The 227,035-nt window shown below is 69.9% G+C and carries 204 protein-coding genes, 2 pseudogenes and 1 riboswitch (2 of these 207 only partly in view); of the genes and pseudogenes, 105 read left to right on the top strand and 101 right to left on the bottom strand.

Annotated elements, in window-relative coordinates; all coding sequences use genetic code 11:
* The 10 genes from ASC76_RS09285 to nagZ form a co-directional block, all read left to right on the top strand.
* On the top strand, positions 1-1,328 hold the 3' portion of the coding sequence (locus tag ASC76_RS09285) for a Do family serine endopeptidase (RefSeq protein ID WP_082549163.1). Its footprint begins 70 nt before the window's first position; only the last 1,328 of its 1,398 coding nucleotides appear in the window; the start codon falls outside the window, past its left edge; the stop codon is at positions 1,326-1,328.
* 528 nt (positions 1,329-1,856) lie between these two features.
* Positions 1,857-3,665 carry a translation elongation factor 4 gene (lepA, locus tag ASC76_RS09280; RefSeq protein WP_056465018.1) on the top strand — a complete coding sequence of 603 codons (1,809 nt, stop codon included), beginning with the start codon at positions 1,857-1,859 and terminating at the stop codon, positions 3,663-3,665.
* Positions 3,666-3,669: 4 nt separating this feature from the next.
* On the top strand, positions 3,670-4,647 hold the full coding sequence (gene lepB, locus ASC76_RS09275; RefSeq protein ID WP_056465017.1) for a signal peptidase I: 978 nt from the start codon (positions 3,670-3,672) through the stop codon (positions 4,645-4,647).
* Between the two features lie 34 nt (positions 4,648-4,681).
* A complete protein-coding gene (locus ASC76_RS09270; RefSeq protein WP_056465016.1) occupies positions 4,682-5,053 on the top strand; it encodes a DUF4845 domain-containing protein in 372 nt (123 codons plus the stop codon).
* A 16-nt stretch (positions 5,054-5,069) separates the two neighbouring features.
* Entirely contained in the window at positions 5,070-5,774 is a 705-nt protein-coding gene (gene rnc / locus ASC76_RS09265; protein WP_056467184.1) for a ribonuclease III, read from the top strand.
* Positions 5,775-5,782: 8 nt separating this feature from the next.
* A complete protein-coding gene (gene era / locus ASC76_RS09260; RefSeq protein WP_056465015.1) occupies positions 5,783-6,721 on the top strand; it encodes a GTPase Era in 939 nt (312 codons plus the stop codon).
* Between the two features lie 10 nt (positions 6,722-6,731).
* Positions 6,732-7,499, top strand: a complete 768-nt coding sequence (gene recO, locus ASC76_RS09255; protein ID WP_056465014.1) for a DNA repair protein RecO — start codon at positions 6,732-6,734, stop codon at positions 7,497-7,499.
* Between the two features lie 9 nt (positions 7,500-7,508).
* Positions 7,509-8,303, top strand: a complete 795-nt coding sequence (locus ASC76_RS09250; protein ID WP_056465013.1) for a pyridoxine 5'-phosphate synthase — start codon at positions 7,509-7,511, stop codon at positions 8,301-8,303.
* Complete coding sequence (gene acpS / locus ASC76_RS09245) at positions 8,300-8,704, top strand: holo-ACP synthase (protein ID WP_056465012.1); 405 nt, start codon at positions 8,300-8,302, stop codon at positions 8,702-8,704. Before ASC76_RS09250 ends, acpS begins: the two co-directional genes overlap by 4 nt.
* On the top strand, positions 8,701-9,792 hold the full coding sequence (gene nagZ / locus ASC76_RS09240; protein WP_056465011.1) for a beta-N-acetylhexosaminidase: 1,092 nt from the start codon (positions 8,701-8,703) through the stop codon (positions 9,790-9,792). Before acpS ends, nagZ begins: the two co-directional genes overlap by 4 nt.
* A gap of 57 nt (positions 9,793-9,849) precedes the next feature.
* On the opposite strand, the gene ASC76_RS09235 is transcribed toward nagZ, so the two are convergent.
* Positions 9,850-12,906: an Rne/Rng family ribonuclease gene (locus tag ASC76_RS09235; protein ID WP_056465010.1), complete on the bottom strand. Its 3,057-nt coding sequence runs from the start codon at positions 12,904-12,906 to the stop codon at positions 9,850-9,852.
* Between the two features lie 684 nt (positions 12,907-13,590).
* Here ASC76_RS09235 and ASC76_RS09230 point away from each other — a divergent pair.
* Genes ASC76_RS09230 through sppA form a run of 4 tightly spaced genes read left to right on the top strand, consistent with a single transcriptional unit; the run spans position 13,591 to position 16,603 of the window.
* On the top strand, positions 13,591-14,532 hold the full coding sequence (locus ASC76_RS09230) for an RluA family pseudouridine synthase (protein ID WP_056467181.1): 942 nt from the start codon (positions 13,591-13,593) through the stop codon (positions 14,530-14,532).
* The gene (locus ASC76_RS09225; RefSeq protein ID WP_056465009.1) at positions 14,529-15,179 is read left to right on the top strand and encodes an HAD family hydrolase; all 651 of its coding nucleotides are present in this window, start codon (positions 14,529-14,531) and stop codon (positions 15,177-15,179) included. The genes ASC76_RS09230 and ASC76_RS09225 overlap by 4 nt, the downstream gene beginning before the upstream one ends.
* Positions 15,172-15,570 carry a Rieske 2Fe-2S domain-containing protein gene (locus ASC76_RS09220; RefSeq protein ID WP_056465008.1) on the top strand — a complete coding sequence of 133 codons (399 nt, stop codon included), beginning with the start codon at positions 15,172-15,174 and terminating at the stop codon, positions 15,568-15,570. Before ASC76_RS09225 ends, ASC76_RS09220 begins: the two co-directional genes overlap by 8 nt.
* A 28-nt stretch (positions 15,571-15,598) precedes the next feature.
* Positions 15,599-16,603, top strand: a complete 1,005-nt coding sequence (sppA, locus tag ASC76_RS09215) for a signal peptide peptidase SppA (protein ID WP_056465007.1) — start codon at positions 15,599-15,601, stop codon at positions 16,601-16,603.
* 22 nt (positions 16,604-16,625) lie between these two features.
* Here the strand turns inward: sppA and ASC76_RS09210 are convergent, their stop codons facing one another.
* The 6 genes from ASC76_RS09210 to ureE form a co-directional block, all read right to left on the bottom strand.
* A complete protein-coding gene (locus ASC76_RS09210; protein WP_056465006.1) occupies positions 16,626-19,040 on the bottom strand; it encodes a bifunctional diguanylate cyclase/phosphodiesterase in 2,415 nt (804 codons plus the stop codon).
* A gap of 1 nt (position 19,041) precedes the next feature.
* Positions 19,042-19,665, bottom strand: coding sequence for a methylamine utilization protein (locus ASC76_RS09205; RefSeq protein WP_056467178.1), 624 nt, complete (start codon positions 19,663-19,665; stop codon positions 19,042-19,044).
* A 124-nt stretch (positions 19,666-19,789) separates the two neighbouring features.
* Positions 19,790-20,455 (bottom strand): urease accessory protein UreG, encoded by a 666-nt coding sequence (ureG, locus tag ASC76_RS09200; protein ID WP_056465005.1) that lies wholly within the window; start codon positions 20,453-20,455, stop codon positions 19,790-19,792.
* Positions 20,456-20,557: 102 nt separating this feature from the next.
* Positions 20,558-21,079, bottom strand: a complete 522-nt coding sequence (locus ASC76_RS09195) for a class IV adenylate cyclase (RefSeq protein ID WP_056465004.1) — start codon at positions 21,077-21,079, stop codon at positions 20,558-20,560.
* Positions 21,080-21,095: 16 nt separating this feature from the next.
* The gene (locus tag ASC76_RS09190; RefSeq protein ID WP_056467175.1) at positions 21,096-21,821 is read right to left on the bottom strand and encodes an urease accessory protein UreF; all 726 of its coding nucleotides are present in this window, start codon (positions 21,819-21,821) and stop codon (positions 21,096-21,098) included.
* A gap of 7 nt (positions 21,822-21,828) precedes the next feature.
* Complete coding sequence (gene ureE / locus ASC76_RS09185; RefSeq protein WP_056465003.1) at positions 21,829-22,425, bottom strand: urease accessory protein UreE; 597 nt, start codon at positions 22,423-22,425, stop codon at positions 21,829-21,831.
* Between the two features lie 222 nt (positions 22,426-22,647).
* On the opposite strand from ureE, the gene ASC76_RS09180 reads away from it, so the two are divergent.
* The 5 genes from ASC76_RS09180 (at position 22,648) to ASC76_RS09160 (ending at position 28,147) form a co-directional block, all read left to right on the top strand.
* Positions 22,648-23,679, top strand: coding sequence for a porin (locus tag ASC76_RS09180; protein ID WP_056465002.1), 1,032 nt, complete (start codon positions 22,648-22,650; stop codon positions 23,677-23,679).
* 184 nt (positions 23,680-23,863) lie between these two features.
* Positions 23,864-25,414 (top strand): hypothetical protein, encoded by a 1,551-nt coding sequence (locus ASC76_RS09175; RefSeq protein ID WP_056465001.1) that lies wholly within the window; start codon positions 23,864-23,866, stop codon positions 25,412-25,414.
* A gap of 78 nt (positions 25,415-25,492) precedes the next feature.
* Entirely contained in the window at positions 25,493-26,182 is a 690-nt protein-coding gene (locus ASC76_RS09170) for a heavy metal response regulator transcription factor (protein ID WP_056465000.1), read from the top strand.
* Positions 26,179-27,690 carry a heavy metal sensor histidine kinase gene (locus ASC76_RS09165; protein WP_056464999.1) on the top strand — a complete coding sequence of 504 codons (1,512 nt, stop codon included), beginning with the start codon at positions 26,179-26,181 and terminating at the stop codon, positions 27,688-27,690. The genes ASC76_RS09170 and ASC76_RS09165 overlap by 4 nt, the downstream gene beginning before the upstream one ends.
* Before the next feature lie 70 nt (positions 27,691-27,760).
* Positions 27,761-28,147 (top strand): hypothetical protein, encoded by a 387-nt coding sequence (locus ASC76_RS09160; protein WP_056464998.1) that lies wholly within the window; start codon positions 27,761-27,763, stop codon positions 28,145-28,147.
* A 13-nt stretch (positions 28,148-28,160) separates the two neighbouring features.
* On the opposite strand, the gene ASC76_RS09155 is transcribed toward ASC76_RS09160, so the two are convergent.
* Positions 28,161-29,492 carry a sensor histidine kinase KdpD gene (locus ASC76_RS09155; RefSeq protein ID WP_157615451.1) on the bottom strand — a complete coding sequence of 444 codons (1,332 nt, stop codon included), beginning with the start codon at positions 29,490-29,492 and terminating at the stop codon, positions 28,161-28,163.
* Between the two features lie 91 nt (positions 29,493-29,583).
* Here ASC76_RS09155 and ASC76_RS25180 point away from each other — a divergent pair, with 91 nt between their 5' ends.
* Positions 29,584-30,186, top strand: coding sequence for a hypothetical protein (locus ASC76_RS25180; RefSeq protein ID WP_157615449.1), 603 nt, complete (start codon positions 29,584-29,586; stop codon positions 30,184-30,186).
* Positions 30,187-30,227: 41 nt separating this feature from the next.
* On the opposite strand, the gene ASC76_RS25865 is transcribed toward ASC76_RS25180, so the two are convergent.
* The 4 genes from ASC76_RS25865 to ureA form a co-directional block, all read right to left on the bottom strand.
* Entirely contained in the window at positions 30,228-32,273 is a 2,046-nt protein-coding gene (locus tag ASC76_RS25865) for an ATP-binding protein (protein ID WP_056464996.1), read from the bottom strand.
* 112 nt (positions 32,274-32,385) lie between these two features.
* Positions 32,386-34,101, bottom strand: coding sequence for an urease subunit alpha (ureC, locus tag ASC76_RS09145; RefSeq protein ID WP_056464995.1), 1,716 nt, complete (start codon positions 34,099-34,101; stop codon positions 32,386-32,388).
* The gene (locus ASC76_RS09140) at positions 34,101-34,406 is read right to left on the bottom strand and encodes an urease subunit beta (protein ID WP_056464994.1); all 306 of its coding nucleotides are present in this window, start codon (positions 34,404-34,406) and stop codon (positions 34,101-34,103) included. Before ASC76_RS09140 ends, ureC begins: the two co-directional genes overlap by 1 nt.
* 14 nt (positions 34,407-34,420) lie before the next feature.
* The gene (gene ureA / locus ASC76_RS09135) at positions 34,421-34,723 is read right to left on the bottom strand and encodes an urease subunit gamma (RefSeq protein ID WP_056464993.1); all 303 of its coding nucleotides are present in this window, start codon (positions 34,721-34,723) and stop codon (positions 34,421-34,423) included.
* Positions 34,724-34,799: 76 nt separating this feature from the next.
* Between ureA and ASC76_RS09130 the strand changes: the two genes are divergently transcribed.
* Together ASC76_RS09130 and ASC76_RS09125 are read left to right on the top strand one after the other, a co-directional pair.
* The gene (locus tag ASC76_RS09130; RefSeq protein WP_056464992.1) at positions 34,800-38,342 is read left to right on the top strand and encodes an ATP-binding protein; all 3,543 of its coding nucleotides are present in this window, start codon (positions 34,800-34,802) and stop codon (positions 38,340-38,342) included.
* Positions 38,335-39,330 (top strand): response regulator transcription factor, encoded by a 996-nt coding sequence (locus tag ASC76_RS09125; RefSeq protein ID WP_056464991.1) that lies wholly within the window; start codon positions 38,335-38,337, stop codon positions 39,328-39,330. The genes ASC76_RS09130 and ASC76_RS09125 overlap by 8 nt, the downstream gene beginning before the upstream one ends.
* Positions 39,331-39,332: 2 nt before the next feature.
* On the opposite strand, the gene ASC76_RS09120 is transcribed toward ASC76_RS09125, so the two are convergent.
* The gene (locus ASC76_RS09120; protein WP_056464990.1) at positions 39,333-39,824 is read right to left on the bottom strand and encodes a hemerythrin domain-containing protein; all 492 of its coding nucleotides are present in this window, start codon (positions 39,822-39,824) and stop codon (positions 39,333-39,335) included.
* A 29-nt stretch (positions 39,825-39,853) separates the two neighbouring features.
* Positions 39,854-42,292: a catalase gene (locus ASC76_RS09115; protein ID WP_056464989.1), complete on the bottom strand. Its 2,439-nt coding sequence runs from the start codon at positions 42,290-42,292 to the stop codon at positions 39,854-39,856.
* 221 nt (positions 42,293-42,513) lie between these two features.
* Here ASC76_RS09115 and urtA point away from each other — a divergent pair, with 221 nt between their 5' ends.
* The 5 genes from urtA (at position 42,514) to urtE (ending at position 48,680) form a co-directional block, all read left to right on the top strand.
* Positions 42,514-43,797 (top strand): urea ABC transporter substrate-binding protein, encoded by a 1,284-nt coding sequence (gene urtA / locus ASC76_RS09110; RefSeq protein WP_056464988.1) that lies wholly within the window; start codon positions 42,514-42,516, stop codon positions 43,795-43,797.
* A 10-nt stretch (positions 43,798-43,807) separates the two neighbouring features.
* Positions 43,808-45,394: an urea ABC transporter permease subunit UrtB gene (gene urtB, locus ASC76_RS09105; RefSeq protein WP_082548949.1), complete on the top strand. Its 1,587-nt coding sequence runs from the start codon at positions 43,808-43,810 to the stop codon at positions 45,392-45,394.
* Positions 45,391-46,509 (top strand): urea ABC transporter permease subunit UrtC, encoded by a 1,119-nt coding sequence (urtC, locus tag ASC76_RS09100; RefSeq protein ID WP_056464987.1) that lies wholly within the window; start codon positions 45,391-45,393, stop codon positions 46,507-46,509. Before urtB ends, urtC begins: the two co-directional genes overlap by 4 nt.
* Positions 46,506-47,396, top strand: coding sequence for an urea ABC transporter ATP-binding protein UrtD (gene urtD / locus ASC76_RS09095; protein ID WP_056464986.1), 891 nt, complete (start codon positions 46,506-46,508; stop codon positions 47,394-47,396). Before urtC ends, urtD begins: the two co-directional genes overlap by 4 nt.
* Before the next feature lie 576 nt (positions 47,397-47,972).
* Positions 47,973-48,680 (top strand): urea ABC transporter ATP-binding subunit UrtE, encoded by a 708-nt coding sequence (urtE, locus tag ASC76_RS09090; RefSeq protein WP_056464985.1) that lies wholly within the window; start codon positions 47,973-47,975, stop codon positions 48,678-48,680.
* A gap of 10 nt (positions 48,681-48,690) precedes the next feature.
* Here the strand turns inward: urtE and ASC76_RS09085 are convergent, their stop codons facing one another.
* Together ASC76_RS09085 and ASC76_RS09080 are read right to left on the bottom strand one after the other, a co-directional pair.
* The gene (locus ASC76_RS09085) at positions 48,691-49,425 is read right to left on the bottom strand and encodes a general secretion pathway protein GspB (RefSeq protein WP_056464984.1); all 735 of its coding nucleotides are present in this window, start codon (positions 49,423-49,425) and stop codon (positions 48,691-48,693) included.
* Between the two features lie 12 nt (positions 49,426-49,437).
* On the bottom strand, positions 49,438-51,120 hold the full coding sequence (locus ASC76_RS09080; protein WP_056464983.1) for an ExeA family protein: 1,683 nt from the start codon (positions 51,118-51,120) through the stop codon (positions 49,438-49,440).
* Between the two features lie 80 nt (positions 51,121-51,200).
* Between ASC76_RS09080 and ASC76_RS09075 the strand changes: the two genes are divergently transcribed.
* Positions 51,201-51,875: a glutathione S-transferase family protein gene (locus ASC76_RS09075; protein ID WP_056464982.1), complete on the top strand. Its 675-nt coding sequence runs from the start codon at positions 51,201-51,203 to the stop codon at positions 51,873-51,875.
* Positions 51,876-51,885: 10 nt separating this feature from the next.
* Here ASC76_RS09075 and ASC76_RS09070 read toward each other — a convergent pair whose 3' ends face one another.
* The 6 genes from ASC76_RS09070 to ASC76_RS09045 form a co-directional block, all read right to left on the bottom strand.
* Positions 51,886-52,221, bottom strand: a complete 336-nt coding sequence (locus tag ASC76_RS09070; RefSeq protein WP_056464981.1) for a hypothetical protein — start codon at positions 52,219-52,221, stop codon at positions 51,886-51,888.
* 87 nt (positions 52,222-52,308) lie between these two features.
* On the bottom strand, positions 52,309-53,154 hold the full coding sequence (locus ASC76_RS09065) for an urease accessory protein UreD (RefSeq protein WP_056464980.1): 846 nt from the start codon (positions 53,152-53,154) through the stop codon (positions 52,309-52,311).
* Positions 53,154-53,624 (bottom strand): nucleoside deaminase, encoded by a 471-nt coding sequence (locus tag ASC76_RS09060; protein WP_056464979.1) that lies wholly within the window; start codon positions 53,622-53,624, stop codon positions 53,154-53,156. The genes ASC76_RS09065 and ASC76_RS09060 overlap by 1 nt, the downstream gene beginning before the upstream one ends.
* 87 nt (positions 53,625-53,711) lie before the next feature.
* Positions 53,712-54,476: an ABC transporter permease gene (locus ASC76_RS09055; RefSeq protein ID WP_056467169.1), complete on the bottom strand. Its 765-nt coding sequence runs from the start codon at positions 54,474-54,476 to the stop codon at positions 53,712-53,714.
* A 103-nt stretch (positions 54,477-54,579) separates the two neighbouring features.
* A complete protein-coding gene (locus ASC76_RS09050; protein WP_056464978.1) occupies positions 54,580-55,404 on the bottom strand; it encodes an ABC transporter ATP-binding protein in 825 nt (274 codons plus the stop codon).
* Between the two features lie 8 nt (positions 55,405-55,412).
* Complete coding sequence (locus ASC76_RS09045) at positions 55,413-56,387, bottom strand: ABC transporter substrate-binding protein (RefSeq protein WP_235580451.1); 975 nt, start codon at positions 56,385-56,387, stop codon at positions 55,413-55,415.
* Positions 56,388-56,658: 271 nt separating this feature from the next.
* On the opposite strand from ASC76_RS09045, the gene ASC76_RS09040 reads away from it, so the two are divergent.
* Positions 56,659-57,660, top strand: a complete 1,002-nt coding sequence (locus ASC76_RS09040) for an SGNH/GDSL hydrolase family protein (RefSeq protein ID WP_056464977.1) — start codon at positions 56,659-56,661, stop codon at positions 57,658-57,660.
* Positions 57,661-57,664: 4 nt separating this feature from the next.
* Here ASC76_RS09040 and ASC76_RS09035 read toward each other — a convergent pair whose 3' ends face one another.
* Genes ASC76_RS09035 through ASC76_RS09020 form a run of 4 tightly spaced genes read right to left on the bottom strand, consistent with a single transcriptional unit; the run spans position 57,665 to position 62,396 of the window.
* Positions 57,665-58,891, bottom strand: coding sequence for a M20/M25/M40 family metallo-hydrolase (locus ASC76_RS09035; RefSeq protein WP_371262099.1), 1,227 nt, complete (start codon positions 58,889-58,891; stop codon positions 57,665-57,667).
* A gap of 5 nt (positions 58,892-58,896) precedes the next feature.
* On the bottom strand, positions 58,897-60,678 hold the full coding sequence (gene uraD / locus ASC76_RS09030) for a 2-oxo-4-hydroxy-4-carboxy-5-ureidoimidazoline decarboxylase (RefSeq protein WP_056464975.1): 1,782 nt from the start codon (positions 60,676-60,678) through the stop codon (positions 58,897-58,899).
* A 23-nt stretch (positions 60,679-60,701) separates the two neighbouring features.
* Positions 60,702-61,640 carry an allantoinase PuuE gene (puuE, locus tag ASC76_RS09025; protein WP_056464974.1) on the bottom strand — a complete coding sequence of 313 codons (939 nt, stop codon included), beginning with the start codon at positions 61,638-61,640 and terminating at the stop codon, positions 60,702-60,704.
* Between the two features lie 12 nt (positions 61,641-61,652).
* A complete protein-coding gene (locus ASC76_RS09020; RefSeq protein ID WP_082548946.1) occupies positions 61,653-62,396 on the bottom strand; it encodes a GntR family transcriptional regulator in 744 nt (247 codons plus the stop codon).
* Positions 62,397-62,488: 92 nt separating this feature from the next.
* On the opposite strand from ASC76_RS09020, the gene uraH reads away from it, so the two are divergent.
* The 6 genes from uraH to ASC76_RS08990 all read left to right on the top strand — a co-directional run bounded on the left by uraH (position 62,489) and on the right by ASC76_RS08990 (position 68,115).
* On the top strand, positions 62,489-62,842 hold the full coding sequence (uraH, locus tag ASC76_RS09015; protein WP_056464973.1) for a hydroxyisourate hydrolase: 354 nt from the start codon (positions 62,489-62,491) through the stop codon (positions 62,840-62,842).
* A gap of 215 nt (positions 62,843-63,057) precedes the next feature.
* Positions 63,058-64,254, top strand: coding sequence for a urate hydroxylase PuuD (locus tag ASC76_RS09010; RefSeq protein WP_056464972.1), 1,197 nt, complete (start codon positions 63,058-63,060; stop codon positions 64,252-64,254).
* Between the two features lie 32 nt (positions 64,255-64,286).
* On the top strand, positions 64,287-65,777 hold the full coding sequence (locus tag ASC76_RS09005; RefSeq protein WP_056464971.1) for a nucleobase:cation symporter-2 family protein: 1,491 nt from the start codon (positions 64,287-64,289) through the stop codon (positions 65,775-65,777).
* Entirely contained in the window at positions 65,740-67,155 is a 1,416-nt protein-coding gene (locus tag ASC76_RS09000; protein ID WP_371262098.1) for an 8-oxoguanine deaminase, read from the top strand. Before ASC76_RS09005 ends, ASC76_RS09000 begins: the two co-directional genes overlap by 38 nt.
* Positions 67,152-67,892: a class II aldolase/adducin family protein gene (locus ASC76_RS08995; protein WP_056464969.1), complete on the top strand. Its 741-nt coding sequence runs from the start codon at positions 67,152-67,154 to the stop codon at positions 67,890-67,892. The genes ASC76_RS09000 and ASC76_RS08995 overlap by 4 nt, the downstream gene beginning before the upstream one ends.
* Before the next feature lie 16 nt (positions 67,893-67,908).
* Positions 67,909-68,115, top strand: a complete 207-nt coding sequence (locus ASC76_RS08990) for a 4-oxalocrotonate tautomerase (RefSeq protein WP_056464968.1) — start codon at positions 67,909-67,911, stop codon at positions 68,113-68,115.
* 18 nt (positions 68,116-68,133) lie between these two features.
* Here the strand turns inward: ASC76_RS08990 and ASC76_RS08985 are convergent, their stop codons facing one another.
* The 3 genes from ASC76_RS08985 to ASC76_RS08975 form a co-directional block, all read right to left on the bottom strand.
* Positions 68,134-69,276 (bottom strand): phospholipase A, encoded by a 1,143-nt coding sequence (locus tag ASC76_RS08985; protein WP_056464967.1) that lies wholly within the window; start codon positions 69,274-69,276, stop codon positions 68,134-68,136.
* A 138-nt stretch (positions 69,277-69,414) separates the two neighbouring features.
* Positions 69,415-70,329 carry a LysR family transcriptional regulator gene (locus tag ASC76_RS08980; RefSeq protein WP_056464966.1) on the bottom strand — a complete coding sequence of 305 codons (915 nt, stop codon included), beginning with the start codon at positions 70,327-70,329 and terminating at the stop codon, positions 69,415-69,417.
* 65 nt (positions 70,330-70,394) lie between these two features.
* Positions 70,395-70,961, bottom strand: coding sequence for a hypothetical protein (locus tag ASC76_RS08975; protein WP_056464965.1), 567 nt, complete (start codon positions 70,959-70,961; stop codon positions 70,395-70,397).
* A 252-nt stretch (positions 70,962-71,213) separates the two neighbouring features.
* On the opposite strand from ASC76_RS08975, the gene gcl reads away from it, so the two are divergent.
* From gcl to ASC76_RS08950, 5 genes and pseudogenes are all read left to right on the top strand, one after another.
* Positions 71,214-72,989 carry a glyoxylate carboligase gene (gcl, locus tag ASC76_RS08970; protein ID WP_056467160.1) on the top strand — a complete coding sequence of 592 codons (1,776 nt, stop codon included), beginning with the start codon at positions 71,214-71,216 and terminating at the stop codon, positions 72,987-72,989.
* Positions 72,990-72,994: 5 nt separating this feature from the next.
* The gene (hyi, locus tag ASC76_RS08965; protein WP_056464964.1) at positions 72,995-73,783 is read left to right on the top strand and encodes a hydroxypyruvate isomerase; all 789 of its coding nucleotides are present in this window, start codon (positions 72,995-72,997) and stop codon (positions 73,781-73,783) included.
* Positions 73,750-74,513: pseudogene (locus ASC76_RS08960) on the top strand (2-hydroxy-3-oxopropionate reductase); the annotation flags it as partial. The gene hyi and the pseudogene ASC76_RS08960, both read left to right, overlap by 34 nt.
* Before the next feature lies 1 nt (position 74,514).
* Positions 74,515-74,892: pseudogene (locus ASC76_RS08955) on the top strand (NAD-binding protein); the annotation flags it as partial.
* A 276-nt stretch (positions 74,893-75,168) separates the two neighbouring features.
* Complete coding sequence (locus tag ASC76_RS08950; RefSeq protein WP_056464963.1) at positions 75,169-76,470, top strand: glycerate kinase; 1,302 nt, start codon at positions 75,169-75,171, stop codon at positions 76,468-76,470.
* 40 nt (positions 76,471-76,510) lie between these two features.
* Here the strand turns inward: ASC76_RS08950 and ASC76_RS08945 are convergent, their stop codons facing one another.
* Positions 76,511-77,197 carry a PEP-CTERM sorting domain-containing protein gene (locus ASC76_RS08945; protein WP_157615446.1) on the bottom strand — a complete coding sequence of 229 codons (687 nt, stop codon included), beginning with the start codon at positions 77,195-77,197 and terminating at the stop codon, positions 76,511-76,513.
* Between the two features lie 281 nt (positions 77,198-77,478).
* Here ASC76_RS08945 and ASC76_RS08940 point away from each other — a divergent pair, with 281 nt between their 5' ends.
* Together ASC76_RS08940 and ASC76_RS08935 are read left to right on the top strand one after the other, a co-directional pair.
* Positions 77,479-78,471 carry a tripartite tricarboxylate transporter substrate binding protein gene (locus tag ASC76_RS08940; protein ID WP_056464961.1) on the top strand — a complete coding sequence of 331 codons (993 nt, stop codon included), beginning with the start codon at positions 77,479-77,481 and terminating at the stop codon, positions 78,469-78,471.
* Positions 78,472-78,560: 89 nt separating this feature from the next.
* Positions 78,561-80,147, top strand: coding sequence for a phospholipase D family protein (locus ASC76_RS08935; protein WP_056464960.1), 1,587 nt, complete (start codon positions 78,561-78,563; stop codon positions 80,145-80,147).
* A 3-nt stretch (positions 80,148-80,150) separates the two neighbouring features.
* Here ASC76_RS08935 and ASC76_RS26540 read toward each other — a convergent pair whose 3' ends face one another.
* From ASC76_RS26540 to xdhA, 4 genes are all read right to left on the bottom strand, one after another.
* Positions 80,151-83,672, bottom strand: a complete 3,522-nt coding sequence (locus tag ASC76_RS26540) for a PAS domain S-box protein (RefSeq protein ID WP_082548943.1) — start codon at positions 83,670-83,672, stop codon at positions 80,151-80,153.
* Between the two features lie 121 nt (positions 83,673-83,793).
* Positions 83,794-84,609: a xanthine dehydrogenase accessory protein XdhC gene (xdhC, locus tag ASC76_RS08925; protein WP_056464959.1), complete on the bottom strand. Its 816-nt coding sequence runs from the start codon at positions 84,607-84,609 to the stop codon at positions 83,794-83,796.
* 96 nt (positions 84,610-84,705) lie between these two features.
* The gene (gene xdhB / locus ASC76_RS08920; protein WP_056464958.1) at positions 84,706-87,156 is read right to left on the bottom strand and encodes a xanthine dehydrogenase molybdopterin binding subunit; all 2,451 of its coding nucleotides are present in this window, start codon (positions 87,154-87,156) and stop codon (positions 84,706-84,708) included.
* A 1-nt stretch (position 87,157) separates the two neighbouring features.
* Positions 87,158-88,699 (bottom strand): xanthine dehydrogenase small subunit, encoded by a 1,542-nt coding sequence (gene xdhA, locus ASC76_RS08915; protein ID WP_056464957.1) that lies wholly within the window; start codon positions 88,697-88,699, stop codon positions 87,158-87,160.
* Between the two features lie 96 nt (positions 88,700-88,795).
* Between xdhA and ASC76_RS08910 the strand changes: the two genes are divergently transcribed.
* From ASC76_RS08910 to ASC76_RS08875, 8 genes are all read left to right on the top strand, one after another.
* The gene (locus tag ASC76_RS08910) at positions 88,796-89,794 is read left to right on the top strand and encodes a LysR family transcriptional regulator (protein WP_056464956.1); all 999 of its coding nucleotides are present in this window, start codon (positions 88,796-88,798) and stop codon (positions 89,792-89,794) included.
* Entirely contained in the window at positions 89,791-91,098 is a 1,308-nt protein-coding gene (guaD, locus tag ASC76_RS08905) for a guanine deaminase (RefSeq protein ID WP_056464955.1), read from the top strand. The genes ASC76_RS08910 and guaD overlap by 4 nt, the downstream gene beginning before the upstream one ends.
* A gap of 69 nt (positions 91,099-91,167) precedes the next feature.
* The gene (locus ASC76_RS08900; RefSeq protein ID WP_056464954.1) at positions 91,168-92,697 is read left to right on the top strand and encodes an ABC transporter ATP-binding protein; all 1,530 of its coding nucleotides are present in this window, start codon (positions 91,168-91,170) and stop codon (positions 92,695-92,697) included.
* Positions 92,684-93,802: an ABC transporter permease gene (locus ASC76_RS08895; RefSeq protein WP_056464953.1), complete on the top strand. Its 1,119-nt coding sequence runs from the start codon at positions 92,684-92,686 to the stop codon at positions 93,800-93,802. The genes ASC76_RS08900 and ASC76_RS08895 overlap by 14 nt, the downstream gene beginning before the upstream one ends.
* A gap of 109 nt (positions 93,803-93,911) precedes the next feature.
* Positions 93,912-94,832, top strand: coding sequence for an ABC transporter permease (locus ASC76_RS08890; protein WP_056464952.1), 921 nt, complete (start codon positions 93,912-93,914; stop codon positions 94,830-94,832).
* Between the two features lie 79 nt (positions 94,833-94,911).
* Positions 94,912-96,090, top strand: a complete 1,179-nt coding sequence (locus tag ASC76_RS08885; protein ID WP_056464951.1) for a BMP family ABC transporter substrate-binding protein — start codon at positions 94,912-94,914, stop codon at positions 96,088-96,090.
* A 78-nt stretch (positions 96,091-96,168) separates the two neighbouring features.
* Entirely contained in the window at positions 96,169-97,209 is a 1,041-nt protein-coding gene (locus tag ASC76_RS08880; protein WP_056464950.1) for an adenosine deaminase, read from the top strand.
* A 49-nt stretch (positions 97,210-97,258) separates the two neighbouring features.
* Positions 97,259-98,023, top strand: coding sequence for a TerC family protein (locus ASC76_RS08875; RefSeq protein WP_056464948.1), 765 nt, complete (start codon positions 97,259-97,261; stop codon positions 98,021-98,023).
* A gap of 6 nt (positions 98,024-98,029) precedes the next feature.
* Here the strand turns inward: ASC76_RS08875 and ASC76_RS08870 are convergent, their stop codons facing one another.
* Positions 98,030-98,374, bottom strand: a complete 345-nt coding sequence (locus ASC76_RS08870) for a hypothetical protein (protein WP_056464946.1) — start codon at positions 98,372-98,374, stop codon at positions 98,030-98,032.
* A gap of 162 nt (positions 98,375-98,536) precedes the next feature.
* Between ASC76_RS08870 and ASC76_RS08865 the strand changes: the two genes are divergently transcribed.
* Complete coding sequence (locus ASC76_RS08865; RefSeq protein WP_056464944.1) at positions 98,537-99,649, top strand: BMP family ABC transporter substrate-binding protein; 1,113 nt, start codon at positions 98,537-98,539, stop codon at positions 99,647-99,649.
* Positions 99,650-99,653: 4 nt separating this feature from the next.
* Here ASC76_RS08865 and ASC76_RS08860 read toward each other — a convergent pair whose 3' ends face one another.
* Both ASC76_RS08860 and ASC76_RS08855 read right to left on the bottom strand, forming a co-directional pair.
* Positions 99,654-100,262 (bottom strand): GNAT family N-acetyltransferase, encoded by a 609-nt coding sequence (locus tag ASC76_RS08860; protein WP_056464942.1) that lies wholly within the window; start codon positions 100,260-100,262, stop codon positions 99,654-99,656.
* Between the two features lie 13 nt (positions 100,263-100,275).
* Entirely contained in the window at positions 100,276-101,139 is an 864-nt protein-coding gene (locus tag ASC76_RS08855) for a dioxygenase (protein ID WP_056464940.1), read from the bottom strand.
* A gap of 115 nt (positions 101,140-101,254) precedes the next feature.
* On the opposite strand from ASC76_RS08855, the gene ASC76_RS08850 reads away from it, so the two are divergent.
* Positions 101,255-103,828 carry an ABC transporter permease gene (locus ASC76_RS08850; protein WP_056464938.1) on the top strand — a complete coding sequence of 858 codons (2,574 nt, stop codon included), beginning with the start codon at positions 101,255-101,257 and terminating at the stop codon, positions 103,826-103,828.
* A gap of 62 nt (positions 103,829-103,890) precedes the next feature.
* Here the strand turns inward: ASC76_RS08850 and ASC76_RS08845 are convergent, their stop codons facing one another.
* The 6 genes from ASC76_RS08845 to ASC76_RS08820 all read right to left on the bottom strand — a co-directional run bounded on the left by ASC76_RS08845 (position 103,891) and on the right by ASC76_RS08820 (position 111,078).
* Positions 103,891-105,735, bottom strand: a complete 1,845-nt coding sequence (locus ASC76_RS08845) for a methyl-accepting chemotaxis protein (protein ID WP_056464936.1) — start codon at positions 105,733-105,735, stop codon at positions 103,891-103,893.
* Between the two features lie 83 nt (positions 105,736-105,818).
* Entirely contained in the window at positions 105,819-106,331 is a 513-nt protein-coding gene (locus ASC76_RS08840) for a chemotaxis protein CheW (protein WP_200947118.1), read from the bottom strand.
* Between the two features lie 61 nt (positions 106,332-106,392).
* Positions 106,393-107,961, bottom strand: coding sequence for a methyl-accepting chemotaxis protein (locus ASC76_RS26435; RefSeq protein WP_056464934.1), 1,569 nt, complete (start codon positions 107,959-107,961; stop codon positions 106,393-106,395).
* 73 nt (positions 107,962-108,034) lie between these two features.
* Complete coding sequence (locus ASC76_RS08830) at positions 108,035-110,170, bottom strand: chemotaxis protein CheA (protein ID WP_056464932.1); 2,136 nt, start codon at positions 110,168-110,170, stop codon at positions 108,035-108,037.
* A gap of 27 nt (positions 110,171-110,197) precedes the next feature.
* Positions 110,198-110,560 (bottom strand): response regulator, encoded by a 363-nt coding sequence (locus ASC76_RS08825; RefSeq protein ID WP_056464930.1) that lies wholly within the window; start codon positions 110,558-110,560, stop codon positions 110,198-110,200.
* A 62-nt stretch (positions 110,561-110,622) separates the two neighbouring features.
* Positions 110,623-111,078, bottom strand: coding sequence for a hypothetical protein (locus ASC76_RS08820; protein ID WP_056464928.1), 456 nt, complete (start codon positions 111,076-111,078; stop codon positions 110,623-110,625).
* Between the two features lie 176 nt (positions 111,079-111,254).
* Between ASC76_RS08820 and ASC76_RS08815 the strand changes: the two genes are divergently transcribed.
* The 3 genes from ASC76_RS08815 to ASC76_RS08805 all read left to right on the top strand — a co-directional run bounded on the left by ASC76_RS08815 (position 111,255) and on the right by ASC76_RS08805 (position 115,383).
* Positions 111,255-112,436: a response regulator gene (locus ASC76_RS08815; RefSeq protein WP_056464926.1), complete on the top strand. Its 1,182-nt coding sequence runs from the start codon at positions 111,255-111,257 to the stop codon at positions 112,434-112,436.
* A 25-nt stretch (positions 112,437-112,461) separates the two neighbouring features.
* Complete coding sequence (locus ASC76_RS08810) at positions 112,462-113,100, top strand: response regulator transcription factor (RefSeq protein WP_056464924.1); 639 nt, start codon at positions 112,462-112,464, stop codon at positions 113,098-113,100.
* 165 nt (positions 113,101-113,265) lie between these two features.
* Positions 113,266-115,383, top strand: a complete 2,118-nt coding sequence (locus ASC76_RS08805) for a bifunctional diguanylate cyclase/phosphodiesterase (RefSeq protein WP_157615444.1) — start codon at positions 113,266-113,268, stop codon at positions 115,381-115,383.
* A gap of 3 nt (positions 115,384-115,386) precedes the next feature.
* Here the strand turns inward: ASC76_RS08805 and ASC76_RS08800 are convergent, their stop codons facing one another.
* Entirely contained in the window at positions 115,387-115,821 is a 435-nt protein-coding gene (locus ASC76_RS08800; protein ID WP_056464920.1) for a DUF1841 family protein, read from the bottom strand.
* A 119-nt stretch (positions 115,822-115,940) separates the two neighbouring features.
* On the opposite strand from ASC76_RS08800, the gene ASC76_RS08795 reads away from it, so the two are divergent.
* Positions 115,941-116,516: a malonic semialdehyde reductase gene (locus ASC76_RS08795; RefSeq protein WP_056464918.1), complete on the top strand. Its 576-nt coding sequence runs from the start codon at positions 115,941-115,943 to the stop codon at positions 116,514-116,516.
* 10 nt (positions 116,517-116,526) lie between these two features.
* Here the strand turns inward: ASC76_RS08795 and ASC76_RS08790 are convergent, their stop codons facing one another.
* The 3 genes from ASC76_RS08790 to ASC76_RS08780 form a co-directional block, all read right to left on the bottom strand.
* Positions 116,527-117,228: a nickel permease gene (locus tag ASC76_RS08790; protein ID WP_157615442.1), complete on the bottom strand. Its 702-nt coding sequence runs from the start codon at positions 117,226-117,228 to the stop codon at positions 116,527-116,529.
* Positions 117,228-117,638 carry a Fur family transcriptional regulator gene (locus tag ASC76_RS08785; RefSeq protein WP_056464914.1) on the bottom strand — a complete coding sequence of 137 codons (411 nt, stop codon included), beginning with the start codon at positions 117,636-117,638 and terminating at the stop codon, positions 117,228-117,230. Before ASC76_RS08785 ends, ASC76_RS08790 begins: the two co-directional genes overlap by 1 nt.
* An 85-nt stretch (positions 117,639-117,723) precedes the next feature.
* Complete coding sequence (locus tag ASC76_RS08780) at positions 117,724-119,025, bottom strand: UDP-N-acetylglucosamine 1-carboxyvinyltransferase (RefSeq protein ID WP_056464912.1); 1,302 nt, start codon at positions 119,023-119,025, stop codon at positions 117,724-117,726.
* Positions 119,026-119,219: 194 nt separating this feature from the next.
* On the opposite strand from ASC76_RS08780, the gene ASC76_RS08775 reads away from it, so the two are divergent.
* Positions 119,220-119,909, top strand: a complete 690-nt coding sequence (locus ASC76_RS08775) for a hypothetical protein (protein WP_056464910.1) — start codon at positions 119,220-119,222, stop codon at positions 119,907-119,909.
* 18 nt (positions 119,910-119,927) lie between these two features.
* On the opposite strand, the gene kefC is transcribed toward ASC76_RS08775, so the two are convergent.
* Both kefC and ASC76_RS08765 read right to left on the bottom strand, forming a co-directional pair.
* Complete coding sequence (gene kefC, locus ASC76_RS08770) at positions 119,928-121,778, bottom strand: glutathione-regulated potassium-efflux system protein KefC (protein ID WP_056464908.1); 1,851 nt, start codon at positions 121,776-121,778, stop codon at positions 119,928-119,930.
* Positions 121,778-122,500, bottom strand: coding sequence for an NAD(P)H-dependent oxidoreductase (locus ASC76_RS08765; RefSeq protein WP_056464906.1), 723 nt, complete (start codon positions 122,498-122,500; stop codon positions 121,778-121,780). The genes kefC and ASC76_RS08765 overlap by 1 nt, the downstream gene beginning before the upstream one ends.
* Before the next feature lie 112 nt (positions 122,501-122,612).
* Here ASC76_RS08765 and ASC76_RS08760 point away from each other — a divergent pair, with 112 nt between their 5' ends.
* The 3 genes from ASC76_RS08760 (at position 122,613) to ASC76_RS08750 (ending at position 125,727) form a co-directional block, all read left to right on the top strand.
* Positions 122,613-123,065, top strand: a complete 453-nt coding sequence (locus ASC76_RS08760) for a MaoC family dehydratase (RefSeq protein WP_056464904.1) — start codon at positions 122,613-122,615, stop codon at positions 123,063-123,065.
* 75 nt (positions 123,066-123,140) lie between these two features.
* A complete protein-coding gene (locus ASC76_RS08755) occupies positions 123,141-123,866 on the top strand; it encodes a response regulator transcription factor (RefSeq protein ID WP_056464903.1) in 726 nt (241 codons plus the stop codon).
* Positions 123,867-123,876: 10 nt separating this feature from the next.
* A complete protein-coding gene (locus ASC76_RS08750; RefSeq protein ID WP_235580393.1) occupies positions 123,877-125,727 on the top strand; it encodes a hybrid sensor histidine kinase/response regulator in 1,851 nt (616 codons plus the stop codon).
* 21 nt (positions 125,728-125,748) lie between these two features.
* On the opposite strand, the gene ASC76_RS08745 is transcribed toward ASC76_RS08750, so the two are convergent.
* From ASC76_RS08745 to ASC76_RS08725, 5 genes are all read right to left on the bottom strand, one after another.
* On the bottom strand, positions 125,749-128,241 hold the full coding sequence (locus ASC76_RS08745; protein WP_200947117.1) for a hybrid sensor histidine kinase/response regulator: 2,493 nt from the start codon (positions 128,239-128,241) through the stop codon (positions 125,749-125,751).
* Positions 128,238-128,690, bottom strand: coding sequence for a response regulator (locus tag ASC76_RS08740; RefSeq protein WP_056464898.1), 453 nt, complete (start codon positions 128,688-128,690; stop codon positions 128,238-128,240). Before ASC76_RS08740 ends, ASC76_RS08745 begins: the two co-directional genes overlap by 4 nt.
* Positions 128,687-130,924 (bottom strand): ATP-binding protein, encoded by a 2,238-nt coding sequence (locus tag ASC76_RS08735; protein WP_056464896.1) that lies wholly within the window; start codon positions 130,922-130,924, stop codon positions 128,687-128,689. The genes ASC76_RS08740 and ASC76_RS08735 overlap by 4 nt, the downstream gene beginning before the upstream one ends.
* A gap of 128 nt (positions 130,925-131,052) precedes the next feature.
* The gene (locus tag ASC76_RS08730; RefSeq protein WP_056464894.1) at positions 131,053-131,883 is read right to left on the bottom strand and encodes a ScpA family protein; all 831 of its coding nucleotides are present in this window, start codon (positions 131,881-131,883) and stop codon (positions 131,053-131,055) included.
* Positions 131,883-132,083, bottom strand: a complete 201-nt coding sequence (locus ASC76_RS08725; protein WP_056464892.1) for a DUF3460 family protein — start codon at positions 132,081-132,083, stop codon at positions 131,883-131,885. Before ASC76_RS08725 ends, ASC76_RS08730 begins: the two co-directional genes overlap by 1 nt.
* A 69-nt stretch (positions 132,084-132,152) precedes the next feature.
* Here ASC76_RS08725 and bamE point away from each other — a divergent pair, with 69 nt between their 5' ends.
* Together bamE and ASC76_RS08715 are read left to right on the top strand one after the other, a co-directional pair.
* The gene (bamE, locus tag ASC76_RS08720) at positions 132,153-132,668 is read left to right on the top strand and encodes an outer membrane protein assembly factor BamE (protein ID WP_056464891.1); all 516 of its coding nucleotides are present in this window, start codon (positions 132,153-132,155) and stop codon (positions 132,666-132,668) included.
* Positions 132,669-132,723: 55 nt separating this feature from the next.
* On the top strand, positions 132,724-134,232 hold the full coding sequence (locus ASC76_RS08715; RefSeq protein ID WP_056464889.1) for a CYTH and CHAD domain-containing protein: 1,509 nt from the start codon (positions 132,724-132,726) through the stop codon (positions 134,230-134,232).
* A 12-nt stretch (positions 134,233-134,244) separates the two neighbouring features.
* Here ASC76_RS08715 and ASC76_RS08710 read toward each other — a convergent pair whose 3' ends face one another.
* Positions 134,245-135,168, bottom strand: coding sequence for a Kdo hydroxylase family protein (locus ASC76_RS08710; RefSeq protein ID WP_056464887.1), 924 nt, complete (start codon positions 135,166-135,168; stop codon positions 134,245-134,247).
* A gap of 91 nt (positions 135,169-135,259) precedes the next feature.
* Between ASC76_RS08710 and ASC76_RS08700 the strand changes: the two genes are divergently transcribed.
* Positions 135,260-136,498 (top strand): hypothetical protein, encoded by a 1,239-nt coding sequence (locus tag ASC76_RS08700; protein ID WP_200947116.1) that lies wholly within the window; start codon positions 135,260-135,262, stop codon positions 136,496-136,498.
* Between the two features lie 4 nt (positions 136,499-136,502).
* On the opposite strand, the gene ASC76_RS08695 is transcribed toward ASC76_RS08700, so the two are convergent.
* The 3 genes from ASC76_RS08695 to ASC76_RS08685 are packed head-to-tail and all read right to left on the bottom strand — an operon-like array spanning position 136,503 to position 140,926.
* On the bottom strand, positions 136,503-137,249 hold the full coding sequence (locus tag ASC76_RS08695) for a YoaK family protein (RefSeq protein ID WP_056464880.1): 747 nt from the start codon (positions 137,247-137,249) through the stop codon (positions 136,503-136,505).
* A gap of 13 nt (positions 137,250-137,262) precedes the next feature.
* A complete protein-coding gene (gene metG, locus ASC76_RS08690) occupies positions 137,263-139,305 on the bottom strand; it encodes a methionine--tRNA ligase (protein ID WP_056464877.1) in 2,043 nt (680 codons plus the stop codon).
* Between the two features lie 43 nt (positions 139,306-139,348).
* Positions 139,349-140,926, bottom strand: coding sequence for a glucan biosynthesis protein (locus tag ASC76_RS08685; protein WP_235580392.1), 1,578 nt, complete (start codon positions 140,924-140,926; stop codon positions 139,349-139,351).
* A gap of 115 nt (positions 140,927-141,041) precedes the next feature.
* On the opposite strand from ASC76_RS08685, the gene apbC reads away from it, so the two are divergent.
* The 17 genes from apbC (at position 141,042) to ASC76_RS08600 (ending at position 161,446) form a co-directional block, all read left to right on the top strand.
* The gene (apbC, locus tag ASC76_RS08680) at positions 141,042-142,136 is read left to right on the top strand and encodes an iron-sulfur cluster carrier protein ApbC (protein WP_056464873.1); all 1,095 of its coding nucleotides are present in this window, start codon (positions 141,042-141,044) and stop codon (positions 142,134-142,136) included.
* A gap of 4 nt (positions 142,137-142,140) precedes the next feature.
* Positions 142,141-143,073 (top strand): LysR substrate-binding domain-containing protein, encoded by a 933-nt coding sequence (locus ASC76_RS08675; RefSeq protein ID WP_056464871.1) that lies wholly within the window; start codon positions 142,141-142,143, stop codon positions 143,071-143,073.
* A gap of 138 nt (positions 143,074-143,211) precedes the next feature.
* Entirely contained in the window at positions 143,212-144,876 is a 1,665-nt protein-coding gene (locus ASC76_RS08670) for an OFA family MFS transporter (protein WP_235580391.1), read from the top strand.
* Positions 144,877-144,880: 4 nt separating this feature from the next.
* The gene (locus tag ASC76_RS08665; RefSeq protein WP_056464867.1) at positions 144,881-146,695 is read left to right on the top strand and encodes an NADH-ubiquinone oxidoreductase-F iron-sulfur binding region domain-containing protein; all 1,815 of its coding nucleotides are present in this window, start codon (positions 144,881-144,883) and stop codon (positions 146,693-146,695) included.
* Positions 146,692-149,550, top strand: a complete 2,859-nt coding sequence (gene fdhF / locus ASC76_RS08660; RefSeq protein WP_056464862.1) for a formate dehydrogenase subunit alpha — start codon at positions 146,692-146,694, stop codon at positions 149,548-149,550. The genes ASC76_RS08665 and fdhF overlap by 4 nt, the downstream gene beginning before the upstream one ends.
* A gap of 613 nt (positions 149,551-150,163) precedes the next feature.
* A complete protein-coding gene (locus ASC76_RS08655; protein WP_371262097.1) occupies positions 150,164-150,652 on the top strand; it encodes a DUF3305 domain-containing protein in 489 nt (162 codons plus the stop codon).
* On the top strand, positions 150,649-151,242 hold the full coding sequence (locus tag ASC76_RS08650) for a DUF3306 domain-containing protein (RefSeq protein ID WP_082548938.1): 594 nt from the start codon (positions 150,649-150,651) through the stop codon (positions 151,240-151,242). The genes ASC76_RS08655 and ASC76_RS08650 overlap by 4 nt, the downstream gene beginning before the upstream one ends.
* A complete protein-coding gene (locus ASC76_RS08645; RefSeq protein ID WP_082548937.1) occupies positions 151,166-153,304 on the top strand; it encodes a 4Fe-4S dicluster domain-containing protein in 2,139 nt (712 codons plus the stop codon). Before ASC76_RS08650 ends, ASC76_RS08645 begins: the two co-directional genes overlap by 77 nt.
* A complete protein-coding gene (locus tag ASC76_RS08640; RefSeq protein WP_056464858.1) occupies positions 153,297-153,929 on the top strand; it encodes a molecular chaperone in 633 nt (210 codons plus the stop codon). Before ASC76_RS08645 ends, ASC76_RS08640 begins: the two co-directional genes overlap by 8 nt.
* Positions 153,930-154,057: 128 nt before the next feature.
* Positions 154,058-154,285, top strand: a complete 228-nt coding sequence (locus ASC76_RS08635; protein WP_056464856.1) for a hypothetical protein — start codon at positions 154,058-154,060, stop codon at positions 154,283-154,285.
* A gap of 17 nt (positions 154,286-154,302) precedes the next feature.
* Positions 154,303-157,275: a formate dehydrogenase subunit alpha gene (locus ASC76_RS08630; RefSeq protein WP_056464854.1), complete on the top strand. Its 2,973-nt coding sequence runs from the start codon at positions 154,303-154,305 to the stop codon at positions 157,273-157,275.
* Between the two features lie 28 nt (positions 157,276-157,303).
* Positions 157,304-157,930 (top strand): formate dehydrogenase FDH3 subunit beta, encoded by a 627-nt coding sequence (fdh3B, locus tag ASC76_RS08625; protein WP_056464852.1) that lies wholly within the window; start codon positions 157,304-157,306, stop codon positions 157,928-157,930.
* Positions 157,927-158,166 carry a hypothetical protein gene (locus tag ASC76_RS08620; RefSeq protein WP_371262096.1) on the top strand — a complete coding sequence of 80 codons (240 nt, stop codon included), beginning with the start codon at positions 157,927-157,929 and terminating at the stop codon, positions 158,164-158,166. Before fdh3B ends, ASC76_RS08620 begins: the two co-directional genes overlap by 4 nt.
* Before the next feature lie 18 nt (positions 158,167-158,184).
* Positions 158,185-159,324 (top strand): formate dehydrogenase subunit gamma, encoded by a 1,140-nt coding sequence (locus ASC76_RS08615; RefSeq protein WP_056464851.1) that lies wholly within the window; start codon positions 158,185-158,187, stop codon positions 159,322-159,324.
* A 20-nt stretch (positions 159,325-159,344) separates the two neighbouring features.
* Entirely contained in the window at positions 159,345-159,740 is a 396-nt protein-coding gene (locus ASC76_RS08610) for a hypothetical protein (RefSeq protein WP_056464849.1), read from the top strand.
* Between the two features lie 64 nt (positions 159,741-159,804).
* Complete coding sequence (locus ASC76_RS08605) at positions 159,805-160,677, top strand: formate dehydrogenase accessory sulfurtransferase FdhD (protein WP_056464847.1); 873 nt, start codon at positions 159,805-159,807, stop codon at positions 160,675-160,677.
* Between the two features lie 19 nt (positions 160,678-160,696).
* Entirely contained in the window at positions 160,697-161,446 is a 750-nt protein-coding gene (locus tag ASC76_RS08600) for a metallophosphoesterase (RefSeq protein WP_056464845.1), read from the top strand.
* A gap of 32 nt (positions 161,447-161,478) precedes the next feature.
* On the opposite strand, the gene ASC76_RS25175 is transcribed toward ASC76_RS08600, so the two are convergent.
* Positions 161,479-161,961: a Crp/Fnr family transcriptional regulator gene (locus tag ASC76_RS25175; protein ID WP_056464843.1), complete on the bottom strand. Its 483-nt coding sequence runs from the start codon at positions 161,959-161,961 to the stop codon at positions 161,479-161,481.
* Between the two features lie 66 nt (positions 161,962-162,027).
* Here ASC76_RS25175 and ASC76_RS08590 point away from each other — a divergent pair, with 66 nt between their 5' ends.
* On the top strand, positions 162,028-163,380 hold the full coding sequence (locus ASC76_RS08590; RefSeq protein WP_056464842.1) for a M20/M25/M40 family metallo-hydrolase: 1,353 nt from the start codon (positions 162,028-162,030) through the stop codon (positions 163,378-163,380).
* Between the two features lie 10 nt (positions 163,381-163,390).
* On the opposite strand, the gene glp is transcribed toward ASC76_RS08590, so the two are convergent.
* From glp to ASC76_RS25165, 5 genes are read right to left on the bottom strand one after another with little or no spacing between them, the layout of a single operon-like run.
* A complete protein-coding gene (gene glp, locus ASC76_RS08585; protein ID WP_082548935.1) occupies positions 163,391-164,713 on the bottom strand; it encodes a gephyrin-like molybdotransferase Glp in 1,323 nt (440 codons plus the stop codon).
* Positions 164,706-165,305 carry a molybdenum cofactor guanylyltransferase MobA gene (gene mobA, locus ASC76_RS08580; protein WP_056464840.1) on the bottom strand — a complete coding sequence of 200 codons (600 nt, stop codon included), beginning with the start codon at positions 165,303-165,305 and terminating at the stop codon, positions 164,706-164,708. Before mobA ends, glp begins: the two co-directional genes overlap by 8 nt.
* 38 nt (positions 165,306-165,343) lie before the next feature.
* The gene (locus ASC76_RS08575; protein ID WP_371262095.1) at positions 165,344-166,180 is read right to left on the bottom strand and encodes a substrate-binding domain-containing protein; all 837 of its coding nucleotides are present in this window, start codon (positions 166,178-166,180) and stop codon (positions 165,344-165,346) included.
* Positions 166,180-166,908: an energy-coupling factor ABC transporter ATP-binding protein gene (locus tag ASC76_RS25170; RefSeq protein ID WP_235580390.1), complete on the bottom strand. Its 729-nt coding sequence runs from the start codon at positions 166,906-166,908 to the stop codon at positions 166,180-166,182. The genes ASC76_RS08575 and ASC76_RS25170 overlap by 1 nt, the downstream gene beginning before the upstream one ends.
* Entirely contained in the window at positions 166,905-167,618 is a 714-nt protein-coding gene (locus ASC76_RS25165; RefSeq protein WP_056464836.1) for an ABC transporter permease, read from the bottom strand. Before ASC76_RS25165 ends, ASC76_RS25170 begins: the two co-directional genes overlap by 4 nt.
* A 64-nt stretch (positions 167,619-167,682) precedes the next feature.
* On the opposite strand from ASC76_RS25165, the gene ASC76_RS08560 reads away from it, so the two are divergent.
* Together ASC76_RS08560 and ASC76_RS08555 are read left to right on the top strand one after the other, a co-directional pair.
* Positions 167,683-168,789, top strand: a complete 1,107-nt coding sequence (locus tag ASC76_RS08560) for a substrate-binding domain-containing protein (protein WP_056464834.1) — start codon at positions 167,683-167,685, stop codon at positions 168,787-168,789.
* A gap of 95 nt (positions 168,790-168,884) precedes the next feature.
* Positions 168,885-169,451 carry a superoxide dismutase family protein gene (locus ASC76_RS08555; protein ID WP_082548934.1) on the top strand — a complete coding sequence of 189 codons (567 nt, stop codon included), beginning with the start codon at positions 168,885-168,887 and terminating at the stop codon, positions 169,449-169,451.
* 22 nt (positions 169,452-169,473) lie between these two features.
* Here ASC76_RS08555 and ASC76_RS08550 read toward each other — a convergent pair whose 3' ends face one another.
* Complete coding sequence (locus ASC76_RS08550) at positions 169,474-170,535, bottom strand: DUF6352 family protein (protein WP_056464831.1); 1,062 nt, start codon at positions 170,533-170,535, stop codon at positions 169,474-169,476.
* An 82-nt stretch (positions 170,536-170,617) separates the two neighbouring features.
* On the opposite strand from ASC76_RS08550, the gene mobB reads away from it, so the two are divergent.
* Positions 170,618-171,136 (top strand): molybdopterin-guanine dinucleotide biosynthesis protein B, encoded by a 519-nt coding sequence (mobB, locus tag ASC76_RS08545; protein WP_056464829.1) that lies wholly within the window; start codon positions 170,618-170,620, stop codon positions 171,134-171,136.
* Between the two features lie 13 nt (positions 171,137-171,149).
* Here mobB and ASC76_RS08540 read toward each other — a convergent pair whose 3' ends face one another.
* Entirely contained in the window at positions 171,150-171,677 is a 528-nt protein-coding gene (locus tag ASC76_RS08540; protein WP_056464827.1) for a DUF962 domain-containing protein, read from the bottom strand.
* 136 nt (positions 171,678-171,813) lie between these two features.
* On the opposite strand from ASC76_RS08540, the gene dcd reads away from it, so the two are divergent.
* A complete protein-coding gene (gene dcd, locus ASC76_RS08535) occupies positions 171,814-172,383 on the top strand; it encodes a dCTP deaminase (protein WP_056464825.1) in 570 nt (189 codons plus the stop codon).
* A 141-nt stretch (positions 172,384-172,524) separates the two neighbouring features.
* Positions 172,525-173,412: a neutral zinc metallopeptidase gene (locus ASC76_RS08530; RefSeq protein WP_056464823.1), complete on the top strand. Its 888-nt coding sequence runs from the start codon at positions 172,525-172,527 to the stop codon at positions 173,410-173,412.
* Positions 173,413-173,427: 15 nt separating this feature from the next.
* Here the strand turns inward: ASC76_RS08530 and ASC76_RS08525 are convergent, their stop codons facing one another.
* The 7 genes from ASC76_RS08525 to dinB form a co-directional block, all read right to left on the bottom strand.
* Positions 173,428-173,694 carry a hypothetical protein gene (locus ASC76_RS08525; RefSeq protein WP_056464822.1) on the bottom strand — a complete coding sequence of 89 codons (267 nt, stop codon included), beginning with the start codon at positions 173,692-173,694 and terminating at the stop codon, positions 173,428-173,430.
* 43 nt (positions 173,695-173,737) lie between these two features.
* A complete protein-coding gene (locus tag ASC76_RS08520) occupies positions 173,738-174,901 on the bottom strand; it encodes an MFS transporter (protein WP_235580389.1) in 1,164 nt (387 codons plus the stop codon).
* 16 nt (positions 174,902-174,917) lie between these two features.
* The gene (locus tag ASC76_RS08515; protein ID WP_056464817.1) at positions 174,918-176,069 is read right to left on the bottom strand and encodes an alpha-hydroxy acid oxidase; all 1,152 of its coding nucleotides are present in this window, start codon (positions 176,067-176,069) and stop codon (positions 174,918-174,920) included.
* 72 nt (positions 176,070-176,141) lie between these two features.
* A complete protein-coding gene (locus ASC76_RS08510) occupies positions 176,142-177,059 on the bottom strand; it encodes a LysR substrate-binding domain-containing protein (RefSeq protein ID WP_056464815.1) in 918 nt (305 codons plus the stop codon).
* Positions 177,060-177,097: 38 nt separating this feature from the next.
* Positions 177,098-177,529 (bottom strand): group 1 truncated hemoglobin, encoded by a 432-nt coding sequence (locus ASC76_RS08505; RefSeq protein WP_056464813.1) that lies wholly within the window; start codon positions 177,527-177,529, stop codon positions 177,098-177,100.
* Between the two features lie 10 nt (positions 177,530-177,539).
* On the bottom strand, positions 177,540-178,436 hold the full coding sequence (locus tag ASC76_RS08500) for a DUF3034 family protein (protein WP_056464811.1): 897 nt from the start codon (positions 178,434-178,436) through the stop codon (positions 177,540-177,542).
* A 77-nt stretch (positions 178,437-178,513) separates the two neighbouring features.
* Positions 178,514-179,740 (bottom strand): DNA polymerase IV, encoded by a 1,227-nt coding sequence (dinB, locus tag ASC76_RS08495; RefSeq protein ID WP_082548932.1) that lies wholly within the window; start codon positions 179,738-179,740, stop codon positions 178,514-178,516.
* A gap of 146 nt (positions 179,741-179,886) precedes the next feature.
* On the opposite strand from dinB, the gene ASC76_RS25160 reads away from it, so the two are divergent.
* From ASC76_RS25160 to ASC76_RS08445, 11 genes are all read left to right on the top strand, one after another.
* On the top strand, positions 179,887-180,084 hold the full coding sequence (locus tag ASC76_RS25160) for a hypothetical protein (RefSeq protein ID WP_157615438.1): 198 nt from the start codon (positions 179,887-179,889) through the stop codon (positions 180,082-180,084).
* Between the two features lie 68 nt (positions 180,085-180,152).
* Complete coding sequence (locus ASC76_RS08490) at positions 180,153-181,328, top strand: SUMF1/EgtB/PvdO family nonheme iron enzyme (RefSeq protein ID WP_371262093.1); 1,176 nt, start codon at positions 180,153-180,155, stop codon at positions 181,326-181,328.
* Positions 181,329-181,454: 126 nt separating this feature from the next.
* Positions 181,455-182,552 carry a GGDEF domain-containing protein gene (locus ASC76_RS26430; RefSeq protein ID WP_056464809.1) on the top strand — a complete coding sequence of 366 codons (1,098 nt, stop codon included), beginning with the start codon at positions 181,455-181,457 and terminating at the stop codon, positions 182,550-182,552.
* A 121-nt stretch (positions 182,553-182,673) separates the two neighbouring features.
* The gene (locus tag ASC76_RS08480; RefSeq protein WP_056464808.1) at positions 182,674-183,156 is read left to right on the top strand and encodes a (2Fe-2S)-binding protein; all 483 of its coding nucleotides are present in this window, start codon (positions 182,674-182,676) and stop codon (positions 183,154-183,156) included.
* 19 nt (positions 183,157-183,175) lie between these two features.
* Positions 183,176-185,533, top strand: coding sequence for a xanthine dehydrogenase family protein molybdopterin-binding subunit (locus ASC76_RS08475; protein WP_157615661.1), 2,358 nt, complete (start codon positions 183,176-183,178; stop codon positions 185,531-185,533).
* A 28-nt stretch (positions 185,534-185,561) separates the two neighbouring features.
* The gene (locus ASC76_RS08470; RefSeq protein ID WP_056464804.1) at positions 185,562-186,356 is read left to right on the top strand and encodes a xanthine dehydrogenase family protein subunit M; all 795 of its coding nucleotides are present in this window, start codon (positions 185,562-185,564) and stop codon (positions 186,354-186,356) included.
* An 89-nt stretch (positions 186,357-186,445) separates the two neighbouring features.
* Positions 186,446-187,360, top strand: a complete 915-nt coding sequence (locus ASC76_RS08465) for a MoxR family ATPase (protein WP_200947115.1) — start codon at positions 186,446-186,448, stop codon at positions 187,358-187,360.
* 29 nt (positions 187,361-187,389) lie between these two features.
* Positions 187,390-188,580 (top strand): VWA domain-containing protein, encoded by a 1,191-nt coding sequence (locus tag ASC76_RS08460; RefSeq protein WP_056464802.1) that lies wholly within the window; start codon positions 187,390-187,392, stop codon positions 188,578-188,580.
* 10 nt (positions 188,581-188,590) lie between these two features.
* On the top strand, positions 188,591-189,172 hold the full coding sequence (locus ASC76_RS08455; RefSeq protein ID WP_082548929.1) for a CoxG family protein: 582 nt from the start codon (positions 188,591-188,593) through the stop codon (positions 189,170-189,172).
* 23 nt (positions 189,173-189,195) lie between these two features.
* Complete coding sequence (locus ASC76_RS08450) at positions 189,196-190,197, top strand: XdhC family protein (RefSeq protein WP_056464800.1); 1,002 nt, start codon at positions 189,196-189,198, stop codon at positions 190,195-190,197.
* A 3-nt stretch (positions 190,198-190,200) separates the two neighbouring features.
* Positions 190,201-192,321 (top strand): pyrroloquinoline quinone-dependent dehydrogenase, encoded by a 2,121-nt coding sequence (locus ASC76_RS08445; RefSeq protein ID WP_056464798.1) that lies wholly within the window; start codon positions 190,201-190,203, stop codon positions 192,319-192,321.
* Between the two features lie 24 nt (positions 192,322-192,345).
* Here the strand turns inward: ASC76_RS08445 and ASC76_RS08440 are convergent, their stop codons facing one another.
* From ASC76_RS08440 to ASC76_RS08410, 7 genes are all read right to left on the bottom strand, one after another.
* Positions 192,346-193,737: a phosphatidylserine/phosphatidylglycerophosphate/cardiolipin synthase family protein gene (locus ASC76_RS08440; RefSeq protein ID WP_082548928.1), complete on the bottom strand. Its 1,392-nt coding sequence runs from the start codon at positions 193,735-193,737 to the stop codon at positions 192,346-192,348.
* A 28-nt stretch (positions 193,738-193,765) separates the two neighbouring features.
* Positions 193,766-194,518, bottom strand: a complete 753-nt coding sequence (msrA, locus tag ASC76_RS08435; protein ID WP_056464797.1) for a peptide-methionine (S)-S-oxide reductase MsrA — start codon at positions 194,516-194,518, stop codon at positions 193,766-193,768.
* A gap of 90 nt (positions 194,519-194,608) precedes the next feature.
* Complete coding sequence (locus ASC76_RS08430) at positions 194,609-194,956, bottom strand: hypothetical protein (RefSeq protein WP_056464795.1); 348 nt, start codon at positions 194,954-194,956, stop codon at positions 194,609-194,611.
* Positions 194,957-195,015: 59 nt separating this feature from the next.
* The gene (locus tag ASC76_RS08425; RefSeq protein ID WP_056467125.1) at positions 195,016-196,905 is read right to left on the bottom strand and encodes a GspE/PulE family protein; all 1,890 of its coding nucleotides are present in this window, start codon (positions 196,903-196,905) and stop codon (positions 195,016-195,018) included.
* Positions 196,906-197,723: 818 nt separating this feature from the next.
* Complete coding sequence (locus ASC76_RS08420; RefSeq protein ID WP_056464793.1) at positions 197,724-199,025, bottom strand: TRAP transporter large permease; 1,302 nt, start codon at positions 199,023-199,025, stop codon at positions 197,724-197,726.
* A complete protein-coding gene (locus ASC76_RS08415; protein WP_056467122.1) occupies positions 199,018-199,527 on the bottom strand; it encodes a TRAP transporter small permease in 510 nt (169 codons plus the stop codon). Before ASC76_RS08415 ends, ASC76_RS08420 begins: the two co-directional genes overlap by 8 nt.
* Before the next feature lie 41 nt (positions 199,528-199,568).
* On the bottom strand, positions 199,569-200,543 hold the full coding sequence (locus ASC76_RS08410) for a TRAP transporter substrate-binding protein (RefSeq protein WP_082548925.1): 975 nt from the start codon (positions 200,541-200,543) through the stop codon (positions 199,569-199,571).
* 152 nt (positions 200,544-200,695) lie between these two features.
* On the opposite strand from ASC76_RS08410, the gene ASC76_RS08405 reads away from it, so the two are divergent.
* From ASC76_RS08405 to ASC76_RS08380, 6 genes are all read left to right on the top strand, one after another.
* The gene (locus ASC76_RS08405) at positions 200,696-201,241 is read left to right on the top strand and encodes a winged helix DNA-binding protein (RefSeq protein ID WP_056464791.1); all 546 of its coding nucleotides are present in this window, start codon (positions 200,696-200,698) and stop codon (positions 201,239-201,241) included.
* The gene (locus ASC76_RS08400; RefSeq protein ID WP_371262092.1) at positions 201,238-201,891 is read left to right on the top strand and encodes an aspartate/glutamate racemase family protein; all 654 of its coding nucleotides are present in this window, start codon (positions 201,238-201,240) and stop codon (positions 201,889-201,891) included. Before ASC76_RS08405 ends, ASC76_RS08400 begins: the two co-directional genes overlap by 4 nt.
* Positions 201,888-205,514 (top strand): hydantoinase B/oxoprolinase family protein, encoded by a 3,627-nt coding sequence (locus ASC76_RS08395; protein ID WP_056464788.1) that lies wholly within the window; start codon positions 201,888-201,890, stop codon positions 205,512-205,514. Before ASC76_RS08400 ends, ASC76_RS08395 begins: the two co-directional genes overlap by 4 nt.
* Before the next feature lie 78 nt (positions 205,515-205,592).
* Positions 205,593-205,880 carry a DUF2282 domain-containing protein gene (locus tag ASC76_RS08390; protein ID WP_056464787.1) on the top strand — a complete coding sequence of 96 codons (288 nt, stop codon included), beginning with the start codon at positions 205,593-205,595 and terminating at the stop codon, positions 205,878-205,880.
* A complete protein-coding gene (locus ASC76_RS08385) occupies positions 205,880-206,755 on the top strand; it encodes a DUF692 domain-containing protein (protein ID WP_056464785.1) in 876 nt (291 codons plus the stop codon). The genes ASC76_RS08390 and ASC76_RS08385 overlap by 1 nt, the downstream gene beginning before the upstream one ends.
* Positions 206,752-207,549 (top strand): DNA-binding domain-containing protein, encoded by a 798-nt coding sequence (locus tag ASC76_RS08380; RefSeq protein WP_056464783.1) that lies wholly within the window; start codon positions 206,752-206,754, stop codon positions 207,547-207,549. Before ASC76_RS08385 ends, ASC76_RS08380 begins: the two co-directional genes overlap by 4 nt.
* Here ASC76_RS08380 and tolA read toward each other — a convergent pair.
* From tolA to ASC76_RS08280, 20 genes are all read right to left on the bottom strand, one after another.
* Entirely contained in the window at positions 207,533-208,480 is a 948-nt protein-coding gene (tolA, locus tag ASC76_RS08375; RefSeq protein WP_056464782.1) for a cell envelope integrity protein TolA, read from the bottom strand. The genes ASC76_RS08380 and tolA overlap by 17 nt on opposite strands.
* A gap of 9 nt (positions 208,481-208,489) precedes the next feature.
* Positions 208,490-208,921, bottom strand: a complete 432-nt coding sequence (tolR, locus tag ASC76_RS08370; RefSeq protein WP_056464779.1) for a protein TolR — start codon at positions 208,919-208,921, stop codon at positions 208,490-208,492.
* A 1-nt stretch (position 208,922) separates the two neighbouring features.
* Complete coding sequence (gene tolQ / locus ASC76_RS08365) at positions 208,923-209,606, bottom strand: protein TolQ (protein WP_056464776.1); 684 nt, start codon at positions 209,604-209,606, stop codon at positions 208,923-208,925.
* Positions 209,603-210,037 (bottom strand): tol-pal system-associated acyl-CoA thioesterase, encoded by a 435-nt coding sequence (gene ybgC, locus ASC76_RS08360; protein WP_056464774.1) that lies wholly within the window; start codon positions 210,035-210,037, stop codon positions 209,603-209,605. The genes tolQ and ybgC overlap by 4 nt, the downstream gene beginning before the upstream one ends.
* 24 nt (positions 210,038-210,061) lie before the next feature.
* Positions 210,062-210,442, bottom strand: coding sequence for a TssQ family T6SS-associated lipoprotein (locus tag ASC76_RS08355; RefSeq protein WP_056464772.1), 381 nt, complete (start codon positions 210,440-210,442; stop codon positions 210,062-210,064).
* Between the two features lie 2 nt (positions 210,443-210,444).
* Positions 210,445-212,010, bottom strand: a complete 1,566-nt coding sequence (locus ASC76_RS08350) for a serine/threonine-protein kinase (protein WP_082548923.1) — start codon at positions 212,008-212,010, stop codon at positions 210,445-210,447.
* Between the two features lie 140 nt (positions 212,011-212,150).
* Complete coding sequence (locus tag ASC76_RS08345; protein WP_056464769.1) at positions 212,151-213,353, bottom strand: pyridoxal phosphate-dependent aminotransferase; 1,203 nt, start codon at positions 213,351-213,353, stop codon at positions 212,151-212,153.
* Between the two features lie 23 nt (positions 213,354-213,376).
* Positions 213,377-213,883 (bottom strand): transcription antitermination factor NusB, encoded by a 507-nt coding sequence (gene nusB / locus ASC76_RS08340; RefSeq protein ID WP_056464767.1) that lies wholly within the window; start codon positions 213,881-213,883, stop codon positions 213,377-213,379.
* Complete coding sequence (ribH, locus tag ASC76_RS08335; RefSeq protein WP_056467112.1) at positions 213,880-214,323, bottom strand: 6,7-dimethyl-8-ribityllumazine synthase; 444 nt, start codon at positions 214,321-214,323, stop codon at positions 213,880-213,882. The genes nusB and ribH overlap by 4 nt, the downstream gene beginning before the upstream one ends.
* Before the next feature lie 51 nt (positions 214,324-214,374).
* The gene (gene ribBA / locus ASC76_RS08330; RefSeq protein ID WP_056464765.1) at positions 214,375-215,478 is read right to left on the bottom strand and encodes a bifunctional 3,4-dihydroxy-2-butanone-4-phosphate synthase/GTP cyclohydrolase II; all 1,104 of its coding nucleotides are present in this window, start codon (positions 215,476-215,478) and stop codon (positions 214,375-214,377) included.
* 44 nt (positions 215,479-215,522) lie between these two features.
* The gene (locus ASC76_RS08325) at positions 215,523-216,149 is read right to left on the bottom strand and encodes a riboflavin synthase (protein ID WP_056464764.1); all 627 of its coding nucleotides are present in this window, start codon (positions 216,147-216,149) and stop codon (positions 215,523-215,525) included.
* Between the two features lie 12 nt (positions 216,150-216,161).
* Positions 216,162-217,262, bottom strand: coding sequence for a bifunctional diaminohydroxyphosphoribosylaminopyrimidine deaminase/5-amino-6-(5-phosphoribosylamino)uracil reductase RibD (gene ribD, locus ASC76_RS08320; RefSeq protein ID WP_056464762.1), 1,101 nt, complete (start codon positions 217,260-217,262; stop codon positions 216,162-216,164).
* Complete coding sequence (locus ASC76_RS08315; RefSeq protein WP_162247082.1) at positions 217,259-218,506, bottom strand: prepilin-type N-terminal cleavage/methylation domain-containing protein; 1,248 nt, start codon at positions 218,504-218,506, stop codon at positions 217,259-217,261. Before ASC76_RS08315 ends, ribD begins: the two co-directional genes overlap by 4 nt.
* Before the next feature lie 10 nt (positions 218,507-218,516).
* Positions 218,517-219,791 carry a PilX N-terminal domain-containing pilus assembly protein gene (locus tag ASC76_RS08310; RefSeq protein ID WP_056464759.1) on the bottom strand — a complete coding sequence of 425 codons (1,275 nt, stop codon included), beginning with the start codon at positions 219,789-219,791 and terminating at the stop codon, positions 218,517-218,519.
* Entirely contained in the window at positions 219,788-220,453 is a 666-nt protein-coding gene (locus ASC76_RS08305; protein ID WP_056464757.1) for a prepilin-type N-terminal cleavage/methylation domain-containing protein, read from the bottom strand. Before ASC76_RS08305 ends, ASC76_RS08310 begins: the two co-directional genes overlap by 4 nt.
* Complete coding sequence (locus ASC76_RS08300) at positions 220,453-220,905, bottom strand: type IV pilin protein (RefSeq protein ID WP_056464755.1); 453 nt, start codon at positions 220,903-220,905, stop codon at positions 220,453-220,455. The genes ASC76_RS08305 and ASC76_RS08300 overlap by 1 nt, the downstream gene beginning before the upstream one ends.
* A gap of 20 nt (positions 220,906-220,925) precedes the next feature.
* The gene (locus tag ASC76_RS08295; protein WP_082548920.1) at positions 220,926-221,471 is read right to left on the bottom strand and encodes a GspH/FimT family pseudopilin; all 546 of its coding nucleotides are present in this window, start codon (positions 221,469-221,471) and stop codon (positions 220,926-220,928) included.
* A gap of 153 nt (positions 221,472-221,624) precedes the next feature.
* The gene (gene nrdR / locus ASC76_RS08290; protein ID WP_056464751.1) at positions 221,625-222,068 is read right to left on the bottom strand and encodes a transcriptional regulator NrdR; all 444 of its coding nucleotides are present in this window, start codon (positions 222,066-222,068) and stop codon (positions 221,625-221,627) included.
* Between the two features lie 15 nt (positions 222,069-222,083).
* A complete protein-coding gene (gene glyA, locus ASC76_RS08285; RefSeq protein ID WP_056464749.1) occupies positions 222,084-223,337 on the bottom strand; it encodes a serine hydroxymethyltransferase in 1,254 nt (417 codons plus the stop codon).
* A gap of 61 nt (positions 223,338-223,398) precedes the next feature.
* A riboswitch (ZMP/ZTP riboswitch) is annotated at positions 223,399-223,544 on the bottom strand.
* A 25-nt stretch (positions 223,545-223,569) separates the two neighbouring features.
* Positions 223,570-224,508 (bottom strand): lytic transglycosylase domain-containing protein, encoded by a 939-nt coding sequence (locus ASC76_RS08280; RefSeq protein WP_235580388.1) that lies wholly within the window; start codon positions 224,506-224,508, stop codon positions 223,570-223,572.
* A gap of 281 nt (positions 224,509-224,789) precedes the next feature.
* On the opposite strand from ASC76_RS08280, the gene ASC76_RS08275 reads away from it, so the two are divergent.
* On the top strand, positions 224,790-226,349 hold the full coding sequence (locus ASC76_RS08275; protein WP_056464746.1) for a UbiD family decarboxylase: 1,560 nt from the start codon (positions 224,790-224,792) through the stop codon (positions 226,347-226,349).
* 214 nt (positions 226,350-226,563) lie between these two features.
* Here ASC76_RS08275 and ASC76_RS25155 read toward each other — a convergent pair whose 3' ends face one another.
* On the bottom strand, positions 226,564-226,701 hold the full coding sequence (locus ASC76_RS25155) for a hypothetical protein (RefSeq protein ID WP_157615433.1): 138 nt from the start codon (positions 226,699-226,701) through the stop codon (positions 226,564-226,566).
* A gap of 115 nt (positions 226,702-226,816) precedes the next feature.
* Between ASC76_RS25155 and ASC76_RS08270 the strand changes: the two genes are divergently transcribed.
* Positions 226,817-227,035, top strand: partial view of a carboxylesterase/lipase family protein gene (locus ASC76_RS08270; protein WP_162247081.1) — the start only. It continues 1,323 nt past the right edge of the window; 219 of the gene's 1,542 nt are visible here — the first part of the coding sequence; its start codon is at positions 226,817-226,819; its stop codon lies off the right edge, out of view.

Genomic DNA, 227,035 nt, shown 5'->3' with positions numbered 1-227,035 from the left:
ACCTGGTCGAGAAGGTCGGCCCCGCGGTGGTCGGCATCCGCACCACCGAGCGCGCCCGCGCCTCGCGCGGCACCGGCGAGATGGACGAGGACATGCTGGAGTTCTTCCGCCGCTTCGGCATCCCCGCACCGCAGCGGCCCAATCCGCGTGCGCCGCAGCAGCCCGATGCCGAGCCGCAGACGCGCGGCGTCGGCTCCGGCTTCGTGCTCAGCGCCGATGGCTTCGTGATGACGAATGCGCATGTGATCGACGGTGCGGACGAAGTCATCGTCACGTTGACCGACTCGCGCGAGTTCAAGGCGAAGGTGATCGGCGCCGACAAGCGCTCCGATGTGGCGCTGGTCAAGATCGAAGCCAGCGGCTTGCCGACGGTGCGCATCGGCGACGTGAACAAGCTGAAGGTTGGCGAATGGGTGATCGCGATCGGCTCGCCGTTCGGCCTCGAAAGCACCGTCACCGCCGGCATCGTCAGTGCGAAGGCGCGCGACACCGGCGATCTGGTCAAGCTGATCCAGACCGACGTGGCGATCAACCCCGGCAACTCCGGCGGGCCGCTGATCAACATGCGCGGCGAGGTCGTCGGCATCAATTCGCAGATCTACAGCCGCTCGGGCGGCTACATGGGCATCTCGTTCGCGATCCCGATCGACGAGGCCACGCGCGTGTCGGACAGCCTGCGCACCAGCGGACGCGTGATCCGGGGCCGCATCGGCGTGGCGATCGGGCCGGTGACGAAGGAGGTCGCCGAGTCCATCGGGCTGGGCAAGCCGGTCGGCGCGCTGGTCAGCAATGTCGAGGCCGGCGGGCCGGCGGACAAGGCGGGCGTCGAGGCCGGCGACATCATCACCAAGGTCGATGGGCGCCCGGTCGAAAAGTTCGGCGACCTGCCGCGCATGGTCGGCATGGCCAAGCCTGGTGCGAAGGCGGTGCTTCAGGTGTTCCGCCGTGGTGCGTACCGTGACATCAGCGTGGCAGTCGTCGAATTCGATGCCGACCGCACGGCAAGCGCCGGCCGCGACAGCAACAGCGCCCCGAAGCCGCCCGCCGCGGTGCCGGGCGCGCTCGGCCTCACCGTGGCCGAGCTGACCGACGCGCAGCGCCGCGAACTGAAGGTCAAGGGCGGCGTGCGGGTCGAAGCCGTCGAAGGGGCGGCAGCGCGGGCCGGCGTGCGCGAGGGCGATGTGCTGCTCCAGGTCGACAACACCGAGATCACCGGCGCCAAGCAGTTCGACGCGACGATCGCCAAGCTGGACAAGTCGAAGACGATCACGATGCTGGTGCGACGCGGGGAGACGGTCAACTTCGTCATCGTTCGCCCGAGCCGCTGAACCGTGCCCGGTGATTGGGCCGGGTCTTTTCATGTCGTGAGACCGGCGCGACCGTTACAAATTACTTGGGACGGTCCGACGAGGCGCGTGGAGCGCCCATGAATGTTTGCGGTCGCTAACAAGTCGCAGCGGGCGCCTGATTGTTCCGTCCGGACGGTAGAATGCAACCCAGCGGCGGATGCATTTTGCCAAATCGAGCAACGAAAACGTTGCGCTGAAACTATCCCCAAGCCATCCACAAGCATTTGTGGATAACCTGTGCATGGTTTTTCATGTTGGCGGTCCGCAACGGCGCTAAATCGAGCAAAGGCGCGGTTTGCAGCCGGCCTCTTTTGAATACAATGAAGTCCCAACAAGCAGTTGCCATACGTTTTGTTGGAAGGCGCGTCATTGATTCGACGTGCCTTTTTTTTGACTTCGACACGCCGCTTCACGGCGACACAGCGCTTCGCGATATGAGCCTCCGTCGCAACGGTCTCGCCGTTGTGCGCACGCGCTGAGGCTCGCGCCAAACACATCGCAGCAAGCATGAACCACATCAGAAATTTTTCGATCATTGCTCACATCGATCACGGCAAGAGCACGCTCGCCGATCGATTGATCCAGCGCTGCGGCGGCCTGAGCGATCGCGAGATGGAAGCGCAGGTGCTGGACTCGATGGACATCGAGCGCGAGCGCGGCATCACGATCAAGGCGCAGACCGCCGCGCTGGAGTACAAGGCGCGCGACGGCCAGATCTACAACCTGAACCTGATCGACACGCCGGGCCACGTCGACTTCTCGTACGAAGTGAGCCGGTCGCTGTCCGCGTGCGAAGGCGCGCTGCTGGTGGTCGACGCGAGCCAGGGCGTCGAGGCGCAGACGGTCGCCAACTGCTACACCGCGCTCGATCTCGGCGTCGAGGTGATCCCGGTCCTGAACAAGATGGACCTGCCGAACGCCGATCCGGAAAACGCCAAGGCCGAGATCGAGGACGTGATCGGCATCGACGCCGAGAACGCGATCCCGTGCAGCGCCAAGACCGGCATGGGCATCGACGACATCCTCGAGGCCGTGATCACCCGCATGCCCGCGCCGCGCGGCAACCCGGACGCGCCGTTGCGGGCGATGATCGTCGACTCCTGGTTCGACAACTACGTCGGCGTCGTGATGCTGGTGCGCGTGGTGGACGGCACGCTGCTCAAGGGCGAGCGCTTCCGCATGATGGCGAGCGATGCGGTCTACAACGCCGACAGCCTCGGCGTGTTCACGCCCAAGTCGGTCGCGCGCGAACAGCTCAATGCCGGCGAGGTCGGCTTCATCATCGCCGGCATCAAGGAACTGCAGGCCGCCAAGGTGGGCGACACCATCACGCTCGAGAAGAAGCTGCCGAACAACCTCGGCCCGGCGGCCGAGGCGCTGCCCGGCTTCAAGGAGATCCAGCCGCAGGTCTTCGCCGGCCTGTACCCGACCGAGGCCAGCGAGTACGACCAGCTGCGCGACGCGCTCGAGAAGCTCAAGCTCAACGACTCGTCGCTGCGCTACGAGCCCGAGGTCAGCCAAGCGCTGGGCTTCGGTTTCCGCTGCGGCTTCCTCGGCCTGCTGCACATGGAGATCGTGCAGGAGCGGCTGGAACGCGAGTTCGACCAGGACCTGATCACGACGGCCCCGTCGGTCGTCTACGAGGTCGAGCTGAACGACAAGACCGTGATCCAGGTCGACAACCCGTCGAAGATGCCCGATCTGGGACGCATCCACGAGATCCGCGAGCCGATCGTCACGGTCCACCTGTACATGCCGCAGGACTATGTCGGCCCGGTGATGACGCTGGCCAACCAGAAGCGGGGCAACCAGATCAACATGGCCTACCACGGCCGCCAGGTCATGCTGACCTACGAGATGCCGCTGGCCGAGATCGTGCTGGACTTCTTCGACAAGCTGAAGAGCGTCTCCCGCGGCTATGCGTCGATGGACTACGAGTTCAAGGAGTACCGCGGCTCCGACGTCGTCAAGGTGGACATCCTGCTGAACGGCGACAAGGTCGACGCGCTGTCGATCATCGTCCACCGCGCCCAGAGCCAGTACCGCAGCCGCGCCGTCGTCGCGAAGATGCGCGAGCTGATATCGCGCCAGCAGTACGACGTGGCGGTGCAGGCCGCCATCGGGGCCAACATCATCGCGCGTGAGACAATCAAGGCCCTGCGCAAGAACGTGATCGCCAAGTGCTACGGCGGCGACGTGTCGCGCAAGCGCAAGCTCCTCGAAAAACAAAAGGCCGGCAAGAAGCGCATGAAGCAGATCGGCTCTGTCGAAGTGCCGCAGGAAGCTTTCCTGGCCATCCTCCAGGTGGAAGATTGAATTGATGGGTGCACTGACCGGTGTTCTGTATGGCCTGCTCGCGGTCTTTCTCGGTGGCTGGTACTTCGGCAAGTGGAGCGGCAATTTCTCGCTGCTGTTGCTGATCCTGACGGTCGTCACCTTCGGCTACTGGCTCGCCGAGCGCTTCGTCTTCGCGCCGCGCCGCCGCGCCGCCGCCGCCACGCTCGAACAGCAGGACCAGGCGCGCCGCGCCAAGCTCAGCGAGCAGGGCATCACGAAGGTCGACAGCAACCTCGAGCAGGCGCGGGAGTCGCTGCTCGCGCAACCCTGGTGGCTCGACTGGACCGCCGGCCTGTTCCCGGTGATCCTGGTCGTGTTCCTGCTGCGTTCGTTCCTGTTCGAGCCGTTCAAGATCCCGAGCGGCTCGATGATCCCGACGCTGCTGATCGGCGACCTGATCCTCGTCAACAAGTACCACTACGGCGTGCGCCTGCCGGTGATCAACAAGAAGATCATCGCCAACAACGACCCGCAGCGTGGCGACGTGATGGTGTTCCGCTATCCCAAGGACACCAGCATCGACTACATCAAGCGCGTGGTCGGCGTGCCGGGCGACGAGATCTCTTTCCGCAACCAGCAGCTTTATGTCAACGGCGTCGCCGCGCCGATGGAGCAGACGCCGCCGCCGGGTTTCTACGACGAGGACCTGCGCCAGTACTTCCCGGAGTTCAAGGAGAAGCTGGGCGCGGTGGAGCACGAGATCCTGCTCAACCCGCGCAGCCAGCCGTTCTACGGGCCGGAAGACAAAATCACCTTCCCGTACCGGGAGAACTGTCGTTACAGTGCCGAGGGCGTGACCTGCAAGGTGCCGCCCGGCAACTACTTCATGATGGGCGACAACCGGGACAACTCCCAAGATTCACGCTTCTGGGGATTCGTGCCCGACGAGAACATCGTCGGCAAGGCATTCTTCGTCTGGATGAATTTCGGCAACTTGAAGCGCATCGGCGGGTTCCATTGAGGCCCCGCGGGCGCATCGACAGGAGCATTCGAGCATGAGGGTTTCGCGTCTCTCGACAGCGCGGCGGCAACGCGGCGTCACGCTATTCGGCCTGATGGCGTGGGCGATCGTGGTGGGCTTCGTCGCGTTGATCGTGATGAAGGTGCTGCCGACGATGAACGAGTACTTCACGATCCAAAAGGCTGTGAACAAGATCGCTCAAGAGGGCGGCTCCACCGTGCCGCAGATCCGCGCCGCCTTCGAGCGCACCAAGGACATCGAATACTCGATCACCTCGATCTCCGCCAAGGACCTGAAGATCACGAAGGAGAACGACAAGGTCGTGATCGAGTTCGCCTACGACAAGGAAATCGAACTCATCAGCCCGGTCTTCCTGCTGATCAAGTACGAAGGTCGCTCGAAGTAGGTACGCTCCCGGGATGATGGAAACCCGCCTGGACGCCCTGCAGCGACGCATTGGCCACCGCTTCGCCGACGCCCGCCTGCTCAGCCGGGCGCTGACCCACCGCAGCTTCGGCGCCGACCACAACGAGCGGCTCGAATTCCTGGGCGATGCCGTGCTCAGCCTGGCCGTCTCCAGCCTGCTCTACGAACGCTTCAAGGGCTCGGACGAGGGCGACCTGACCCGCGTGCGCGCGCACCTGGTGCGCGAGGAAAGCCTGCACCGGGTCGCGCTGCAGCTGTCGTTGCCCGACGTCTTGCACCTCGGCGAGGGCGAGGCCCGCGGCGGCGGCGCGCAGCGCGCGTCGATCTTGGCGGACGCGCTCGAGGCATTGATCGGCGCGACCTTCCTCGATGGCGGCTTCGATGCCGCCGGCACGGTCGTCAGGGGCCTGTTCGGCGAGATCATCGCGACGACCGACATCGCCAGCTGGTCCAAGGACGCCAAGACCGAACTGCAGGAGTGGCTGCAGGCACGCCGCCTGCCGGTCCCGACCTACCGCATCAGCGCCACGCGCGGCCAGGCCCATGCGCAGACCTTCGAGGTCGAGTGCGAGGTCCCGGCGCTGAGCCTGGTCGAGCAGGGCGTCGGCCGCTCGCGCCGCGTCGCCGAGCAAGAGGCCGCGCGCCGCATGCTCGACGCGCTCAAGAGCAGCGACAAGCCCGGCGGCCCGCTTCAGTCCTGAAAGGTTCCATGACCACCGACACCGACACCCCTTCCGACGCGCCCGCGCCGGCCGCACAACGCTGCGGCCTCGTCGCGATCGTCGGGCGGCCCAACGTCGGCAAGTCGACGCTGCTGAACGCGCTGGTCGGCCAGAAGGTCAGCATCACCTCCGCAAAGGCGCAGACCACGCGGCACCGCATCACCGGCATTCGCACGGTCGACAACGCGCAGTTCGTGTTCGTCGACACGCCCGGCTTCCAGACCAAGCACAGCGCCGCGTTGAACCGCACGCTGAACCGCACCGTGACCGGCGTGCTGAGCGATGTCGATGTGGTGCTGTTCGTCGTCGAAGCCGGCCGTTTCGGGCTGGACGACGCGAAGGTGCTGGCGCTGATGCAGGACCTGGGCAAGAGCGGCGGCAAACCCGTCTTCCTGATCGCCAACAAGCTCGACACCGTGGTGCGCCGCGCCGACCTGGCGCCCTGGCTGAAGGGCATGCAGGATCGCCACGCGTTCGCCGAGTTCGTGCCGCTGTCGGCCAAGAAGGACGCCGACGTGCAGCGCCTGCTCGGCATCGTCAAGCCGTACCTGCCGGAGCAGCCCTGGCTGTACGAAGAAGACGCGCTGACCGACCGCACCGACAAGTTCCTTGCCAGCGAGATCATCCGCGAGAAGCTGTTCCGCCTGACCGGCGACGAGCTGCCCTACACCTCGACCGTCGTGATCGACAAGTTCGAGGAAGAGGGCAACCTGCGCCGGATCTCGGCCAGCATCGTCGTCGAGCGCGATTCGCACAAGGGCATCGTGATCGGCAATGGCGGCGAGCGCCTGAAGCGCATCGGCTCGGAGGCGCGCCAGGAACTCGAGACGCTGATGGATGCCAAGGTCTTCCTCGAGCTGTGGGTCAAGGTGCGTTCGGGCTGGGCCGACGACGAAGCGCACCTGCGTTCCTACGGCTACGAGTAAGTCGAACCGGATGGCGACGCGGGCCGCGCGCCCCTCCACGTCCCTCGCGGCCTTCGTGCTGCACCGCTACGACTGGAGCGAATCCAGCCTGATCCTCGATCTGTTCACCCGCGAGCAGGGCCGGATCGCGGTCGCCGCGAAGGGCGCGAAGCGGCCATATTCGCAGCTGCGCTGCGTGCTGCTGCCGTTCCAGCGCATTACCGTCTCGCTCGGCAAGGCGGTGCTGCACGAGGAGGGCGCGAGCGACGTGCAGACCCTGCGGGGCGCCGAATGGGCCGGCGGGGCCGCGATGCTCACCGGCGCCGCGCTGTTCAGCGGCTTCTACCTGAACGAACTGCTGATGAAGCTGCTCGCGCGGCACGACCCGCATGCCGCGCTGTTCGACGTCTACGCCGCCACCTTGCCCGGCCTGGCCGATCCGGACGATGCCCACGCGCAGGCGGCGTTGCGGGCGTTCGAGCTCAAGCTGCTGCAGGAGATCGGGCTGCTGCCCGACCTCAGCCTGCTCACCTCGACCCAGCAGCCGGTGCAGCCGGCCGCCCGCTACGCGGTGCTGCCGGACGCCGGCGTCACGACCGCCCCGGGTGGGGAACTGCCGGGCGAGGCGCTGATCGGCCTGCAGGCCGCACTCGAGCACGGCAACCTGCCGGCGCTGCAGCAGGCCTGTCGCACTTGCCTGGCTGCGCTGAAGCTGCCACTGCGCGGGCTGATCCAGCATCACCTCGGCTCGACGCCGCTGCGCACCCGCCAAGTCATGACCGGCCTGCAAAGCCTGTAAATTCGGGCCATGAATCCCCTCCTCACCACCGGCCTCGATGCGCACCGCGGCGCGACCGCGCTGTCGGTCAACGTCAACAAGGTCGCGTTGTTGCGCAACACGCGCGATCTCGGCATCCCGAGCGTGCTGCGCGCCGCGACGTTGGCGCTGGAGGCGGGGGCGCACGGCATCACGGTGCACCCGCGGCCCGACGAGCGGCACATCCGCCGCCATGACGTGTACGAGCTGGCCGAGCTGATGCAGCAGTGGCCGCAGGCCGAATACAACATCGAGGGCAACCCCTTCCACAACCTGATGGACTTCGTGCGCGACCTCGTCGCGCGCGGGCTGCCGTGCCACCAGGTCACCTTCGTGCCCGACAGCGTCGAGCAGTCCACCTCCGACCACGGCTGGCAGTTTCCGCACGACGCCGAGCGCCTCGCGCCGCTGATCGACGAGGCGCGGGCACTCGGCGTGCGCGTCAGCCTGTTCATGGACCCGCAGCCCGAGGCCATGGCGGCGGCGCGCGCGCTGCGCGCCGACCGCGTCGAGCTCTACACCGAGACCTATGCGCGTGCGCACCTCGCCGGCGAGGCCGCCAGCGTGCTGCCGGCCTTCGCCGCGACTGCGCACGCGGCGCTCCGCGAAGGCCTCGGCATCAACGCCGGCCACGACCTGAACCGCGACAACCTGACCGACTTCCTGCGCGCGGTGCCCGGCGTGCAGGAGGTCTCGATCGGCCACGCACTGATCGCCGACGCGCTGGAACTCGGCTACACCGAGACGGTGCGCGACTACCTGCGCTGCATCCACGCGGCCGCATGATCTACGGCATCGGCACCGACATCTGCGACGTCAGACGCATCGCCGCATCGCTGTCGCGCCGCGGCGAGCGCTTCGCCGAGAAGGTGCTCGGTCCGCACGAGATCGAGGTCTTCCGCAGCCGCCTGGCCAAGGTCGAGGCGCGCGGCATCAGCTACCTCGCGACCCGCTTCTCCGCGAAGGAGGCGTTCTCGAAGGCCATCGGCATGGGCATGCGCATGCCGATGACCTGGCGCCACTGCGAGGTCATCAAGGCCCCGAGCGGCAAGCCCGAGATCCGCCTGCACGGCGCGCTGGCCGAGTGGTTCGACGCGCGCGGCCTGCAGGCGCACGTCAGCGTCACCGACGAAACCGACTACGCGGCGAGCTTCGTCGTCGTCGAAACCAAAGAGCCCCGACCATGAGCACCTCCGTGACGCATTGCCCCGTCGTCCTCGACATCGCCGGCACCACCCTCGGCACCGACGATCGCCGGCGCCTTCAGCACCCGCTGACCGGCGGGCTGATCCTGTTCGCGCGCAACTGGCAGGACCGGCTGCAGCTCACCGAGCTGACCGCCGAGATCAAGTCGATCCGGCCCGACGTGCTGATTTGCGTCGACCACGAAGGGGGCCGGGTGCAGCGTTTCCGCACCGACTCGTTCACGCATCTGCCGCCGATGCGCGTGCTCGGCGAGATGTGGATGAACGACGGCAAGCGCGGCCCCGGCAGCGGCGCGATGGCAGCGACCGATGCCGCCACCGCGGCCGGCCACGTGCTCGGTGCGGAGTTGCGCGCCTGTGGCGTCGACTTCAGTTTCACGCCGGTGCTCGACCTCGACCACGGCCCGAGCGGCGTGATCGGCGACCGCGCGTTCCACCGCGACCCGCGCGTCGCGACCGTGCTCGCGAAGAGCCTGATGCACGGGCTGCTGCTGGCCGGCATGCACAACTGCGGCAAGCACTTTCCGGGGCACGGCTTAGTCGCGGCCGACAGCCACCTCGAGATCCCGGTGGACAAGCGCAGCCTGAAGGCCATCCTCGCGGACGATGCGCGGCCTTACGAGTGGCTCAGCACGGCGCTCACCAGTGTGATGCCGGCCCACGTGATCTACCCGAAGGTGGACGCGCTGCCGGCCGGTTTCTCGGCGCGCTGGCTGAAGGACATCCTGCGCCAGCAGCTCGGCTTCACCGGCGCGATCTTCAGCGACGACCTGAGCATGGCCGGGGCGCGCCGCATCAACGGTGCCGAAGTCACCTACGCGGAGGCCGGCGCGATCGCGTTGGCGGCCGGTTGCGACCTGGTGCTGCTGTGCAACCAGTCCACGCCTGGCGACACGGCGATCGACGCGCTGCTCGACGGTCTGCTCGACGCGCAATCCAAGGGCCTGTGGCAGCTCGACCCGGACAGCGAGTCGCGCCGGCTCGACCTGCTGCCGCAGACGGCGCCGCTGACCTGGGACGAGCTGATGCACCACCCGGCCTACCAGCGCGCGCTCGAACGCCTGCCCTGAGATGAAAAAACGCCGCCGGGCGTGAGCCGCGGCGGCGTTGGCGCGCGCGTCGCGCGGTCAGGCTTGCGGCTGCGAGCCCTGCGCGGTTTCGAACGGCAGCTTGATCTGCGAGAGGTCCTTGCGGGTCTCGACCAGCACCAGCGGACCGTCGTCCACGACGATCGCCGGCTTGCGCTCGCGCGGCACGTGCACCGGCTTCGGCTCACTGGCCATCGCCGCCTGCACCGCGCGGACCTTGTCGGCGTCGGAGTTCACCCACTGCAGACCCGCGGCTTCCGCGACGGCCTGGAGCGAATCGGTCGGCAGCACGAAGGCCTGCACCGGCGCGGCGACGGGCGCCGACGCGGACGCAGACATCGGTGTCGGTGCCGGTGCCGGTGCCGGGGCCGGGGCCGCGGCGGCCGGTGCAGCCACCGGCGCCTCGACTTCGGCCGCCATGTCGGCCGGCTCGATGGCGGCAGGCGCCAGCGCCACCGGTTCGGCGATCACCGGTGCGACCGGTGCCGCGAACTCGGCCTCGTGGAACGCTGCGGTGGCGAGTTCGCCACCCTGGATCAGGCCCTCGGCGGCGACTGCATCGCCTTCCGGCGTGCGCTCGCGTCGGTTGCGATCGCGCCCGCGGCCACGGCGACGGCCTTCGCCGCCTTCGCCGCCCTCCGGGCGCGGTGCGCCGGCCTCGGACTCGACGACGGCCTCGGTTGCCGCCACCTCGCCTGCGACCGGCTCTTCGGTGTGCTCGGCGGCCGAGACGGCCTGGCCACCGTCGGACACCGCGGCGCCGTTCTCGTCACGATCACGCCCGCCGCGACCGCCGCGGCGATTGCGACGGCGACCGCCCTGGCGCTCGCCCTGGGCTTCACCGCCCTCGGGCGTTTCGGCACCGGGCAGGGTGTCGACGAAGCCTTCCTGCGCGGTCGTTGCCGGCACGTCGCCGACTGCCGCGTCGGTCACCGGACGCGGGCCACGGTCAGGACGCGGTCCTCGACGGCCTTCGCCACCGCGTTCACCGCGTTCGCCACGCGGCGGACGCTCGTCGGTGCGTGCCGCCGTCGCGTCGAGCGCGTCGGTGCGCACGGCGCCTTCCTCACCGGCAGGACGTTCGGCGTTGCGGTCAGGGCGACGGCCACGGCCCTCGCCGCGATTGCCGTCACCGCGCGCTTCGCCGCCGCGCTCACCGCGGTTCTCGCCACGTTCGCCGCGGCCTTCGCCGCGCTTGCCGTCCCGGTTGCCGTCGCGACCGCCATCGCGACCGCCGCGCCCGCCGCGGCCACCACGGTCGCCGCGACCTTCGCGTTCAGCGCGGCCACCCTCGGCCGGCTTCGCGGATGCCGCGACCGGCGCGGGGGCCGGTGCCGCGACCGGCGCCGGGGCCGGCTCGCCGCCGAACATCTTCTTGACCCAGCCGAAGAACCCGCCGCCGGCCGGCGCGGGCGCCGGTGCCGGGGCGGCCACGACCGGCGCCGGTGCCGGCGCGGCCGCGACAGGCGCGGGCTTCGGCGGCGCGATCGGTGCCGGCGTCTCGGGCAGGATGCCCTTGATGACCGGCTCCTGCTTGGCCTTGGTCTTCTCGCGGCGCGTGATGCCGACTTCCTCTTCCGGCTCGTCGATCATCGTGTAGCTCGCCTGCAGGTTCTCCAGGCGCGGATCGTCGTGGCGCAGGCGCTCGAGGCGGTAGTTCGGCGTCTCGAGCGTCTTGTTCGGCACCAGCAGCACGGTCACGCGCTGCTTCAGCTCGATCTTGGTGATCTCGGTGCGCTTCTCGTTCAGCAGGAACGAGGTGACCTCGACCGGCACCTGCACGTGCACGGCGGCGGTGTTGTCCTTCATCGACTCTTCCTGGACCATGCGCAGGATCTGCAGCGCGCTGGACTCGGTGTCGCGGATGTGGCCGGTGCCGTTGCAGCGCGGGCAGGTGATGTGCGAGCCTTCGCTGAGCGCCGGGCGCAGACGCTGGCGGCTCAGTTCGAGCAGGCCGAACTTGCTGATCGAGCTGAACTGCACGCGGGCGCGATCCTGGCGCAGCGCATCGCGCAGCCGGGTCTCGACCTCGCGGCGGTTCTTCGACTCTTCCATGTCGATGAAGTCGACGACGATCAGGCCGCCCAGGTCGCGCAGGCGCATCTGGCGCGCGATCTCGTCGGCCGCTTCCAGGTTGGTGCGGGTGGCGGTCTCTTCGATGTCCGAACCGCGGGTCGAGCGGGCCGAGTTCACGTCGACCGAGACCAGCGCCTCGGTGTGGTCGATCACGATCGCGCCGCCCGACGGCAGGTTCACCGTGCGCGAGAACGCCGTCTCGATCTGGTGCTCGATCTGGAAGCGGCTGAACAGCGGCGCATCGTCGCGGTAGCGCTTGACCTTGTGCGCCGTCTCCGGCATCACGTGGGCCATGAACTGCTGGGCCTGGTCGTAGATGTCGTCGGTGTCGATCAGGATCTCGCCGACGTCGGCGGTGAAGTAGTCGCGGATCGCGCGGATCACCAGGCTCGACTCCTGGTAGATCAGGAACGCGCCCTTGCCGGCCTTGGCTGCGCCGTCGATCGCGGTCCACAGCTTCAGCATGTAGTTCAGGTCCCACTGCAGCTCGGGCGCGGTGCGGCCGATGCCGGCAGTGCGGGCGATCAGGCTCATGCCCTTCGGGTACTCGAGCTGGTCGAGGTTCTCTTTCAGTTCCTCGCGGTCCTCGCCCTCGATGCGGCGCGAGACGCCGCCGCCGCGCGGGTTGTTCGGCATCAGGACCAGGTAGCGGCCGGCCAGCGAGACGAACGTGGTCAGTGCCGCGCCCTTGTTGCCGCGCTCTTCCTTCTCGACCTGGACCAGCAGTTCCTGGCCGTTGCTGATGCAGTCCTGGATGCGCGCGTCGCGCACCGAGGCGCCTTCGCGGAAGTAGTTCTTCGAGATTTCCTTGAACGGCAGGAAGCCGTGGCGGTCTTCGCCGTAGTCGACGAAACAGGCCTCGAGCGAGGGCTCGACGCGGGTCACGACCGCCTTGTAGATGTTGCCTTTGCGTTGCTCACGGCCTTCGATTTCGGTCTCGAAGTCCATCAGCTTCTGGCCATCGACGATCGCCAGGCGGCGCTCTTCGGGCTGCGTCGCGTTGATCAGCATGCGTTTCATGGGTGCACTCCTTCGCCCGGCCGCCCGTGGAGTGGGGCGGGCCGCGCATCACCAACAGCCGCTTCCCGGCGGGTGCCGGTGGGCGACGATCCGATGCACGAGAAACGAGAAACGAAGCGAAGGGTGTCGCCCTGGACTGCGGTGTCGGGATCGGTCAGTGGACCGGCCGAGCGCCCTGCAGCGTTGGCGCGTGCGTGACAGCGTCGCCGCCGCATGTCGGCCACCGGCGATCCACGCCGGGCAGGCCCGCCGCACCGCAGGCTCTTGGCCGGGGCAGCAGGCGCGCGCAGCGCCGTGGTTCGGGGGTGGGGATCAACATCGGTCGGGGTCCGCTGGACGCCGGCAGAAACATGGGACTTCGGTGCCGTGTTCGGCGACCGGAGCCGGTCTCCTGCCTGGGTAAACCTTTGGTCTGAGCTCGTTCTTGTTTGCTCTGCCGCTTCGGGCCCTGGGCCGCGCCGTCACGTGGGGGCGGCGCCCGCTTGGGGCTTCGAGGCGTTGCATCACCATTTGTCGTCAGGCCCTTCGGCCCAACCGCCACGTCTCGGCTCTTGTGTGATGTGCCGGAGACTAAACTCTGGAAAATCAATCACTTACAGCAGCAACGTGGTGCGACGCATTATAGGGGCCAATCCGGTCCCACCGGCCGGGGTCAAAACCCCGGCACCCGCTGCGGCTTTGGCGGTGCGGCGCGTCCTGATCGACGAGGCGTCCGAAGGCCAGCGGCTGGACAACTTTCTCGTCAAGCTGCTCAAGGGCGTGCCCAAGACCCATGTCTACCGGGTGATCCGCTCGGGCGAGGTGCGGGTCAACAAGGGCCGGGCCGATGTCGACACCCGGCTGGCGCTGGGCGACGAGATCCGCGTGCCGCCGGTGCGGGTGGCCGACCGCAGCGACGCGCCGTCGGCCCCGGCGCGCGAGTTTCCGGTGGTCTACGAGGACGAGTTCCTGCTCGCGATCGACAAGCCGGCGGGCGTGGCGGTGCACGGCGGCAGCGGCGTCAGCTCGGGCGTGATCGAGCAGCTGCGCCAGGCCCGTCCGACCGCCAGGTTCCTCGAACTGGTGCACCGGCTCGACAAGGAGACCTCCGGGCTGCTGCTGATCGCGAAGAAGCGGTCGGCGCTGGTCGCGTTGCAGGACCAGTTGCGCCAGCGCGAAACCGGCAAGACCTACGCGGCGCTGGTGATCGGCGCGTGGCCGGCCTCGAAGAAGGTCATCGACGTGGCGCTGCACAAGTTCCTGACCGCCGAGGGCGAGCGCCGCGTCCACGCGGTCGCCGAGGACAGCAGTGAGGCCAAGCGTTCGATCACGCTGGTGCGCGTCGCACGGACATTCGCCGCCTACACGCTGCTCGACGTGACCATCAAGACCGGCCGCACCCACCAGATCCGCGTTCACCTGACGCATGAAGGCCACGCGATCGTCGGCGACGAGAAATACGGCGATTTCGCGCTGAACAAGGCGCTGGCGCGCGGCGAGGCGGTGAAGGGCGCACGCTTCGACCGGATGTTCCTGCACGCCCGCAGGCTCCGCTTCGCGCACCCGGGGTCGGGCGAGACGATCGAGCTCGAGGCGCCGCTGCCGGCAGAATGCGAGGCTTTGCTGAAGGCGCTGGCTTCCACATGAATTTTGACTTGGTCGTCTTCGACTGGGATGGCACGCTGTTCGATTCGACTGCGCTGATCGCCCGCTGCATCCAGGCCGCGTGCGCCGATGTCGGCGCGGCGGTGCCGAGCGACGAGCGCGCCAGCTACGTGATCGGCATGGGCCTGATCCAGGCGCTCGAATACGCCGCACCCGACCTGCCGCGCGAGCGCTACAAGGCGCTCGGCGAGCGTTACCGGCACCACTACTTCGCCCGCCAGCACGAGATCGTGTTCTTCGACGGCACGCTGGCGATGCTGCAGGCGTTGAAGGCGCGCGGCCAACTGCTCGCGGTGGCGACCGGCAAATCGCGCCGCGGCCTCGACGACGCGCTCAACACCTCGGCGCTGCGCGGCCTGTTCGACGCGACCCGCACCGCGGACGAGACCGCGTCCAAGCCCCACCCGCGCATGCTGGTCGAGCTGATGGACGAGTTCCAGGTCGCGCCGGCGCGCACGCTGATGGTCGGCGACACCACGCACGACCTGCAGCTTGCGCGCAATGCCGGTACCGCCAGCGTCGCGGTCAGCTTCGGCGCCCATGATCCGGCCACGTTCGACGGCCACGGCGCGCGCCACGTCGCGCATTCGACGGCCGACCTCCACGACTGGCTGCTGCGCCATGGATGAGCCCACTGCGCCCGCGACCGCGCGGCCCGAGCCGCTGCCGCTGTGCGCGTCCGGCGAACTGGTCGAGAAGGGCAACGCGTTCGTGTTCGACGTGCTGCATTTCCGCGAACCGGCGCGCGCCTTCGTGCTGCGCTTCGACGGGCAGATCGTCGCGTACCTGAACCGCTGCCTGCACGTGCCGACCGAGATGGATTGGCAGTACGGCGAGTTCCTCGACAGCGGCAAGGAATTCATCATGTGCTCGATCCACGGCGCGGTCTACGAGCCGCTGACCGGCCGCTGCGCCGGCGGCCCGTGCGGCCGCGGCAAGCTGACGGTGATCGAGGTCATCGAGCGCGACGGCCAGGTCTATTGGTATCCTTCCCGCGACACCCAACCCGCCTTCGCCTGACCTTGCGGCGCGAGGCCCAAAGGCCCCCATGAGCACCCCAGAAGACCAACTGCCGCCTTTCGGCGCGGCCCCCGCACCCGTTGGTGCCACGCCCGTCGCCACCCACTCGAGTCAGTGGGACGGTGTCGCCGAGCAGTTCGCGCGCGACATGCTGCGCGATCGCCGGGCCGACCGCCGCTGGCGCAACTTCTTCCGCCTGTCGTGGCTGCTGCTGGTGATGGCAGTCGCCTACGCGCTGTTCGCGGCGCGCAACCACGCCGCCACGCCGACCGGCCCGCACACGGCGCTGATCGAGGTGCGCGGCGAGATCGCCGCCGGCGCCGAGGCCAGTGCCGAGAACCTGCTGCCCGGCATCAAGACCGCGTTCGAGGACGACGGCGCCAAGGCGATCGTGCTGCGCATCAACTCGCCGGGCGGCAGCCCGGTGCAGGCCGGCATCCTGTACGACGAGATCCGCCGGCTGAAGAAGCTGCACCCGACCAAGAAGGTCTATGCGGTCGTCGAGGAGACCTGCGCGTCCGGCGCGTACTACATCGCCGTCGCGGCCGACGAGATCTATGCCGACAAGGCCTCGATCGTCGGCTCGATCGGCGTGCTGATGGACAGCTTCGGTGCGACCGGGCTGATGGACAAGCTGGGCGTCGAGCGCCGGCTGATCACCGCCGGCGAGAACAAGGGCATCGGCGACCCGTTCTCGCCGCTGCAGCCCAAGCACCGCGCCTACCTCCAGGCGATGATCGACCAGATCCATCAGCAGTTCATCGCGGTCGTTCGGCAAGGGCGCGGCACGCGGCTGAAGGAGGGCCCCGACACCTTCAGCGGTCTGTTCTGGAACGGCGAGCAGGCGCTCAAGAACGGGCTGATCGACCACCTGGGCAACCTCGACTACGTCGCGCGCGACGTGATCAAGGCCGAGGAGGTGATCGACTACACGCCGAAGGAAAACGTGGCCGAACGGCTCGCCAAGAAGTTCGGCGCCGCGATCGGCTCCGGGGCCGTCAAGGCGATGCCGGGCGGCGTCACGGTGCGCTGACCGGAGAACGCGGCCGCCGCGCTCAGCGCGTGAACGCCGCGAACTCGCTGCGCAGCTGCGCCTGCGGCGGCTCCCAGCGCCCGACCCAGTCGGCGAATTCCAGTTCCGGCATCGGCCGGGCCATGTAGTAGCCCTGCGCCTCGTCGCACTCGAGCGCCCGCAGCAGCGCCCAGGTCTGGGCGTTCTCGACGCCCTCGGCCACGACCGACAGGCCGAGGTTGTGGGCCAGGTCGACGGTCGAGCGCACGATCTTCAGGTCGGCGCGGTCGTGCTCCATCGCCATCACGAAGCTCTTGTCGATCTTGAGTTCGTGCAACGGCAGGCGCTTCAGGTACGCGAGCGAGGAGTAGCCCGTGCCGAAGTCGTCGATCGACAGGCGCAGGCCCATGTCGTGCAGGCGTTGCAGCGTCTGCAGCGCGCGCTGCGGGTCGTCCATGATCGCGCTCTCGGTGATCTCCATGCACAGCGTGCGCGGGTTCATCGCGTCGCGCGCCAGCATTTTCTCGAGCTTGGCGGGCAGATCCTGGTCGAGCAGGTCGCGGGTCGACAGGTTGATCGCGAACTTCAGGTCCAGCCCCTGCGCGCGCAACTCGCCGCTGCGCGCGGCGCAGCGCTCGATCATCCAGCCGGTCAGCACGCGGATGAATCCGGTCTGCTCGGCGAACGGGATGAAACGCATCGGCGCCACCATGCCGCGCGTCGGGTGCTGCCAACGCACCAGCGCCTCGGCACCGAGCACCGCGCCGCTGGCGAGCGACACCTTGGGCTGCAGGAACAGCCGCAGCTGGTCGTGGTCGACGGCGGTGCGCAGTTCGCTCAGCAGCGACAGCGATTCCTGGCTCGCCGAATCCAGGCTCGGGTCGTAGACCTTGACGCCGGACTGGCGGTCCTTGGCCGCGTACATCGCGACCTCGGCGCGGCCAAGCAGCGTGTCCGGGTCTTCGCCGTGCGCCGGGTAGATCGCGATGCCGACGCCGGCGCCGACGTCGACGGTCTGGTCATCCAGCGTCAGCGGCAGTTCCAGCGCCTGCTGCAGGCGGCGGGCGATCGTGCAGGCGGTGTCGGCATCGGTGTCGGGCAGGCACACGGCGAACTCGTCGCCGGACAGCCGCGCCACGCAGTCCGCGTCGCGCAGCACGCCGCTCGACAGCCGCACCGCGATCTGGCGCAGCACGCGGTCGCCGAAGGCGTGGCCCAGCACGTCGTTGACATGCTTGAAGCGGTCGAGGTCGAGCATCAGCACCGCGCACGGCGCGCCGCTCGCGCGGGCGCGGACGAACAGGTCGCCGAGCAGGTTGCGGAACTGCTGCCGGTTCGGCAAGCCGGTCAGCTCGTCCCAGTAGGCCAGCCGGCGGATCTGCGCCTCGCGCTGCTGCATGCCGATGCGCATCGCCTCGAACGATTGCGCGAGGTCGTGCACCTCGTCGCGGCTGGTCACGGTGACGGGGGTCGCGTAGTCGCCGGCCCCGAGCCGCTCGGCGCTGGCCGACAACTGCTTGATCGGGCCGGTGACCCGGCGCGCCGTGATCAGGCTGCCGACACCGAACACCACCAGCCCGGCCAGCGTGATCGCCAGCAGCGTCAGCTGCAGGCGCCGATAGGGCGCCACCGCCTCGTCGATCGAACGCATCACGACCGCGGCGACCTCGTGCGTGGCATTGCGCGCCAGCGGCACGATGTTGGCGCCGGTGGCCTCGCCGTCGATCTCGAAGCGCTGCGGTCCGGCGTCGGTGCGGATCAGTGCGCCCACGGGTCGAAGCACGGCGCCGCGCTCGCCGATCGGCAGCACGCTCCAGGCGCTGTCCAGCGGCCGGGCGAGCAGCGCGATCTTCACCGTCGACAGTTCCTCCACGTCGTGCAGCAGTTCGCCCGTCACCGCGAAGCCCATCGACACGTGCCCGATCAGCTGCGGCGCGCGCACCGGCACGGTGACGAGCTGGAACGGCCGCCCGTCGAGCACGCGCACGGTGCTTTGGCGGGGCTCGGCCATGCCCGCCCGCAGGTTGGCGCGCACCAGCGGCATCACCTCGGCGTCGTCCGGCCGGGTGGAGGCGATCAACTGCTGCTGCCCGTCGGTGAACAGCGCCGCATTGGCGCCGATGCGCTGGCCCTGGTTGTCGAGCGCATCGAGGATCGTGGCGCGGTCGTTGCTGGCGATCGCCGAGCGGAAACCGTAGTCGGCCGCCAGCAGACGCGCCGCCTCGGTCAGCTGCTGCTCGTTCTGCGCGAGCAGCCGGCGCAGCACGTTCTCGCCGGTCCGCAGCTCGGCGGCGATCTGCACACGCGCGTTCGCGTCGATGGTGTGGCGGATCGTGATGAAGCTGGCCAGTTGCACCAGCAGCAGCAGGCTCAGGAACAGCACGACGATGCGCACGTCGAGTCGTTGCGCGAGCGGTCGCAGCAGACGGCGCGCCGTGCGCGCGGCGAGTTGCTGCATCTCAGACACTGCTTTCCACCGGCACGGCGATCGTCGCGCGCTCGGCGCCGCTGCCGACGTGCACGGCCTGCTCGACCCAGGTGCCGAACTCGGTGAGCCCGGGGTGCCAGGCGCGCAGGCGGTGTTCGCCGGGCGGCAGCTCGATCTGGGCGGCGCCCGTGGCGTCGGTCTTCGCGAAGTACGGCGTGTCCACGACCACGACCCACGCGCTCATGCGGTCGTGGATGTTGCAGCCCAGGGTGGCGATCCCGGGCTTGTCGAACACGACCGGCGCGGCCGGCGTGCCGGCATACAGCTTCAGCTCGAATTTCTGGATCGGCGAGAACGAATAGACGTGATGGCGCACCGTGTCGAAGTTCGGGAACTGCACCGCGGTACCAGTTTGGAAGACGATCAGCTGCGGCTGGAATTGGCGTTCGCGCTGCGCGATCTGCACCATCGTCCCCGGCGCTGCGGCGGTCCGCGTGCCCTTGACGACCACCGTCACGATCGCCGAGGCGAGCGGCTTGCCGTTGCTGCCGGTCACGGTCACGGTGAGCGGGCCGGCTTGCGCGGCGGTCGTGAACAGGCACAGCGCTGCGGCGGCGGGCGCGGCCCGATACCATCGGAACGGGGAGGTCGGCATGATCTGGCGCAATCGAAGGCAATGATTCGCCTGACTGTGCCCGCGATGGCGCCCCCGCGATGACCGCAACTGCAGCCCTTTTGGCCCCCAGTTCGCCCGAACGCGGCTCGGACGGGTGAACGGATCAGGCGGTTTCGGCGGCGGGCCGCAGCATGCCCTTGGTCTCGATGAAGCGCACGACCTCGGCCAGGCCGGTGTTCGTCTTCAGGTTGCTCATCACGAACGGCCGGGCACCGCGCATGCGCTGCGTGTCGGCCGCCATCACGTCGAGGTTGGCGCCGACGTAGGGGGCCAGGTCGGTCTTGTTGATCACGAACAGGTCGCTCTTGGTGATGCCCGGACCGCCCTTGCGCGGGATCTTCTCGCCGGCCGCGACGTCGATCACGTAGATCGTCAGGTCGCTCAGCTCGGGGCTGAACGTAGCGGCCAGGTTGTCGCCGCCGCTCTCGATGAAGACGATGTCGGCGTCGGGGAACTTCTCGAGCATGCGATCGACCGCCTCGAGGTTGATCGAGGCGTCCTCGCGGATCGCGGTGTGCGGGCAGCCGCCGGTCTCGACCCCCATGATCCGCTCGGCCTCGAGCGCGCCGGCCACCGTGAGGAGGCGCTGGTCCTCCTTGGTGTAGATGTCGTTGGTGACGACGACCAGATCGTAGGTGTCGCGCATCGCCTTGCACAACATCTCGACCAGCGTGGTCTTGCCCGAGCCGACCGGACCGCCGACGCCGACGCGCAATGGGGGCAGGCGGCGGGTGCGGTTCGCGATGTGGTGCAGGGCGGGGGAGTTCATGCGGTCGATTATGGTGGCGCGATGTCACCCGCGAAGTGGAGTTCGACGCCGCTGCCGGCCGGGTCTTCTTCGACCTGATCCGATTCGGTCAAGTACGGGACGCTAACTCGTCCCAGCCGCGTCAAGCAGGTCGACATACGCGCCCGACACCAGCCGGCCCGGGTCGATCTGCAGCCGGTGCAGCAGGTCGTGCGCGACGGCGACGCCGTCCTCCGCGTTCTCGCCGTCGCGCAGCACGACTTCGAGTTCGAGGAAATCGCCGAGCCAGTCGACCCGGTCGAGGTGAACTCTCGTGCGGCCCACCAGCAGCAACGTGCGCTGCTTGACGACCCGGCCGCCGATCCCGAGCGCGCGCGCGAGGGTGGCGCGCAACGCGTCGGGGTCTGCCACCGGCGTGATCGCGTAGTCGGAAGTCTTCGGGCCGGTCGTGTCCGGCCGCTCGTACGCGATCAGCTCGCCTCGCCCGTCGGCGAACACGCGCAGCTTGAGTCGGCCGGTCGTGCAGGTGAAGAACGTGTCGTCCTGCACGATCGGCTCGGGCGGGCCGTCGGCGAGCGCGCGCGCGCGCGGCAGCACCGCCTCGACGCTGTCGATGCGGGCCTTGATCTCGACGTTCCGGGCCATCTTGTCGTGCGGTGGGTCAGGACCGAAACAGTCGCGAATACTGCATCTCGTGCTGCGCCGACAGGATCGCCAGCATCGGCGTGAACGCCTGGCGCTCGCTGTCCAGCAGCGCTGTGGCGCGGTCGACGGCGCCGGGAATCGCGTCGACCAGCGTGGCCAGGATGCGCTGGCCGGCGCTCTGGCCGAGTGGCACGGCTTTCAAGGCAGCCTGCACCATGTTCTCGGCCCAGCCGAACGCGAAGCTCAGCAGCGCCTCGCGCAGCGGTGCGCCAGTCTGTTGCGCGGCCAGCGCGAAAGCGACCGGCCAGGTCGGCGCGGGTGCGAGCGCCCTCAGTTGCGCGACACGGTCGTCCTCGGCAGCGCCGCGGTTCTTCAGCCACTCGACCATCGAGCGGCCCATCTGCTCGGTCTGCTGGCGCAGTTCCGCGGTCTCACGGGTCGTGGTGACCCACGTGTTCAGCTCGACGACGTGCGCGATGTCGCCACGCGCCCAGGCCTTGAAGGCCTTCGCGACGACCGCGATGTCGCTGCGCGCCAGGTTCAACTGCAACTGGTCGCGCAGCCACGCGCCGGCCTGCGCCTCGCCGGTGACGAGGCCGGCGTCGACCGCCGCCTCGAGCGCCTCGGAATAACTGAAACCGCCGACCGGCAGGGCCGGCGAGGCCAGCCACATCAGCTGCAGCAGCGCGTGGGCTGAGGCAGACGGCGCGGGGCGCGCAGCGGTTCGGCGAAGGCGGGGCATCGGCCGGTCAGTGCCGGTGACCATGGTCGCAATCGGGGCCGTGAACGTGCGGCTTCGGCGCTGCCGCGGCAGCCGGCGCGTGCGCGTGGCCATGCGCGTGATCATGACCGTGATCGTGGCCGTGACCCTCGTGCCCCTGCGCATGCCCACCCGCCGCGTACGCACCGCCCTCCGGTTCGAACGCCTCGTTCGCGTCGCGCACGATCAGGTGCATCTGGCGCAGCATGTCGGCGAGCACGTGATCGGGTTCGAGCTTCAGGTGATCGGGCTTCAGTTCGAGCTGCACGTGGCGGTTACCGAGGTGGTACGCGGCGCGCAGCAGGTCGAACGGCGACCCGTGCTCGGTGCACGCGTACACCACCATCACCGGCTGCGGCGCCGCGGTGACGACGACCATTGAGCCGTCTTCGGCGACCAGCACGTCGCCGCCCCGCACCACCGTGCCGCGCGGCAGGAACACGCCGAGCGCACGGCCTTGCGAATCGGTCGCGTCGAAGCGGCTTTTCTGGCGCACGTCCCAGTCGAGCGCGACGCTGGCGGCGCGCTTGACCAGCACCGGTGCCAGGCCGCGGCCGCCGGCCAGGATCTTGTTGATGTGGAGCATGGGATTCAGCGTTCGAGTTCCGGACAGCCGCTAGTGTGACAGCGGCGTCCTGTGGCGGTCACGGAACGCATCGTTCCTGTTTGCGGGGGGTGGCGCGAGCATCCCCTGGGCGGTTCGCGCAGCACACGTGCTCGCGGTGCGCCCGCTTCCTAAGCTTCTTCATGTCCTCGCTCTCGTGGCATGGGACATGGACATGTCCGAAACACCAATCAAAGGAAGAGCATGAAGAAATTTGCAGTCCTGGCAGTGTTCGCTGCCATCTCGGGTGGCGCCTACGCGCAGTCGTCGGTCACCTTGTTCGGCATCATCGACGAAGCCGCCCGCTACACCAAGAACGGCGACCTGAAGCTGAAGTCGCTGGTCAGCGGCGGCATCAACACGAGCCGCATCGGCCTGCGTGGCGTCGAGGACCTGGGCGACGGCCTAAAGGCCGGCTTCTGGATCGAGTCAGGCCTCAACGCCGACAGCGGCACTGCGGGCGACAGCGCCGGCCGGTTCTGGAACCGCCGTTCGACCGTCAGCCTGATGGGCAACTTCGGTGAAATCCGTCTCGGCCGCGACTTCACGCCGACCTACACCGGCTACAGCGACTACGACGCGTTCGGCGACAACGGCGTCGCCGCGTCGGGCAAGTTCGATTCGAGCCTGGGCACCGCGCGCGACACCGGCACCCGGGCCGACAACCAGATCATGTACCTGCTGCCGAGCAACATCGGCGGCGTGTACGGTCGCTTCGCGGTCGCCGCGGGCGAGGGCACGGCCGGCAAGAAGTACTTCGGCGGTCGCGTCGGCTACGCCGCGGGTCCGCTCGACGTGTCGGTCGCCTACGGCCAGACCACGGTCGCGCCGCTGTTCGGCGAGGACAAGTTCAAGGTCGCCGATGTCGGCGCGTCGTACGACCTCGGCATCGTGAAGCTGATGGGCTACTACACCCAGAACAAGTTCGCGAACCAGAAGCTCGCGACCTACAGCCTCGGTGCGATCGCTCCGATCGGCCTGGGCCAGCTGAAGGCGTCGTTCACGCACGCCAACGCCTCGGGCACGACCGCCCTGGGCACCAATGTCGATGCGAACGACGCGAACCAGTTCGCGGTCGGCTACATCTACAACCTGTCCAAGCGCACCGCCGTGTACGGCACCGCCGCGTACGTGAAGAACAAGGGCGCTGCCACGTTCAACGTGAACTCGGCCCTGGCACTGGCCGGCGGCCAGAAGTCGACCGGCGCGGAAGTTGGCGTCCGCCACTCGTTCTGATCCGACGATCTCGTCGCCCGGCCTGCCGGGCGATCGAACTCGAGGGCCGCATGCCGCAGGGCGTGCGGCCCTTTTCACGTGCTTGACATATTTAAGTAGTGTTCATTACGAAACTGTAATCCGCCCGCCATCTTCGGGACAGCGCCCGATTTCTATCGTCTTGGCATCCCCATCGAGGACCGCCATGCGCCGCCAAGACATCCAGTTGCTCGCCCTCGCCCGCCAGGGCGACCCCGCTGCCCGCTGCGAAGCGGGGCGCCGCTACCTGCTCGGCACCGACGGCTTCGCGCAGCACATCGCGACGGGGCTGGATTACCTGAACCACCCTGCGGTGCGCGACCTGCCGCAGGCGGCGCGCATCGTTGCCGAGAGCCTCGCGCTGGAAGACCTGCTGCAGCTGCGGCAGGAAGGCGCGCTGGCGCAGGCGGCCGCCGCCGGCAGCGCGCCGGCACAGGTCAAGCTGGGCGTCTGGCTGTGCGTGCGCCACGGCCGCCTCGACGAGGGCGCGCGCTGGCTCGATCGCGCCGGTGCCGCGGGCCACGAGGCCGCGGTGCGCGCGATCGCGGCGCTGCGCCAGCCCGACGCCGACGACCCGATGACCGCGTTCCTTGCCACGCTGACCGAGTCGGGCGACCTGAAGGGCGCACTGGTCGCGACCATCGCTGCGCAACAGGCCTTGGCCGAGCGCGACCTCCCGCGCCTGGCCGCCAGCCTGCGCACGGCACTGGCACTGACGCCCACGACGACGCCCGAGCTCGCGGAGCTGGTCGCGGCCGCGGTGCGGCTGGCCGAGCAGTCCGCGCATCCCATCCTCGGCATCGAGGCCGCCGCGATCGAGGCCGCGCTCGATCACCGCACCAGCCGCGGCGACCGCGACGCCGCATACGCGCTGGGCCGGGCACTGTGCGGCATCCCGTGCGGCGTGCTCGAACCGGCCACGCTCGCGGCCGGCCCGAACATGCGCAAGGGCGTCGCGCTGCTGCTGCGGGCCGCCGATGCGGGCGTCGAGGCCGCGTGGCTGCACCTGTACCGCATGCACGGCGACCACAGCCTGTCGGTCGCGAACCCGCAGATGGCGCGCTTCTGCCTCGAGAAGGCCGCGTTCGGCGGCCAGGGGGAAGCGCAGCGCAAGCTCGGCGCGCTGATGCTGCGCGTCGCCGACACGCTGGAGGATTCGGAGCAGGCGATCGAGTGGCTGCATCGCGCCGCCGCCGCGCAGGACGCGCATGCCGTCGGCCTGCTGCAGTCGCTGGTGCTGCCGCTCGAAGGGGACGATGCACAGGCCGACGCGGCGATCGCGCTGGTCCGCCGCGACGACCCGTGGCTCGCGGTGCGCATGCAGCTCGCGCGCCGCTTCGGCCTGACCAAGCTCGAGGCACTGTGCGTCGATCCGGCCGACGGCCTGCGGCCGTGGGGCCTGGTGGTCGGCAAGAACCCGTTCATCGCGCAGATTCGCCTGTCCGCGCCGCGCGCGATTCCCGCGCTCGGCGACGCCGCGATGGAGGCTGCGCGCAGCGCCGCGTCGTTCTTCGGCCAGGCCAGCCGCGATGCGCAGGCGTTCGAGGGCGACCTGAGGCGCCGCTCGCTGCGCCAGCGCCGCGCGTTCGAGCGCCACGGGCTGGATGAGGCGATGTTCTTCGCCAACGCGACCTCGATGACGCTGGAGGCGCTCCGGCTCGGCCCGAAGTGGGCGTTCCGCGCCAGGGAGCCATTGCAGCTCGCACTGGCCGCGTAGCTCGCCATCGGCGCCCGATCGCCGATACTGACGCCCCATGAAAGCCCCTCGGCCCCGCCACCCGCGGGGCCGCTGTCCATGCGCATCCTGATCGTCGAGGACGAACCGAAGACCGCCGCCTACGTCCGCAAGGGGCTGAGCGAGCACGCCTATGTGGTCGACGTGGCCGACAACGGCATCGAGGGGCTGCACCTGGCCACGTCGGGGAGCTACGACCTGATCCTGCTCGACGTGATGCTGCCCGGCGCCGACGGCTGGACCGTGCTGGAAGCGCTGCGCCGCCAGCGCCAGACGCCGGTGCTGTTCCTCAGCGCGCGCGACGCGGTGGCCGATCGCGTCAAGGGTCTGGAGCTTGGCGCCGACGACTACCTGGTGAAGCCGTTCGCGTTCTCCGAGCTGCTGGCGCGCATCCGCACGCTGCTGCGGCGCGGCGCCGCGCAGGTCGAGCAGCACGCGCGCGTCGCCGATCTGGAGCTCGACCGCGTGCGCCGCCGCGTCAGCCGCTGCGGCACGCGCATCGACCTGACGGCCAAGGAGTACGCGCTGCTCGACTACTTCGTCCGCCATGTCGGCGAAGTGGTCTCGCGCACGCTGATCGCCGAGCACGTCTGGGACATGAACTTCGACAGCGACACCAATGTCGTCGACGTCGCGGTGCGGCGCCTGCGCGCCAAGCTCGACGACCCGTTCGCGACCAAGCTGATCCAGACGATCCGTGGCGTCGGCTACGTATTTGAACCGCGCGATCCGCGCGACCAGGCACCTTGAAACTGCACTGCCTGCGCAGCCTGAAGCGCTCGCTGACGGCGCAGATCAGCCTGTCGATCGCGGTGATCTCGATCGCGCTGGTGGCCGGCAGCGGCCTGCTGATCAACCGGCTGGCGACGCGCGAACTGCGCGAGGGCAACGAGCTGATCATGTTCGCGAACCTCGCGCTGTTGCGCGAGGATCTGGCCGCCGCCCGCTTCGACCTGACGCAGACGCCGCAGCGCCTGGTCAAGCGCATCGATCTGCAGCTCGGCCACCTGCACATGGCGCTGCTGGACGCGCAACGCCACGTGATCGCGGCGTCCGAGCGCTTCGAGATCCCGTTGGCGGCGCTGCCAAAGAACCCGATGGCGGTCGACGACCTGCCGGCCGGCATCGAGCATGCCGACGTGCGCGCGCTGAGCAAGGTGCTGGGGCCGTTGACCACGGTGTGGACCTCGCCCGACCACCGCAGCTTCCGCCTGCTGTTCGCGCGCATCCCGGTGCCGGCCGGCTCGCTCGCGGGTGACGCCACGCGCACGCTGCTGGTGGTGTTCGCGTACGAGCTGACGCAGACGCGCGAGATCGTCAAGAACGAGCTGCAGATCTTCGTCGGCACGCTCTTGATCGGCGCGCTCGCGGCCGGCGCGCTCGGCGTGTGGATCGCGCGCCGGATCGTCGCCGGACCGCGGCGCCTGGCGGCCGCCGCCAACCGGATCAGCGAGCGGCCGATGAGCGAACGGCTGTCGGTTGCCGACACGCCGACCGAGCTGGTCGAGTCCACGCACGCGTTCAACCGCATGCTCGATCGACTGGAGGCCTCGTTCCGGCGCCTGTCCGAGTTCTCGTCGGACCTGGCGCACGATTTGCGCACGCCGATCAACAACCTGCTGGGCGAGGCGCAGGTCACGCTGGCCAAGCCGCGCAGCGCCGACGAGTACCGCGCGGTGCTGGAGTCGGCGGTCGAGGACTACGAGCGCATCTCGCGGCTGATCGAGAACATGCTGTTCCTGGCCCGTGCCGACGACCCGCACGCGGCGACCGACCGGCGCTGGATCGACCTGCAGCCGGTGCTGGAGCGCGGGCGCGGCTACTTCGAGATGCTGGCCGAGGAGCGCGGCGTGGCGCTGGAGCTGCGCATGCACGGCGCCGAGCCGGCGTGGCAGCAGGTGTGGGCCGACGAGACGATACTGATCCGCGCGCTCGGCAACCTGGTTTCGAACGCGCTGCGCTATGCGCCGCGCGGCAGCGCCGTCGTCGTCGAGACCACGCCGCACGATGGCGGGGGCTGCACGCTGGAGGTCTCGAACGACGGGCCGCCGATCGCCGACGCGCACCTGGAGCGGGTGTTCGAGCGCAGTTTTCGGGTCGACGAGTCGCGATCCGGTTCGGCGGCAGGTTCGGGGCTGGGCCTGGCGATCGTCAAGTCGATCATGGAGCTGCATGGCGGCAGTGCCAGCGTGATCAGCGGGACCGGGCGGCGCACCTTGTTCAGGCTCTGGTTTCCCGGGCCGACCCCGGTTCCATGACACAGCGGGGCCGGGGCGGCCGTCCTAGAATGGCCGACTTGGGGTGCGGCTTGAGGCGAGGACAGTCGAGATGCAGGCGAACAAGGTCGAGGTGACGATCGAGGAAGTGAAGGACTCGAATCCGGGCTCCGCCGCGGGCGCGCCCAGCGTGGTGATCGAGACCGAGTCCACCGTCGACGGGCGCGTGCGCGACACCTCGATCGAGGTGCGGGATGCGGATGCGCCGGCCGTCGCGGCGGCGCTGCTGAACGCCGATTCGAGCGGGCCGCCGGTGATCAGCGCCGAGTTGCCGCTGGCGGTCCAGTGCCTGGCGGTCGGCGTGGTGCATGCGGCCAGCCCCGGGCAGGTGCGCCTGCACCTGCAGTTCGAGTCGGGGCAGGTGCTGCCGATCGAGATGTCGGGCGAAGCCGCCGCGGCCCTGTCGCGCACGCTGGCGATGCACACCGCGAATCACTGAAGCCGACCGGGCGTCAATCCTGGCCGATTTCGGCCGGGGAACGCGTCGCCTGCGCGGCCCGCGCCAGGTCGAGCTCGAACCAGAACACGCTGCCCGTGCCTTTCTGGCTGGTCGCGCCGATGCGCCCGCCCATGGCTTCGACCAGCTGCTTGCACAGCGCCAGGCCCAGGCCGGTGCCGCCGTAATCCTGGGCGATGGTCTGGTCGGCCTGAACGAATTCCTGGAACAGGCGCTTCAGGGCGTCTTCGGAAATGCCGGTGCCGGTGTCGCACACCTCGAAGCGCAGCCGCGCCGAGCCGGCGGGCGCACCGCCGAGCAGTCGCAGGCGAACCTCGACGCGCCCGGTTCGCGTGAACTTGAGCGCGTTGGACAGGAAGTTGACCAGCACCTGGCGGATGCGCAGCGCGTCGCCGACGACGTGCTCGGGCAGCCCGGTATCGAGCTGCGCCGCGACGGTCACCCCCTTGGCTTCCCCCTGCGCCACGTAAGCGGAGGTCGCCTGCGCCAGCCAGGGTTCGAGCTCGAACGGCTGCGGGTTGAGCTGGAACTGGCCGCGTTCGATCTTGGCGAGGTCGAGCACGTCGTCGATCAGGCGCTGCAGCGTCGAGGCCGAACTGCTGATCGCCGAGGTGAAGCGGCGCTGCTTTTCGTCGAGGTTCGACATCAGCAGCAGCGAGCTCATCCCCATCACGCCGCCGATCGGGTTGCGCAGTTCGTGCACCACGTGTGCCAGGAACCGCGGCACCTGCGGGGACGCGGCCCGCTGGGACTGGGCCTGCACTTCGCGCGCAATCGCCTCGAGACGGCGCTCGTCGACGGCCGACAACGGCGGCGCCTTGGCCGGATCGCGCTCGAGCTGCTCGGCGAGGTAGCGGGCGCGGGCCGACAGGTTGACCAGCGGCAGGCAGGCTTCGCGGGCGGCCATGGCCGCTTCGGCGGCGGCGGGCATGTCGCCCAGCGCCTCGCAGGACTCGCGCAGCAGGTCGAGCAGCTGGACGCGGTCGTAGGTGGAGCGGATGTGGATCAGGCTCCGGTCGCGCTCGGTCTCGGCCAGCGCCCGGGCCTCGGCATGGCGCCGCTGCGCGCAGAGCATGCGCAGGCGCATCAGCGGCGCGATCGGGAAGCCGTCCTTCGCGAGCGTGAGGTAGCGCTCGGGCAAGGCGTCGAGCCAGGCCTGCGCCTCGTCGAGCCGGCCGACGCCGAGCAGCGCCAGTGTCAGCCGCGCGCGCTGCGGGTCCACCAGGTCCATCGCACCTTCCCGGCTGGTATCTTCCGCGAAGACCTCGTACGCCTCCTGATGCCGGCCCAGCATGTCGAGCGCGACGACGGTCTGCGTCGTCGCCACCAAGGCGATCTCCGAAAGCGTCTCGGTGCGCCAGATGTCCCGTGCGCGCTGCAGGTAGGGCAGACCCTTTTCGGGATCGAGTGTCTCCTGCGTGAAGGAACGCGCCCAGGCAGATGCACGCGCTGGCGATCCACAGCGGCCGGCCGGCCTGTTCAGCCAGTTGCAGCAAGCGAAAGCGCAGCCGCAGCGTGTCGTCGTAGTGCCCCAGCCACTGGTGCGCGAACGAGAGGTAGTACACCGATACGCTGCGCTCGAATGCCGGACGCACGTCGGGCGAGAGCCGGTCCAGGCGCTGGCAGATCGCGATGGTCGCCATGTGGCGGCCGTCGTACATGCAGGCCGCCGCTTCGATGTCGTCGAGCAGCCACAATGCGCGCGGCACGCCGAGCTTCGCGCAGAGCGCGCGGGCCGCGTCCACCTGCGCCATCACCTCGGCCTGCGGCACGGCACTGACCAGGCCGAGCAACCGATAGAACTGGGCCAGGGCTTCGGTCTCGGCGTCGCCGGTTTCGCGGGCGCGTTGGGCGGCCTGCTCGGCGACGCGCGCCATCGGCGTGTCGGGCCCCAGGCCCCCGCTGCCGAGCAGACGCTCGGCGTGACGCAGCAACTCGCTGGCGGGCACCGTGTGCGAGATGTCGAGGTCGGAGTCGGATGGGGGCATGTCTCGCAACATCTTGGCTGCGAAACATTCTGACGCGTTGTGCGCCTTCTGCGCAACAGATGACCTGTTCCCCGCTAACTTTTCAACGAAGAGCGATGCTGCGGGATTGCTGACTCAGTCAATGACGATTTACCGGGATCGTCAATCGCGCCCGACCTGGACGGGGTTCGCACCGCCTGCTGGGCGTAGGCCAGATCCAGCTCGAACCAGAACAGGCTCCCCACGCCTTTCTGGCTGCTCGCGCCGATGCGCCCGCCCATCGCCTCGACGAGTTGCTTGCACAGCGCCAGGCCCAGGCCGGTGCCGCCGTAGTGCTCGGCGATCGTCTCGTCGGCCTGCACGAATTCCTGGAACAGGCGCTGCAGCGCCTCTTCGGAGATGCCGGTGCCGGTGTCACGCACCTCGAAGCGCACGCCCACCGCATCGCGCGCAGCGCCGGCGAGCCGACGCACCTCCACGTCGACGCGCCCGGTGCGGGTGAACTTGAGCGCGTTCGATAGCAGGTTGACGAGCACCTGGCGGATCCGCAGCGCGTCGCCGACGACCCGCGTCGGCAGCCCGAAGTCGAGCCGCGTCGAGACGGCCACGCCCTTGGCCTGGCCCTGCGCCACGTAGGCCGCGGTGGCCTGTTCCAGCCAGGGTTCGAGCGCGAACGGCTGCGGGTTGAGCTGGAACTGGCCGCGCTCGATCTTGGCCAGATCGAGCACGTCGTCGATCAGCCGCTCCAGGGTCGACGCGGAATGGCTGATGGCCGAGGTGAAGCGGCGCTGTTTCTCGTCCAGGTCGGACATCAGCAGCAGCGAGCTCATGCCCATGACGCCACCGATCGGGTTGCGCAGCTCGTGGACCACCTGCGCCAGGAACCGTGGCACCCGCGGCGCGGCGGCGCGGGCCGACTGGGCCCGCACTTCGCGCGCGATCGCGTCGAGCCGGCGCTCGTCGACCGCGGAGAGCGGCGGCGCGTTGGCCGGGTCACGCTCGATCTGCACGACCAGGTAGCGCGCGCGCGCCGAGCGGGTGACCAGCGGCAGGCAGGCTTCGCGTGCCGCCGTGGCGGCCTCGGCCGCAGCCGCCCGGTCGCCCAGGGCCTCGCACGCCTCGCGCAGGTGGTCGAACAGCTGAACGCGGTCACAGGTCGAATTCATGTGGATCGCGACCCGGTCGCGCTCGGCCTCGGCCAGTGCGCGCGCCTCGGGATGACGCCGCTGCGCGCACAGCAGCCGCAGCCGCATCAGCGGCGCGACCGGGAACCCGTCCTTGTCGGTCGTCCGGTACGCCGGCGTCAGCTGGTCCAGCCAGGCTTGCGCCTCGTCGAGCCGGCCGACGCCGATCAGCGCCAGCGTGAGCTGGGCGCGCTGGGAGGCGACCACGGCCATCGCTCCCGGCGCCGCGGTGTCTTCGGTGAAGACGTCGTAGGCCTCCTGGTGCCGGCCCAGCATGTTCAGGGCGACGATCGTCCGGGCCGTGACCATCAGCTTGATGACCGCCATCGGCTGGTCGCGCCAGAGTTGCCGGGCCCGCTGGAGATACGGCAGGCCCTGCTCGGGATCGAGCATCGTCTCGGTCAGGAACTCGCCGAGGCAGACGCACGCGCCCGCCAGCCAGATCGGCCGGCCGGCCTCCTCGGCGAGCTGCAGGAACCGGTAGCGCAGCCGCATCGTGTCGTCGTGGTGGCCCAGCCATTCATGCGCGAACGACAGGTTGTAGGCCGAGAAGCTGCGCTCGAAGGCCGGCCTCGACTCGGGGGCCAGCCGCTCGAGTCGCTGGCAGATCGCGATGCCCTCCATGTGGCGACCATGGTGGATCCGCACCCAGGCCTCCAGGTCGTCGAGCAGCCACAGCGCACGCGGCACGCCGAGCGGCTGGCAGTGACGGCGCGCGGCCTCGACCCGGTCCAGCATCTCGGCTTCCGGCAGCCCGAAGACCTGGTCCCACAGGCAGTAGTACTGGGCCAGTGCCTCGGTCTGCCGGTCCCCCGTCTCGCGGGCCCGCCGGACCGCCTGCTCGGCCAGCCGGGTCATCGGCGTCGCGCCGATGCCGCCGCTGCCGAGCCGGTTCTCGGCCTGGCGCAGCAACTCGCTGGCCGGAATCGTGTCGTCGAAAGCGTCGGGTGAGGGCATGTCTCGCGTGGCGTGGGCCAGCGGACGAGTTTGACGCTTCGACGCGCTTGGCGCGCCACGCTGCCGGTCGCAATGCCAACTTTGCTACGGACGCTTCACACGCGGGCCGTCCTTAGAACAGGAAATAGCGCTGCGCCATCGGCAACTCGGTGGCCGGCTCGCAGGTCAGCAGCACGCCGTCGGCGCGCACCTCGTAGGTCTGCGCATCGACCTCGATCGTCGGTGTGCCGGCGTTGTGGATCATGTCCTGCTTGCCGATCGCGCGGGTGTTCTTCACCGCTTCGACGCGCCGGCGCAGGCCCAGTTGCTGCGCCACCCCACCCGCCACGCCGGCCTTCGACATGAAGGTGATGCAGGTGTTGTCCATCGCCGCGCCGAACGCGCCGAACATCGGGCGGTAGTGCACCGGCTGCGGGGTCGGGATGCTGGCGTTCGGGTCGCCCATCGCGGCCGCGGCGATCATGCCGCCCTTGATGATCAGGCTCGGCTTGACGCCGAAGAACGCCGGCTTCCAGACGACGAGATCGGCGAGCTTGCCGACCTCCACCGAGCCGACCACATGCGAGATGCCCTGCGTGATGGCCGGATTGATCGTGTACTTCGCGATGTAGCGCTTGACGCGGAAGTTGTCGTGGCGCGCGCTGTCTTCCGGCAGGCTGCCGCGCTGCGCCTTCATCTTGTGCGCCGCCTGCCAGGTGCGGATGATCACCTCGCCGACCCGGCCCATCGCCTGGCTGTCCGAGCTCATCATCGAGAACACGCCCAGGTCGTGCAGGATGTCCTCGGCGGCGATCGTCTCGCGCCGGATCCGGCTCTCGGCGAAGGCCAGGTCCTCGGCGATCGAGGCGTCGAGGTGGTGGCAGACCATCAGCATGTCGAGGTGCTCGTCGACGGTGTTGACGGTGTACGGCATCGTCGGGTTGGTCGACGACGGCAGCACGTTGGGCAGGCCGGCGACCTTGATGATGTCCGGCGCATGGCCGCCGCCGGCGCCTTCGGTGTGGAAGGTCGCGATCGTGCGGCCCTTGAACGCGGCGACCGTGTCCTCGACGAAGCCCGATTCGTTCAGCGTGTCGGTGTGGATCGTGACCTGCACGTCGTGCTTGTCGGCCACGCTCAGGCAGTTGTCGATCGCGGCCGGCGTCGTGCCCCAGTCCTCGTGCAGCTTGAGGCCGTAGGCGCCGGCCTCGATCTGCTCGTCCAGCGCGCCGGGCAGCGAGGCGTTGCCCTTGCCCTGGAAGCCCAGGTTCATCGGGAAGCTCTCGGCCGCGCGCAGCATCGAGTGGATGTGCCACGGGCCGGGCGTGCAGGTGGTCGCGAAGGTGCCGGTGGCCGGGCCGGTGCCGCCGCCCATCATCGTGGTCACGCCGCTCATCAGCGCCTCTTCGATCTGCTGCGGGCAGATGAAGTGGATGTGGGTGTCGATGCCGCCGGCGGTGATGATGTTCCCTTCGCCGGCGATGATCTCGGTGCCGGGGCCGATCACGATGTCGACACCGGGTTGCACGTCCGGGTTGCCGGCCTTGCCGATGCCGGCGATCAAGCCGTTCTTGATCGCGATGTCGGCCTTGACGACGCCCCAGTGGTCGATGATCAGCGCGTTGGTGATCACGGTGTCGGCCACCTCGGCGGCGAGGCGCTGGCTCTGCCCCATGCCGTCGCGGATGGTCTTGCCGCCGCCGAACTTCACCTCTTCGCCGTAGCCGCCGGCTTGCAGCGTGTAGTCTTTTTCGACCTCGACGATCAGGCCGGTGTCGGCCAGGCGCACCCGGTCACCGGTGGTCGGTCCGAACATCTCGGCGTAGGCGCGGCGGTTGATCGTGGCCATCAGAGCGCTCCCTGCACGAGGCCGCGGAAGCCATAGACCTTTCGATCGCCGGCATAGTCGACCAGCTCGACCGTCCGCTGCTGCCCCGGCTCGAAGCGCACTGCGGTGCCCGACGCGATGTTCAGCCGCATGCCGCGCGCGGCGGCGCGGTCGAAGCGCAGCGCGGCGTTGGTCTCGGCGAAGTGGTAGTGCGAGCCGACCTGGATCGGCCGGTCGCCGGTGTTCTCGATCACGAAGGTCGCAGTGCGCCGGCCCGGGTTCAGTTCGTGGTCGGGGCCGTCGGTCAACAGTTCGCCAGGAATCATGGTGCTGCGCGCCTCTATGCAATGGGTTGGTGCACGGTCACCAACTTGGTGCCATCGGGGAAGGTGGCTTCCATCTGGATCTCGGGGATGAGTTCGGCCACGCCGTCCATCACGTCGGCGCGGGTCAGCACCGTCTTGCCCTCGCTCATCAGCGCCGCGACGCTCTTGCCGTCGCGCGCGCCTTCCATGATCGCGGCGCTGATCAGCGCCACCGCCTCGGGGTAGTTGAGCTTCAGCCCGCGCGCCTTGCGCCGCTCGGCCAGCAGCGCGGCGGTGAAGATCAGCAGCTTGTCCTTCTCGCGCGGGGTCAGTTCCATGGGGTGTGGCGGGTAGCAGGAGACGTGCCGGATGCTAGTGCAGGTCGGTGGCACAGGGCTTGCACCAAGACGGTTCATGAGCGCCTTGCTGACCCCGGCTGACGACGCCGCACGCCCGCGCGTGGGGCAGGGCGTGGCCGCGCCGGCAAGTGCGACCGCGGTGCAGCAGGTCATCAAGGTCCGGCGCGACTACAACGCCTGGGTCGCGCGCGAGACGATGGAGGACTACGCGCTGCGCTTCACGCCGCGCTCGTTCCGCAAGTGGTCGGCGCTGCGGGTGGCGAACACCGCGTTCGGTGCCGCCTCGTTTCTGGTGCTCGAGGCGGTCGGCGGCACGCTGCTGGTCGACTACGGCTTCGTCAACGCGTTCTGGGCGATCCTGGCGACCGGGCTGATCATCTTCCTCGCCGGCTGGCCGATCAGCGTCTACGCGGCCCGCCACGGCGTCGACATGGACCTGCTGACGCGCGGCGCCGGCTTCGGCTACATCGGCTCGACGATCACCTCGCTGATCTACGCCAGCTTCACGTTCATCTTCTTCGCGCTCGAGGCGGCGATCATGGCGTACGCAATCGAGCTCGCGTTCGACATCCCGCCGGCCTGGGGCTACCTGCTGTGCTCGCTGGTGGTGATCCCGCTGGTCACGCACGGCGTCACGACGATCAGCCGGCTGCAGGTCTGGACCCAGCCGCTGTGGCTGTTGATGCTGATCGTGCCGCTCGCCTACGTGTTGCACCAGCACCCGGGGGTGCTCGCCGAGATCTGGCAGTACGGCGGCCAGGGCGCCGACGGCACGCCGCGCGCGCCTGGTTTCGATCTGCTGAAGTTCGGCGCCGCGATGACGGTGGGCATCGCCCTCATCACGCAGATGGGCGAACAGGCCGACTACCTGCGCTTCATGCCCGAGCCGTTGCCGAAACAGAAGGCGCGCTGGTGGGCCGGCGTGATCATCGGCGGCCCCGGCTGGGTCGTGCCGGGTGTGCTGAAGATGCTGGCGGGCTCGCTGCTCGCGTACCTGGCGATCGGCTACTCGGTGCCGCCCGACCGCGCCGTCGACCCGACGCAGATGTACCTGGTCGCGTACAACGCGGTGTTCTCGCAGTACGGCCTGGCGGTCGCCGCGACCGCGCTGTTCGTGTTCGTCTCGCAGCTCAAGATCAACGTGACGAACGCGTACGCCGGCTCGCTCGCGTGGTCCAACTTCTTCGCGCGGCTGACGCACAGCCACCCGGGCCGCGTGGTCTGGATGGTGTTCAACACCGCGATCGCGCTGATGCTGATGGAGCTCAGCGTGTTCCAGGCGCTGGGCAAGGTGCTCGGGCTGTACTCGAACATCGCGATCAGCTGGATGATGGCCGTCGTCGCCGACCTGGTGATCAACAAGCCGATGGGCTGGTCGCCGAAAGGCATCGAGTTCAAGCGCGCGCACCTGTACGACGTGAACCCGGTCGGGGTCGGCGCGATGGGCGTGGCGTCGCTGCTGTCGATCGTCGCCTACCTCGGCGCGCTCGGGCCGCTGGCGCAGGCGTTCTCGGCGCTGATCGCGCTGGTTACCGCATTGATCGTCTCGCCGCTGATCGCCTGGTGGACGAAGGGCCGCTACTACCTCGCCCGCTCGCCGTCACTCGCGACCGACGACGGCAGCTACAAGCGCCTGACCCGTTGCGTGATCTGCGAGCGCGACTATGAACGCGACGACCTCGCGCATTGCCCGGCCTACCAGGGCGACATCTGCTCGCTGTGCTGCACGCTGGACGCCCGCTGCAATGACCTGTGCAAACCGCATGCGCGCCTGTCGGTGCAGTGGAACCAGCTGCTGCGCACGCTGCTGCCGCGCGTCGCATGGCCCTACATCGAGACCGGCCTCGGGCACTACCTGCTGCTGATGGCCGTGGTGGTGCCGCTGCTGGGCGGCCTGTTCGCGACGCTCTACACCCAGGAGCTGCCGGCGCTGCTGGAGGCTGGCGGGGTCGGCGCGGCGGCGCTGCGGCTCGGCTTCATCAAGGCGTTCGCGGCGCTGCTGCTGGTCAGCGGCATCGTCGCCTGGTGGCTGGTGCTGACCCACAAGAGCCGCCAGGTGGCGCAGGAGGAGTCGAACCGCCAGACCCAGGCGCTGAACGAGCAGACCCGGGTGCTGAACGAGCAGGCGCAGACGCTGCGGCGCGAGATCGAATCGCACCGCCGCACCGATGCCGAGCTGCAGCTCGCCAAACGCAGCGCCGAGCTGGCCAACCAGGCCAAGAGCCGCTACATCACGACCGTGAGCCACGAGTTGCGCACGCCGCTGAACAGCATCCTCGGCTATGCGCAGCTGCTCGAGGAGGACGCGTCGGTCCCGCCGCACCGCCACCAGGCGGTCAAGGTGATCCGGCGCGGCGGGGAACACCTGCTGTCGCTGATCGAGGGCACGCTGGACATCGCGCGCATCGAGGGCGGCAAGCTGCGGCTCGAGAACCGGCCGATGCGCTTTCGCGACTGCGTGCAGGAGACTTCGCGCATGTTCGAGCTGCAGGCGGCGGCCAAGGGCATCGAGTTCCTTCGCGTGCTGACCGAGCCGCTGCCCGAGGTCGTGCGCGCCGACGAGAAGCGGCTGCGCCAGATCCTGATCAACGTGCTCGGCAACGCGGTCAAGTTCACCCATGTCGGGCGGGTCGAGTTCCGCGTCAGCTATGCGCGCGAGATGGCGGTGTTCGAGATCGAGGACACCGGTCCGGGGATCGCCGCCGACGAGATCGAGCACGTGTTCGAGCCGTTCGCGCGCGGTTCGGAGGCGAGCGCCGCGGCCAGCGGCGGCACCGGGCTGGGTCTGACGATCGGCAAGATGCTGACCGACCTGATGGGCGGCGAGATGACCGTGCGCAGCGCGCCGGGGCAGGGCACCTTGTTCCGCATCCGGTTGTTCCTGCCGGAGGTGAGCGGCGTGCGGGTCGAGCGCGAGTTGCCGCGCATCGCGCGCACCGGGTACGCCGGCCGTCGGCGCCAGGTGCTCGTGGTCGACAACGAAGAGGTCGATCGCGACCTGCTCGCCAACCTGCTGGAGCCGCTCGGCTTCGAGATCCGCAAGGCCGCGTCGGGACATGCCTGCCTCGACATCCTGCGCGACCACCGGCCCGACGCGATCCTGATGGACCTGGCGATGCCCGGCATCGACGGCTGGGCGACGGTGCGGGCCATCCGCGAGCAGCGGCTGAGCGACGCACCGATCGCAATCGTCTCGGGCAATGCGTTCGACAAGGGGCTGGACAACGACGTCGGCATCGCGCCCGAGGATTTCGTGCTCAAGCCCGTGCGCGTCGGCGAGCTGCTGGACTGGCTCGGTGCGCGCCTGCAACTCGACTGGCACGAGGGGCGGTGGCGCGCGCCGGCGCCCTCTGCCTCGCCGGCGCCGGCCGACCCCCGCACTCTGCCCGAGGCCGAGCACCTGCGTGCGCTCGACCAACTGGTGAGCCTCGGCTACTACCGCGGCATCGTCCGCAAGCTCGACGAGATCGAGGCCCGCGACACCGGCCGCACTGCCTTCACGCAACACCTGCGCGCGCTGGCGCAGCAGTTCCAGCTCGATGCGATGACGCGCGTGATCCGCCAGGCCCTCAACGACCAGCAGGCCCCGCATGAATGAACCCCTGCCCGACCGCAGCGAATCGGCCGTCGTGCTGATCGTCGACGACGTGCCCGACAACCTCTCGGTGCTGCACGACGCGCTCGACGAAGCGGGCTACACCGTTCTCGTCGCGACCAACGGCGACAGCGCGCTGCAGCGCGCCGTGCAGGCGCAGCCCGACGTGGTGCTGCTCGACGCGGTCATGCCGGGGATGGACGGCTTCGAAGTGGCGCGCCGATTGAAGGCGCACCCGGTCACCGCGCCCATCCCGATCATCTTCATGACCGGCCTGACCGAGACCGAGCACGTGGTCGCGGCATTCGCGGCGGGTGGCGTCGACTACGTGACCAAGCCGATCCGCGCTCAGGAGGTGCTGGCGCGCATCAGCGTGCACATGAGGGGCGCGCGCGAGCGCCTGCACCAGAAGCAGCAGGCCACCCAGGCGCGCAACGCGCTCGACGCGTTCGGCCACGCGACGATGGCGATCCGCCTCGACGACGCGACCGGCGCGGTGCGTGCGGTCTGGCAGACGCCGCTGGCGCGTCAGCTGATGCACGACTACTTCGCCGCGCCGCCCGCGCAGATCCCGCCGCCCGTGCTCGACTGGTTGCGCGCGGAGTCGTCCGCGGCCGGCGACGGGCGCGAGCCGCGCCCGCTGTCGGTCAACCGCCAGACCGAGGCCGGCACCCGCCAGCTCGTGTTCGCGCTGCAGCAGCGCACCGGCGACGACGACCTGCTGATCGTGATGCGCGAGGTGTCCGACGCGGCCGTCGTCGAGGCGATGGTGCAGGCGTTCAAGCTCACGCTGCGCGAGGCCGAGGTGCTCTACTGGGTCGCCAAGGGCAAGACCAACCGCGACATCGGGGACATCCTCGGCAGCAGCACCGCGACCGTCAAGAAGCATCTCGAGCGCGTCTACGTGAAGCTCGGCGTCGAGACCCGCACCGCCGCGGCCAACCTGGTGATGGGCCGGCTGCGGCAGCTGAACCTGGGCGTCGCCGCCTGAGCTCAGGCGGCCGGGACCGCCTCGGCCTGCAGCGCCTGCTGGCGTTCGCGCAGCTGTTCACCGAGGACGTTCAAGTCCAGCGCCGGCGCCGCCTTCGCTTTCGGGAACAGCTCGTCGCGCTCTTCCTTGACGTGGTGCTCGATGGCCACGTTCAGCTCCGCCACCAGCGTGTCCATCGCCGCGTTCGCCGCGCCGAGCGCACGGATGTCCGCGATCAGCTGCTTGGCCTCCTGGTGCTCGGCCGTGGCCTCGTCCACCAGGCCCGCCGCGTCCGGGAGCGCCCGGCGCAGCGCCGGGTAGAAGATCTCCTCCTCGATCTGAGCGTGCACGGTCAGCTCGTCGCAGATCCGGGCGGCGAGCGCGGTGCGTTTCGCCTGCGAGTTAGGCGCGTCCGGCGAGGCGGCGAGACGGGCGTACTCGACGAACAGGTGCTTGACGGCGATGTGGTCCGCGTCCAGCAGTTGGCACGCGTTCTTGGCGAGGTAGTCGGCCATGGTGTTTCCTGGTTGATTCGGAAGTCGGGTCACAGCAGCGGCGGGTCCATCTCGCGGCCGAAGTGACGGTGCATCGCCATGGCGTCCATGAAGGCGTCCATCGCCGAGGTGCCGGCGTTGGCATCGGTCACGATCAGCCCGGTCCCGCCCTGGGCCAGGCTCTTGTCGAGGCTGATCGGCAGCCCGGCCTGCAGCAGCAACCGGCGCGCCTCGCCGACCGCCAGGATCGGCTTGCAGTGGCGGAACTGGTCCTTGACGAACTCCATCGTGTGGCCGTCCTGCGCCAGCGCGGCGATCGCGGCGGCGCCGTCGGCGAGGATCAGCGCATCGAACAGGAATCCCGGTTCGTTCTCCATCGAGGCATCGGCATCCAGCGCCACGCCCGAGGCAGCCGCGATCGGCCCGATCCGCGGTCCGACGATGCGCGCGACGGCGCCCCGTTCCAGCAGGCGAGCTTGCGCCTCCCGCACGAAGTCGGCCTCCACGCCGGGTGCGACGACGATGGCCACCTTGCGACCCGCGAGCGAGCCGTCGCCCGGCCGATGCAGCAGCGACAGCGCCGGCGACTTCAGCACCTCGGGCGTCGACACGTCGGGCAGCGCCTTGGGCAGCGGGTCCGGCAATGTCTCCATGCCCAGGCCCTTCGCGACCTTCTTCGCCAGGGCCTCGGAGGCATTGCGCAACATCGCGACGGTGCGCTCGCGGATCGCGGGCACGGTCACCTTGGACAGCTCGAACCGGAACGCGTTGGCGATGTGATCCTGCTCTACCGGCGACTGGCTCTCGAAGAACAGCGTCGCCTGCGTGTAGTGGTCAGCGAACTTCTCGGGTTTCGCGCGGACCTTGCCCTGCGCTTCCTTCGAGGAGATGCTCGCCGCCACCGACACGAACCCGTGCGCCGCGCCGGCCTGGAACGGGCAACCGCCCGCGAGCGAGTTGGGTTCGTACGAGACGCGTCCGCGCGGGATCGCCTGGCGGTGCATGCCGTCGCGCTGGTTGTTGTGCACCGGCGCGAGCGGCGCGTTGATCGGGATCTCGTGGAAGTTGGGACCGCCCAGGCGGGAGATCTGCGTGTCCACGTACGAATGGATGCGTCCGGCCAGCAACGGGTCGTTCGAGAAGTCCAGCCCCGGGACGATGTGCGCGGTGCAGAACGCCACCTGTTCGGTCTCGGCGAAGAAGTTGTCCGGGTTGCGGTTCAGCACCATGCGGCCGAGCGGGCGGATCGGCACCAGCTCTTCCGGCACGATCTTCGTCGCGTCGAGGATGTCGAAGCTGAATTCCTCGGCCTGTTCCTCGGTGAAGACCTGCACGCCGAGCTCGTACTCCGGGTAGGCGCCGGACTCGATGCGCTCGTAGAGATCGCGGCGGTGGTAGTCGGGGTCAGCGCCCGAGATCTTCACCGCCTCGTCCCAGACCAGCGAATGCGTGCCGGCCTTCGGCGTCCAGTGGAACTTGACGAACACCGACGTGCCCTGCTCGTTGACCATGCGGTAGCTGTGCACGCCGAAGCCCTGCATCGTGGCGTAGCTGCGCGGGATCGCGCGGTCGGACATCACCCACATCAGCATGTGCGTCGATTCCGGCATCAGCGAGACGAAATCCCAGAACGTGTCGTGCGCGCTGGCGGCCTGCGGCATCTGGTGGTGCGGCTCCGGCTTGACGGCGTGGACCAGGTCCGGGAACTTCATCGCGTCCTGGATGAAGAAGACCGGCATGTTGTTGCCCACCAGGTCCCAGTTGCCGGCGTCGGTGTAGAACTTGACCGCGAAGCCCCGCACGTCCCGCGCGGTGTCCTTCGAGCCGCGCTCGCCCGCGACGGTGGAGAAGCGGACGAACACCGGCGTGACCTTCCCGGCTTCCTGGAACGGGGCGGCCATCGTCAGGTCCGTGGCCGCGTCGTAGCTCTCGAAGAAGCCATGCGCCGCGGACCCGCGCGCGTGGACGATGCGCTCCGGAATGCGCTCGTGGTCGAAGTGCGTGATCTTCTCGCGCAGGATGAAGTCTTCCAGCAGCGCGGGGCCGCGCACGCCGTACTTCAGCGAATTCTGGTTGTCGGCGATCTTGACGCCCTGGTTGGTCGTCAAGGTCTGGCCGACCGAGTCGACCCGCACCCGATCCAGCGAATCGATCGTCGCGTTGACGCCCTCGGGCGCGACGCTGCCGACCTTGCCGGAGGTGTTGGTCTCGGACAAGGTGCTGCCGGTCGGCAGGCGTGACGCGGGCTCGACGGTCGTGCCGGCCTGGGGCGAGACGCCGTTGGCAAATCCGTGCTCGCCCGCCTTGAGGGGGTTGAACGCCATCCCGGCGGCGAGTTGCTCGGTCTGCGCGGCCTTGTGGGCGGCGGCGTCCGACGCGTCGGACGCCGTCACGCGCGACGGTCCGCTGTCGGTCTGGCGCGCGGCCGACTTGGCCGCGAAGGCCTTGCTCTTCGCCGGCGGCGTGGCGGGTTTGGTGGTCTTGGGCATCGGGAGGTTTCCGGTTTCGAGGGAGGGCGACGTGCCAGAACCCACCTTAGTCACCGCCTCTTTGCGCCGGTGTAGGACAACGACCGCGATCGCTTGTACGCCATCGGGCGTATTCCTCGTCGGTTCGAGTCTTCGTAACCTGCGTTTGACGCAACGCAGCATGGCCTTGCCGCTTGCGGGTCCCGACCCCGTCCAACCGAAACCTTCAGGAGCGTGAATCCATGAACACATCCCGCCGCCAAGCCGGCAAGACCCTCACGGCTGTCGCTCTGGGCGTCGCTGCCCTGGGCTTCAGCTCACTCGCCAGCGCCGCCGACACCATCAAGGTCGGCGTGCTGCACTCGCTGTCCGGCACGATGGCCATCTCCGAGACGGTGTTGAAGGACACCGCGCTGATGGCGATCGACGAGATCAACGCCAAGGGCGGCCTGCTCGGCAAGAAGCTCGAGGCGGTCGTCGTCGATCCGGCCTCCAACTGGCCGCTGTTCGCCGAGAAGGCCAAGCAGCTGATCGGGCAGGACAAGGTCGTCGTGACCTTCGGCTGCTGGACCAGCGTGTCGCGCAAGTCGGTGCTGCCGGTCTACGAGGAGATGAACAGCCTGCTGTTCTACCCGGTCCAGTACGAGGGTGAAGAGCTCTCGAAGAACGTCTTCTACACCGGCGCGGCACCGAACCAGCAGGCCATCCCCGCCGTCGAGTACCTGATGAGCAAGGCCGGCGGCGGCGCCAAGCGCTGGGTGCTGCTCGGCACCGACTACGTCTACCCGCGCACGACCAACAAGATCCTGCGTGCCTTCCTGAAGAGCAAGGGCGTGAAGGACGAGGACATCGACGAGAAGTACACCCCGTTCGGCCACGCCGACTACCAGACCATCGTCGCCGACATCAAGAAGTTCGCGGCCGGCGGCAAGACCGCGGTGGTCTCGACGATCAACGGCGACTCGAACGTGCCGTTCTACAAGGAACTCGGCAACGCCGGCCTGAAGGCCAAGGATGTGCCGGTCGTCGCCTTCTCGGTCGGCGAGGAAGAGCTGCGCGGCGTCGACACCAAGCCGCTGGTCGGCCACCTGGCGGCGTGGAACTACTTCATGACGATCAAGAGCCCGGCCAACACCGCGTTCATCAAGAAGTGGAGCGACTACGCCAAGGCCAAGGGCATCGCCGGCCACAAGGACAAGCCGCTGACCAACGACCCGATGGAAGCCACCTACATCGGCATCAACATGTGGGCGCAGGCGGTCAAGAAGGCCGGCTCGACCGACACCGACAAGGTCATCGCGGCGATGGCCGGCCAGACTTTCGCAGCGCCGAGCGGCATCACCTCGAAGATGGACGAGAAGAACCACCACCTGCACAAGTCGGTGTTCATCGGCGAGATCAAGGCCGACGGCCAGTTCAACGTGGTGTGGAAGACGCCGGGCCCGGTCAAGGCCCAGCCGTGGAGCCCGTTCATCCCCGAGAACAAGGGCAAGAAGGACGAGCCCGCGCTGATGGCGAAGAAGTAAGGGCCACGTGATGACGCGCCGTCTGTTGCTGCTGTGGGGAACCTTGCTGTGTGCCGTGCTGTCCGGCGGCCCGGCGCTGGCCCTCACGCCGCAGCAGGCGCGCGCGCTCGCGGTCGGCGAGACGGAGGACCGGATCGCGGCGTTGAACAAGGTGCTGGACGGCGCGGACGAGAAGACCGTCGCGCTGATCCAGGCCCTGTCCGACGACGCGGTCAAGTTCACCGACACCGCCGTGTTCGTGATCAAGGACGACAAGGGCCGGGACCCGGTCACCGGTGCGGAAGTGCCGGTGCCCGAGGCGGCCGAGGATGTCGTCAACAACAACCAGATGCGCAGCGAGCTCGATGCCGCGCTCGCGTCCATCAAGCTGTTCTCGGCCGACGTCAAGGTGCGCGCCGAGGCGGTCAAGACGCTCGCCGGCGAGCCCGACGAGGCCAAGCTGGCCATCGTCGAGAAGGCCTACGCCGCCGAGACGGTGCCGGCCATCAAGGCCGCGCTCGCCGCAGTGCGCTCGGCGATGCTGCTCGGCAGCGCCGATGCCGCCAAGCGCCTCGACGCCGCGAAGGCGCTCGGCGCCACCGGCACGCCCGCCACCAAGACGCTGCTGATCGAACGCCAGAAGGTCGAGACCGAGGCCGCCGTGAAGGGCGCGATCGTCGCGTCGCTGGACCAGATCGAAGGCCGCCTCGCGTGGGGCGAGCGGCTCGGCGTGATCTTCACCGGCATCAGCCTCAGCTCGATCCTGCTGCTGGTGGCGCTCGGCCTGGCGATCACCTACGGCCTGATGGGCGTGATCAACATGGCGCACGGCGAGCTGATGATGATCGGCGCCTACGCGACCTACGTGGTGCAGAACCTGTTCAAGACCCTTCTGCCCGGCGCGTTCGACTACTACGTGCTGCTGGCGGTTCCCGCGTCGTTCCTCGCCGCGGCGCTGGTCGGCGCGGCGCTGGAGCGCAGCGTGATCCGCTGGCTGTATGGCCGCCCGCTCGAGACGCTGCTCGCCACCTGGGGCATCAGCCTGGTGCTGCAGCAGGGCGTGCGCTCGCTGTTCGGCGCGCAGAACGTGCCGGTCGAGAACCCGGCGTGGCTGTCAGGCGGCGTCGACGTGATGAGCAACCTCACGTTGCCGTTCAACCGCATCGCGATCATCGGGTTCGCGGTGCTGGTGCTGCTCGGCGTCTCGTTGATGATCGCCCGCACCCGCCTCGGCCTGTTCGTGCGCGGCGTGACGCAGAACCGCAAGATGGCGGCCTGCATGGGCGTCAACACCGCGCGCATCGACACCTACGCGTTCGCGCTCGGCTCCGGCATCGCGGGCCTCGCCGGCTGCGCGCTGTCGCAGGTCGGCAACGTGGGGCCGGACCTCGGGCAGGGCTACATCGTCGACTCGTTCATGGTCGTCGTGCTCGGCGGCGTGGGCCAGCTCGCCGGCACGGTCTACGCGGCCGTGGGCCTGGGCGTGCTGAACAAGCTGCTCGAAGGCTGGCAGGGCGCGGTGCTCGCGAAGATCATGGTGCTGGTCTTCATCGTGATCTTCATCCAGAAGCGGCCGCAGGGCATCTTCGCGATGAAGGGCCGGAGTGCCGAAGCATGAGCGCTGTCCTGTCCACCCCGATGCCCGTCGCCGGCCCGCCGCGCGGGTTGCTGACCGGCAAGGCCTGGAGCGGCGTGCTGGCGGCGATCGTCGTCGTCGCGGTGCTGGTGCCGGTGCTGAACCTGGTGGTGCCGGCGGGCAATGCGTTCCACCTGTCCGAGTACGCGGTGCAGCTGATCGCCAAGATCATGTGCTACGCGATCTGCGCGCTGGCGATGGACCTGATCTGGGGCTACACCGGCATCCTGTCGCTCGGCCACGGCGTGTTCTTCGCGCTCGGCGGCTACGCGATGGGCATGTACCTGATGCGCCAGATCGGCCGCGATGGCCAGTACCGCATGGACATGCCGGACTTCATGGTGTTCCTGAACTGGAAGACCTTCCCGTGGACCTGGGCCCTCAGCGATTCGTTCGTCGCGCAGATGCTGCTGGTGGTGCTGGTGCCGGGCGTGCTGGCCTTCGTGTTCGGCTACTTCGCGTTCCGCTCGCGGATCAAGGGTGTGTACTTCTCGATCATCACGCAGGCGATGACCTACGCGGCGATGCTGCTGTTCTTCCGCAACGAGACCGGCTTCGGCGGCAACAACGGCTTCACCGACTTCAAGCGCATCCTCGGCGTGCCGATCGCGACGCCGAGCATGCGCATGCTGCTGTTCGTGATCACCGGCATGACGCTGATCGTGTTCTTCCTGCTCGCCCGCTGGCTGGTGAACAGCAAGTTCGGCCGCGTGTTGCAGGCGATCCGCGACGCCGAGACCCGGGTGATGTTCACCGGCTACGACCCGCTGCGCTACAAGCTCGCGATCTGGGTGATCTCGGCGGTGATGTGCGGCATCGCCGGCGCGCTGTACGTGCCGCAGGTCGGCATCATCAACCCGGGCGAGATGTCGCCGGCGGCGTCGATCGAGATCGCGATCTGGGCCGCGGTCGGTGGCCGCGGCACGCTGATCGGGCCGATCGTCGGCGCGTTCTTCGTCAACGGCGCGAAGAGCTGGTTCACGCAGGCGTTCCCGGAGTTCTGGCTGTACTTCCTCGGGCTGTTGTTCATTCTGGTGACGATCTTCCTGCCGCAGGGAATCATCGGCCTGCTGCGCCGCAAGAAGGACAACGCATGACGCCCGAACTGATGGCCGCTGGCGCGCGCGCGAAGGCGATCCACGAGGGCCGGCCGGTGCCGACCAGCACCGAGTCGGGCGGCCGCGAGACCAGCTACGGGCGCATCGCGACCGGCGAGCTCGACGTCACGCACGGCGCGATCCTGTACCTCGACGACATCACCGTGAGCTTCGACGGCTTCAAGGCGCTGAACGCGCTGAGCCTGTCGATCAGCGCCGGCGAGATGCGCTGCATCATCGGCCCGAACGGCGCCGGCAAGACGACGATGATGGACGTGATCACCGGCAAGACCCGGCCCGATCTGGGCAAGGCCTTCTTCGGCTCGACCATCGACCTGCTGCGCCTGCGCGAGAACGAGATCGCGTCGATCGGCATCGGCCGCAAGTTCCAGAAGCCGACGGTGTTCGAGTACCTCACCGTGTTCGAGAACCTCGAGCTCGCGTTGAAGGCCGACCGCGGCGTGCGCGCGTCGATGTTCTTCCGTCTCAACGGCGAGCAGCTCGACCGGATCGGCGCGATGCTGACGCTGATCCACCTGAAGGACAGCGCGCAGCGGGTCGCTGGATTGCTGTCCCACGGCCAGAAGCAGTGGCTGGAGATCGGCATGCTGCTGATGCAGGACCCGAAGCTGCTGCTGCTCGACGAGCCTGTCGCGGGGATGACCGATGAGGAGACCGAGCGCACCGCTGAACTGTTCCTTTCTCTCGAAGGAAGCCACTCGCTGGTGGTCGTCGAGCACGACATGAAGTTCATCGGTGAACTCACTCAGAACGGTCGCAACGGGAAGAAGGTGACCGTGTTGCATGAAGGCAGCGTTCTGGCGGAGGGGTTGCTGTCGGAGGTTCAGGCGAACGAGAAGGTGGTCGAGGTCTATCTTGGGCGCTGAGTTGTCGCGGTCGAGGGTGGCGCGGTCGAGCGCGTCGCGGCAGGCGGCACCCGGCAGGGGCTCATCCGGTGGCGGTCGGCGCTGCGCGCCGACTTCGTTGCGGTGCTCGCTCCGGGGCCGTCCTCGCCAACTCACTGCGCTCACTGCGTTCGCTCCGTTCAGACAGGCGCTCGGAAGTCAGTTGACGAGCGCGCTGCGCGCGCCGGCCCCGAAGCTGCGCTCCTCACCGCCACCCAAATCGCCCCTGCCGGGCGCCGCCTGCCGCGATGACCACCACCTGAGCTTGTTCGGGGAAGAGCTTCCACCTATGAGCGAAGGCGCGGCCGGGTGGGCTGCGCCGCGCGTGGGAGGCGTCGAGCAGCGCAGGGCGTGTGGCCGCGCGCGCAGCGCGCTTCGTCCTCTGACTTCGTCGCGCATGTTTGAACGCAGCGAACGAAGTGAGCGCAGTGAGTTGGCGACGAGGCCACGCGACCGAGCAGCGCAGAGCAGTCATCGCGAAGCGATGACCGCCTCCGTGGCGCGGTGCAGCCCACCCGGGCGCGCCTGAGCCGCTCCGACCGAAAGAGTGGAACGAACATGCTGAAAGTCGAAGGCGTCAACCAGTACTACGGCGGCTCGCACATCCTGCGCAACCTGAGCATGGAAGCGAAGGTCGGCGAAGTCACCGTGATCCTGGGCCGCAACGGCGTCGGCAAGACGACGTTGCTGAAAAGCATGATGGGCGTGGTGCCCGTCAAGACCGGCACCATCACGCTCGACGGCGCCCCGATCACCAAGGACACGCCGTACGAGCGCGTCCGCAAGGGCGTGGGCTACGTGCCGCAGGGCCGCGAGATCTTCGGGCGGCTGACGGTGCAGGAGAACCTGCGCATGGGGCTGGCCTACAAGAGCGGCTCGACGCCGATTCCGCCCGAACTGTTCGAGCTGTTCCCGGTGCTCAAGCAGATGATCAACCGGCGCGGTGGTGACCTCTCCGGCGGCCAGCAGCAGCAGCTGGCGTTCGCTCGGGCGCTGGCCGCGGGGCCGAAGCTGCTGATCCTCGACGAACCGACCGAGGGCATCCAGCCGTCGATCATCAAGGACATCGGCCGCGTGATCCGCATGCTCGCCGACCGCGGCATGAGCGGCGGGCAGAAGATGGCGATCGTGCTGGTCGAGCAGTTCTACGACTTCGCCGCCGAACTCGCCGACCAGTACATCGTGATGGAGCGCGGCGAGATCATCCAGCGCGGCCGCGGCGCCGACATGGAAGCCGAGGGCGTGCGCGCGCTGATGTCGATCTGAGCGCGGCCGCTCAGAACGCGATCTCGTAGCGGTAGCCGCGGAACGCGAGCACCGCAGCCTTGACCTTGATCTGGCTCAGCACCAGCTCCGGCCCGATCCGGTCACCCTCGTGCAGCACTTGGCCGTTCACGATCAGGATGCGGTTGCCCGGCGTTGATGAATACATCGAGCCGCCCACCGTGATCACCGGCAGCTGGCGGCGGATGTCGTCCGGCAGCTCGTTGACCGCATAGACGCGGTTGGCCGACGCCGCCGTCGCGGCGGCAGGTGCTGCCTGGGCTGCGCCCGTCTCCGCCGCTGCAGGGGCGGCGGGTGACGGCCTGGTCATCGCCGGCTTCGGTGCGCGCGCCACCGGCGCCGGGGCTGGCGCGGGCTTGGCCAGTGCCGGTGCGGCAGGTGCGGGTGCCGTCTGGGTGACTGCCGCCGGCGCAGGCGCGGCGGCCATGGTCGGCGCGGGTGAGGGCGTTGCCGTGGGCGCGACCGCGCTCGGCGTCGGGGCCATGGCCGGACCCACCGGCGCCTGCGCTACCGCCTCGCGCGGCGCGCCACGCAGCAGCGACCACGCCAGCGCGGCGAGCAGCACCGCGATCACGACGCCCGCGCCGATCCAGCCCCACGGCGTCGCAGCGGCACGCGCCGGTGCCGGCGCCGGACCGCCGAACGCCGGCTGCGCATGGATGCCCGGCACGTGGCCGCGTTCGCGCTCGGCATCGGCCTTGCGCAGCGCATCGAGGATGTAGGACATGGCGGGTGATCCTCAGGGCGTCGGGGCGGCGCCGCGCAGGCGCGGTTCGTCGACGCCGGTCGCGCGGTTGAGCTGCATGAAGGTGGTCGGACCGGCGATGCCGTCGGCCTTGAGGCCCTGGGCGAGCTGGAAGGCGGAGACCTGCGACTTCCACTCCGAATCGCTGGCCGCGACCGGCAGGCCGTTGAGCGCCGCGAGCTGACGCGCGACGCCGGCGGCCGGCGCGCCGGAACCGGCGTCGATGACCTTGCCGGTCATGCCGGCCGGCACGCGCCAGAAGGTCGCGAAATCGCCGCGCCACAGGCTGGCCAGCGAAACCAGCTTGATCGTCTGGGCGGTCTCGCCGATGCGCAGCGTCGCGGTGTCGTTGCCCAGGCCGGTCAGCAGCGCATACACGGGGCGGTCGGTCTCGTCGCGCAACGTCACGATGCCGGGGCGATCGAGCTGGCGGATCAGCGCGAGCGTGCTGTTCGCGCTGCGGAAACACTGCAGCTGGCTGCGCTGCGCCACCGTGCACGGCTCGCCGTCCTCGAGCGTGACTTTCCAGGCGGGCGCCAGCTGCCGCCAGGCGTCGCGCTCGTCGCGAGTCAGGGTCTTGAATCGTTGCGGCAATTCCGCGGCGGTCAGGAACCCCTGGGCCGCGCCGTCAGCCGGCGCCGCGCTGGCGGCCGCGGAGGCGCCGGCCGTCGCGAGACGCGCCGCGGCAGAGGCGGCCGATGCGGACGGCGCGGCCGTGACGGCCGTCGACTCGCCGCGCGGCCAGCCGAAGGACACGACCAGCGCGATCACCGCCGCGCCGGCGCCGACCAGCGCGGCCGTGTTCCAGAACTGGCGCCGGTTCGCGGGCAGGTGGGCGCGCAGGCCGGCGCCCTCCTTGTCGAACACCTCGGCGCCGGCCTTGTCGACGATCGCGCGGTCGACCTGGCCCTTGCCGCTGGCGTACGCGCCCAACAGCGCGCGGTCGCACAGCAGGTTGATGCGCCGCGGCACGCCGCGCGAGAGTTCGTGGATGCGCTGCATCGACTTGGCGTCGAACGGCATCGCCACCGTCATGCCGGCGACCGACAGGCGGTGGCGGATGTAGCGCTCGGTCTCGTCCTCGGTCAGTGCGCCGAGGTGATAGCGCGCGATCACGCGCTGCGCGAGCTGCTCGAGCTCCGGCCTGGCCAGCAGGTCGCGCAGCTCGGGCTGGCCGATCAGGATGATCTGCAGCAGCTTGCGCTCGTTGGTCTCGAGGTTGGTCAGCAGGCGCAGCTGCTCCAGCACTTCGGCCGAGAGCATCTGCGCCTCGTCGATGATCAGCACGTTGTTCTGCCCGACCGCATGGGTCTTGAGCAGGAACTCGTTGAGCGGATCGAGGTAGTCCTTGACGGTGGGTTCCCCGCCGTGCGCCGGCGCCGGCTTCGGGATGCCGAACTCCTCGCACACCGACTGCAGCAGCTCGGGCACCGTGAGCTTCGGATTGAAGATGTAGGCGACGTTGGTGCGCCGCGGGATCTGCTCGAGGAAGCAGCGGCACACCGTGGTCTTGCCCGCGCCGATCTCGCCGCTCAGCAGCACGAAGCCGCCGCCGCCGTTCACGCCGTACAGCAGGTGCGCCAGCGCCTCGCGATGGCGCTCGCTCATGAACAGGTAGCGCGGGTCCGGCGCGATCGAGAACGGCTCGTGCTTCAGACCGAAAAAGGGCGCATACATGGGGGCCGAGAATACCGCGGGCACGGCACCAGCGGCCCGGTCACAATCCCGACCAGTCGAAAACCGGAGTGCCTCGCCCCATGCTGACCGTCCACCACCTGAACAACTCGCGCTCGCAGCGCGTGCTGTGGCTGCTCGAGGAGCTTGGCGTGCCGTACGAGATTCAGAAGTACGAACGCGACGCGAAGACGATGCTCGCACCACCTTCGCTGTTGAAGGTGCACCCGCTCGGCAAGTCGCCGGTGATCACCGATGGCGACGTGACCGTGGCCGAGACGGGCGCGATCGTCGAGTACCTGCTTGAGCGCTACGGCCAGGGCCGCCTGGTGCCTGCCGCCGGGACGCCCGAGAAGCGGCGCTGGACCTACTGGGTGCATTTCGCCGAAGGGTCGGCGATGCCGCCGCTGCTGCTGAAGCTGATCTTCGAGCGCATCAAGGTCACGCCGATGCCGTTCTTCGTGAAGCCGATCGCGCGCGGCATCTCGGACAAGGTGCTGGCCGCGATGGTCGAGCCGAACCTGAAGCGCCAGCTCGATTTCATGGAGGCGGAACTCGGACGCAGCGAGTGGTTCGCCGGCCCCGAGTTCAGCGCCGCCGACATCATGATGAGCTTTCCGGTCGAGGCGGCGGCGCAGCGCGCCGGGCTTGATTCAAGGCGGCCGAAGCTGATGGCCTTCCTGAAGCGCATCCACGCGCGCCCCGCCTACAAGCAGGCGCTGGAGCGCGGCGGCCCCTACAGCTTCGCGAACGACTGAGGTCGGGGCGTCAGAGCGCGCCCATCCGGTCGCGCAGCACGCTGGCGCCGTCGCGCTGGACGGGTTCGGCGGCCGGGCGGTGGCGGATGTCGGCCTCGCGCTCGCGCATGATCTCGGCGATCGTGCGCTTCTTCGGCGCGTCGGCGTCGGCCTCGTCGGCCGCGGCCACCAGCGCGCTCGCCGGGGGCCGGGTCGTCGGAGCGACGGCCTTCACCACCGGGCATGGCGTGGAGCGGATCACCAGGCGCCCGTCGATGCGGCACGGCTGGGCGGCGTGTGCCGCCGCAGCGCTCCACAGCAGCAGCGCGAGTGCGCCGGGGACGACGTAAGAGGTGGGCTTGTCCATGCCTGGAAGTCTAGGGAGCGGCCGCGCGGGGCGGGGCGCGCCGTCCGGTAACAGAGTGCGCCGTTCGCGCACGAAATCACATCCCGTTCAGGTGCGCCAGACCCGCGGCGTCGTCGCCGGCAGCTGCCAGGCCAGCTCGCGCCAGGCCGCGCGGATGCGGGTCAGCAGCGTCATCGCCGGCTCCACCCGCGGCGCGAGCACGCGCAGCACGACGATGCCGTCGTGCACGGCGGTCGCGCCCGCATGTGCCGCGAGCGGATCGGCCGACGCGGCGGCGCGCGCGGCCTCGAGCAGCGCTTCGCGGCGCGGCGCGGCGAGCGCGCCGCCGGCGGCGAACCAGACCGTGCCGAGCACGCGATGCCCGGCCCAGCCGAGCGGCGAGTCGAGCAGCAGCGAATCCGCCGCGTCGATCACGCCGCGTTCCAGCCAGCGCCGGGGCAGCGCGAGCGACTGCGTGAAGCGGCCGCGCACGAACGGCTGGTCGGCGTTGGGCAGGCCGAGCGCGAGCAGGTCCCAGCCGATCATCTCGGCCCCCGGCGCGAGATCGAAGCGCATCAGGTTTTCGGCGATGCAGCCGCTGTAGGCGATGGTCTCGAGCGGCAGCCACTCGAGGCGGGCACCGGCTGCCACGGTGGCGTGCAAGGCTTGGGTCGCCGGGGCGCCGGTGCTGCGGTAGAAGCGGGTCGCGCCCGGGGTCGTGATCAGCGCGTGCGCGTCGTCGCCGAGCGTCAACGTGATGGTCAGTGCATCGCCTCCCACCAGCCCGCCGGGCGGGTGCACGAGCACGTTGTGGCAGATCGAATCGCCTTCCGGATACAGGCTCGCGAGCACGCGCAGCGGGCCGTCGTGGCGGTCGTGGAGCACGGTGCGCGGCGCGCCCCGCAGTTCGTCGCGCCGATAGGCCAGCGTCAGCGCGCCTTGCCAGTGCGCCATCAGGCGGCCGCGTCGCGCTGCCAGAACGTGACGTGCAGCGCGGCGATCTCGGCCTCGACCTCGGGCACCGGGCCCCAGACGCGGATGTCCTTCTGGCCGGCGGCGAACACGGCACGGCAGGGCAGGTCGAGCGTGGCGTTCTCGGGATGGTTGCCGGTGAAGTCGAGCAGGCGGCGCTCGTCCATGCCGTAGACCAGCCGGCCGATGTGTGCCCAATACTGCGTGCCGGCGCACATGCAACACGGCTCGACGGTCGTGTAGAGCGTGCAGCCCCACAACTCCTCGGTCGTGAAGGCCTTCGAGGCCATGCGTGCGAGCACCGCCTCGGCGTGGTTGACCGAGTCGACGTTGCCCTGTTCGCTGAGCACCGTCTCGTGGTCGGGGCCGACCAGCACGGCGCCGAACGGGTGGTGGCCGTTCTCCAGCGCGCGGCGGGCGATCGCGTTCGCGGTGCGCAGGTGACGTTGCATCTGCTGCGGCGTGGGGTCGATGCCCGGGGGAGCCGGTCGGTTGGGGTTCACGGGTGGAGGCGGGGCTGGCGAAGCCTCAAGTCTGCATCAGGAATGCGCGCCCCGGTGCGCCCAGGCGGTGGTGCGCTTCTCGATCACCGCGAACAGCTCGTACATCGCCATCGCCATCGCGCCGACGACGACCAGGCCGGCGAACGCGAGCCCCATCTGCATCGACGAGCCGGCCGAGATCAGCAGGTAGCCGATGCCCTCGTTCGCCGCGGTCATCTCCGACACCGTGGTGCCGACGAACGCCAGCGTGATCGCGACCTTCAGCGACGCGAAGAAATACGGCATCGAGCGTGGCAGGCCGACCTTCATCAGCACGTCCCAGCGTCGCGCGCCGAGCACGCGCAGGACGTCCTCCAGCTCGGGTTCGAGCGTGGCCAGCCCGGTCGCGATGTTGACCGTGATCGGGAAGAACGAGATCAGGAACGCGGTCAGCACCGCTGGGCCGACGCCGATGCCGAACCACACCACCAGGATCGGTACGAATGCCGCTTTCGGCAACGCGTTGAACCCGGTCATCAGCGGGTACATCGCCGCGTATGCCATGCGCGAGCTGCCGATCACGAAGCCCAGCAACACGCCGACGACGATCGAGATCCCGAACCCGACCATCGTGACCCAGAACGTGCGCCAGGCATGGCCGGCGATCAGCGGGCCCTGCTCGATGATCTTGGCGATGATGGCGCTCGGGGCCGGGAAGATGAATTCGGAGATCGCGAAGCCGCGGCAGATCGCCTCCCACAGGATCAGCACGATGACGAGCAGCACCCAGGGGGCGATGCGTTCTTGTTGTTGTCGGGTCATTTGTTGGCGGTTGTGCGTCGGTCGGCGCGCCTTTGCGGCGAGCACCGGGGCTTTTCGGTGGAAGAGCCTCTGCCGGGTGCCGCCTGCCGCGACGCGCCGCAGCTCACGAGGCCAACTCCGGTGCCACCTTAGACAGAGGCTTGCGGATCGCCCCGATGTGCTCGCGCAGTTCGAGCACGATGTCGGTGAACTCCTTCGTGTACGTGAGTTCGAGTTCCCGTGGCCGCGGCAGCTCGATCACCCGCTTCGCGACGATGCGCCCCGGCGACCGGCTCATCACATAGACGGTGTCGGCCAGGAACACCGCTTCCCGCAGGTCGTGCGTTACCAGAATCACGTTGAACTGCTGCACCGCCTGCAGGTCGCGCAGGATGCACCACAGCTCCTCGCGGGTGAAGGCGTCGAGTGCGCCGAACGGCTCGTCGAGCAGCAGCATCTTCGGCTCGTGGATCAGCGCGCGGCAGATCGAGGCGCGCTGCTGCATGCCGCCGGACAGCTCCCAGGGAAACTTGTCCTCGTAGCCGCCGAGGCCGACGCTTTGCAGCAACTGGCGGCCCTTCGCCTCGTACTCGGCCCGCCTGGCGCGGAACGACGATCGGTACGGCTCGACGATCTCGAGCGGCAGCAGCACGTTGCCGAGCGTCGTCCGCCACGGCAGCAGCGACGACGACTGGAACGCCATGCCGGTGATCTTCAGCGGCCCGCTCACTTCGCGCCCGTCGATCAGGATCTGGCCCCGCGACGGCCGCTTCAGCCCGGTCGCGAGCTTCATGAAGGTCGACTTGCCGCAGCCCGACGGCCCGACGATCGCGATGAACTCGCCGCGCTCGACGGTCAGCGAGATGTCCTCGACCGCGAATTGCTGCTGCGCGAGGAGGTCCTCGTTGTAGGCCAGCCAGACCTTGGAGAAATCGACGAACGCAGGCATCGCGGCGCTTACTTCTTGGCGACCTTGAAGATGTCCCGATCCGCGGCGGGCGGCAGGAACGCGCCGTTCCAGATCGTCGCGCTGTCGACCCGCGCCTTGGTCGCGAATGCATCCGACACCTGGCTGCCCATCAGGCTCAGGCGCGGCGCCGAGATGTTGCCGAAGCCCTCGGCCTTCGCGTTCGGGGTCAGCACGGTTGCATCGAGCGCGAGCTTCAGGCGGCGCTCCTCGAGCGCGACGTCGACCAGGCCGTCGCGCGCCTTGACGGTCGCGATTGCCGCCTTCGGGTCCGCGATCACGTCCTTCATGCCCTTGGTGAACGCGCGCAGGAAGCCGCGCACCGCCTCCGGGTTCTTCTTCAGGAAGGCGTCCGAGACGATGATCGCGTTGCCATACAGCTTCACACCGAAGCTCGGATACGGCAGCACGACGATGTCCTCCGTCTTGACGCCGCGCGCCTCGAGGTTGAGCAGCGAGGTGAACGAGAAGCCGGTGATCGCGTCGATGTCGCCGCGCACCAGCATCGTCTCGCGCAGGCTCGGGTCCATCGCGGTCCAGGTCACGTCGGCAATGCCGTTGGCCTTCGCGAAGATCGGCCAGGCCTTGCGGCCGGCGTCGAACACCGGCGCGCCGAGCTTCTTGCCCTTCAGGTCGGCCGGGGTCTTGATGCCGGACTTCTTCAGCGCCAGCACCGCGGCCGGCGTGTCGTTGTAGACCATCATCACCGCGACCGGCTTCGGCGCGGTCGGGTTGTTGGCCTGGAACTCCATCAGCGCGGCCAGGTCGGCGAAGCCCATGTCGTAGGCGCCGGAGGCGACGCGCGTCACCGTGCCGCCGGAGCCGTTGCCGGCGTCGACCGTCACGGCCAGCTTCTCGGCCTTGAAGTAGCCCTTGGCCTCCGGCACCAGGAACAGCGCGGCCGGGCCCTCGAAACGCCAGTCGAGCTGGAATTTGACGGGCACGTCCTGCGCGCGGGCGGGCAGGACGGCGAGCGTGAGCGCGAACGAGAGGGTGGCGAACACGGCGCGGCGGGGTGAGGTGGTGATGAGGTTCAAGCGGGCTCCAGCGGGTGAATCGGGCAACGGCAGGGGACCATGCAAATTCTGTGCGCACCCGGAAGGTGCGCGCCCCGAGACGAACCCGCAGCCCGCACCACCCCCCGGCTTCGGGGGGAGCGGCGGGCCGGCCCCGATGGCGGCGCCGGGAGCGCGTGCTAATTTGGGCCGACAACGACAACCCCTCGTCAGGAGACCCATGAACCGCTCTTCCTTCCGCAGGCTGGTCACCGCCGGCGCCATCGCCCTGGCGACGCTGGCGAGCCTGCCGGCACACGCCGGCCCCTTCAGTGCGCTCTACGTGTTCGGCGACAGCCTGTCCGACGACGGCAACAACGCCCTCGCGATCGGCATCAACGCCGCGCAGGCGATCCCGAACAACGGCTATGTGCCGGCGCAGCCCTATGCCTCGGGCACCTACAGCAACGGCGCGGTCTGGGCCAACTACTACGCCAACCTGCTGGGCGTGCCGCTGACGGCGTCGCTCGCGGGCGGCGGTGACTACGCTTTCGGCGGCGCGACGACCGGCCCGGACCCGAGCGGCTTCCCGTACAGCCTGCGCACCCAGACGTCGCAGTACCTGGCGACCAGCGGCGGCACCGCGCAGGCCGACGCGCTGTACGTCGTCGCCGGCGGCGGCAACAACGCGCGCGCGGCGCTGACCGCGATCGGCGGTGGCGCGGACGCGGCGACGACCATCGCCGCGGCGGCGGCCGGCTTCGCGAACGACATCGGCCTCATCGTCGACCAGCTGCAGGCGGCCGGCGCGCAGCACATCGTCGTCTGGAACGCCCCGAACCTCGGCCTGGCGCCCGCGGTGGTGGCCGGCGGCGGCGCCTCGCTCGGGTCGTTCCTCGCAGGCGCGATGAACGGTGCGCTCGCGGCGCGGCTGAATGGCGAACTCGGCGTCAGCACCTTCGACCTGTTCGGATTGGGTGGCCAACTGGCGGCGAACCCGGGGGCGTTCGGCCTGGCGAACGTCACCGATGCCTGCGGCGCGGTCGCCGGCGCCGACTGCAGCACGTACGCCTACTGGGACGGCATCCACCCGACGACCGCCGCCCACCTGGCGATCGCCAACGCGATGTTCGCCGCCACCGTGCCGGTGCCGGAGCCCGAGACGTATGCGCTGATGGCCATCGGCTTGGTCGCGGTCGGCTGGGCCGCGCGCCGCCGCGCGAAGGTGTCGACGGTCGCCTGAGCCGTCAGCGGCTCGAAAGCAGATCGAACAGCGTGCGCGCGACCACCTTGGTCGCGCGCCGCAGGTCCTCGAGCACCAGGTGCTCGTCGGCGCGCTTTGCGTTCGACTCAAACACGGTGCGCGGCCCGGCGCCGTAGATCGCCGCCGGGATCCCCTGCTCGCAGTACAGCCGCACGTCGGTGTAGAGCGGCGTGCCCGAGGTCGGGATCGGCTCGCCGAACACGGCCTCGCCGTGCTTCTGCAAGGCCGCGACCAGCGGCTCGTTGCCGGGCAGCGGGCGCATCGCGTTGGCGAGCAGCAGGCGCTTGATCTCGACGGTAATGCCGGGGCGGCTGGCCGCCGCGTCCGCGATCACCTGGCGAATCGTCGCCTCGACCTCGGCCGGATTCTCCTCGGGGATCATCCGCCGATCGAGCCTGAGCACGACCTTGCCCGGCACGACGTTGGTGTTGGTGCCGCCCTCGATCCGGCCGACGTTCAGGTACGGGTGGGTGATGCCCTCGACCTTCGACGTGACCTGCTGGTAGAGCGTGTTCTGGTGGTACAGCGCGTTCAGGATCGCGACCGCGCCTTGCAGCGCATCGACGCCGGTGTGGGGGATCGCGGCGTGGGCCATCTTGCCGTGCACCGTCACTTCCATCTGCAGGCAGCCGTTGTGCGCGGTGACCACCTGGTAGGCGAAGCCCGCCGCGAGCAGCAGGTCCGGCTTTGTCAGCTTGTTGCGCAGCAGCCAGCCGGGGCCGAGCTCGCCGCCGAATTCCTCGTCGTAGGTGAAATGCAGCTCGACCGCGCCCTTCAGCGGCGCCTGCAGCGATTCGAGCGCGCGCACCGCGAAGGTGTAGGTCGCGAAATCGCTCTTGCTGACGGCCGAGGCGCGGCCGTAGAGCTTGCCGTCGACGATCTCGCCGCTGTAGGGGCCGTGGGTCCAGCCCTCGCCGGGCGGCACGACATCGCCGTGCGCGTTCAGCGCCACGGTGCGGCCGCCGTCCGCGTAGGGGCGGCGCACGATCAGGTTGGTCAGCGAGGTCAGGCCGTACGCTTGCACGTCCGCCTCGGGCACGGGGTAGGCCTCGGCCGCGAAGCCGAAGCCCTTCAGCAGTTCCGCGGTGCGCTCGGCGTGCGGCGCGTTGTTGCCGGGCGGCGTGTCGGTCGGCACCTGCACCAGGGCTTGCAGGAACTTCACTTCGTCGTCGAAATGCGCGTCGATCCACGCGTCGAGTTGTTCGTACATGTCGTTCATCCTTCGGTCAGCTGCTGCATCAGGTGCGCGAACGCCTCGACCGCCAGCTGCATGTCGTCGTTGGTGCTCGATTCGAGCGGGTTGTGGCTGATGCCGGCGTTCTGGCCGCGCACGAACAGCATCGCCTGCGGCATCGTCTCGTGCAGCTTCATCGCGTCGTGGCCGGCGCCGCTGGGCATGCGGAAGACCGGGAGCCCGGCGGCCTCGACCGCGCGTTCCCAGCGCCGCTGCCAGGCCGGGTCGCTGGGCGCGGCGGCGGCCCGCATCGTCTCCTCGATCGAATACGAGAGGCCACGCCGGTGGCAGATCGCCCGCAGCGCGGCCAGCGTGTCGTCGCCGCAGGCGTCGCGCACTTCGTCGGTGGTGGCGCGGATGTCGAGCGTGAACTGGCAGCGGCCGGGCACCACGTTGGTCGAGCCGTTCGGCACGGTCAGGATGCCCATCGTGCCGACCAGGTTCGGCTGCTCGGCCGCGCGCCGCTCGAGGAACAGCGCGAGCTCGGCGACCGCGGTGGCGGCGTCGCGGCGCGAGTCCATCGGCGTGGTGCCGGCGTGGCTCGCCATGCCGATCACCTCGCCGAGGTAGCGCACGCTGCCGTTGATCGAGGTGACGACGCCCAGCGGCAGGTCGAGCGCATTCAGCACCGGGCCCTGCTCGATGTGGACCTCGACGAAACCCTGGTAGCGCGCCGGGTCGCGCTGCAGCGCACGGATCGCCGGCAGGGTGGCGGGCAGGCCGGCGTGGCGCATCGCGTCGCGCATCGAGATGCCGTCGGCGTCGAGCTGGTCGAGCCAGGCCGGGTTGAAGTGGCCGGTGAGCGCGCCGGAGCCGAGGAAGGTCGCCTTGTAGCGCTGGCCTTCCTCCTCCGCGAAGCCGACGACCTCGAGGCCGTACGGCAGGCGCTTGCCCGCCCGGTGCAGTTCGCGCACGCAGATCATCGGCACGAAGATGCCGAGGCGCCCGTCGTATTGGCCGCCGTTGCGCACCGTGTCGTAGTGCGAGCCGGTCAGCAGGCGCGGGCGTTGGCGGTCGGTGCCGTGGTAGACACCGACGACGTTGCCGACCGCGTCGATCGTCACCTCGTCGAAGCCGCACTCGCGCATCCACGCCTGAAGTTGCGCGGCGCAGGCGCGGTGCGCGTCGGTCAGGTAGGTGACGGTGAGCTCGCCGCGCTCGGCGTAGCCGGGGTCGGTGTGGCGCGCGAGGATCTCGGCGCAGTCCCAGGCCTGGTTGCCCAGTGTCGGCTCGACGCCGAACTTGTCGTTCAGCCGGATCTCGGCGATGCGGTGGATGTTGCGGATGCACTCCTCGCGCTCGTAATCCGGGTGGTGCCCGAGCCGGCGCTCGAAGGTCTCGATGATCTGGGCGCGCGTCAGCCCGGTGCCGCGGGGCCCGCGCACCGCCACCGTGAACGGGAAGCCGAAGCGGGCGTTGTAGGCCGCGTTGAAGTGCTGGATGCGCGCGAACTCGGCCGGCGAGCAGTCGGTCAGGCCGGCGCGGCTCTGTTCGCCGGTGGATTCGGCGGTCAGCGTCTTCGCGACCATCGCCTTGCCCGCCAGCTCCGGGTGGGCGCGGATCAGCGCGACCTGCCGGTCGACGCCGGCCCCGCGCAGCACCGTGACGAGCGCGTACTTCAGCTGCGCCAGCGTCGCGAACGGGCGCTTCGCGGCGGCCTGCTCGGCGATCCACGGCGAGTGTTCGTAGACGCCGTCGAGGGCCGCGGTGAACTCGGCCGGCGTGGCGCGGTTCAGTTGATCGAGCGTGAGCGGGGAAGCCATCTGTGTCTCCGAAAGGTCGGGTGTCACGGCGCCGGATGGGTCGCGGCCCAGTGGCGGGCGATGTCGATGCGACGGCAGATCCAGACCCGGTCGTGTTGCTGCACGTGATCGAGGAAGCGCTGCAGCGCCTTGAAGCGCCCCGGCCGGCCGAGGATGCGGCAGTGCATGCCGATGCTCAGCATCTTCGGCCGGTTTTGCCCGTTCGGGTCGCCTTCTTCATACAGCACGTCGAACGCGTCGCGCAGGTACTGGAAGAAGTGGTCGCCGGTGTTGAAGCCCTGCATCGACGCGAAGCGCATGTCGTTGGTGTCGAGCGTGTACGGCACGACCAGGCGCGAGATCGTGCTGCCGTCGCTCTTCTCGACCGGCATCCAGAACGGCAGGTCGTCGCCGTAGTAGTCGCTGTCGTACTCGTAGCCGCCGTGGTCGGCGACCAGCCGCTTGGTGTTCGGGCTGTCGCGGCCGGTGTACCAGCCGAGCGGCCACTGGCCGTTCGTCAGGTCGCGGATGATCTGCGTGCCGAGCTCGATGTGGCGGCGCTCGCGCGCCTCGCTCATGTGCTGGTAGTGGATCCAGCGGTACGAGTGGCAGGCGATCTCGTGGTCGAGGTCGACGAAGGCCTGCGTGAGCTCGGGGTTGCGCTGCAGCGCCATCGAGACGCCGAACACCGTCAGCGGCAGCCCGCGCTTCTCGAACTCCTTCAGGATGCGCCAGGCGCCGACACGGGAGCCGTATTCGTACATCGACTCCATCGACAGGTGCCGCATCTCGAACGCCTGCGCGCCGATGATCTCGGAGAGAAACGTCTCCGATGACGGATCGCCGTGCAGCACGCAGTTCTCGCCGCCTTCCTCGTAATTCAGCACGAACTGGACGGCGATCTTCGCGTCGCCGGGCCAGCGCGCGGCCGGCGGGTTGCGGCCGTAGCCGATCAGGTCGCGCGGATAGTCTTTGGTCATCATCGAGGGGTTCCTCTAGCGCCCGGCGGGCAGCAGCACGGCGCCCAGATCGGGCGTGCGCGGATCGAGCCGCAGGTTGCGCTCGACGTTGTGCAAATGGGCTTCCATCAGTTTCACCGCCGCACGCGCATCGCGCCGCGCCAGCGCGTCGACGATCGCGACATGCTCGCTGGCCGAATGCTCGGCCGAGTGCGCCGACTGGTACATCAGCGCGATCAGCGAGCAGCGCGAGACCAGGTCGCCGAGCATGCCGGCCAGCACCTCGTTGCCGAGCATGCGTGCGATCACGACATGGAAGTCGGCGAGCAGGCGCGTGCGGCCGGACACGTCGGTGCGCTGCACCGCTTCGGACTCGGCCTTCAGGTGCGCGCGCAGCTCGGCGATCTGCGCATCGCTCAGTTCGGTGGCGGCGCGCCGGATCATCGCGGCCTCGAGCATGTTGCGCGCCTCGAAGACCTGCTTGGCCTCCTCGATGCCCGGCTCGGCGACGCGCGCGCCGCGCGCCGGCTCGAGCGTGATCAGGTGGTCGCGGCTGAGCTGCATCAGCGCCTGGCGCACCAGCGTGCGCGAGACCTTGAACACGTCGGCGATCTTCTGCTCGGCCAGCTTGGTGCCGGGCATCAGGCGGCGCTCGACGATCGCGGTGGTGATCGAGTCGGCGATCCGCTGGGTCAGGTTGTCGGCCGCGGGCTCGGCCGCGCGCGCGGCTTGCGAGCGGCTGCTGCGGATGACTTTCAGCTTCGGTGCGGGGGAGGCCATGCGCGTTCGGACAAGACTTGCTTTGTGGGGCAAAGTGTATACACTTTTGCGGGCGCGGCAAGCGCTTTCTTGACCCCACACCGAGGATCGCCATGGGCAAGCTCACCACCCACGTGCTCGACACCGCCAACGGCTGCCCCGCCGCCGGCATGGCCGTCGCGCTCTACCGCGTCGAGGCCGGCGGCCCGGTGCTGCTGCAGCGGATCGTGCTCAACCACGACGGTCGGGCCGACAGTCCGTTGCTCGAGGGCGCGGCGTTCGTGCCGGGGCGCTACCGGCTGGTGTTCGGCGTGGCGGACTACTTCCGGCAGCGGGGCGCCACCTTGAGCGAGCCGCCGTTCCTGGACGAGGTGCCGCTCGATTTCGGGCTCGCGACGGTCGGCGCGCATTACCACGTGCCGCTGCTTGCCAGCCCGTTCGCGTACTCCACGTACCGCGGCAGCTGAGCGCGGGATCAGGGTAAGTTCGTATGCGACGAGCTGCTTAAACTGTATACAGTTCGTCTGCGTCGCCGCGGAGCCCGGGCCCTCAACCCGGTCGTGACGTTCACCACCTTGCAGAGCCCGCTGTGGCAAGGGACGGGCACATGTACAGGCCTGCTTCTTGCTGAAGCAGCCGTTCATCGGCACGGACCTGGCGAAGACTCGGAGACTCACACCGCATGGAAGCGTACCTTCTCGACTGGGCCAACCTGCTGCTGCGCTGGGCGCACATCATCACCGGCATCGCCTGGATCGGCGCCTCGTTCTACTTCGTCTCGCTCGACAACAGCCTGACCCCGCCGAAGGACCCGAAGGACGCCGAAAAGGGCATCGGCGGCGAACAGTGGGGCGTGCACGGCGGCGGTTTCTACCACCACCAGAAGTACCCGGTGTCGCCCGGCTATGTGCCCGACCAGCTGCACTGGTCGATGTGGGAGAGCTACTCGACCTGGCTGACCGGCTTCGCGTTGTTCACGGTCCTCTACCTCTACAACGCCAGCACCTTCCTGATCGACAAGACGCTGTTCGACTGGTCGCCGGCCGCCGCGATCACCACCGCGCTCGGGTTCTTCGTCGCGTTCTGGCTGCTCTATGACGCGATCTGCCGCACGCTCGGCCGCGGCAAGAACGGCGACCTGATCGTCGGCGCCTGCGTGTTCGTGCTGATCGTGGCCGCGTCGTGGCTGTCGTGCCACCTGTTCGCCGGCCGCGCCGCCTTCCTGCTGGTCGGCGCGATGATCGCGACGACGATGAGCGGCAACGTGTTCTTCTGGATCATCCCGGGCCAGCGCACCGTCGTCGCCGCGATCAAGGCCGGCCAGCCGGTCGACCCGGTCCACGGCCAGCGCGGCAAGCAGCGCAGCGTGCACAACACCTTCTTCACGCTGCCGGTGCTGTTCGCGATGATGAGCAACCACTACGGCTTCACCTACGGCGCGAAGCACAACTGGCTGGTGCTGGTCGCGATCATGGTGGCCGGCGCGCTGATCCGCATGTCGTTCGCGCTGCGCCACAAGGCGCTCGCCTACGGCCAGCCGGTGCCGTGGCGCTACGCGGTCATCGGCACGCTGCTGCTGATCGGCACGATCGCCGCGACGATGCCGGCGCCGCAACCGGCGCCCGCGGCGGCCGCGCCGGCGAGCTTCGCCGAGGTGCAGGCGATCGTCACGCAGCGCTGCGTGATGTGCCACGGCGAGGCGATGCAGAGCAAGAACGTGCGCCTCGACTCGGCTGCCGAGGTGAGCAAGCACGCGCAGCAGATCTACCAGCAGGCCGTGGTCTTGAAGGCCATGCCGATGAACAACGCGACCCAGATCACCGACGCCGAGCGCGCGCTGATCGGGCGCTGGTTCACCGCCGGCGCTTCGACGAAGTGACCGATTCCATCCGAGCACGAGAGGACGACGCCATGAGCAACGACATCACCGCGACCGCGGTCCATCCGGTCGACGAGAAACTGCCCCTGCCTCGCCTGAGCGCGCTCGGCCTGCAACACGTGCTGGTCATGTATGCCGGCGCGGTCGCGGTGCCGCTGATCGTCGGCCGCGCGCTCAAGCTCACGCCCGACCAGGTGGTGCAGCTGATCTCGGCCGACCTGTTCTGCTGTGGGCTGGTGACGCTGATCCAGTCGCTCGGCTTCACGAAATGGTTCGGCATCAAGCTGCCCGTGATGATGGGCGTGACGTTCGCATCGGTCGGCCCGATGGTCGCGATGGCCAACGCGGTGCCGGGCGTCGACGGCGCCCGCGCGATCTTCGGCGCGATCATCGGCGCGGGGTTGATCTCGATGCTGATCGCGCCGGCGGTCAGCAAGCTGCTGCGCTTTTTCCCGCCGGTGGTCACCGGCACGATCATCGCGGTGATCGGCATCAGCCTGATGCGCGTGGGCATCGGCTGGGCGATGGGCGGGCCGCCGAACCTCGCGCAGGCCGTCGACGTGCCGAAACTCGTCGCGATGGTCGACGGCGTGAAGGCGAGCGCCGCGGCCGCCTCGGCGCCGGCGATGAAGCTCCCCGGCCCGATCCCGATGCTCGACAACGCGACCTACGGCGCGCTCGACAACATGGCGATCGCCGCGTTCGTGCTGGTCGTGATCCTGCTGATCGCGCGCTACTCGAAAGGCTTCCTCGCCAACATCTCGGTGCTGATCGGCATCGTCGCCGGTTGCGTGCTGGCGGTCGGCCTGGGCAAGATGGGCTTCGACAAGGTCGCGAAGGCGCACTGGCTGGACGTCGTCACGCCGTTCGTGTTCGGCCTGCCGACCTTCGACCCGGTGATGATCCTGACGATGACGCTGGTGATGATCGTCGTGATGATCGAGTCGACCGGCATGTTCCTCGCGCTGTCCGACATGACCGGCAAACCGATCTCGCAGACCGAGCTCGCCGCCGGGTTGCGCACCGACGGCCTGGGCACGCTGATCGGCGGCATCTTCAACACCTTCCCGTACACCAGCTTCTCGCAGAACGTGGGCCTGGTCGGCGTGACCGGGGTGCGCAGCCGCTTCGTGTGCGTGGCGGCCGGCATCATCATGATCGTGCTCGGGTTGCTGCCGAAGATGGGCGCGCTGGTCGAGTCGGTGCCGCAGTTCGTGCTGGGCGGTGCCGGGCTGGTGATGTTCGGCATGGTCGCGGCCACCGGCATCCGCATCCTCGCGAACGTCGATTTCAAGCACAACCGGCACAACCTCTACATCGTCGCGATCGCGATCGGCGCCGGCATGATCCCGCTGGTCGCGCCGCGCTGGAGCCAGCAGATGCCGCACGCGCTGCACCCGCTGCTCGAGTCCGGCATCCTGCTGACCGCGATCGCCGCGGTCGTGTTGAACCTCTACTTCAACGGCAGCAAGGGCGGCTCGGCCGATGCGGTCGAAGCGGCCAAGCTGGCCGAGGCGCATTGAGCGCCCGATGGCGAGCCTGCTGATCAAGAACGCGACGCTTCTCGTCACGATGGACGCGCAGCGGCGCGAGATCGCCGACGGCGCGGTGTTCGTGCGGGACAACGTGATCGAGGCGGTCGGCGCGACCGCCGAGCTGCCGGACACCGCCGACCAGGTGATCGATGCGCGCGACCAGGTCGTGATTCCCGGCCTCGTCAACACCCACCACCACATGTTCCAGACCCTCACCCGGGCGCGGGTGCAGGACAACGAGCTGTTCGGCTGGCTGCAGGGCCTGTACCCGATCTGGGCGAACCTCACGCCCGAGATGGCGAAGGTCTCGACCCAGACCGCGATGGCGGAGCTGCTGCTGTCCGGCTGCACGACCAGCAGCGACCACCTCTACATCTACCCGAACGGGCGCTCTGGCCAGGTGCGGCTCGACGACAGCATCGAAGGCGCGCAGGAGATCGGCATGCGCTTCCATGCCGCGCGGGGCTCGATGAGCGTCGGCGAATCGAAAGGCGGCTTGCCGCCGGACCGGGTCGTCGAGGACGAAGCCGCGATCCTGACCGAGACCCAGCGCCTGATCGAGCGCTGGCACAACCCGGGCCGGTTCGCGATGCAGCGCATCGTCGTCGCGCCGTGCTCGCCGTTCTCGGTCAGCCGCGAGCTGATGCGAGATTCGGCCTTGCTCGCCAGGCAATACGGCGTCTCGCTGCACACCCACCTGGCCGAGAACGACAACGACATCGCCTACACCCGCGAGAAGTTCCGCTGCACGCCGGCCGAGTACGTCGAGCAGCTCGGCTGGACCGGGCCGGACGTCTGGTGCGCGCACTGCGTCAAGCTCGACGCGCACGGCATCGCGCTGTTCGCGCGCACCGGCACCGGCGTCGCGCACTGCCCGTGCTCGAACATGCGGCTGGCCTCGGGCATCGCGCCGATCCGGGCGATGCGCGATGCGGGCGTCAGCGTCGGCCTGGGCGTGGACGGTTCCGCCTCCAATGACGCCGGCCACCTGCTCGGCGAGGCCCGCATGGCGATGCTGCTGCAGCGTGTCGCGCATGGCCCGGTCGACGGCCCGGCCGCCATGGGCGCGCGCGAGGCCCTCGAGATCGCGACGCTGGGCGGCGCGAAGGTGCTGAACCGCGACGACATCGGCGCGCTCGCGCCCGGCATGGCGGCCGACATCGTCACCGTGCCGCTCGACGGCATCGCCACCGCCGGCGCGCTGCACGATCCGCTTGCGGCCCTGCTGTTTTGCCAGATCCCGCGCATCAGGCACTCGATCATCGACGGCCGGGTCGTCGTGCGCGACGGCGAACTGGCGACGCTGGAGCTGCCGCGGCTGGTCGCGCGCCACAATGCGCTGGCCCGCGAACTCGCCGACGCATGACCCCGACCCGCACCGAGACCGACGTCCGCATCGACCTCGCCGCCGCCTACCGGCTCGCCGCACAGCGCGGCTGGGACGACACCGTCTACACCCATGTGTCCGCCGGCGTGCCCGGGGAGCCCGGCGTCTACCTGATCAACCCGTTCGGCGCCCGCTTCGACGAGATCACCGCATCGGCACTCGTGAAGGTCAACACCCGCGGCGAGGTCGTCGACGGCAGCGGCCGGCGCGTCAACCCGAGCGGCTTCGCGATCCACGGTGCGGTGCATGCGGCGCGGCCCGAACTCGAATGCGTCGTGCACCTGCACACCACCGCCGGCGTGGCGCTGAGCATGCTGCCGGCCGGCCTGCAGGCAACTTCGCAATGGGCGATGCGCCTGCACGGCCGGCTCGGGCGGCACGCGTACGAAGGGCTGGCGTTCGGCGCCGCCGAGCAGGCCCGGCTGGTCGCGAACCTCGGGGCGCTCGACGGGCTGATCCTGGAGAACCACGGCCCGCTGACGGTCGGTCGCACGGTCGCCGAGGCGTGGATGGTGATGTACCTGCTCGAGCGCGCGGCGCAGGCGCAGCTCGCCGCGATGGCGGCCACCGGCGGGCGGGTCCGCGTCGTCAGCGACGAGCTGGCAGCACTGACGTATCGTCAGTGGGTCGGCGACGGCGCCGAGCGCGATGGCGATGTCGAATGGCCGGCGCTGTTGCGCGGCCTGGACCGCACCGACCCGTCCTACCGAGATTGAACTGGAGAGAACCGAGATGCCCACGATCCGAATCGAGATGTTCGAAGGCCGCACGCCGGAGCAGAAGCGCGCGCTCGTCGCCGCCGTCACCGAGGCCTGCGTGAAGACGATCGGCGCTTCGCCCGAGAGCGTCGACATCCTGCTGTTCGACATCGCGAAGCAGAACTGGGCCACCGGCGGCACGCTGTGGAGCGACAAGGCGGCCAAGCCGCCGACGGGTTGAGCGCGGCGCGCGCCGCGCTCAGAACTGCAGGAAGGTCACGCCGGCACCGAGACTCGTCTGGCGGAAGTTGTAGTCGGTCAGCGTCTCGCCGTAGCCGCGGAACAGCTGGACGAACCAGCGCAGGCCGTTGGGCTGGTCCCGGTAGATCGGGTAGGTCCACTCGGCCTGCAGCGCACCGTAGTTCGCGTTGCGCAGCGAGGTGCGGTAGAGCAGCGACGCGGTGTGCAGCCCCTGCGCCCAGTTGAGCTGGAACTCACCGCGGCCGCGGTAGCTGACCAGGTCGGGGTTGTTGTCGGTCGCGAGGTCCTCGTTCAGGCGCTGGTTGTAGCGCGCCGTGAACGACCACGGCCCGCGGTCGAACCCGCCCGCCACGTAGACGCGGTTCCAGCTGCGCGACAGTGGATCCGACTGCCCGTTCGACTGGTGCGCGAGGCCGACCTGCGTGTAGCGCCACTGCCAGCCGAACGGCAGCGCGCGCAGGGCCGGCGCGGTCGGCAACACATAGATCGCCTCGGGCTGGTAATCGGTGTTGCGGAAGGGTTTGGAATCCGCGCCGTTATAGATCTGCCACATCGCCTGCTGCGTGAACGCGACCCAGAAGTCGCCGCCGATCAGCGGCAGGTCCTGCACGAGTTTCGTGCGCAGCGAGAGCTGGAACTTGGCCTCCTCGCGGCGGTAGTCGGGCTGCAGCACGGCGGCCTGGGTCGGCGATTGCGGCGCGCGGTTGATGTGCGTCGTCACGTGGATCGGCAGCACGTAGTTGGGCTGGTAGCCGACGAAATTGAAGATGCCGCGCTTGTCCGCGGCGTCGAGCTCCCAGAACTTCGACATCAGGCCGGTTTCCGGCTTGGCGCTGACCGCGTCCGCGAGCGCGCCGTTCGTCGGCGCGAGCAGCGAGGTCGACGGTGCCACCGGCGCCGGCGTCGCAGCGGCGCCAGGCACGGGGAGCTGCGCCACCGGCTCGGTCGGCGCGGTTGCGCGGCCGGCCAGCTTGTCGTAGCAGGCGAGGCGGTCGGAGGACGCGCCGATCTCGGCGCAGGCCGTCAAGGTCGGCGGTGCATCGGGCTGGGCCGCGGCGCCGAGCGGCAGCGCCAGGGCGAGCAGGGCGGTCAGGGCATGCCGGGGCGTGCGGCCGCACGGGTCGGTTCGATCAGGAAGCATGGGAGGACGGACAGAGCGACGGGACCCGGCGATGTTAGGGGCGCGCGGGCACACACCGCGTCGCGCGCGCGCCTCAGCGTGTCGGCGCGATGCCCGCCGCGTCGTAGGCCACGCGCGCGTCCGCGTCCCGGGGCGCCCTCATGCGGTCTCTGCACGCCGCGCCCACCACTCGGCCGTGAACTGCTCCTGCAGGTAGCCGATGAAGCTGCTGACCTTGGACGGCACAAGCTTGGGCGACGGGAACACCGCATGCATCTCCTGGACCGGCAGCGCGAAGTCGGTCAGCAGCGGCACGACCTCGCCGCGCTGCACCGAGCCGTGCGCCACGTACCACGGCAGGATCGCCAGGCCCATGCTGTCGCGCGTGGCCTCGAGCAGCACCGACAGGTTGTTGGTGCGCAGCGGGCCGCGCACCGGCACCGAGTGCTCGCGCCCGCCGCCAATGAAGTGCCAGCGCTCGTCGCCCTGCACCGTGCTGTAGATCAGGCACGGGTGCTGCGCCACGTCGGACGGCGCCTGCGGCGCGGCGTGCTGCGCCAGGTAGGCCGGTGAGGCGACCAGCACCCACGGGTTCTGCGCCAGGTAGCGGGCGCCGAGCGAGGAGTCGGCCAGGCGTCCCATGCGGATCGCCACGTCCACGCCTTGCTCGACGAGGTTGACGTAGCGGTCGTCGAAGCTGAGGTCGATCGTGATCTCGGGGTGCTCGCGCATGAAGGTCAGCACCAGCGGCGTCAGCACGCGGCGGCCGAACGCCACCGAGGTGCTGATGCGCAGCTGCCCGCCGACCCGCGACTGCAGCAGCGCGGCCAGGTTGTCGGCCTCCTCCAGCTCGCGCTGGATCGTCTTGCACTTCTCGTAGTACAGCGCACCGATCTCGGTCGCGCTGACGCCGCGGGTGTTGCGGTTCAGCAGCCGGGCGCCGAGCCGGGCCTCGACCGCGGCGACGTGCTTGGTCGCCGTCGGCTGGGTCACGCCAAGATCGACCGAGGCCTTGGAGAAGCTGCCGGTCTCGACGATGCGGGCGAACAGCTGTACGCCGGTGATGCGGTCCATGGGGGCGGCGCGCACGAGGCACGCGAAGCTCGCGGAGCCGCCACCATAGTCGAAAACGCGGGCGCTTACTTGCCGTCGCGGTCGGCGTCGCCCGGCACGGCGCGCTCGACCCGGTCGCTCAGGCGCTGCCAGGCATCGCGCGTGGCGTGGCGGGCGCGGTCCCATTCCAGCGTCGAGGTGCCGCGTGCGGTCTCCCAGCTGCGCGCCAGGTCGCCTTCGACCTCGTCGTAGCGGCGGCCCGGGTTGCGGCGATACGCCTCGACGCCATGGTCGTAGGCCGGGCCGTAGTCGTCGTAGGCGGCGTCGGCGCCGGCGTAGTCGCGGCTGCGGTAGTTGTCGTGCCAGTAGGTCGTCTCGACGGTCGGGTCGATCGCCTCGGCCGCGCTCTTGCCGGCCAGGCCGCCGACGATCGCGCCGATCGCCGCGCCGATCACGGTGCCGACCGGACCGGCGAGCGTGCCGGTGGCCGCACCCGCCGCCGCGCCGCCGAGGGCGGCGCCGACGCCGACGCCGAGGGGGTGCGCGCCGGTGGCTCCGGTGAGCGGATCGAGGTTGGCGTCGGCCTCGTGCTCGAGGTGACGGGCACGTTCGTCGTCGGCCGAGTAGGTCGCGGGGGTCTGGCTGGGGTTCATCGGAGTCTCCGGGCTGGCCACGACCGGGGCGGCGCGGCAACTGGAACGAAGGCTAGGTTGCGGCCGTGCCGGCGGCTGCGCGCAAACGCCTCGGTCGCCGGGCCAGAGCGGCGCGTCGCGCGGTGGGACGCGTCCGACACGCGGCGCCGCATTCCGCCGCGGAATAGCTCTTATCGGCGCGCGCCGTAGCGCGGGCAGCGGGCGCTCTTCATGATCCGCCTCAGTCGAAACGCTCAGCGCAAGGAGATCCGCATGGCACGCATGAAGGCCGTCATGGCCGCCGTCTTGGTGATGGAGAAAGAAGGCATCTCGCAGGCCTTCGGCGTGCCGGGCGCCGCCATCAACCCGCTGTATGCAGCACTGCGCGAGCGTGGCTCGATCGCGCACGTGCTGGCGCGCCACGTCGAGGGCGCCTCGCACATGGCCGAGGGCTACACCCGCGCGAAGGCGGGCAACATCGGCGTGTGCATCGGCACCTCGGGGCCGGCCGGCACCGACATGATCACCGGCCTCTATTCGGCGATCGCCGACAGCATCCCGATCCTGTGCATCACTGGCCAGGCGCCGCGCGCGCGGCTCTACAAGGAGGACTTCCAGGCGGTCGACATCGAGTCGATCAGCAAGCCGGTGACCAAATGGAGCGTCACGGTGCGCGAGCCGGCGCAGGTGCCGCGCGCGTTCCAGCAGGCCTTCCACCTGATGCGCTCGGGCCGCCCGGGCCCGGTGCTGATCGACCTGCCGTTCGACGTGCAGATGGCCGAGATCGAGTTCGACATCGACACCTACGAACCGCTGCCGGTCTACAAGCCCCACGCCACCCGCAAGCAGATCGAAAAGGCGATCGGCATGCTGCAGGCGGCCGAGCGCCCGCTGATCGTCGCCGGCGGCGGCATCATCAACGCCGACGCGTCCGACCTGCTGCAGGAGTTCGCCGAACTGACCGACACGCCGGTGATCCCGACGCTGATGGGCTGGGGCACCATCCCCGACGACCACCCGCTGATGGCCGGCATGTGCGGGCTGCAGACCTCGCACCGCTACGGCAACGCGACGATGCTGGCGAGCGACTTCGTGCTCGGCATCGGCAACCGCTGGGCGAACCGCCACACCGGCTCGCCGGAGGTGTACTGCAAGGGCCGCACCTTCGTGCACGTCGACATCGAGCCGACGCAGATCGGGCGCGTGTTCGCGCCGGAGCTGGGCATCGTGTCGGACGCGAAGGCGGCGCTGCAGTTGTTCGTCGAGGTCGCGCGCGAGATGAAGGCGGCCGGCCTGCTCCGCGACCGCAGCGAGTGGGTCGGCGCCTGCCGCGAGCGCAAGCGCACGATGCTGCGCAAGACGAATCTCGACACCGTGCCGATGAAGCCGCAGCGCGTCTACCAGTGCATGAACAACCACTTCGACCGCGACACGACCTACGTGTCGACGATCGGGCTGTCGCAGATCGCCGGCGCGCAGTTCCTGCACGTGTTCGGGCCGCGGCGCTGGATCAACTGCGGCCAGGCCGGGCCGCTGGGCTGGACGATCCCCGCCGCGCTCGGCGTGCGCGCCGCGGACCCGACCCGCAAGATCGTCGCGCTGTCCGGCGACTACGACTTCCAGTTCATGATCGAGGAGCTCGCGGTCGGCGCGCAGTTCAAGCTGCCCTACATCCACATGGTCGTGAACAACAGCTACCTCGGGCTGATCCGCCAGAGCCAGCGCGGGTTCGACATGGACTACTGCGTGCAGCTCGGCTTCGACAACATCAACGCGCCGCAGGTGGAGGGCTACGGTGTCGACCACGAGGCGGTGGTCACCGGCCTGGGCTGCAAGTTCGTGCGGGTGCACCGGCAGGAGCAGATCGCGCCGGCCATCAAGCAGGCGGAGGCCTGGATGGTCGAGCACCGCGTGCCGGTCGTGATCGAGGTCATCCTGGAGCGCGTGACCAACATCTCGATGGGCACCGAGATCGACGCGATCAACGAGTTCGAGGAACTGGCGACGAGCATCGCCGACGCGCCGACCGCCATCGGCCTGCTGGACTGAACGTCATGCCGAAATTCGCTGCCAACCTGACGATGCTGTTCACCGAGGTGCCGTTCCTCGACCGATTCGAGCGCGCGGCCCGGGCCGGCTTCACCGCGGTCGAGTTCCTGTTCCCGTACGACTTCCCGGCCGCCGAGATCCGCAACCGGCTGGGTGCCAACCGGCTCGACCTGGTGCTGCACAACCTGCCGGCCGGCGACTGGGCCGAGGGCGAGCGCGGGATCGCGTGCCTGCCCGACCGGGTCGCGGAGTTTCGCAACGGTGTGGCACGCGCGATCGAGTACGCGACCGTGTTGGGCGTGCCGCGCCTGAATTGCCTGGCCGGCAAGACACCCGTCGGCGTCGACGACCAGGTGATCCACGTCACGCTGGTCGAGAACCTTCGCTTCGCCGCCGCCGCGTTGAAAGAAGTCGGCATCAAGCTGTTGATCGAGCCGATCAACACCTTCGACATTCCCGGCTTCCACCTCAGCCGCACGGCGCAGGCACTGGCGTTGATCGAGGAGGTCGGCTCGGACAACCTGTTCGTGCAGTACGACATCTACCACGCGCAGCGCATGGAGGGCGAGCTGATCGCGACGATGACGTCGCAGCTCGCACGCATCGGCCACATCCAGCTGGCCGACAACCCGGGCCGCCACGAGCCGGGCACCGGCGAGATCCACTACGGGAACGTGTTCGCGGCGCTCGACCGGGCCGGCTACGACGGCTGGATCGGCTGCGAATACAAGCCCGCCACCACCACCCAGGCCGGTCTGCACTGGCTCGAGACTGCGCGAAGGGCATCGACATGAGCAAGATCGGATTCATCGGCCTGGGCATCATGGGCACGCCGATGGCGCTGCGCCTGAAGGCCGGCGGCCACGAGCTGTTCGTCTACACCCGAGGGGATCCGAGCCCCGATGTCATCGCAGCCGGCGCGGTGCGCTGCGCCAGCGCGAAGGAGGTCGCAGAGCGCGCCGACATCGTCTTCACGATGGTGCCGGACACGCCGGACGTCGCGAAGGTGCTGTTCGCCGACGACGGTGTCGCCGCCGGGCTCAGCAAAGGCAAGACCGTCGTCGACATGAGCTCGATCTCGCCGATCGAGACGAAGGCGTTCGCGCAGCGCATCAACGCGCTCGGCTGCGACTACCTCGACGCGCCGGTCTCCGGKGGCGAGGTCGGCGCCAAGGCCGGCACGCTGACGATCATGGTCGGCGGGCCGGAGGCGACGTTCGAGCGCGTCAAGCCGCTGTTCGAGCTGATGGGCAAGAACATCACCTTGGTCGGCGGCAACGGCGACGGTCAGACCTGCAAGGTCGCCAACCAGATCATCGTCGCGCTGAACATCGCGGCGGTCGGCGAGGCGCTGGTGTTCGCCAGCAAGGCCGGCGCGGACCCGGCCAAGGTGCGGCAGGCGCTGATGGGCGGCTTCGCGGCCAGCCGCATCCTCGAGGTGCACGGCGAGCGGATGATCAAGCGCACGTTCGCGCCGGGCTTCCGGATCGGGCTGCACCAGAAGGACCTGAGCCTGGCGCTGGCNCAGACCTGCAAGGTCGCCAACCAGATCATCGTCGCGCTGAACATCGCGGCGGTCGGCGAGGCGCTGGTGTTCGCCAGCAAGGCCGGCGCGGACCCGGCCAAGGTGCGSCAGGCGCTGATGGGCGGCTTCGCGGCCAGYCGCATCCTCGAGGTGCACGGCGAGCGGATGATCAAGCGCACGTTCGCGCCGGGCTTCCGGATCGGGCTGCACCAGAAGGACCTGAGCCTGGCGCTGGCCGGCGCGCGCGCGCTCGGCGTGGCGCTGCCGCAGACGGCCGGCGCGGCGCAGCTGATGCAGGCCTGTGCCGCCAACGGCGGGCAGGACCTGGACCACTCGGCGCTGGTGCAGGCGCTGGAGCTGATGGCGGCGCACAAGGTGATGCCCGATATCGCGAACCGATCGATCCACTCGTCGCGCGGCGGGCCGACACTCATGGCCCGGCCTGCGCCTGCCCACGACGCAGCGCGTCGAGGTCGGCCACGTACAGTCGGGTCGCCNCCGGCGCGGCGCAGCTGATGCAGGCCTGTGCCGCCAACGGCGGGCAGGACCTGGACCACTCGGCGCTGGTGCAGGCGCTGGAGCTGATGGCGGCGCACAAGGTGATGCCCGATCCGGCGCGATGAGCGCCGCCGCGCGGGTCGGGATAATCGCGGCATGAGCCTGCCTTCGCCCCACACCGATCCCCGCGGCTTCCTGCTCGCGCTGTTCAACGCTGCGGTCGCGCAGGCCGTGCCCGGTGCCGGCATTGCGGCGTTCTTGCCGCCGCCGCCCAAGGGCCGCACGCTGGTGCTCGGCGCCGGCAAGGCGGGTGGGGCCATGGCGGCGGCGGTCGACGCGGCGTGGCCGGCGGGCGCGCCGATGTCGGGCCTGGTCGTCACGCGCTACGACTACGTGCCGCCGGCGTACAAGGCCCAGCCGGGCCGCATCGAAGTGGTCGAGGCCGCGCACCCGGTGCCCGACGACGCGGGGCGGCGCGCCGCGAAGCGCATCGCCGAACTGACTCGGGGCCTGACCAAGGACGACCTGGTGCTGTGCCTGATGTCCGGCGGCGCCTCGTCGCTGCTGGCGATGCCGGCCGACGGCATCACGCTGGAGGAGAAGCAGGCGATCAACAAGGCACTGCTGAAGAGCGGCGCGGCGATCGACGAGATGAACTGCGTGCGCAAGCACCTCTCGGCGATCAAGGGCGGGCGGCTCGCGGCCATGTGCGCGCCGGCCCAGGTCGTCACGCTGCTGATCAGCGACGTGCCCGGCGATGCGCCCGAGGTCATCGGCAGCGGCCCGACGGTGCCTGACAGCACGACATGCGCCGATGCGCTGCGCATCCTCGCGCGCTACGGCATCGAGATTCCGGCGACAGCGCGGGCCGGGCTCGAGAGCGGCGCGTTGGAGACGCCGAAGCCGGGGGACGCGCGCTTCGAAGGTCACCAGGTCCACATGATCGCGACGCCGCGCCAGTCGCTCGACGCCGCCGCCGCGCTGGCGCGGCAAGCAGGAATAGGCGTGCATGTGCTGAGCGACGAGATGGAAGGCGAGTCGCGCGAAGTCGGCAAGGTGCACGCGGCGCTGGCGCGCTACGTGGCCCGCCACGGCGAGCCGTTCGCGAAGCCCTGCGTGATCCTGTCGGGCGGCGAAACGACCGTGACGGTCAGGAGCAAGGGCGGCCGTGGCGGCCGCGCGACCGAGTTCCTGCTCGGCTGCGCGATCGCGCTGCAGGGCGAGCCCGATGTGCATGTGCTGGCCGCCGACACCGACGGCATCGACGGTGTCGAGGACAACGCCGGCGCGATCGTCACACCCAGCACGCTGGCCCGTGCCCGCGCCGCCGGGCTCAAGGCGGCCGAGGTGCTCGACCGCAACGACGCCTACAACTTCTTCAAGCCGCTCGGCGACCTGGTGGCGCCGGGGCCGACGTTCACGAACGTCAACGACTTCAGGGCGATCCTGATCGTTTAGGGGTGAAAAAAAGGCGCCCCGCGGGGCGCCTTCGTCACGCTCAGCGTGCGCCGCTGCGGCGGCGCCAGACGAGCAGTGCGCCCACGCCCGCGAACATCATCAGGTAGGTCGACGGTTCGGGCACCGCGGTGACCAGGATCATGTTCTGGTAGCGGGTGTCGCGGTCGACCAGGTAGTGCACCTGGAACGTGCTCGACCGGTACGTGTCGGAGATCGACGAGTACGCGCTCTTCAGTTCGGACAGCATGGTCTCGTAGTCGGTGCGGGTGCTCTGCACTGCGCCGGTATTGAAGGCCATGCTCGACGCGGTGCCGGTGAAGTCCTGCGTGATCTCCCAAAGCACCTGGTTGAAATCCTGGCCGTCGATGTTCCACGCCAGCGTTTGCGTGTAGTAGTGGTCGACCACCCAGTTCATCAGCGCGTCGGCCTTGTTGGCATAGGTGGCCGATGCGTTGATGACGCTGGCCGCGTCGACCACATCGTAGGTGTGGGTCGAGGGCAGGGCCGGGAAGTCCGCGCCCGGCTCGATGCAGGCGATGACGCCGGTCGCCCCGTACACCGACGAGGAACCGGTCGCGAACGTGATGTCGGCGATCCAGCCGCCGTTGCCTTCGCGGTTCGTCACGTTGCCGGTGAGGGTCTGGGCCATCGTCTGGCCGGCACCGAGCATCGCCAGGCAGACCAGGGCCGTGCGCACGGGCATCGATGACGCGATCTTTGTGGTCATGAAGACCTCCTTCGAATACAAATCTGCTGCGAGAAAGAAGTGCCCGGGATGAACACTTCGATCGCAGTATTCCGATGCGACGAACAGCGAACCACCCGCGACTCGGGGGGCGCTGTCGCACGCACGCCGAGCGACGTGAAAACTTGCCGAGTGCGTTGGAGCGCTCGTTGTGCGCGCGTCACGCGCGTTTCGGGGGTCGCGCTGCGCGGACACGCCGTTTGACATTCATTGACGTTGCCGGCGGCACAATCCGCAGCTGCACCGCCAGTCAAGGAACACCCATGGACTTCTCGAACCTCAATCGTCGCGACGTGATGCGTCTGTCGCTCGGCGCGGTCGGCGCCACGTCCCTGCCGATCGCCTCGCACGCGCAGTCCGCGTGGCCGACCAAGCCGATCCGCTTCGTCGTGCCGTTCGCACCGGGCGGCAGCTCGGAGATCGTCGCGCGGGCCGCCGCGGCCGAGCTGACCAAGTCGCTCGGGCAGAGCGTGTACGTCGACAACAAGCCCGGCGGTGCCGGCAACGTCGCGATGGCCGAGGTCGCGCGCGCCGACGACCAGCACACGCTGGTGCTCGGCCACATCGGCACACTGGCGGTGAACCCGTACATCTTCGACAAGCTGCCGTACGACCCGAACAAGGACTTCAAGCCGATCTCGCTGCTGGCCAAGGTGCCGAGCCTGTACGTCGTGCATCCCGACGTGCCGGCGAAAAACCTGAAGGAGTTCGTCGCGCTGTGCAAGGCCAAGCCGGGCGCGCTGAACTACGGTTCGGCCGGCAACGGCAGCGCCGGCCACCTGGCGATGGAGTACCTGAAGATGGCGACGAACATCTTCATCCTGCACGTGCCGTACCGCGGCACCGGCCCGCAGCTGACCGACCTGCTGGCCGGCCGCCTGCAGGCGGCCTCGGTCGGCGCGCCGGCGATCCTGCAGTTCATCAAGGCGGGCAAGCTGCGCTGCATCGCCACCGGCACCACGCAGCGCATCCCGCAGCTGCCCGACGTGCCGACCGTGGCCGAGCAGGGCTACCCGGGCTTCGAGATGACGCAGTGGTACGGCATGCTCGCGCCGGCCAACCTCGCGCAACCCGCCGCGGACAAGCTCGCGGCGGCCTGCGCGAAGGCGATGCACGAACCGGCGGCGCTGGAGCGCCTGAGCACCGACGCGGCAATCCCGGTTGGCGGCAGCGCCGCCGACTTCGCGAAGTTCATCGCGCTGGAGCAGCAGCGCTGGAAGCCGGTGATCGCGCGGGCGAAGGTCAAGCCCGATTGAGGCGCGGTGTGCGGCCCGCGCGGTCGCGCCCGCGTTCGCCGCGCGTGGCAACATCGCCGCCTCGCGAACGATTCACGGAGATGCCCCGCATGCCCGAACTCTCATGGCGCCGCCTCGTCGGTGCGGCGCTGCTCGCGGCGTCGGCCTTCCTCGGCGCCTGCACCACGCTGCCGGCCGTCGACCGGGACGCGATCGCCAGCGAGGCGATCCCGCTGAGCACGTCGACCACGCTCGGCCGCATCGCCAAGACCTCGCAGCCCGCGCCGGAGCTGTCCGGCTTCCGGCTGATGCCGCTCGGGCTGTTCTCGCTCGATACCCGGGTGCAGCTCGCGAAGCGGGCCGAGGTCTCGCTCGACGTCCAGTACTACCACTTCGAGAACGACGAGACCGGTCGCTGGCTGCTGCGCGCGCTGCGCGACGCGGCCGAGCGCGGCGTGCGGGTGCGCCTGCTGCTCGACGACCTCTACACCGGCGGGCAGGACACCTACTGGCTCGCCTTCGCCGCGCACAAGAACGTCGAGGTGCGCTTGTTCAACCCGTTCGCGCGGGCGCGCGACCGCGGCCAGGGCGGGCGCTTCCTGGCCTCGATCGACGAGTGGGACCGCGTCAACCACCGCATGCACAACAAGCTGTTCATCGCCGACGGCGCGATGGCGGTGATCGGCGGGCGCAACGTCGCCAACGAGTACTACCTGCGCGGCATGTCGCAGAACTTCGTCGACGTCGACGCGTTCACGGTCGGCTGGATCGTTCCGCCGCTGCAGTTCCAGTTCGACCGCTACTGGAACAGCGCGGCGGTCTACCCGCTGAAGGCGATCGCGAAGACCGATCTCGACCCCGCCGCGCTGCGCGCCTTCTTCGAGGACGCGACCGGCCCGGCCAAGACGCCGCCGCCCGACCCGCTGCCGTCGAACGACATCCTCGGCTACGGGCCGATCGCCGACGACCTCGACGGCGGGCGCCTCGGCCTGATCTGGGGCGAGGCCTTCGTGTTCGCCGACCACCCCGACAAGCCCTTCGACGGCAGCGTCGGCGGCGAGCCGCTGGACACCAGCGTGACCTACAACCTGTTCGAGGTGATCCGCGCCGCGAAGAAGGAGGTGGTGATGTCGTCGCCGTACTTCGTGCCCGGCGAGCTGAGCCTGCAGATGATGCGGGACCTGCGCGCGAAGGGCGTGTCGGTGGCGGTGCTGACCAACTCGCTCGCCTCGACCGACGAGCCGGTCGTGCACATCGGCTATGCGGCTCACCGGGTCGAACTGCTGAAGATGGGCGTGGAGCTGTACGAGCTGAGCTCGTCGCGGGTCAAGCGCAACGAGCGGCCGTTCCTGTTCGGGCAGTCGCTCGGGCGGCTGCACGCCAAGCTCGCGGTGATCGACCGCGCCGGGCTGTTCATCGGCTCGATGAACCTCGATCCGCGCTCGGCCAGCATCAACACCGAGCTCGGCGCGGTCGTCGTCAGCCCGCCGCTGGCGAAGGAGCTGCTGCGGGTGATCGACATCGACCGGCTGCTGAGCGCCTATCGGGTGCGGCTGCGGGGCACCGGCAACGGGCTGGAGTGGGTCAGCAACGACGGCGACAAGGAGACCATCCTGACCGAGGAGCCGGACTCGACGCCGTGGCTGCGGATCAAGTCATGGCTGCTGACGCCGTTCGTGCCGGTCGAGCAGCTGTAGGCCTCAGTCCGGCGGCGCCTCGATGATCTCGCGGATGCGGGTCGCGAGCGCTTCCATCGCAAACGGCTTGGTGATCATCGACATCCCCGGTTCCAGGAAGCCGGAGGCGATCGCGGCATTCTCGGCATAGCCGGTCATGAACAGCACCTTCAGGCCGGGGCGGACCTGGCGGCCGGCCTCGGCGATCTGCCGGCCGTTCAGCCCGGGCAGGCCGATGTCGGTGATCAGCAGATCGATGCGGGCGCGCGACTGCAGCAGCTCCAGGCCCGCGGGGCCATCCGCCGCCTCGATCGCGCGGTAGCCCAGGTCGCCCAGCACCTCGACGATCAGGCCGCGCACGACCGCTTCGTCCTCGACCACCAGCACCGTCTCGCCGTGCAGCGTGACGTGCGCCTCGGTCAGTTCGGCGAGCGGCTCGTCGTCCGGCGCCTCGCCGCGGTGGCGTGGCAGGTAAAGCTTGAACGTCGTGCCGTGGCCGACCTCGCTGTAGATCTTCGCGTAGCCTTCCGACTGGCGCGCGAAGCCGTAGATCATCGACAGCCCCAGGCCCGTGCCCTGGCCGATCGGCTTCGTGGTGAAGAACGGCTCGAAGGCCTTGGCCACCGTGTCCGCGCTCATGCCGGTGCCGGTGTCGGTCACGCAGATGCAGACGTACTGGCCGGGCCGCACGTCGCGCTGCCGGGCGGCGTAGGCCGAATCCAGGTGCGCGTTGCAGGTCTCGATCACCAGCCGGCCGCCGTCGGGCATCGCGTCGCGCGCGTTGATCGCCAGGTTCAGGATCGCGCTTTCGAGCTGGTTCGGGTCGCAGCGCGTCAGCCACAGGCCGCCGGCCAGCACGAGCTCGAGCTCGATGCGCTCGCCCAGCGTGCGGCGCAGCAGGTCTTCCATCGACGCGACCAGCGGGTTGGCGCGGACCGCGCGCGGATCGAGCGGCTGGCGGCGCGAGAACGCGAGCAGCCGGTGGGTGAGGGCGGCGGCCCGCTTGGCCGAACCGACGGCGCCACGCACGAAGCGGTCGAGTTCGTCGAGGCGGCCTTGCGCGATCCGCTTCTGCACCAGGTCCAGGCTGCCGGTGATGCCCTGCAGCAGGTTGTTGAAGTCGTGCGCGATGCCGCCGGTCAGCTGGCCCACGGCCTCCATCTTCTGGCTCTGGCGCAGCGCGTCCTCGGCGGCGCGCTGTTCGGTCACGTCGCGGCCGAAGCCGTACAGCACGCCGGACTCGCCGACGATGGTCCAGACGATCTGCCGTGCGCCGCCGTCGCTGGCGTTCATCGCGAACTGCTGCTCGACGACGCGCTCGCCGGCGGCGAGCCGAACCAGCGCCTCGCGCACCGCGGACACGGCGTCGGTCACGACGAAATCGAGCAGCATGCGCCCCTCGGTCTGCGCCAACGACCAGCCGAGGACCTGGATCCACGCCGGGTTCGCGGTCGACAGCCGGCCGTCGGCGGCGGCGACGATCTTCAGCACCGGGGACAGCGTCCAGATCCGCTCCTGGTTGAGCGCGATCGCGCGCTCGTCGGTGATGTCGCGCCCCACCGCGTGGATGCGGCCGGCATCGGGCACGGCGGTCCAGTCGAGCAACCGGTAGCTGCCGTCCTTGGCGCGATAGCGGTTCTCGAACGCCAGCGTGGTCTCGCCCTGGGCGAGCTTGCCGACCTCGTCGAGCGAACTGCGCAGGTCGTCGGGGTGGATGAAGTCGGCCAGCAGGTGGCCGACCATGTCGTCCTCGGTCCAGCCCAGCATGCGCTGCGACGACGGGTTGATCGCCGTGATGCGGCCCTCGAAGTCGCACACCAGCAGCAGGTCCTGCGACATCGACCAGAGCCGGTTGCGTTCGAGGGCGTGCTCGACCTCGGCTGTCTTCTGTTCGTGGATGTCGGTGTTGGTGCCGATCCAGTGGATGACCCGATCGTCCTCGCCGCGCACCGGGATCGCGCGCGCCAGGTGCCAGCGGTATTCGCCGTCGGCGCGGCGCAGCCGGAACTCGACCTCGTACGGCTCGCCCGACGCCAGCGATGCCGCCCAGCGCGCCTGCGCCTGGGGCAGGTCGGCCGAGAACACCATCTCGCTCCAGCGGTGGCCATCCAGACCGCCGGGGGGGGCGCCGCTGTAGGCATAGACCTGGTCGTTGAACCAGTCGAGCAGGCCGTCCGGCTGCGCGAGCCAGGCCTGGTTGGGCATGGCCTGGGCGAGCGCGCGGAAGCGCCGCTCGCTCTGCTCCAGTTCGCGCAGGACGCGGCGGCGCTCCGTCACGTCCTGCACCACGCCGGCCATGTGCCTGCGGCGACCCTGCGCGTCGAAGCCGTATTCGGCGCGGCGCGAGATCGTGCGCTCCTCGCCGGTGTCGGCGCGGCGGATGCGGTACTCGACGTCGAGCGGCGCGGTGCCGGCCTGGCGGCGTGCGCTGTCCGAGACCAGGTGGACGTCCTCCGGCAGGACCAGGCGCTCGAGCTCCTGCGCCGGAATGCGCTCGCGCGGCGTCAGGCCGAAGATCCGGCAGAACTCCGGCGTGCCGTAGACCGTGCTGTCGTCCAGGTCGACGTTGAACACGCCGACGCCGCCGGCCGCCTGCGCGCGCTGCAACTGCAGCGCGCCCTCGCGCAGCCGCACCTCGCCGGCGCGCTGCGCCGACTCGGCCGCGACGCGGGCCGACACGTCCGAGCCCTGCACGAAGATGCCGATGACCTCGCTGCCGCTGCCGAACAGCGGCTGCAGCACGAAGTCGACATGGCGCCCCACCGGGGGCGCCGCCGGATCGACCTGCACGGTGTACAGGGCTCCCTGTGCCGCATAGGCCTTGCCTTCGCGGAAGACCTTGTCCAACAGGCCGAGGTAGCCCTGCTCGACGGCGTCCGGCAACGCTTCGAGCACCGTCCTGCCGAGCACGTCGCGCCGGCCGATCAGCTCGAGGTAGCCCGGGTTGGCGAGTTCGAAGCGGTGCTCCGGGCCGGTCAGCATCGCCATGAAGCCCGGTGCCTGCTCGAACATGCTGCGCAGCCGCTGCCGCTCCCCCTGCAGCCAGCGCTGGGCCTGCACCTTCTGCGTCGTCTCCTGCACGATGGCGATGGCGCCCACGGCGCGGTTGGCCTCGTCGAACAGCGGCGAATAGTCGAGGTCCAGCCAGACCTGCTCGGCGCGGCCGTGCCGGAACAGCGTGAACTCCTGATCCCGATAGGCCAGCGTGCCGCCGGCCAGCGTGGCGCGCATCACCTGGTCGTTAAAGTCCGACGCCTCGGGCCAGCCCTCGCGCACACGCGCACCCAGCAGTGCCGGATGGCGGCCGCCGGCGATGACGGCGTAGCCGTCGTTGTAGACCATCACCCCGTCGTCGCCCCACATCGTCACCATCGGCACGTGCGAGCGCAGGATCAGCGCGACCGTCGACTTGACGCTCTGCGGCCAGGTGGCGATCGGGCCGAGCGCGGTGGCACCCCAGTCGTGCGCGGCGATCAGCCGACCGGTTTCGGAGTCGGCGTTCAGAAAGGTGTGGGCGTTGTCGGCTGTCGTCGGTGCGTCCGGCACGGCAAGGCCCTCGGTGGTCGGCGGGTTGGGGGGCGACCGGCTCGGCTGCGGCGGCCGACAGGTCGTCGAACGTTGTACATCAGACGCCCGGCGCCCGGCGTAGGACGATTCCCTGCCGAACTCAGGCCGGGACGTTCTGCAGCAATTGCGCCACGACGGCCAGCGCGATCCGCTCCGGCTCCTTGCCGGCGACGCCCGGCACGCCGATCGGGCAGGTCATGCGCTCGATGGTCTCGGCACCGATGCCGACCTGCTCGAAGCGGTGGATGAAGCGCTGGCGCTTGGTGCGCGAGCCGATCAGCCCGAAGAAGCCGAAATCGCCGCGCCGCAGGATCGCCTCGGCGATGCGCTGGTCGAGGTCGTGGCGGTGGGTCAGTACCAGGTAGAACGCGCCCGGCGGCGCGAGCGCCACCTCGGCCTCGACCGCATCGACGCAGACGCGCTGGATGCGCTCGGGCCACGGCGTGCCGAGCGTGGTCGTCGGCGCGAACTCCTCCTCCCGCTCGTCGATCCAGTCGACGCGGGCATCGAGCGTGGCCAGCAGTGTCGCGATCGCGCGCCCCACGTGGCCGGCGCCGTACAGCTGCAGGTGGAACAGCGGCGCGGCGGCGGGCCAGCGCTGCAGCGCCTGGGCGTCGAGCGGCGCGTAGGCGAGCGTCACCGCGCCGCCGCAGCATTGGCCGAGCGCCGGGCCGAGCGGGAAGTGCTCGGTGTGCGGATCCAGCTCGCCGGTGCGCAGCATCTCGCGGGCGTGCGCGATCGCCTTCAGCTCGAGGTGGCCGCCGCCGACGGTGCCTGCGGTTTCGTCCGCCGCCACCAGCATGCGGGTACCCGCCTCGCGCGGCGCCGAGCCGAGGGCCTGGGTGACCTCGACGACGATGGCCTGGCGACTGTCTTCGAACCAGCGGGCGGCTGTGTCGCGTGTGTGGCGGTTCATGGTGGTTGCACATGCACGCGGGCCTGCCGCGACTCGCACCCGTGGCGCACTTCCGGGGAAGAGCTTCCACGCCTTTGCCGCTCCGGCTTCAAACGACTACCCCTCCTGCACCGCAGTGATGGCTCGCAGGATCGCCTCGCTGGTCGCCGGCGCCGTCAGCGGCGGATCGACACGGTGCTCCCCGGCCGAGGAGATCGCATCCCGGATCGCGAAGAACACCGAGAACGGCAACAGCAGCGGCGGCTCGCCGACGGCCTTGCTGCGGTGAATGCTGTCCTCGACGTTGGGACCGTCGAACAGCTTGACGTTGAAGACCGGTGGGCAGTCGTTCGCGGTCGGGATCTTGTAGGTGCTCGGTGCATGGGTCGTCAGCTTGCCGCTCTGCGGGTGCCACACGAGCTCTTCGGTGGTCAGCCAGCCCATGCCCTGGATGAACGCGCCCTCGATCTGGCCGATGTCGACAGCGGGGTTCAGCGAGCGGCCCGCGTCGTGCAGGATGTCGGCGCGCAGCAGCTTCCACTCACCGGTCAGCGTGTCCACGACGACTTCGCTGACGGCGGCGCCGTAGGCGAAGTAATAGAACGGTCGGCCGAACATCTTCTCGCGGTCCCAGCTCAGGCCCGGCGTGGCGTAGAAGCCGTCGGACCAGAGTTGCACCCGGTCCAGGTAGCCCTGCGCGACGACGGCGCTGAACGGCAAGGACTTGCCGTTGACCTCGACCTTGTCGTTGGCGAAGCGCACGTCCTCGGGACGGCCACCGTGGTGCGCGGCCATGCAGGCCGCGAGCCGCTCACGGATCTGCCGCGCCGCGTCCTGCGCGGCCTTGCCGTTCAGGTCGGCGCCGGTCGACGCGGCGGTCGCGGAGGTGTTCGCGACCTTCTGCGTGTCGGTCGCGCTGACCCGCACGCTGTCGAAGCCGACGCCGAGTTCATGGGCGACGACCTGCGCCACCTTGGTGTTCAGCCCCTGGCCCATCTCGGTGCCGCCGTGGTTCACCAGGATCGAGCCGTCGCTGTAGACGTGGACCAGCGCGCCGGCCTGGTTGAAGTGCTTGACGTTGAACGAGATGCCGAACTTCAGCGGCGCCAGCGCGAGGCCGCGCTTGAGCACCGGGCTGGTGGCGTTGAACTGCGCGATCGCGTCGCGGCGTGCGCGGTAGTCGCTGCTGGCTTCGAGCTCGGCGGTGAGCTCGTGGATGATGTTGTCGCCGACGACCTGGCCGTACGGGGTGACGTTGTTCGTGTCCTTGCCGTAGAAATTGGCACGGCGCACGTCGATCGGGTCCCGGCCGAGCGTGCGGGCGATCGTGTCGAGGATGTTCTCGATCGCGATCGCGCCCTGCGGACCGCCGAAGCCGCGGAACGCGGTGTTGCTCTGCGTGTTCGTCTTGCCCGAGTAGCCGTGCATCGCCACGTCGGGCAGCCAGTAGGCGTTGTCGAAGTGGCACAGCGCGCGGGTCATCACCGGGCCGGACAGGTCGGCCGAGTGGCCGGCACGCGAGACCATCGTGACCTCTGCGCCGAGCACGCGGCCGGCGTCGTCGTAGCCGACCTCGTACTCGTACCAGAAGCAGTGGCGCCGGCCGGTGATCAGGAAGTCGTCGTCGCGGTCCAGCCGCAGCTTGACCGGCCGCTTCAACTTGGCCGCCGCAACCGACGCGACGCACGCGAACAGCGCCGACTGCGATTCCTTGCCGCCGAAACCGCCGCCCATGCGCCGGCACTCGACATGCACGTCATGCGCGTGCAGCTTCAGCGCGTGCGCGACCAGGTGCTGCATCTCGCTCGGGTGCTGGGTCGAGCAGTACACATGCATGCCGCCGCCTTCGGTCGGGATCGCGTAGCTGATCTGGCCCTCGAGGTAGAACTGCTCCTGACCGCCGACGTCGAACGTGCCCTTCAGCCGGCGCGGCGCCTTGGCGATCGCCCCCTGCGCGCCGCCTTCGTTCGTTGCCCGCACCAGGTGCATCGGCGGCAGCACGTACTGGCCCTTGGCATGCGCCTGCTGCGGCGTCAGCACGGGCGGCTCGGCGCTGATCGTCAGCACGTCCTTCGCCTTCGCGGCGGCGCGGCGGGCGATGTCGCGCGTCTCGGCGATCACCGCGAACACCGGCTGGCCGAGGTAGCGGATCTCGCCCCACGACGAGCCGTCGTCGTGCGTCTCGATCGGGCACAGGATCGGGTCGTCGTGGACGATCGAGCCGCAGTCGTTCGGCCCCGGGATGTCCGCCGCCGACAGCACGGCGACGACGCCGGGCAGCGCGCGGATCGTGTCGAGCGCCATCGCGGTGAGGCGGCCGTGCGCGACCGGCGACAGCCCGAGCGCGCAGTGCAGCGTGCCGGCGTGCTCGCGGATGTCGTCGATGTAGGTCGCCTCGCCCGCCACGTGCAGCTGCGCGGATTCGTGCGGCCGGCTGATGCCGACGCGCGCGCCGGCGGCCACGGCGATCGCCTCGGCGCCCTCGTCGATGCGCGCGGCGGTGTTCTTCTGGTAGTCGGCGAAGGCCTCGTTCGGTTGCAGCAGCAGGGCGTCGACAGGCTTGTTCATGTCAGGTCTCCTGGGCGGCGGTCGCATGCGGCATCACGCTGAACACGCTGGTCTGACGGGTCGGCAACGGGTCGTGCGCTCGGGTCTCGAGCCACAGGCGCTGCATCAGGTTCTGCGCGACCTGCAATCGGTAGGCGGCGCTGGCGCGCATGTCCGACAGCGGCTTGAAGTCCTCGGCGAGCGCGGCCTTCGCGGCGGTGACGGTCGCCTGGGTCCACGGCTGGCCGACGATGGCGGCCTCGGCGCGGGCGGCGCGCTTGACGGTCGCGGCCATGCCGCCGTAGGCGAGCCGCGCGGTGGTCACGGCGCCGGCGGCGTCCAGCTCGATCGAGAACCCGGCGCACACGGCCGAGATGTCGCAGTCGAAGCGCTTGCTGATCTTGTAGGCGCGCACGGCGCGCGATGCGACCGAGAGCGGCACCGCGAGGCCCTGCACGAACTCGCCGTCCTCGAGCAGGTTCTTCATGTAGTCGACGTAGAACGTGGCGAGCGGCATGCGGCGCGTGCGGGCGCCCTTGCGCAGCTCGATCTGTGCGTCGAGTGCCATCAGCACCGGCGCCGAGTCGCCGATCGGCGAACCGTTGGCGACGTTGCCGCCCATCGTGCCGGCGTTGCGGATCGGCGGCGACGCGAAGCGCAGCCACACGTCGGTCAGCGTCGGGAAGCGCCGGGCGAGGGCCGACCACGCCGCCTCGAGCGATGCGCCGGCGCCGATCCGCAGCTCGCCGTCCCGCTCGTCGATGCGCTTGAGATCGTCGACGGCGCCGACGTACAGGATGTCGCCGAGCGGCCGGAACTGCTTGTTGACCCACAGGCCGACGTCGGTCGAGCCGGCGAGCAGCTGCGCCTTCGGGTGCGCCTCGCGCAGCGCGGCCAGTTCGTCCAGCGTGGTCGGCGCGAAGAAGCGGTCGGTACCGCGGCCGGCGTAGCTGAACGTCGCGTCGGTCTTCAGACCTTCGAGGGCGGCCAGCACCGGCGCGGTGTCGAGCGCGACCGCCGGCAGGTCGAACATGCGCTGGCCGGCATCGAGGATCGGCCGGTAGCCGGTGCAGCGGCACAGGTTGCCCGAGAGCTCGTCGGCGAGCTGCTGGCGCGTCGGCTGCGTGCCGAACGCGCGGTTGTGCTCGTAGCTCGACCACATCGACATCACGAAGCCCGGGGTGCAGAACCCGCACTGCGAGCCGTGGCATTCGACCATGGCCTGTTGCACCGGGTGCAGCGCGGCATCCAGCGTCATGGCCTTCAGGTCCTCCACCGTGAACAGCGCCTTGCCGTCCAGCGTCGGCAGGAACTGGATGCACGCGTTGACCGTGCTCAGGTTCAGGCCCCGCACCGCCTGCGGATCACCGGGGGCCGCGGCCTCGCCGATCACGACGGTGCAGGCGCCGCAGTCGCCCTCGTTGCAGCCTTCCTTGGTTCCGGTGCAGCGCGCGTCCTCGCGCAGCCAATCGAGCACCGTGCGGGTGGGCGCCGCGTCGCGCACTTCGACCACCGCGCCGCGGTGAAAGAAGCGAATCGGGCGGGAGGGCGTCGGCTCTGACATGGATGGGCTTCTCGGGTTCGGTGATGACCCGAAACTTAGTCGCTTCCGGCCCTCGAGGTATACAGTCACAGGCATATCGCTTATCACGCCGAGCATATGACACAGCGTTTGGACTTCGACAAGATCGAGCTCTACCTCATCCGGGTGCTGAAGACCTTGATCACCGAACGAAGCGTCTCCCGGGCTGCCATGCGCTTGCAAAGCACGCAGCCTGCCGTCAGTGCCCAGCTGAAGCGGCTGCGCGCACTCACCGGCGACCCGTTGCTGGTGCGCGCCGGCAACGCGATGGCGCCCACCGACACCGCGCTGCGGCTGCTCGACCCTGCCACCCGCCTCTTGCAGGATGCGGATCGCTTGTTCAGCCCCCGCGCCCACCAGCGTGCGTTCGATCCGCTGGCCAGCACCACGACTTTCCGCATCGCGGCCAGCGACTACCTCGATCCGCTGTTCCTGCCCGAGCTGGTCGCGCACCTGAAGCAGGTCGCGCCGAAGGTGAAGCTGGAGTTGATGCCACTGTCGGGCGGGTTCGACTACCGGCGCGGACTGGCCGCCGCCGAGGTCGACCTGGTGATCGGCAACTGGCTGAAGCCGCCGGAGGAACTGCACCTGGGCCGCCTGCTGACCGACGAGATCGTCTGCCTCGTCGCCGAGGACCACCCGGTCGTGCGCGCCGCCAATGGCCGCGGCTGGTCGCCCGAACGCTACCTGGGCTGCGAGCATGTCGCGCCGACGCCGTTCTTCGCCGGCTCGCAGGGCGCCTCGCCGGGCGTGATCGACGAGCACCTCGCGTCGCTGGGCGTCAGCCGCGACGTGATGGTGCGCAGCGCGCACTTCAGCCTGATCCCGCTGATGGTGGCGCAGAGTCTGCTGGTGCTGACGACCGGCCGGCTGTTCTGCTCGCGCTATGTCGACAGCCTGCCGGTGCGCATCGTGCGCTGCCCGGTGCCGTTCCCGCCGCTGACGTACTACCAGCTGTGGCACGACCTGACCCACGCGTCGGCCTCGGGCCGCTGGCTGCGCGACCAGGTGCGGGACGTGGCGCGCAACCTGACGGGCCACGGCATGCTGCGGCGGGCGCCAGGAGCGACGACATGAGCGCGACGACCACGCGCATCGCCCTGCGCGGCGACCTGCTCGACTTCACCGGCGACCCCGGTTGGGGCGAGACCGAGTCCGCCGCGGTGCGCTTCCGCCCCGACCACTGGCTGCTGATCGAGAACGGCCGCATCGTCGGCGCGCAGTCCGAGTCGCCCGACGACACCTGGGAACGCCACGACCACCGCGGCCGCCTGATCCTGCCCGGGTTCATCGACACCCACGTCCACATGCCGCAGCTCGACGTGATCGCGAGCTACGGCACCGAGCTGCTCGACTGGCTGAACACCTACACTTTCCCGGCCGAGACCGCGTTCGCCGATCCGGAGCGCTCGCGGCTCGGGGCCAAGCTGTTCGTCGAGGCCCTGCTGGCGCACGGGACGACCGCGGCCGTCGTGTTCCCGACCGCACACAAGGTGTCGGCCGACGCGCTGTTCGCCGCCGCGCAGCAGCACGGCATGCGCGTGATCACCGGCAAGGTGCTGCAGGACCGCCATTCCCCGGACGGCCTGCGCGACGACGTGGACCAGGCGCGGGCCGACTCGCTCGACCTGATCTCGCGCTGGCACGGCGTCGACCGTCTTGCCTACGCGGTGACGGTGCGCTTCGCGCCGTCGAGTTCGCCCGAGCAACTCGCGATGGCTGGCGCGCTCTGCGCCGCCGACCCGACCCTGTACATGCAGACCCACGTCGCGGAGAACCGGGCCGAGGTCGCGTGGGTCAAGGAACTGTTCCCCGAGGCGCGCAGCTACCTCGACGTCTACGCCCGCGCCGGGCTGCTGCACCCGCGCAGCGTGCTCGCGCACGGCATCTGGCTCGACGACGCGGACCGCGAGGCGCTGCGCACGTCGCGTGCCCAGATCGCGCACAGCCCGTCGTCCAACCTGTTCCTCGGCAGCGGGCTGTTCGACTGGGACGCGGCGATCGCGGCCGGCGCGGCCGTCAGCCTGGCGACCGACGTGGGCGGCGGCACCAGCCTGTCGATGGTCCGCACGATGGCCGACGCCTACAAGGTGCAGGCGATGGCCGGCCAGCGCCTGACCGCGTGGAAGGCGTTGCACGCCGCCACGCTGGGGGGCGCGACGGCGCTGGGGCTGGCGCACGAGATCGGCTCGTTCGAATCCGGCCGCCTGGCCGACGTGTGCGTGTGGGACTGGGCGGCCGACCCGGTCGCGCTGCGCCGCATGGATGTGGCGCGCCACCTGCACGAGCGGGCGTTCGCGTGGATGACGCTGGCGGACGACCGCAACCTGGTGCAGACCTGGGTGGCCGGCGCGTTGCGGCACCAGCGCCGCGGCGCCTGAGCGCAGGTCGAGGCCAGGCGGCGGGTCCGGACTTTGCGAGCATGATCATCGTCATAGGAGACTGACACCGTGTTGCGACTCGAACTGGTCAACATCAGCAAGCAGTACCCCGCCGTGAAGGCGAACGATTCGGTCAACCTGCAGGTGGCCCCCGGCGAGATCCACGCCGTGCTCGGCGAGAACGGCGCCGGCAAGTCGACCATGATGAAGATGATCTACGGCGCCGTCCGCCCCGACGAGGGCGAGATCCGCTGGAACGGCCAGGCCGTCAACATCCGCAACCCGCAGGAGGCGCGCACGCTGGGCATCAGCATGGTGTTCCAGCACTTCAGCCTGTTCGACACGCTGAGCGCGGCCGAGAACGTCTGGCTGGGGCTGGACAAGTCGCTGAGCCTGGCCGAGGTGACTCAGCGGATGATGAAGGTCGAGAAGGAATACGGCCTCGATGTCGAGCCGCTGCGGCCGGTCCACACGCTGTCGGTCGGCGAGCGCCAGCGGGTCGAGATCGTGCGTGCGCTGATGACCAACCCCAAGTGCCTGATCCTGGACGAACCCACCTCGGTGCTGACGCCGCAGGCGGTCGACAAGCTGTTCGTCACGCTGCGCAAGCTCGCCAGCGAGGGCACCAGCATCCTCTACATCAGCCACAAGCTCGACGAGATCAGGGCGCTGTGCACCAACTGCACGGTGCTGCGCGGCGGCAAGGTCACCGGCATGGTTGACCCGCGCACCGAGACCAACGCCGGCCTGTCGCGCCTGATGATCGGTGCCGAGCCGCCGCAGCTGAAGCACCAGCAGGCGAAGCTCGGCGACGTGGTGCTCGACGTGCGCGGCCTCACGCTGCCGAAGGAAGACCACTTCGGCATGAACCTGACGGACATCCGCTTCCAGGTGCGTGCCGGGGAGATCCTCGGCATCGCCGGCGTCTCGGGCAACGGGCAGCAGGAGCTGATGGCGGCGATGTCGGGCGAAGATCCGCGCTCGCCAAAAGACTCGATGCACCTGTTCGGCAAGGACATCTCGCGCGAGACGCCGCGTGAACGTCGTGCCGCCGGCCTGCATTTCGTGCCCGAGGAGCGCCTGGGCCGCGGCGCAGTGCCGACGCTGTCGCTGGCCGCGAACACGATGCTGACGCGCACCGAGGCGATCGGCCGCTCGGGCTGGATCCGCACCGGCGAGGTGACCGCGCTGGCGCAGGAGCTGATTCGCCGCTTCAACGTCAAGGCCGGCGGGCCGGGGGCGGCGGCGAAGAGCCTGTCGGGCGGCAATCTGCAGAAGTTCATCGTCGGTCGCGAGATCCACGCCAACCCGAAGCTGCTGATCGTCTCACAGCCGACTTGGGGCGTGGATGTGGGCGCCGCCGCGCAGATCCGCGGCGAGCTGCTCGCGCTGCGCGACCAGGGCTGCGCGCTGCTGGTCGTCAGCGAGGAGCTCGACGAGCTGTTCGAGATCTGCGACCGGCTGGTGGTGATCGCGCAGGGCAAGGTGTCGCCGAGCGTGAACACCTCGGACGCGACGATCGAGATGATCGGGGAATGGATGAGCGGCCTGTGGAACAAGAACGCCGCCGACAAGGAGACCGCACATGCTCAAGCTTGAAGCCCGACCGGAGCAATCCAGGGTCATGTCGTTCTTGTCGCCGGTGCTCGCACTGGCGATCACGGTGGTGATCGGCACCATCCTGTTCATGCTGCTCGGCAAGGATCCGATGCGCGGCCTGTACGTGTTCTTCGTCGAGCCGCTGAAGAGCGTCTACGCGCTGACCGAGCTCGCGATGAAGGCGACGCCGCTGATCCTGATCGCGCTCGGGCTGGCGGTGTGCTTCCGCTCGAACGTGTGGAACATCGGCGCCGAAGGTCAGTTCGTGGTCGGCGCGATCGCCGCGGCGGGCGTCGCGATGAGTGCCGACAAGGACACCGGCCGCTGGATCGTCGCCGCGGTGCTCGCGGCCGGCGTGCTGGGCGGCATGGCGTGGGCCGGGCTCGTCGCGTTCCTGCGCGACCGCTTCAACGCGAACGAGATCCTCGTCAGCCTGATGCTGGTGTACGTCGCCGACCAGGTGCTCGGCTACCTGGTCTACGGGCCGTGGAAGGACCCGGCCGGCTTCAACTTCCCGCAGACGATCACGTTCCTGAAGTCGACCAGCGTGCCGAAGCTGTTCACGGGCTTTCGCGTCAACATCGGGCTGATCATCGCGTTGCTCGCGGTCGGCGCGTTCTGGGTGCTGCTGTTCCGCACGTATGCCGGCTTCCAGCTGCAGGTCGGTGGGCTCGCGCCGGCGGCGGCGCGCTACGCCGGCTTCTCGTCGCGCAAGGCGTTGTGGACGGCGCTGCTGCTGTCGGGCGGCATGGCCGGCCTGGCCGGTGCGCTCGAGGTCGCCGGGCCGCTCGGCCAGCTCACGCCATACGTGCCGGCCGGCTACGGCTTCGCCGCGATCATCGTCGCGTACGTCGGGCGGCTGCACCCGGTGGGCATCATCTTTTCGGCGATCCTGATGAGCATGTTCTACATCGGCGGCGAACTCGCGCAGTCGCGGCTCGGGTTGCCGAAGTCGCTGACCGGCGTGTTCCAGGGGCTGCTGCTGTTCACGCTGCTGGCCTGCGACACGCTGATCGCCTATCGCATTCGCTGGAAGGCTTCGCGGCCGGTTCCTGTCAAAACTGCGGCGCCTTTGGTCGGGGCGACGACGGTGAAGGGGGCTTGAGATGATTGCCGAACTAATTTCATCGTCGAGCGTGTCGCGGCAGGCTGCACCCGGGCGCGCCTTTGCCGCTCCGACCCAGACATGCCAGACCAGCAGGAGCAACTGAACAATGGACTCCATCGCACTCCTCCTCGCCGCGACCCTCAACTCCGGCACCGTCCTCGCGTTCGCCGCGCTCGGCCTGCTGATCAACGAGCGCGCGGGCATCGTCAACCTCGGCGCTGAAGGGATGATGCTGGTCGCCGCGATCGCCGGCTACGCGACCGCGGTCCACACCGGCAGCGACACGCTCGCCTTCATCGGCGGCGCCGCAGCCGGCGCGTTGCTGGCGGCCGCGTTCGGCATCCTGGTGATCTACCTGAACACCAACCAGTACGCGACCGGCCTGGCGCTCAGCCTGTTCGGGACCGGCTTCTCGGCGTTCGTCGGCATCACCTACACGCAGGCCAAGCTGAGCGAACGGCCCAACTTCGCGGTCCCGTACCTGTCGGACATTCCGCTCGTCGGCCCGGCGCTGTTCAAGCAGCACCCGATGGTCTACCTCGCGATCGTGCTGACCGTCGCCCTCGCGTGGTTCCTGTACCGCTCGCGCGCCGGCCTGGTGCTGCGCGCGGTCGGCGAATCGCCCGAATCGGCGCATGCACTGGGCTACCCGGTGCGCCGCATCCGCATGTTCGCGGTGATGGTCGGCGGCGCGCTGTGCGGCATCTCGGGCGCCTACATCTCGGTGGTCTACACGCCGCTGTGGGTCGAGGGCATGGTGGCCGGCAAGGGCTGGATCGCGCTCGCGCTGACGACCTTCGCGACCTGGCGGCCGGCACGTGTCTTGCTCGGTGCCTACCTGTTCGGCGGCGTCACGATGCTGCAGTTCCACCTGCAAGGCGAGGGCGTGCAGATCCCGAGCCAGTTCCTGACGATGATGCCGTACCTGGCCACCATCGTCGTGCTGGTGCTGATCTCGCGCAACGCCAGCTTCATCCGCGTCAACATGCCCGCGTCGATTGGCAAGCCGTTCTTCCCGGGCAGCTAGCCGCCGCCAAATCCGGCTACGCCTTGTCACATAATTCCTGCGCTTCGCCCCAACCCCGATTTCCCCCACTGGAGACGACATGACCCTGCAATCCAAGCGTTCACTGATCAAGCTGGCTGGCCTCAGCTCGATCGCGGCGGCCGCCGCGCTCGTCGGCTGCGGCAAGAAGGAAGAGGCGCCGGTCGCGCCCGCACCGGCCCCCGCGCCGGTCGCTGCCGCATCGGCCGCGCCGGCCAAGGCCGAGCCGCTGAAGATCGCGTTCGCGTACGTCGGCCCGGTCGGCGACGGCGGCTGGACCTTCGCGCACGACAACGCCCGCAAGGCGGTCGAGAAGGAATTCGGTGACAAGGTCGTCACCAGCTTCGTCGAGAAGGTGCCTGAGGCGGCCGACGCCGAACGCGTGTTCCGCGACATGGCCGGCCAGGGCAACAAGCTGATCTTCGGCACGACCTTCGGCTACATGGAGCCGATGCTCAAGGTGGCGGCCGACCTGAAGGACGTGAAGTTCGAGCACGCCACCGGCTACAAGCAGGCCGACAACATGCGCACCTACGACTCGCGCACGTACGAAGGCGCATACATGGCCGGCGTGATCGCCGGCGGCATGAGCAAGACCGGCACGATCGGCGTGGTCGGCTCGATCCCGATCCCGGAAGTCATCCGCAACATCAACAGCTTCACGCTGGGCGCGCAGTCGGTGAACCCGAAGATCAAGACCAAGGTGGTCTGGGTCAACGAATGGTTCAACCCGCCGAAGGAAACCGAAGCCGCGCAGTCGCTGATGAACGGCGGTGCCGACGTGCTGATGCAGAACACCGACTCGTCGGCCGTGCTGCAGACCGCCGAGAAGGCCGGCAAGATGGCTTTCGGCTGGGACAGCGACATGACCGCCTACGCACCGAAGGCGCACCTCGCCTCGGCCGTGATCAACTGGGCCCCGTACTACATCAAGGCCACCAAGGAGGCGCTCGACGGCACCTGGAAAGGCAACCAGGCGGCGTGGTGGGGCGTCAAGGAAGGCGCGATCGACATCGTCTCGATCTCCGACAAGGTGCCGGCCGAACTCAAGGCCAAGGTCGACGCCGTGAAGGCCGGTCTGAAGGACGGCTCGTTCCAGATATGGAAGGGCCCGATCATGGGCTCCGACGGCAAGGAAGTGCTGGCCAAGGACGCGGTCGCCGACGACAAGTTCCTCGGCGGCATCAAGTTCTACGTCAAGGGCGTCGAAGGCAAGGTGCCGGGCGGCGACGGCAAGTAAGACCACGCGGGGCGCGCTGCGCTTCGTATCATCCGGAGGCCGCTGAACGCGGCCTCTTTTCATTGGGAACCGCCGCACATGATCGACTTCGACGCCATCCCCCGCGAGCGCCTACCGGCGCTGCTGCAGGCCATGCCCAAGGCCGAACTGCACATCCACATCGAAGGCTCGCTCGAGCCGGAACTGATCTTCGCGCTCGCGCAGCGCAATGGCGTCGCGCTCCCGTACCCGGACGTCGAGGCGCTGCGTGCCGCGTATGCGTTCACCGACCTGCAGAGCTTCCTCGACATCTACTACGCCGGCGCGAGCGTGCTGCTGAAGGAGGAGGATTTCTTCGACATGGCCATGGCGTATTTCAGGCGCGCCGCGGCCGACAACGTCGTGCGCGCCGAACTGTTCTTCGACCCGCAGACGCACACCGACCGCGGCGTGCCGATCGGCACCGTGATCGGCGGGCTGATCCGTGCCTGCGACACCGCGCGGCGCGAGCTGGGCGTCGACGGCGCGCTGATCCTGTGCTTCCTGCGTCACCTCAGCGAGGAGGCCGCCCTCGCGACGCTCGAAGCCGCGCTGCCGTACCGTGACCGGTTCATCGGCGTCGGCCTGGACAGCAGCGAGAGGGGCAACCCGCCCGAGAAGTTCGCGCGCGTGTTCGCGCGCTGCAGTGAACTGGGCCTGCACCTCGTCGCCCATGCCGGCGAGGAGGGGCCGCCGGCCTACATCTGGAGCGCGCTCGATGTGCTGCATGTCGAGCGCATCGACCATGGCGTGGCCTGCCTGGCCGACCCGACGCTGGTCGCGCGCCTGGCGGCCGAGCGCGTGCCGCTGACCGTGTGCCCGCTGTCGAACATCAAGTTGTGCGTCTACCCGGCGATGGACGCGCACAACCTGGCCGCGCTGCTCGACGCCGGCCTGTGCGCGACCGTCAACTCCGACGACCCGGCGTACTTCGGCGGCTACATCAACCAGAACTTCCTCGAGGCCTTCGCGGCGCTGCCGCAGCTGACCGCGCGCCATGCGCACCGGCTCGCGGCCAACAGCTTCGAGGCCAGCTTCGCCGATTCCGAATCGAAAGCCCGCTGGCTTCGGTCACTCGACAAGGTCTTTGCCGAGAACTGAATTTCGCCCTCTATCATCGGCGCCGTCCCCAACCCCCGGCTGCGCCAAGATGATCGAACTGCTGACCGACCCGCAAGCCTGGATCGCCCTCGCGACGCTGACCGCCCTCGAGCTGGTGCTCGGGATCGACAACATCGTCTTCATCTCGATCCTGGTCGACAAGCTGCCGAAGGCGCAGCGCGAGAAGGCACGGCGCATCGGCCTGTTCATGGCGATGTTCATGCGGATCGGGCTGCTGCTGGTGCTGGCGTGGATCGTCGGGCTGGTCGCGCCGCTGTTCACGGTGCTCGGCCAGGAGATCTCCGGGCGCGACCTGATCCTGATCGCCGGCGGCCTGTTCCTGATCTACAAGGCGACCGGCGAGATCCACCAGTCGCTCGAAGGCGAGGAGGGCCATGCCTCGAGCGCGGTCAAGGCCACGTTCACCGCGGTGATCCTGCAGATCATGGTGGTCGACATGGTGTTCTCGCTCGACTCGATCATCACCGCGGTCGGCATGGTCGATCGCATCGAGGTGATGATCACGGCGGTGATCGCGTCGGTTGGGCTGATGATGCTGTTCGCCGGCACGATCGGTCGCTTCGTCTCCGACCACCCGACGATCAAGATGCTCGCGCTGTCGTTCCTGGTCGTCGTCGGCGTGGTGCTGATCGCCGAAGGCTTCGACCAGCACGTGCCGAAGGGCTACGTCTACTTCGCGATGGCATTTTCGGTCGGCGTCGAGATGCTGAACATCACCATGCGCAAACGCGCGAAGAAGGCCGTGGTGCTGCACGCCGATTACGTCGCCGACGACAAGCCGCCGTCGCCCTGACGCGGCTCACTGCAGGCGCTTGGGCGCCGGCGCCTGGAACCGCTCGGCGGGCGCGGCGGCGCCGCAGGCGCAGTCCCGCGCGGCTTCGCGGGTGCAGTCGTTCATCGCCTGCCAGCGCCGTCGCAGGCCGTAGGCCACCTGCCGGAAACCCAGCGACAGCATCGGGTGGTCCATCAGCAGCGCAAGGTTCTCGCCGATCTTCGTGCCCATTCGCAGCCGATGCGCCGGATCGATCTCCGCCTGAACGGCCTGGCTGTAGCCGGTCATCAGCGCCAGCGTGCCGGCGATTACCGCCTCGATGCTGGGCAGCTCGTGTTCTTCGGTGTGCGGTTCGGTGGGGGCGGTGAGCATGCGACGCTCCAAGGAATCATGGTGGCATCGAGACTAATGCAAATGCGAACCATTCGCAAATAGTCGACGGGCCGGCGGGGTCTGCGACAATCAGCGCTCGCGCCGCCTGCGTGCCCCCGCCGGCGGCGTTTTCCATTCCCCGGGGCCATGTAGAGGAACACCATGTTCAAAAACCTCGCCCGCGCCAGCGTTGTCACGCTGGGCGCGATGCTCGCCGTCACGGCGTCACCCGCGGTCCATGCGCAGGCCCCGGCGACCAAGCCGCCGCTGAAGGTCGCGTTCGTCTACGTCAGCCCGATCGGCGACGCCGGCTGGACCTTCCAGCACGAGCAGGGCCGCCTGGCGATGCAGAAGGCGCTTGGCGACCAGGTCGCGGCCAGCGCGGTCGAATCCGTCGCCGAGGGCCCCGACTCGGAACGCGTGATCCGCGATCTGGCGGCGCAGGGCAACCGGCTGATCTTCGCGACCAGCTTCGGTTACCTCGAGCCGACGCTGCGGGTCGCGGCGGACCGCCCCGACGTGAAGTTCGAGCACGCCGGCGGCTACAAGACCGCCGCCAACGTGAACACCTACAACGCGCGCTACTACGAGGCGCGCTACCTCGCCGGGCTGCTGGCGGGCAAGACGAGCAGGAGCGGCATCGCCGGCTACGTGGCCGGCTTCCCGGTGCCGGAGGTCGTGCAGGGCATCAACGCGTTCGCGCTCGGCATGCGCGAGGCCAACCCGGCCGCGATCGTGAAGGTGCTGTGGCTCAACACCTGGTTCGACCCGGCCCGCGAGCGCGAAGCGGCGCAGTCGCTGATCAACCAGGGCGCCGACGTGCTGACCAACCACAGCGGCTCGCCGGCCGTGCCGCAGACCGCGCAGGCCAACTTCAAGACCAAGGGCGTGCGCGCGATCGCCTACCAGAGCGACATGAGCCGCTACGCGCCCGACGCGCAGCTCGCCGCCGTCACGCAGCACTGGGGCGGCTACTACACGCGGGTCGCGCGCGCCGCACTCGCGCGCACCTGGAAGCCCGAGCCTTACTGGGGCGGCATGAAGGACGGCGTGGTGCAGCTGAGCCCGATCGCGCGCGACGTGTCCGCCGCGACCCTGGCGCTGGTCGACGCACGCCGCGCGCAGATCGTTGCCGGCCGGTTCCAGCCGTTCACCGGGCCGCTGGTCGACAACGAAGGCAAGGTGCGGCTGGCGCGCGGCACGCTCGACGACGCGGCGATCTCGACGATGAACTGGTTCGTGCGCGGCGTGGCCGGCAGCGTGCCGAAACCGTGACCGCCTAGACGGCCTGCCGCCACGCGGTCGGCTCGACGAAGTGCCGGTTCAGCAGCGCCACCAGCCGGTGCACGCGCCAGGCGCCGTCGATGAACAGGTAGTCGGGGCAGACGCCCTCGTCCTGGAAGTTCAGGCGCTTCAGCACCTCGGCGCTGCGCCAGTTCTCGGGCCGGTAGGCGGCCTGGATGCGGTGCAGGTTGATCTGCGGCGAGAACATCTCGCCGATCGCGCAGCCCAGCGCCTCGGTCATCAGCGCCTGGCCTTCGTAGGGCTGGTCGAGTGCGTAGCCGAGGTTGCAGCTGTGGAACGCGCCGCGCACGATGTTGGAGAAGTTGATCGTGCCGATCACGCGGTGCGTGTCGCCGATCGGTTGCATCAGGTAGCGGAAGCCGCTGCCGGCGGCGAACGCGGCGGCCGCGTCGCGCAACCGCTGCGCCTGTACGGCCTCGGTGAAGAAGCCGGCTTCGGTCGGCGGGTCCCACGGCGCGAGGTGGGCGCGGTTGCGCTCGTGGAAGTCGGCCAGCGCGCCGGCCAGGTGCTCGTCGGCCGCGACCAGCCGCAGCCGCGCGGTCAGCAACAGCGGGGCAGCGACAGGCGAACCGGTGTCATCCATCGCTGCGATTGGATCACGCGGCGATGCGGCCTGCCTCGAGCTGGCGCGCCAACCGGGTGGCCTGCGGGCCGAAGGCGTAGGCGTCCATGCCGATGCAGCCCAGATCGACGCCCGCGTGCAGCCGCACCGGCGCGTCGTCGCGGCCCCCGGCGCCGGCCGCCACGTACCAGGGCAGCAGGTGCTCGTCGGTCGGGTGCATGTCGACGGCGTGGGGCGCGCGGCGCCGGTAGTCGAGCAGCGCGTCCCAGTCGCGCGCGATGCCGCGGTCGTTCATCCACTCGCGGAAGGCCGTGCTCTCGGGGATCTCGGGCCGCACGCCGCTTGGGCGCAGGCCGCCGGCGAACGCCCGCCGCAGGTTGTGCGTGATGCTGCCGGTGCCCAGGATCAGCACGCCCTCGTCGGCCAGCGGGGCGAGCGCCTCGCCGAGCGCGAACTGCTGCGCCGGGCTCTGGTCCGGCACGAAGGCCAGCGGCAGCACCGGCACGTCGGCCTGCGGGTAGATGTAGCGCAGCGCGGTCCAGATGCCATGGTCCAGGCCGCCGTCGTCGAGCGAGTGCACCGCCAGGCCCGACGATTCAATGAGCCCCGCGACCTGGCGCGCCAGCGCCGGTGCGCCGGCGGCGTCGTAGCGCAGCTGGTTGAGCCGCGGGTCGAAATTGCCGAAGTCGTAGACCGCGCTGTGCTGCGCGCCGGCCAGCAGCACCGGCGCCCGCGCCGCGGTGTGGGCCGAGATCGCGAGGATCGCGGTCGGACGGCCGAACTCCGCGTCGATCGCCGGCCCGAGCGTGCGCATGAACGCGCCGGCCGCGCCGGGCTCGAGCGCGATCATCGGCGAACCGTGGGAGACGAAGACCGGGGGCAGGGCAGTGTGCTTCATGCGGTCATTACAGCACCGCGTCGGCCGGCCGGCGTTCGAGGCGCTTGCATGCAGCGTTCGAGCGGAATGCCCCCCGCCCGCGGCGCCGCGGGCCGAGTCGTGTAAGTTCCGCCGCATGAACGATTCGACGACGACCGCCGCGCCGCGGCCCCCTTCGGCCGCGGTGCTGGCCTGGCGCCAGATGCTGCGCGACTTGCGGGCCGGCGAGCTGCGCCTGCTGGTGGTCGCGGTGATGCTGGCGGTGGCGGCGCTGACCGCAGTGGGCTTCTTCGCCGATCGGATCAACGGCGGCCTCGCCCGCGACGCCCGCCAGCTGCTGGGCGGCGACGCGATCGTCTCGTCCGACCAGCCGGCGCCGCCGGCCTTCGCCGCCAAGGCGCGCGAGCTCGGGCTGCTGACCGCGTCGACCGCGGGCTTTCCGAGCATGGGACGGGCGAGCGAGCAGCAGGGCGGCGCGTCGCGACTGGTCAGCGTCAAGGCGGTCAGCGAGGCCTACCCGCTGCGCGGCCAGGTGACCGTGGGCGGCGCGCCGGGCGCGAAGGAAGAGCTGCGCGCCGGCGCCCCCCAGCGCGGCACCGCGTGGGTCGATCCGGCGTTGCTCGGCGCGCTGAACCTGAAGGTCGGCGACACGCTGCTGCTCGGCGACGCCAGCCTGCGGATCGAGCGGCGCATCGTCAACGAGCCCGACCGCGGCACCGGTTTCGCGTCGTTCGCGCCGCGCGTGATGCTGAACGAGGCGGACCTGCCCGCCACCGGCCTGATCCAGCCGGCCAGCCGCGTCAACTACCGGCTCGCGGTCGCTGCCCGAGGGTCCGACGAGCAGGCGGTGCAGCAGTTCGTCGCTTGGGCCGAGGCGCAGGTCAAGAGCGCGGGCCTGCGTGGGCTGCGGATCGAGTCGCTCGCCACCGGCCGGCCCGAGATGCGCCAGACGCTCGACCGCGCCGCCAAGTTCCTGAACCTGGTGGCGTTGCTGTCGGCGCTGCTCGCGGCGGTGGCGGTCGGCATCGCGTCGCGCGATTTCGCGAGCCGCCACCTCGACGACTGCGCGATGCTGCGCGTGCTCGGCCTGCCGCAGCGCACGATCGCGCTGCAGTACATCGCCGAGTTCGGCGCGGTCGGCCTGATCGCCAGCGTGGCCGGCGTGGTGCTGGGCTTCGCGGTGCACTACGTGTTCGTGCTGCTGCTGGCCGGGCTGGTCGATTCCAGCCTGCCGGCGCCGAGCCTGTGGCCCGCGCTGTTCGGCCTGGGGGTCGGCTTCACGCTGCTGATGGGCTTCGGCCTGCCGCCGGTGCTGCAGCTGGCGCAGGTGCCGCCGCTGCGGGTGATCCGGCGCGACGTGGGCGCGCTGCGGCCGGCGTCGATCGCGGTGCTCGCCGCCGGCGCGCTCGGCTTCGCCGCGCTGCTGCTCGCGGTGTCGAGCGACCTGAAGCTCGGGCTGATCGCGGTCGGCGGTTTCGCTGCGGCGATCGCGGTGTTCGCGCTGCTGTCGTGGCTCGCCGTGATGCTGCTGCGCCGCGCCGTGCCGGAGGCGCGTGCGCCGCGCTGGCTCGTGCTCGCGACCCGCCAGATCGCCGCGCGGCCGGCATTCGCGGTGCTGCAGGTGTCGGCGCTCAGCGTCGGGCTGCTGGCGCTGGTTCTGCTGGTGCTGCTGCGCACCGACCTGATCGACAGCTGGCGCCAGGCCACGCCGAAGGACGCGCCGAACCGCTTCGTCATCAACGTGCAGCCGGACCAGGCCGACGCGTTCCGCCAGCGCCTCGACGACGCAGGCGTGAAGCGCTACGACTGGTTCCCGATGATCCGCGGCCGGCTGGTCGCGATCAACGGCAAGCCGGTCCGGCTCGAGGACTACGCGGAGGACCGGGCCCAGCGCCTGCTCGACCGCGAGTTCAACCTCAGCCACGACGCCGACATGCCGCCGCACAACCTGCTCGCCGCGGGCCGCTGGACGCGCGACGAGCCCAACGCGGTCAGCGTCGAGGAGGGCCTGGCACAGACGCTCGGGCTGAAGCTCGGCGACGAGTTGCGCTTCGACGTCGGCGGCGCCACCGCGCAGGGCCGCATCACCAGCCTGCGCAAGGTCGACTGGAGCTCGATGCGGGTCAACTTCTTCGTGATGTTCCCGACCGCGAACATGGTGGACGTGCCGGTCAGCTACATCGCCGCCTACCGGGCGCCCGAGGGGCCGAAGGGCGGCGTGGCCTTCGACAACGGGCTGGCGCGCGATTTCCCGAACATCACCGCGATCGATGTGTCGGCCTCGATCGCGCAGATCCAGCGGGTGCTCGACCAGGTCGTGCGCGCGGTCGAGTTCCTGTTCGGCTTCACGCTCGCGGCCGGCCTGGTGGTGCTGTTCGCCGCGGTCACCGCGACGCGCGAGGCGCGCTCGCGCGAGTTCGCGGTGATGCGCGCGCTCGGCGCCAGCGGCACGCTGCTCGGCCAGGTGCAGCGGGCCGAGCTGCTCGGCGTCGGCGCGCTCGCCGGCGTGCTGGCCTCGGGCGCCGCGATGGCGGTCGGCTGGGCGCTCGCTCGCTACGTGTTCGAGTTCAGCTGGAGCGCCGCGCCCTGGGTGCCGCTGGCCGGCGGCGCGGCCGGCGCGCTGCTCGCGCTCGCGGCCGGCTGGTGGGGGCTGCGCGACGTGCTGCGCCGGCCGGTGGTGCAGACGCTGCGGCAAGCCGCGGATGTCTGACGGCTGAAAAGGCGAAGGGCCGCATCGCGCGGCCCTGTCGTCGTCACGGCGCTAGCGGGTCGTCAGAACGATTCCCAGTCGTCGGTGCCGCTCTTGGCGGCGGCCGCGGCGGGGCTGTCGGCCTTCGCGGCGGGTGCCGGCGGCGTGAAGGTCGGACGGACCACGTTGGTCGCGCGGTTCGGGCCGCGCCGCTCGGCCGGCGGCGTGGTCGCGCCAACCGGCGCGGCAGTCGGCGCGACCGCGTGGTGCAGCGTCGGCACCGCGGCGCGGGCCTTGGCGGCGACCGGCGCTGCCGGCTTGCTCGGCGCGGCCGGGGTGGCGGCCACGTGATGGCGCCCATCGTCGGCCAGCTTGAACACTGCGACTGCGGCGACCAGCTGCTGGGCCTGGTTGCGCAGGCTCTCGGCGGCGGCGGCGCTTTCCTCGACCAGCGCGGCGTTCTGCTGCGTGGTCTTGTCCATCTCGGTGACGGCGTCGCCGACCTGCGCCACACCGGCGCTCTGCTCGGTGCTCGCGGCGCTGATCTCGGCCATGATGTCGGTGACGCGCTTGATCGAGGTCACGACTTCGGTCATCGTCGCGCCGGCCTGGTCGACCTGCACGGTGCCCTGCTCGACGCGCTCGACGCTCGCCGAGATCAACGCCTTGATTTCCTTGGCCGCATCGGCGCTGCGCTGCGCGAGGCTGCGCACTTCCGAGGCGACGACCGCGAAGCCGCGGCCCTGTTCGCCGGCCCGGGCGGCTTCGACTGCCGCGTTCAGCGCCAGGATGTTGGTCTGGAACGCGATGCCGTCGATCACGCTGATGATGTCCGCGATCTTGCGCGACGACTCGTTGATGCCCTTCATCGTCTCGACGACCTGACCGACGGCGTCACCGCCGCGAACCGCGACCGTGCTGGCGTTCTGGGCCAGCTGGTTCGCCTGCTTGGCGTTGTCGGCGTTCTGGCGGACGGTGGCGCCGAGCTGTTCCATCGAGGCGGCGGTCTCCTCGAGCGCGCTGGCCTGCTGCTCGGTGCGCGAGCTGAGGTCCTGGTTGCCGGCGGCGATCTCGGTCGAGCCGGTCGAGATCGAATCGCTGGCGTGGCGCACGTTGCCGACCACTTTCACCAGGCTGTCGTTCATCTGCTTCAGCGCGGCCAGCAGCTGGCCGGCCTCGTCGGTGTTCCTGACCTCGATGTGGGTCGTCAGGTCGCCTTCGGCGACGCGGCGAGCCACCGAGACGGCCTCGTGCAGCGGACGGGTGATCGAGCGCGTCAGCAGCCAGGCGATGAAGATCCCCAGGGCCAGCGAGGCGGCGCTGATCACGATGATCAGCCACTTGGCCCGTTCGTAGGTGGCCTGGGCGGCGGCCGCGCTGTCGAACGATTCCTTCTTCAGCAGATCGTTGAACGCGGCGACATGGCCGATCACCTGGGTCAGCAGCGGCATGCAGTCCTGGGTCAGCGCCTTCACGGCCTCCTCGGTCTTCTGCGTCGTGGCCAGGCCGACGATGCGCGTGGCGATCGGCAGGTACTTGCCTTCCAGCGAGCGCAGCTTGTCCAGCATTTCGCGCTCTTCCGCGCTCGACGACTCCTGTGACTTCTGCATCACGGCGGTCAGTTCGGCGATGCCCTTGTCGATCGCGGTCTGGGCGGTCTTGACACGCTCCAGGTCCGGCTTCTGGGCCGCGGGCTCGGTCAGCAGCGCGAGGTTGCGCGCGGCGATGGCGCGCGCGCCGATGTTGGCGGAGATGTCGTTCAGCGCCTTCAGCTTGGCCTCGCCGACTTCGGTGATGGTCGTGACATTGCTGGACAGGTCCGCCATCTGGCGCATGCCGATACCGGTGGTGACCAGCTGCAGCGTCAACAGGGCGGCGAAGCCCAGTCCGAGACGCATGCCGACCTTCATGTTGCCGATGACTTTCATTGCCGCTGGATCCTTTGTGGCTGTAAAGCGGCTCCAGAACTGCTCTGCCGCGGGTACGGACGCTCGAGCGAGCGTCCGCTCTTTCAGTGAATCGTGTTGATCAGGCCCATCTCTTCGCTGGCCATCAGGCCCTCGATGTCCATCAGGATGAGCATCCGCTCGGCCACGCTGCCGATGCCGGTGATGAAACTGGTGTCGACCGCCGAGCTCATCTCGGGGGCCGGCTTGATCGTGTCCGCGTCGAGCGCGAGCACATCGGAGACCGAGTCGACGACGGCGCCGACGACGCGGCCCTTGACGTTCAGCACGATCACGACCGTGAAGCTGTTGTATTCGGCGGTCTCGCACGAGAGCTTCAGGCGCAGGTCGACGATCGGGACGATCACGCCGCGCAGGTTGACGACGCCCTTGATGAACGGCGGTGCATTCGCGATGCGGGTCGGCGGCTCGTACGAGCGGATTTCCTGGACCTTCAGGATGTCGATCCCGTATTCCTCGGCGCCGAGGCGGAAGGTGAGGAACTCGCCGCCGGCGGCAGCCGCCGCGCGGGCGCTTTCGTGGGAGGCGATCTGGCGGGCGTCGGTGATCATGTCCATGGTGTCTCTTTCGACGTTTGTTAACAAATCTAAAGCGAGAAATGCGCGAGGAATTCGGGACTCACGCGGCCATTGCCGGCGTGCGGGCGTCCAGCCGGAAGGTGGAGACCACCTGCGACAGCCGCGCCGCCTGCTCGCGCAAACTCTCGGCGGCGGCGGCCGACTCTTCGACGAGCGCGGCGTTCTGCTGCGTCATCTGGTCCAACTGAGTCACTGCGCCATTGATCTGGCTGATGCCGCTGCTCTGTTCGTTCGAGGCGACCGTGATCTCGCCGATGATGTCCGAGACGCGCTGCACCGAGCCGACGATCTCGGTCATCGTGCGGCCCGCATCGGCCACCAGGCGCGAGCCGCCGGCGACCTTGTCGACGCTGGCGCCGATCAGGCCCTTGATCTCGCGCGCCGCCGTCGCCGAGCGCTGTGCGAGCGAGCGCACCTCGCCGGCCACGACCGCGAAGCCGCGGCCCTGTTCGCCGGCGCGCGCCGCCTCGACGGCCGCGTTCAGCGCGAGGATGTTGGTCTGGAACGCGATCCCGTCGATCACGCCGATGATGTCGGCGATCTTCTTGGACGAGCCGTTGATGTCCTCCATCGTCGCGACCACTTGCGCGACGACGCTGCCGCCGCGTGCGGCGACTTCGGCCGCCGACAGCGCCAGCTGCTTGGCCTGGAGCGCGGCATCGGCCGTGTGCTTGACGGTGCCGGTGACCTGCTCCATCGACGAGGCCGTCTGCTGCAGGTTGGACGCGGTCTGCTCGGTGCGGGCCGACAGGTCCTGGTTGCCCATCGCCACTTCGCTGCTGGCGGTCTGGATGCTGTCGGTCGAGCTGCGCACCTCGCCGACCAGCGTGCGCAGTGCGGCCTGCATGCGGCCGAGCGTGCGCAGCATGTCGCCGAGTTCGTCGCGGCGGGTCGAGATCAGCGTCTGCGACAGGTCGCCTTCGGCGATCGTCGCGGCGGCGGCCACGCCCTCGTGCAGCGGCACCGTCACCGAACGGGTGATCACGAAGGCCATCGTGGCACCCAGCGCGAGGGCCAGGCCGAGCAACCCGAGGAGCACCTTGCCGGCGGTACGGATGCCGGCCTCGAGCGTCGTCGACTCCTGCGCGGCGCGCGTGGTGTGGAAGGCATGGACCTTGTCCATCGCCGCCAGGTAGGCGGTCGACGCGGGCAGCATCTTTTCCTTGAGCAGCGACTCGGCAAGCAGGTAATCGGCCTGCTTGATCGCGCCGAACACCAGGTTGCGCTTGGCGATGTAGTCCTCGCGCTGGCGCGCCACGGTTGTCATCAGCGTCTTGCCCTCGTCGCCGCTGACCAGCCCCTCGAGCTGCTTCTGGATCACGCCGATCTCGGCCGAGGTCTGCTTGACCAGCGGGTCGAAGTAGGCCTGCACCTCCGGCTGGCCGCTCGACTTGGCGATGGCCACGGCCCGCGCCACGTTCAGTTCGGTCTTGCCTTTCCACTCCTGGGCCAGGCCGGCCTGCTGCTGGGAGCTCAGCGACGCGGTGAGGCCGGCGTCGGTCGACTGCAGCTGCCGCCACGCGAAGAACACGATGAAGAGCAGCAGGACCAGCACGGCGCCGAAGCCGAGTCCGAGCCGGGTGGCGATGCGCAGGTTGTTCAGGGACATGGTGTTGGGGAATTCAGCGGTGGAGTGGGTTGCCGCAAGCCGCGCGGGCGAGTGGGGATGAACGGACGAGCGCTCAGTGGCGCGAGCGCCGCACCAGACTGCCGACGTCCAGGATCAGCGCAACGCGGCCGTCGCCCATGATCGTGGCGCCCGAGATGTCGTTGACGCGGCGGTAGTTGGCTTCGAGGTTCTTGACGACGACCTGCTGCTGGCCGAGCAGCTGGTCGACCAGCAGCGCGACGCGGCCGCCTTCGGCCTCGGCAACGACCATGATCCCGCCGGCGTTCTCGAAGTCCGCACGCGGCACCCCGAACACCTGCTCGAGATCGAGCACCGGCATGAATTCCTCGCGGACCTCGATCACGCGGCCGCTGCCGCCAATCGTCTTGATCGTGTCGGCCTTGACCTGGAACGATTCGATCACCGAGGACAGCGGCAGGATGTAGACCTCGTCGCCGACGCCGACCGACATGCCGTCCATGATCGCCAGCGTCAGCGGCAGGCGCACCTTGACGCTCATGCCGTAGCCCTCGGCCGAGTCGATCTCGACCGTGCCGCCGAGCGCGGTGATGTTCTTCTTCACGACGTCCATGCCGACCCCGCGGCCCGAGACGTCGGTGACGACCTCGGCGGTGGAGAAGCCGGGCGCGAAGATCAGGCTCCAGACCTCGCTGTCGGTCATCGAATCGGGCGCGTCGATGCCGCGTTCGCGGGCCTTCTTGATCAGCTTCTCGCGCGACAGGCCCTTGCCGTCGTCGCGCACCTCGATCAGGATCGAGCCGCCCTGGTGCGAGGCCGCGAGCGTGATGGTGCCGTGCTCGGGCTTGCCCTTCGCCAGGCGCTCCTCGGGCATCTCGATGCCGTGGTCGCAGCTGTTGCGCACCAGGTGCGTCAGCGGGTCGGTGATCTTCTCGACCAGGCCCTTGTCGAGTTCGGTCGCCTCGCCCTGGGTCACGAACTCGACCTTCTTGCCGAGCTTGGCGGCCAGGTCGCGCAACATGCGCGGGAAGCGGCTGAACACCATCGACATCGGAATCATCCGGATCGACATCACCGACTCTTGCAGGTCGCGGGTGTTGCGGTCCAGGTCGGCGAGGCCGGCGGCGAGCTGCTGGTACAGCGCCGGATCGATCTGCTTGCTGTTCTGCGCCAGCATCGCCTGGGTGATGACGAGCTCGCCCACCAGGTTGATCAGCTGGTCGACCTTCTCGACCGAGACACGGAGCGTCGACGATTCGAGCGCGGCCGCGGGGGCCTTCTCGGCCTTCGGCGCGACGCGCGGGCGAGCCGCTTCGGCGGCGGCCACGGACGGGCCCGCGGCGGGCGCCTCGACGGCACCGGGCGCGCCCGGGGCGTTGTCGAAGAAGCCGTAGCCCGGATCGCGATGCTCCAGTTCGGCGGCCGGCGGCGCGCCCGGCGAGCCGGCGTGGAAGCCATAGCCCTCGGTCATCGGCAGCAGTGCGACTTCTTCGCGGGCGACATGGAACGTGAACAGGTCCAGCAGGTCGTTGTCGCTGCTGGTGGTGATGACGCGGAAGCGGCGAATGCCGTCGCCGGCCTGGCCGCCGTCGATCGGCTCGATCGTGCCGAGGTCGGTGATCTCCTTGAACAGCTCGACCAGGTTGTCGGCGCGGGCTGGATCGGCCAGCGGGCCGACGCGCACCTCGAGTTCCCGGGCCAGCGACGGATCTGCCGGCGCGGTTTCCACCAATGCTGCCAGCGCTTCGGCGCGAACGGGCGCCACAGGCGCTTCGGCGATCGGTTTGGCGATCGGCGCGGCCGGCGCCTGGCCGGCGCTCATCGCGCGGATGCTCGTGAGCAGGTCCGTGGTGTCAATCGGATCGCCGCCGGCACCCTGGTGGCGTGCCAGCTGGGCACGCAATGCGTCACCCGACTGCAGCAGCACGTCGACCATCGCCGCCGTCGGCGTCAGCTCGTGGCGGCGCAGCTTGTCGAGCAGCGTTTCCATCTGGTGGGTCAGCTCGGCCACGTCGGCAAAGCCGAAGGTGGCAGCGCCGCCCTTGACCGAATGCGCACAGCGGAAGATCGAGTTCAGTTCCTCGTCGTCGGCGGCTGCGATGTCGATCTCCAGCAGCTGCGCTTCCATGCGGTCTAGGTTCTCGCCCGCTTCCTCGAAGAACACCTGGTAGAACTGGCTCAGGTCGATGCCTGCGCCGATGTTCGCGCCTTCTTGCGTCATTTCACCCATGCTCGCTCCTGTTGATGGGCCCCGCGATCAGCGGATCACCTTGCGGATGACCTCGATCAGCTTGGCCGGATCGAAGGGCTTGACGAGCCAGCCGGTGGCGCCCGCGGCGCGGCCGGCCTGCTTCATCTGGTCGCTCGACTCGGTGGTCAGGATCAGGATCGGCGTGCTCTTGAATTTGGGGTTGTCGCGCAGCTTGCGCGTCAGGCCGATGCCGTCCAGGCGCGGCATGTTCTGGTCGGTCAGCACCAGGTCGAAGTCGGTCTTCGCCGTCTTCTCCCACGCATCCTGCCCATCGACGGCCTCGACGACGCTGTAGCCGGCGCTCTTCAGCGTGAAGGCCACCATCTGGCGCATGGATGCCGAGTCGTCGACGGCAAGGATTGAATTCATGGTTTCTCCGGGTTCCCAGGGCGTTGTCGGTTGTTCGGGGTGAGTTCTTGAGCGGACGGGGGTCAGAACAGCTCGATCGAGCCGGCGTCCATCTCGTCCTGCGTGACCGGGTTCGGCCGCAGCGGCGGATCCTCGACGACGGCCGCGCCGTCGTCGTCGCCGCCCATCGTCTCGCGGGCCAGCCGGTCGGCGCAGTGGCGCAGGCGGCGGTGGGTGTGCGCGATCAGCTGCGAGGCCATGTCCTGGAACTGCAGCGCGGTGATCGCGCCGCCCAGGTGCTGCATAACCCCGTCGAACAGCTCCGGGGACGGCGTGTCCTGCGCCGCGTCGACCAGTTCCTGGATCTCGCCGGCCGCGCCATGGAAGCCGCTCAGCAGCTCGTCGCAGGCGTGCGCCAGCAGCGTCTGCAGGCGGTCGAGGTCGTGCGTCGCCGTCATCAGGTTGTCCTGAAGGTCGGCCGCGGCGAGCAACGGCATCGGCGCGGAGGGCGGCACGTCTAGGGCAGGTGAATTGGGCATCGTAATTCCGTCGTCGGTCGGCGCGCAGGTGCGGGTTTGCGCATCTCCGGTCTTTTCGGCCGCCGGGCGGCGGACCTGAGCGCGAACAAGCGGACGAATGACGCGCTTTTCGGGTGCCCGAAGGCGTTGCTCGGCTTCGATTGCCCCGCCGCGGCGGAGCGGGGCATACTGCGCGAATGCCGACCCTGTCCCCGTTTGCACCGCGTTCGCCCGGTCCGCCGCCGGGATTCGAGCGTGAGCTGCGGGTCCTGCATCTGGAGGATTCCGAGGCCGACCACGACCTGACCTTCGTCCACCTGGCGCGCGGCGGGCTGCGGGTCAAGATGCGGCGCATCGACTCCGAGGCCGAGTTCCTCGACGCGATCGAGCGGGCCGAGTGGGACGCGATCATCTCCGACTACAACCTGCCGGGCTTCTCGGGCCTGGTCGCGCTCGACCTGCTGAAGGCCAGCGGCCGCGACCTGCCGTTCATCCTGGTCTCGGGCGAGATCGGCGAGGACACCGCGGTCAAGGCGATGCGCAATGGCGCCAGCGACTACCTGCTGAAGAACAACCTGGCGCGGCTGGTCCCGGCGCTGATGCACGCGGTCGAGGCCACCGAGACCCGGCGCGCCCGGGTGCGGGCCGACCGCGAGCTCGACGAATCCAAGCAGCGCCTGCGCGAGCTCGCCCAGCACCTGCAGAACAGCATCGAGCAGGAGCGCATCGCGATCGCGCGCGAAATTCACGACGATGTCGGCGGCTCGCTGACCGCGCTGAAGTTCGACCTGGCCTGGATCGCGCGCCACTCCGACTCGGCCGAGGTCCTCGGGCGCGTCAGCTCAGCGCTGGAGACCGTCACGCTGGCGATCGACTCCAGCAAGCGGATCATGCACAACCTGCGCCCGGCGATCCTCGAGCAGGGCTTGGTCGCGGCACTGCACTGGCTGGCCTCGCGGTTCGAGAAGCGCACCGGCATCGATTGCGAGATCCGCCTGCCCACCGACGCACCCGAACTGCCGTCCGGCGTGCCGCTGGTCGCGTACCGGACCGCGCAGGAGGCGCTGACCAACGTCACCAAGCACGCCCAGGCGACGCGCGTGCAGCTCGACCTGGCGCTGGCCGGCGGCGTGCTCTCGCTCGAGATCAGCGACAACGGCCGCGGCCTGTCGGCCGACGATCTCGCGAAGGCGCGCTCGTTCGGCATCCGCGGCCTGCACGAGCGGGCCGGCACGGTCGGCGGCTGGGTCGACCTGACCAGCGGCTCCGGCGGGACGACGCTGATCCTGTCGATCCCGCTGACGCTGCCCGGCACCGCGAGCCGGCCGGAGATCGCGCCGCGCGACGACGACGACCCGAGCCAGTGGGGCGCCTTGTGACCACCTCCATCTGCCGGGCTCTCCCATGATCAAGGTCTTTCTCTGCGACGACCACGCGCTGATCCGGCGCGGCATCCGCGACACGCTGTCCGACGCCCCGGACATCGAGGTCGTCGGCGAGGCCGGCGACTACGGCGAACTGCGCACGCTGATGCGCGACCACACCGCCGACGTGCTCGTGCTCGACATCAACCTGCCCGGCCGCAGCGGGCTGGACGTGCTGCACGTGCTGAAGGACGAGGTCACGACGATGCGCGTGCTCGTCGTCTCGATGTACCCCGAGGACCAGTACGCGATCCGCGCGCTGCGGGCCGGCGCCTACGGCTATGTCAACAAGGGGGGCGACCCGGCGCAGATCGTCGCCGCGGTGCGCACCGTCGCGCAGGGCCGCAAGTACGTGACGCCCGAGATCGCGCAGATGCTGGTCGAGAGCCTGACCACGCCGATGATCGCCAACGCGCACGAGAAGTTGTCGGACCGCGAGCTGCAGACGCTCGTGATGATCGCGTCCGGCAAGCGCCTCTCGGACATCGCCGAGGAACTGATGCTGAGCCCGAAGACCGTCAGCGTGTACCGCGCGCGGGTGCTCGAGAAGCTGGGCCTGGCGAACAACTCCGAGATGACGGTCTACGCCATCCGCAACGGCCTGGTCGGCAGCGAGTAGGCGACGTTGGGCGCTGCCGGAGTGCCGCGCTCTGTTGCATGCGTCACGAACCGGTCGGACTACCGTCCGCAATAAGCGCACGCGATTGCACATTTGCCGTCACCATCGGTAACGGTGTCGCGCCACCTCGGGCGCGTCCGCGAGAACTGGCCCGCGCTTGCCCGGATGATTTCCCATTTCACGCTTCTGACGGTGGCCGGTCTGGCGGTCTGCGCTGCGATGTTCTGGCTGGCGGCCGAAATCAATCTCGCCGCGACCGCGCGGCCGCGGGCGATGGCGGCGGCCGTCGCTGGCGTGGCGGTGCTGCTCGCCGCCAGCGCGCTGTGGTGGTCGGCGCACGCCGCGCGCGCCGCTGATGTCGCGGCGGCCCTCCCGTGGTGGGCGTCGTGGTGGCCGGCGCTGCTGCTGGCAGCCGCGATCACCGGCACGGGGTCGCTGTGGCATCGCGGCCGGCGGCGCTGGGCGGTCCCCGTCGCCGCCGCCGCGGTCGGCGCGGCGGCGCTGCAGCCGATGCTCGGTGCTCACGCCGACGTCTGGCCGCTGTCCAAACTGGGCTTGGCCGGCCCCGTGTTGCTGGCCGTGGGGCTGACAGCCCTGCTGCTCGCCGCGCAGCTGGAGTGGCGCAGCGTGCGCCGCGGCACGCTCATCCGCGCCGCTGCGGCCCTCGCGGCGGCGGGCTGGATCGGCCCCTTTGCCGGGGAGTTCGCGGCGCGCCCGCTCAGCGCCGGCGAGGCGTTCGGACCGGCCTGGCCGGTGCTGATCGGCCTGATCGCGCTCGGCGCGGTGCTCCGCCTGGCGCTGCGCCAGTCCGCTTCGGCCGAGCCGCTCGCGCGCTCGACCAACCTCGCTGTGACCGACAGCCTGACCGGGCTGCCCACGCGCCTGTTCTTCGAAGCTCGCCTCCTGGAGGCGGCCAAGCAGGTCGACGCGCAGCGCAGCGAGCAGGCGCGCGGGCCGGGGCGCCGCGCGGCGGCCGTGGTGGGGGACGCGCGCCGGCGCGAGTCGCCCTCGATCGCGCTGGCGGTGCTGTTCATCGACCTCGACGGCTTCAAGCCAGTCAACGACGGCTTCGGTCACTGCAGCGGCGACAGCGTGCTGGCGCAGGTCGGCGCGCGCCTGAAGGCCTTCGCGCGCAGCACCGGCGTCGCGGCGCGGATCGGCGGGGACGAGTTCCTGCTGCTGGCGATGGGCGAGCGCGCGCCGCAGTCGGTGGCGCGTCTGGCCAAGCGGCTGATCGACACGCTCAGCGAGCCGTACCGGGTCGACGACCGCGAGGTCGTGATCTCGTGCTCGATCGGCATCTCGGTCTATCCCGACCAGTGCCCGCCGACCAAGCTGATCGCGCGCGCCGACGCCGCGATGTACGCCGCCAAGCGGGCCGGCGGCGCGCGCCACAGCTTCTACGCGCCCGAGATGGACGCCGACGTGCAGCAGAATTTCGACCTGCTGCGCGACCTGCGGCTGGCGCTGGTCAAGAACCAGCTCGAGCTGTTCTTCCAGCCCAAGATCGACGCGCGCAGCGGCAAGGTCACCGCCGCCGAGGCGCTGGTGCGCTGGAACCATCCGCGCCTGGGCTTCGTGATGCCGGCGCAGTTCGTGCCGCTGGCCGAGCGCTCCGGCCTGATCGGGCCGCTCGGCGACTGGGTCATCGAGGCCGCCTGCAAGCAGGCGCGCGCATGGCGCGACAAGGGCCTGCGCATGCGCGTCGCGATCAACCTCTCGGCCTACCAGATGCGGCAGGACGACATCGCCGACCGCATTGCCGGCGCACTGGCGCGCTACCGCATCCACCCCTCGCTGCTGACCTGCGAGATCACCGAGACCGCGGCGATGGAAGACACCGGCGCCACGCAGGAGACCTTCCGGCGCCTCGGCGAACTGGGCACGCACCTGTCGATCGACGACTTCGGCACCGGCCACTCCAGCCTGAGCTACCTGCGCCGCCTGCCGGCCGAGGAGCTGAAGATCGACGCCAGTTTCGTCAAGGACGTGGACCACAGCGCCGATGCGCGCGCCGTCGTCGACGCGGTGGTCAAGCTCGCGCATGCGCTCGGGCTCAAGGTCGTGGCCGAGGGCGTGGAGAACCTGCGCCAGCACAAGATCCTCGTCGACCTGGGGTGCGACGAGCTGCAGGGCTACCTGTTCGCCAAGCCGATGACGGCCCGCGCGCTGCTGCTGTGGGCGATGGACGACCGGATGGTGTCGGCGGTGTTCCGCCCCTCGTTGTTCGGCGAGACGCGCCAGGCCTCGCTGCACGCGCCGCTGCAGGCCGATCAGCCGTAGCGGTCAGTCGCGCGTGGCGCGCCGCCGCACGCATTCGAGGTAACGCTCGCCATCGGGCGGGCGCCCGCTGCGCTGCGAGGCCCAGACCATCTCGCCCAGGCACTCCATCACCGCATGCTGCGCCGCGTGCGCCGAGCCGAGCCTGGCGGCCAGGAGCCCGAAGGCCTGCTTGATGCCGGTGGGCTGGTCGATCGCGACCTGTTCGCTGATCGACAGGTGCATCGACAGGTGCAGGAACGGGTTGGTGCGGCCGTCTTCCACCGCGTAGACGGCCGCGAGCGCAGCATCCAGGTCATCGAGTTCGGCGTGGTGCTCGGGGTGCTGCGCGATCCAGTCGGCGGCCATCGTCTCCATCGGCGTGAGCGGCAGCGTCTCGCGCTGCTTGCGACGCGCTTCGCAGAAGAAGCGCCTGACATCGTGCTGGGACGGCTGGAACATCCGCGAATTCTGCCTGCGCGACCCTTCACCCCAGCCGAACGTGGTCGACGAATTTTTGCGCGCCGCCCGTGTGCGGCACGCGACCAGAATGAACCATCTTTCAACCCGAGACCGAATTCATGAACGTCACGACCGAGCAACTGTTCGACAACGCCCGCACCCACAACGGCTTCACCCCCGAGCCGATCCCGGAAGCGACGCTGCGCCAGCTGTACGACCTGGTGAAGTGGGGCCCGACCTCGGCGAACAGCAGCCCGGCGCGCTTCATCTTCGTGACCACGCCGCAGGCGAAGGCCAAGCTGCTCGAAGGCATGTCGCCCGGCAACCAGGACAAGACCAAGGCCGCACCGGTCACCGTGATCATCGGCATGGACATGGCGTTCTACGAGCAGCTGCCGAAGCTGTTCCCGCACGCCGACGCGAAGTCGTGGTTCGTCGGCAACCAGCCGATGATCGACGCGACCGCGTTCCGCAATTCGAGCATCCAGGGCGCCTACCTGATCCTGGCGGCGCGCGCGCTGGGCCTCGACTGCGGGCCGATGAGCGGCTTCGACGCCGCCAAGGTCGACGCGGCGTTCTGGGCCGGCACCACGGTCAAGACCAACTTCATCGTCAACCTCGGTCACGGCGACGCCAGCAAGCTGTTCGGCCGCAGCCCGCGCCTGAGCTTCGAGGAAGCCTGCAAGATCGCCTGATCAGGTGGTTTCAGGCGCCGAGCTTCGCGGCGACCGCCTGGATCACCACGCCGAACGACAGGATCACGACGAACCAGCCGATGCCGCGCCGCAGTCGCGAGGCCGCGGCCTCGCTTCCGGCGCTGCGCAGCACGCGCGAGATCAGCTGCGAGTCGGCGGTGCTGGCGATCAGCATGCCGCCCGAGAACAGCAGGCCGGCCAGTGCGCCGGCCCACCAGCCGCCCTGGTGCGTCGCGAACACGCTCCAGGCCGACACGTGCGCGACCGTGTCGATCACCAGCGCGAACAGCAGGCCGATCGCCACGGTCGACCACAGGTCGGTGCGGTCCCGCAGCGCCGCCGGGATCAGCTTCATGCGCACCGAACTCGGTCGGTAGGCGCCGGGCGCCAGCAGTGCGCGCAGGTTCCAGAGTCCGAGCAGCGTCAGCAGCACGATCGGCAGCCACTCGACCACCTGCACCAGCGCCGCCGGCAATTCGAACGACGCGGCCAGCAGGCTGATCGCGACCGCAATCACCGCGATCGCCAGCCCGTGGCCCAGGGCGAACAGGCTGCCGGTCCAGGGCGCATGGGCCTCGTGGTGATCGTGAGCGCGCAGCGTCAGCCCGTCGATCGCGGCGATGTGATCGGGCTCGATGCCGTGGCGCAGGCCGAGCAGGAAGAACAGCGCCATCCCGCTGAGCGGCAGCGCGTCGTGCGCGTGGCCCAGCATCACGACGGGGCGCCGCGGCTGCAATCGGCGCACAGGCCGCGCAGCGTGATCTCGTGGGCGCTGACGACGAAGCCCGGGGGGGCCAGGTCCTGCATCGAGCCCGGGCAGGCGTGCAGCGCGTAGACGCGGTCGCAGCCGTTGCAATGGAAGTGATGGTGATGGTGGTGCGCGCCGCCGTGTGCGGGGTCGTCGCCGCAGGTGGCCTCGAAGCGCGCGGCCTGCCCCGGCAGCAGCACCTTGACGATGCGCGCCTCGTCCTGCAGCGCGTTGATGTGGCGGTAGATCGTCGACAGGTTCAGGCTCGCGACCGACGTCTGCGCGAGCGCCAGGATCTCGCCCGGTGTCAGCGCGCGGCCGGCGTGCTCGATCGCGGCGAGCACGGCCTCGCGCTGACGGGTGTTGCGTTCCATGCCGTCATCTTAGTGCAAATGAATTTGCAACAAGCGCCGTCGGCGGGAAAGGCCCGGTGCGGCCGGGGGTCGTCGAACGCGCGGACTACTCTTCGCTGGTCCACTCCACGCGTGCGCCCAGACTGCGCAGGTTCTCGACGAAGCCGGGGTGCGCGCGGCGGATCGGCGCGGCATGGCGGATCTCCGAGCGGCCCTCGATGCTGGCCGCCACCATGAACAGCGCGATCGCGACGCGGATGATGTACGGGCTCTCGACCACCGCCGGCGTCAGCGGGCTGCCGCCGAAGGTGATCAGGCGGTGCGGATCGGACGAGAACACATGCGCGCCGAACTTCGACAGCTCGCCGGTCCAGCCCAGCGCCCCGTCGTAGACCTTGTTCCAGAACATCGCGTTGCCCTGGGCCCGCACGCCGAGCGCGATGAAGATCGGCAGCAGGTCGACCGGGAAATAGGGCCACGGCGCGGCCTCGACCTTGGTCAGCACGTTGCTCGTGAACGGCGTCTGCACCTGCAGCGGTCCGGCGCAGCGCGCGCTCGACCAGCCGCCGGCGTGCGTCACCTCGACGCCGAACTTCGCGAACGTGCGGTCGATCAGCGGGAAGTTCTCCGGCGCGCTGTTGCGCACGATCACGTCGCCGCCGGTGATCGCGCCGAGCGCGAGGAAGGTCGTGATCTCGTGGAAGTCCTCGTCGAAGCGGAACTCGCCGCCGCGCAGTGCGGTACCGCCGTGCACCGTCAGCCGCGAGGTGCCGATGCCGTCGATGCGCACGCCGATCATCGCCATGAACCGGCAGAACTCCTGCACGTGCGGCTCGGAGGCTGCGTTCGTCAGCGTCGAGGTGCCGCCGGCCACCGCGGCGCAGAGCACGAAGTTCTCGGTCGTCGTGACGGACGCGTAGTCGAGCCAGTGGTCCGTCGGCGACAGCAGCCCGCTGCTGCGCACCAGCAGCGAACCCTCGGCGCGCTCGACTTCGCCGCCGAAGCGGCGAAACACCTCGACGTGGGGGTCGATCTCGCGCACGCCCAGCGTGCAGCCCTTGACGTTGTCTTCCAGCCGCGCGACGCCGAAGCGCGCCAGCAGCGGCGGCACCAGCATGATCGACGAGCGCATCTCTTCCGGCAGCCGATGGCGCGCCGCGTCGAACACGGTCTCGCGGTGGTGCAGCTCGAGGGTGCCGTCGGCATGGTTCATCGACACCTCGCTGCCGAGCAGCCGGAAGATGTCGAGGATCTTGCGCACGTCGGTGATGTCGGGCACGCCCAGCAGGCGCAGCGGCTCGTAGCTCAGCAGCGTCGCGCACAGGATCGGCAGCACCGCGTTCTTGTTGGCGGACGGGTGGATGCGGCCGCGCAGCGGCGTGCCGCCGTGCACGATGAGGTTGGACATGGGAAGATGCGGCGCCGCGCGCGCGGCCCGTCGCAGTGGGAAGACGGGCGTCAATGTACTGCTTGCGGCACGCAACTTGCCCGGTCCGGTGCAACGGCTTGTTTCAGTGGGCGACCTCGCCCGGGTTAGCCTTCGGGCCCTCCGCTGCGGTCGACCCGCTCGTCCCCTTCTTTCACGAATTCCTCCTCCCCCTGATGTTCAAACCCGTCACCTTCGATCCCTACGGCCGACGCCGTTCGCGCTGGCGCATGCCGAGGTGGCTGCTGCTGCTGCTCGTGGGCATCGCCCTCGGAGCGGGTGGCCTGTACTTCGTGCAGGAACGCTACCTGCCGCCACGCCTGTCGGCCGGCGCCAGCATCGAACTGCGCAGCGCCTACGAGACGGCCGAAGCGGCGCGAGCCAAGCTGGCCGGCGAGCTCGCCCGCACGAGCCAGCAGCTCGCTCAGGCCACGGCCGAGAAGAAGCAGCTCGGCGACGATCTGGCGGGCAGCCGCGCCAGCGTCGAGGCGCTGCGCGGCGACCTCGGCGCGATCGTCGCGTCGCTGCCGCCCGATCCACGCGGCGGCGCGGTCGAGATCCGTGCGGCCCGGTTCGATGCGGAAGGCCGCGAGCTGAGCTACGACCTGCTGCTGACGCGCGCCCGTGCCGGCGCCGGCAAGCCACTCGGCGCGGCGCTGCAGCTGACCGTGGCCGGTGAATCGGCCGCGGGCGCCGCGAAGAGTTTCACCGCGCCGGCGGAGACGGTCTCGATCGGCGCGCAGCAGGTGCTGCGCGGCAAGGTCGCGCTCCCCGAGGGGCTGAAGCCGCGCCAGGTGACCGTGCAGGTGCTCGACCGCGCCGGCGGCCGCCCGCTCGGGATGCGGGTGCTGCTGGTCGGCAAGTAGGCCGCGCCGGCCGGGCCGCTACGGCTGCGCGCTGTCGCGCGTGTCCGACTCGTCGTTCCAGCCGACCCGCGCCTGCCGCTTCGCCGCCTCGTCGCGCTCCTGCGCGAACAGCTCCTCGAGCTGCTGGCGGCCCTGCTTGGCGACCGCGATCAGCTTCGCCTCGTCCTTGCGATGCGGCCCCATCTGCACCAACTGCGCGACGTTGTGGCGCCGGAAACGCAGCGCCAGCGTGCGCGCCTGGTGGCGTTCCCAGCCGAGCTGCTCAAGCACGCTGCGCGCGCTCATCAGCGCCGAATCGAGCGTCTCGCGCTCGATCAGCTCGACGCCGAGGTCGTGCAGGTCGAAGTAGTGGCGCACGTTGCGGGCGCGCGCGACGATCGTCAGGTCCGGGAAATTCTCGCGCACCATCTTCGCGACCTCGACGCTCTGGTCGACATCGTCGATCGCCAGCACCAGGATCTTCGCGGTCGCGGCGCCGGCGGTGCGCATCAGGTCGAGGCGCGTCGCGTCGCCGTAGAACACCGGCCAGCCGAACTTGCGCATCGCCTCGATCTGCTCCGCATCGACATCGAGCACGGTCGGCTTGATGCCGTTGGCGTACAGCATGCGGCCGACCACCTGCCCGTAGCGGCCGAAGCCCGCGATGATCACCGACTGGTGCTGCGGGTCGTGCAGTTCTTCGACGTTGGTGTTCTTCTTCGCCTGTCCGGCGAGCAGCGGGATCCACCAGCGGTCGGCCGCCACCAGCAGCAGCGGCGTCACCAGCATCGAGATCGCGACCGCCGCCACCAACAGCGACGAGGTCGGCGCGTCGATCACCCCGGCCCCGGCGGCGGTCTGGAACACGACGAAGCCGAACTCGCCGCCCTGCGCCAGCAGGATGATGAACACCGGTCGCTCCGGCTTGGGCAGCGGCATCGCGCGGCCCATGCCCCACAGCACCACCGCCTTGACAAGCAGGAAGCCGAGCACGATGCCGGCGATCAGCAACGGCTGCGCGAGCACCACCGCGAAGTCGATGCTCATGCCGACCGCGATGAAGAACAGGCCGAGCAGCAGGCCCTTGAACGGCTCGATGTCGGTCTCGAGCTCGCGCCGGTATTCGCTTTCCGCGAGCAGCACGCCGGCGAGGAATGCGCCGAGGGCCATCGACAGGCCGACCGTCTGCATCAGCGCCGCCGTCGCGACCACCAGCAGCAGCGACGCGGCGGTGAAGATCTCCGGCGTCGCGCTGCGCGCGATCCAGCGCAGCGCGGGGCGGATCAGCAGCCGCCCGCCGAACACGATCAGCGCGATCACGCCGATCGCCTTCGCGGCACTGACCCACGCATTGCCGTCGGCCTGCGTCTGTTCGAGGGCGAGCAACGGCAGCAGCGCGAGGATCGGGATCGCGGCCACGTCCTGCAGCAGCGCGACGCTGAGCACGCTCTGGCCGGAGCTGGTGTTCATCAGCCCGCGTTCGCCGAGCACGCCCAGGCCGATCGCGGTCGACGACATCGCCAGCCCGAGCGACGCGACCAGCGCGATGCGCCAGTCCATGCCGCACAGCACGCCGACGCCGAGCATCAGCGCCGCCGAGCCGAACAGCTGCACGCTGCCCCAGCCGAAAATCGGCTTGCGCAGCTGCCAGAGCCGCTTCGGTTCGAGTTCGAGCCCGACCAGGAACAGCATCAGCACGACGCCGAACTCGGAGAAGTGCAGCATGTCCTGCGGGTTGGTGACGAACTTCAACCCCCACGGCCCGATCAGGATGCCGGCGGCGAGGTAGCCGATGATCGAGCCGAGGCCGAGGAACTTCGCGAGCGGCACGGCGATGACCGCTGCGGCCAGGTAGATCAATGTGCCCGTGAGCCAGGAGCCGTGTTCCATCAGCGGGCTCCCTTCGCGACCGCCAGCTTCGGCGGGTCGGCCGGATCGTCCGCGTCTTCATCGGGGCGCGCGTCTTCGGGGATCAGCGCCGGCAGTTCGTACAGCAGTTCGCCGAGCTCCGGCCAGTTCGGGTAGCTGGCCAGCCGCTGCGCGTAGACCTCGAGGTGCGCCTCGACCTCGACATCGGTGGCGCGGTGCGCGCCATGCAGCAGCAGCGGCGGCAGGAAGCGCAGGCCGCACAGGTTGGCGGTCTGTTCGTACGGCGGCAGGAAGTCGTCGAAGAAGTAGCGGTTGTAGCTGTTGGGCTGGTACGACTCCTCCGGCCCGCCGGTGGTCGCGACCAGCCACAGGTCCTTGCCGCGCAGCGCGGTGCCGCCCGGCCCGTAGGCCCAGCCGAACGCGAGCACGTCGTCCAGCCAGAGCTTCATCAGCGGCGGCATGCTGTACCAGTGGATCGGGTGCTGCCAGACGATCAGCTTCGCGGTCGCGAGCAGCGCCTGCTCCTCGGCCACGTCGATCAGGTAGTCGGGGTAGAGCGCGTACAGGTCACGGACCACGATCAGCGGCGAGTCCTCGGTCGCGGGCAGGCGCCTGGCGGCGCGCATCAGGCGCTTGTTGATGCGCGAGTGTTCCATCTGCGGGTGCGCGGTGATCACGACGACGTCGGCGCCGGGGGAGGGCCGGGCGGGTGCGTCGAGCACGGAGAAAGGGGAGTCGGCCATGGGTCCGGAGGCAAGTTGCAAGGGCGCTGGCGCGGGTGAGTCTCGATGGCGACAGGTTCGCGCGGCCCGCTAACATAACCTGAACGCCCCCCAACGACAGCGAAAGCATCGCATGCGAAGTTTCGAGCACCTCACCGACCTGCAGGCGCTGGTCGGCCAGAACGTCGGCGTCAGCGACTGGATCACCGTCACCCAGGAGCGCATCCAGCTGTTCGCCGATGCGACCGGCGACCACCAGTGGATCCACCTGGACACCGAGCGCGCCGCGAAGGGCCCGTTCGGCACGACGATCGCGCACGGCTTCCTGACGCTGTCGCTGCTGCCGGAGATGAGCGCCTCGGCGTTCGAGGTGCGCGACACGCGCATGGGCGTGAACTACGGGCTCGGGAAAGTGCGGTTCCCGGCGCCGGTGCCGTCGGGCAGCCGGCTGCGCGGGCACTTCAAGCTCACCAAGTACGAGCCGCTGGAGGGCGGCGCACAGCTGACCGTCGAGGTCTCGATGGAACGCGAGGGTTCGGACAAGCCGGTCTGCGTGGCCGAGTCGCTGGCGCGGCGCTACACCTGAGCAACGCCGTAGCGGGTTGGGGAGGGCGCATGCGCATCCGCTGGTTTAGGATGTTGCCTTCCTGGAGGGGTGCGCATGAAGGTTCTGCTGATCGACGACCACCCGCTGATCCTGTCCGCACTGCAGTCCGTGATCGAAGGCCTGGGCAGTGACACCACGGTGGTCGGCGCGAACAGCGCACGCGCCGCGCGCGAGACGCTGAAGGCCGATGCCGAGTTCGACCTCGTGCTGCTCGACCTGCACCTCGGCGACGCCGACGGCTTCGATCTGCTGACCGAACTGCGCGCCGCCTACCCGGCGCTGCCGGTGGTCGTGCTGTCCGCGTCCGACCGCACCAGCGACGTGATCCGTGCGATCGACGCCGGCGCGATGGGATTCGTGCCCAAGCGCGCCAGCAACGAGACGCTGTTCGAGGCGCTGCACATGGTGATGTCGGGCGGCATCTACGTGCCGCCGATGACGATGGGCTCCGAGCCCGCGTCCAAGCCGCAGGGCGACACCGTGCCCAGCGTGTTGCGCGTGGTGCGCGAGACCGCGCAGGACAGCGGCTTCCAGACCAACTCGGTGCCCCTCGCCGAGCTCGGCCTCACGCCGCGCCAGACCGATGTGCTCGCGCTGCTGCTGAAGGGCCAGCCCAACAAGCTGATCGCCCGCGAGCTCAATCTGTCGGTCGAGACCGTCAAGGACCATGTCGCCGCGGTGCTGCGCACGCTCGGCGTCAGCTCGCGCACCCAGGCCGTGCTCGCGGTGAGCCAGATGTCGGCCTCGGGCGGGCGCGCGCCGTGGCACGGCACCCGCTGACGGGCCGCGCTTGAGCGCCGCGCCTGCCGCCGCTGCCGCTGCCGGCACGATCGACCCCGCGGCCGCCGCCGGCGGCGACCTCGCGTTCGGCGCCGTCGTCGAGACGATCCAGAGCACCTACGCCTACATGCCCGCCGCGCTGGCCGGCTACCTGGCCGGCGTCGGCGTCGTCACGATGCTGTTCTGGTCGACCGCGCCGGCGGCGGTGATGCTGCCGTGGATCGGCGCCTTCGCGGTGATGTGCGTCGTGCGCGGCTTCGTGATCCGCGCGTTCCGCCGCGCCACGCCGAGCAGCCGCGCCGACTGGCTGCGCTGGCGCCTGCGGTCGAACGTCGGCACCGTCGTCGCCGCGTCGCTGTGGGGCGCGGCCGGCTGGATCTTCTACGGGCTGGGCACCGAGCAGCAGCAGACGACCGGGCTGATCATCATCATCTACACCTTCACCGTGGCCGGCATCCCGGTGCTCTCGACCCAGCCGAAGCTGTACCTGACCTATGCCAGCCTGTGCCTCTTGCCGCTGGTCGTGCGCATCGCGCTCGGCCAGGACGTGCACAGCTACCAGCTGGCGGGCGAGCTGATCCTGATCATCAGCCTCACCGCGGTGCTGGCCAACAGCTACCGCCAGGCCCTGCAGCGCGCGATCGACCTGAAGCTGCAGGCCGACGAGCTGGCCGCGCGGCTGCGGGTCGAGACGCTCGCCGCCGAGGCGGCGCGCCGCGAGGCCGAGATCGCGAATCGCGCCAAGACCCAGTTCTTCACCGCGGCGAGCCACGACCTGCGCCAGCCGCTGCACGCGATGGGCCTGTTCGCCGAGGCGCTGCGCCAGCGCGTGCACGAACCCGAAGTGGCGCAGCTGGTCAACAGCATCAACGAGTCGGTCGACGCGCTCGAGGGCCTGTTCTCCGAGCTGCTCGACATCACCCGCATCGACAGCGGCGTGATCGAGGTGCATCCGCAGCACTTCGAGGTCGGCGACATCTTGCGCAAGCTGCGTCTGCACTTCGAGCCGAGCGCGTTCGAGAAGGGCCTCTCGTTGCGGCTGCGCGGCGCCGGCAAGGTCGTGTTCGCCGATCCGCTGCTGGTGGAGCGCGTGCTGCGCAACCTGGTCTCGAACGCGATCCGCTACACCAACGACGGCTCGGTGCTGGTCGGTTGCCGCCAGCGCGGCGACCGCGTGCGGGTGCAGGTGTGGGACACCGGTCTGGGCATCGGCGAGGCCGAGCAGACCCGCATCTTCGACGAGTTCTACCAGGTGCCGAACACGCCCAAGGTCAGCCCGGACCAGCGCAAGGGCCTGGGCCTGGGTCTGGCGATCGTCAAGCGGCTCGCCGACCTGATGAATGCGCCGCTGACCATGCGCTCGGTGCCGGGCCGCGGCACGGTGTTCACGCTCGAGCTGCCGGCCGGGCGCGCGCCGCGGCCCTCGGCGCTGCTCGCGGTCCCGGGCAAGGGACCGGTGGGCATCACGCTGGCCGGGCGGCGCATCGTCGTCGTCGAGGACGAGCCGGCCGTGCGGGCAGGCCTCGAGGTCCTGCTGCTCGGCTGGGGCGCGCAGATCGACGCGTTCGACAGCGTTGCGGCCGCCCGCGCCTGGGCCGAACGCAGCGACCCGGAACTCGTCAAGCCCGACCTGTTCATCGTCGACTACCGGCTCGAGGACGGCCTGAACGGCGTCGACGCGATCAAGGCGCTGCGGCGGCGCTTCGGCGACGCGATCCCGGCGATCCTCGTCACCGGCAGCACGATGACCGGGCACGACAAGGAAGCCCACGAGCACAACTTCCACCTGCTGATCAAGCCGGTGGTGCCGAACAAGCTGCGCGCGATGATCGCGTTCAAACTGGGCGTCAAGCCGGTTTGACGCACCGCCCCGGGCGGGCGCCTAGCCGGGCAGCAACCGGTCCAGCCGCGCCACGAGTTCGCTCTCGGCGATCGGCTTCTGCAGCACGAAGTCCTCCGGCACGTCGTCGAGCGCGCCGAGCTCGGCGAAGCCGGTCATGAACAGCACCGGCAGGTCCGGCCGCAGCACGCGCAGCTGCCGGGCGAGTTCGGCGCCGTTCATCCGCGGCATCGCGAAGTCGGCGATCACCGCGTCGATGTCGTGGTGCGCGCGGGCCTGGGCCAGCGCGCTGACCCCGTCGGCGGCTTCGACGATCCGGAAGCCGTGCAGCGACAGCAATGCCGCCGTGGCCTCGCGCACCGCGTCGTCGTCGTCGACCAGCAGCAGCACGCGGGTCGAGCCGAAACGCGGTGCGCGCGGCACCGAGGCGGCCGCGGGGTGAGCCGGGTCGACAAGCTGGCGTCCGTCGGAGCGCGGCAGGTACACATGGACCGAGGTGCCGTGCCCGGCGCGCGTCTCGATGCGCGCACCGCCGCCCGACTGCTTCGCGAAGCCGAACACCTGCGCCAGGCCGAGCCCCGAGCCCTTGCCGATCTCCTTGGTCGTGAAGAACGGTTCGAAGGCCTTCGCCAGCACCTCGTCGGACATGCCGCTGCCGGTGTCGGTGACGCTCAGCACCACATAGTCGCCAGGCTCCGGCTCCTCGGGACGTGCCGGCAGCTCCACGAGCGTGCGGTTCGCCGTCTGCACCTTCAGGCTGCCGCCGACCTCCATCGCATCGCGTGCGTTGATCGCCAGATTCAGCACCACCATCTCGATCTGCGTCGGATCGGCCAACGCGGCCCACAGGTCGTCGGCGAGGTCGGTCTGCAGGTTCACGCTGCCGCCGAGCGTGGTCTGCAGCAGGTCGCGCATGCCGCTGATGATCTCGTTGAAGTTCACGGTCTGCGGCTCCAGCCGCTGGCGGCGCGAGAACGCGAGCAACTGGCGCGTCAGCGTGGCGCCTCGGTTCGCGGCCGTGCGCATCGCGGCCAGCCGGTCCGCCACGCGTGGCTCGACCACCCCTTTCTGGGCCAGCAGCCGATCGACCAGCGTGAGGTTGTTCAGCACGATCGTCAGCAGGTTGTTGAAGTCGTGCGCGACGCCCGAAGTCAGCTGGCCCACCGCCTCGAGGCGCTGCATCTGGCGCAGCGTGTCCTCGACCTTGCTGCGCTCGCGGATCTCCGCGGTGAGTTCGCGGGTGCGCTCGGCCACGCGCAGCTCGAGCTCCTGGTTCGCATCGCGCAGCGCCTGCTGCAACGCACGCTGTTCGGTCACGTCGCGCACGGTGCCGACCAGCCGCACCTGGCCGTCGATGCCGACGATGCGCCGGCCCTTCAGCGCGATCCAGCGCATGCGCCGGTCGGTCAAGCCGACGATCCGGGCCTCGATATCGATCTCGGCGTCGCCCGACGCGCCGAAGGCGGCCTGCGTCGCTGCATCGACACGGGCGCGGTCGTCCGGATGCACGACGCCGTGCAGCAGGTCGGCGTAGCCGTAGGCGCTGTCGGCCGGCAGCGCGGCCATCGCGCGGAAGCTCTCGTCGACCCAGATCTCGTCCGTGCCGGGCCCGAGCTCCCAGATGCCGACGCCAGTGGCCTGCGCGGCGATGCGGAACAGCATCTCGGCCTGGCGCTGCCGCGCCTCGAGCCGGCGGGTCGCGGTCACGTCCTGCAGCACGCCGGTCAGGCGCACGCCGGCGGCCTCGCCCGATGCCAGCTTCTGGCCGCGGATCACGACCCAGCGCAGGCTGCCGTCCGCGGCCTGCGAGCGGCACTCATGGGTGAGGGCGACGCTGGCATCGCCGCGCAGCGAGGCCTGCAGCGCGGCGTCGAGCGCCTCGCGGTCGGCCGGCAGCACGCGCCCGAGGAACTCGTCGTAGCCGACCGCGTCGCGGCCATCGAGGCCGAACAGGCGCTGACAGCGCTCGTCCCAGCCGAAGCTCGCATCGTCGGCGCTGTAGTGCCACATGCCGAGTTCGGCCGCGTCGACGGCCAGGCGCATGCGCGCCTCGCTGCGGATCAGCGCGCCCTCGGCACGCTCGCGCTGGGCCCGTTCGCGGGCTTCGGCGAGAGCCCGCTGGATCGAGCCGACCAGGCGCGCGAGGTTGCGCTTGAGCACGTAGTCGGTCGCGCCGCGGCGCAGCGCGTCGGTCGCGATCTCCTCGCCGCCGACGCCGGAGACGAACACGAACGGCAGCCCGGCGAAGCGCGTGCGTGTCATCGCCAGCGCCTCGAGCCCGTCGAAGTCGGGCAGCGAGTAGTCGGCCAGCACCAGGTCGATGGTGGTCGTGTCGAGCGCGCGCTCGAACTCGCTGCGGCGGGTCGCCCGCAGGATGTCGCACGGGAACTGCGCACGCTCGAGATGGATGCCGATCAGCTCGGCATCGATGTCGCTGTCCTCGAGCAGCAGGATCATCGGTCGGGTGGTCGACTCCATGCCCGGGCGTGGGGCGGTCGTGGCGGCACCGACTGCCGCGTCGGCCGGACGGTTCAAGCGCGCACGCCGCGCGGCGGCGGCTCGTTCAGGACACCCCAGAACATGCCCAGGTCCTGAATGGCCTGCAGGAAGGCGGTGAAGTCCACCGGCTTGACGACGAACGAGTTCACGCCGAACTGGTAGCTGAGGACCAGGTCGCGCTCCTCGCGCGACGAGGTCAGCATCACGACCGGGATGTGGCGCAGCAGCGGGTCGGACTTGACCTTCTCCAGCACCTCCAGGCCATCGACCTTGGGCAGCTTGAGGTCGAGCAGCACGACGGCCGGATCGCCCGAGTCCCGGCCCTGCCAGGCACCGCTGCCACGCAGGTATTCGAGCGCCTCGGCGCCGTCGCGGGCCACCTCGATCGGGTTGGCGAGCTTGCAGCGGGCGAGTGCGGCCAGCGAGAGCTCGAGGTCCTTGGGGTTGTCCTCGACCAGCAGAATGGGACGCAGCGACGCGGTCATCGCGGAGGCTCCTGAACGTTCGTGGGCACGCCGATGCGGAACACCGCGCCCTGATTCAACACGCCTTCCGCGGCGATCCAACCTCCGTGCCGGTCGACGATCCGGCGCACCAGCGCCAGCCCGATGCCGGTGCCTTCGAACTCCTCGACGCGGTGCAGGCGCTGGAACACGCCGAACAGCTTCCCTACATAGGCCATGTCGAAGCCGACGCCGTTGTCGCGCACCGTGTAGACCGTCTCGTGACCGCGCTGTTCGCCGCTGATCTCGATCACGGCCGGCGTGCGCCCGCGGGTGTACTTGACGGCGTTGTCGATCAGGTTGCCGATCGCCTGACGCATCAACGCGGCATCGGCCCAGGCCGGCGGCAGGGGGGCCACGCGCCAATCGATCGTCCGCGCGCCGAGGTCGATCTCGAGCGAGCGGCGGTGCTCGAGCACGAGCTTGTCCATGTCGACGCGCGTGATGTCCAGCGCGGCGCGTCCGAGCTGCGAGAAGTTCAGCAGGTCATCGACCAACTGGCCCGCGGCGATCGCGGCCTCGATGATCGAGTCGACGTAGTGGCGCGAGCGATCGTCGAACGCGGCGTTCTGCTCGCGCAGCAGCTGCGCGTAGCCGACGACATGCCGGAACGGTGCGCGCAGGTCGTGCGAGACCGAGTACGAGAACGCCTCGAGTTCGCGGTTCGTGCTCTCGAGCTTCTCGGTCAGCTGGGCGCGCTCCTCGGCGCGCTTGAGCACGAAGGTCACGATCGCGTTGCGGAACGAATCCACCGCGTCGATCGCGGCGGCCGGCCACGGCGAGGCCTGGCCACGCACCTGCTCGGTCCACTGCGCGAACGAGTGCCGCGGGTGCAGCCGGCCGTCGGCGCCGCGGTCCTTCGCGTCGGGCTGGCCGCCCCAGCGCACGGTCTGGACCAGCTCGGGTCGAAACCACATCAGGTAGTGCGGGTGCAGGGCCGAGATCGGCACGGCCAGCAGGCCGCAGGCGATGTCGGCGACCGCGCCGGCCGGCGCGAAAACGCTGCCGAGCGCCTCGGTCGCGAACAAGCGGCCGCCGTGCTCGCGGCGCAACCAGTCGGCCAGCGCGCTGAGCATCGGCACGTCGGGGCAGCGTCCGGCCGAGAACACGGCCCCGTCGTGAACCATCGCCGCGCCGGTGGCTCCGGCCAGGCGCAGCCAGGCCTCGGTGTTCTCGCCCAGGCCGCTCTGGATCGACGGCGCACGCGAGACCCGCGCCAGCAGCTCGGCCTCGACGTTCTTCAGCGCCAGGCGTGCGTCCGCCTGATCGTGGCGCTCGCGCGCGCCGATCTGCATCGCAAGCAACTGGCCGATGAAGTCGCAACTGCTGCGCAACTGCGGGCCGAGCGTCAGCGGGCGCGCGTGGTGGCACGAGATCAGCCCCCACAACTCGCCGTCGATCAGGATCGAGATCGACATCGACGCGGCGGTGCCCATGTTGCGCATGTACTCGAGGTGCACCGGCGAGACGCTGCGCAGCGCCGCATCCGAGAGATCCAGGGGCTGGCCGTCGAGCGGGCTCAGCGCCGGCAGCACCGGCACCGGCGTGTAGCTCGCGTCGGGGATCAGCCGCAGCCGGGTGCGCCGGTACAGCTCGCGCGCCTGCGCGGGGATGTCGGACGCGGGGAAGCGCAGGTCGAGGTAGGAGGGCAGCGTGCCGTCGCTGTCCTCCGCGATCACGGTGCCGTGCCACTCGGGGCTGAAGCGGTAGACCAGCGCGCGGTTGAAGCCGGTCATGCGCCGCACCTCGGCGGCGGCGACGCTGCACAGCGCGACGATGTCGTCCGCCGCACCGATCCGGTCGACGAAAGAGCGGATGCTCGGGAACAGCGTGTCGAACGCACCCGATTCGGCACGCGTCGGCCGTTCGAGCTCGACGAGCAGACCCTGCGGGCCGTTGCTGGTCACGATGCTGATCGGGCCGTCCCGACCCGCGATCGACCGGACCGTGCCGTGCACGTCGTCGGCCGCTGCCGCGGTCAGCGCCGCCAGCATCGCGTCCACCGTCGGCGCCCCGTGCGGCCAGGCGGCGCCGGGCGTGACCGGCGTGCCCAACAGGTCGACAGCGTTCGTGCTGGCCTGCAGCAGGCGCAGCGTGGTCGGCTCCAGCACCAGCAGCGCGCCATGGGGCTGGATGCTGCCGGGGATGCGAATGGGCTCGTTCGCGCAGTCTGCGGCGTCGGAGGTCTCGATCGATGTCGCGCTGGGCTCGGGCATGCGAAGGGATGGACAGGCGGGGGTTCGGCGTCGGGCCGCTGAGGCCAAATTTCGACGCGTTCGATGATGCCCGCGCGCTGTCGGCGCCCGTGTAGGAAATCGCGCCGACGTGGGCGCGTCGGGGTGCCTCAGGCCGGCGAGTACGCCAGCCGCACGTAGATCGGCGCGAAGGCCTCGGCCTGCGTCACCTCGAGCAGGTGCTCGCGCGCCAGCTCGAGCATCGCGATGAAGGTGACCACCAGCACCTGCGGGCCGCGCGTCACGTCGAACAGCTCTTCGAACATCGCGAAGCGCCGACCCTGCAAGGTGCGCAGCACGATGCTCATGTGCTCGCGCACACTGAGCTGCTCGCGGGTGATGTGGTGGTGCTGGTTCAGCGTCGCGCGCTTCAGGATGTCGCCCCAGGCTGCGCGCAGCTCGTCGGCGTCGACGTCCGGGAAGCGCGGGGCGAGCGACTGCTCGATCACCACCTGCGCGCGCAGGAAGTCGCGCCCGATCAGCGGCAGCTGGTCGATGCGCGCCGCGGCGAGCTTCATCTGCTCGTACTCGATCAGCCGGCGCACGAGCTCGGCGCGCGGGTCTTCCGCGTCCTGGCCGTCGACGCTCTTCTTCGGCGGCAGCAGCATGCGCGACTTGATCTCGATCAGCATCGCCGCCATCAGCAGGTATTCGCTGGCGAGCTCGAGGTTGGTCTTGCGGATCTGGTCGACGTACGCCAGGTACTGGCGCGTCACGCTCGCCATCGGGATGTCGAGGATGTTGAAGTTCTGCTTGCGGATCAGATACAGCAGCAGGTCGAGCGGGCCCTCGAAGGCCTCGAGGAAGACCTCCAGCGCGTCCGGTGGGATGTAGAGATCCGTCGGCATCGCGAACAGCGGCTCGCCGTACAGGCGGGCCACCGCGATGTTGTCGACGACGGCCGGTTCGTTCGCCGCGTCGGGCGGCGCTTCCGCGAGCATCACCCCTTGGTCTGGTAGACGTAAGGCTGCTGCGGCACGCGGGCGTCGCTGTACTCGGCCTGGGCCTCGCGGTCGATGCGGCGGTCCCAGAGCAAATGACGCCCGGCCCGCTGCTCCTCTTCGAGTGTCGGCTTGTTGGCCTTCAGCTGCTCGATGAACGAGGTCACGTCGGATTTGTAGGGTTTCCAGAACAAAGGCATGGCAGCTTGGCGCGCCCGCGACAGGCCGGGCGCTAGAGTCGAAGCCTCGATTTTAGCGGGGAGACCGACATGCCCGAACAACACCGCCCCGGCCGCCGTTCCTGGCGCACCTGGCTCGCCGCCTTCGCCGCCGTCACCGCCCTGGTCGCCTGCGACGTGCAGAAGATCGCCGAGCTCGAAGTCGGCGTCACCACCGAGGCCGACGTGCGCGCCAAATGGGGCGAGCCGGCCGCCGTCTACACCGAGGCCGATGGCGGCCGGACACTGGAATATCCGCGCCAGCCGGCCGGCCAGGTGAACTACATGCTGGCGATCGGTGCCGACGGCAAGCTGGTCGCGATGCGCCAGGTGCTGAAGCCGGCGAACTTCGCGAAGATCGAGCCCGGCTGGGACAAGGCCCAGGTCCGGCGCCTGCTCGGCCTGCCGGCGAAGACGCAGCGCTACGAACTGAAGCAGGAGGAGGTCTGGGACTGGCGCTTTGCGGACAACGCCGAGAACAAGCAGTTCTCGGTGACCTTCGACACCAGCGGCCGCGTCACCGCGACCGCGACGACCGTCGACCCGAAGGAAAACGCCGGCCGCTGACCGCCGTCAACCGGTTTCATCAAATCCGGCACGCCGGGCTGGCACGATCCGGCCCATGCACGAGATCGAACTGAAGCTGCAGGTGCCGCCGGCGCGGCTCGCGGAGGTCCAGGCCGCCGTCGCCGGTCGCCAGCCGGCACCGGTCATGCGCCTGCGCGCGGCCTATTTCGACACCGCCGATCGCCGCCTCGCCGGCGCGGCGATCGCCTTGCGGCTGCGCCGCGAGGGCCGGCGCTGGGTGCAGACGCTGAAGGGCGCCGGCGACGACGGGCTGACGCGTCAGGAGCACAACGTGCCGCGCGGCGGCGCCCCTGCGATGCCGGCGATCGATCCCGGCCTGCACGCCGGCATGCCGGTCGGCGATCGGTTGCTGGCCTTGCTGGGCACCGCGCCGGTCATGCCGTTGCAGACGCTCTACCGCACCGACATCGCGCGGCACGTGCGCGAATTGCGCGTGCGTGCCGCGGGCGCGCCGGCGGCGCGGGTCGAGCTTGCCTTCGACCGCGGTCGAATCGAGGCCGATCCGCACGTGCTGCCGGTCGGCGAGCTCGAGATCGAGCTGCTCGCCGGCACGCCGCGCGCGGTGATCGAGACCGCGCGCCGCTGGCAGGCGCGCCACGGACTGTGGATCGATCTGCGCAGCAAGGCGGAGCGCGGCGACCTGCTGGCGCGCGGCGAGCGCATCGCACCCGCGCGGCGGGCCGCGGCGTCGCGCGTCGAGCGGTCGATGGACGTGGCGGGGGCGTGGCAGACCGTGCTGCGCGGGTGCGCCGACCAGATCCTCGGCAACGCCAGCCAGATCGCCAGCGGCGAGTCCACGGCCGAGCACGTGCATCAGCTGCGCATCGGCCTGCGGCGGTTGCGCAGCGCGGGGGCGCTGTTCGAGACGCCCGACGCGGCGCTGATGGACGGTGCGGCCACGTTGTTCCGGCAACTCGGCGCGGCGCGCGATGCGGCGGTCGTCCTGGACGAGTTCGGCGGGGCCATCGAAACGGCGCTGCGCCGCGCCGGGCTCGAAGCCCCGTCGACCGACACGAACGCGCCTTCGTCGAATGCGCCGGCCGACACGGTGCGGGCGACCGCCGCGCAAGCCTGGCTGCTCGACCTGCTGGGCGCGATGCAGCCCGACGACGCGACCACGGACGTCGCCCCGCCGCCGCTGCGGCCGATGCTGGCGGCGCGGCTCGACCGCTGGCACCGCCAGATCGTTGGCGCCGCCGCCCGCTACGCAGACCTCGACGATGCCGAACGCCATCGGCTGCGCAAGCGCGCCAAGCGTCTGCGCTATGCGAGCGAGTTCTGCGCGCCGCTGTTCGGCCGGCGCGCGGTGCGGCGCTACCTGAAAGCGCTGCAAGCCGTCCAGGAGCGCCTCGGCGCGGTCAGCGATGCGGTGATGGCGGCCGATTCGTTTTCCGGGCGCGCGTCGGTCGATCCGCAGGCGATGTTCGCGCTCGGCTGGCTGTCGGCGCGGCGCGAGGCGCTCGTCGCCGCCGCGTTGCCCGACCTGAAGGCGTTCGCGAAGGCCGAACGGTTCTGGACGAAGGCGTTGAAACAGCGCGACTGAGCGCGCCGGCCGTCAGCGCAGCTCGCGCCCCAGCAGCCGCTCCAGCGTGCCGCGCGGCGAGGCCTGCGGTCGCTGCTGCTGCGCCACGTCGAGGTAGAAGGTCTGCTCCATCATGTGCTGGCCGCCGAGCGCGGCGTGCAGCACCTGGTCGCTGAACACCACCCAGGTCGTGCCGGGCGCGAAGTCGACGCGCGCCTGCGGGCTGTCGCGCTGGAACGCCGCATCGGCCTTCGCGCGGTCGTGCAACTGCAGCATCACGTGGTCGTATTCGGTGCGGCGCCGTTTCGTGATGCCGGTGGCGGCGAGCAGCCAGGCGGAGCCGGGCAGCGGCCGCCGGATGGCCGGCAGATAACGCTTCGCGTGCGCCTCGAACGGCTCGCCGACGCGCCACTCGCGCGGGCGGCCGTTCGGGTTGACGTTGCAGAACACGCGCAGCAGCCGCGTGCCGTGCATCGGGTTCGACGGGAATGCGTCGATGTGCAGGCGGGTGTCGTCCTGGCGCCAGCTGGTCGCGCGGCCGGCCACGTCCACCGGGCGGAACGAGGTGTTGCCGCGCTTCAGCGCGCCGCGGTAGTGCGGGAACAGGCGCAGCGCGAAGGCTTCGCTCTGCTCGGCGTAGCGGGTGATCATGGCCTGCAGCGCCGCGAGGTCGTCGGGTGCGCCGGCCGCGCCGCGCATCTCGCCCCCGGGCGCGCCGACGCCGCCCCATCGCAACGAGATGTTCTTCGCCTTGCCGTCGGCCCAGCGCGGATCGAGGAAGCGCCGTTCGTTCGCGGACAGCACGAACGCGAGGTGCGGAAAGCTCAGCACCGCGCCGTCTTCGATCAGCGCCTCCACCCCGTGCGTCGGACCGTCGTCGCCCCAGCCGGTGTCGGGGAACTCGCGGACGATGTCGACCGTCGGTGGGCGCGTCGAAACGGGGGTCGGCTGATCCATCCGCGCAGTCTACAAGTGCTCACAGGGCCCGGTTGCTGCGCCCCTAAGCTGCGCCGTCGCCGCCTGGCTCCCTTCCCCCACCATCCGCCGCATGCCGATCTCCGCTTCCCCGACCCGTTCCCCGGCGCTGCGGCGCCACGCCCTGACCCTGACCTTCGCGAGCGTGCTCGCCGCCTGTGGCGGTGGCGGTGATTCGACGACGTCGTCCGACGTGGCCGCCGCGGAGGCGAATGCCACGGCCGCCAAGGTCAAGCCGAAGCCTGCACCTGCCCCCGCGCCGGCACCCGCACCCGCACCCGCACCCGCACCTGCACCTGCACCTGCACCTGCACCTGCACCTGCACCTGCACCTGCCGATCCCTCGCCGGGCGCCGGCTACAGCGGTGGGACCTGCGCGGTGCCGAGCGCGGCGCAGGCCGTCAGCGGCGTCGCGCCGGACCGCGTCATCGGCAATGGCACGGCCGCAAGCTGTACTTCCGACGCGGTCGTCGCGGCGGTCGCGCAGGGCGGCGTGATCGGATTCAACTGCGGCAGCGCGCCGGTCACGATCACGATGACGCGCACCGCGAAGGTGTTCAACGACAAGCCCGACGTGGTGCTCGACGGCGGCGGCAACGTCACGCTCAGCGGGGGCGGCGCGCTGCGCATCCTGTACCAGAACACCTGCGACCCGGCGCAGGTCTGGACCAGCTCGCGCTGCGACCTGCAGAGCACGCCGAAACTCACGGTGCAGAACCTGACGATGGTCGACGGCAACTCGGCCGGCCAGGGCTACGGCCAGGGCGAGGTCTACGGCGGCGGCGCCATCTACGTCCGCGGCGGGCAGCTGAAGATCGTCAATTCACGCTTCTTCCGCAACCGCTGCGAGCCGAGCGGAGCCGACCTCGGCGGCGGCGCGGTGCGCGCCTTCGGGCCGGCCGCGCCGGTCACGGTGGTCGGCAGCACGTTCGGCGGGGCGGCCGGCTACGGCAACCAGTGCGCGAACGGCGGCGCGATCAGCGGCCTGGGCGCGTCGTTCGCGGTGCTCAACAGCCTGTTCAGTGACAACAAGGCGACCGGCACCGGCGGGGGCGGCGGCGGCGCGGTCTACCAGGATGGCAACAAGTTCGACCTGAGCCTGTGCGGCAGCTCGCTGCACGACAACGCGGCCAGCCAGGGCGGCGGCGCGCTGTTCTTCGTCAGCAACGACCGCACCGGCACGATGTCGCTCGTCGATTCGGTGCTGAAGGCCAACCCCAGTGGCCAGTTCGAGACCGCGGGCCTGCCCGGCGTGTTCGTGCTGGCCGCGCCCGGCCAGCCGGTGGTGACGCGCTCGACCCTCTCGCCCTAGTCGCTCAGGGCTCGACCAGCGGGACCCGTTCGAGATCCGCCAGGACCGGCCGCCACGAGACCAGCAGCAGCATCAGCGCCAGCGGTACGCTGGTCACGTAGCCGACGAACTGGAAGCCGAGCGCGCCGACGATGCCGCCGGCGAAGAACAGGCCGATCAACAGGAGCTGCGTGCGGATCCGCTCGCGGTTCGCACGCACGGCGGGCGCGCTGGCGTGCCGGTTGACGTAGACCAGCTTGCCGAGTTCGATGCCGAGGTCGGTGACGAGGCCGGTGACGTGCGTGGTGCGGATCTCGGCGCGCGAGATCTTGCTGATGACGGCGTTCTGCACGCCCATCAGGAAGCACAGCAGCAGCACCGTGAGCGGCACCAGCAGCGCGGTCGCGACGCTCAGGCTGGCGCCGAGCAGGCCGAACAGCATCAGCGCCGCCGCTTCGAGCAGCAGCGGCAGCACGTAGGCGCTGTGCAGGCGCCGGCGCATGCCCCAGTTGACGAGCACGGCGGTGGTCATCGCGCCGCCGAGGAAGCTGAGCAGCGACGCGAATGCGACGCCGACGACGTCCGCATGGCCCAGCACGATGTGGTCGGCCATGCCCGAGACGATGCCGGTCATGTGGGAGGTGTACTGGCCGACCGCCAGGAAGCCGCCCGCATTCGTGGCGCCGGCGACGAACGCCAGCATGGCCCCGAGACGCAGGTTGTTCAGCGGCGTGCGCCGCAGGTCGGTCCAGCCCCGCAGGCCGGGCAGCATCGTGCCGGCTCGCCTACCGGATCCGCATGCCCGGCTTCGCGCCCGGCCACGGCTCGAGGATGTAGATGCCCGGGTCGGCCTTGCCATCGGCGTGCGAGGCGGCCAGTACCATGCCCTCGCTGATACCGAACTTCATCTTGCGCGGCGCCAGGTTCGCGACCATCACGGTCAGCTTGCCGACCAGATCGGCCGGCGTGTAGGCCGAGGCGATGCCGCTGAACACGTTGCGGGTCTTTCCTTCGCCCACGTCGAGCGTCAGCCGCAGCAGCTTGGTCGAACCTTCGACCGCTTCGCAGGCCTCGATCCGGGCGATGCGCAGGTCGATCTTCGCGAAGTCGTCGACCTGGATCTCGGCGGCGAGAGTCTCGCCACCCGGCGGCGGCACCTCGACGACGGTCGGTTCCAGCAGCGTGTCAAGCTGCTTCGCGTCGACGCGCTGCATCAGGTGCTTGTACTCCCCGATGGTGTGCCCGCCGATGGCGCGTGCCGCATCGGCAAAGTTCATCGGCTCGACCTTCAGGAAGGCCTCGACCTGCGCCGCCAGCGTCGGCAGCACCGGCTTCAGGTAGATCGTCAGCAGCCGGAAGGCCTCGATGCAGACCGAGCAGACGTCGTGCAGCACGGCGGCGTTGTCGGGCTTCTTCGCGAGCTCCCACGGCTTGTTCTGGTCGACGAACTCGTTGACCCGGTCGGCCAGCAGCATCACCTCGCGCAGCGCCTTGCCGAACTCGCGCTCCTCGTACAGCGCCTCGATCGTCGCGCGGTGGGCGCGCAGCCCGTCGAGCAGCACGCGGCCCTCGACGCCGAGATCGCTCGACAGCTGCCCGCCGAAGCGCTTGGTCAGGAAGCCGGCCGCGCGGCTGGCGATGTTGATGTACTTGCCGACCAGGTCGCTGTTGACCCGCGCCAGGAAGTCGTCCGGGTTGAAGTCCAGGTCCTCGACGCGCCCGTTCAGCTTGGCCGCGATGTAGTAGCGCAGCCATTCCGGGTTCATGCCGATCTCGAGGTACTTCAGCGGCGAGATGCCGGTGCCGCGGCTCTTGCTCATCTTCTCGCCGGAGAGTTGCAGGAAGCCGTGCACGAAGATGTGGTTGGGCACCTTGCGGCCGCTGAAGTGCAGCATCGCCGGCCAGAACAGCGTGTGGAAGGTGACGATGTCCTTGCCGATGAAATGGATCTGCTCGACCGCCGGGTCCGCCATGAAGGCGTCGAAATCGACACCGACCTTGCCGAGGTGGTTCTTCAGCGACGCGAGGTAGCCGACGGGCGCGTCGAGCCAGACGTAGAAGTACTTGCCCGGCGCGTCCGGAATCTCGATGCCGAAGTAGGGCGCGTCGCGGCTGATGTCCCAGTCGTTCAGGCCGACGTGGCCCTGTTCGTCGACCGCGAACCATTCCTTGATCTTGTTCAGCACCTCGGGCTGCAGCCGCCCAGGGGTGTTCGTCCACTCGGTCAGGAAGTCGATGCAGCGTTGCGAGGAGAGCTGGAAGAAGTAGTGGTCGCTGCTCTTGAGCACCGGCGTCGCACCGCTCAGCGTGGAGTACGGGTTCTTCAGGTCGGTCGGCGCGTAGACGGCACCGCAGTTCTCGCAGTTGTCGCCGTACTGGTCGGGCGTGCCGCACTTCGGGCAGGTGCCCTTGATGTAGCGGTCGGGCAGGAACATGCCCTTCACCGGGTCGTAGAACTGCTCGATCGTGCGCTCGGCGATCAGGCCCTGTTTGCGCAGTGCCCGGTAGATGTCCTGCGCGAGTTCGTGGTTCTCGGGCGCGTCGGTCGAGTGCCAGTGGTCGAAGCCGATCTGGAAGCCGTCGAGGTACTTCGCGCGGCCGGCGGCGATGCCCGCGACGAAGGCCTGAGGCGTCTGCCCGGCCTTCTCGGCCGCGATCATGATCGGCGCGCCGTGCGCGTCGTCGGCGCAGACGAAGTGCACCTCGCTACCCACCATGCGCTGGAACCGCACCCAGATGTCCGCCTGGATGTACTCCATCATGTGGCCGATGTGGAACGGCGCGTTGGCGTAGGGCAGGGCGGTGGTGACGAAGAGCTTGCGGGTCATGGCATGCGCCGGTGGCGGGGTGAGCCGGGCATTTTAGGTCCGGCTACTGCAACGGGCGCTCGTTCAGTGGCGGCGGCGCGTACTCGTAGAGCCAGGTCTCGGTCAGCGGCTGGCCGTCGGCGCGCAGGAACAGGCGCAGCGCGATCGGCTCCATGCTGTTCGCGTCGGGCACCACGTCGAAGATCGCGCGCCAGCCGTGGATCGCGTCGAGCGGGCGCGCCGAGGTGGTCTCGATGCGCCCCCGCGTCGCGGTGACGACCGCCTCGACCTTCGTCCTCGGGTCGAGCAGCGCGAAGTTGCCGCCCGCGAAGTCGACCGCGAAACGCCAGGAGAAGTACGTGCGGTCCTTGCCGACCACGCCGCCGATGCCGGTGCGCGTGGCGACCGTGCGCGCCAGCGGCGACTGCGCCGGCGCGTCGCGGCCCCAGTACAGCCGGTAGCCGATCAGCAGCTCCTGCCCGGGCTGCGGCTTGGCGGCCGGGTTCCAGAACGCAACGATGTTGTCGTTGGTCTCGTTGTCGGTCGGGATCTCGACCAGGTCGACCGCGCCGGCGCCCCAGTCGCCCTTGGGCTCGACCCACAGGCTCGGCCGCCGGTCGTAGAACACGCCGTCGTCCTGGTAGTTCGCGAAGTCCTTGTCGCGCTGCAGCAGGCCGAAGCCGCGCGGGCTCTTGTCGGCGAAGGCGTTGAAGCTGACGTGCGCCGGGTTGCGCAGCGGCCGCCACAGCCACTCGCCGTTGCCGTTGTGGATCGACAGGCCATCGGAGTCGTGGATCTCGGGACGCCAGTCGTTGCCCTTGCGCTTGTCGTTCTCGCCGGCCTGGAACATGCTCGTGCACGGCGCGATGCCGAGGCGCTCGATCTCCTTGCGCGGGTAGAGCGCGGCGTCGACCTCCATCAGCGTGGTGTCGCCCGGCGTGATCGCGAAGCGGTACGCGCCGGCGACGCTCGGCGAGTCCAGCAGCGCGTGCACGACCAGCGTGTTCGAGTCCGGCGCCGGGCGCTCGAACCAGAAGCTCGTGAATTCGGGGAATTCCTCCGGCCGCGGCATGCCGGCGTCGATCGCCAGGCCGCGCGCCGACAGGCCGTATTGCCGCGTGCCGCTGGTCGCGCGGAAGTAGCTCGCGCCGAGGAACGCCGCGATGTCGAACTCCGGCGCGAGGTGGAACTTGAAGCGAAAGCCCGCGAAGCCCAGGTCGGCCGGCTGCTTGCGCCCGTCGATGCCGCTCTTGCCGTAGTCGAACATCGCCGGGTCGTAGGCCAACTGCTGCGCTTGTCCGCCGACGACCTCGAACATCTGCACCGGCCGCTTGAAGAACAGGCCCAGGTGGAACAGTTCGAGCTTGAAACGCAGCTTGTCGTCGGCCCACAGTGCGTGCTCGGGCTTGAAGCGAATCGCCTGGTACTGGTCCCAGTTGAGGGCGGCGATCGCGGCCGGCAGCTTGTTCGACGGCGCCTGATACGGCCGGCCGGCCAGTGCGCGGGCCTGGCCCTTGAGCCAGGCGAGGTCGAAGGGTTGCGGCTTGCCGAGCGGCTTCAGCGCGGTCGCCCGGGCCACCGGCCACAACAGGCTGCCGGTGCCCAGGGCGACGGCGGTGCGGAGGAGGAGTCGTCTTTGCATGGCCTTCATTCTTGCGCGCTTTTGCGGCGGTGCGTCACGAGGTGTGCCGGCGTGCCGCTAGACTTGCGCGCTCCAGTCCCGCTGCCCGCCCCTCCAAGACCCTTTCAAGGCCCCCATGCCCGCTCTCACCGACGCCGCGCTGCTCGACGCGCTCAAGACCGTCATCGACCCGAACACCGGCAACGATTTCGTCTCGACCCGCCAGCTGAAGAACCTGCGCATCGAGGGCGGCGACGTGGCCTTCGACGTCGAACTCGGCTACCCGGCCAAGAGCCAGATCGCCGGGCTGCGCAAGGCGCTGATCGCGGCAGCGCGCACGGTGGCCGGCGTCGAGAACGTCAGCGCCAACCTCGCGGTCAAGATCACCGCGCACGCGGTGCAGCGCGGCGTGCAGCTGCTGCCGAAGGTCAAGAACATCGTCGCGGTCGCGTCCGGCAAGGGCGGGGTCGGCAAGAGCACGACCGCGGTCAACCTGGCGCTCGCGCTGGCGGCCGAGGGCGCCACCGTCGGCATCCTCGACGCCGACATCTACGGCCCGAGCCAGCCGATGATGATGGGCATCGAGGGCCGCCCGGAGAGCGCCGACGGCAAGACCATGGAGCCGATGGAGAACTACGGCGTGCAGGTCATGTCGATCGGCTTCCTGGTCGAACAGGACAACCCGATGATCTGGCGCGGCCCGATGGCCACGCAGGCGCTCGAGCAACTGCTGCGGCAAACGAATTGGGCCGAGCTCGACTATCTGATCGTCGACATGCCGCCCGGCACCGGCGACATCCAGCTGACGCTCAGCCAGCGCGTGCCGCTGACCGGCGCGGTGATCGTCACGACGCCGCAGGACATCGCGCTGCTCGACGCCAAGAAGGGCATCAAGATGTTCGAGAAGGTCGGCGTGCCGATCCTGGGCATCGTCGAGAACATGGCGGTGCACGTGTGCGAGAACTGCGGCCACGTCGAGCACATCTTCGGCGAGGAAGGCGGCAAGCGCCTGGCCGCCGAGTACAAGATGGACTACCTCGGCGCGCTGCCGCTGAACCTGTCGATCCGCGTCCAGGCCGACAGCGGCCGCCCGAGCGTGGTCAACGATCCGGACGGCGAGATCGCGGGCCTGTACAAGTCGGTCGCGCGGCAGGTCGCGGTGAAGATCGCGCAGCGCGCGAAGGATTTCTCGTCGAAGTTCCCGACGATCTCGATCTCCAAGAACACCTGAGCCAATGAATCTTCTCGACGCCATGCGGTATCTCGTGGCGCTCGAGCAGCACCGTCACTTCGGCCGCGCCGCGAGTGCGTGCCACATCACTCAGCCGGCGCTGTCGAACGCGCTGCGCGCCCTGGAAGAAGAACTCGATGTCGCGATCGTCCGGCGCGGCCGCAGCTACGAAGGCCTGACGCCCGAGGGCGAGCGCGTGCTCGCCAGCGCGAACCGGCTGCTGCGCGAGCAGGAGCTGCTGCGCCAGGACCTGCACAGCGGCGCCGGCACGCCGCGCGGCTCGCTGTCGATCGGTGCGGTGCCGACGACGCTGCCGGTCGCGGCACGTTTCGCGGCGCAGTTGCAGGCGCGCCATCCGGGCATCCGTCCGATCGTGCGCTCGCTCAGCTCGCACGAGATCGAGACCGGTCTGGAAAACCTCTCGCTCGACATGGGCCTCGGCTACATCGAGCGCAGCGCCAAGTTCTCCGCCGTGCCGCAGTACGCCGAGGAGTACTTCCTGCTGCGCCGTGCCGCAGTGGGCGCCGGCGCGCCGCTGCATGTCGGCGAGACCGTGAGCTGGCGCACCGCTGCGGCGATGTCGCTGTGCCTGCTGACGCCCGAGATGCACAACCGCACGATCCTCGATGCCGCGTTCGCGCAAGTCGGCGTCGAGGTGCTGCCGGCGATCGAGACGAACTCGATCGTGACGGTCGTGCTCAGCGTGCTCGACGGCGAGGTCGGGGCGGTGCTGCCGGGCGCGCTGATGGCGCTGGTGCGCGGCTACAAGGGACTGGAGGCGCTGCCGCTGCGCGAGCCGGAGGTCCGCACCCCGATCGGCTTCATGGTCGCGAAGGGCGCACGCGCGTCGCGTGCCCTCGAAGCCGCGCTGCTCCTGGCGAACGACGCGGCGTGGCTGCGCCATGCTGCCACACAGGGCGGTCTGCTGGACGCGTGAGCGCACGGGTTTGCCCTGCCTGAGATTCAGGCGGCGAATCGTCCCGTTTCCCGAATCAATTGGACGCGCCGGCGCGCGCTGCCGACACTGCGCCCCGTTCGCGCGAGCTGCGCGGTCAACCACCACAAGGAGAAATCGATGGCGGCTGTATGGGACGGACCGGGCGGCATGGCGGGCGCGCCGGGCTTTCTGGACAAGGAACGCATCGTCGCCGGCCCCGGCTTCAACCGCTGGCTGGTGCCGCCGGCCGCGCTGGCGATCCACCTGTGCATCGGCATGGCATACGGCTTCTCGGTGTTCTGGCTGCCGCTGTCGAAGGCGCTGGGCATCAAGGAGTCGATCAAGTGCGGGCCCGAGATCGGCTTCTTCCAGGAGCTGTTCGTGACCAGCTGCGACTGGAAGATCGCGACGCTGGGCTGGATGTTCACGCTGTTCTTCGTGATCCTCGGCGCGTCGGCGGCGATCTGGGGCGGCTGGCTGGAGCACGCCGGCCCGCGCAAGGCCGGCGTCGTCAGTGCGCTGTGCTGGTGCGGCGGCATGCTGATCTCGGCGCTCGGCGTCCACCTGCATCAGTTCTGGCTGATGCTGCTGGGCTCGGGCGTGATCGGCGGCGTCGGTCTAGGGCTCGGCTACATCAGCCCGGTCAGCACCCTGATCAAGTGGTTCCCGGACAAGCGCGGCATGGCCACCGGCATGGCGATCATGGGCTTCGGCGGCGGCGCGATGATCGGCTCGCCGCTGGCGGCCGAGCTCATCAAGTCGTTCGCCACGCCGACCGACGTGGGCGTGGCCCCCACCTTTGTCGTGATGGCGCTGATCTACTTCGTGTTCATGATGGGCGGCGCGCTCGGCTACCGCGTCCCGGTGACTGGCTGGAAGCCCGCCGGCTGGACCCCGCCGCCGCCGGCCCAGGCGGCGATGATCACGCAGCGCCACGTCCACGTGAAGCGCGTCTGGGGCATCCCGCAGTTCTGGCTGGTCTGGATGGTGCTGTGCATGAACGTGTCGGCCGGCATCGGCGTGATCGGCATGGCCAGCCCGATGCTGCAGGAGGTGTTCGGCGGCAACCTGATCGGCGTCGCGAAGAAGTTCGGCGAGCTCGACAAGGCGCAGCTCGCGTCAATCGCCGGCGTCGCGGCCGGTTTCACCGCGCTGCTGAGCCTGTTCAACATCGGCGGCCGGTTCTTCTGGGCCAGCCTGTCCGACAAGCTCGGCCGCAAGCTGACGTATACCGTGTTCTTCGTGCTCGGCGGCCTGATGTACGCGAGCATGCCGGGCAGCGCGATGGCGGGTTCGAAGCTGCTGTTCGTCGCCGCCTGCTGTGTGATCCTGAGCATGTACGGCGGCGGCTTCTCGACCGTGCCGGCCTACCTCGCCGACCTGTTCGGCACGCAGATGGTCGGCGCGATCCACGGCCGCCTGCTGACCGCGTGGGCGACCGCCGGCATCCTCGGCCCGGTGGTCGTGAACTACATGCGCGAGTACCAGCTCGGCCTGGGCATCCCGCGCGAGCAGGTGTACAACCAGACCATGTACATCCTGGTGGGCATGCTGGCGCTGGGCCTGATCTGCAACCTGTTGATCCGTCCGCTCGCCGACAAATGGTTCATGACCGACGCCGAGCTGGCGGACGAGAAGCGGCTTGCGCACGAGCGGGCGTCGGCGTCGGAGCTGGCGGCGTCGGCGAGCGGCGGCGGCACGACGCCGACGGCCCTGGTGGCGCTGGCCTGGCTGGCGGTCGGCATCCCGCTGGCCTGGGGCGTGTACAAGACGCTGCTGAGCGTCGCGAAGTTCTTCGGATGAATCGATGAGTCAGATGCAGGAACCCCGCCCGGCCATGCCGGTGGTGGCCTCGGCCACCCCCGACGAGCTGCGCCAGCGCATCAAGCGCAAGAGCCGTCTGAAGGGCCGGCAGCCGGACGACGCCGCCCTGGCCGAAGTGCGTGCGCTGATCGGCGCGAAGCCCGCCGCGGGCTGGCGGCGCGATCGGCTGATCGAGCACCTGCACCTGCTGAACGATGCCTGCCTCGGCCTGCACGAACGCCACCTGGTGGCGCTCGCGAAGGAGACGAACGTTCCGATGGCCGAGGTCTTCGAGGTCGCGAGCTTCTATCACCACTTCGAGGTGCTCGGCGACGGCGAAACGCCCGCCGCGATCACGGTGCGCGTGTGCGACGGGCTGAGCTGCGAGCTGGCCGGCGCGCGCGACTTGCTGGCCCGGTTGCCGGCGCTGCTCGGTGCCGACGTCAACGTGATCGCCGCGCCGTGTGTCGGCCGCTGCGAGCAGGCGCCGGTCGCGGTCGTGCACCAGTGCCCGGTGCCGCGCGCCGATGCCGAGGCGGTGGTCGCCACGGTACGGCAAGGGCAGACGCGCCACCCGGTGGCGCACGCCGATTCGACGTTCGATCCTGCCGCGCTGGCCGAACGCGGAGTCAGCGAGCGCCACGCCGACGTGGCGCCATCGTTCGTCGACTACGCCCACTACCGCGCGGCGGGAGGGTACGCGCTCGCCGCCGAGGTGATCGCCGGCGAGCGCGCCGGCGACGAATTGATCCAGGCGCTCGAGGACTCCGGCCTGCGCGGTCTCGGCGGCGCCGGCTTCCCGGCCGGCCGCAAGTGGCGCATCGTGCGCGACCAGCCCGCGCCGCGCCTGATGGCGGTCAACATCGACGAGGGCGAGCCCGGCACCTTCAAGGACCGCACCTACCTCGAACGCGACCCGCACCGCTTCCTCGAAGGGCTGCTGATCGCCGCGCACGTGGTCGGCATCGACTCGGTCTATGTCTACCTGCGCGACGAATACCACGGCTGCCGCGAACTGCTGACCAGCGAGCTCGCGAAGCTGCAGCAGGCCGCGCCGTTCGCGCTGCCGCACATCGAGCTGCGCCGCGGCGCCGGTGCCTACATCTGCGGCGAGGAGTCCGCGATGATCCAGAGCATCGAAGGCCAGCGCGGCGAACCGCGGCTGCGCCCGCCCTACATCGCGCAGGTCGGGCTGTTCGGCCGGCCGACGCTCGAGCACAACTTCGAGACGCTGTACTGGGTGCGCGACATCCTGCAGCGCGGGCCGGCGTGGTTCGCCGGCTTCGGCCGCCATGGCCGCAAGGGGCTGCGCAGCTTCAGCGTCAGCGGGCGCGTGGCGCAGCCGGGTGTGAAGCTCGCGCCCGCCGGCATCACGCTGCGCGAACTGGTCGACGACTACTGCGGCGGCATGGCCGAGGGCCACACGCTGTACGCGTACCTGCCGGGCGGCGCGTCCGGCGGCATCCTGCCCGCGTCGATGGCCGACATCCCGCTCGATTTCGACACGCTGCAGCCGCACGGCTGCTTCATCGGCTCGGCCGCGGTGATCGTGCTCGGTGCGCAGGACCGCGCCCGCGACGCCGCGCTCAACATGATGCGATTCTTCGCGCACGAGAGCTGCGGCCAGTGCACGCCGTGCCGCGTCGGCACCGACAAGGCCGCGCGCCTGATGGCGGCCGACACCTGGGACCGCGCGACGCTCGAAGACCTGAACCAGGTGATGACCGACGCGTCCATCTGCGGGTTGGGCCAGGCGGCGCCCAACCCCGTGCGCTGCGTCGTTCAGCACTTCGCGCATGAAATCGGAGGCGCAGCATGAACGCACCTACCCACCTCACGCAACTGCAGGCTGCGGCGATCGAGTTCACGCTCGACGGCCGACCCGTCAGCGCGTTCGACGGCGAGACCATCCTGAGCGCGGCCAAGCGCGAAGGCGTCGAGATCCCGCACCTGTGCTTCAAGGAGGGCTACCGGCCGGACGGCAACTGCCGCGCCTGCGTCGTCGAGGTGAAGGGCGAGCGCACGCTCGCGCCGAGCTGCTGCCGCAACGTGCAGCCCGGCATGGTCGTCACCAGCGACAGTGCGCGCGCGAAGAAGAGCCAGCAGATGGTGCTGGAGATGCTGCTCGCGGACCTGCCCGATGCGGGCTACAAGTGGGTCGATGGCGACGCCGCGTTGCCGCATGGCGAGCTGAGCGCGTGGGCCGCGAAGGAAGGCGTCACGGTGCGGCCGGAGCTGCGTGCGCTGCGCCGCGAGCAACCCGCGCCCGATCTGTCGCACCCGGCGATGGCCGTCAACCTCGACAGCTGCATCCAGTGCACGCGCTGCGTGCGCGCCTGCCGCGAGGAACAGGTCAATGACGTGATCGGCTACGCGCTGCGCGGCGCGCACAGCCAGATCGTGTTCGACCTCGGCGACCCGATGGGCGAGAGCACCTGCGTGGCCTGCGGCGAGTGCGTCCAGGCCTGCCCGACCGGCGCGCTGATGCCGAAGACGTCGCTCGGCACGCAGGTGGTCGACAAGAAGGTCGACTCCGTCTGCCCGTTCTGCGGCGTCGGCTGCCTGCTGACCTACAACGTGCGCGACAACAAGATCATCAGTGTCGACGGCCGCGACGGGCCGGCCAACCACGACCGGCTGTGCGTCAAGGGTCGTTTCGGCTTCGACTACGCGAGCCACCCGCAGCGGCTGACGAAGCCGCTGATCCGCAAGCCGGGCGTCGCGAAGGACCCTTCGATCGACTCGCGCCCGGCCGACTGGACCGAGGTGTTCCGCGAGGCGAGCTGGAACGAGGCGCTCGAGTTCGCCGGTGGCACGCTGCGCGCTTTGCGCGACACGCACGGCCCCAAGTCCCTCGCCGGCTTCGGCTCGGCCAAGGGCAGCAACGAGGAGGCCTACCTGTTCCAGAAGCTGGTGCGCACCGGCTTCGGCAGCAACAACGTCGACCACTGCACGCGCCTGTGCCACGCGTCGAGCGTCGCCGCACTGCTCGAAGGCGTGGGCTCGGGCGCGGTCAGCAACCCGGTCAACGACGTGGAGCATGCCGAGCTGATCTTCGTGATCGGCTCGAACCCGACCGTCAACCACCCGGTCGCCGCGACCTGGATGAAGAACGCCGCGCAGCGCGGCGCGAAGATCGTGCTGGCCGATCCGCGCCGCACGGAGCTGTCGCGCCATGCCTGGCGCACGCTGCAGTTCAACGCCGACACCGACGTCGCGATGCTGAACGCGCTGATCCACACGGTGATCGAGGAGGGCCTGGTCGACGAATCGTTCGTGCGCGACCGGGTCGACAACTTCGCGGCGCTGCGCGAGAACGTCCAGGGCTACAGCCCCGAGGCGATGGCGCCGATCTGCGGCATCCCGGCCGAGACGCTGCGCGAGGTCGCGCGCGCGTTCGCGACCGCGAAGAGCGCGATGATCCTGTGGGGCATGGGCATCAGCCAGCACGTTCACGGCACCGACAACGCGCGCTGCCTGATCGCGCTGGTCAGCGTGACCGGCCAGATCGGCAAGCCGGGTTCGGGACTGCACCCGCTGCGCGGCCAGAACAACGTGCAGGGCGCGAGCGACGCGGGGCTGATCCCGATGATGTTCCCGAACTACCAGCGCGTCGACAACGCCGGCGCGCATGCGTGGTTCGAGGACTTCTGGAAGACGCCGCTGGACGCGACGCCGGGCTACACGGTGGTCGAGATCATGCACAAGGCGCTCGCGCCCGACACCGACCCGCACAAGGTGCGCGGCATGTACATCATGGGCGAGAACCCGGCGATGAGCGACCCGGACCTGAACCATGCCCGCCACGCGCTGGCCTCGCTCGAGCATCTCGTCGTGCAGGACATCTTCATGACCGAGACCGCCTGGCTCGCCGACGTGGTGCTGCCCGCCAGCGCCTGGCCAGAGAAGGGCGGCACGGTCAGCAATACCGACCGCATGGTGCAGCTCGGCCGTCGCGCGCTCGACCTGCCCGGCGACGCGCGGCAGGACCTGTGGATCATCCAGCAACTCGCGCAGCGGCTCGGCCTCGAGTGGCAGTACGCGGGCGAGGACTCGGGGGCCGCATCGGTCTACGAGGAGATGCGCCAGGCCATGCACGGCGCCATCGCGGGCATCACCTGGGAGCGGCTGCAGCGCGAGGACAGCGTGACGTATCCGTGCCTGACCGCCGAAGACCCGGGTCGGCCGATCGTGTTCGACGACACCTTCCCGACCGACGACGGCCGCGTCAAGCTCGTGCCGGCGGACATCATCCCTGCCAACGAGCGCCCCGATGCCGCCTACCCGTTCGTGCTGATCACCGGCCGCCAGCTCGAGCACTGGCACACCGGCAGCATGACGCGCCGCGCCAGCGTGCTCGACGCGCTCGAGCCGATCGCGACCGCGTCGATGGGCGGCCCCGACCTGGCGCGGCTCGGCCTGCAGCCGGGCGACGTGATCACGCTGCGCTCGCGCCGGGGCGAGGTCACGCTGCACGTGCGGCGCGACGACGGCACGCCGGTTGGTGCGGTGTTCGTGCCGTTCGCGTACTACGAGGCGGCGGCCAACCTGCTGACCAACGCGGCGCTCGATCCCTTCGGGAAGATTCCCGAGTTCAAGTACTGCGCGGTGCAGGTGGTGGCGGGTGGGGTGCCGCACGCTGTTTCTGGGTATGGGGTCGCGCCGGCTGCCTGATCCTTTTACGGTCGAGCGCGTCGCGGCAGGCGGCACCCGGCAGGGGCTCATGCGGTAGCGGTCGGCGCTGCGCGCCGACTTCGTTGCGGTGCTCGGTCCGAGGTCGCGCCGCAGAACTCGCGACGTTCGCTTCGCTCACTGCGCTCAGACAACCGCGGCGAGTCAGTCTACGAAGCGCGCTGCGCGCGCCGACCTCGGCCCTGCGCTCCTCACCGCCACCCAAATCGCCCCTGCCGGGTGCCGCCTGCCGCGACAACCACCAGCTGTGCTTGTTCGGGAAAGCGCTTCCACGGTGTTGCGAAGGCGCGCCCGGGCGGGCTGCGCCGCGCGTGGGAGGCGTCGAGCAGCGCAGGGCGTATGGCCGCGCGCGCAGCGCGCTTCGTCATCTGACTTCGGAGCGAATGTCTGAACGCAGCGACCGCAGGTCGCGAAGTGAGTTGGCGACGAGGCCGCGCGCCCGAGCAGCGCAGAGCAGTCATCGCGAAGCGATGACCGCCTCCGTCGCGCGGCTCAGCCCACCCGGGCGTGCCTTTGTGCTCAGACGATTGCAGGAGTCCCCAACGAGGGCATGGCGCACCGACTAGACTGCGCGCCTATGCAAAATGTCGGCTATGTGCCAGTAACCACGCGACCCGCCATCCGCGTGGCGGTGGTCATGGAGCGCGAGGCGAATCCGAACCAGTGGGAGGCGTGGCGCTTCCGGCTGATCGACGTGGTGCCTCACGAGGAGGCCTTCGGCGAAGCGCCGCGAATCCTGCGAGACGACGGCAAGGTGCGGCGCACGCTGTACCCGAACTTCACGCTCGAACTGTTCCGCGACGAGGCGGAGGGCTACTTCCTGAACCTGCGCACCGGCACGCCGGTCTGGTTCGTGATGTGGCGTGTCGACGATGAAGACCCGTCGCGTGCCTGGCCCGAAACCGTGAGCGTCTCGTACAACGAGGCCGGGCGCTGGCTCGACGCGCAGGAGCGCATCGACAACGTGCCGCTCCCTGCCGACCTGGCGGAGTGGCTGCAGGCCTATGCCGACGAGCACTACAAGCCCGAGCCGAAGAAGCGCCGCCGGCCGCAATCGTTCCTCGCACCCGGGCAGCGGTCATGACGACCGAGGCACCGCCGGACGGCTTTCTCTCGCGCTGGTCGCGGCGCAAGGCGCAGGTGCGCGAGGGCGCGGCGGCGCTGCCGGCGACTGAGCACGTGCCGGTGCAGGCCCCGGCCACGCCGTCGGGCGTCGAGGCGCCCGTGGTCGCACGCGCGGCGCCGGCGTCTGTCGAAGTGACGCCGACGGCCCCGCCGATGCCCACGCTGGCCGACGTGGCGCAGCTGACGCGCGAGTCCGACTACTCGCGCTTCGTCGCCGGCGGTGTCGACGAGGGCGTGAAGCGCGCGGCCATGAAGAAGCTCTTCACCGACCCGCACTTCAACGTGATGGACGGGCTGGACACCTACATCGACGACTACGGCAAGCCCGATCCGATACCGCTCGCGATGCTGCGGCAGATGAACCAGTCCAAGTTCCTGAAGCTGTTCGACGAAGAAGAAGAAAAAGACAAAGACCAAGACAAGCCGGCACCCGCCGCCGACGTTGCCACCCCCGAGACATTGAACGCACCCGATGACCACGCTGATCTGCGACTGCAACAAGACGATGCCGTTGGACAACCAGGGCCTGCTCAAGGCGCTGGGGCCTGACGCCGGCGACGGGCTGCAGACGGTCCACACGCTGCTGTGCCGCCGCGAGGCCGGCGCGTTCCAGCGGGCCGCCAAGTCGGGCGACGACCTGCTGGTCGCGTGCACGCAGGAGAGCCGGCTCTTCCTCGAACTGAACGGGCAGACCGAGGGCGCGCCGGGCGTTGCGGAGCGGCCGATCCGCTTCGTCAACATCCGCGAGACCGGCGGCTGGTCCAAGGACGCGCGCGGCGCGACGCCGAAGCTCGCCGCGCTGATCGCGCTCGCGCAGCTGCCCGAGCCCGACCCGGTGCCGACCGTCGGCTACCGCTCGAACGGCCGCGTGCTGGTGATCGGCGCGGCGGACCGCGCCCAGCGCGCCGCGCAGATGCTGGCCGACAAGCTCGACGTGAGCCTGCTGCTGCAGGGCGGCGGCACGCTGCCGCAGCCGCGGTCGTTCGCGGTGCATTCGGGGGCCGTGACCGGCATCACCGGCTGGCTCGGCGCGTTCGAGGTCAGCTGGTCGCAGCGCAACCCGATCGACCTCGACCTGTGCACGCGCTGCAATGCCTGCATCGCGGTGTGCCCGGAAGGCGCGATCGACTTCAGCTACCAGGTCGACCTCTCCAAGTGCACCAGCCACCGCGATTGCGTGCGCGCGTGCGACGCGGCCGGCGCGATCGATTTCGAGCGCGCGCCGCAAGCCGAGAGCGGTGCGTTCGACCTCGTGCTCGACCTGAGCCCGACGCCGCTGCTCGCGCTGCACCAGCCGCCGCAGGGCTACTTCCATGCCGCCGACGAGGCCGCGCTGGTCGCGGCGGTGCTGCAATTGCGCGAGAGCGTCGGCGAGTTCGAGAAGCCGAAATTCTTCGATTACAGGCAGAAGATCTGCGCCCACAGCCGCAACGAGCAGATCGGCTGCACCGCGTGCATCGACGTGTGCTCCGCGCAGGCGATCCGCAGCGATGCCTCGCGCAAGGGCAAGGCGGGCGGCGCGACGCTGGCGGGCATCATCGTCGAGCCGCACCTGTGCGTCGGCTGCGGTGCGTGCACGACCGTCTGCCCCAGCGGCGCGATCAGCTACGCGACGCCGCGCCTCGACCACCAGGGCCGCCGCATCCGCACGCTGCTGAGCACCTACCAGCGCGCCGGGGGCACCGATGCGGCACTGCTGATCCACAGCCAGGCCGCGGGCTCGCAGCTGATCGAGGTGCTCGGCCGCGCCGCGCGCACCGACGCTGCCGTGCGCGGCGTGCCGGCGCGGGTGCTGCCGCTCGACGTGTGGCACGCCGCGTCCGTCGGCATCGACCTGTGGCTGTCGGCGATCGCGTTCGGCGCGTCGCAGGTCTGGGTGCTGATGACCGACGAGGAGGCGCCCGACTACCGCCGCGCGGTTGCCGAGCAGATGCAGGTCGCGCAGGCGATCCTGACCGGGCTGGGGTTCGCCGGCGAGCACTTCCGGATCGTCGAGGCGCGCGCTGCCCAAGCGCTGGACGCGGCGCTGCAGGCCGCGCCGGCACAGTCGGTGCGAAAGCCCGCCACCTTCGCGGTGCAGGCCGACAAGCGCGGCACGCTCGACCTCGCGATCGAGCACCTGATGCAGCAGGCGGCAACGGTGCCCGAGGCGATCGCATTGCCCGCCGAAGGCAGCCCGTTCGGCAGCCTGATCGTCGATGCCGAGCGCTGCACGATGTGCCTGAGCTGCGTCAGCGCCTGTCCCGAGGCGGCGCTGGCCGACAACGCCGACAAGCCGCAGCTGCGCTTCATCGAGAAGAACTGCGTGCAGTGCGGTCTGTGCGCGAGCACCTGCCCCGAGGACGCGATCACGCTCGAGCCGCGGCTGTGGCTGGCCGACGCCGGCAAGGCGCGCAAGCAGGCGCGGGTGCTGAACGAGGTGGAGCCGTACCAGTGCATCCGCTGTGCCAAGCCGTTCGGCACGCTGAAGGCGATCGAGCTGATGGTCGGCAAGCTCGGCGCGCATCCGATGTTCCAGGGCGCCCACTCGGACCGCCTGCGCATGTGCGGCGACTGCCGCGTGATCGACATCCACACCCACCCCGATGAAGTCAGGATCACCGATGTCTGAAGCCCCGGTCGCGATGCAGTTCGGCACGCCGGATGATCGCGAGGAGATCGCGCGGGCCGAGGTCTACGGGCTGCTGGCCGCGTTGTTCATCGCGCCGCCGTCCGCCGACCTGTACGAACAGATCCGCGTCGCGGTGACCGAGGCGCCGACCGCCGGCGCGTTCCTGGAGACCAGCTGGTCGGAAGTGGTGGCCGCTTCGCGCCGCCTGCCGCGCGAGACCGTCGTGGCCGAATACACCGCGCTGTTCGGCGGTGTCGGCAAGCCGGAGATCTTCCTGCACGGCTCGTGGTTCATCGCCGGCACGCTGAACGAGAAGCCGCTGGTCGACTTGCGCAGCGACCTCGCCGCGCTGGATCTGGAACGCCCGGTCGGCGTGCTCGAGACCGAGGACCACCTGGCCGCGCTGTGCGAGACGATGCGCTACCTGATCGCCGGCGACGACCTCGGCGTCAGCAACCTCGCGAACCAGCAGCGCTTCTTCGGCGCGCACCTGCGGCCGTGGGTCGAGCGGCTCGCCGAGACTGTCGCCGCGCACCCGCAGGCCGATTTCTACCGTGCGGTCGCAGGGTTCATGCGCGATTTCTTCGCCGTCGAGTCGCAGGGGTTCGACCTGCTGGACGCATAGGGCGATTCCTTTCATGAACCTGACGCCTACGACGGTGTCAACTTACGGACAGACCCTGATGACGCTATGCAACATCTTGCATACATTCCCCCTAACTTGCAGTTCATCCGCCCTGGGAGCGCCACGCCATGAGTGACCACACCAACGAACCCTCCACCGCCCAACCGCTGAAACGTCGCGGGTTGCTGATCGGTGCCGGGGCCGCCGGCGCGGCGGTCGTCGCGGCCAAGGTGCTGCCCGGCTCCGCACCGGTCACCGCGCCGGTCGCGGCGGTGGCCACCAAGGTCATCGATCCGGCCGGCGGCTACCAGGTCACCGACCACGTGCTGCGTTACTACGCCACCACCCGCGCTTGACGAGCCGAGGCCATCCCATGCTGCTGACACGCAAATCGAACCATTCCGGCGAGGCCGCCACGAGCGACCTCGTCAACAGCCTCGCGCGCGGTGTCGCGACGCAGAACCGCCGCGCGATCCCGACGATGGACCGGCGCGCGTTCCTGCGCCGCTCCGGGCTCGGCGTCGGCGTCGGTCTGGCTGCGACGCAACTGACGCTGGTGCAGAAGAAGGCGCACGCCGCCGACGCGCCGGCCGCCGACGCGGCCAAGAAGACGGTCGTCAAGCGCACCGTCTGCGGTCACTGCTCGGTGGGCTGCGCGGTCGACGCGGTGGTCGAGAACGGCGTCTGGACGCGCCAGGAGCCGGTGTTCGATTCGCCGATCAACCTCGGCGCGCACTGCGCCAAGGGCGCGGCGCTGCGCGAGCACGGCCATGGCGAGTACCGGCTGCGCACGCCGATGAAGCTCGTCAACGGCAAGTACGAGAAGATTACCTGGGACCAGGCGCTGAACGAGATCAGCGCCAAGATGCTCGAGCTGAAGAAGCAGAGCGGGCCGGACTCGGTGTTCGTCGTCGGCTCGAGCAAGCACAGCAACGAGCAGGCCTACCTGATGCGCAAGTGGGTCAGCCTCTGGGGCAGCAACAACTGCGACCACCAGGCGCGCATCTGCCACAGCACCACGGTCGCGGGCGTCGCGAACACCTGGGGCTACGGGGCGATGACCAATTCGTACAACGACATGCGGAACTCGAAGGCCGCGATGTACATCGGCTCGAACGCGGCCGAGGCACACCCGGTGTCGATGCTGCACATGCTGCACGCCAAGGAAACCGGCTGCAAGATGATCGTCGTCGACCCGCGCTTCACGCGCACCGCCGCGAAGGCCGACGACTACGTGCGCATCCGTTCGGGCAGCGACATCCCGTTCCTGTTCGGCGTGCTGTATCACGTGTTCGCGAATGGCTGGGAAGACAAGAAGTACCTGAACGATCGCGTCTACGGCATGGACAAGATCAAGGCCGAGGTCATGGCCAAGTGGACGCCGGACAAGGTGCTCGAGGCCTGCGGCGTCGATGAAGCCACCTGCCTGAAGACCGCCCGCACGCTGGCCGAGAACCGGCCGAGCACGATCGTCTGGTGCATGGGCCAGACCCAGCACACGATCGGCAACGCGGTCGTGCGCGCCTCCTGCATCCTGCAGCTCGCGCTCGGCAACGTCGGCGTCAGCGGCGGCGGCACCAACATCTTCCGCGGCCACGACAACGTGCAGGGCGCGACCGACGTCGGCCCGAACCCCGATTCGCTGCCCGGCTACTACGGCCTGGCCGAAGGCGCGTGGAAGCACTTCGCGAAGGTCTGGGACGTCGACTTCGAGTGGATCAAGAAGCAGTACGCGCCCGGCATGCTGACCAAGCCGGGCATGACGGTCTCGCGCTGGATCGACGGCGTGCTCGAGAAGAACGAGCTGATCGACCAGGACAGCAACCTGCGCGGCCTGTTCTTCTGGGGCCATGCGCCGAACTCGCAGTCCCGTGGTCTCGAGATGAAGACGGCGATGGACAAGCTCGACCTGCTGGTCGTGATCGACCCGTACCCGTCGGCCACCGCGGCGATGGCGGCGATGCCGAGCAAGGCGGGCGAGCTGAACGCCAACCGCGCGGTCTACCTGCTGCCGGCCGCGACGCAGTTCGAGACCTCGGGCTCGGTGACGGCGTCGAACCGCTCGCTGCAATGGCGCGAGAAGGTGATCGAGCCGCTCTGGGACTCGCGCACCGACCACATGATCATGTACCAGCTCGCGCAGAAGCTCGGCTTCGACAAGGAGTTCGTCAAGTCGCACAAGCTGGTCGCCGGCAAGGGCGGGATGATGGAGCCCGAGGTCGAATCGGTGCTGCGCGAGATCAACCGCGGCATGTGGACCATCGGCTACACCGGCCAGAGCCCCGAGCGGCTCAAGGCCCACATGCGCAACATGAACGTCTTCGACGTGAAGACGCTGAAGGCCAAGGGCGGCATCGACAAGGAGACCGGCTACAAGCTCGACGGCGACTACTTCGGCCTGCCGTGGCCGTGCTACGGCACGCCCGAGCTCAAGCACCCGGGCTCGCCGAACCTGTACGACACGAGCAAGCACGTGATGGACGGCGGCGGCAACTTCCGCGCCAACTTCGGCGTCGAGCGCGAGGGCGTCAGCCTGCTGGCCGAGGACGGCTCGTGCTCGAAGGGATCAGAGATCACCACCGGCTACCCCGAGTTCGACCACATCCTGCTGAAGAAGCTGGGCTGGTGGGCCGACCTGACCGACGCCGAGAAGGCTGCGGCCGAAGGCAAGAACTGGAAGACCGACCTGTCCGGCGGCATCCAGCGCGTCAGCATGAAGCACGGCTGCCACCCGTTCGGCAACGCCAAGGCGCGTGCGGTCGTCTGGAACTTCCCCGACCCGGTGCCGCAGCACCGCGAGGCGCTGTACTCGACCCGCCCGGACCTGATCGCCAAGTACCCGACCCACGACGACAAGAAGGCGTTCTGGCGCCTGCCGACGCTCTACAAGAGCGTGCAGGAGAAGAACAAGGACATCGGCAAGCAGTTCCCGCTGATCATGAGTTCCGGCCGCCTCGTCGAGTACGAGGGCGGCGGCGAGGAGACTCGTTCCAACCCGTGGCTGGCCGAACTGCAGCAGGAGATGTTCGTCGAGATCAACCCGGCGACCGCGAACGACCGCGGCATCCGCGACGGCGAGAACGTGTGGGTGACGACGCCGACCGGCGCGCGCCTGACGGTCAAGGCGCTGGTCACCGAGCGGGTCGACCGCGAGACCGTCTGGCTGCCGTTCCACTTCTCGGGCCGCTGGCAGGGCGCCGACATGCTCGCCTACTACCCCGAGGGCGCGCACCCGGTGATTCGCGGCGAGGCCGTCAACACCGCGACGACCTACGGCTACGACAGCGTGACGATGATGCAAGAGACCAAGACCACCGTGTGCCAGGTCGCCAAGGCCACCGCCTGAAGACCGCCACGACACACCGGAGATCACGATGGCAAGAATGAAATTCATCTGCGACGCCGAGCGTTGCATCGAGTGCAACGGCTGCGTCACCGCCTGCAAGGCCGAGCACAACGTACCGTGGGGCGTGAACCGCCGCCGCGTCGTCACGCTGAACGACGGCGTCGCCGGCGAGAAGAGCATCTCGGTCGCCTGCATGCACTGCAGCGATGCGCCGTGCATGGCCGTGTGCCCGGTCAACTGCTTCTACCGCACCGAAGAGGGCGTGGTGCTGCACGACAAGGACATCTGCATCGGCTGCGGCTACTGCTCGTACGCCTGCCCGTTCGGCGCGCCGCAGTTTCCGAGCAACGGCGCGTTCGGCCTGCGCGGCAAGATGGACAAGTGCACCTTCTGCGCCGGCGGTCCCGAGGCCAACGGCAGCGAGGCCGAGAACGCCAAGTACGGCCGCAACCGCCTGTCCGAAGGCAAGCTGCCGGCCTGCGCCGAGATGTGCTCGACCAAGGCGCTGCTCGGTGGCGATGGCGACGTCGTCGCCGACATCTTCCGCACCCGCGTGCTGAACCGCGGCAAGGGCAGCGAGGTCTGGGGCTGGGGCACCGCCTACGGCAAGCCGACGCAGACCAGCTCGGCCGCGCCCGTCGGAGCAAAGAAGTGATCGCGCGGTCGCTCACGCTCGCCGCGGTCGGCGCATCGCTGGTCGCGCTGGCCGCCTGCGGCGAGAAGCCGCAGACCATGGACGCCTCGGCCCGCAAGGCAGATGCCACGCCCTGGAGCGTCTCGGATGCCGCCAACCCGGCGTACCGGGCCCCCGGCTGGAAGGACGGCGACCAGGCCGCCTGGGAGCAGCAGATCCGCCAGCGCAATCAGGCGCAGAACGACTACGCGCGCTGACGCCGGGGAGACCACGCGATGCGAAGCACCATCCTCCCCCGCGCGCTGGCCGGCCTGCTGGCCGCGCTGACGCTGGCCTGCGCGTCGGCGCAGACCGCGCCGGCAGCTTCGGCCGTCGCCGTGCCGGCCTCGGGCCCGCCGGTCGGTTTCGTCGCCCCCGCAGCGCCGAATCCGGACGACACCAACGCTCAGCGCGCGAAGAGCCAGCCGGGCAACAATGCGCCGTTCTGGCGTGGCGTGCAGCAGTCGGGCACCGCACCCGGCATCACCAACCTGCCGGGGGCCGAGAAGGGCGTGCTGATCCAGGAGTTCGTCCAGTACCCCGGCTCGCGCCTGACGAACGCCGGCGAAGCCTGGCGCCAGGTGCGCAACGACTGGATCATTCCGTACGGCGGCGCGCTGATCGTGATCGTCGCGCTCGGCATCGCGCTGTTCTTCTTCGCGAAGGGGCCGCTCGGCGGCCACGTGCCGTACACCGGCCGCAAGATCGAGCGCTTCACCTACTTCGAGCGCGCCGCACACTGGGTCAACGCGATCGCGTTCAGCGTGCTCGCGATCTCCGGTATCGTGATGGCGTTCGGCAAGACCTTCATGCTGCCGGTGCTCGGCGGCACGCTGTTCGGCTGGATCACCTATGCGCTGAAGACCGCGCACAACTTCGCCGGGCCGCTGTTCGCGGTGTCGCTGCTGATCGTGTTCCTGGTGTTCGTGCGCGACAACTTCCCCGGCCGCGGCGACCTGCAATGGCTGCTGAAGGGCGGCGGCCTGTTCGGCGGTGCCGAGCCGGCGTCGGGCCGCTTCAACGCCGGCGAGAAGGTGATCTTCTGGGGCGGCGTGTTCTTCCTCGGCATCATCGTCGTCGGCTCGGGCCTGGTGCTCGACAAGGTCATCCCGGGCCTGGCCTACCTGCGTGGCGACATGCAGATCGCGCACATGATCCACGGCGTCGCGACCGCGCTGATGATCGCGATGTTCCTCGGCCACATCTACATCGGCACCATCGGCATGCGCGACGCGTACAAGGCGATGGAGACCGGCTACGTCGACGAGGGCTGGGCCCGTGAGCACCATGCGCTCTGGTACGAGGACATCCAGGCCGGCCGCGTGCCGGCGCAGCGCACGCCGCCGCCGGCGGGCCGCCCGGCCGCGCAGGCTTGAGCACACGAGAAGGACGACGCATGCGATTTGCCATTCCCGCACTGACCCTAGCCGCCGCGCTGGCGCTCGCCGCCGGCCCCGCTGCCGCCAAGCTGCCTCCGCCGAGCGAGGAGGCCAAGGCCAAGGCCGCCGAAACCGCAGCGAAGAACGCCTGGACCGACAAGGTCGGCGCGTTTCAGCTGTGCCAGTCGATGAACCGCACGGCCGACCACTACCGCAAGTCGCCGGCCGGCAAGGACGCGCCGCCGCCGGTCGACACGCCACCGTGCACCGACCCGGGCGCGTTCGTCCCGCCGGCGCCGCCGGCCTCCGCACCGCTCGAGGCGGCGGGCGCGCATTCGCCGCCGGGCATGGCGACTTCCCCGCCGAGCTCGAAGGAGACCGCCGCCGAGAAGCAGGGCCAGCCCAAGAAGTGAGCTGCCGCCGTTCGAACGAGGCCGCGATCCGTCGCGGCCTTTTTCATTGCCCTACAGTCCAGCCATGACCGCTGCGCCCCGACTGACCCACGCCGCCGCCGCGCTGACCCACGAGATCGAGGTGCTCGACGAGTTCGGTGCGACGCGCCACGTGTCGATCCCGGCCGAGCGCGCGCTGACCGTGTTCGTCGACAAGCGCGAGCTGGTGACGCTGATGACCCTGGGCGCCGCGCCCGAGCTGCTGGTGCTCGGCTACCTGCGCAACCAGCGGCTGGTCGACAGCGTTGCCGACATCGATTCGATCACCGTCGACTGGGACGTGAACGCGGCCGCCGTCAAGACGCGGGCCGGGATCGAGCGCTTCGACGAGAAGACCGCCAAGCGCGTCGTCACGACCGGTTGCGGCCAGGGCACGGTGTTCGGTGACCTGATGGGCGATCTGGAATCGATCCGCCTGCCGTCGCCGAACGATCCCGCCGCGCGCCTGTCGCAGCACGCCCTGTACGGCCTGTTGAACGCGATGCGCCTTCAGGAGAGCACCTACAAGTCGGCCGGCTCGGTGCACGGCTGCGCGCTGTTCCGGCAGGACGAGTTGCTGATGTTCGTCGAGGACGTCGGCCGCCACAACGCGATCGACACGATCGCCGGCTGGATGTGGCTGCACGATGTGACCGGCGCCGACAAGATCTTCTACACGACCGGGCGGCTCACCAGCGAGATGGTGATCAAGTCGGCGCAGATGGGCGTACCGATCGTCGTCTCGCGCAGCGGCATCACGCAGATGGGCCACGCGCTCGCCCAGCGGCTCGGCCTGGCGCTGTTCGGCCGCGCGACCAACCGCCATTTCATCTGCTACAGCGGTTTCGACCGCTTCGACGCGCAGCCCGAGCCGCCACGCGCGGCCGCACCGATCGCCACCACCGCGTCCGTCGACTGAGCGCCCGGTACCGCCCGCCGTGCGCATCCTGCTCGTCTCCGACCTCCACTACACGCTGCCACAGCTGGACTGGGTGGTGCGCGTCGCGCCGCAATACGACCTCATCGTCATCGCGGGCGACAGTCTGGACATCAGCTCCGCCGTGTCCCTGGACGTGCAGTCGGTGGTCATCCTCAAGTACCTCGCGCTGCTGCAGGCCGCGGGCAACGTCGTCGTCAGTTCCGGCAATCACGACCTGACCGGCCCCGACGCCCAGGGCGAGCAGACCGCGCTCTGGCTGGCCGAGGCCCGCGCCGCCGGCGTGCCGACCGACGGCGGCTCGCTGCGCGTCGGCGACACTCTCGTGACGATCTGCCCGTGGTGGGACGGCCCGCTCGGTCGCGCCGCGATGGAAGCGCAACTCGCCCGCGACGCCTCGCAGCGCCCGGCGCGCTGGGTCTGGGTCTACCACTGGCCGCCGCTCGGCTCGCCCACCTGCTGGACCGGCCGCCGCCATTACGGCGACGCCGACATCGGCGGCTGGATCGCGACCCACCGCCCCGACATCGTGCTCACCGGCCACGTCCACGAGCCGCCGTTCAAGCCCGACGGCGCCTGGGCCGATCGCATCGGCGATACCTGGGTCTTCAACGCGGGCCGCCAGATCGGCCCGGTGCCGGCGCACATCGCGCTCGATCTCGGCGAGGGCACCGCCGCGTGGCGGTCGATGATGGGCGAGGAGAAGCTGCAACTCGCGGACAGTCGCGCGCCGGCGCGAACGGTGTTCTGACGTCGGCCTGATCCCGCGCCGACGCTTCAAGTTCAGTAATCGGGCTGCGGATCGCGAGCCGACCCCGGCCGCGCCGGCGCCGTCTGGCGCAGCGCCAACCGGTTCAGCACGTCCGACACCATCGTCAGCCCCGGCGCGTCGCCGTATTGCTGCTTCAGGTCGGCCAAATAGCTGGTGACGAAATCGAGCCGCTCCGCCAGGCCGACCGCCACCAGCCGGGCGATGGCCGGGTTGCTCGCCAGCAGGGCGGGGCCGTTCGCGGCGCAGCGCATCACGCTCGGCTCGGTCGCCTCGACCGTCGCGCCGTAGGGGCGTCCCAGCAGCGCCGAGATCTCGCCGATCAACGCGCCGGGCCGCGTCACGGCATTGACGACGACCGCGCCCTTGCGCACCTGCAGCGCGCCCGACACCAGCACCCACAACGCACCCTCGGTGCCGCCTTCGCGCACCACCACGTCACCGGCGGCGAAGGCGACTTCGGGCAGGTCGGCGAAGGGGGCGAGGTGGTCGGTCACGGGTCGATCGTAAGTCAAACGAACGCCCGCTATGCTGGGCGCCCCGTTCCCTTTCTCCTCCAGCCCATGCCCAGATTCCCCGTCCCCGCCGCGGCGGTCGCCGCCGGCGCCGCGCTGCTCTTCCATGCCGCAACCGTCCACGCCCAGGGCGCCAGTGCCGTGGCTCCGACGCCCACCCAGGTCCGTCCCGCCGTCGAGAAGGCCTACACGCAACTGATGGCGGCACCGGCGATCCGCCAGCTGCTCGATGCGGTCCAGGCCGACCACCCGCGCACGATCGACGACCTGAAGCTGCTGACCGAGATCGAGGCGCCGCCGTTCAAGGAGCAGAAGCGTGCCGAGGCGTTCCTGGCGCGGATGAAGGCGGTCGGCCTGACCGACGCCCGCATCGACGCCGAGGGCAACGTCGTCGGCCTGCGCAAGGGCAGCGGCGGCGGGCCGAAGCTGCTGATCTCGGCCCACCTGGACACCGTGTTCCCGAGCGGCACCGACGTGAAGGTCAAGGAGCGCGACGGCAAGTTCTACGCGCCGGGCATCTCCGACGATACCCGCGGCCTCACCGTGCTGCTGTCGTGGCTGAAAGTGCTGAACGAGCAGAAGGTGCAGACCGTCGGCGACCTGCTGATCGTCGGCAATGTCGGCGAGGAGGAACTCGGCAACCTGCGCGGCATGAAGCACCTGTTCGCCGAGCACAAGGACATCGACGGCATGGTCGGCCTCGAGCCGTCGCCCGATGGCTCGGTCCTGGTCCTGGGCACCGCCAGCCACCGCTACGAGTTCGTGTTCAAGGGGCCGGGCGGCCACAGCTTCGGCGCGTTCGGCCAGGTGCCGAGCGCGATCCACGGCATGGGCCGCGCGATCGCGAAGATCGCCGACGTGCAGACGCCGTCGAATCCGAAGACCACGTTCACGGTCGGCACGGTCGGCGGCGGCACGTCGGTCAACACGATCGCGCCGGACGCGCGCATGGCGGTCGACATCCGCTCCAACGCGATGGCCCCGCTGCTCGAGACCGAGAAGAAGATCCTTGCCGCGGTCGACCAGGCGGTGGTCGAGGAGAACAAGCGCTGGGGCGTCGACACGCTGTCGGTCTCGAACCGGCTGATCGGCGACCGGCCGGGCGGCCGCACGCCGGTCGATTCGGTGCTGGTCGAGGCCGCCGTGCGCTCGAACACCGCGTTCGGCCACACCACGCTGCTGCGCGGCGGCAGCACCGACGCCAACGTGCCGATGTCGTTCGGCATCCCGGCGATCATCATCGGTGGCGGCGGCAAGACCGGCGGCTTCCATGCGCTGAGCGAATGGATCGACCTGACCGATGCCTGGAAGGGCGCGCAGAACTCGCTGGTGACGGTGCTCGGCCTGGTCGGCGTGCAGGGCGTCAGCGAGCCGCTGCTCGAGAAGCGCCCGCCGCGCTGAGCGGACCGGGTCAGGTCAGCGCGTCGAACGGCAGCACGTCGACCAGCTCGCCGGCGGCGACGTTGCCCTGCGCATGGTGCAGCACGACCAGGCCGTTGGCCTCGCTCATGCTGCGCAGGATGCCCGAGCCCTGCGCGCCCGTGATGCGCACCTCCCAGCCCGCGCCGTCGGGCGCGCGCGTGACGATGCCGCGCTGGTATTCGGTGCGGCCCGGCTTCTTGCGCATCGGCGCGACGCTGGCGGCGCGCAGCAGCGGCATCGGCGCGGTGGCGGCGCCGCTCATCGCGAGCAGCGCGTCGCGCACCAGCGCGTAGAACGTGACCATCACCGCGACCGGGTTGCCGGGCAGGCCGAACAGGATCGCGCTGTGGCCGTCGGCGTTCTTGTCACTCGAGATCCGCCCGATCGCCATCGGCCGCCCCGGCCGCATCGCGATGCGCCAGAACAGGACGTCGCCGAGCTTGGCCATCACCATCTTCGTGTGGTCGGCTTCGCCGACGCTGACGCCGCCGGAGGTGATCACCGCATCGGCATCGCGCGCCGCCGCGCGGAAGGTGGCTTCGAGCGCGGCGGGCTCGTCGCGCACGACGCCGAGGTCAATCAGGTCGACGCCGAGCCGCGCCAGCATGCCCCAGAGGGTGTAGCGGTTGCTGTCGTAGACGCAGCCGGGCGGCAGCGGCTCGCCGATCGAGCGCAGCTCGTCGCCGGTCGAGAAGAACGCGACCCGCAGGCGGCGGAACACCGGCACCTCGGCCTGGCCGAGCGACGCGAGCATGCCGAGATCGGCCGGGCGCAGCACGCGGCCGGCGACCAGCGCGGCCTCGCCTCTCGCGAGGTCTTCACCCTTCAAGCGGCGGTTGTCGCCGGTGCGGACGACGCCGGCGGGAATCGTCACGCGGTCGCCGTCGACCTTGACGAACTCCTGCGGCACGACCGTGTCGAGCCCGGCCGGCATCACCGCGCCGGTCATGATGCGCACGCACTGGCCGGCCGCCGCGGTCGCTAGGTCGACCTGACCCGCGAAGCCGCTGCCGGCGACCTGCAGCACGGTGTCCGCATCGGCCGCGAGCTCGCTGCCGCGCAGCGCGTAGCCGTCCATCGCCGAGTTGTCGTGCGCCGGTACGTCGAAGCCGGAGACGACGTCGCGCGCCAGCACGCGGCCCAGTGCCGAGCGCAGCGCCAGCATCTCGACCGCGCGCACCTTCGGCACCAGCCGGGCGATGAATTCCTGCGCCTGCGCGACCGGCAGCGCGTTCGGGTCGTAGCCGCTGACGCAGGAGGCGATCTGCTGCAGTGAAGGCGGCAACTCTGGCCGGTTGTCGATGTCAGCCATGCTGCTGCAACGCCTTCAGTTCGTCCGGCGTGTTTGCGTTTGCAAACGCCTGCGGGTCGCCGAACGGCACCTCCACGCAGCGCAGCGTCGCCGTCCATTTGTCGATCTTGCGCTGGCCGCTCTGCGTGAAGCGCACCAGGCTCTCGAGCACGTCGCTCTTCATCAGGCAGAACACCGGCTGGACCTGCAGCACGCCGTCTTCCAGCGTCGCCGCCATCGCGATCTCGGCATCGTCCGATTCCAGCGCCTGCGCGAGCCGCGCGACCAGGTTGGTCGGGAACAGCGGCGAGTCGCACGGCACGGTGACGAGGTAGGGCGTCTCGCACCGCTCCAGCCCCGTCAGGAAGCCTGCGAGCGGGCCGGCGTAGTCCGAGAGCGTGTCCGGCCACACCGGCACACCCATCGATTCGTACGCGCCGAGGTTGCGGTTCGCGTTGATCAGGATCTCGCCGACCTGCGGCGACAGCCGCAGCAGCGCGTGCATCGCCAGCGGCACGCCGTGGTGGTTCTGCAGGCCCTTGTCGACGCCGCCCATGCGGCTGCCGCGGCCGCCGGCCAGGATCAGGCCGGTGATGTCATTCTTGTCGATCATGCAGGGAAGTGTATTTCGGCCGGCATGACCCTCGCGGCTCAGTTCTTCGTCGCGTTCGGGAAGAACAGCTGCTCGCCGCCGACCTTGTACGCGGCAATGCTGGCCTGGCCGTCGGACGAGACGATCCAGTCGGAGAACGCCTGCGCCAGCGCGGTCTTGGTCTGCGGATGCCGGGCGGGGTTGACGACGATCACGCCGTACTGGTTGAACAGGCGCTTGTCGCCCTCGACCAGCACCTTGAGGTTGCCGCGGTTCTTGAACGACAGCCAGGTGCCGCGGTCGGTCAGCACGTAGCCATCGGTGCTCGAGCCGATGTTCAGCGCCGGGCCCATGCCGCAACCGCAGGCGCGGTAGTCGAACGCGCGGCCCGGCACCTTCACGGCGGGGTCGTCGATGCCGGCCATCTTCCAGTAGCGCATTTCGGCCGCATGCGTGCCGCTCTTGTCGGCACGCGACACGAATGCGGCGCGGGACGCGGCCAGCTTGCCGAGCGCGGCGACGATGTCCTGCCCCTTCACGCCCGCAGGATCGGCGGCCGGGCCGACGAGCACGAAGTCGTTGTACATCACGCCGCGGCGCGGCAGGCCGAAGCCTTCGGCGACGAACTTCTCCTCGGCCGCGGTGTCGTGTACGAACAGTACGTCGGCATCGCCGCGCCGCCCCATGTCGAGCGCCTGGCCGGTGCCCACCGCGACCACGCGCACGTCGATGCCGCTGGCCTTCTTGAACGCCGGCAGCAGGTGCGGGAACAGGCCCGACTGTTCGGTGCTGGTGGTCGAGGCCATCACGATGAACCTGTCCTGTGCGGCGGCGGGCAGCGCCAGCGCGGCGGTCGCGCACAGCAGCGCCAGGGCGCGGCGGCCGATGCGATTCATCATTCCATGTCCCATGTCAACTCTCCCTTGAGAAACAGGTCGGCGCGCTCGTCGAGGTGATCGGCGAGACGCGCCCCGAAGAACCGCGCGGTCGGCATGTCGGCGCGGATCGCGCCGCGGTCGAGGTAGACCACGCGCGTGGCCAGGCGCTTGGCCTGGCCGAGGTTGTGGGTGCTCATCACCAGCGTCATGCCGGCGGCGGCGAAGTCGGCGAGCATCGACTCGATCTCGCGCTTGGCGGACGGGTCGAGGTTGGCGGTCGGCTCGTCGAGGAACAGCACCGCCGGCCGCGTCGCCCAGGCCCGCGCGAGCGCGAGTCGTTGCTGCTGGCCGCCGGAGAGGGCGCGCGCCTGGCGCTCGCGCAGCTCGAACAGGCCGGCACGGTGCAGGGCCTCGGTCGCGCGCGGCACGCGCTCGCCGGCCGGAACGTCGGCGAGCCACAGACCGAGCAGCAGGTTGTTCCAGGCCGACAAGCGCAGCATGAACGGCCGCTGGAACACCATCACCTGCGCCGCGGTGTCGGGCGCAACGGTGCGCACGCCGCTGTGCGCGACCAGGCCGTGCAGCGCCTGCAGCAACGTCGTCTTGCCGGAGCCGTTGGCGCCGATCAGCGCGACGAAGTCGCCGCGCGCGATGCGCAGGTTCACGTCGTGCAGCGCGGTGACGTGGCCGTAGCGCACGCCGACGCCGTCGAGCGTCAGCATCGCGTCGTCATCGGCGGCGCTCACCGCGCCAGCTCCAGGTTGCCGCCCTGCACGCGCTGCGCGAACGCGATGCCGGCGTTGATCAGGCCGACCAGCCCCAGCAGTACCAGGCCGAGCGCGAGTGCGAGCGGCAGGTCGCCCTTGCTGGTCTCGAGCGCGATCGTCGTCGTGATCACGCGGGTGACGCCGTCGATGTTGCCGCCGACGATCATCACCGCGCCGACTTCGGAGATCGCGCGCCCGAAGGCGGTCAGCCCGATCGTCGCGACCGCCCAGCGCTCGTGCAGCAACATCAGCACGGCGCACGTGAATGGCCGCGCGCCCATTGATCGCAGCTGGTCGCCGCCGTCGCGCAGGCTGTCGTGCACGAGCTGGCGCGACAGCGCCGCGATCACCGGCAGCACCAGGATCGTCTGCGCGATCACCATCGCGCCCGGCGTGAACAGGATGCCCCAGCTGCCGAGCGGTCCGCTGCGCGACAGCAGCAGGTACACGATCAGCCCGACCACGACCGATGGCAACGCGAGCAGCGTGTTGAGCGTCGCGAGCACCGCGCGCCGCCCCGGGAAACGCGCCACCGCGAGCCATGCGCCGCCGGCGAGGCCGAAACCCGCGGCGATCACGCAGGCCGACAGGCTGACCTTGAGCGACAGGCCCACCGTTCGCCACAACACCGGGTCGGCCTCGACCACCAGCGTGACGGCGGTGCGGAAGCTCTCGGCAAAGGCGCTCAATCGGCATCTCTCATACTTCGCGGATTGTCCATGGCGCACACCGCGCGACGCGATATGAACCACGATGCATAAGGTCCAGCTGGCGTACACGCTCGCGCCGGAGCGCGCCGCCGACCGCGCTCTTCACCACCCGCTGATCGCGATGCTCGCGGCGCTGCACGCCAGCGGCTCGATCTCTGCCGCGGCGCGCGAGCTCGGGCTGTCGTACCGCCACGTCTGGGGCGAACTGAAGCGCTGGGAGAGCGAACTCGGCCAGCCGCTGGTGCTCTGGGCCAAGGGCCAGCGCGCGTCGCTGGCGCCGTTCGGCGAGAAGCTGCTGTGGTCGGAGCGGCGCGCGCTCGCGCGGCTGGCGCCGCAAATCGAGGCGCTGCGCAGCGAGCTCGAACGCGCGTTCGCACTCGCGTTCGACGACAGCGCCGGTGTCGTCACGTTGTTCGCGAGCTTCGACGAGGCGCTGCCACGCCTGCGCGACCGGGTCGGCCCGCAGTTGCACCTGGACATCGAGTTCACCGGCAGCGTGGATGCGCTCGCCGCGTTGAACGACGGGCGTTGCCTGCTCGCCGGCTTCCACGCGCTGACAGCGTCGACCCGGCGCTCGCCGACCGCGCGCACCTACCGCAGCAGCCTGAAGCCCGGCCGCCACAAGCTGATCGGCTTCGCGCGGCGGCAGCAGGGGCTGATCGTCGCGGCGGGCAACCCGTTGGCGCTGGCGTCGGTGCACGACCTCGTGCGGCCGGGGCTGCGCTTCGCGAACGGACCGCGCGGCAGCGGGACGCGCGTCGTGCTGGAGGAGCTGCTGGCGGCGGCCGGCCTGTCGCCCGGCGAGGTGGTCGGGTTCGACCCCGGCGAGCGCTCGCACCTGGCCGCCGCGGAGGCGGTCGCCAGCGGCCGCGCCGACGCCGCCTTCGGCACCGTGCCCACCGCGCAGGCCAAGGGGCTGGCGTTCGTGCCGCTGGCGCAGGAGCAGTATTTCCTCGTCACGCTGGCCGCGCACCTGGCGCATCCGCACGTGCGCAGCCTGCTGGCCGCGCTCGAGTCGCCCGAGTGGCGCGACGCCCTGGATGCCATTCCCGGTCACGCCGCCGAGCGCTGCGGCGAGGTGCTGGCGCTCAGCCAGGTGCTTCCGTGGTGGAACTACCGCAAGCCGAAGCGACCCCGCGCCGCGGCCTAGACAGCTGACCCCCGTGGACGGAAGGGGAATCTTCCTACCAGGGCCTCGGACGAAACACGCGACACTCCGCGCTGCCCGAAACCAACGGAGATGACATGAACCCGAAGATTCCTGCCCGTCGCCGCGCCGCCTGGCTCGCCGTACCTGCCACCGCGCTGATCACTGCGCTCGCCGCCTGCTCGTCGATGCCGGGCCCGTCCGGCGCGCCCGGCGCGACCGCCCCGCTGCAGGCCAAGGGCGGCAGCCAGGTCGGCGGCACGATCCTGTTCAGCACGCAGGGCAGCGGGTTGCGCGTGGTGGCACGCGTCACCGGCCTCAAGCCGGGCCAGGAGCACGGTTTCCATATCCACGAAAAGGGCGACTGTTCGGCGCCGGACGCGATGAGCGCCGGCGGCCACTTCAACCCGACCGCACAGCCGCACGGCCCGCAGGGCATGCCGCACCACGGCGGCGACATGCCGTCGCTGAAGGCCGACGCGATGGGCAATGCCGAGGCGACCTTCACGGTCGAAGGCGTGTCGCTGACCGGTCCGACCGACGGCGTGATCGGCAGGGCCGTCGTCGTGCACGCGATGCCGGACGACTACAAGACCCAGCCGACCGGCAACTCCGGCGGCCGCATCGCCTGCGGCGTGATTGCCGCGACCGCCGCGGCGAGCTGAGCCGACTGCCGCACCGGCGTCGCTACATCGACGCGGCGAGCGGCAGGTTCAGCAGCAGGTTCTGCGGCTTGAGCCGCAGCGTGCCCTCGGCCGTCATCGCCAGGCCCAGGTAGACCGGCTTGCCGGCCACGTCGGTGCGCATCTCCGCCGGATCGGCGAAGACGAGGCGGAACAGGCTGATCAGCCGCGCGCTGCGTTCGGCGTCGACCGCCCGGTCCTCGTACAGGTCGTTCAGCAGCGCCATCGAGTCGACATCGAGGCCGACGTGCCAGCGCCAGGCCTCGTCGGCGACCTTCTGCAGCGGCGTGATCGCGACCTGCACGCCGAGCAGGTGCGCGACCCAGCGCTCCAGCACGCCGGCCAGCGCCTTCAGCCCCGAGTGGGCGCGCGCCAGCGTGAAGGTGAGGCCGTGGCCGACGTCGCTGGCGACTTCGTGCGTCAGGTCCAGCACCATCTCGTGGCGCTCGCTGCGCGGCCAGTACTCGGCGGCGTTGTCGGTGGTCAGCACCTTCATCTGCAGCGTCGCCAGCGGCGCGTGGCCCTGCACCAGCAGACGCCCCAGGTCGCCGAAGCCGGCGGTCTCGTTCAGCAGGTCGATGGTCGCGAGGTCGGCGGCGAGCAGGCGGCCCTCGGTCAGCGTGATCCGTTGCGGGCGGAACAGCATCTCGGCCGCCCGCGCCTCGAACGCGTCGCCGCTCGCATCGAGCAGGTGCCGCACGATCGCCTGCACGATCCGGTCGACGAACACCGGCGGGACCGTGACGCGGCCGCTGCGCATCAGCGCCAGATACCAGGCCTCGAGCGTGCCGGCGGCGAGCAGCGCGTCGCGGAAGGCGATGAACATCGCGTAGTTCGCGCGGGCGTCGGCGTCGCGCACGGCGGCCAGCGCGGTGGGGTCGACCGGCTGCGACGGTGCCTCGACGAGCGCGTCGTGCAGCGCGATCTCGGCGGCGCACGACTCCTCGACCAGCGCGAGTTCGGGCAGCGCCAGCAGCTTGCGCAGCCACGCGTCGGTCGGGCGCAGCCAGCCGCGCGGCGTGGGCTCCAGGTGGGGGTGGCCGCTCGCGGGCCAGAAGTCTTGCATGGGGCGCGATTATCCGGGGCATCGCGGCCCGCATACACTCCCGGCGCGCAATCCGCGCGGCACTTTCCGAGCAACCGCCACGATGAACGTGATCGGCTTCTGCGGCTTCTCCGGCTCCGGCAAGACCACGCTGGTCGAGCAGCTGATCGCGCACCTGCGCCTGGCCGGCCAGCGTGTCTCGGTCGTCAAGCACGCGCACCACGCATTCGACATCGACCACGAGGGCAAGGATTCGTGGCGGCACCGCCGGGCCGGCGCGTTCGAGGTGGTGATCGCCTCGGACCGGCGGCTCGCGAAGATCCGCGAGTTCGAGACACCCGCCGATCCGGGCGTGCACGACCTGATTGCCGAACTGGGGCCGTGCGACTGGGTGCTGGTCGAGGGCTTCAAGCGCGCCGCGCTGCCGAAGATCGAGATCTGGCGCGCCTCGACCGGGCAACCGGCGCAGTACCCGAACGATCCGCACATCGTCGCGATCTGCACCGACAGCGCGGCGCAATTGCCGGAGGCGTCGCCGTTGCCGGTGCTCGACCTGAACGATGCGGACGCGGTGACGGCGTTCCTGCTGGAGAGCGGCGCGCGCTTCGCCTACGCGCGCTGAGCGCGGCGGACGCTCAGGCGATCTTCGCCATGTCGCGCACCACGGTCGGCCCGGCGCGGCGCTCGATCTCGGCCAGCAGCGGCTTGTTCCAGCCGAGCATGAACATCGCCTCGGCCGTGACGAACATCGGGCCGACCAGCAGGCCGACCAGGTCGTCGACGAACGCAGGCTTGCGCCCCTCGTACCAGTGGCCGATGAACTGGATCACCCAGCCGATCACGAAACTGCCGACGCCCCAGGCCAGCCAGCTCGCGGTGCTGCCGTCGGCCACCTGGTGGGCGGCGAGCAGCAGCGCGCCGACGCAGGTGCTGACCGCGATCCCGAGCGCGAGGATGCCGCGGGTCAGGTACCAGGCGGTGGTCGCGGCGAAGACGATCCAGGCCGGGCTCAGCGTCAGGCCGGCGACGCCGAAGGCCGGCCGCGCCAGCAATGCGCCGATCGCGAACACGATCAGCGGCACGCCGATGAAATGGCTGAGGATGTTGCGCTGGTCGCGGTGATATTGGGCGTACCCGCTGAGCAGGTCGGTGGCAGCACGCATCAGGGGTCTCCGTGGGGGCCTGTCCGGTTTGTCAATGGTAGGTTAATCGCCGGCCGCATGCCACTCGCCGCCCCATACCGGCGCGGCCGGCGGGGTCGGGCTCCCTACAATCCGTGCATCTTCCGCAGAGGCACGCATGAGCATCAAGAGCGACAAGTGGATCCGGCGCATGGCCGAGACGACCGGGATGATCGAGCCGTTCGAGCCCGGGCAGATCCGCGCCGACGCCGAGGGCCGCAAGATCGTCAGCTACGGCACCAGCAGCTACGGCTACGACATCCGCTGCGCGCCGGAATTCAAGGTCTTCACCAACATCTACAGCACGGTGGTCGACCCGAAGAACTTCGACGAGAAGAGCTTCGTCGACATCCATGCCGATGTCTGCGTGATCCCGCCCAACAGCTTCGCGCTGGCGCGCACGATGGAGTACTTCCGCATCCCGCGCAACGTGCTGACGATCTGCCTGGGCAAGAGCACCTACGCGCGCTGCGGGATCATCGTCAACGTCACGCCGTTCGAGCCCGAGTGGGAGGGCTACGTGACCCTGGAGTTCAGCAACACCACGCCGCTGCCGGCCAAGATCTACGCCGGCGAGGGCTGCGCCCAGGTGCTGTTCTTCGAGAGCGACGAGGTCTGCGAGACCAGCTACAAGGACCGCGGCGGCAAGTACCAGGGCCAGCGCGGCGTGACCTTGCCGAAGACGTGATGTGACCTTCGTCGCACGGCCGCCCGAGCGACGGCCGCGCGGCCTGTATTCCGACACCGCCGTGCCGGACTCGCGCGCTACCATCCCTTCGCCATCGCACGCGGGCAGCTCGACCCGCGGCCTGCGCACAAGGAGAAGACGATGAGAATGGACGGCCAGGAAGAGAGCTCGAATGTCGAGGACGCGCGCGGATCGGGTGGCGGAGGCGGTGGCGGCTTCCGGTTCGGCGGCGGCGGGATCGGCATCGGCACGATCGTCGTCGCGCTGATCGCCGGCTGGATCTTCGGCATCAACCCGCTGACGCTGCTCGGCATGTTCTCGGGCGGTGGCGGCCAGCCGGTGCAGATGGCGCCGCAGGCCCCGGCCGCGCGGCCACCGGCCGGCGACCCGGAAGCCAAGTTCGTCTCGCAGGTGCTGCGCAGCACCGAAGTCGTCTGGACCGACGTGTTCCGCGAGGCCGGAAAAACCTACCAGCCGCCGAAGCTGCGCCTGTACACCGAGAGCGAGCGCACCGGCTGCGGCCAGGGCCAGGCGGCGATGGGCCCGTTCTACTGCCCGGCCGACGGCAAGGTCTACCTCGACACGAGCTTCTTCCAGGTGATGTCGAAGCGGCTGGGGGCGCCCGGCCAGTTCGCGCAGGCCTACGTGATCGCGCACGAGGTCGGCCACCACGTGCAGAACGTGCTCGGCATCAGCGACAAGGTCGACGCCGCCCGTCAGCGCGGCAGCGAGGCGCAGGCCAATGCGATGAGCGTGCGCCTCGAACTGCAAGCCGACTGCTTCGCCGGCGTCTGGGCCAAGCGCTCGCAGTCCGAGCAGGGCTGGCGGCTCGAGCAAGGCGACATCGAGACGGCGCTGAACGCCGCCTCGCAGATCGGCGACGACACGCTGCAGCGCAAGTCGCGCGGCCAGGTCGTGCCGGAGAGCTTCACCCACGGCACCAGCGCGCAGCGGGTCGGCTGGTTCAAGCGCGGCTTCGAATCCGGCACGCCCGATCAGTGCAACACCTTCGAGGCGCGCCAGCTCTGAGGTCGGCCTGGCCCGTCAGCGCAGCGCGACCATCCAGTCGCAGCGCAGGCGCCGCTTGTTGTGCAGGCGGCGCCGCGTCGCGACATAGAGGCCGGGCAGGAACAGCACGCTGAGGCAGGCCCCTTCGGCCCAGCCCGAGTGCAGCAGGAAGGCGGTCGGGGCGCCGATCCAGCCCATCAGCCAGATCGTCAGCACGGCGTCCCACAGCGCTTTCTCGACCGGGTGCCGGCGTCCTTGGCGCTGGTGCCAGAGTTTGAGGTCCTGATACTGCTGTAGCGTCATCGAAGCCTCCGCCGGATTCCCTCGCCGCAGCTTCAATGTAGCGCTATCGGCGCCGCAGCGCACCCGCCGCGACGAGGCTCAGCCCCACCAGCGGCAGCCCGACACCGAACGCCCAGCGGATCCCGAAGCCCTGGGCCACCAGCCCCAGCAGCGGCGGCCCGAGCAGGAACGCGACGAACGAGATCTGCGCCAGCGCCGCGACGTTGGTCGCCGGCGCACGGTCGGTACGCTGCGCCGCGGCCGACATCGCGAGCGGGAAGATCGCGCTCGTGCCGACCCCCATCAGCGCGAAGCCCAGCAGCGCCGCCCACGCGGTTGGCGCGGCGAACACCAGCAGCGTGCCGCACCCCAGCACACCGAGCAGCACGCGCGCGACGACCACCGGTTGATGCTTCTCGACGAAGCCGTCGGCGAAGAAGCGCGTGATCGCCTGCGCCGCCGCGCCGGTCGCGACCGCGGCGCCGGCCAGGAACGGTGCCGCGCCGAACACGTCGCGCATGTAGATCGCCGACCAGTCCGCGCCTGCGCCTTCGAGCACCATCGCCGACAGCGCCGTCGCGACCAGCAGCATCACGCCGCCCGTCGGCCGGGCGAAGCGGGCGGCCGGCGCGCCACTGGTGGCGGCGCGGTGCGGAGCCGCGTCGAAGCGGCCGAGCAGCAGCGCCAGCCCGGCGGCCTCGAGCGGGACGACGAGCGCCAGGTGCCACTGCGGCGAGACCCCCACCTGCGACAGCGCCGCGCCGAGCAAGCCGGCGACGAAGAAGCCGACGCTCCAGAAGGCATGCGCCCGGTTCATGAAGCGCCGGCCGGTCTGGTGCTCGACCCGGTCGGCCTCGAGGTTGACCACGACCTCGATCGCGCCGATGCACAGCCCGGCGGGCACGAGCAGCAGGAAGAAGGCCGTCGGGGTCCGGGCGTGGGCGGCGATGGCATAGAACACCGGAAGCAGCGCGCTCAGGCCGAGCAGCGCGCGCCGGTGGCCGAGGCGTTCGAGCCACGGGCCGGCGAAGGTCAGCGACACCATCGTGCCGCAGGCGGTGCCGATCAACGCCAGCCCGAACGCGCCTTCCGCGACCCCGAGGCCGCGCTGGATCTCCGGCAGGCGCGGGAAGATGCCGCCGATCGCGAATGCGTAGAGGAAGAAGGCGGCGTAGACCCGCCACGCCAGCGGCAGCGGCAGTCCCGATCGGCGCAACGGTGTCGGCAAGTTCAGGTCGGAGAAGTCAGCCCGGGACGGTGCCCGGCAGCAGGATGCGGCGGTCGACGTTGCGGATGTCGGTGTGGCCGCAGAAGGCCATGGTCACGTCGAGTTCCTTCGCGATGATCTCGAGCGCCTTGGTCACGCCAGCCTCGCCCATCGCGCCCAGGCCGTAAAGGAACGGGCGGCCGATCAGCGTGCCCTGCGCACCGAGCGCGACGGCCTTCAGCACGTCCTGCCCCGAGCGGATGCCGCCGTCCATCCAGACCTCGATCCCGTCGCCGACCGCCGCCTTGATCGCCGGCAGCGCCTCGATCGACGACGGCGCGCCGTCGAGCTGGCGGCCGCCGTGGTTGGAGACCACCATCGCGTCGGCGCCGCTCGCGACGGCCAGGCGCGCGTCTTCCTCGTCCATGATGCCCTTCAGGATCAGCTTGCCACCCCAGCGCTTCTTGATCCACTCGACGTCGTTCCAGTCGAGCTTGGGGTCGAACTGCTCGCGCGTCCAGGTGCTGAGCGAGCTCATGTCGCTGACGCCCTTGGCGTGGCCGATCAGGTTGCCGAAGCCGTGGCGCTTCGTGCCCGCCATGCCCAGGCACCAGCGCGGCTTGGTCATCAGGTTCAGGATGTTCGCGAGCGTCGGCTTCGGCGGCGCGGTCAGGCCGTTCTTCAGGTCCTTGTGGCGCTGGCCGAGCACCTGCAGGTCGAGCGTCAGCATCAGCGCGCTGACGTTGGCGGCTTTCGCGCGGTCCATCAGCCGGTCCATGAAGTCGCGGTCGCGCATCCAGTAGAGCTGGAACCAGAACGGCGCGCGCGTGGCCTGGGCGATGTCCTCGATCGAGCAGATGCTCATCGTGCTGAGGGTGAACGGGATGCCGAACTTCTTCGCGGCGATCGCGCCCAGCATCTCGCCGTCGGCGTGCTGCATGCCGGTCAGGCCGGTCGGTGCGATCGCGACCGGCATCGCCGTGTCGACGCCGGCCATCGTGGTGCGGATCGTGCGGCCTTCCATGTTCACCGCGACGCGCTGGCGCAGCTTGATCTTCTGGAAGTCGCTCTCGTTGGCGCGGTAGGTGCTCTCGGTCCACGAGCCCGAATCGGCGTAGTCGTAGAACATGCGCGGCACGCGCTTTTCGGCCAGCACGCGCAGGTCTTCGATGTTGGTGATCACGGGCATGGTCGGGTGTCTCCGGGTGCTGTTTCGCCGGCGATGCTAGCGGTGCACGCGGCGCAGCGGCCGGAAAGATTTTCAGCGCGAGCCGGAAACCAGCGCCAGCGCGTCGGTTGCCACGTGCGCGCAGGCCTGGCCCAGCCACTGCGCGAACAGCGCGGCCGCCCCGCCCGGCGCATGCGGCATCACGTAGTACTGCGTGGCCGGCCGCGCCAGCACGCCGAACGGCAGCGCGACCAGCGCCCCGCTCGCGAGCCACGTCCGCGCCAGGCTCGGCCGCGCCAGCGCGACGCCCTGCGCGCTGACGGCCGCTTCGAGCGTCAGGCCCAGGTCGACCAGCTTCGGGCCGTGGGTCGGTTCGGCCCAGTCGAGCCCGGCCGCGGCGAACCAGGGCGCCCAGGGCTCGAGCGGCGTGCGCAACAGCGGCGCGCCGGCCAGGTCGGCGGGCGCGCGCATCGCGGGCAGGCGGGCGAGCAGCGTGGGCGCAGCCATCGGCAGCACCACGTCGTCCATCAACGGCGTGCCGCCGCCGGCCGCGGCGTCGCCGTGGCGCACCTCGACATCGGCGTCCGAGTTGCCGGCGTCGAGGTAGGGGATCGACAGCAGCACCTCGAGCTCGACGTCGGGATGGGCGCGCGTGAAGGCTTCCAGGTTCGGCACCAGGATCTGGCGCGCGAAGGTCGGCGTCGCGGTCACGCGCAGGCGCGTGGTGCGCTGCACGCTGCGCTGGTGCAGCGGGACGGCGGCCAGCATCGCCAGCGCGGCGCTCACCTGCGTCAGGTATTCCTTGCCGCTCGCCGTCAGCGCGAGCGCCTTGGGGCCGCGCGTGAACAGCGCGGTGCCGAGCAGGTCCTCGACGGTGGCGACGCGTTTGGCGACTGCGCTCGCGGTGATGTTCAGGGCGTCGGCGGCACGCTCGAAGCTGCCCAGCCGCGCCGCCATCTCGAACGCGCGCAGCCCGTCGATCGACGGCAGGCGCAGGGCGGGCGAGGGCATCGCGGGATCATAGCCGCGCCTGCGCGGCGGCCGCCGCTTCAGTGCTTGTTGATGATCTCGCGGTGCATCGGCGCCAGCTTCGCGAGCAGGCGGTTCTGCGCGGTGAACGGTATGCCCTGCGCGGCCATGCTCTGCTGCAGCACCTCGACCAGCGCGTTGAAGTTGCTCTTGGTGATGTCCTGCCCGTCGTGCACCGTCTTCATGTCCTTGCCCTTGCGCTGGCACGGCCCACCCGAGACCTCGCAGAACTGGGCGGCGAGCTGCGCCTTGAATTCCTTCTGGTCGGTGTCCTTGAAGAACGGGTTCATGCGCGGGTCGGCGAGCAGCCGCTGCATGAAGTCGTCGGTCAGCTTGACGAGGCCGGACTGGCCGCCGAGTTGGCGGTACAGCGTGTCGTCCGGCTGGGGCTGCGCGAAAGCCGAGCCGGCGGCCAGCACGGCGACGAGGAGGGTGAGCTTGAAGGCGTTCATCGGGGAAGCGTCAGTACGCGAGTTGGACGGACAGGTAGCCGCCGGTCTGGCGTTCGTGGCCGACGATGTTGCCGAGGTCCACATACGCAGCGGTGATCGAGAGGTGCTTGCTCGGCGCCCACGCGACGAACACGTCCTTCCAGGCGTGTTCACGGAACGCGGCACCGGCAAAGCCGAGGTTGTCCGGCTTGGCGCGGACCTCGGCACCGATCGCCAGCGTCCTGTGCAGCAGATAGGCGACCGAGATTTCGGGCTTGAAGCGGTAGCGACGTCGGTCGGTCGCGCCGAAGCCGAGCAGACCGTTCTGGTTCGCCTTCGTCGCACGCAAGGTGCCGTTGACGAGAATCCCTTGCGCGAGGAACAGTTTGGTCGCGCTGAGGTACAGGTCGACCCCGTCGCGTTTCGCGCCGACCGAGTCGAGCACGCCGCCGACCGCGTCGCCCGGGTTCAGGCGCTTGAACTCCGCACCCACCGCGAGCTGCGGCATCCAGGTGTCGCTGTCGAGCACCGCATCACCGCCCAGCTTGATCTTGACGCCGACGATGTCGAGCCTCAGCGTGGTGTCGGGGACGACGACGCCCGCATCGAACGCCTGGCGCGCGAGCGAGAGCTCGACCCGGTCCCTGAAGCCGACGCCGGCGCCGTACGTCGTCAGCCCGTAATCCTGCGTCTTGGCACGGGTGACGAATGCGGTGGCGCCGGCCTCGCCGCTGGTGGCGTAGCTGCCGATCACGGCCCACGGCGTGAGACCGCCGCCGGCCGCGCCGTCGATGCTCGAGACCCCGCCGGTCAGCAGCAATTTGCCGCGGCCATCGCCGGTGGGGAAGGTTTGCGACTGGGCCGCCGTGGCGACCATCAACGAAAGGGCGAGCGCGACGTCGCGCAGGGAGGTTGATCGTGACTGCATGCCCGTCACGATAGACATATCTGTCGCTCTTGATCGGGCGTAATGCGCGACGTTTGGTGGTCAAAAGGCAGCCGTCGTCACGCCGGCGGCGGCGCGTCGAACAGCGGCAGGCCGAGGCCGGCGCCGGGTTCGCGCGCCGTGAACACGCTCGCGGCCGTGTCGCCGGTGTGCAGCGGCGCGACCAGGTCGGTCAGCGTGGCGAGCGCGCCGGCGCGCACGCCGAGCAGCCGCAGCCGGCGGCTCAGGTCGACCCGCTTGAGGCATTCGCCGGCGGCGCGGCGGATCGTCTTCGCGTCCATCGTGTGCGCGGGCAGGCTCAGGTCGCGGGTGACGATCCTGAAATCGTCGAAGCGCAGCTTGACGCCGATCGTGCGGCTTGCGTAGCCCTTGCGCGCCAGGTCGCCGGCGAGCTTCACGCACAGGTCGGTGAAGATCTCGCCGAGCACGGCGCGGTCGCGCACCGCGTGGAGGTCGCGCTCGAACGTGGTTTCGCGGCTGATCGACTTGGGTTCGCTGAACGTGACGACCGGGCGCTCGTCGCGCCCGTGCGAAGCGGCGTGCAGCCACGCACCGTAGCTGTTGCCGAAGTGCTCGACCAGCCAGGCCGGCTCGGCGGCGGCGATGTCGCCGACGGAGTGCAGCCCGAGCGCGGCGAGCTTCTCGCTCGCCTTCGGCCCGATGCCGTTGACCTTGCGCGCGGCCAGGGGCCAGATGCGGGTCGGGATGTCGGCCTCGGCGAGCAGCGTCAGGCCGTTCGGCTTGTCGAGCTCGGAGGCCAGCTTGGACAGCAGCTTGTTCGGCGTCACGCCGATCGAGCAGGTGAGGCCACCGGTGGCGTCGGCCACCGCGTCCTTCAGCTGCTGCGCGACCGCGCGGCCGGCGTCGCGCTGCGCGCCGGGCAGGTCGGTCAGGTCGATGTAGATCTCGTCGATGCCGCGGTCCTCGACGACCGGTGCGATGGCCCGCACCGCGGCCTTGAACAGGCGCGAGTAGTGCCGGTACTGGTCGAAGTCGACCGGCAGCAGCACCGCATCCGGCGCCAGCTTGGCCGCTTTCATCGTGCCCATCGCCGAGAACACGCCGAGCGCGCGCGCCTCGTAGGTGCTGGTGGTGATGACGCCGCGGCCGGTGTAGTCGCGCAACAGCGCGTACTCGCGGCTGCCGTCGGCCCGCAGGACCGGTTGATGTCGCCGCCCGCCACCGATCACGACCGGCCGGCCGCGCAGATCCGGGTAGCGCAGCAGTTCGACCGACGCATAGAACGCGTCCATGTCGAGGTGGGCGATCAAGCGCTGCGACGGCATGACGTGGCGGGCTGGGAGGGACGGTCTGACACTGTGGGTGCATACAGTATCACGCCCTCCGCGCGTCAGGCCCGAATTGTTCGCAATTCGACGGCCGCCCAGCGCCGCGCCGGACCGGATACTCGATCGATTCCGGAGACAAGGCCATGGTGAAGATGCGCGTCGCGCAACGTATTGCAGTCGGCGCGGTGGTGTGGCTGGCGGCTTGCGCGGGTGGATGCGGAGGCAGTTCAACGGCACAGACGACCCCGGCCGCCACCCCCGCGGTGCCGCCGTCGGCGGCGTCCGGGGTGGCAAACGTCGACTGGTCCCGCAAACGCGAGCTGGCGCCGATGCCCGACTGAGTGCGCGTCATCGCCGTGGCGAAGCCGGCGCTGCCACAATCGTCCGCGTCGTCAGGCAGGAGTCGCAAGTGCAGGGTGTGGAGATGGCGGACGTGGACACCGCGCAGATGCGGCGCGCCGGGCGGGAACTTCTCTCGCTTGCGCTGATGGACGCTCGCAACCACAGCCTGCGCTGGGCGGCGGCGTTCGAGGGCGCGGCGTGCGGCGCGGCACCGCTGCTGCAGGAGCTGGGGCGCCTCGGCTGGTTCCAGGAGTTCTGGCTCGCCCGCAACGTGCAGCGCCAGCGCGGCCCGCGCGGCGACGCGACGCGCCCGCGTCTTGCATCGATCCTGCCCGGCGCCGATGCCATGTTCGAGACCGGCGCCGTGGCGCCGCTGCCCGATCTGCAGACGATCCGCCAGTACCTGGTGGACAGCCTGGAGATGACGCTCGAGCTGCTCGAGCACGCCGCGGAGGACGACGACGCGCTGTACTTCTACCGCCTTGCGCTGCTGCGCGAAGACGCGTGTGTCGAGCGCTTCGCCGTGCTGTCGCAGACGCTCGGGTTCGACACCGGGCTGCGCGCGCCGCTGACGACCCGGCCCGTGCGCCCGCCGCTGCTGTTCCCGACGACCCGCTGGCGGCTCGGCAGCGCGCCGGGCGGCTTCGTGCCCGACCGCGAGCACTGGGCGCACGAGGTGGCGCTGGCGGAGTTCGAGATCGACGCGCAGGCGACCACCTGGGCCCAGTACGGCGAGTTCGTCGAGGACGGCGGCTACGACGATCGCCGGTTCTGGAGCGAGCCCGGCTGGGCGTGGTTGCAGGCGCAAGGGCGTCGCACACCGCGCTTCGTCGACCAGATGCGCCAGGGCGTGCTGCAACAGCGCTTCGGCAAGCTGGTGCGGGTGCCGCTCGCGCAGCCGGCCCTTCATGTGAGCTGGTTCGAGGCCGACGCCTGGTGCCGCTGGGCCGGCCGCCGGCTGCCCGGCGAGGCCGAGTGGGAAGCGGCCGCGGTGCAGGGCGCGAGCCGCGGCTTCCGCTGGGGCGAGGTGCGCGAGTGGACCGCCGGCACCCTGCGCCCCTACCCGGGACACGCCGGCACGTCGCCCGGACAGGACGACGACACCGCGCTCCTCGGCGTCGCGCGCGTGCTGCGCGGCGCGTCGTTCGCCACCCGCGGGCGCCTGCGGCACGAGCGTGCGCGCGACGCGGCGTTGCCGACGCACGACGAGGGCTTCTGCGGCTTCCGCAGTTGTGCCGTTTGACGCGTTAGCGCTCGCCGTTCACTGCCTTCGCGGCTTGAGCCATGACGTACGCTGCCGAAAGCAGGTTCAGGGGCGACGCCATTCCGATTCCGGTGCGCCCGACCAGTTTCCGGTTTTCTCGTGTCCATGGGCTCCGCGCGCTTCTCTCACCTGTTCCAGCCCTCGCCCGAGTTCACCGAACGCAAATTCGCTGAGCACCTCGCGTACAGCAGGCTGATGTTCTGGGCCATGGCGCCGTACCTGGCGTGCATGTGGGCCTGGGATTTGACGCTCGACCCGGTCGGCGCCCCCGACGTGCTGTGGCACCGGCTCGCCCTGGGTGCGCTCGCGGCGGCGTGCGGCGCGACGATCGGCACGCCTCGGCTGCCGGTGCCCACGCGGGTGCGGCTCATCTCGGTCTGCGTGACCTTGTTGATCGCGGTGTACTACCTGATCTGCGCCCGCCTGAACCAGGGTTTCACGTTCGGCGTCGGCGCCTTCGTGTTCGTGCAGATGTGCGGCTTCCTGCTGTGGCCGGGCTTTCCGTTCGGGTGGGTGGTGCTGCTGCACGTGATCGGCGCCGCGGTGCCGCAACTGCTGGCGGTGCTGCTGGCGAACCCCGCGTTCCCGCACCCGCAGTACGCCGTGCTGGTCTGGCCGACGACCGTGCTGGCGCTGGCGGGGCACTACATGATCCATTCGGACTACCTGACCAAGGAGGCCTTGCGGCATCGCCTGGTCGAGATGGCCACGCGCGACCCGCTCACCGGCGTGCTGAACCGCCGCACCTTCATGACCGACGCGCTCGACCGCATCGCCCGGTGCGCCGGCCGCTGGCCCGGCATCTCGGTGCTGTTCATCGATGCGGATCACTTCAAGCAGATCAACGACCGGCACGGTCACGTGGTCGGCGACGCGGTGCTGGTGCAGCTGGGTGAGGTCATCCGCAGGCAGTTGCGCCGCGACGACCTGTGTTGCCGCTGGGGCGGCGAGGAGTTCGTCGTGCTGCTGTGCGAGTCGGACGAGCAGCACGGCGTGCTGGTCGCGCACCGCATCCTGCGGGCGATCCGCCAGGCGAGCCTGCCGGTCGAAGGCGGGCCGCCGGTCACGTTCACCGCCAGCATCGGCTTGGCGCGCGCCGAGGCGGCCGCGCTGCGGCTCGATGTGCTGATCGACAAGGCGGACCAGGCGATGTACGCCGCCAAGACGCTGGGTCGCAACCGCGTGGCGGTCGCTGCCGCGTAGAGCCGCCCGCCAGAGTCCTAGGGAAACCCCGCGCTGTGCGTCCGGGCGGTGTGCTCGAACAATGCCCCAAGCGCCCCTCGAGCGTGAAGCATTCCCCGCGATCCCCCACAGGAGACTCACCGTGAGCGTTCCCATTTCATTGACCGTCAACGGCCAGGCCGTCAACGTCGACGTCGACCCGCGAACCCTGCTGGTGCAGCTGCTCCGCGAGAACCTGCAACTGACCGGCACGCACGTCGGCTGCGACACCGCCCAGTGCGGCGCCTGCACCGTGCACATGAACGGCCGGGCGGTCAAGTCCTGCTCCATGCTGGCGGCGCAGGCCCAGGGCGCAACGATCACGACGATCGAGGGATTGGCCCAGAACGGAACAATGCACCCGATGCAGGAGGCCTTCCGCGAGTGCCACGGGCTGCAGTGCGGCTTCTGCACGCCGGGGATGGTGATGTCGGCGGTGCAACTGCTGGCCGACAACCCGAAGGCGACCGAAGTCGAGATCCGCGAGGGCCTGGACGGCAACATCTGCCGCTGCACCGGCTACCAGAACATCGTCAAGTCGATCCAGTTCTGCCAGTCTGGCGCCAAAGCCAGCATGGCCGCCTGAGGAGAACACCATGACCGACATGTCCGTTCCCCCCATGAGCCCCATCGGCCAATCGGTGAAGCGCCGCGAGGACGCGCGCTTCCTGACCGGCGCCGGCCAGTACACCGACGACGTCGTGATGCACGGCCAGACCTACGCCGCGTTCCTGCGCTCGCCGCATGCGCACGCCCGCATCAAGTCGATCAATCTCGACGCCGCCAGGAAGGCGCCCGGCGTGGTGCGCATCTTCACGGGCCAGGACCTGGCCGACGCGAAGGTCGGCGGCCTGCCGTGCGGCTGGCTGATCCACAGCAAGGACGGCGCGCCGATGAAGGAACCGCCGCACCCGGTGCTGGCGCAGGGCAAGGTGCGCCATGTCGGCGACCAGGTCGCAATGGTCGTCGCCGAGACGCTGCTGCAGGCCAAGGACGCCTGCGAGCTGATCGAGGTCGACTACGAGGAGCTGCCCGCCGTCATCGACATCACCAAGGCCGAGGGCCATGCCGGTTCGGTGCACGACGACGTACCGAACAACGTCTGCTACGACTGGGGCCACGGCAGCAAGGAGGCGGTCGACGCCGCGTTCGCGACGGCCGCACATGTCAGCACGCTGGACATCGTCAACAACCGGCTGATCCCGAACGCGATGGAGCCGCGTGCCGCGAACGCGAGCTACACCAAGCACGACGAGAGCTACACGCTGTACGTCGCGAACCAGAACCCGCACGTCGAGCGGCTGCTGATGTGCGCCTTCGTGCTCGGCCTGCCCGAATCGAAGGTGCGGGTGATCGCGCCCGACGTGGGCGGCGGGTTCGGCTCGAAGATCTTCCTGTACGCCGAGGAGACCGCGCTGGTCTGGGCCAGCAAGCATGTCGGCCGGCCGATCAAGTGGACGTCCGACCGCAGCGAGGCCTTCCTGACCGACGCGCACGGCCGCGACCACGTCACCAAGGTCGAGCTCGCGATGGACGCGAAGGGCATGTTCCTCGCGCTGCGCGTGAAGACGATCGCGAACATGGGCGCCTACCTGTCGACGTTCGCGTCGAGCGTGCCGACCATCCTGTACGCGACGCTGCTCGCCGGCCAGTACAAGACGCCTGCCATCTATGCCGAAGTGAAGGCGGTGTTCACCAACACCGCGCCGGTCGACGCCTACCGGGGTGCGGGCCGTCCGGAGGCCACCTACGTCGTCGAGCGCATCGTCGAGCAGGCGGCGCGCGACATGAAGATGGACCCGGCCGCGATCCGGCGCCAGAACTTCATCACCGAGTTCCCGTACGCGACGCCGGTCGGCCTGACCTACGACACCGGCGACTATGAAGCCCACCTGGCCAAGGCGATCGAGATGGCCGATGTGGCGGGTTATCCGGCGCGCAAGTCCGCGTCCGAGGCCAAGGGCAAGAAGCGCGGCCTCGGCTACAGCTGCTACATCGAGGCTTGCGGCTTGGCGCCGTCCAACATCGCCGGTGCGCTCGGGGCGCGTGCCGGCCTGTTCGAGGCCGGCGAAGTGCGCGTGCACCCGACCGGCACGGTCACGGTGTTCACCGGCTCGCACAGCCACGGCCAGGGCCACGAGACCACGTTCGCGCAGGTGGTGGCGGCCAAGCTCGGCATCCCGGTCGAGAACGTCGAGATCGTGCACGGCGACACCGGCCGCGTGCCGTTCGGCATGGGCACGTATGGCAGCCGCTCGCTGAGCGTGGGCGGCACGGCGATCGTCAAGGCGGTCGACAAGATCATCGCCAAGGGCAAGAAGATCGCCGCCCACTTGCTGGAGGCGGCCGACACCGACATCGAGTTCGAGAACGGTGTGTTCAAGGTGGCGGGCACCGACAAGTCGGTGCCGTTCGGCAGCGTCTCGCTCACCGCCTACGTGCCGCACAACTACCCGCTCGACAAGCTGGAGCCGGGCCTGAACGAGAACGCGTTCTACGACCCGACCAACTTCACCTACCCGTCGGGCACCTACATCTGCGAAGTCGAGGTCGACCCCGAGACCGGCAAGGTGCAGATCGAGCAGTTCGTCGCGGTCGACGACTTCGGCAACCTCGTCAATCCGATGATCGTCGCCGGCCAGGTGCAGGGCGGCGTCGCGCAGGGGCTCGGGCAGGCGATGATGGAAGGCTGCGCGTACGACAACGAGTCCGGCCAGCTGCTGACCGGCTCGTACATGGACTACGCGATGCCGCGCGCCAGCGACATCCCCGGCGTCAAGCTGAGCAACACCGTCACGCCGTGCACCCACAACCCGCTGGGCGTGAAGGGCTGCGGCGAGGCCGGTGCGATCGGCTCGCCACCGGCCTACATCAACGCGCTGACCGACGCGCTCGGCGTGCGCGAGATCGCGATGCCGGCGACGGTGGAGCGGGTCTGGCGCGCCGCCAACAACGTCGCCTGACTCCGCACAGAAAACGGAGACCACTCACATGTATGCATTCGACTACAAGCGCCCGGCCAGCGTGGCCGACGCCAAGGCGGCACTCGGCAGCGACGCGCGCTACCTCGCCGGCGGCCAGAGTCTGATCCAGGCGATGAAGCTGCGGCTGTCGCAGAGCGAGACCCTGGTCGATCTCGGCGCCATCGCCGAGCTCAAGGGCATCCGCATGGACGGCGCCAACCTCGTGATCGGCGCGATGGCGACGCACGCGAGCGTCGGTTCGTCGGCCGAGGTGCAGCGCGCCAATCCGGCGCTGGCGGAGCTCGCCGCCGGCATCGGCGACCCGATGGTGCGCAACATGGGCACCATCGGCGGCTCGATCGCCAACGCCGACCCGGCCGCCTGCTACCCGGCCGGTGTGCTGGCGCTGAACGCGACCATCCACACCAACCAGCGCACGATCGCCGCCGATGCGTTCTTCACCGGCCTGTACGAGACAGCGCTGCAACCGGGCGAGATGATCACCGCGGTGAGCTTCCCGCCGGCGCAGAAGGCCGCGTACATCAAGTACCGGCAACCGGCGTCGCGCTTCGCGCTGGTCGGCGTGTTCGTTGCGCAGACCGCGGGCGGCGTGCGTGTCGGCGTGACCGGCGCCAAGGGCCATGCCTTCCGCGCGACCGAGATCGAGGCGGCTCTCGCGAAGAGCTTCACACCCGAGGCCGCCAAGGCCGTGAAGATGCCGACCACCGACATCAACAGCGACATGCACGGCACCGCCGAGTACCGCGCCGCGATGATCAGCGTGATGGCGTCGCGCGCTGTTGCCGCCGCACTCGGTCGGTGAGCGCGGGCCGAGCGCCGGGCCGCTCCCAAGCCGGCCCGCATCCCCTTGGGGGATCGAGCGCCGTACCCGGCGATCGAGGGGCAGTCATCTTGCTGCCGGATTCGGTCGACGCGGTCATCGCGCTGCTGGCCACGGAGAACTATGTCTGTGACCGGCGGCTCGCGACCGCGCTGTTCCTCGGCCTGAAGCTCAAGCGCCCGCTGTTCCTTGAAGGCGAGCCCGGCGTCGGCAAGACCGAGCTCGCCAAGACGCTCGCGGCGGCGCTGCACACCGCGTTGCTGCGCGTCCAGTGCTACGAGGGCCTGGACATCGCCCAGACGGCGTACGAGTGGAACATCGCGCGCCAGATGGTCGAGATCCGCATCGCCGAGGCGACCCAAGCGCTGCACGACGACGCCGACCGAGAACGCCTGACCCACAGCCTGTATTCGCGCCAGATGCTGATCGAGCGCCCGCTGCTGCAGGCGCTGACGCAGCCGCAGTCGCCGGTGCTGCTGATCGACGAACTCGACCGCGCCGACGAACCGTTCGATGCGTTCCTGCTCGAGGTGCTGGCCGAGAACCAGATCACCATCCCCGAGTTCGGCACCGTCAAGGCTGATGCGCCGCCGATCACGATCATCACCAGCAACCGCACCCGCGAGATCCACGACGCGCTGAAGCGACGCTGCCTGTACCACTGGGTCGATTTCCCGAGCGTCGAGCGCGAGCTCGAGATCGTCCGGTTGAAGGCGCCGGGCGCGGCCGATCGCCTCTATGTGCAGGTCGTCGAGTTCGTGCAGCGCATGCGCAAGCTCGACCTGTTCAAGGCACCGGGCGTGGCCGAGACGATCGACTGGACCAACGCGCTGGTCGCGCTCAACGCGATCCGCCTCGACCCGGCGACCGTGCACGACACGCTCGGCGTGCTCCTGAAATATCAGGACGACATCGTCAAGCTGCAGAGCGGCGACATGGCGAAGCTGCTGGACGAGTTGCGGGCGCGGGCTCTTTTGGACGGGTAGCGGACGTTGAGCGTCGCACCGCGCCGACCATGATTGCCGAGAACATTGTTCACTTCGCGCGCATCCTGCGCACCGCCGGCATGCCGATCGGACCGGATCGCGTGCTCGCCGCGATGGCCGCGATCGAACAGGTCGGCCTCGACCGGCGCGACGACGTACACGCCGCGCTCAGCGCCGTGATGCTCGACCGCCACGAGCAGCAGACGCTGTTCGACGCCGCGTTCGACGCGTTCTGGCGCGACCCCAAGCTGCTCGAGCAGTTGATGTACCTGCTGCTGCCGAAGATCAGCGGTCGCGGTGAGAAGCCCGTGCAGCCGCGCGCGAACCGCCTGGCCGAGGCGCTCGCTGCACCGAAGCCGAAGGAGCCGCCGAACCCTGCGAACAACACCGCGCAGGAAGAGCTGACCTTCGACACCACGTTCACGTTCTCCGACCGCGAGCGCCTGCAGCAGGCCGATTTCGAGAGCATGACCGCGGCCGAGTTCGAGCTCGCGAAGAAGCTGGCCGAGCAGTTGCCGCTGCCGGTGCAGCCGATCCGCCGCCGCCGCCACGAGCGCGCGACCAGCCGGCTCGCCGGCGGCGCGCTCGACCTGCGCGCGACGCTGCTCGGCATGGCGCGCCAGCCGCACGCGCTGCTGCCGGCCTACACCCGGCCGCGCCGCGAGACGCCGGTGCTCGTGGTGCTGCTCGACATCTCCGGTTCGATGGAGCGCTACGCGCGCCTGCTGCTGCATTACGTGCACGGCCTGACGCGGCGCTACCTGAAGGTCCACACGCTGACCTTCGGCACCCGCCTGACCAACATCACCCGCAGCCTGAAGCACCGCGACCCGGACGTCGCGCTGCTCGAGGCCGATCGCCAGGTGCACGACTGGAAAGGCGGCACCCGCATCGCGACCTGCCTGGACGAGTTCAACCGCGTCTGGGCGCGGCGCCTGCTCGGCGCCAACGCCGCGGTGCTGCTGATGACCGACGGGCTGGACCGCGACGAGCACGGCGACCTCGCCCGCGCCGCCGCGCAACTGCGCCGCATGGCGCACCAGATCGTCTGGCTCAACCCCTTGCTGCGCTTCGACGGCTTCGAGCCGCGCGCCGCCGGCGTGCGCGCGCTGCTGCCGAACGTCGACCGGTTCCTGCCGGTCCACAATCTGGCCAGCCTCGCCGATCTCGGCAGGGCCTTGCAGGCTCCGGCCGTCGCCCCTTCCTCACTTCTGGCATAACGACAACACCATGGAACTCCAAGGCGAACGACTCATTCCCGCATCGGTCGACAAGACCTGGGCCTCGCTCAACGACCCCGAGGTGCTGAAGGCCTGCATCGCCGGCTGCGAGACGCTCGAGCGCACCGCGGAGGACAAGATGACCGCGGTGGTCGCGCTGAAGGTCGGCCCGGTCAGCGCCCGCTTCAAAGGCAACATCGCGATGACCAACATCGATGCGCCGAACGGCTACACGATCAACTTCGACGGGCAGGGCGGCGTGGCCGGCTTCGGCAAGGGCTCGGCCGACGTCGCGCTGACCGCGCAGGGCCCGGAGCAGACGCTGCTCAAGTACACCGCGCGGGCGACCGTCGGCGGCAAGATGGCGCAGATCGGTTCGCGCCTGATCGACGCCACCGCCGGCAAGATCACCGAGGACTTCTTCAAGGCCTTCGAGGCTCATCTGCAGGCGAGCGCGGCTCCGGCCGCGGGTGCCGAGGCGGTGCCGGTGCCGGTGGCCGCGCCCAAGACCGACGGCAGCATCGCCAAGCTGTGGTGGCTGATCGGCGGCGTGGTCGTGCTCGCGATCGTCTATTTCCTGATCCGCAAGTAATCACGTACGAAAGGGGTGCCGCGATGGACTCTCTCGACCTGCAGGTGCTCGCGCAAGCGCGCGACTGGTTCAACGCCGGCCACAAGGTCTGGCTGGTCACGGTGATCGAGACCTGGGGCTCGGCGCCGCGACCGCCCGGCGCGCTGCTGTGCCTGCGCGACGACGGGCAGGTGGCAGGCTCGGTCTCCGGCGGCTGCGTCGAGGACGACCTGATCGACCGGCTGCGCCACGGCGAGCGGGTCGCGACACCGTCGCTGATTGCCTACGGCGTGACCAAGGAAGAGGCCGCCCGCTTCGGCCTGCCCTGCGGCGGCAATCTGCGGCTGGTGCAGGAGCCGCTGCAGAGTGCCGCGTGGATCGATGACATCCTCGCACGCACCGCGCGGCACGAGCTCGTCGCGCGCCGCATGTCGCTCGCCACCGGCGCGGTCGTCGTCGAGCCGGCCTCGCGCGGCGATGCGTTCGCGTTCGACGGCCAGCAGCTCGTCGCGCTGTTCGGCCCGCGCTGGCGGCTGCTGATCATCGGCGCCGGGCAGCTCTCGCGCGCGGTCGCGCAGATGGCGGTGATGCTCGACTTCGAGGTGATCTGCTGCGATCCGCGCGAGGAATACAACCTCAGCTGGGACGTGCCCGGCACGACCTTCAGCAAGGCGATGCCCGACGATCTGGTGCTCGAACTGCAGCTCGACCCGCACAGCGCGGTGGTCGCCGTCACGCACGACCCGAAGCTCGACGACCTGGTACTGCTCGAGGCGCTGAAGAGCCCGGCGTTCTACATCGGCGCGCTCGGCTCGCGCGGCAATACCGCGAAACGCCGCGAGCGCCTCGAACTGTTCGACCTGACGCCGGCCGAGATCGACCGCCTGCACGGCCCGATCGGGCTGGACATCGGCTCGAAGACCCCGGCCGAGATCGCCGTGTCGATCGTCGCCGAGATCGTCGCGGTCAAGAACGGCGTGCTGCTGAAGCAGAAGAAGGAAGGCTCGGCCGTGCCGGCCCCGCGGCCGGCGACGTCGGCGTCCTGAGCGATGCGCGCGCCGCCGGGCGTCGCGCTGCTGCCGCTGCTGCTGCCCGGCCTGGTTGCCGCGGCGAGCGGGACGGCGCAGCCGGCGCCGGACTGGCCGCACTACGGCGGCGACGCGGGCGGCACACGCTACAGCAGCGCGGCGGCGATCACGCCCGCCAACGTCGACGGCCTGCGCCGTCAGTGGCTGTACCGCACCGGCGACATGCAGCGCCGCGACCCGGCGCTGATGAAGCGCATCAAGTTCGAGACCACGCCGATCCTGGTCGACGACAAGCTCGTGCTGTGCAGCGCGTTCAACGAAGTGATCGCGCTGGACCCGGGTGACGGCCACGAGCTCTGGCGTCATGACCCGGCCGTCACGACCGACCGCCGCCCCGCCAACCGCTACAACTGCCGCGGCGTCGCGCAGTGGCGCGACCCGGCTGCCGTGCCGGGGCAGGCCTGCGCGACCCGCATCTTCACCGGCGCCGTCGACGCCCGCGTGATCGCGCTCGACGCGCGCGACGGCCGCCCGTGCCGCGACTTCGGCGGCGCCGGCACGGTGCGGATCGACCCCGGCCCGCTGCGTTGGCCGGGCGAGTTCCAGATCACGTCGGCACCGGTGGTCGCGATGGTGGGCACCGGCGGCGTCGTCGTGGTCGGTTCCGCAATCAACGACAACGGCCGCGCCGCGGCGCCGTCCGGTCGCGTGCGCGCGTTCGACGCCCGCAGCGGAGCGCTGCGCTGGTCATGGGACCCGATGGCGCCCGATGTGCCGGCCGGGGTTCCGCCCGCCGGGGCCGCGTCGGCCGCGGACGGCACCGGGGCGGCCAACGTCTGGGCACCGATGTCGATCGACGAACGGCGCGGGTTGGTCTTCCTGCCGACCTCGAGCCCCAGCCCGGATTTCTACGGCGGCATGCGCCCCGGCAACAACGGCCACGCCGATTCGGTGGTGGCGCTGCGCCTGGCGGACGGCGGGCTCGCGTGGGCGTTCCAGGTCGTCAAGCACGACGTGTGGGACTACGACCTCGCCGCGCAGCCCACGCTGTCGACGCTGCCGATCGACGGTGCGCCGCGCGACGTGGTGATCCAGGCGACCAAGCAGGGCCTGGTCTTCGTGCTCGATCGCGACACCGGCCGGCCGGTCTACCCGGTCGAGGAGCGCCCGGTGCCGCAGGGCGGTGCACCCGGCGAGGTGCTGTCGCCGACGCAGACGTTCCCGGTCGACCTGCCACCGCTGGTGCCACTCGCGCTGCGCGCCGACGATGCGTTCGGCCTCACCTGGTTCAGCCGCGACCAGTGCCGCGAGCGCATCGCCGCGCTGCGCAACGAGGGCCTGTACACCCCGCCATCGACGCAGGGCACGATCCTCTACCCGTTCACCGGCGGCGGCGTCAACTGGGGCGGCGTCGCGATCGACCCGGCCGGCGTGGTCTACGTGAACACCAGCCGCGCGGCGCACGTGATCACGCTGATCCCGCGCGAGCGCTTCGACGAGGTGAAGGCCGCGAACCCGGGCAAGGAGGTCAGCCCGCAGCACGGCACGCCGTTCGGGATGAAGCGGGAGGTGCTGGTGTCGTCGCTCGGCACCCCGTGCAACCCGGCGCCCTGGGGCACGCTGTCCGCGCTCGACCTGCGCAGCCGCAGAATCCTGTGGGAGCAGCGGCTCGGCGCCACCGAGGACATCGTGCCTCTCGGCTTGGCCCTGAACACCGGCACGCCCAACTTCGGCGGGCCGGTCGCGACGGCCGGCGGCCTCGTGTTCATCGGCGCCGCGATGGACCGCTATCTGCGCGCGTTCGACGCGGCGACCGGTGCCCTGCTCTGGCACGGCGGCCTGCCGGCGGCAGCGATGGCCACGCCGATGACCTACGTCTGGCAGGGGCGCCAGTTCGTCGTCGTCGCCTCCGGCGGCCATGGCGAGGCGGGCGTGGCGACCGGCGACGCGATCGTCGCGTTCGCGCTGCCTGCACCCGGCGAGGCGCCGCGCGGCTGGTGGGACCGCACGATCGACCAGCCCGGCGTGCGCTTCAAGGTGACGCTCGCCGCGGCAGTCGTCTCGATGCTGCTGGTCATCGCGATGGTCGTGGCCTGGCGCCGCGGGCGTCGGCGCCGTCGCGGTGTGCCTTCGGCGGCATGAGTCGGGCGCACCGGACGGGACGCGTCAGAGCTGAAACCCGAGCCACAGCACCAGCCCTTCACCGACGTCGGTGAGCAGCCCGGCGCGCCGCGGGACCAGCGCGTGCGCCTCGGCGCATTCGGTCTCGAACCAGGCCGCGAAGCCCGCGATCGCGGTGCGGTCGTGGAACGCGACCATCAGCTCGTAGTTCAGGAACAGGCTGCGGCTGTCGAGGTTGGTCGAGCCGACCAGCGCCAGCGTCTCGTCGACGATCACGAGCTTGGCGTGCTGCATGTGCGGCACCGTCCAGAGCCGCCCGCCGGCGGCGGCCAGCGCGCGCAATGCGCGGCTGCGGGCGATGTCGGACAACCGGTGGTTCGAGCGCGACGGCATCAGCAGGTCGACCTGCACGCCGCGCCGGGCCGCCAGGCACAGCGCGGTCAGCAGCGCGGCGTCGGGGACGAAGTACGGCGTGATCAGCGCGATCCGGCGCCGCGCCCGGTAGGCGGCGGTGATCAGCAGCGAGTAGACGGTGTCGTCGGCCTGGTCCGGGCCGGACGCGATCAGCTGCGCGCAGTGCGACAGCGGGTCGGTCGGACCGATCGGCAACGGCGATCGCGGCATGCCTCCGGCGAACGCCCAGTCGTGCTCGAACAGCGCGCCGGCCTGCGCGACGAACGGGCCGCCCAGGTCGAAGCTCAGGTCGTGCCAGGGCGGCCGGCCGGGCTCCCCGGTGAAGTATTCGCTCGCCAGGTTGCGCCCGCCGCACCACAGCCGTTGCGTCTCGAAGCCGGCGTCGGCGACCAGCATCTTGCGGTGGTCGCGCAGGTTGGTGCGGCCCTTCAGCGGCGAATGCAGCGGCGGCACGAACAGCAGGTAGGCCACGCCGGCGTCGCGCAACGCGCGCAGGTCGGGGCGGCTGCGCATCAGGCTGCCCAGCCCGTCGACCATCACGCGCACCTGCACGCCGCTGCGCGCCTTCGCGCTCAGGCGCTCGATCAGCGTGTAGCCGACCGCGTCGCGCCCGACGATGAAGGTGCACAGGTCGATCGTGTGGCGCGCGCCGGCGATCGTGCCCCACAGCGCCGCGAGCGCGGCCGGGCCATCGGCGTGGATGTGCAGGTCCTCGTAGGCCTGGGGTTCCGGCTGGCCGAGCGCGAGTGCGGTCTGGATCGCCCAGGGCCCCTCGGCATCGGTGGCCGGCGGTGCCAGCAGCGGCCGGTTGCGCGGGCGGGCCTGCTTGCGCGAGCCAAAGGTGAGGAACGCGGGCAGCGCGACGTACGGCGCGAGCACGATGAACAGCACCCAAGCGATCGCGGCGGTGGGGTGGCGGCGCTGCTGCAGCACGTGCGCGGTGATCGCGTACAGCAGCACCGCGACGATGGTCACGAAACTGTGGACGGTCAACCAGTAAGCGGTGGTCAGGCCGAAGAGCATCGGCGCGACCTTACCGCATCGTCGCCCTTCAGTTGCGGGCGGCCACGCCCCGCTGGCCAACCAGCACGGGCTCGGCGCGGTACTGCGCGGCGAACATCGTCTTCAGCGCGGCGATCTTGGGCAGGTCGAAGGTGGCGATGTAGCCGGAGTCGGGGTGCAGCGTCGCATAGTCCTGGTGATAGTCCTCGGCCGGGTAGAACGCGACCAGCGGGCCGACCTGCGTGACGATCTTCGCGGGGTAGACCTTGGCTGCGTCGAGCTGCGCGATGTAGCGCTCGGCAGCCTGCTTCTGCGCCGCGTCGGTCGTAAACACGGCCGAGCGGTACTGGGTGCCGCGGTCCGGGCCCTGGCGGTTCAGCTGGGTCGGGTCGTGGATGACCGAGAAGAAGATCTGCAGCAGCTGCGCGTACGACACCTGGCGCGGGTCGTAAGTGACCTGCACCGCCTCGGCGTGGCCGGTCAGGCCGCTGCCGATCAGCTCGTAGCGCGCCGTGGCCTTGCTGCCGCCGGCGTAGCCCGAGACCGCGTTGAGCGCGCCCTTGGTGTGCTGGAACACGCCCTGCACGCCCCAGAAGCAGCCGCCGGCGAACACCGCGGTCGCCGAGGTGGCGCCGGCATCGGCGGGGCCGGGATCGACCAGCGGCGGGATCTTGAAGACGGTCTCGGCGGCCGCGCGGGTCGACATCGGCATGCCGACGATCGCGGCGGCGCCGATCGCCGCGGCGACGCCGACCAGCGTCGAGACGAAGGCACGGCGGGGAAGCGGGGGCGTGCGGTTCATGGCGGGCAACTCCTGCGCGGATTGTCGGGTCCGTCGGAAGTCGCCCGGGCGGCGGGCTTCTTACACCCTGCCCGCGGTGGGGCCCCGCGGTCAGCGCGACTTGCGGGGCGCGATCGTCGGTGCCGCGTCGGTCGGCCCGGCGGTGAACAGCTTCGCGGCGCGCCCCTTGAGCTCGAGCAGTTCGCTCGGCGTCACCGAATACAGGCCCGACATCACGTCGACCTCGATCCGGAATTCGACATCCTTCGAGCCGTTGGTCAACAGGCCCGAGGTGAACTCGTAGGTCTTGTCCTCAGCGGGCAGGCCGGACGTCTCGGCGTTGTAGTCGTCGTACTCGACGCTGCGGATCTCGCCGCTGGCCAGGTCGAGCATGCCGGTCGACTCGATCACCGATTCGGTCAGTTCGTCGAATATCTTGATCGGCAGCTTCAAATCCACGTCGAATCCTTCAGGGGCGCGGCGCCGAGTGACGCCGGGCTGAGGATTCTAGCGGCGCGTCACACGTTGCTCGTGGCGCGCACTTCCTCGATCGTGGTGACGCCGTCGAGCACCTTGTCGATGCCGTCCTGGCGCAGCGTGCGCATGCCCTCGGCCATCGCGATGCGCTGCAGCGTCTCGGCCGGCGCGCGGGTCTGGATCATGCGTCGTACTTCGCGCGAGACGACCATCAGTTCGTGGATGCCGGCGCGGCCCTTGAAACCGGTCTGGTCGCACTCGATGCAGCCGGGGCTGTGGTGCAGCATCAGGCGGCCGCCGCGGCTGTTGCGCTGGGCCCAGCCGGCCAGCACGGCGTCGCGCTGCACCGCAGGCTCGGTGCCGAAGGCCTGCATGTAGTCGGCGATCAGCTCGTCCGATTGGTCCTTGGTCGCCGGCTTGGCCGTGCGGCAATGGGTGCACAGCTTGCGCACCAGGCGCTGGGCCAGCACGGCCAGCAGCGAGTCGCCGAAGTTGAACGGGTCCAGCCCCATGTCGAGCAGGCGCGTCACCGTTTCGGGCGCGCTGTTGGTGTGCAGCGTGCTCATCACCAGGTGGCCGGTCAACGAGGCCTCGACGACCATCTGCGCCGTCTCCTGGTCGCGGATTTCGCCGACCATGATCACGTCCGGGTCGGCGCGCAGGAACGCACGCAGGGCCTTCGCGAAGGTCCAGTCGATCTTCGGGTTGACCTGCACCTGGCGCAGGCCGGGCTGGGTGATCTCGATCGGGTCCTCGGCAGTCCAGATCTTGCGCTCGGGCACGTTGATGTGGCTGAGCGCGGAGTGCAGCGTGGTGGTCTTGCCTGAGCCGGTCGGGCCGACGCACAGGACCATGCCGTACGGGCGCTCGACCGCGTGCTTCAGGCGCGCGAGGTTGTCGGCGGACAGCCCCAGGCGGTCCACCGGCATCGGCTTGGCGGAGGTCAGCAGCCGCATCACCACGTCCTCGAGGCCGTGGTTGGTCGGGATCGTCGCGATCCGCAGTTCCAGCTTGTGCTGCGGTGAGAACTTGGCGAAATTGATCTTGCCGTCCTGCGGCTTGCGGCGCTCGGAGATGTCGAGGTCGCACATGATCTTGACGCGGGCGATCAGCGCGTTGCGGTAGTTCGGCGGCAGCTCGAGGTGGGTGCGCAGCACGCCGTCCTTGCGGAAGCGCACGCGGATCTTCTCGCGGCCCGGGTAGCTCTCGATGTGGATGTCCGAGACGCCCTCGCGGTTCGCCTCGATGATCATGTTGTTGAGCAGGCGCACCAGGGAGTTGTCGGACTGCTCGATCGGCCGGTCGTCGTCGCCGGCGCGCTCCAGGCCTTCCTTCTCGAGCGTCTCGACCAGCTTGTCGGTGTCCGGCAGGTCGAACTTCAACGACATCGCCGCGTCCTCGCCGATCGTGCGGACCGGGCCGTCGACGGCACCGATCTTCTCGTACGCGAGGTGCAGCGCCGGGCCGATCAGGCGGCCGTCGGCCAGCACCGGCACCACCTTGATCTGGGCGCTGAATTCCACCTCCTCGACCGCGGCGCGGCGGCGCGCCGGGTCGTCCATCGCGACGACCAGCCGCCCGTCGCGCAGCAGCAGCGGCATCACCTGCAGGCGCGATGCCACCTGGTAGCTCAGCCGGCGCAGTGCCTCGGCCTCGGCCGGGAAGGTCTCGATGTCGACCAGCGGGTAGCCCATCTTGCGGGCCAGCGCGATCTGCAGGTCCTCGCGCGAGACCACGCCCATGCGCACCAGCAATTCACCGAGCGGCACGCTGCGGTCGTTCTGTTGCTGGGCCAGCGCCTCGTCGAGCTGTTTCCCGTTGATCATGCCGAGCGAGACCAGCGCCTCGCCGATCCGCACCATCGGCATCTTGGCCTGGCGGTCGATCGCTTCCAGCAGCTGCGCCGGCGTGACGACCTCGCGCGTGACCAGCACGTCGCCGAGCTTGCGGTTGCGCAGCTGCTGCTGCACGTCGATCGCCTGCTCGATCTGCGCCGGCGTGGCGCTGTGCTGCTCGACCAGCAGCTCGCCGATGCTGGAGCCGATCTCGAAATGCGTGTAGGCGCTGCGGGGGATGAAGCTGCGGGTGACACTGCCGTCGTCGTCCGCCGAGCCCGACTCCGCGCAGGGCGGGAACAGGAACAGGCCCAGGTCGTTCTCGACATGGCCGACCGTGTTGCCGGTCACTTCGACGCCGCCCTTCAGCGTCAGCTGGTAAAGCGAGCTGGTGCGGTGCGCGAGCAGGCCCGCGTGCGGATCGCTCGCGGCGAGGTGACCCGGGACAAGCGGGTCGGTCAGCGTGAGCGAGCGGAACTGGTCGAAGCGCAACGGCAAGGTGGTGCGGGCCTTCTGCAGCTGCACGTGCGCGACGCTTTCGTCCGGCACGAAGAAGGTCAGGCGCCCGGACGTGCGGACATTGTTGAGGCCGACGATCTCGCACGGCTCGGGGTCGGTCTGCGGCGCGGCGATGGGATACGAGGCGTACGGGGGGGTCGGCCAGCAGAACGGCTCGCGCCGGGCCTTGGCCGCGAAGTCGGGATCGGCGCCGCCGCTGGCGGCCAGGCTCAGATCGCAGTCCAGGGGAATCGACATGTCTGCCATCGCGGCGTCCTCGTTGCGGGCGAGTCGACGCGCTGCACCCGGGGCAGCGCTCGCCGACTTTCCATCCGCATCGATGATGCCGGTGCCGGGTCTGCGCGAAACCCCGAAATGCGCGGTTCCGGCCGCCCAGTTCTGCGCCGGCAGGCCCCTCAGCCTCGCATGTGCAGCGGCAGGTAGGTGACGATCTGCGGGAAGACGTACAGCAGCACGACCATCGCGACCATCAGCAGGAAGAAGGGCAAGGCGGCGCGGGCGATGTAGACGATGCTGCGGTTGGTCATGCCCTGCAGCACGAACAGGTTGAAGCCCACCGGCGGCGTGACCTGCGCCATCTCGACCACGATCACGATGAAGATGCCGAACCACAGCGGGTCGATGCCGGCCTTCTGCACCGTCGGCATGATCACGCCCATGGTCAGCACGACCATCGAGATGCCGTCGAGGAAGCAGCCGAGCACGACATAGAAAGCGGTCAGCGCCATGATCAGCTGGAACTTGCTGAGGCCCAGCCCGCCGATCCATTCGGCCAGGTGGCGCGGCAGGCCGATGTAGCCCATGCTCAGCGTCAGGAATGCCGCGCCCGCCAGGATCAGCGCGATCATGCAGTAGAGCCGCGTGCCGCCCATCAGCGAATCCCTGAACGTGGCCCAGCTCATCGAGCCCTGCAGCACCGACAGGATCAGCGAGCCGACAACGCCCAGCCCGGCGGCCTCGGTGGCGGTGGCGATGCCGCTGTAGATCGAGCCCAGCACCGCGGCGATCAACAGCACGACCGGGATCAGGTGGCGCGACTCGTGCAGCTTCTGGCCCAGCGTCATCATCGCGTCGGCCGGCGGGATCTGATCCTTGTGGGTCAGCGACCAGAACGCGATGTAGAGCGAGAAGATCCCTGCCAGCAGCACGCCCGGGATCACGCCGCCGATGAACAGCTGCGAGATCGAGACGTCGGCGGTGACGCCGTAGACGATCATGATGATGCTCGGCGGGATCAGCAGGCCGAGCGTGCCGGCGCCTGCGAGCGAGCCGACCGACATGATGTCCGGGTAGCCGCGCTTGTTCAGCTCGGGCAGGCTCATCTTGCCGATGGTCGCGCAGGTGGCCGCGCTCGAACCCGAGACCGCCGCGAAGATCGCGCAGCCGACTACGTTGACATGCAGCAGCCGCCCCGGCAGGGCCTGCATCCACGGCGCGAGGCCCTTGAACATGTCCTGGCTCAGCCGGGTGCGGAACAGGATCTCGCCCATCCAGATGAACAGGGGCAGGGCGGTCAGCGTCCAGCTCGACGACGAGCCCCAGATCGTCACCGCCATCGCGTCGCCGGCCGGACGCGAGCTGAACAGTTGCATGCCGATCCACGCGACGCCCGAGAGCGTGAGGCCGATCCAGACACCGCTGCCGAGGATCAGAAACAGCGACGCGATCAACAGCGCCGTGATCGCGAAGTCACTCATTGTGAGAAGCCTCTTCGGAGGTGATCACGACGCGCTGGCCGCGCAGCTCGAGCACCAGTTCGTCGATGAACGCGATCGCCAGCACCACGGTGCCGATCGCCATCGTCAGCTCGGGAATCCACAGCGGCGTGGCGTCGTTGCTGGTCGAGATGTCGTGGAAGGTATAGGACTGCCACGCCAGCTTGCAGCTGTAGAAGGCCGCCAGCAGGGCCAGCAGCGAGGCCGCGAAAAGCGCCCAGATCTCGAAGCCGCGGCGCCAGCTGCCCTTGAGCGAACCGATCAGCAGCGTCACGCGGATGTGCTCGCCTCTTTTCAGCGTGTGGGCCAGCGCGAGGAAACCGGTCGCGGCCATCATGTAGCCGGCGTAGGCGTCGATGCCGGGGATGTTGAAGTGCAGCTGCCGGCTCAGGATCGACAGCAGCACCATCACCAGCAGCAGCACCATGAAGACCGCCGCGAGCGCGGCGGCCGTGTCGTAGATCAGGTCGAGCGTGCGGCGCAACGCCGAGGGCGCCGCCGCAGGGAGTGGGGCGGCGCCGACCATCACATCTTCTTGTAGGAATCGACGACAGCCTGGCCTTCCGGACCGGCCTTCTCGAGCCACTCCTTCAGCATCGTGTCGCCGACCTTCTTCATGTCGGTGACCAGCTGCGGCGCCGGCGGCACGATCGTCATGCCGTTCTTCTTCAGCAGGTCGATGTACTCGGTGTTCTTCGCTTTCGACAGCGCCCAGCCGCGCGCCTCGGCATCGGCGCCGGCCTTCAGCAGCGCGGCCTGCGTCGGCTTGTCGAGCGCGTCGAACGCGGCCTTGTTGACCAGCACCGCGTTCTTCGGCAGCCAGGCCTGGGTGTCGGTCCAGAACTTGATGTACTCGTAGGTCTTGGTGTCGTAGCCGGTCGAGCCCGAGGACATGTAGCTCTCGATCACGCCGGTGGCCATCGCCTGCGACAGTTCGGCCGCCTGCACCGTGACCGGCTGCGCGCCGACCAGTTCGGCGATGCGCGCGGTGGCGGGGCTGTAGGCGCGCCACTTCAGGCCCTTGAGGTCGGCCGCGGAGGCGATCGGCTTCTTCGCGTAGATGCCCTGCGGCGGCCACGGCACCGCGTACAGCAGCATCATGCCCTGCTCGCCGAGCTTCTTCTCGAGGGCCGGCTTCTGCGCCTTGTAGAGCTTGGCCGAGGCGTCGTAGCTGTCGGCGAGGAAGGGCAGGCCATCGATGCCGAAGATCTGCCACTCGTTCTGGAAGTTGGCCATCAGGATCTCGCCCATCTGCGCCTGCCCGCCCTGCACCGCGCGCTTGATCTCGGGCGCCTTGAACAGCGAGGCATTCGCGTGCACGGTGATCTTCAGCTTGCCGCCGCTGGCCTTGTCGACATCGGCCGCGAACTGCGTCAGGTTCTCGGTGTGGAAGTTGTTGGCCGGGTAGGCGGCGGGCAGGTCCCACTTGGTCTGGGCCGCGGCTGTGCCCGCGAGGGTGAGCATCGAGGCGAGGCAGACGAGGCGACGTGTCAGGTTCATGAGCACTCCGGTTGAAGAGGTTGGATCCACGAGGTGGGCCGCAAAAGCATAGAGCGTGCCGATCGGGCGGGCATCGGTTGTTCTACCGGCTTGCAGTGTCGATGAAACTCCGATAAATTGTCAATAAATTATCAACGTTTCGAAGGCTGCCGTTGAAAGACTCCCGCGTCACCGCCAAGCCGGCCGCCAAGGGCAAGGCGCATTCGCGCGGCATCGTCTCGTCGTCGCACCTGGTCTCGCCCCGGAGCGTCGAGCTGTCCGAGTTCGAGTTCGGGATGATCGTCGCGTGGAACGCGTTCTCGCGTTGGGCGATGCGCTGCATGGCCGCCGCCGGCTGCCCCGACCTGACGATCACCGACGTCCTGGTGCTGCACCACCTGGCGCACCGCGAGCGCAACAAGAAGCTGGCCGACATCTGCTTCGTGCTGAACTACGAGGACACCCACGTCGTCGCGTACTCGCTCAAGAAGCTCGTCGCCGCCGACCTGGTGCGCGCGGAGAAGGTCGGCAAGGAGGTGCTCTACAGCCCCTCGCCGGCCGGCGAAGCGGCGGTGCGCCAGTACCGCGAGGTCCGCGAGGCCTGCCTGATCGACAACCTCGACGCCGAGCGCAATGCCGACATCGGCGAGATGGCGCGGCTGCTGCGCACGATGTCCGGCATGTACGACCAGGCTGCGCGCGCGGCGACCTCGTTGTGATCCACGAACTCGGCGTGCTGATGCTCGACACGCGCTTTCCGCGCGTCGTCGGCGACATCGGCAACCCGCTGACGTTCGACTTTCCGCTGCGATACCGCGTGGTGCGCGGCGCCTCGCCGCAGCGTGTCGTGCGGGAACGCGACCCGGCGCTGCTGCAGCCCTTCGTCGACGCGGGCCGCGCGCTGGTCGACGAGGGCGCCACCGCGATCGCGACCAGCTGCGGCTTCCTCGTGCTGTTCCAGCGCGAACTGCAGGCGGCGCTGCCGGTGCCGGTGTGGACCTCGAGCCTGCTGCAGCTCGCCGGGCTGCGCGAAGCGGGCGTCGTGACTGCCGAGGGCGCCTCGCTGACCGTCGATCATCTGCGCGCCGCGGGCGCTGCGACCGATACGCCGGTCGAGGGGCTCACCGCCGGCAGCGCCTTCCACCGCACGCTGCTGAACGACGAACCGGCACTGGACACCGACGACGCCCGCGCCCAGACCGTGGCCGCCGCGGCGCGCCTGGTGGCCCGCCACCCGGGGCTCTCGACGATCGTGCTCGAATGCACCAACATGCCGCCGTACGCCGACGCGGTGCGCGCCGCCACCGGTCGCACCGTGCTCGACATCACCACGCTGCTGCGCCAGCGCTTTCAGGGACTCTCCAGATGACAAGCCTCTCCACCCCCAAGCGCTGGCAGTTCTGGATCGACCGCGGCGGCACATTCACCGATGTCGTCGGCAAGCGACCCGACGGCACGCTCGTGACCCACAAGCTGCTTAGCGAGAACCCCGAGCAGTACCGTGACGCGGCGGTGGCCGGCATCCGCCACCTGCTCGGGCTGGAGCCGGGCGAGCCGGTCACGCCGGACCGGGTCGAGTGCGTGAAGATGGGCACCACGGTCGCGACCAACGCGCTGCTGGAGCGCAAAGGCGAGCCGACGCTGCTGGTCACGACCAGGGGCTTCCGCGATGCGTTGCGCATCGGCTACCAGGAGCGGCCGCGCATCTTCGACCGCCACATCGTGCTGCCCGAGCTGCTCTACTCGCGGGTGATCGAGGCCGCCGAACGCATGGGCGCGCACGGCGACGTGGTGCAACCGCTCGACGATCTGCACCTGCGCGAGCGCCTGTGGGCGGCGTTCGACGCCGGGCTGCGCAGCGTCGCGATCGTGTTCATGCACGGCTACCGCTACCCCGCGCACGAACTGGCGGCGCAGCGGCTCGCGAAGGAAGCCGGCTTCACGCAGATCAGCGTCTCGCACCAGGTCAGCCCGCTGATGAAGCTGGTCGGGCGCGGCGACACGACCGTGGTCGACGCCTACCTGTCGCCGATCCTGCGCCGCTACGTGGAGCAGGTGGCCGGCGAGATGCCGGGCGTCAAGCTGTTCTTCATGCAGTCGAGCGGCGGTCTGGCCGACGCGCACGCGTTCCAGGGCAAGGACGCGATCCTCTCCGGCCCCGCCGGCGGCATCGTCGGGATGGTGCGCACGGCGCAGATTGCCGAAGACGATCTCGGCACGAACAAGGTCATCGGCTTCGACATGGGCGGCACGTCGACCGACGTCAGCCACTTCGCCGGCGAGTTCGAGCGCGCCTTCGAGACCCAGGTGGCCGGCGTGCGAATGCGCGCGCCGATGATGAGCATTCACACGGTGGCGGCCGGCGGTGGCTCGGTCCTGTCGTTCGACGGCGCGCGCTTTCGCGCCGGGCCGCAGAGCGCCGGCGCGAATCCCGGGCCGGCCTGCTACCGGCGTGGCGGGCCGCTGGCGGTGACCGATGCGAACGTGATGCTCGGCAAGATCCAGCCGGCCTACTTCCCGGAGGTGTTCGGGCCGCAGGCCAACGAGCGGCTGGACGCCCAGGTGGTGACTGACAAGTTCACCACGATGGCCGCCGAGATCGAAGCGGCGACCGGCGTGAAACGCAGGCCCGAGGAAGTGGCCGAAGGCTTCGTCGACATCGCGGTCGGCGCGATGGCCAACGCGATCAAGAAGATCTCGGTCGCGCGCGGCTACGACGTCACGCGTTATGCGCTGCAATGCTTCGGCGGCGCCGGGGGCCAGCACGCCTGTCGCGTCGCCGATGCGCTCGGCATGAACCGCGTGTTCGCCCACCCGCTGGGCGGCGTGCTGTCGGCCTACGGCATGGGGCTGGCGGACCAGAGCGTGATGCGCGAGGCGGCGATCGAACAGCCGCTGGCCGCGGCGCTTGACGCCGTCACCACGCGCGTCGATGCGCTCGCGCAGGAGGCCGGCGACGAGCTGACGCGCCAGGGTGTCAGCAGCGGTCAGGTCCAGATCCACCGGCGCGTGCACGTGCGCTACGAGGGCACCGATTCGGCGCTGGTCGTGCCGTTCGGCAGCGTCGACCAGATCCGTGCAGCGTTCGAGGCGGCGTACCGTCAGCGCTTCGCGTTCCTGATGAGCGAGCGGCGGTTGATCGTCGAGGCGGTCTCGGTCGAGGCCGTCGGCGCCGGTGACGCACCGGCCGAACCGCGTCACGCCATCGAGGCCCGTGGCGCCGCGCCGTCGGCCGCGACCGTGCGGCTGTTCAGCGGCGGCCGCTGGTGGGACGCCGCGCTGGTGGTGCGCGAGTCCACGCGTCCCGGCCATCTGATCGATGGCCCGGCGATCATCGCCGAGAAGAACGCGACCACCGTGGTCGAGCCCGGCTGGCAGGCGCGCGTGACCGCACTCGACCACCTGGTGCTCGACCGCGTGCAGCCGCGCGAGGCGCGCCGCGCGATCGGCACCACGGTCGATCCGGTGATGCTCGAAGTCTTCAACAACCTGTTCATGAACATCGCCGAGCAGATGGGGCTGCAGCTGCAGAACACCGCGTACTCGGTCAACATCAAGGAGCGGCTCGACTTCTCCTGCGCGCTGTTCGATGCGAGCGGCAACCTGATTGCCAACGCGCCGCACATGCCGGTGCACCTGGGTTCGATGAGCGAGTCGATCAAGACGGTGGTCGCGCGCAACGCCGGCTCGATGCAGCCGGGCGATGTGTACGTGCTGAACGACCCGTATCACGGAGGGACGCACCTGCCGGACGTGACGGTCGTGACGCCGGTCTGGGATGCCGACAACGCGAGCATCCTGTTCTACGTCGGCTCGCGGGGCCACCACGCCGACATCGGCGGCGTGACGCCGGGCTCGATGCCGCCGTTCTCGACCCGCATCGAGGAAGAGGGCGTGCAGATCGACAACGTCAAGCTGGTCGATCGCGGCGTGCTCCGCGAGGCCGAGATGCTCGCCCTGCTGAGCAGTGGCGCGCACCCGTCGCGCAACCCGCAGCAGAACCTCGCCGACCTGAAGGCGCAAATCGCCGCGAACGAGAAGGGCGTGCAGGAACTGCGCAGGATGGTCGAGCACTTCGGGCTCGACGTGGTGCAGGCCTACATGGGCCACGTGCAGGACAACGCCGAGGAATCGGTGCGTCGCGTGATCACGAGCCTGAAGGACGGCGCGTTTACGCTGCCGCTCGACAACGGCGCGCAGATCAGCGTCGCGATCCGCGTCGATGCCGCCGCGCGCAGCGCCGAGATCGACTTCACCGGCACCTCCGCGCAGCTGACCAACAACTTCAACGCGCCGACGGCGGTCTGCATGGCGGCGGTGCTGTACGTGTTCCGCACGCTGGTGAACGACGACATCCCGCTGAACGCCGGCTGCCTGAAGCCGCTGAATGTGATCATTCCCGATGGCTCGATGCTGAACCCGCACCCGCCGGCTTCGGTGGTGGCCGGCAATGTCGAGACCTCGACCTGCATCACCAACGCGCTGTACGGTGCGCTCGGCGCGATGGCCGCGGGCCAGTGCACGATGAACAACTTCACCTTCGGCAACGCGCGCTACCAGTACTACGAGACGATCTCGGGCGGCTCCGGCGCCGGGCCCGACTTCGACGGCACGAGCGTCGTGCAGACCCACATGACCAACTCGCGGCTGACCGACCCGGAGGTGCTCGAATTCCGCTTCCCGGTGCGCCTGGACAGCTACGAGATCCGCAAGGGCTCGGGCGGCACCGGCTTGCACAAGGGCGGCGACGGGGGCGTGCGACGCGTGCGCTTCCTCGAGCCGATGACGGCGTCGATCCTGTCCAACGGCCGCCGCCACGGCGCGTTCGGCATGGCGGGTGGTTCGGCCGGGCAGCCCGGCATCAACCGGGTCGAGCGGGTCGACGGAACGCGCGAAGCGCTGGATCACATCGGCTCGGTCGAGATGACACCGGGCGACGTGTTCGTGATCGAGACGCCGGGCGGAGGCGGTTTCGGCGAACAACCCGCGTAAGGCGGGGTCATCGCATCCGACCCAGCCGTGCGGGCGTACAAAATACGCGTCGTCGATCATCTTCCGTGGAGAGTACCCATGAATACCCGCCTCATCGCATCCAGCGCGCTCGCGTCCGTCCTCGCCATGGGCGTGCTGTCGGCGGCCCAGGCAGCCGACGACAAGGGCAAAGAGAAGGAAAAGTGCTACGGCATCGCCAAGGCCGGCACCAACGACTGCGCCAACCTGTCGGGCAGCCACTCGTGCGCCGGCCAGAACAAGACGGCGATGGCGCCTGACGAGTGGAACTACGTCGCCAAGGGCACCTGCGAGAAGATCGGCGGCAAGTCCGAAGCCGAAGCCAAGGCGATGATCGCCAAGAAGTGATGCTCGTGCAGGACGCGCTGGCCGCGCCGGCCGCGTCCGTCGGCATCGGGCTGCGCCAGCCGCATTACGCGGCATTGTTCGAGACGCTGCCGGCGCTCGGCTTCGTCGAGGTTCATTCCGAGAACTTTTTCGCCGATGGCGGCGCCGCGCCCGCGGTGCTGCGCCAGGCGCGCGGGCACTACCCGGTCAGCCTGCATGGCGTCGGCCTCGCGCTGGGCTCGGCGGTGGGCGTCGACCCGTGGCACCTGGAGCGCCTGGCGCGGTTGGTCGAGCGGATCGAGCCGCTGCGCGTGTCCGACCACGCCTGCTTCGCGCGTGCCGCATCGGGCCATGCCGCGCCGGTGCACCACGCGAACGACCTGCTGCCGATCGCGTTCACGCCCGCCGCGCTCGACATCATGGTCGCGAACGTCCAGCAGGTGCAGGATCGGCTCGGCCGGACGATGCTGGTCGAGAACCTGTCGGCGTACGTCTCGTACGCGGACGATGCGATCGGCGAGCCCGAGTTCCTGACGCAGCTGTGTCGGCGCAGCGGCTGCGGCCTGCTGCTCGACGTCAACAACCTGATGGTGAACGCGCTGAACGCCGGCGCGGCCGATCCGCTGGCGGTCTGCCGCGCGTTCGTCGATGCGCTGCCGCATGACCTCGTCGGCGAGATCCACCTGGCGGGCTACTGCGAGGCCGAGGGCCTGGTGATCGACGACCACGGCAGCCGCGTGCGGCCGGACGTGTGGGCACTGCACGAGCACGCGCTGCGCCGCTTCGGCGCGGTGCCGACGCTGGTGGAGTGGGACACCGACCTGCCGGCGTTCGAACAGCTGCTCGACGAGGCGCGGCACGCTGCGGCGATCGCGTGGCGGGTCGCGACGTCATGAACGACGAGGCGCGGCGGCAGCGCGCGCTGCTGGCAGCGATCGCGTCGGCCGATGCGACGGCGCTTGCGTTGCGCGAGTCGGGTGGACGCGCGGCGCGCGGGCTGGAGGCGTACCGCGCCAACGCCGAGTCGATCGCCGAGCGCGCGCTCGCGGCCGCGTTCCCGACGGTCAAGGCCCTGGTCGGCGCCGATGACTTCATGCACCTGGCGCGCGAGTTCCGTCATGACCACCCGCCGCAGTGCGGCGACCTCGGCGAGTGGGGCGAGGCGCTGCCGGACTGGCTCGCCACGCACCGCGGGCTCGCCGCCTGGCCGTGGCTCGGCGACAGCGCACGGCTCGACTGGGCGCTGCACCGCAACGAGCGTGCCGAAGACGCGGTGCTCGAGGCGGCCTCGCTGTCCCTGCTCGAATCCGCCGATCCATCCCGTCTGTGGTTCCGGCTGATGCCCGGCGCCGCGCTGCTGCGCTCGCGCTGGCCGATCGCGACGCTCCATGCCGCGCACCAGCTCGCGGGCGAGGCGGCCGACCGGGCCTTCGAGCAGGTGCGCGCGGCGATCGCCGCCGAACGCGCCGAGCAGGTGCTCGTCGCGCGCCGCGGCTGGCGGGCGGTGGTTCATCCGCTCGATGCGGTCACGGCCGCCTGGACCGAGGACTTGCTGGCCGGCGTGAGCCTCGGGAGCGCGCTCGAACGCGCCGGTGACGGGTTCGACTTCGCGGCTTGGCTCGCCGATTCGCTGCGCGAATCGTGGCTGCGTGGCATGACCGACGAGCCGCCGGTCAGTCGCGCGGCCTGAAGCCGATCTCGAACACCGGCGGTGCGCGGCCGTTGTCGAGCGGCAGCATCTCGGTGCGTTCGATCGCGCGCAGCACCGCGTCGTCCCAGACCTTGGCGCCGCTGCTTTGCACCAGGCGCTTCGCGATGATCGTGCCGTCCGGCGCGAGCTTGACCTCGACCACCGCGCGCGGGTTGCCGTCGACCGGGTCGGTCAGCAGGATGTTCGGCTTGATGCGCGCCATCACACGGCCGGCGTAGTTGGCCGACGGCGCGCTGCTGCGCAACGCGGTGCCGGTGTCGGTCGAGCCGCCGGTGGCGCCCACCATTCCCTTCATGCGTTGCAGCTGCTGATCGCGGATCGCGGCGAGGCGCGCGGCTTCGGCCTTCTCGGCTTTCTCGTTCTTCGCCTGCTCCAGCCTGGCTTGCTCGGCCTTCGCCTTGGCCTGCTCCGCCTTCAGCTTCTCGGCCTTCTCGCGTTCCTTCTCCTTTTCCTTCCTCAGCGCGAGTTCCTGCTTCTCGCGCTCGGCCTTCTCGCGCTCGATCTTTTCCCGCTTCTCCCGCTTCAGTTCCTCCTGCTCGGCGGCGACGCGCTTCGCCTCTTCCTTCTTCGCCTTCTCGATCGCGATCTGCGGGTCGGGCAGCGTCGGTGTCGGCGGTTTCGCGACAACGGGCTCGGGCGGCTTCGGCGTGGGCTTGGCGACCGGCTCGGCCTTTTGCACCGGCGTCGGCTCGGGCGGTGGCGGCGGCTCGACCGCACGCGGCGCTGCGGCCTGCGGCGTCGCCGACCAGAGTTCAGCGGCGACCGTGGCCGGCTCGTCGCTGCGCCAGTTGACGCCGAACGCGAGCGCGAGAATCAGCAGCAGGTGCGCCAGCACCGCCAGCGTGATCGCGCGGCCGCGCACGCGCGGCGCCTTCGGCATGAACGGGTCACGAGTCAGCGCGCTGTCCATCGCAGGGCCTCAGGGCGCGCCGTTCTTGACCGACAGGCCGACCCGTTGCACGCCGGCGCGCTGCAACGTGTCCATCACCTTCACGACGGTTTCGTACTTGACGTTCTTGTCCGCCGAGATCACCACCGGCGTGTTCTTGTCGCCGCCTTGCGATTCGGTGACGCGGGACGCCACGTCGCGCATCGCGACCGGCGCACCGTCCTTGCCGTCCAGGCGCAGCTTGACCTTGTCGTCGCTGCCGACGACCAGCTCGACCACGTGCTCGGGCCGCTTCGAGCTCTTGCCGACGCTCGGCAGGTCGACGACGCCGGTCGTGATCAGCGGCGCGGTGACCATGAAGATGATCAGCAGCACCAGCATCACGTCGATGAACGGGACCATGTTGATCTCGTTGATCGTGCGGCGGCGCGAGCCGCTGCCGCGGTGGCTGACGGCGGGCATGTCAGGCGTGCGCCGGCGCGCCGGCGTTGCGTTGCAGGATGTTCGAGAACTCCTCGATGAAGGTCTCGAGCTGGATCGCGATGCGGTCGATGTCGCGCGCGAAGCGGTTGTACGCGATCACCGCCGGGATCGCCGCGAACAGGCCGATCGCGGTGGCGACCAGCGCCTCGGCGATGCCGGGTGCGACGGTCGCGAGCGTCACCTGCGTCATGTTCGCCAGGCCCACGAACGCGTGCATGATCCCCCAGACCGTGCCGAACAGGCCCACGTAGGGCGACACCGAGCCGACCGTCGCCAGGAACGACAGGTGCGCCTCGATCGTGTCGAGCTCGCGCTGGAAGCTCGCGCGCATGGCGCGGCGCGCGCCGTCGAGCAGCGCGCCGGCGTCGGCCACGCGGCGCTCGCGCAACTTCATGAACTCGCGCATGCCGGAGGCGAAGATGCGCTCCATCGGCGAGCCGTCGGTGCGCTTGACGGCGTCCGCGTACAGGTCGTTGATGTTCTTGCCGGCCCAGAAGTCGCGCTCGAACTCCTCGTTCGCGGCGCGTACCCGCTTCAGGCCGAACAGCTTGCCGAAGATCACGGTCCAGCTTGCGAGCGAGGCGATCATCAGGCCCGCCATCACGAGCTGGACGACGAAGCTCGCCTGGGTGACGAGGGTGAGGATCGAGAAGTCTTGGTTCATGTAGGCAGCGATTCGACGATCGCGTTCGGAATGCGTTGGGGTCTGAAAGTTCCGGCATCGACACAGCCGATGCGGATCGTGCCTTCGGCGAGCAGTTCCTCGCCCTCGGCGGTCTGACGCCAGGCCTGCTGCGCGATCGTCATCTGGGCGCGGCCGGCGTGGCGCACCTCCACCGTCACGGCGATCAGGTCATCGAGCCGGGCCGGGCGCAGGTAGCGAACGGTCGTGTCCGTCACGATGAAGACCACGCCGGTCGCGGCGCGCATCGCCTCCTGCTGGTGGCCGAGCGAGCGCAGCCACTCGGTGCGCGCGCGCTCGAAGAACTTCAGGTAGTTGGCGTAGAAGACGACGCCGCCGGCATCGGTGTCTTCCCAGTAGACGCGCAGTTGGAATCGGTACGGTGGAGTGTCGCGGGTGGAACGCTGGTGCATCGGCGTGGATTATCGCCGCTGCGCTCAATCCCTCGATTTGAGCCAGACGGGGCCCCACAGCGGATGCCCGGCCTCGGCCCGGGTCAGCGCGAAGGCCGGGTCGTCGCGCCGCGCGGCGCGGAACCCGGCCTCGCAGGCCGGGACGCGCTGGCTGGTGCAGTAGATGAACGCGAGGTACTTGCGGGCCGCGGCACGATCGCGCGGCGCGGCGAGGCCGGTCGCCAGGGCCTGCTTCAGCTGCGCCTCGGCCTGCACGTACTGGCCGTCGTCGTAGGCCCGCATGCCGCCGAGCAGCGCCTTCTCGGCAGGGCGTTCGGCCACGTCCATCAGGCCCGGTGACGGCGCCGGAGGAAGCGCACAGCCACTGATGGACAGCACGACGAGCGCGAGGGCCGGCCAGCGCATGCTCAAAACCGGTGCCGCAACATGACCGGCTGGTCGGGTGTGACGTTGACCTGCACGTCGTGCGTCGGCAGGTCGCTGTTGCGCACGACGATCCGGTGCACGCCGGCGGGCAGCGTCAGTTCGGTCAGCGGCGGGGTGGTGCCCGCGACGCGGCCGTCGACCTCGATCTCGCCCCAGGGGCTGACCGCGACGCGGACCGTGCCGGTGGCAGCGGGCGCGGCCGGCGAGGGGGCGCGAAGGTCGCGCTCGCGCGTGCGTTTCGCCGGCATCTCCTTCGCGACGCGCGAGTGGGCCGTGGGCAGCGCGCGCAGGGGCGACGACGCGGCGGTTGGTCTCGCGTCGGCGATCGGCAGCGGGGGCGCCGCGGTCGCTGGCGACTCCGGCGGCGGTACCGGGGCGGGCTTCGGCGCCGCGGTGGACGGCGCGGTCGCTGTCACGGCGACCGGTGCGCCCCGCGCGATCTCGTTCGACCGCCATGCGACGAGGCCGCCCGCCGCCAGCAGCACGAACGCGCCGATGCCGAGCGACCAGGCGCGCTGCGGTGCGGGCGTCGCGTCCGATGCGTCCACCTCGATGCTGACGGTGTTTTCGTCGAGCCAGTGGCGCAGTTCGCGGGCGAACGCGCGCGCGGAGCGGAAGCGCTGGTCCGGGTTCTTCGCGAGCGCCCGGGCGGTGATCGCCGCCAGCGCGGGCGGCACCGCGGGGTCGATCTCGTTCGCGGGCAGGGGTTCGTGCGTCAGCACCGCGGCGGTGATCTCGTCCAGCGTGTGGCCGCGGAACGGCTTCTGGTCGGTCAGCAATTCGTACAGGACGACGCCGAGCGAGAACACGTCGGCACGCCGGTCGACTGGCTCCTGGCGCGCCTGCTCCGGCGCCATGTAGTACGGCGAGCCGGCGGCGATCTCGCTGCTCGGGCCGCCGTGCAGCGCATCGTGCTGGTGGGCGACCCGCGCGATGCCGAAGTCCAGCACCTTGGGCTGCGTGCGGCCGATCATGAAGATGTTGGCCGGCTTCACGTCACGGTGCACCACGCCCTTGCTGTGCGCGTAGCCGAGGGCATCGGCTACGCGGCGCACGATCAGCGCCGCCTGCTCGGGCGTGGCGCGCCAGCCCTCCTGGCGCAGCTGGCGCAGGTCGCGGCCCTTGAGCAGCTCCATCGCGATGTAGGCACGGTCGTCGCTGATGCCGGCGTCGAACACGGTCACGATATTGGCGTGGTTCAGGCCGGCGGCAGCGCGTGCTTCGTTGAGGAAGAGCGCGTTGAAGGACTCGCGCTCGGACTCGTGGACTTCGACATGCAGCGTCTTCACCGCGATCAGCCGCGACAGCAGCGGATCGTGCGCCGCGTACACGGTGCCGATTCCGCCCTCGCCGAGGCGGTGCTTGAGCGCGTAGCGGCCGATGTGGCCGATGGTCGGGACGCTGCCGGACGGCGCGTGGCGCCGAGGCGGCCAGTCCGCCGCGGCCGCGCTGCGCGGATCGGTGTCGTTCCAGGGGCCGGAGTCGGTCGGCCGCGGCGACGACGCGTCGCCCGGCCGGGGCGCGTGTGGGGGGTCGAGCGGTGTCACGCAGGCAGCTTAGCCGAGCGATCCCGGCACGAATGCACGAACAGGGCGGTGGAGACCGGCTACGTCACATGTGCTCACCAATCAGGTGCGTGAGCTCGGCGGGTCTTCGGCGCCGGCGCCACACGGCGCGCGTCCTGCGTCTAGAGCGCGAGGCGCAGCCGCTCGACGGCTTCCTGCAGGCGCGCCATCGAGCTCGCGTACGACAGGCGCACGAAGCGCTCGGTCGCGTGGCGGCCGAAGTCGCGTCCCGGCGTGATCGCGACGTGCGCGCGGCGCATCACGTCGAAGGTGAAGTCCCAGCTGTTCGCGCAGGACGTCGAGAAGTGCGCCGAGCAGTCGGCCCAGGCGTAGAACGCGCCGTCGGGCTGCACCGGCACCGGCAGGCCGAGCGCGCCGAGGGCCGGCACCAGGAAATCCCGCCGCGCGCGGAACGCCGCGCGGCGGCGCTCGTACTCGGCGATCGACTCGGGCTCGAAGCAGGCCAGCGCCGCGTATTGCGCGACGGTCGACGGGCAGATGTAGAGGTTCTGCGCGAGTTTCTCGATCGCCGGCACCAGCGCGTCGGGCGCGACCAGCCACCCGAGCCGCCAGCCGGTCATCGAGAAGTATTTCGAGAAGCTGTTGATCGAGATCACGTCGTCGCCGTGCCCCTGGCCGTGCGCGAGCGCGCTGTGGCCGTAGCGCTCGTCGAAGCTCAGGCCGAGGTAGATCTCGTCGACCAGCGTGAAGCCGCCACGCGCGCGCACCGCGGCGGCGATGCGGCCCATCTCGTCGGGATCGATCGAGGTGCCGGTGGGGTTCGACGGCGAGGCCAGCAGCACGCCGCGGGTGCGCGGTGTCCACGCTGCCTCGACGCTGCGCGCGTCGAGCTGGAAGCGGGCCTCGGCCGAGGCCGGCAGCAGCACCGGCACGCCCTCGGCGGCGGCCACGAAGTGCCGATTGCAGGGGTAGCTCGGGTCGGGCAGCAGCACCTCGTCGTCGCGGTCGACCAGCGCCAGGCAGGCGAGTTGCAACGCGGCCGACGCTCCTGCGGTGATCACGATGCGGCGCGGCGCGATGTCCAGCCCGAAGCGCTGCGCGTACCAGGCGCTCAGGCGCTCGCGCAGCTCGGGCAGGCCGGTCGCGTCGGTGTATTGCGTTCGGCCGTCGCGCAGCGCGCGTTCGGCGGCCTGCTGCACCAGCGGCGGCGCGGTGAAGTCGGGCTCGCCGATGTTCAGGAACAGCATCGGGCGGCCGCCCACGCGCGGGTCGCAGGCCGGGCTGTCGGCGAGCTCGCCGGCCGCCTTGGCGCACTCCATCACATAGAACGGCTCGATGTGCTCGAGCCGCGATGCCAGCTTCATGGCGCCCGGCGCGGCGGGCCCCGTCATCTCGCGGCGCGCGCCGCCGCGACCTCGACCGGTCGCAGGTCGATCGCGGCCTTGTCCAGCACGCCGTTCACGTACTTGTGGCCGTCGGTGCCGCCGAAGGCCTTCGCGAGTTCGACCGCCTCGTTGATCGCGACCTTGTACGGGATCTCGATGCAGTGGGTCATCTCGTACGCGCCGATCATCAGCACGCCGTGCTCGATCGGCGAGAGCTGCGTCGTCTTGCGGTCGACGTGGCGCGCCAGCACCGCATCGAGCGCCGACGCTTCGAGGATGCAGCCGTGCAGCAGCGCGTCGAAGTGGGCGGCGTCGCACTTGTCGAAGCCGTCCTGCTCGCGCATGTGGGCATCGATCAGGCCGGCTTCGGCGCCGGAGACCAGCCATTCGTACAGGCCCTGCAGCGCCAGCTCGCGCGAGCGGCGGCGCGCGGACTTCGGGCGCGTCGGCTTGCCCGCGGGCTTCTTCTTCGCGGCGGCGGGTGCCGCGGGTGCGTTGGGTTCGGTCACGACAGCGCTTCCATCAGGTTCGCCATCTCGACGGCCACGCGGGCGGCGTCGCGCCCCTTCTCTTCGGCGCGGGCCCAGGCCTGCGCTTCGTCCTCGACCGTCAGGATCGCATTCGCGATCGGAACCTCGTGGTCGAGGCCGACCCGCGTGACCGCGGCGCCGCTCTCGTTGGCGACCAGCTCGAAGTGGTAGGTCTCGCCGCGGATGATGCAGCCGAGCGCGACCAGCGCGTCGAAGTCCTCGCTCTCGGCCATCGCGTTCAGCGCGATGCCGATCTCGAGCGCACCCGGCACGGTGACGTGCTTGATGTGCTTGGCCGCGACGCCGAGCGCCTGCAGTTCGGCCACGCACTGGGCGGCGAGCCGGTCGGTGATTGCGGCGTTGAAGCGCGCCTGCACGATGCCGATGCGCAGGTCGCGTCCGTCGATCTCCGCCTGCATGCCGCCGGCGGTGGTGTCGCTCTTGTCAGCGTCTTGCACGTTGAATCCTTGTCATGAATGTTCGGGGGCGATGAAGCCGGTGACCTCGAGGCCGTAGCCGGTCATGCTGGGCATGCGGCGCGGGCTGCCGAGCAGCCGCATCCGCGCGATGCCGAGCTCGCGCAGGATCTGCGCGCCGATGCCGTAGGTGCGCAGGTCCATCTGGCCGACCGGGCGGGTCTCGCCGTTCGACGGCGGCAGCACATGGGGCACCAGGGCCGCCACGTCCTCACCGCAGTTCAGCAGCAGCGCGGCGCCGCGCGGCTCGGCCTGCAGGCGCGCCAGCGCCTTCGGCAGCGGCCACGAGTGCTGGCAGTTCGCGCCGACATCGAGCAGGTCCATCACCGACAGCGGCTCGTGGACGCGCACCAGCACTTCGTCGGCCGCGGTCCATTGGCCCTTGGTCAGGGCCAGGTGCAGGCCGCCGGTGCGGTCGCGGAACGCGCTGCAGTCGAATTCGCCTTGCGCGGTGACGAGCGGGCGCCGGCCGACGCGCTCGATCAGCGTCTCGTGCCGGCTGCGGTGTTCGATCAGGTCGGCGATGGTGCCGATCTTCAGGCCGTGTTCGTGCGCGAACGCGATCAGGTCGGGCAGGCGCGCCATCGTGCCGTCGTCCTTCATCACCTCGCAGATGACCGACGCCGGCGACAGGCCGGCCATGCCGGCGAGGTCGCAGCCGGCTTCGGTGTGACCGGCGCGCATCAGCACGCCGCCTTCCTGGGCGCGCAGCGGGAAGATGTGGCCGGGCTGCACCAGGTCGCTCGCCTTCGCGTCACGCGCGACCGCGGCCTGCACGGTGCGCGCGCGGTCGGCGGCCGAGATGCCGGTGTCGACGCCGGTCGCGGCCTCGATCGAGACGGTGAACGCGGTGCCGTGGCGCGTGCCGTTGCGCGCGGTCATCGACTGCAATTGCAGGCGGTCGCAGCGTTCGGGCGTCAGTGTGAGACAGATCAGGCCGCGGCCGAACCGCGCCATGAAATTGATCGCTTCGGGGGTGACGCAGTCGGCGGCGATCACGAGATCGCCTTCGTTTTCGCGGTCTTCCTCGTCGACGAGGATGATCATGCGGCCCGCTGCCAGCTCGGCGACCAGCTCGGGAATCGGGGAAATGGCCATCCTCGAATTGTAGGTGGCCGCCCCCGGCCCGCCGCGTGCGCCGTTCAGCCGGCCTTCGGAGCGGTCAGCATGCGTTCGACGTAGCGGGCGATCAGGTCGATCTCGAGGTTGACACGCCGGCCTGCCGCCAGCGTGCCGAGCGTCGTGTTCTCGAGCGTGTGCGGGATCAGGTTGATGCTGAGCTCGCACCCGGTGGCGCCATCGATCACGCGGTTGACCGTCAGGCTGACGCCGTTGACCGTGATCGAGCCCTTGTAGGCGATGAAGCGCGCGAGTTCGCGCGGGGTCTCGATGCGCAGCTCCCAGGACTCGCCGACCGGCGCGAAATGGGTCACCCGCCCGATGCCGTCCACGTGGCCGCTGACCAGGTGCCCGCCGAGGCGATCGTTGGCGCGCATCGCCTTTTCGAGGTTGACGGGGCCCGGTTCCGACAACCCCGCGGTCTTGTCGAGGCTCTCGTGCGAGATGTCGATCGTGAAGCGGCCTGCGGCGGCATCGAAAGTCGTCACCGTCATGCAGGCGCCGTTCAGCGCAATGCTGTCGCCGAGCTGCACGTCGTCGAGGTAGCCGGCGGGCGTCTCGATCGTCAATTGCTTGCCGTGGGAGGCGTCGCTGCCGAGCGCGCGCGAATCGATGATGCGGCCGAGGCCGGTGATGATGCCGGTGAACATGCGTCGATTATCTCAAGCGGATGCCGGACGGGCGATCAGGCGCAGGTCGTCGCCGATCGGCGTGACGCTGACGAAGCGCAGCGCGAGGCTGTCCTGCAGCGTCTGCAACGGCCCGAACGCAGCCAGCTCGCGACCGAGGCCGAGCAGCCTGGGCGCCATGTAGATCAGGAACTCGTCGACCAGCCCTTCGCGAACGAATGAGCCGTTGAGCTTGTGGCCGGCCTCGACGTGCAGCTCGTTGACGCCGCGCGCCGCCAGGTCGGCGAGCATCGCGGGCAGGTCGACCTTGCCGGTCGGGCCGGGCACCAGCGCGATCTGCGCGCCGCGGGCCTCGAGCGCGGCGCGGCGCGCCGGGTCGGGGGCGGCGGCGACGATCAGCACGCTGCCGGGCGCGTCGAGGATGCGGGCGGTGGGCGGCGTGTCGAGCCGCGAATCGACGATCACGCGCAGCGGCTGCATGGCCGTCTCGACCAGCCGCACGTCGAGCCGCGGGTCGTCGTCGAGCACGGTGCCGACGCCCGTCAGCACCGCACCCGCGCGCTTGCGCCAGGCGTGGCCATCGGCGCGCGCCGCCGGGCCGGTGATCCACTGGCTGACGCCGTTGTTCAGCGCGGTGCGGCCATCGAGCGAGACGGCGGCTTTCAGGCGCACCCACGGCCGGCCGCGTTCGATGCGCGAGAAGAAGCCGATGTTCAGCTCGCGCGCGGCATCGGCCAGCTCGCCCTGGATCACCTCGATGCCGGCGGCGCGCAGCCGCGCCGCGCCCTGGCCGGCGACCTGCGGGAACGGGTCTTCCATCGCCATCACGACGCGGGCGACCCCGGCCGCGATCAGCGCGTCGCAGCACGGCGGTGTGCGGCCATGGTGCGCGCAGGGTTCCAGCGTGACGTGGACGGTGGCGCCGCGTGCGGTCGCGCCTCGCGCGGCGACGTCGCGCAGCGCCATCACCTCGGCATGCGGTCCGCCGGCCTGCTGGGTGTGGCCGCGGCCGAGCACGCGGCCGTCCGGCGCGACGACGACGCAGCCGACGCGCGGGTTCGGCTCGGTCAGCCCGATCGCGGCGCGCGCCAGCGCCAGGGCCTCGTGCATCGGGGTCTCGAAGCGATCGCTCATGGCTGGTGCGGTGCGGTGCTCACATCGACGGACAGGCCCGTATTGTTGCCGGTCGGGCAGGCGGCGCTGCCGGAAACGACGAGGAAGTTCTGGTTCGTCAGGCTCGTCGTGAGATCGCGGTAGTCGGCCGGATGCTCGGCATTGGCGTCGATTGCGCCGCTGCGGTCCAGGTCGGACGTGTAGCGGCACACGCGCCAGGTGCCATCGACGGTGCCGAGGGACCAGCCGCTCGGCTGCACGGCGGTGCGGCCGGACCAGCGTGCCGTCGCACCAGGGAAGACGGCACAGTGGTAACGGGCGAAGCGCTCGCCGGTGTCGGTCCAGGTCGCCACACCGAGCAGGGCCGGCAGCGCGGCGATCGGCACGACCTCGAGGTGCCGGCCGCCGACGCGCTCGACCGCGACGGCCTTCATCGCCTCGCTGCCGCACAGCGCCGCGATCGGGTCGGTGCCGGTGGTCGGTTGCGTGGTCACCGTGAACGGCAGCGGCGCGTCGTTGGCGCGCGACGGATCCGGCGGAACGGCGGCCGTGAAGCGCACGGTCCCGGTGATCAGCAAGCCGGCGGCGGTGGTGTCGCAGGGGCCGAGGTGGGTGGTGGTCAGGTCGCGCGTCGCGATGCCCGGGTCGATGCCGGTACAGCGGCCGACGACCAGGCCGGTGACGTTGTCGAGCAGCAGCGCGAGGTCGCCGGCGGCCTCCAGCTTCAGCGCGCTGCGGCCGTTGCCCAGATCCTTCGCGAGGATCGGGATCCGCGGCGAACGGCCGGCGGCGCCGCGCGCCAGCGATTCGGTTCGCGCCAGCCCGAGCGCCGCGCCGAGCGCGGGCGATTCGCGCGCGATGACGCTGGCCAGCGTCAACACCTGCGGATTGCTGCTGCGGTCGGTCCAGGTCAGCTCGACGGCCACCCGCTTCGCGGCCGTGGCGGGGTCGTCCGCCACCCGGCGCGTCAGCGTGTAGTGCGTGCCGTTGGTGTCGATCGCGCGGCTCGCTGCGGCGATCGCGTCGAACGAGCGCAGGCCGGCGGCATCGTCGATGACGGCGAACGCGCGCAGCGTCTCGACCTCCGACTGCGCGAGCCGAACCGCCTCGCCGTGCTGGCGGGCCACCTCGGCGCGCAGGCGAAGCTGCTTCGGCAACTGCGCGAGCGCGACCAGGCCGAGCGCGAGGACGAGGAACGCGATCAGGGCTTCCAGCAGCGTGAAGCCGCGCTGACGCGGCCGGCGAGAGGGCGGAACGGTCGTCATGGTCATCTCGTCAGTGGTCGCGCCAGCTGCCGGGCACGCGCGCAAAGCTGCCCGCGCGGACTCGCAGCAGGTCGAGCACGGCGGCGTCGTAGGCCAGGTCGGGGGAGGCGTCGCCGCGGTAACCGGCCTGCGGGACGAGCGCGCCGCGCACACTGCCGCCAGCGGCGCCGGTCCACGCCAGCGCGCCGGTGGCATGCAGCAGGCCGGTCAGCGCGACGGCGCCGTCGAAGCCGACGTTGCCGTCGACGACGATCAGCGCCGGTCGCGTGGTGCTGCCCAGCGTCAGCGGGCCGCTCAGCGTCAGGTCGCCGTCGACGTGGATCAGCGCACCGTCGGCCGCGTCGTCGAGCGCCGCGACGACCGCGCTGCGGCAGTCGACACGGCAATCGATATGGCGAACCGCCGACTGCCCCCGCCACGCGGGCGGGTCGACGCCGAACAGCGCAGCGAACAGGCGGCTCGCGTCGAGCGTGCTCAGCGCCGCGTCGTGGTCGATCATCGCGTCCGCGATCGACGCGCCGGGCGCCGCGCCCAGGCGCGCCTGCGGGGCGACGATGGCGCCGCCGGCGTCTACGGCCACGCCGGTGCGCGGATCGGCATTGGCCAGACCGATCGCGGCGTTGCCGGCCTCGACGTCGCCGCGTGTGGTCAGCGTCGCGGCCGGCGGCGTTCGCAGGCCGCCGATCAGGCCGAGCGCGGCGTGGACGGTCGCGGTCGCATCGGCACGCGTGCCGCTGCCGTCGAGGCATGCCATCGCCGCGCCGCTGCAGCCGGTCGCGGTCACGCCGACCACGCCGGGCACGTCGGTCGGCTCGAAGGCGACGACGAACGACGCCGCCGTGGCGGCGCTCGCGGCTGGCAGCACGGGCGCGCCTTGCGACGGGCAACTGCACGACCACGCGTCGTCGCCGCGCACGCACGCGGCCTGCAGCGGTCCGGACGCGCGGTCCGGCACGGCGGAACGTGGCGTGACGAGCCCGGTGCCGGGTGCGATCGCCAGGTAGCGCATGCGGAAGGACGTGGCCGCTGCGTCGGCGGTCGGCGTGCAGTCGGCGCCGATCGACCGGTTGGCATTGAGCTGCGCGGCGGCCCATTCGAGACCGGCCTCGGCCGCCTCGAACGCCTGGGTGGCGCGCACGCCGTTGCTGGCGCTGCGCTGCTCGAACAGCAGGTCGCGGTTCGCGAGCGCCACCGCGAGCGCCATCGCGAGCAGCAGCAGCACGGTGACGACCAGCGCGGCCGCCCCGCGCTGGCGGTGGGCGAGGGCGCGTGCTGTCGCGGTCATGACGCGCAGGCGCCGCTCGGCGCGTCGTTGCGCAACCGCACGTCGTGGCGCAGTTGGCGCGTCACGCGGGCGTCGGCCACGAGACGACCCGTGATCTCGATGCCGAGGCTGCGGACCTGGAGCCGCGGCGGGCACGCGGTGCTGCCGGCCGGGCAGGGCGTGGCGCAAAAATCGCCGAGCGGGAGCGTCTGCACCTGCGGCGTCACGGTGAACGCGGTGACCTGCAGCGTGCCGGCATCGGTCAGCGCCTGCCAATTGCCGGCGCCGAGCTGGATCTCGATCACCGCGTTGCGCAAGCGAAAGCCGAACTGCTCGTTGCCGTCGACCGCATGGTTCTCCGCGGCGTCGCGCGAGTAGCGGAAGCTCACGGCATCCGACGCCGCGCCGTCCGGCGCGAGCGCGAGGTACGGGTTTGCCGCGGCACCGGCCGCGCCGGCGAGCCACACGCCATCCGCCGCGTTGCCCCATGCGCCGGCGCGTCGCAGGTCGCGGGCGATCAGGTCCGCCGCGGTGCGCAGGTCCTGCAGCAGGCGCGCATCGAGGACCAGCGCACGGCTCTCGCGCAGTTGCGCGACGAACAGCGTGGCGGCCGCCGCGGCGACCAGCAGCGCGATCGCGACGCCGACCAGCAGCTCGACCAACGTCAGGCCGCGCTGCTTCATCACAGGCTCCAGCAGCGGCGGTTGGTGGTGGCGTCGTTGGCGACGCTCGCGTCCGGGCCCGAGGCGCGCTCGACGCTCAGGCCGCTGCTCGTCAACTTCAGCACCCGGCAGGCCGCGTCGCGCGCCTGCGGGCCCACGGCCGTCGCGACCGCCGTGTAGCCGGTCGCGCTGGTCGCGCTCACCTCGAGCGTGTAGTGACCGGCCGGCGAGCGCGCCGGCACGCGGATGTCCGCGAGCGAGCCATACGCGCTGGACTGGCCCCGAAAGGCTTCCTGCGCGAGCTGCACCTGCGCCGTCGCGATCAGCGCATCGCTGCGGCGTGCCTTGTGCAGCACGCCTTCGAAACTCGGCAGCGCGACGCTGGAGAGCACGCCGGCGATCGACACGGTCGCCATCAGTTCGATCAGCGTGAAGCCGCGCTGGGCGGCGCGGGGGAATCGGTGGGCGGTCATGACGTGGTCTCCGGAGAAGTTCAGCAAGCGCGATAGCCCGGCACGGCACCGGCGGGCGAGCAGCTGCGCACCCGGCCCATCACGTTGACGGTGTGGTGGATCGCGCGCTCGCGCGTGCCGATCACGCGCAGCGTGCCGGTCGGGCTGCTGGTGCCGTGGACCGGGTCGAACAGGATCGAGCCGACGTTGGCCTGCAGCGCGACCCGCTCGGTCCCGCTCAGGAACACGGTTCGCAGTGCTGTCGCGGCACCGCTGCAGACGGCCGCACCGGTCGGCGCGCAGGTGCAGGCGTCGGCCGCGCCGGTGTGCACCACGTAGCACGTGCCGCCAGCGACCGGCCGCACGCTCAGACGCAGCGCCGCGTTGCGAGCGACCGTCTCCGTGCGCGTGAAGCGGATGTCGGTGGCGAGCTGCGTGGCGGCGGCATCGAGTCGGCGGGCGTCGACCACCGCCTGAAGGCTCGGCGCCGCGGCGCCAGCGACGACGGCGATGACCGCCAGAACGGTGGCCGCTTCGATCATCGAGACGCCGCGCTGGCGAGCGGGCCGGGAAGAGAAGGGAATCATCTGTGCGCTCCGGGGTGTGAACCGATGCACAGAATTTAGAGATCGGGCCGTCGGGTCGCGCCCCGCAGAAGGGGGAGCGCGTCGGCCCCCTCGCGGGCGTCCCCGCGGGTTTTCGCGGACACTCACCCCCGGCCGGGGGTTCGAGTCAGGGCTTCAAATGTCGCGAATGAGCTGACGAAACTCGTCGACGTCCTCGAAGCTGCGGTAGACGGACGCGAACCGCACGTAGGCGACCTTGTCGATCCGCTTGAGTTCGCGCATCACCAGTTCGCCCAGTCGGGTCGACGGTACTTCCTTCGCGCCGCTGTTGAGCAGCTTGTCCTGGATGCGCTCCATCGCGGCGTCGATCTGCTCGACGCTGACCGGCCGCTTGCGCAGCGCCAGCGTCATGGAGGCGCGGATCTTCGACGGGTCGAAGTCGGCGCGCGTGCCGTCCTTCTTAACGACCGACGGGAGCGCGATCTCGGCCCGCTCGTAGGTCGTGAAGCGCTTGTCGCAGCTGTGGCAGCGCCGCCGCCGGCGCACCACGTCGCCCTCGTCCGAGTCGCGGGTCTCGACGACCTGGGTCTCTTCGTGGGAGCAGAAGGGGCAGCGCATGACCCCGCCCTCGCGTCAGTTGCGGTAGACGGGGAAGTCCTTGGTCAACACCGCGACCTTCGCCTTCACCGCCGCGGTGACCGCGGCGTCGTTCGGCTTGTCGAGGATGTCGGCGATCAGGTGCGCGGTCTGGCGCACCTCCTCCTCCTTGAAGCCGCGCGTGGTCATCGCCGGGGTGCCCAGGCGGATGCCGCTGGTGACCATCGGCTTCTGCGGGTCGTTCGGGATGCCGTTCTTGTTGCAGGTCATGTGGGCGGCGCCCAGGAGGTTCTCGGCTTCCTTGCCGGTCAGGTTCTTCGGACGCAGGTCGACGAGCATCACGTGCGATTCGGTGCGGCCGCTGACGATGCGCAGGCCACGCTCGATCAGCGTGTCGGCCAGCACGACCGCGTTCTTCGCGACCTGCTGCTGGTAGACCTTGAACGCCGGCTGCAGCGCCTCGTGGAACGCGACCGCCTTGGCGGCGATCACGTGCATCAGCGGGCCACCCTGGATGCCGGGGAAGATCGCGCTGTTGATCTTCTTCGCGATGGCCTCGTCGTTCATCAGCACGATGCCGCCGCGCGGGCCGCGCAGGGTCTTGTGGGTGGTCGAGGTGACGACGTCGGCATGCGGCAGCGGGTTCGGGTAGACGCCCGCGGCGATCAGGCCGGCGTAGTGGGCCATGTCGACCATGAAGAACGCGCCGATGTCCTTGGCGACCTTGGCGAAGCGCGCGAAGTCGATGTGCAGGCTGTAGGCCGAGGCGCCCGCGATGATCAGCTTCGGCTTGTGCTCGTGGGCCAGGCGCTCCATCGCGTCGTAGTCGATCGCTTCCTCGGCGGTCAGGCCGTAACTGACGACCTTGAACCACTTGCCGCTCATGTTCAGCGGCATGCCGTGGGTCAGGTGGCCACCTTCGGCCAGGCTCATGCCCATGATCGTGTCGCCGGGCTGCAGCAGGCCGAAGAACACCGACTGATTGGCCTGCGAGCCCGAGTTGGGCTGGACGTTCGCGAACTGGGCGCCGAACAGCTGCTTCACGCGGTCGATCGCCAGTTGTTCGGCGATGTCGACGAACTCGCAGCCGCCGTAGTAGCGCTTGCCGGGATAGCCCTCGGCGTACTTGTTGGTCAGCTGGGTGCCCTGCGCGGCCATCACGGCGGGCGAGACGTAATTCTCCGAGGCGATCAGTTCGATGTGCTCTTCCTGGCGCTGGTTCTCGCGCTGGATGACGGACCAGATCTCGGGATCGACACCGGCGATGGTGGATTGGGCGCGGTCAAACATGGTTGGCAGTCCTCTTCAAGCGAAGTCCCCGGGTGAAGCGTCTGCGTGCTGCATGCGCCCCCGAAGCTGCCCAGGCGAACGGCTGAACGGTGCCCGCTCTCCCGGCTGGCACCGACCGCGCTTCCCGGTGGTCATCCACCTCAGGCCCCGGCTCGAGTTCCCGGTTCAGGGAGCGAGGGGGCCGCATCGCCAGTCGCGCGGCTCCGCCAGTGTAGCGGAGCCGGCGCCGGGATCAGCGCAGCATCGCGATCTGTTCCGGCGTCTGCGCGGCGGCCTCGGCCTTCGGTGCCGCGTCGGCGTCCGCCTTCGGCGCGACCGGCGCGCTGGTCAGGATCGCTCTGGGTGGCAGCACCGGCACGCTCTTGCCACTGGCCACGAGGCGCAGCGCGCGCTGTTCGCTCAGCACCTTGCTGGCATAGCCGCCGTCGTCGGTCAGGTTGGCGGCGCCGACATAGAAGCGCAGCCCGGCCTCGAGTCCGCCGGCGCGCGTGATGCATTCCTTCAGCACCTGCACGCCGACCCGCAGGTTGGTCACCGGGTCGAATGCCGCGTGGTTGCCGCCGAAGGCCTCGTACTTGTCGTTGTGGACCTTGGTCATGACCTGCATCAGGCCCTGGGCGCCCACCGAGCTTTGCGCGAACGGGTTGAAGCTCGACTCGACGGCCATGATCGCCAGGATCAGCGTCGGATCGAGTCCGGCCTTCTGGCCGACGCTCCACGCCTCCTGCACCAGTCGGCTGACCGGCTCCGGGGCGACGCGGTACTTGCGCGACAGCCACAGCGCGACCGACGCCTGCTGGCGATTCAGGCCCTTGGGGTCCGACGCGGTGGCGCGGGCGATCGCATCGGGCTCGCTCAATTCGGCGGCCAGCGGATCGACCGGCTCAGCGCGTGCTTCCTGGCGTGTCTGCAACCAGTCGAGCGCGCGAGCCTCGACCTCGTGGCGCACATCGGCGCGGGTGGCGCCGAACACGACCAGGGCGGCGAGCACGAAGCCCAGCAGGGCCAGCGTGTTGTGGCTGACCTCGAGCAGGCCATGGCCGGCGTCGCGCAGGAACACCGAGACCGACTGCAACGTGGCCCGGCGCACCGTGCGCGCCGCGGCCACGATTCCCGTCGCGGACTGGTCCGCGGCCTCGTGTGCCGCGCCAATCATCTGGCGGTATGCCATCGTCACTCCTTCCTCGCCGAAGCCTCGATCGGGAACCGCTCGCGGGAGCGGGACCGGCCGATGGCCGCGACGATAATTGTTGGCCGACCGCAGCGGCTGCACGTCGAGGTGCGAGCCCAGCGATCAGCTGGCAGGGTCCGCGCCGGAAAGGTGAATCGCCTGCCGGCACCCCAACGATGCGGCCTGCGGGTAATCCCTGCCGGACCCGAGAGAGGCGGAATCTAGCAAGTGGCTTCATAACCAGTCAAGACTATCAATTGCTTCTCTAACTACTTTTAAATATGAAATATCGCGACTTGCGTGACTTCATCGACGGCCTGGAGCGGGCCGGAGAGCTCCGGCGGGTCGCAGAGCCAGTCTCCGCGCGGCTGGAGATGACAGCGGTCAGTGACTTCGTTTTGCGCCAGGGCGGGCCGGCGTTGTGGTTCCAAAACCCGCCGGGTTACAAAATTTCGGCCTTGACAAACCTCTTCGGCACCCCGAAACGGGTCGCGATGGGCATGGGCGCCGAGGACGTGACAGAGCTCCGCGACATCGGCCGGCTGCTCGCCAGCCTCAAGGAACCCGAGCCGCCGAAGGGCCTGAAGGACGCCGGCAAGCTGCTCGGCATGGCCAAGGCGCTGTGGGACATGAAGCCCTCGCTGGTGCGCAAACCCGCCTGCCAGGAGGTGGTGTTGCAGCGCGCCGAGGTCGATCTCGGTCTGCTGCCGGTGCAGACCTGCTGGCCGGAGGACGCCGGCCCGCTGATCACCTGGGGCCTGGTGATCACGCGCGGGCCGCAAGGCGGGCCGGCGGCGCGGGCGCGCCAGAACCTGGGCATCTACCGCCAGCAGGTGATCGCGAAGAACCAGGTGATCATGCGCTGGCTGGCCCACCGGGGCGGGGCGCTGGACTTCCGCGATTTCGCGCTGGCCAAGCCTGGCCAGCTATTCCCGATCGCGGTCGCGCTCGGCGCCGACCCGGCGACGATTCTTGGCGCCGTCACGCCGGTGCCGGACACGCTGTCCGAATACCAGTTCGCCGGCCTGCTGCGCGGCAGCCGCACCGAGCTGGCCGACTCGGGGGTCGGCGATGCCGGCGTGATGCTGCAGGTGCCCGCCAGCGCCGAGATCGTGCTGGAGGGCCACATCCCGGTGGCGGCGAAGGGCTTCGTCGGTGTCAGCGCGCATGGTGTGCAGGTCAAGGAGATCAACGGCTACCTGCATGCGCTGGAGGGGCCGTTCGGCGACCACACCGGCTATTACAACGAGCAGGACTGGTTCCCGGTGTTCGAGATCGCGCGGATGACCCACCGGGCCGACCCGATCTACCACTCGACCTACACCGGCAAGCCCCCCGACGAGCCGGCGATCCTGGGCGTCGCGCTGAACGAGGTCTTCGTGCCGATCCTGCAGAAGCAGTTTCCGGAGATCGTCGATTTCTATCTGCCGCCCGAGGGCTGCAGCTACCGGATGGCGATCGTCAGCATCAAGAAGAGCTACCCCGGCCACGCCAAGCGGCTGATGTTCGGCATCTGGAGCTTCCTGCGCCAGTTCATGTACACCAAGTTCATCGTCGTGACCGACGACGACGTCGACATCCGCGACTGGAAGGAAGTGATCTGGGCGGTCACCACCCGCATGGACCCGGCGCGCGACACCACGCTGGTCGAGAACACGCCGATCGACTACCTGGATTTCGCTTCGCCGGTCAGTGGCCTGGGCGGCAAGATGGGGCTGGATGCGACCAACAAGTGGCCCGGCGAGACCAGCCGTGAATGGGGCCGCGCGATCCGCATGGATGCCGCCGTCGAGGCGCGTGTGCAGGACGTGCTCGCCACGATCATGAAACCGCCGTGCTGACAAGAGGGAACGCGCTAGTTTGTCGCGCTTGAACCTGCGCGGTCCAGGTTCTAAGGTTGTTGGGCCTGCATGCAGGCAATCCCACGGGCGCAGTCACTGCGCTCAAGGCACCCCGGACCTCATTCCTCCGGAATGCCAAATGGTGGCGAGAGCCACCCGCCCCTCCGATCGAAAGGCCGGAGGGGTTTGTCTTTTGAGGGCGGGCCGCCGTTCCTCAGGCCGACTTGGCTTGCGCCGGTGCGGCGGCGGGTGCGCTGCCGGTCGGGCCGCGCTGCTCGCGCAGCTGACGCTTCAGCGCCTTGGCGCGTTTCTGCTTTTGCCGGCGGATGCCGCGGTCCTTGTCTGCGCTCATGGCTGTCTCCTGGGGGGACTGTGGGGGAGCCGCGGTTTTACCAGAGCGGCGACGCGTTCGGATTCGGCTTGCCACAATGTGCACGCGGCGCCCTCGCGCCTGCGAAGGACTGCCGATGAAATCGATTGCCATGCTGGTCGCCGGTCTCGTGCTCGCCGCGCCGACGGCGGTCTACGCCGCCGATTCCGCCGCCGCGCCGCGCGTCTCGCTCGAGGGCGGGGCGATCGAAGGCCGCGCGGACGGGCCGCTGTGGCGGTTCGAGGGCATCCGCTATGCGGCGCCGCCGATCGGCGAGCTGCGCTGGCGCGCGCCCCGGCCGGTCGCGCCCTGGAGC

Origin of the sequence: Rhizobacter sp. Root404 (genome assembly GCF_001425865.1) — a bacterium.
Taxonomy (GTDB): domain Bacteria; phylum Pseudomonadota; class Gammaproteobacteria; order Burkholderiales; family Burkholderiaceae_C; genus LMDS01.
Note: the sequence above shows the minus strand (reverse complement) of the source record. Positions and strands in the feature narration are given on the sequence as shown.

Bases quoted from the DNA above. Each gene is read 5' to 3' on its own strand.
- ASC76_RS08740 (WP_056464898.1), bottom strand. From the start codon at position 128,690: ATGACCGCGTCGCTGCGTCCCATTCTGCTGGTCGAGGACAACCCCAAG.
- tolA (WP_056464782.1), bottom strand. From the start codon at position 208,480: ATGGACAGCGCGCTGACTCGTGACCCGTTCATGCCGAAGGCGCCGCGC.
- ASC76_RS09075 (WP_056464982.1), top strand. From the start codon at position 51,201: ATGCTGACCGTCCACCACCTGAACAACTCGCGCTCGCAGCGCGTGCTG.
- ASC76_RS08630 (WP_056464854.1), top strand. From the start codon at position 154,303: ATGCTGCTGACACGCAAATCGAACCATTCCGGCGAGGCCGCCACGAGC.
- ASC76_RS09125 (WP_056464991.1), top strand. From the start codon at position 38,335: ATGAATGAACCCCTGCCCGACCGCAGCGAATCGGCCGTCGTGCTGATC.
- ASC76_RS08390 (WP_056464787.1), top strand. From the start codon at position 205,593: ATGAATACCCGCCTCATCGCATCCAGCGCGCTCGCGTCCGTCCTCGCC.
- ASC76_RS08880 (WP_056464950.1), top strand. From the start codon at position 96,169: ATGATCGACTTCGACGCCATCCCCCGCGAGCGCCTACCGGCGCTGCTG.
- ASC76_RS08410 (WP_082548925.1), bottom strand. From the start codon at position 200,543: ATGAACCTGACACGTCGCCTCGTCTGCCTCGCCTCGATGCTCACCCTC.
- fdh3B (WP_056464852.1), top strand. From the start codon at position 157,304: ATGGCAAGAATGAAATTCATCTGCGACGCCGAGCGTTGCATCGAGTGC.
- nagZ (WP_056465011.1), top strand. From the start codon at position 8,701: ATGAGCACCTCCGTGACGCATTGCCCCGTCGTCCTCGACATCGCCGGC.
- ASC76_RS09210 (WP_056465006.1), bottom strand. From the start codon at position 19,040: ATGCAGCAACTCGCCGCGCGCACGGCGCGCCGTCTGCTGCGACCGCTC.
- uraH (WP_056464973.1), top strand. From the start codon at position 62,489: ATGGGCAAGCTCACCACCCACGTGCTCGACACCGCCAACGGCTGCCCC.
- ASC76_RS08820 (WP_056464928.1), bottom strand. From the start codon at position 111,078: ATGCCCAATTCACCTGCCCTAGACGTGCCGCCCTCCGCGCCGATGCCG.
- ureC (WP_056464995.1), bottom strand. From the start codon at position 34,101: ATGGCCACGATCAACCGCCGCGCCTACGCCGAGATGTTCGGACCGACC.
- ASC76_RS08755 (WP_056464903.1), top strand. From the start codon at position 123,141: ATGAAGGTTCTGCTGATCGACGACCACCCGCTGATCCTGTCCGCACTG.
- ASC76_RS09050 (WP_056464978.1), bottom strand. From the start codon at position 55,404: ATGCCTGCGTTCGTCGATTTCTCCAAGGTCTGGCTGGCCTACAACGAG.
- ASC76_RS08890 (WP_056464952.1), top strand. From the start codon at position 93,912: ATGGACTCCATCGCACTCCTCCTCGCCGCGACCCTCAACTCCGGCACC.
- ASC76_RS08515 (WP_056464817.1), bottom strand. From the start codon at position 176,069: ATGCCCGTGATCACCAACATCGAAGACCTGCGCGTGCTGGCCGAAAAG.
- ASC76_RS08980 (WP_056464966.1), bottom strand. From the start codon at position 70,329: ATGGACCGCATCACCGGCGTACAGCTGTTCGCCCGCATCGTCGAGACC.
- ASC76_RS08280 (WP_235580388.1), bottom strand. From the start codon at position 224,508: ATGGCATACCGCCAGATGATTGGCGCGGCACACGAGGCCGCGGACCAG.
- puuE (WP_056464974.1), bottom strand. From the start codon at position 61,640: ATGATGACCAAAGACTATCCGCGCGACCTGATCGGCTACGGCCGCAAC.
- ASC76_RS08795 (WP_056464918.1), top strand. From the start codon at position 115,941: ATGAACGTCACGACCGAGCAACTGTTCGACAACGCCCGCACCCACAAC.
- ASC76_RS09010 (WP_056464972.1), top strand. From the start codon at position 63,058: ATGGAAGCGTACCTTCTCGACTGGGCCAACCTGCTGCTGCGCTGGGCG.
- ASC76_RS08590 (WP_056464842.1), top strand. From the start codon at position 162,028: ATGCCCAGATTCCCCGTCCCCGCCGCGGCGGTCGCCGCCGGCGCCGCG.
- ASC76_RS08885 (WP_056464951.1), top strand. From the start codon at position 94,912: ATGACCCTGCAATCCAAGCGTTCACTGATCAAGCTGGCTGGCCTCAGC.
- ASC76_RS08830 (WP_056464932.1), bottom strand. From the start codon at position 110,170: ATGGGTGAAATGACGCAAGAAGGCGCGAACATCGGCGCAGGCATCGAC.
- mobA (WP_056464840.1), bottom strand. From the start codon at position 165,305: ATGATCGACAAGAATGACATCACCGGCCTGATCCTGGCCGGCGGCCGC.
- xdhB (WP_056464958.1), bottom strand. From the start codon at position 87,156: ATGAACAAGCCTGTCGACGCCCTGCTGCTGCAACCGAACGAGGCCTTC.
- urtD (WP_056464986.1), top strand. From the start codon at position 46,506: ATGACGCCCGAACTGATGGCCGCTGGCGCGCGCGCGAAGGCGATCCAC.
- ASC76_RS09060 (WP_056464979.1), bottom strand. From the start codon at position 53,624: ATGCAACGTCACCTGCGCACCGCGAACGCGATCGCCCGCCGCGCGCTG.
- ASC76_RS09175 (WP_056465001.1), top strand. From the start codon at position 23,864: ATGCGCCGCCAAGACATCCAGTTGCTCGCCCTCGCCCGCCAGGGCGAC.
- ASC76_RS08675 (WP_056464871.1), top strand. From the start codon at position 142,141: ATGAATCTTCTCGACGCCATGCGGTATCTCGTGGCGCTCGAGCAGCAC.
- ASC76_RS08895 (WP_056464953.1), top strand. From the start codon at position 92,684: ATGCTCAAGCTTGAAGCCCGACCGGAGCAATCCAGGGTCATGTCGTTC.
- ASC76_RS08440 (WP_082548928.1), bottom strand. From the start codon at position 193,737: ATGCTCTTCGGCCTGACCACCGCTTACTGGTTGACCGTCCACAGTTTC.
- dinB (WP_082548932.1), bottom strand. From the start codon at position 179,740: ATGCCGTCGCAGCGCTTGATCGCCCACCTCGACATGGACGCGTTCTAT.
- ASC76_RS08475 (WP_157615661.1), top strand. From the start codon at position 183,176: ATGTCCGTTCCCCCCATGAGCCCCATCGGCCAATCGGTGAAGCGCCGC.
- ASC76_RS08605 (WP_056464847.1), top strand. From the start codon at position 159,805: ATGACCGCTGCGCCCCGACTGACCCACGCCGCCGCCGCGCTGACCCAC.
- ASC76_RS08695 (WP_056464880.1), bottom strand. From the start codon at position 137,249: ATGCTGCCCGGCCTGCGGGGCTGGACCGACCTGCGGCGCACGCCGCTG.
- acpS (WP_056465012.1), top strand. From the start codon at position 8,300: ATGATCTACGGCATCGGCACCGACATCTGCGACGTCAGACGCATCGCC.
- ASC76_RS08355 (WP_056464772.1), bottom strand. From the start codon at position 210,442: ATGCGCTGGCCGGCCCTCGCGCTCGTCGTGCTGTCCATCAGTGGCTGT.
- xdhA (WP_056464957.1), bottom strand. From the start codon at position 88,699: ATGTCAGAGCCGACGCCCTCCCGCCCGATTCGCTTCTTTCACCGCGGC.
- ASC76_RS25160 (WP_157615438.1), top strand. From the start codon at position 179,887: ATGGTGAAGATGCGCGTCGCGCAACGTATTGCAGTCGGCGCGGTGGTG.
- era (WP_056465015.1), top strand. From the start codon at position 5,783: ATGACCACCGACACCGACACCCCTTCCGACGCGCCCGCGCCGGCCGCA.
- ASC76_RS08300 (WP_056464755.1), bottom strand. From the start codon at position 220,905: ATGACCGCCCACCGATTCCCCCGCGCCGCCCAGCGCGGCTTCACGCTG.
- ASC76_RS09205 (WP_056467178.1), bottom strand. From the start codon at position 19,665: ATGCCGACCTCCCCGTTCCGATGGTATCGGGCCGCGCCCGCCGCCGCA.
- dcd (WP_056464825.1), top strand. From the start codon at position 171,814: ATGAGCATCAAGAGCGACAAGTGGATCCGGCGCATGGCCGAGACGACC.
- ASC76_RS09005 (WP_056464971.1), top strand. From the start codon at position 64,287: ATGAGCAACGACATCACCGCGACCGCGGTCCATCCGGTCGACGAGAAA.
- ASC76_RS08305 (WP_056464757.1), bottom strand. From the start codon at position 220,453: ATGAAGCAGCGCGGCCTGACGTTGGTCGAGCTGCTGGTCGGCGTCGCG.
- urtC (WP_056464987.1), top strand. From the start codon at position 45,391: ATGAGCGCTGTCCTGTCCACCCCGATGCCCGTCGCCGGCCCGCCGCGC.
- ASC76_RS08845 (WP_056464936.1), bottom strand. From the start codon at position 105,735: ATGAAAGTCATCGGCAACATGAAGGTCGGCATGCGTCTCGGACTGGGC.
- ASC76_RS08800 (WP_056464920.1), bottom strand. From the start codon at position 115,821: ATGTTCCAGCCGTCCCAGCACGATGTCAGGCGCTTCTTCTGCGAAGCG.
- ASC76_RS08715 (WP_056464889.1), top strand. From the start codon at position 132,724: ATGCACGAGATCGAACTGAAGCTGCAGGTGCCGCCGGCGCGGCTCGCG.
- msrA (WP_056464797.1), bottom strand. From the start codon at position 194,518: ATGAACCGCACGCCCCCGCTTCCCCGCCGTGCCTTCGTCTCGACGCTG.
- ASC76_RS08510 (WP_056464815.1), bottom strand. From the start codon at position 177,059: ATGCCCTCGCCCGCCCTGCGCCTGCCGTCGATCGACGGGCTGCGCGCG.
- ASC76_RS09195 (WP_056465004.1), bottom strand. From the start codon at position 21,079: ATGGCCCGGAACGTCGAGATCAAGGCCCGCATCGACAGCGTCGAGGCG.
- ASC76_RS09080 (WP_056464983.1), bottom strand. From the start codon at position 51,120: ATGTATGCGCCCTTTTTCGGTCTGAAGCACGAGCCGTTCTCGATCGCG.
- ASC76_RS08615 (WP_056464851.1), top strand. From the start codon at position 158,185: ATGCGAAGCACCATCCTCCCCCGCGCGCTGGCCGGCCTGCTGGCCGCG.
- ASC76_RS08610 (WP_056464849.1), top strand. From the start codon at position 159,345: ATGCGATTTGCCATTCCCGCACTGACCCTAGCCGCCGCGCTGGCGCTC.
- urtB (WP_082548949.1), top strand. From the start codon at position 43,808: ATGACGCGCCGTCTGTTGCTGCTGTGGGGAACCTTGCTGTGTGCCGTG.
- ASC76_RS08445 (WP_056464798.1), top strand. From the start codon at position 190,201: ATGCGCGCGCCGCCGGGCGTCGCGCTGCTGCCGCTGCTGCTGCCCGGC.
- urtE (WP_056464985.1), top strand. From the start codon at position 47,973: ATGCTGAAAGTCGAAGGCGTCAACCAGTACTACGGCGGCTCGCACATC.
- ASC76_RS08665 (WP_056464867.1), top strand. From the start codon at position 144,881: ATGAGTCAGATGCAGGAACCCCGCCCGGCCATGCCGGTGGTGGCCTCG.
- ASC76_RS09235 (WP_056465010.1), bottom strand. From the start codon at position 12,906: ATGAAACGCATGCTGATCAACGCGACGCAGCCCGAAGAGCGCCGCCTG.
- ASC76_RS09190 (WP_056467175.1), bottom strand. From the start codon at position 21,821: ATGCCCCGCCTTCGCCGAACCGCTGCGCGCCCCGCGCCGTCTGCCTCA.
- ASC76_RS08640 (WP_056464858.1), top strand. From the start codon at position 153,297: ATGTCTGAAGCCCCGGTCGCGATGCAGTTCGGCACGCCGGATGATCGC.
- ASC76_RS08380 (WP_056464783.1), top strand. From the start codon at position 206,752: ATGAACGACGAGGCGCGGCGGCAGCGCGCGCTGCTGGCAGCGATCGCG.
- ASC76_RS08525 (WP_056464822.1), bottom strand. From the start codon at position 173,694: ATGACGCTACAGCAGTATCAGGACCTCAAACTCTGGCACCAGCGCCAA.
- rnc (WP_056467184.1), top strand. From the start codon at position 5,070: ATGGAAACCCGCCTGGACGCCCTGCAGCGACGCATTGGCCACCGCTTC.
- ASC76_RS08870 (WP_056464946.1), bottom strand. From the start codon at position 98,374: ATGCTCACCGCCCCCACCGAACCGCACACCGAAGAACACGAGCTGCCC.
- ybgC (WP_056464774.1), bottom strand. From the start codon at position 210,037: ATGCACCAGCGTTCCACCCGCGACACTCCACCGTACCGATTCCAACTG.
- ASC76_RS08725 (WP_056464892.1), bottom strand. From the start codon at position 132,083: ATGCCTTTGTTCTGGAAACCCTACAAATCCGACGTGACCTCGTTCATC.
- ASC76_RS08555 (WP_082548934.1), top strand. From the start codon at position 168,885: ATGAACCCGAAGATTCCTGCCCGTCGCCGCGCCGCCTGGCTCGCCGTA.
- ASC76_RS08500 (WP_056464811.1), bottom strand. From the start codon at position 178,436: ATGCAGTCACGATCAACCTCCCTGCGCGACGTCGCGCTCGCCCTTTCG.
- tolQ (WP_056464776.1), bottom strand. From the start codon at position 209,606: ATGAACCAAGACTTCTCGATCCTCACCCTCGTCACCCAGGCGAGCTTC.
- ureE (WP_056465003.1), bottom strand. From the start codon at position 22,425: ATGCTCCACATCAACAAGATCCTGGCCGGCGGCCGCGGCCTGGCACCG.
- ASC76_RS08940 (WP_056464961.1), top strand. From the start codon at position 77,479: ATGGACTTCTCGAACCTCAATCGTCGCGACGTGATGCGTCTGTCGCTC.
- ASC76_RS08730 (WP_056464894.1), bottom strand. From the start codon at position 131,883: ATGCTCGCGGAAGCGCCGCCCGACGCGGCGAACGAACCGGCCGTCGTC.
- fdhF (WP_056464862.1), top strand. From the start codon at position 146,692: ATGAACGCACCTACCCACCTCACGCAACTGCAGGCTGCGGCGATCGAG.
- uraD (WP_056464975.1), bottom strand. From the start codon at position 60,678: ATGGCTTCCCCGCTCACGCTCGATCAACTGAACCGCGCCACGCCGGCC.
- ASC76_RS08995 (WP_056464969.1), top strand. From the start codon at position 67,152: ATGACCCCGACCCGCACCGAGACCGACGTCCGCATCGACCTCGCCGCC.
- ASC76_RS08840 (WP_200947118.1), bottom strand. From the start codon at position 106,331: ATGGACATGATCACCGACGCCCGCCAGATCGCCTCCCACGAAAGCGCC.
- ASC76_RS08865 (WP_056464944.1), top strand. From the start codon at position 98,537: ATGTTCAAAAACCTCGCCCGCGCCAGCGTTGTCACGCTGGGCGCGATG.
- guaD (WP_056464955.1), top strand. From the start codon at position 89,791: ATGAGCGCGACGACCACGCGCATCGCCCTGCGCGGCGACCTGCTCGAC.
- mobB (WP_056464829.1), top strand. From the start codon at position 170,618: ATGAACGTGATCGGCTTCTGCGGCTTCTCCGGCTCCGGCAAGACCACG.
- ASC76_RS08645 (WP_082548937.1), top strand. From the start codon at position 151,166: ATGACCACGCTGATCTGCGACTGCAACAAGACGATGCCGTTGGACAAC.
- ASC76_RS08275 (WP_056464746.1), top strand. From the start codon at position 224,790: ATGAAATATCGCGACTTGCGTGACTTCATCGACGGCCTGGAGCGGGCC.
- lepA (WP_056465018.1), top strand. From the start codon at position 1,857: ATGAACCACATCAGAAATTTTTCGATCATTGCTCACATCGATCACGGC.
- ASC76_RS08470 (WP_056464804.1), top strand. From the start codon at position 185,562: ATGTATGCATTCGACTACAAGCGCCCGGCCAGCGTGGCCGACGCCAAG.
- urtA (WP_056464988.1), top strand. From the start codon at position 42,514: ATGAACACATCCCGCCGCCAAGCCGGCAAGACCCTCACGGCTGTCGCT.
- ASC76_RS09065 (WP_056464980.1), bottom strand. From the start codon at position 53,154: ATGGCGCACTGGCAAGGCGCGCTGACGCTGGCCTATCGGCGCGACGAA.
- ASC76_RS08385 (WP_056464785.1), top strand. From the start codon at position 205,880: ATGCTCGTGCAGGACGCGCTGGCCGCGCCGGCCGCGTCCGTCGGCATC.
- ASC76_RS08685 (WP_235580392.1), bottom strand. From the start codon at position 140,926: ATGCAAAGACGACTCCTCCTCCGCACCGCCGTCGCCCTGGGCACCGGC.
- ASC76_RS09250 (WP_056465013.1), top strand. From the start codon at position 7,509: ATGAATCCCCTCCTCACCACCGGCCTCGATGCGCACCGCGGCGCGACC.
- ASC76_RS08540 (WP_056464827.1), bottom strand. From the start codon at position 171,677: ATGCGTGCTGCCACCGACCTGCTCAGCGGGTACGCCCAATATCACCGC.
- ASC76_RS08850 (WP_056464938.1), top strand. From the start codon at position 101,255: ATGAACGATTCGACGACGACCGCCGCGCCGCGGCCCCCTTCGGCCGCG.
- ASC76_RS08735 (WP_056464896.1), bottom strand. From the start codon at position 130,924: ATGCCCGAGCCCAGCGCGACATCGATCGAGACCTCCGACGCCGCAGAC.
- recO (WP_056465014.1), top strand. From the start codon at position 6,732: ATGGCGACGCGGGCCGCGCGCCCCTCCACGTCCCTCGCGGCCTTCGTG.
- ASC76_RS09000 (WP_371262098.1), top strand. From the start codon at position 65,740: ATGCGGTCGAAGCGGCCAAGCTGGCCGAGGCGCATTGAGCGCCCGATG.
- ASC76_RS08420 (WP_056464793.1), bottom strand. From the start codon at position 199,025: ATGAGTGACTTCGCGATCACGGCGCTGTTGATCGCGTCGCTGTTTCTG.
- ASC76_RS08950 (WP_056464963.1), top strand. From the start codon at position 75,169: ATGAGCCTGCCTTCGCCCCACACCGATCCCCGCGGCTTCCTGCTCGCG.
- ASC76_RS08935 (WP_056464960.1), top strand. From the start codon at position 78,561: ATGCCCGAACTCTCATGGCGCCGCCTCGTCGGTGCGGCGCTGCTCGCG.
- ASC76_RS08775 (WP_056464910.1), top strand. From the start codon at position 119,220: ATGTTCAAACCCGTCACCTTCGATCCCTACGGCCGACGCCGTTCGCGC.
- ASC76_RS08460 (WP_056464802.1), top strand. From the start codon at position 187,390: ATGATTGCCGAGAACATTGTTCACTTCGCGCGCATCCTGCGCACCGCC.
- ASC76_RS08310 (WP_056464759.1), bottom strand. From the start codon at position 219,791: ATGACCGCGACAGCACGCGCCCTCGCCCACCGCCAGCGCGGGGCGGCC.
- ASC76_RS09130 (WP_056464992.1), top strand. From the start codon at position 34,800: ATGAGCGCCTTGCTGACCCCGGCTGACGACGCCGCACGCCCGCGCGTG.
- ASC76_RS08855 (WP_056464940.1), bottom strand. From the start codon at position 101,139: ATGAAGCACACTGCCCTGCCCCCGGTCTTCGTCTCCCACGGTTCGCCG.
- ASC76_RS09115 (WP_056464989.1), bottom strand. From the start codon at position 42,292: ATGCCCAAGACCACCAAACCCGCCACGCCGCCGGCGAAGAGCAAGGCC.
- ASC76_RS25155 (WP_157615433.1), bottom strand. From the start codon at position 226,701: ATGAGCGCAGACAAGGACCGCGGCATCCGCCGGCAAAAGCAGAAACGC.
- ASC76_RS09035 (WP_371262099.1), bottom strand. From the start codon at position 58,891: ATGTACGAACAACTCGACGCGTGGATCGACGCGCATTTCGACGACGAA.
- ASC76_RS08530 (WP_056464823.1), top strand. From the start codon at position 172,525: ATGAGAATGGACGGCCAGGAAGAGAGCTCGAATGTCGAGGACGCGCGC.
- ASC76_RS09085 (WP_056464984.1), bottom strand. From the start codon at position 49,425: ATGTCCTACATCCTCGATGCGCTGCGCAAGGCCGATGCCGAGCGCGAA.
- ASC76_RS08505 (WP_056464813.1), bottom strand. From the start codon at position 177,529: ATGAACGCCTTCAAGCTCACCCTCCTCGTCGCCGTGCTGGCCGCCGGC.
- hyi (WP_056464964.1), top strand. From the start codon at position 72,995: ATGCCGAAATTCGCTGCCAACCTGACGATGCTGTTCACCGAGGTGCCG.
- ASC76_RS08635 (WP_056464856.1), top strand. From the start codon at position 154,058: ATGAGTGACCACACCAACGAACCCTCCACCGCCCAACCGCTGAAACGT.
- apbC (WP_056464873.1), top strand. From the start codon at position 141,042: ATGCCCGCTCTCACCGACGCCGCGCTGCTCGACGCGCTCAAGACCGTC.
- bamE (WP_056464891.1), top strand. From the start codon at position 132,153: ATGCCCGAACAACACCGCCCCGGCCGCCGTTCCTGGCGCACCTGGCTC.
- ASC76_RS08710 (WP_056464887.1), bottom strand. From the start codon at position 135,168: ATGGATCAGCCGACCCCCGTTTCGACGCGCCCACCGACGGTCGACATC.
- ASC76_RS09140 (WP_056464994.1), bottom strand. From the start codon at position 34,406: ATGATTCCTGGCGAACTGTTGACCGACGGCCCCGACCACGAACTGAAC.
- lepB (WP_056465017.1), top strand. From the start codon at position 3,670: ATGGGTGCACTGACCGGTGTTCTGTATGGCCTGCTCGCGGTCTTTCTC.
- ASC76_RS08560 (WP_056464834.1), top strand. From the start codon at position 167,683: ATGCATAAGGTCCAGCTGGCGTACACGCTCGCGCCGGAGCGCGCCGCC.
- ASC76_RS08450 (WP_056464800.1), top strand. From the start codon at position 189,196: ATGGACTCTCTCGACCTGCAGGTGCTCGCGCAAGCGCGCGACTGGTTC.
- ASC76_RS26435 (WP_056464934.1), bottom strand. From the start codon at position 107,961: ATGTCCCTGAACAACCTGCGCATCGCCACCCGGCTCGGACTCGGCTTC.
- ASC76_RS08760 (WP_056464904.1), top strand. From the start codon at position 122,613: ATGCGAAGTTTCGAGCACCTCACCGACCTGCAGGCGCTGGTCGGCCAG.
- ureA (WP_056464993.1), bottom strand. From the start codon at position 34,723: ATGGAACTGACCCCGCGCGAGAAGGACAAGCTGCTGATCTTCACCGCC.
- ASC76_RS08975 (WP_056464965.1), bottom strand. From the start codon at position 70,961: ATGAACCCCAGCCAGACCCCCGCGACCTACTCGGCCGACGACGAACGT.
- ASC76_RS09160 (WP_056464998.1), top strand. From the start codon at position 27,761: ATGCAGGCGAACAAGGTCGAGGTGACGATCGAGGAAGTGAAGGACTCG.
- ASC76_RS08805 (WP_157615444.1), top strand. From the start codon at position 113,266: ATGATTTCCCATTTCACGCTTCTGACGGTGGCCGGTCTGGCGGTCTGC.
- ASC76_RS08790 (WP_157615442.1), bottom strand. From the start codon at position 117,228: ATGCTGGGCCACGCGCACGACGCGCTGCCGCTCAGCGGGATGGCGCTG.
- glyA (WP_056464749.1), bottom strand. From the start codon at position 223,337: ATGTTTGACCGCGCCCAATCCACCATCGCCGGTGTCGATCCCGAGATC.
- ribBA (WP_056464765.1), bottom strand. From the start codon at position 215,478: ATGGCCATTTCCCCGATTCCCGAGCTGGTCGCCGAGCTGGCAGCGGGC.
- ASC76_RS08825 (WP_056464930.1), bottom strand. From the start codon at position 110,560: ATGAATTCAATCCTTGCCGTCGACGACTCGGCATCCATGCGCCAGATG.
- ASC76_RS08945 (WP_157615446.1), bottom strand. From the start codon at position 77,197: ATGACCACAAAGATCGCGTCATCGATGCCCGTGCGCACGGCCCTGGTC.
- ASC76_RS26430 (WP_056464809.1), top strand. From the start codon at position 181,455: ATGGGCTCCGCGCGCTTCTCTCACCTGTTCCAGCCCTCGCCCGAGTTC.
- xdhC (WP_056464959.1), bottom strand. From the start codon at position 84,609: ATGAACCGCCACACACGCGACACAGCCGCCCGCTGGTTCGAAGACAGT.
- ASC76_RS08990 (WP_056464968.1), top strand. From the start codon at position 67,909: ATGCCCACGATCCGAATCGAGATGTTCGAAGGCCGCACGCCGGAGCAG.
- ASC76_RS09170 (WP_056465000.1), top strand. From the start codon at position 25,493: ATGCGCATCCTGATCGTCGAGGACGAACCGAAGACCGCCGCCTACGTC.
- ASC76_RS09040 (WP_056464977.1), top strand. From the start codon at position 56,659: ATGAACCGCTCTTCCTTCCGCAGGCTGGTCACCGCCGGCGCCATCGCC.
- ASC76_RS08575 (WP_371262095.1), bottom strand. From the start codon at position 166,180: ATGAATCGCATCGGCCGCCGCGCCCTGGCGCTGCTGTGCGCGACCGCC.
- ASC76_RS08550 (WP_056464831.1), bottom strand. From the start codon at position 170,535: ATGCAAGACTTCTGGCCCGCGAGCGGCCACCCCCACCTGGAGCCCACG.
- ASC76_RS09070 (WP_056464981.1), bottom strand. From the start codon at position 52,221: ATGGACAAGCCCACCTCTTACGTCGTCCCCGGCGCACTCGCGCTGCTG.
- ASC76_RS08650 (WP_082548938.1), top strand. From the start codon at position 150,649: ATGACGACCGAGGCACCGCCGGACGGCTTTCTCTCGCGCTGGTCGCGG.
- ASC76_RS08395 (WP_056464788.1), top strand. From the start codon at position 201,888: ATGACAAGCCTCTCCACCCCCAAGCGCTGGCAGTTCTGGATCGACCGC.
- ASC76_RS09220 (WP_056465008.1), top strand. From the start codon at position 15,172: ATGGATGAGCCCACTGCGCCCGCGACCGCGCGGCCCGAGCCGCTGCCG.
- ASC76_RS08670 (WP_235580391.1), top strand. From the start codon at position 143,212: ATGGCGGCTGTATGGGACGGACCGGGCGGCATGGCGGGCGCGCCGGGC.
- nrdR (WP_056464751.1), bottom strand. From the start codon at position 222,068: ATGCGCTGCCCCTTCTGCTCCCACGAAGAGACCCAGGTCGTCGAGACC.
- ASC76_RS08875 (WP_056464948.1), top strand. From the start codon at position 97,259: ATGATCGAACTGCTGACCGACCCGCAAGCCTGGATCGCCCTCGCGACG.
- ASC76_RS08985 (WP_056464967.1), bottom strand. From the start codon at position 69,276: ATGCTTCCTGATCGAACCGACCCGTGCGGCCGCACGCCCCGGCATGCC.
- ASC76_RS08910 (WP_056464956.1), top strand. From the start codon at position 88,796: ATGACACAGCGTTTGGACTTCGACAAGATCGAGCTCTACCTCATCCGG.
- ASC76_RS09020 (WP_082548946.1), bottom strand. From the start codon at position 62,396: ATGGCCTCCCCCGCACCGAAGCTGAAAGTCATCCGCAGCAGCCGCTCG.
- ribH (WP_056467112.1), bottom strand. From the start codon at position 214,323: ATGCAGGCGGAGATCGACGGACGCGACCTGCGCATCGGCATCGTGCAG.
- ASC76_RS08315 (WP_162247082.1), bottom strand. From the start codon at position 218,506: ATGACGACCGTTCCGCCCTCTCGCCGGCCGCGTCAGCGCGGCTTCACG.
- ASC76_RS08295 (WP_082548920.1), bottom strand. From the start codon at position 221,471: ATGATTCCCTTCTCTTCCCGGCCCGCTCGCCAGCGCGGCGTCTCGATG.
- ribD (WP_056464762.1), bottom strand. From the start codon at position 217,262: ATGAGCGATCGCTTCGAGACCCCGATGCACGAGGCCCTGGCGCTGGCG.
- ASC76_RS08860 (WP_056464942.1), bottom strand. From the start codon at position 100,262: ATGGATGACACCGGTTCGCCTGTCGCTGCCCCGCTGTTGCTGACCGCG.
- ASC76_RS08345 (WP_056464769.1), bottom strand. From the start codon at position 213,353: ATGAAGCTGGCATCGCGGCTCGAGCACATCGAGCCGTTCTATGTGATG.
- ASC76_RS09120 (WP_056464990.1), bottom strand. From the start codon at position 39,824: ATGGCCGACTACCTCGCCAAGAACGCGTGCCAACTGCTGGACGCGGAC.
- ASC76_RS08765 (WP_056464906.1), bottom strand. From the start codon at position 122,500: ATGGCCGACTCCCCTTTCTCCGTGCTCGACGCACCCGCCCGGCCCTCC.
- sppA (WP_056465007.1), top strand. From the start codon at position 15,599: ATGAGCACCCCAGAAGACCAACTGCCGCCTTTCGGCGCGGCCCCCGCA.
- ASC76_RS08455 (WP_082548929.1), top strand. From the start codon at position 188,591: ATGGAACTCCAAGGCGAACGACTCATTCCCGCATCGGTCGACAAGACC.
- gcl (WP_056467160.1), top strand. From the start codon at position 71,214: ATGGCACGCATGAAGGCCGTCATGGCCGCCGTCTTGGTGATGGAGAAA.
- ASC76_RS08785 (WP_056464914.1), bottom strand. From the start codon at position 117,638: ATGGAACGCAACACCCGTCAGCGCGAGGCCGTGCTCGCCGCGATCGAG.
- metG (WP_056464877.1), bottom strand. From the start codon at position 139,305: ATGACCCGCAAGCTCTTCGTCACCACCGCCCTGCCCTACGCCAACGCG.
- ASC76_RS08810 (WP_056464924.1), top strand. From the start codon at position 112,462: ATGATCAAGGTCTTTCTCTGCGACGACCACGCGCTGATCCGGCGCGGC.
- ASC76_RS09180 (WP_056465002.1), top strand. From the start codon at position 22,648: ATGAAGAAATTTGCAGTCCTGGCAGTGTTCGCTGCCATCTCGGGTGGC.
- ureG (WP_056465005.1), bottom strand. From the start codon at position 20,455: ATGAACTCCCCCGCCCTGCACCACATCGCGAACCGCACCCGCCGCCTG.
- ASC76_RS08700 (WP_200947116.1), top strand. From the start codon at position 135,260: ATGCCGATCTCCGCTTCCCCGACCCGTTCCCCGGCGCTGCGGCGCCAC.
- ASC76_RS08780 (WP_056464912.1), bottom strand. From the start codon at position 119,025: ATGTCCAACCTCATCGTGCACGGCGGCACGCCGCTGCGCGGCCGCATC.
- ASC76_RS09225 (WP_056465009.1), top strand. From the start codon at position 14,529: ATGAATTTTGACTTGGTCGTCTTCGACTGGGATGGCACGCTGTTCGAT.
- kefC (WP_056464908.1), bottom strand. From the start codon at position 121,778: ATGGAACACGGCTCCTGGCTCACGGGCACATTGATCTACCTGGCCGCA.
- ASC76_RS08815 (WP_056464926.1), top strand. From the start codon at position 111,255: ATGCCGACCCTGTCCCCGTTTGCACCGCGTTCGCCCGGTCCGCCGCCG.
- ASC76_RS09270 (WP_056465016.1), top strand. From the start codon at position 4,682: ATGAGGGTTTCGCGTCTCTCGACAGCGCGGCGGCAACGCGGCGTCACG.
- ASC76_RS25865 (WP_056464996.1), bottom strand. From the start codon at position 32,273: ATGCCCTCACCCGACGCTTTCGACGACACGATTCCGGCCAGCGAGTTG.
- tolR (WP_056464779.1), bottom strand. From the start codon at position 208,921: ATGCCCGCCGTCAGCCACCGCGGCAGCGGCTCGCGCCGCCGCACGATC.
- ASC76_RS08325 (WP_056464764.1), bottom strand. From the start codon at position 216,149: ATGTTCACCGGCATCATCACCGGCCTCGGCCGCATCATCGATTCGCGC.
- ASC76_RS09055 (WP_056467169.1), bottom strand. From the start codon at position 54,476: ATGACCCGACAACAACAAGAACGCATCGCCCCCTGGGTGCTGCTCGTC.
- glp (WP_082548935.1), bottom strand. From the start codon at position 164,713: ATGGCTGACATCGACAACCGGCCAGAGTTGCCGCCTTCACTGCAGCAG.